The organism is Roseococcus sp. GW821-FHT12F05, assembly GCF_058806835.1.
On sequence record NZ_JBXAQB010000017.1, the window covers coordinates 1 to 167,811 of the forward strand.

General features: G+C 70.3%; 157 protein-coding genes, 1 tRNA gene and 1 pseudogene. 87 read left to right on the top strand and 72 right to left on the bottom strand.

All coding sequences use genetic code 11. From position 1 onward, the window contains the following. Positions 1-72 precede the first annotated feature (72 nt). The 3 genes from AC1ROY_RS28540 to AC1ROY_RS28550 all read right to left on the bottom strand — a co-directional run bounded on the left by AC1ROY_RS28540 (position 73) and on the right by AC1ROY_RS28550 (position 2,449). Positions 73-1,047, bottom strand: coding sequence for a Bug family tripartite tricarboxylate transporter substrate binding protein (locus AC1ROY_RS28540; protein ID WP_493152324.1), 975 nt, complete (start codon positions 1,045-1,047; stop codon positions 73-75). A 22-nt stretch (positions 1,048-1,069) separates the two neighbouring features. Next, positions 1,070-1,471 (bottom strand): carboxymuconolactone decarboxylase family protein, encoded by a 402-nt coding sequence (locus AC1ROY_RS28545; protein ID WP_493152325.1) that lies wholly within the window; start codon positions 1,469-1,471, stop codon positions 1,070-1,072. Between the two features lie 69 nt (positions 1,472-1,540). Then, positions 1,541-2,449, bottom strand: a complete 909-nt coding sequence (locus AC1ROY_RS28550) for a GntR family transcriptional regulator (RefSeq protein WP_493152326.1) — start codon at positions 2,447-2,449, stop codon at positions 1,541-1,543. Between the two features lie 48 nt (positions 2,450-2,497). On the opposite strand from AC1ROY_RS28550, the gene AC1ROY_RS28555 reads away from it, so the two are divergent. The 11 genes from AC1ROY_RS28555 (at position 2,498) to AC1ROY_RS28605 (ending at position 15,691) form a co-directional block, all read left to right on the top strand. After that, entirely contained in the window at positions 2,498-3,637 is a 1,140-nt protein-coding gene (locus tag AC1ROY_RS28555) for a C45 family autoproteolytic acyltransferase/hydrolase (protein WP_493152327.1), read from the top strand. Between the two features lie 221 nt (positions 3,638-3,858). Further along, positions 3,859-5,487 (top strand): ABC transporter substrate-binding protein, encoded by a 1,629-nt coding sequence (locus AC1ROY_RS28560; protein WP_493152328.1) that lies wholly within the window; start codon positions 3,859-3,861, stop codon positions 5,485-5,487. 4 nt (positions 5,488-5,491) lie between these two features. Beyond that, on the top strand, positions 5,492-6,526 hold the full coding sequence (locus AC1ROY_RS28565; RefSeq protein ID WP_493152329.1) for an ABC transporter permease: 1,035 nt from the start codon (positions 5,492-5,494) through the stop codon (positions 6,524-6,526). Beyond that, the gene (locus AC1ROY_RS28570; RefSeq protein ID WP_493152330.1) at positions 6,523-7,368 is read left to right on the top strand and encodes an ABC transporter permease; all 846 of its coding nucleotides are present in this window, start codon (positions 6,523-6,525) and stop codon (positions 7,366-7,368) included. The genes AC1ROY_RS28565 and AC1ROY_RS28570 overlap by 4 nt, the downstream gene beginning before the upstream one ends. Then, positions 7,365-9,065, top strand: coding sequence for a dipeptide ABC transporter ATP-binding protein (locus AC1ROY_RS28575; RefSeq protein ID WP_493152331.1), 1,701 nt, complete (start codon positions 7,365-7,367; stop codon positions 9,063-9,065). The genes AC1ROY_RS28570 and AC1ROY_RS28575 overlap by 4 nt, the downstream gene beginning before the upstream one ends. Continuing rightward, positions 9,062-11,080, top strand: a complete 2,019-nt coding sequence (locus AC1ROY_RS28580) for a hydantoinase/oxoprolinase family protein (RefSeq protein WP_493152332.1) — start codon at positions 9,062-9,064, stop codon at positions 11,078-11,080. Before AC1ROY_RS28575 ends, AC1ROY_RS28580 begins: the two co-directional genes overlap by 4 nt. Beyond that, the gene (locus AC1ROY_RS28585; protein WP_493152333.1) at positions 11,077-12,657 is read left to right on the top strand and encodes a hydantoinase B/oxoprolinase family protein; all 1,581 of its coding nucleotides are present in this window, start codon (positions 11,077-11,079) and stop codon (positions 12,655-12,657) included. The genes AC1ROY_RS28580 and AC1ROY_RS28585 overlap by 4 nt, the downstream gene beginning before the upstream one ends. Before the next feature lie 233 nt (positions 12,658-12,890). Then, a complete protein-coding gene (locus AC1ROY_RS28590) occupies positions 12,891-13,145 on the top strand; it encodes a hypothetical protein (RefSeq protein WP_493152334.1) in 255 nt (84 codons plus the stop codon). A 105-nt stretch (positions 13,146-13,250) separates the two neighbouring features. Next, positions 13,251-14,105: a transglutaminase family protein gene (locus tag AC1ROY_RS28595; RefSeq protein ID WP_493152480.1), complete on the top strand. Its 855-nt coding sequence runs from the start codon at positions 13,251-13,253 to the stop codon at positions 14,103-14,105. Positions 14,106-14,138: 33 nt separating this feature from the next. After that, on the top strand, positions 14,139-14,948 hold the full coding sequence (locus tag AC1ROY_RS28600) for a transglutaminase-like domain-containing protein (RefSeq protein ID WP_493152335.1): 810 nt from the start codon (positions 14,139-14,141) through the stop codon (positions 14,946-14,948). 5 nt (positions 14,949-14,953) lie between these two features. Further along, entirely contained in the window at positions 14,954-15,691 is a 738-nt protein-coding gene (locus AC1ROY_RS28605; protein ID WP_493152336.1) for an N-formylglutamate amidohydrolase, read from the top strand. Between the two features lie 147 nt (positions 15,692-15,838). Here AC1ROY_RS28605 and AC1ROY_RS28610 read toward each other — a convergent pair. Beyond that, positions 15,839-15,914, bottom strand: a tRNA-Ala gene (locus tag AC1ROY_RS28610). A 158-nt stretch (positions 15,915-16,072) separates the two neighbouring features. On the opposite strand from AC1ROY_RS28610, the gene AC1ROY_RS28615 reads away from it, so the two are divergent. Together AC1ROY_RS28615 and folD are read left to right on the top strand one after the other, a co-directional pair. Next, positions 16,073-16,384: a YggT family protein gene (locus tag AC1ROY_RS28615; protein ID WP_493152337.1), complete on the top strand. Its 312-nt coding sequence runs from the start codon at positions 16,073-16,075 to the stop codon at positions 16,382-16,384. 62 nt (positions 16,385-16,446) lie between these two features. Then, the gene (gene folD / locus AC1ROY_RS28620; protein ID WP_493152338.1) at positions 16,447-17,286 is read left to right on the top strand and encodes a bifunctional methylenetetrahydrofolate dehydrogenase/methenyltetrahydrofolate cyclohydrolase FolD; all 840 of its coding nucleotides are present in this window, start codon (positions 16,447-16,449) and stop codon (positions 17,284-17,286) included. Here folD and AC1ROY_RS28625 read toward each other — a convergent pair. Further along, positions 17,283-17,687, bottom strand: coding sequence for a hypothetical protein (locus tag AC1ROY_RS28625; RefSeq protein ID WP_493152339.1), 405 nt, complete (start codon positions 17,685-17,687; stop codon positions 17,283-17,285). The genes folD and AC1ROY_RS28625 overlap by 4 nt on opposite strands. 72 nt (positions 17,688-17,759) lie before the next feature. Between AC1ROY_RS28625 and AC1ROY_RS28630 the strand changes: the two genes are divergently transcribed. From AC1ROY_RS28630 to AC1ROY_RS28660, 7 genes are all read left to right on the top strand, one after another. After that, entirely contained in the window at positions 17,760-18,608 is an 849-nt protein-coding gene (locus AC1ROY_RS28630; protein WP_493152481.1) for a DMT family transporter, read from the top strand. 19 nt (positions 18,609-18,627) lie between these two features. After that, complete coding sequence (gene coaBC / locus AC1ROY_RS28635) at positions 18,628-19,809, top strand: bifunctional phosphopantothenoylcysteine decarboxylase/phosphopantothenate--cysteine ligase CoaBC (protein ID WP_493152340.1); 1,182 nt, start codon at positions 18,628-18,630, stop codon at positions 19,807-19,809. After that, positions 19,806-20,249, top strand: a complete 444-nt coding sequence (gene dut / locus AC1ROY_RS28640; RefSeq protein WP_493152341.1) for a dUTP diphosphatase — start codon at positions 19,806-19,808, stop codon at positions 20,247-20,249. Before coaBC ends, dut begins: the two co-directional genes overlap by 4 nt. A gap of 181 nt (positions 20,250-20,430) precedes the next feature. Further along, a complete protein-coding gene (locus AC1ROY_RS28645; protein ID WP_493152342.1) occupies positions 20,431-20,907 on the top strand; it encodes a hypothetical protein in 477 nt (158 codons plus the stop codon). Positions 20,908-20,953: 46 nt separating this feature from the next. Further along, positions 20,954-21,751 carry a HesA/MoeB/ThiF family protein gene (locus AC1ROY_RS28650; protein ID WP_493152343.1) on the top strand — a complete coding sequence of 266 codons (798 nt, stop codon included), beginning with the start codon at positions 20,954-20,956 and terminating at the stop codon, positions 21,749-21,751. Beyond that, positions 21,748-22,119: a DsrE/DsrF/DrsH-like family protein gene (locus AC1ROY_RS28655; RefSeq protein ID WP_493152344.1), complete on the top strand. Its 372-nt coding sequence runs from the start codon at positions 21,748-21,750 to the stop codon at positions 22,117-22,119. The genes AC1ROY_RS28650 and AC1ROY_RS28655 overlap by 4 nt, the downstream gene beginning before the upstream one ends. A 55-nt stretch (positions 22,120-22,174) precedes the next feature. After that, complete coding sequence (locus AC1ROY_RS28660) at positions 22,175-23,032, top strand: SH3 domain-containing protein (protein WP_493152345.1); 858 nt, start codon at positions 22,175-22,177, stop codon at positions 23,030-23,032. Here the strand turns inward: AC1ROY_RS28660 and AC1ROY_RS28665 are convergent. Both AC1ROY_RS28665 and accD read right to left on the bottom strand, forming a co-directional pair. Beyond that, a complete protein-coding gene (locus tag AC1ROY_RS28665) occupies positions 23,025-24,305 on the bottom strand; it encodes a bifunctional folylpolyglutamate synthase/dihydrofolate synthase (RefSeq protein ID WP_493152346.1) in 1,281 nt (426 codons plus the stop codon). The two genes, AC1ROY_RS28660 and AC1ROY_RS28665, sit on opposite strands and share 8 nt — an antisense overlap. A 162-nt stretch (positions 24,306-24,467) precedes the next feature. After that, on the bottom strand, positions 24,468-25,340 hold the full coding sequence (gene accD, locus AC1ROY_RS28670; protein WP_493152347.1) for an acetyl-CoA carboxylase, carboxyltransferase subunit beta: 873 nt from the start codon (positions 25,338-25,340) through the stop codon (positions 24,468-24,470). Between the two features lie 231 nt (positions 25,341-25,571). On the opposite strand from accD, the gene AC1ROY_RS28675 reads away from it, so the two are divergent. After that, positions 25,572-27,470, top strand: coding sequence for a transglycosylase domain-containing protein (locus AC1ROY_RS28675; protein ID WP_493152348.1), 1,899 nt, complete (start codon positions 25,572-25,574; stop codon positions 27,468-27,470). Between the two features lie 3 nt (positions 27,471-27,473). After that, positions 27,474-27,779, top strand: coding sequence for an AzlD family protein (locus AC1ROY_RS28680; protein ID WP_493152349.1), 306 nt, complete (start codon positions 27,474-27,476; stop codon positions 27,777-27,779). Positions 27,780-28,075: 296 nt separating this feature from the next. Here AC1ROY_RS28680 and AC1ROY_RS28685 read toward each other — a convergent pair whose 3' ends face one another. After that, the gene (locus AC1ROY_RS28685; protein ID WP_493152350.1) at positions 28,076-28,966 is read right to left on the bottom strand and encodes a DMT family transporter; all 891 of its coding nucleotides are present in this window, start codon (positions 28,964-28,966) and stop codon (positions 28,076-28,078) included. Positions 28,967-29,047: 81 nt separating this feature from the next. After that, positions 29,048-29,998, bottom strand: coding sequence for an alpha/beta hydrolase (locus tag AC1ROY_RS28690; protein WP_493152351.1), 951 nt, complete (start codon positions 29,996-29,998; stop codon positions 29,048-29,050). Between the two features lie 89 nt (positions 29,999-30,087). Here AC1ROY_RS28690 and AC1ROY_RS28695 point away from each other — a divergent pair, with 89 nt between their 5' ends. After that, a complete protein-coding gene (locus AC1ROY_RS28695; protein ID WP_493152352.1) occupies positions 30,088-30,681 on the top strand; it encodes a TetR/AcrR family transcriptional regulator in 594 nt (197 codons plus the stop codon). 254 nt (positions 30,682-30,935) lie between these two features. Here the strand turns inward: AC1ROY_RS28695 and AC1ROY_RS28700 are convergent, their stop codons facing one another. Next, positions 30,936-33,197 (bottom strand): mechanosensitive ion channel domain-containing protein, encoded by a 2,262-nt coding sequence (locus tag AC1ROY_RS28700; protein WP_493152353.1) that lies wholly within the window; start codon positions 33,195-33,197, stop codon positions 30,936-30,938. Positions 33,198-33,293: 96 nt separating this feature from the next. Between AC1ROY_RS28700 and AC1ROY_RS28705 the strand changes: the two genes are divergently transcribed. After that, on the top strand, positions 33,294-33,482 hold the full coding sequence (locus AC1ROY_RS28705) for a twin transmembrane helix small protein (protein WP_493152354.1): 189 nt from the start codon (positions 33,294-33,296) through the stop codon (positions 33,480-33,482). Between the two features lie 28 nt (positions 33,483-33,510). Here AC1ROY_RS28705 and AC1ROY_RS28710 read toward each other — a convergent pair whose 3' ends face one another. The 5 genes from AC1ROY_RS28710 to AC1ROY_RS28730 form a co-directional block, all read right to left on the bottom strand. Then, complete coding sequence (locus AC1ROY_RS28710; RefSeq protein WP_493152356.1) at positions 33,511-34,932, bottom strand: TRAP transporter large permease; 1,422 nt, start codon at positions 34,930-34,932, stop codon at positions 33,511-33,513. 167 nt (positions 34,933-35,099) lie between these two features. After that, the gene (locus AC1ROY_RS28715; protein ID WP_493152357.1) at positions 35,100-35,633 is read right to left on the bottom strand and encodes a TRAP transporter small permease; all 534 of its coding nucleotides are present in this window, start codon (positions 35,631-35,633) and stop codon (positions 35,100-35,102) included. Positions 35,634-35,646: 13 nt separating this feature from the next. Continuing rightward, a complete protein-coding gene (locus AC1ROY_RS28720; protein ID WP_493152358.1) occupies positions 35,647-36,615 on the bottom strand; it encodes a TRAP transporter substrate-binding protein in 969 nt (322 codons plus the stop codon). Positions 36,616-36,810: 195 nt separating this feature from the next. Then, the gene (locus tag AC1ROY_RS28725; protein ID WP_493152359.1) at positions 36,811-37,248 is read right to left on the bottom strand and encodes a CBS domain-containing protein; all 438 of its coding nucleotides are present in this window, start codon (positions 37,246-37,248) and stop codon (positions 36,811-36,813) included. A gap of 144 nt (positions 37,249-37,392) precedes the next feature. After that, a complete protein-coding gene (locus tag AC1ROY_RS28730) occupies positions 37,393-39,153 on the bottom strand; it encodes a glucan ABC transporter ATP-binding protein/ permease (protein ID WP_493152360.1) in 1,761 nt (586 codons plus the stop codon). Positions 39,154-39,339: 186 nt separating this feature from the next. On the opposite strand from AC1ROY_RS28730, the gene AC1ROY_RS28735 reads away from it, so the two are divergent. From AC1ROY_RS28735 to AC1ROY_RS28750, 4 genes are all read left to right on the top strand, one after another. Beyond that, entirely contained in the window at positions 39,340-40,368 is a 1,029-nt protein-coding gene (locus tag AC1ROY_RS28735) for a Bug family tripartite tricarboxylate transporter substrate binding protein (protein ID WP_493152361.1), read from the top strand. Then, positions 40,365-41,369 carry a Bug family tripartite tricarboxylate transporter substrate binding protein gene (locus AC1ROY_RS28740; RefSeq protein ID WP_493152362.1) on the top strand — a complete coding sequence of 335 codons (1,005 nt, stop codon included), beginning with the start codon at positions 40,365-40,367 and terminating at the stop codon, positions 41,367-41,369. The genes AC1ROY_RS28735 and AC1ROY_RS28740 overlap by 4 nt, the downstream gene beginning before the upstream one ends. Positions 41,370-41,435: 66 nt before the next feature. After that, the gene (locus tag AC1ROY_RS28745; protein ID WP_493152363.1) at positions 41,436-42,428 is read left to right on the top strand and encodes a Bug family tripartite tricarboxylate transporter substrate binding protein; all 993 of its coding nucleotides are present in this window, start codon (positions 41,436-41,438) and stop codon (positions 42,426-42,428) included. 171 nt (positions 42,429-42,599) lie between these two features. Further along, positions 42,600-43,070, top strand: coding sequence for a VOC family protein (locus tag AC1ROY_RS28750; RefSeq protein WP_493152364.1), 471 nt, complete (start codon positions 42,600-42,602; stop codon positions 43,068-43,070). A 172-nt stretch (positions 43,071-43,242) separates the two neighbouring features. Here the strand turns inward: AC1ROY_RS28750 and trxA are convergent, their stop codons facing one another. The 6 genes from trxA to tsaE are packed head-to-tail and all read right to left on the bottom strand — an operon-like array spanning position 43,243 to position 52,182. After that, complete coding sequence (gene trxA / locus AC1ROY_RS28755; protein WP_131548189.1) at positions 43,243-43,572, bottom strand: thioredoxin TrxA; 330 nt, start codon at positions 43,570-43,572, stop codon at positions 43,243-43,245. Positions 43,573-43,624: 52 nt separating this feature from the next. Continuing rightward, positions 43,625-47,083, bottom strand: coding sequence for a double-strand break repair helicase AddA (addA, locus tag AC1ROY_RS28760; protein ID WP_493152365.1), 3,459 nt, complete (start codon positions 47,081-47,083; stop codon positions 43,625-43,627). Next, positions 47,080-50,085 carry a double-strand break repair protein AddB gene (gene addB / locus AC1ROY_RS28765; protein ID WP_493152366.1) on the bottom strand — a complete coding sequence of 1,002 codons (3,006 nt, stop codon included), beginning with the start codon at positions 50,083-50,085 and terminating at the stop codon, positions 47,080-47,082. The genes addA and addB overlap by 4 nt, the downstream gene beginning before the upstream one ends. Continuing rightward, entirely contained in the window at positions 50,082-50,807 is a 726-nt protein-coding gene (locus tag AC1ROY_RS28770; RefSeq protein WP_493152367.1) for a nucleotidyltransferase family protein, read from the bottom strand. The genes addB and AC1ROY_RS28770 overlap by 4 nt, the downstream gene beginning before the upstream one ends. Next, positions 50,804-51,748, bottom strand: coding sequence for an aminoglycoside phosphotransferase family protein (locus AC1ROY_RS28775; protein WP_493152368.1), 945 nt, complete (start codon positions 51,746-51,748; stop codon positions 50,804-50,806). The genes AC1ROY_RS28770 and AC1ROY_RS28775 overlap by 4 nt, the downstream gene beginning before the upstream one ends. Next, positions 51,745-52,182 (bottom strand): tRNA (adenosine(37)-N6)-threonylcarbamoyltransferase complex ATPase subunit type 1 TsaE, encoded by a 438-nt coding sequence (tsaE, locus tag AC1ROY_RS28780; protein ID WP_493152369.1) that lies wholly within the window; start codon positions 52,180-52,182, stop codon positions 51,745-51,747. Before tsaE ends, AC1ROY_RS28775 begins: the two co-directional genes overlap by 4 nt. 89 nt (positions 52,183-52,271) lie before the next feature. Here tsaE and AC1ROY_RS28785 point away from each other — a divergent pair, with 89 nt between their 5' ends. From AC1ROY_RS28785 to AC1ROY_RS28795, 3 genes are all read left to right on the top strand, one after another. Next, positions 52,272-53,285, top strand: coding sequence for an NAD(P)/FAD-dependent oxidoreductase (locus tag AC1ROY_RS28785; RefSeq protein ID WP_493152370.1), 1,014 nt, complete (start codon positions 52,272-52,274; stop codon positions 53,283-53,285). After that, complete coding sequence (locus AC1ROY_RS28790; RefSeq protein ID WP_493152371.1) at positions 53,285-53,920, top strand: DUF938 domain-containing protein; 636 nt, start codon at positions 53,285-53,287, stop codon at positions 53,918-53,920. The genes AC1ROY_RS28785 and AC1ROY_RS28790 overlap by 1 nt, the downstream gene beginning before the upstream one ends. Before the next feature lie 101 nt (positions 53,921-54,021). Continuing rightward, on the top strand, positions 54,022-54,231 hold the full coding sequence (locus AC1ROY_RS28795; RefSeq protein WP_493152372.1) for a dodecin: 210 nt from the start codon (positions 54,022-54,024) through the stop codon (positions 54,229-54,231). Here AC1ROY_RS28795 and AC1ROY_RS28800 read toward each other — a convergent pair. From AC1ROY_RS28800 to AC1ROY_RS28815, 4 genes are all read right to left on the bottom strand, one after another. After that, complete coding sequence (locus AC1ROY_RS28800) at positions 54,200-55,438, bottom strand: hydantoinase/carbamoylase family amidase (protein ID WP_493152373.1); 1,239 nt, start codon at positions 55,436-55,438, stop codon at positions 54,200-54,202. The two genes, AC1ROY_RS28795 and AC1ROY_RS28800, sit on opposite strands and share 32 nt — an antisense overlap. Positions 55,439-55,503: 65 nt before the next feature. Further along, positions 55,504-56,832: a tetratricopeptide repeat protein gene (locus AC1ROY_RS28805; RefSeq protein ID WP_493152374.1), complete on the bottom strand. Its 1,329-nt coding sequence runs from the start codon at positions 56,830-56,832 to the stop codon at positions 55,504-55,506. A gap of 11 nt (positions 56,833-56,843) precedes the next feature. Continuing rightward, positions 56,844-57,071, bottom strand: a complete 228-nt coding sequence (locus AC1ROY_RS28810) for a hypothetical protein (RefSeq protein WP_493152375.1) — start codon at positions 57,069-57,071, stop codon at positions 56,844-56,846. A gap of 73 nt (positions 57,072-57,144) precedes the next feature. Then, a complete protein-coding gene (locus AC1ROY_RS28815; RefSeq protein WP_493152376.1) occupies positions 57,145-58,077 on the bottom strand; it encodes an NAD(P)-binding domain-containing protein in 933 nt (310 codons plus the stop codon). Positions 58,078-58,212: 135 nt separating this feature from the next. Between AC1ROY_RS28815 and AC1ROY_RS28820 the strand changes: the two genes are divergently transcribed. From AC1ROY_RS28820 to AC1ROY_RS28840, 5 genes are all read left to right on the top strand, one after another. Beyond that, entirely contained in the window at positions 58,213-59,148 is a 936-nt protein-coding gene (locus AC1ROY_RS28820; protein ID WP_493152377.1) for a lysophospholipid acyltransferase family protein, read from the top strand. 216 nt (positions 59,149-59,364) lie between these two features. Next, positions 59,365-60,762 (top strand): tRNA (N6-isopentenyl adenosine(37)-C2)-methylthiotransferase MiaB, encoded by a 1,398-nt coding sequence (miaB, locus tag AC1ROY_RS28825; RefSeq protein ID WP_493152378.1) that lies wholly within the window; start codon positions 59,365-59,367, stop codon positions 60,760-60,762. Continuing rightward, entirely contained in the window at positions 60,759-61,838 is a 1,080-nt protein-coding gene (locus AC1ROY_RS28830) for a PhoH family protein (RefSeq protein ID WP_493152379.1), read from the top strand. The genes miaB and AC1ROY_RS28830 overlap by 4 nt, the downstream gene beginning before the upstream one ends. A gap of 79 nt (positions 61,839-61,917) precedes the next feature. Next, positions 61,918-62,328, top strand: coding sequence for an rRNA maturation RNase YbeY (gene ybeY, locus AC1ROY_RS28835; protein ID WP_493152380.1), 411 nt, complete (start codon positions 61,918-61,920; stop codon positions 62,326-62,328). Next, entirely contained in the window at positions 62,328-63,206 is an 879-nt protein-coding gene (locus AC1ROY_RS28840) for a hemolysin family protein (RefSeq protein ID WP_493152381.1), read from the top strand. The genes ybeY and AC1ROY_RS28840 overlap by 1 nt, the downstream gene beginning before the upstream one ends. Positions 63,207-63,212: 6 nt before the next feature. On the opposite strand, the gene AC1ROY_RS28845 is transcribed toward AC1ROY_RS28840, so the two are convergent. Together AC1ROY_RS28845 and AC1ROY_RS28850 are read right to left on the bottom strand one after the other, a co-directional pair. Then, positions 63,213-63,554, bottom strand: a complete 342-nt coding sequence (locus tag AC1ROY_RS28845; RefSeq protein ID WP_493152382.1) for a type II toxin-antitoxin system RelE/ParE family toxin — start codon at positions 63,552-63,554, stop codon at positions 63,213-63,215. Continuing rightward, on the bottom strand, positions 63,478-63,660 hold the full coding sequence (locus AC1ROY_RS28850) for a hypothetical protein (protein WP_493152383.1): 183 nt from the start codon (positions 63,658-63,660) through the stop codon (positions 63,478-63,480). Before AC1ROY_RS28850 ends, AC1ROY_RS28845 begins: the two co-directional genes overlap by 77 nt. Before the next feature lie 134 nt (positions 63,661-63,794). Between AC1ROY_RS28850 and lnt the strand changes: the two genes are divergently transcribed. Then, on the top strand, positions 63,795-65,315 hold the full coding sequence (gene lnt, locus AC1ROY_RS28855) for an apolipoprotein N-acyltransferase (RefSeq protein WP_493152384.1): 1,521 nt from the start codon (positions 63,795-63,797) through the stop codon (positions 65,313-65,315). A 220-nt stretch (positions 65,316-65,535) separates the two neighbouring features. Next, a complete protein-coding gene (locus AC1ROY_RS28860) occupies positions 65,536-65,985 on the top strand; it encodes a helix-turn-helix domain-containing protein (protein ID WP_493152385.1) in 450 nt (149 codons plus the stop codon). 176 nt (positions 65,986-66,161) lie between these two features. Here the strand turns inward: AC1ROY_RS28860 and AC1ROY_RS28865 are convergent, their stop codons facing one another. Next, complete coding sequence (locus tag AC1ROY_RS28865) at positions 66,162-66,842, bottom strand: winged helix-turn-helix domain-containing protein (protein WP_493152386.1); 681 nt, start codon at positions 66,840-66,842, stop codon at positions 66,162-66,164. A gap of 179 nt (positions 66,843-67,021) precedes the next feature. Between AC1ROY_RS28865 and ribA the strand changes: the two genes are divergently transcribed. Then, entirely contained in the window at positions 67,022-68,185 is a 1,164-nt protein-coding gene (gene ribA, locus AC1ROY_RS28870) for a GTP cyclohydrolase II (protein WP_493152387.1), read from the top strand. 117 nt (positions 68,186-68,302) lie between these two features. Here ribA and AC1ROY_RS28875 read toward each other — a convergent pair whose 3' ends face one another. From AC1ROY_RS28875 to AC1ROY_RS28890, 4 genes are all read right to left on the bottom strand, one after another. After that, complete coding sequence (locus tag AC1ROY_RS28875; RefSeq protein WP_493152388.1) at positions 68,303-69,316, bottom strand: DUF2891 domain-containing protein; 1,014 nt, start codon at positions 69,314-69,316, stop codon at positions 68,303-68,305. 103 nt (positions 69,317-69,419) lie between these two features. Beyond that, positions 69,420-69,911, bottom strand: coding sequence for a universal stress protein (locus AC1ROY_RS28880; protein WP_493152389.1), 492 nt, complete (start codon positions 69,909-69,911; stop codon positions 69,420-69,422). Beyond that, positions 69,911-70,639 (bottom strand): TIGR02186 family protein, encoded by a 729-nt coding sequence (locus tag AC1ROY_RS28885; RefSeq protein ID WP_493152390.1) that lies wholly within the window; start codon positions 70,637-70,639, stop codon positions 69,911-69,913. Before AC1ROY_RS28885 ends, AC1ROY_RS28880 begins: the two co-directional genes overlap by 1 nt. 116 nt (positions 70,640-70,755) lie before the next feature. Then, positions 70,756-71,640, bottom strand: a complete 885-nt coding sequence (locus tag AC1ROY_RS28890) for a sulfite exporter TauE/SafE family protein (RefSeq protein WP_493152391.1) — start codon at positions 71,638-71,640, stop codon at positions 70,756-70,758. Positions 71,641-71,822: 182 nt separating this feature from the next. Between AC1ROY_RS28890 and AC1ROY_RS28895 the strand changes: the two genes are divergently transcribed. Together AC1ROY_RS28895 and AC1ROY_RS28900 are read left to right on the top strand one after the other, a co-directional pair. Next, positions 71,823-73,331: a bifunctional metallophosphatase/5'-nucleotidase gene (locus tag AC1ROY_RS28895; protein WP_493152392.1), complete on the top strand. Its 1,509-nt coding sequence runs from the start codon at positions 71,823-71,825 to the stop codon at positions 73,329-73,331. A 323-nt stretch (positions 73,332-73,654) separates the two neighbouring features. Then, on the top strand, positions 73,655-74,410 hold the full coding sequence (locus AC1ROY_RS28900; RefSeq protein ID WP_493152393.1) for an SDR family oxidoreductase: 756 nt from the start codon (positions 73,655-73,657) through the stop codon (positions 74,408-74,410). Positions 74,411-74,465: 55 nt separating this feature from the next. Here AC1ROY_RS28900 and trpS read toward each other — a convergent pair whose 3' ends face one another. Then, complete coding sequence (gene trpS, locus AC1ROY_RS28905) at positions 74,466-75,467, bottom strand: tryptophan--tRNA ligase (protein WP_493152394.1); 1,002 nt, start codon at positions 75,465-75,467, stop codon at positions 74,466-74,468. A 126-nt stretch (positions 75,468-75,593) separates the two neighbouring features. Further along, the gene (locus AC1ROY_RS28910) at positions 75,594-77,186 is read right to left on the bottom strand and encodes an ABC transporter substrate-binding protein (RefSeq protein WP_493152395.1); all 1,593 of its coding nucleotides are present in this window, start codon (positions 77,184-77,186) and stop codon (positions 75,594-75,596) included. 186 nt (positions 77,187-77,372) lie between these two features. Between AC1ROY_RS28910 and AC1ROY_RS28915 the strand changes: the two genes are divergently transcribed. From AC1ROY_RS28915 to AC1ROY_RS28930, 4 genes are all read left to right on the top strand, one after another. After that, positions 77,373-78,407, top strand: coding sequence for an ABC transporter ATP-binding protein (locus tag AC1ROY_RS28915; RefSeq protein ID WP_493152396.1), 1,035 nt, complete (start codon positions 77,373-77,375; stop codon positions 78,405-78,407). Then, the gene (locus AC1ROY_RS28920) at positions 78,404-79,309 is read left to right on the top strand and encodes an ABC transporter ATP-binding protein (protein WP_493152397.1); all 906 of its coding nucleotides are present in this window, start codon (positions 78,404-78,406) and stop codon (positions 79,307-79,309) included. The genes AC1ROY_RS28915 and AC1ROY_RS28920 overlap by 4 nt, the downstream gene beginning before the upstream one ends. Before the next feature lie 77 nt (positions 79,310-79,386). Then, a complete protein-coding gene (locus AC1ROY_RS28925; protein ID WP_493152398.1) occupies positions 79,387-80,841 on the top strand; it encodes an N-acyl-D-amino-acid deacylase family protein in 1,455 nt (484 codons plus the stop codon). Next, positions 80,838-81,323: a protein-tyrosine phosphatase family protein gene (locus AC1ROY_RS28930; RefSeq protein ID WP_493152399.1), complete on the top strand. Its 486-nt coding sequence runs from the start codon at positions 80,838-80,840 to the stop codon at positions 81,321-81,323. Before AC1ROY_RS28925 ends, AC1ROY_RS28930 begins: the two co-directional genes overlap by 4 nt. On the opposite strand, the gene AC1ROY_RS28935 is transcribed toward AC1ROY_RS28930, so the two are convergent. The 5 genes from AC1ROY_RS28935 to mutS all read right to left on the bottom strand — a co-directional run bounded on the left by AC1ROY_RS28935 (position 81,320) and on the right by mutS (position 90,421). Continuing rightward, positions 81,320-82,252 carry a Bug family tripartite tricarboxylate transporter substrate binding protein gene (locus AC1ROY_RS28935; protein ID WP_493152400.1) on the bottom strand — a complete coding sequence of 311 codons (933 nt, stop codon included), beginning with the start codon at positions 82,250-82,252 and terminating at the stop codon, positions 81,320-81,322. The genes AC1ROY_RS28930 and AC1ROY_RS28935 overlap by 4 nt on opposite strands. Before the next feature lie 155 nt (positions 82,253-82,407). Then, positions 82,408-83,388, bottom strand: a complete 981-nt coding sequence (gene speB, locus AC1ROY_RS28940) for an agmatinase (protein WP_493152401.1) — start codon at positions 83,386-83,388, stop codon at positions 82,408-82,410. A 68-nt stretch (positions 83,389-83,456) separates the two neighbouring features. Beyond that, a complete protein-coding gene (gene murJ / locus AC1ROY_RS28945; protein WP_493152402.1) occupies positions 83,457-84,986 on the bottom strand; it encodes a murein biosynthesis integral membrane protein MurJ in 1,530 nt (509 codons plus the stop codon). Positions 84,987-85,086: 100 nt separating this feature from the next. Then, positions 85,087-87,846: a [protein-PII] uridylyltransferase gene (locus AC1ROY_RS28950; protein ID WP_493152403.1), complete on the bottom strand. Its 2,760-nt coding sequence runs from the start codon at positions 87,844-87,846 to the stop codon at positions 85,087-85,089. Positions 87,847-87,856: 10 nt separating this feature from the next. Beyond that, positions 87,857-90,421: a DNA mismatch repair protein MutS gene (gene mutS, locus AC1ROY_RS28955; RefSeq protein WP_493152404.1), complete on the bottom strand. Its 2,565-nt coding sequence runs from the start codon at positions 90,419-90,421 to the stop codon at positions 87,857-87,859. 120 nt (positions 90,422-90,541) lie between these two features. Between mutS and AC1ROY_RS28960 the strand changes: the two genes are divergently transcribed. Further along, a complete protein-coding gene (locus AC1ROY_RS28960) occupies positions 90,542-92,836 on the top strand; it encodes an NADP-dependent malic enzyme (RefSeq protein ID WP_493152405.1) in 2,295 nt (764 codons plus the stop codon). A 124-nt stretch (positions 92,837-92,960) separates the two neighbouring features. Here the strand turns inward: AC1ROY_RS28960 and AC1ROY_RS28965 are convergent, their stop codons facing one another. After that, on the bottom strand, positions 92,961-93,524 hold the full coding sequence (locus AC1ROY_RS28965; protein WP_493152406.1) for a nucleotide exchange factor GrpE: 564 nt from the start codon (positions 93,522-93,524) through the stop codon (positions 92,961-92,963). A 32-nt stretch (positions 93,525-93,556) separates the two neighbouring features. Then, on the bottom strand, positions 93,557-94,645 hold the full coding sequence (gene hrcA, locus AC1ROY_RS28970; RefSeq protein ID WP_493152407.1) for a heat-inducible transcriptional repressor HrcA: 1,089 nt from the start codon (positions 94,643-94,645) through the stop codon (positions 93,557-93,559). A gap of 194 nt (positions 94,646-94,839) precedes the next feature. On the opposite strand from hrcA, the gene rph reads away from it, so the two are divergent. The 5 genes from rph to AC1ROY_RS28995 all read left to right on the top strand — a co-directional run bounded on the left by rph (position 94,840) and on the right by AC1ROY_RS28995 (position 100,005). Then, a complete protein-coding gene (gene rph / locus AC1ROY_RS28975; RefSeq protein WP_493152408.1) occupies positions 94,840-95,556 on the top strand; it encodes a ribonuclease PH in 717 nt (238 codons plus the stop codon). A gap of 47 nt (positions 95,557-95,603) precedes the next feature. Continuing rightward, entirely contained in the window at positions 95,604-96,224 is a 621-nt protein-coding gene (locus AC1ROY_RS28980) for a non-canonical purine NTP pyrophosphatase (protein ID WP_493152409.1), read from the top strand. A 203-nt stretch (positions 96,225-96,427) separates the two neighbouring features. After that, positions 96,428-97,297: an FAD binding domain-containing protein gene (locus AC1ROY_RS28985; protein WP_493152410.1), complete on the top strand. Its 870-nt coding sequence runs from the start codon at positions 96,428-96,430 to the stop codon at positions 97,295-97,297. A 3-nt stretch (positions 97,298-97,300) separates the two neighbouring features. After that, positions 97,301-97,777, top strand: a complete 477-nt coding sequence (locus AC1ROY_RS28990) for a (2Fe-2S)-binding protein (protein ID WP_493152411.1) — start codon at positions 97,301-97,303, stop codon at positions 97,775-97,777. Continuing rightward, positions 97,777-100,005, top strand: coding sequence for a xanthine dehydrogenase family protein molybdopterin-binding subunit (locus AC1ROY_RS28995; RefSeq protein WP_493152412.1), 2,229 nt, complete (start codon positions 97,777-97,779; stop codon positions 100,003-100,005). The genes AC1ROY_RS28990 and AC1ROY_RS28995 overlap by 1 nt, the downstream gene beginning before the upstream one ends. Positions 100,006-100,029: 24 nt before the next feature. Here the strand turns inward: AC1ROY_RS28995 and AC1ROY_RS29000 are convergent, their stop codons facing one another. Further along, on the bottom strand, positions 100,030-100,359 hold the full coding sequence (locus AC1ROY_RS29000; RefSeq protein WP_493152413.1) for a DUF6968 family protein: 330 nt from the start codon (positions 100,357-100,359) through the stop codon (positions 100,030-100,032). A gap of 691 nt (positions 100,360-101,050) precedes the next feature. Further along, on the bottom strand, positions 101,051-102,652 hold the full coding sequence (locus AC1ROY_RS29005; protein WP_493152414.1) for a GMC family oxidoreductase: 1,602 nt from the start codon (positions 102,650-102,652) through the stop codon (positions 101,051-101,053). A gap of 140 nt (positions 102,653-102,792) precedes the next feature. Between AC1ROY_RS29005 and AC1ROY_RS29010 the strand changes: the two genes are divergently transcribed. The 4 genes and pseudogenes from AC1ROY_RS29010 (at position 102,793) to mazF (ending at position 105,293) form a co-directional block, all read left to right on the top strand. Continuing rightward, a complete protein-coding gene (locus tag AC1ROY_RS29010) occupies positions 102,793-103,815 on the top strand; it encodes a zinc-binding dehydrogenase (protein ID WP_493152415.1) in 1,023 nt (340 codons plus the stop codon). Next, complete coding sequence (locus tag AC1ROY_RS29015) at positions 103,812-104,696, top strand: lipid A biosynthesis lauroyl acyltransferase (RefSeq protein WP_493152416.1); 885 nt, start codon at positions 103,812-103,814, stop codon at positions 104,694-104,696. Before AC1ROY_RS29010 ends, AC1ROY_RS29015 begins: the two co-directional genes overlap by 4 nt. Before the next feature lie 76 nt (positions 104,697-104,772). After that, a pseudogene (locus AC1ROY_RS29020) lies at positions 104,773-105,006 on the top strand (AbrB/MazE/SpoVT family DNA-binding domain-containing protein); the annotation flags it as partial. A gap of 23 nt (positions 105,007-105,029) precedes the next feature. After that, positions 105,030-105,293 (top strand): endoribonuclease MazF, encoded by a 264-nt coding sequence (gene mazF, locus AC1ROY_RS29025; RefSeq protein WP_493152417.1) that lies wholly within the window; start codon positions 105,030-105,032, stop codon positions 105,291-105,293. Positions 105,294-105,348: 55 nt separating this feature from the next. Here mazF and AC1ROY_RS29030 read toward each other — a convergent pair whose 3' ends face one another. From AC1ROY_RS29030 to AC1ROY_RS29045, 4 genes are all read right to left on the bottom strand, one after another. Further along, entirely contained in the window at positions 105,349-105,984 is a 636-nt protein-coding gene (locus AC1ROY_RS29030) for an exopolysaccharide biosynthesis protein (RefSeq protein WP_493152418.1), read from the bottom strand. Between the two features lie 162 nt (positions 105,985-106,146). Beyond that, a complete protein-coding gene (locus AC1ROY_RS29035; protein ID WP_493152419.1) occupies positions 106,147-106,950 on the bottom strand; it encodes an enoyl-CoA hydratase in 804 nt (267 codons plus the stop codon). Between the two features lie 4 nt (positions 106,951-106,954). Beyond that, a complete protein-coding gene (locus AC1ROY_RS29040; protein WP_493152420.1) occupies positions 106,955-108,166 on the bottom strand; it encodes a CaiB/BaiF CoA transferase family protein in 1,212 nt (403 codons plus the stop codon). 27 nt (positions 108,167-108,193) lie between these two features. After that, the gene (locus tag AC1ROY_RS29045) at positions 108,194-109,255 is read right to left on the bottom strand and encodes an AbrB family transcriptional regulator (RefSeq protein ID WP_493152421.1); all 1,062 of its coding nucleotides are present in this window, start codon (positions 109,253-109,255) and stop codon (positions 108,194-108,196) included. A 111-nt stretch (positions 109,256-109,366) separates the two neighbouring features. Here AC1ROY_RS29045 and AC1ROY_RS29050 point away from each other — a divergent pair, with 111 nt between their 5' ends. Then, the gene (locus AC1ROY_RS29050) at positions 109,367-109,636 is read left to right on the top strand and encodes a hypothetical protein (protein ID WP_493152422.1); all 270 of its coding nucleotides are present in this window, start codon (positions 109,367-109,369) and stop codon (positions 109,634-109,636) included. Positions 109,637-109,641: 5 nt separating this feature from the next. On the opposite strand, the gene AC1ROY_RS29055 is transcribed toward AC1ROY_RS29050, so the two are convergent. From AC1ROY_RS29055 to flgE, 7 genes are all read right to left on the bottom strand, one after another. After that, complete coding sequence (locus tag AC1ROY_RS29055; RefSeq protein ID WP_493152423.1) at positions 109,642-110,361, bottom strand: maleate cis-trans isomerase family protein; 720 nt, start codon at positions 110,359-110,361, stop codon at positions 109,642-109,644. A 29-nt stretch (positions 110,362-110,390) separates the two neighbouring features. Next, a complete protein-coding gene (locus tag AC1ROY_RS29060) occupies positions 110,391-111,140 on the bottom strand; it encodes an alpha/beta fold hydrolase (RefSeq protein ID WP_493152424.1) in 750 nt (249 codons plus the stop codon). Positions 111,141-111,260: 120 nt separating this feature from the next. Next, on the bottom strand, positions 111,261-112,013 hold the full coding sequence (locus tag AC1ROY_RS29065; RefSeq protein ID WP_493152425.1) for a DUF1217 domain-containing protein: 753 nt from the start codon (positions 112,011-112,013) through the stop codon (positions 111,261-111,263). After that, a complete protein-coding gene (locus AC1ROY_RS29070; RefSeq protein ID WP_493152426.1) occupies positions 112,006-112,446 on the bottom strand; it encodes a flagellar biosynthesis repressor FlbT in 441 nt (146 codons plus the stop codon). Before AC1ROY_RS29070 ends, AC1ROY_RS29065 begins: the two co-directional genes overlap by 8 nt. A gap of 161 nt (positions 112,447-112,607) precedes the next feature. After that, positions 112,608-113,684, bottom strand: a complete 1,077-nt coding sequence (locus tag AC1ROY_RS29075; RefSeq protein WP_493152427.1) for a flagellin — start codon at positions 113,682-113,684, stop codon at positions 112,608-112,610. Positions 113,685-113,788: 104 nt separating this feature from the next. Beyond that, positions 113,789-115,324, bottom strand: coding sequence for a flagellar hook-associated protein FlgK (locus AC1ROY_RS29080; RefSeq protein WP_493152428.1), 1,536 nt, complete (start codon positions 115,322-115,324; stop codon positions 113,789-113,791). Positions 115,325-115,368: 44 nt separating this feature from the next. Then, a complete protein-coding gene (flgE, locus tag AC1ROY_RS29085; RefSeq protein ID WP_493152429.1) occupies positions 115,369-116,670 on the bottom strand; it encodes a flagellar hook protein FlgE in 1,302 nt (433 codons plus the stop codon). Positions 116,671-116,983: 313 nt separating this feature from the next. On the opposite strand from flgE, the gene AC1ROY_RS29090 reads away from it, so the two are divergent. From AC1ROY_RS29090 to AC1ROY_RS29135, 10 genes are all read left to right on the top strand, one after another. After that, positions 116,984-118,309, top strand: coding sequence for a flagellar hook-length control protein FliK (locus AC1ROY_RS29090; protein ID WP_493152430.1), 1,326 nt, complete (start codon positions 116,984-116,986; stop codon positions 118,307-118,309). A gap of 18 nt (positions 118,310-118,327) precedes the next feature. Then, positions 118,328-118,999 carry a flagellar hook capping FlgD N-terminal domain-containing protein gene (locus AC1ROY_RS29095; protein WP_493152431.1) on the top strand — a complete coding sequence of 224 codons (672 nt, stop codon included), beginning with the start codon at positions 118,328-118,330 and terminating at the stop codon, positions 118,997-118,999. A 125-nt stretch (positions 119,000-119,124) separates the two neighbouring features. Beyond that, positions 119,125-120,774 carry a flagellar basal-body MS-ring/collar protein FliF gene (gene fliF, locus AC1ROY_RS29100; protein ID WP_493152432.1) on the top strand — a complete coding sequence of 550 codons (1,650 nt, stop codon included), beginning with the start codon at positions 119,125-119,127 and terminating at the stop codon, positions 120,772-120,774. Then, a complete protein-coding gene (gene fliG, locus AC1ROY_RS29105) occupies positions 120,771-121,775 on the top strand; it encodes a flagellar motor switch protein FliG (RefSeq protein WP_493152433.1) in 1,005 nt (334 codons plus the stop codon). Before fliF ends, fliG begins: the two co-directional genes overlap by 4 nt. Positions 121,776-121,817: 42 nt before the next feature. Then, the gene (gene fliN / locus AC1ROY_RS29110) at positions 121,818-122,099 is read left to right on the top strand and encodes a flagellar motor switch protein FliN (RefSeq protein ID WP_493152482.1); all 282 of its coding nucleotides are present in this window, start codon (positions 121,818-121,820) and stop codon (positions 122,097-122,099) included. Beyond that, a complete protein-coding gene (locus tag AC1ROY_RS29115; RefSeq protein ID WP_493152435.1) occupies positions 122,096-123,466 on the top strand; it encodes a sigma-54 dependent transcriptional regulator in 1,371 nt (456 codons plus the stop codon). Before fliN ends, AC1ROY_RS29115 begins: the two co-directional genes overlap by 4 nt. Further along, the gene (flhA, locus tag AC1ROY_RS29120) at positions 123,463-125,523 is read left to right on the top strand and encodes a flagellar biosynthesis protein FlhA (protein WP_493152436.1); all 2,061 of its coding nucleotides are present in this window, start codon (positions 123,463-123,465) and stop codon (positions 125,521-125,523) included. Before AC1ROY_RS29115 ends, flhA begins: the two co-directional genes overlap by 4 nt. Before the next feature lie 3 nt (positions 125,524-125,526). Further along, a complete protein-coding gene (locus tag AC1ROY_RS29125; RefSeq protein WP_493152437.1) occupies positions 125,527-126,402 on the top strand; it encodes a flagellar biosynthesis protein FlhF in 876 nt (291 codons plus the stop codon). Continuing rightward, complete coding sequence (locus tag AC1ROY_RS29130; RefSeq protein ID WP_493152438.1) at positions 126,396-127,142, top strand: nucleotide-binding protein; 747 nt, start codon at positions 126,396-126,398, stop codon at positions 127,140-127,142. The genes AC1ROY_RS29125 and AC1ROY_RS29130 overlap by 7 nt, the downstream gene beginning before the upstream one ends. A gap of 12 nt (positions 127,143-127,154) precedes the next feature. Then, positions 127,155-128,027, top strand: coding sequence for an SAM-dependent methyltransferase (locus AC1ROY_RS29135; protein WP_493152439.1), 873 nt, complete (start codon positions 127,155-127,157; stop codon positions 128,025-128,027). A gap of 25 nt (positions 128,028-128,052) precedes the next feature. Here the strand turns inward: AC1ROY_RS29135 and AC1ROY_RS29140 are convergent, their stop codons facing one another. The 5 genes from AC1ROY_RS29140 to AC1ROY_RS29160 all read right to left on the bottom strand — a co-directional run bounded on the left by AC1ROY_RS29140 (position 128,053) and on the right by AC1ROY_RS29160 (position 133,317). Continuing rightward, positions 128,053-128,376 (bottom strand): NIPSNAP family protein, encoded by a 324-nt coding sequence (locus AC1ROY_RS29140; protein WP_493152440.1) that lies wholly within the window; start codon positions 128,374-128,376, stop codon positions 128,053-128,055. Between the two features lie 70 nt (positions 128,377-128,446). After that, positions 128,447-129,814, bottom strand: a complete 1,368-nt coding sequence (locus AC1ROY_RS29145; RefSeq protein WP_493152442.1) for an alpha,alpha-trehalose-phosphate synthase (UDP-forming) — start codon at positions 129,812-129,814, stop codon at positions 128,447-128,449. After that, a complete protein-coding gene (locus AC1ROY_RS29150; protein ID WP_493152443.1) occupies positions 129,799-131,592 on the bottom strand; it encodes a glycoside hydrolase family 15 protein in 1,794 nt (597 codons plus the stop codon). Before AC1ROY_RS29150 ends, AC1ROY_RS29145 begins: the two co-directional genes overlap by 16 nt. Next, positions 131,576-132,319, bottom strand: coding sequence for a trehalose-phosphatase (otsB, locus tag AC1ROY_RS29155; RefSeq protein WP_493152444.1), 744 nt, complete (start codon positions 132,317-132,319; stop codon positions 131,576-131,578). The genes AC1ROY_RS29150 and otsB overlap by 17 nt, the downstream gene beginning before the upstream one ends. A gap of 191 nt (positions 132,320-132,510) precedes the next feature. Further along, positions 132,511-133,317 (bottom strand): ferredoxin--NADP reductase, encoded by an 807-nt coding sequence (locus tag AC1ROY_RS29160; protein WP_493152445.1) that lies wholly within the window; start codon positions 133,315-133,317, stop codon positions 132,511-132,513. 53 nt (positions 133,318-133,370) lie between these two features. Between AC1ROY_RS29160 and AC1ROY_RS29165 the strand changes: the two genes are divergently transcribed. From AC1ROY_RS29165 to AC1ROY_RS29185, 5 genes are all read left to right on the top strand, one after another. Continuing rightward, positions 133,371-134,081, top strand: coding sequence for a GNAT family N-acetyltransferase (locus tag AC1ROY_RS29165; protein ID WP_493152446.1), 711 nt, complete (start codon positions 133,371-133,373; stop codon positions 134,079-134,081). 63 nt (positions 134,082-134,144) lie between these two features. Further along, entirely contained in the window at positions 134,145-134,303 is a 159-nt protein-coding gene (locus AC1ROY_RS29170) for a hypothetical protein (protein ID WP_165585429.1), read from the top strand. 78 nt (positions 134,304-134,381) lie between these two features. After that, on the top strand, positions 134,382-135,764 hold the full coding sequence (locus tag AC1ROY_RS29175; protein ID WP_493152447.1) for an esterase-like activity of phytase family protein: 1,383 nt from the start codon (positions 134,382-134,384) through the stop codon (positions 135,762-135,764). Positions 135,765-135,912: 148 nt separating this feature from the next. Continuing rightward, on the top strand, positions 135,913-137,106 hold the full coding sequence (locus AC1ROY_RS29180; RefSeq protein WP_493152448.1) for an amidase: 1,194 nt from the start codon (positions 135,913-135,915) through the stop codon (positions 137,104-137,106). Further along, a complete protein-coding gene (locus tag AC1ROY_RS29185) occupies positions 137,103-137,618 on the top strand; it encodes a GNAT family N-acetyltransferase (RefSeq protein ID WP_493152449.1) in 516 nt (171 codons plus the stop codon). The genes AC1ROY_RS29180 and AC1ROY_RS29185 overlap by 4 nt, the downstream gene beginning before the upstream one ends. Here AC1ROY_RS29185 and AC1ROY_RS29190 read toward each other — a convergent pair. Continuing rightward, the gene (locus AC1ROY_RS29190) at positions 137,615-138,433 is read right to left on the bottom strand and encodes an amidohydrolase family protein (protein WP_493152450.1); all 819 of its coding nucleotides are present in this window, start codon (positions 138,431-138,433) and stop codon (positions 137,615-137,617) included. The genes AC1ROY_RS29185 and AC1ROY_RS29190 overlap by 4 nt on opposite strands. A 161-nt stretch (positions 138,434-138,594) precedes the next feature. Between AC1ROY_RS29190 and AC1ROY_RS29195 the strand changes: the two genes are divergently transcribed. The 6 genes from AC1ROY_RS29195 to fabG all read left to right on the top strand — a co-directional run bounded on the left by AC1ROY_RS29195 (position 138,595) and on the right by fabG (position 144,660). Continuing rightward, positions 138,595-139,257 (top strand): GntR family transcriptional regulator, encoded by a 663-nt coding sequence (locus AC1ROY_RS29195; RefSeq protein ID WP_493152451.1) that lies wholly within the window; start codon positions 138,595-138,597, stop codon positions 139,255-139,257. Positions 139,258-139,426: 169 nt separating this feature from the next. Next, the gene (locus AC1ROY_RS29200) at positions 139,427-140,419 is read left to right on the top strand and encodes a TRAP transporter substrate-binding protein (RefSeq protein ID WP_493152452.1); all 993 of its coding nucleotides are present in this window, start codon (positions 139,427-139,429) and stop codon (positions 140,417-140,419) included. Positions 140,420-140,523: 104 nt separating this feature from the next. Then, entirely contained in the window at positions 140,524-142,446 is a 1,923-nt protein-coding gene (locus tag AC1ROY_RS29205) for a TRAP transporter large permease (protein WP_493152453.1), read from the top strand. A gap of 87 nt (positions 142,447-142,533) precedes the next feature. Then, entirely contained in the window at positions 142,534-143,487 is a 954-nt protein-coding gene (gene fabD / locus AC1ROY_RS29210) for an ACP S-malonyltransferase (RefSeq protein ID WP_493152454.1), read from the top strand. Continuing rightward, a complete protein-coding gene (locus tag AC1ROY_RS29215) occupies positions 143,484-143,909 on the top strand; it encodes a GNAT family N-acetyltransferase (RefSeq protein WP_493152455.1) in 426 nt (141 codons plus the stop codon). Before fabD ends, AC1ROY_RS29215 begins: the two co-directional genes overlap by 4 nt. 13 nt (positions 143,910-143,922) lie before the next feature. Then, positions 143,923-144,660: a 3-oxoacyl-[acyl-carrier-protein] reductase gene (fabG, locus tag AC1ROY_RS29220; protein WP_493152456.1), complete on the top strand. Its 738-nt coding sequence runs from the start codon at positions 143,923-143,925 to the stop codon at positions 144,658-144,660. Positions 144,661-144,746: 86 nt separating this feature from the next. Here fabG and AC1ROY_RS29225 read toward each other — a convergent pair whose 3' ends face one another. After that, positions 144,747-145,427 carry a helix-turn-helix transcriptional regulator gene (locus AC1ROY_RS29225; protein WP_493152457.1) on the bottom strand — a complete coding sequence of 227 codons (681 nt, stop codon included), beginning with the start codon at positions 145,425-145,427 and terminating at the stop codon, positions 144,747-144,749. 84 nt (positions 145,428-145,511) lie between these two features. Here AC1ROY_RS29225 and AC1ROY_RS29230 point away from each other — a divergent pair, with 84 nt between their 5' ends. Next, positions 145,512-146,246 carry a glutathione S-transferase family protein gene (locus tag AC1ROY_RS29230; RefSeq protein ID WP_493152458.1) on the top strand — a complete coding sequence of 245 codons (735 nt, stop codon included), beginning with the start codon at positions 145,512-145,514 and terminating at the stop codon, positions 146,244-146,246. A 124-nt stretch (positions 146,247-146,370) separates the two neighbouring features. Here AC1ROY_RS29230 and AC1ROY_RS29235 read toward each other — a convergent pair whose 3' ends face one another. Beyond that, a complete protein-coding gene (locus AC1ROY_RS29235) occupies positions 146,371-147,270 on the bottom strand; it encodes a LysR substrate-binding domain-containing protein (RefSeq protein WP_493152459.1) in 900 nt (299 codons plus the stop codon). Positions 147,271-147,432: 162 nt separating this feature from the next. Between AC1ROY_RS29235 and AC1ROY_RS29240 the strand changes: the two genes are divergently transcribed. Next, complete coding sequence (locus AC1ROY_RS29240) at positions 147,433-148,683, top strand: MFS transporter (protein WP_493152460.1); 1,251 nt, start codon at positions 147,433-147,435, stop codon at positions 148,681-148,683. 167 nt (positions 148,684-148,850) lie between these two features. Here the strand turns inward: AC1ROY_RS29240 and AC1ROY_RS29245 are convergent, their stop codons facing one another. Continuing rightward, complete coding sequence (locus AC1ROY_RS29245; protein ID WP_493152461.1) at positions 148,851-149,933, bottom strand: ATP-grasp fold amidoligase family protein; 1,083 nt, start codon at positions 149,931-149,933, stop codon at positions 148,851-148,853. Between the two features lie 6 nt (positions 149,934-149,939). Beyond that, positions 149,940-151,337: an adenosylhomocysteinase gene (gene ahcY / locus AC1ROY_RS29250; RefSeq protein WP_493152462.1), complete on the bottom strand. Its 1,398-nt coding sequence runs from the start codon at positions 151,335-151,337 to the stop codon at positions 149,940-149,942. 169 nt (positions 151,338-151,506) lie between these two features. Here ahcY and AC1ROY_RS29255 point away from each other — a divergent pair, with 169 nt between their 5' ends. Next, positions 151,507-153,102, top strand: a complete 1,596-nt coding sequence (locus tag AC1ROY_RS29255; protein ID WP_493152463.1) for an FAD-dependent monooxygenase — start codon at positions 151,507-151,509, stop codon at positions 153,100-153,102. 28 nt (positions 153,103-153,130) lie between these two features. Here AC1ROY_RS29255 and AC1ROY_RS29260 read toward each other — a convergent pair whose 3' ends face one another. From AC1ROY_RS29260 to AC1ROY_RS29270, 3 genes are all read right to left on the bottom strand, one after another. Next, complete coding sequence (locus tag AC1ROY_RS29260) at positions 153,131-154,510, bottom strand: sigma-54-dependent transcriptional regulator (protein ID WP_493152465.1); 1,380 nt, start codon at positions 154,508-154,510, stop codon at positions 153,131-153,133. Position 154,511: 1 nt separating this feature from the next. Beyond that, the gene (locus AC1ROY_RS29265) at positions 154,512-154,841 is read right to left on the bottom strand and encodes an Hpt domain-containing protein (RefSeq protein ID WP_493152466.1); all 330 of its coding nucleotides are present in this window, start codon (positions 154,839-154,841) and stop codon (positions 154,512-154,514) included. Positions 154,842-154,955: 114 nt separating this feature from the next. Further along, positions 154,956-155,933 carry a Bug family tripartite tricarboxylate transporter substrate binding protein gene (locus AC1ROY_RS29270; protein WP_493152467.1) on the bottom strand — a complete coding sequence of 326 codons (978 nt, stop codon included), beginning with the start codon at positions 155,931-155,933 and terminating at the stop codon, positions 154,956-154,958. Positions 155,934-156,299: 366 nt separating this feature from the next. Here AC1ROY_RS29270 and metZ point away from each other — a divergent pair, with 366 nt between their 5' ends. From metZ to AC1ROY_RS29300, 6 genes are all read left to right on the top strand, one after another. Then, the gene (gene metZ / locus AC1ROY_RS29275; RefSeq protein ID WP_493152468.1) at positions 156,300-157,508 is read left to right on the top strand and encodes an O-succinylhomoserine sulfhydrylase; all 1,209 of its coding nucleotides are present in this window, start codon (positions 156,300-156,302) and stop codon (positions 157,506-157,508) included. A 6-nt stretch (positions 157,509-157,514) separates the two neighbouring features. Beyond that, entirely contained in the window at positions 157,515-158,126 is a 612-nt protein-coding gene (locus tag AC1ROY_RS29280; RefSeq protein WP_493152469.1) for a LysE family translocator, read from the top strand. Further along, positions 158,123-158,524, top strand: a complete 402-nt coding sequence (gene apaG, locus AC1ROY_RS29285; RefSeq protein ID WP_493152470.1) for a Co2+/Mg2+ efflux protein ApaG — start codon at positions 158,123-158,125, stop codon at positions 158,522-158,524. The genes AC1ROY_RS29280 and apaG overlap by 4 nt, the downstream gene beginning before the upstream one ends. A 1-nt stretch (position 158,525) precedes the next feature. Then, positions 158,526-159,170: a glutathione S-transferase family protein gene (locus AC1ROY_RS29290; RefSeq protein ID WP_493152471.1), complete on the top strand. Its 645-nt coding sequence runs from the start codon at positions 158,526-158,528 to the stop codon at positions 159,168-159,170. 61 nt (positions 159,171-159,231) lie between these two features. After that, positions 159,232-159,870: a GTP cyclohydrolase I FolE gene (gene folE / locus AC1ROY_RS29295; protein ID WP_493152472.1), complete on the top strand. Its 639-nt coding sequence runs from the start codon at positions 159,232-159,234 to the stop codon at positions 159,868-159,870. A gap of 77 nt (positions 159,871-159,947) precedes the next feature. Then, positions 159,948-160,250, top strand: coding sequence for a hypothetical protein (locus AC1ROY_RS29300; RefSeq protein WP_493152473.1), 303 nt, complete (start codon positions 159,948-159,950; stop codon positions 160,248-160,250). Between the two features lie 13 nt (positions 160,251-160,263). Here the strand turns inward: AC1ROY_RS29300 and AC1ROY_RS29305 are convergent, their stop codons facing one another. The 5 genes from AC1ROY_RS29305 to AC1ROY_RS29325 all read right to left on the bottom strand — a co-directional run bounded on the left by AC1ROY_RS29305 (position 160,264) and on the right by AC1ROY_RS29325 (position 167,377). Next, on the bottom strand, positions 160,264-163,452 hold the full coding sequence (locus AC1ROY_RS29305) for an efflux RND transporter permease subunit (RefSeq protein ID WP_493152474.1): 3,189 nt from the start codon (positions 163,450-163,452) through the stop codon (positions 160,264-160,266). Beyond that, on the bottom strand, positions 163,449-164,651 hold the full coding sequence (locus tag AC1ROY_RS29310; protein WP_493152475.1) for an efflux RND transporter periplasmic adaptor subunit: 1,203 nt from the start codon (positions 164,649-164,651) through the stop codon (positions 163,449-163,451). Before AC1ROY_RS29310 ends, AC1ROY_RS29305 begins: the two co-directional genes overlap by 4 nt. Before the next feature lie 158 nt (positions 164,652-164,809). Further along, complete coding sequence (locus AC1ROY_RS29315; protein WP_493152476.1) at positions 164,810-166,207, bottom strand: sensor histidine kinase; 1,398 nt, start codon at positions 166,205-166,207, stop codon at positions 164,810-164,812. A gap of 47 nt (positions 166,208-166,254) precedes the next feature. Then, on the bottom strand, positions 166,255-166,917 hold the full coding sequence (locus tag AC1ROY_RS29320; RefSeq protein WP_493152477.1) for a response regulator: 663 nt from the start codon (positions 166,915-166,917) through the stop codon (positions 166,255-166,257). Positions 166,918-167,017: 100 nt separating this feature from the next. After that, positions 167,018-167,377, bottom strand: coding sequence for a PepSY domain-containing protein (locus AC1ROY_RS29325; RefSeq protein ID WP_493152478.1), 360 nt, complete (start codon positions 167,375-167,377; stop codon positions 167,018-167,020). A 145-nt stretch (positions 167,378-167,522) separates the two neighbouring features. Between AC1ROY_RS29325 and AC1ROY_RS29330 the strand changes: the two genes are divergently transcribed. Further along, positions 167,523-167,696: a hypothetical protein gene (locus AC1ROY_RS29330; protein ID WP_493152479.1), complete on the top strand. Its 174-nt coding sequence runs from the start codon at positions 167,523-167,525 to the stop codon at positions 167,694-167,696. Positions 167,697-167,811 lie beyond the last annotated feature (115 nt).

Consider the following 167,811-nt stretch of genomic DNA (forward strand, 5'->3'; position numbering starts at 1 on the left):
CGCATACCTTCTTCTCAGCCATCTGCATCGCAGCAGCCGTCATCTTCTGGATCTAATCAATGAGTCCTGAGCCTAGTCCAGCGTCACGCCGATCTGGCGGATCAGGCCCGACCAGTGCTCGAGCTCCTGCCGGGTGAAGGCCGCGAGCTCCTCCGGCGTCATGAAGGTGGCGTAGGTGCCGCTCTCCTCCGCGCGCCGGCGGAATTCCGCGCCGCGCACGATCGTGCCGGTCTCGTCCGCCAGCCGGGTGATGACGGGCGTCGGCGTTCCCGCCGGGGCGTAGAGGCCGAACCAGGCCTCCAGCTCGAAGCCCGGCAGGCCGGCCTCGGCCGTGGTCGGCACCTCCGGCAGCATCGGATGGCGCGTGTGGCTGGCGATCGCCAGCGCGCGGACGGCGCCGGCCTGCATCTGCCCGACGATCGCCGGCGGCGTGGTGATGATGAGGTCGATATTGCCCGCGATCAGGTCGTTCATCGCAGGGCCCGCGCCGCGATAGGGAACGTGGACCAGCGTGGTTCCGGTCATTCGGGCGAACTGCTCCGTCCCGATGTGCTGGATGGAGCCGGCGCCCGAGGTCGCGTAGGTCAGCCCGCCCGGATGCTGGCGGGCATAGGCGATCAGCTCCGCCAGGCTCCGCACGGGCAGCGAGTTGCGCACCACGATCACATGCGGGGCGGTCGTCAGCAGCGCCACCGGATCGAAGCTGCGGAGCGGATCCCAGGGCAGGTTGCGGTACAGCGCCGGATTGGCGACGTGCGAGCCGGAATAGGCCAGCAGCAGCGTGTAGCCGTCGGCCGGCGAGCGGGCGACATAGGTCGCGGCGACATTGCCGTTGCCGCCGACCCGGTTCTCCACCACGACCGGCTGGCCGAGAGACCGACCCAGCGCATCCCCGAGCAGCCGCGCGGTGAAGTCGCCGCCGCCGCCGGGCGCGGCCGGCACGACGATGGTGACGGCACGGGCCGGCCAGCCCGGCGCCTGGGCGCGCGCGGCGCCCGTGGCGAGGAAGGGCGCCAGCGCGATCGCGCGCCTGCCGAAGCCGCTCATCTCCACCTCCCTCAAACGGGCGTCAGCCCTCGTTGATGGTGACGCCGCGGCCCTTCAGCTCGTTCATGATGTCCTCCACATGGTGGAAGGCGGTGTTGGAGACGGGAAAGCCGCAATAGATGCTCTGCTGCAGCAGGATCTCGCGGATGTCCGAGAGCGGCATCCCGCCCTCCAGTGCCGCGCGGAGATGCATGCGGAACTCCTCCCAGCGCCCGAGCGCCACCATGGTGCCCATCACGAGGATGCGGCGGATGCGGTGGTCGAATTGCGGGCGCGTCCAGATCTCGCCCCAGCCGAAGCGCGTGATGAAGTCCTGGAACTCGCGGTTCACGTCGGTGATGCGGGCATTCGCGCGATCCACATGGGCGTCGCCGAGCACCTGGCGGCGCACCTTCATCCCAGCTTCGTAGAGATCGTCGGTCATTCGTTGTCCTCGCCCGGTCCGGTCCTGCGCCGGCTCCTTATACGAAGCATGCGCCTCGCCCGGCGAAGATCAACCCCGCTGCGGCCGCCAGGGCAGCTCCGCCGTGCCCGCGAGATGCCGGTGCATGCGCTCCGCCGCCTCCGCCCGGTCGCCGGCCTCCAGCGCCTCCAGGATGCCGAGATGGTCGGCCGCCGAGACGCGCACGCGCTCCACGCCGCGCTGCCAGTCGTAGTTGGAGAAGCGGCGGAGCTGGTTCTGCTGCTCGATGGCCTGGACGAGGAAGCGGTTGCCCGAGCCCTCGGCGAGGCCGCGGTGGAAGGCGGCGTTGGTCTCGAAGAAGATGACGGGATCCGTGTCCTTCCAGGTCCGGGCGAGGAAGCGCTCGTGCGCCTGGCGCATCCCGGCGATCCAGCCGGAGGGGAGCGCGAAGCCCGGCTCCAGCAGGCCGGCCGGCTCCAGCATCAGACGGAAGCGGTAGGAGGCGGCGCGGTCCGCGGCCGAGGCATAGGCCGGGCCGAAGCGCCAGCCATGCCCGCGGTTGCGGGTGACGGCGCCGACCTCGGCGAGCTGCCGCAGCGCGGCCGCCACGACGGCGCGGCCTGCGCCATAGCGCGATTGCAGCAGGCGTTCCGAGACCTCCTCGGGCAGGGCGCCGGTGCGGCGATCATGCGCCAGCTGCATGACCAGCCGCGCCACGGCGTCGCCATCCTGTGCGGCGGGGGCGGCCAGCCGTTCCGGGTCGAAGCCCGTGTCGCGCAGGCGGACGGCGCGGCCGTCCGTCTCCACCACGCCCAGCGATTCCAGCAGCGCCACCGCGCCCTCCACGGGCGTGCGCGAGACGCCCAGCTCCTTCGCCAGCGCGAGGCGCGAGAGCCTCTCGCCCGGCGCCGCTCCGCGGGCGCGCAGGCCGCGCAGGATGTCGCGCGCGAGGTCGCGGTGCAGCGCGGGCGTCTCGGCGGGAAGGGGATTGGCCGTCATCTGTGCTTTGTGTCAGCATAACGCATCCCTGGACAAGGTCCCATCGACATGGCGCATCCCGCGATCGAGCCCTTCCCCCTCATCGAGCTCTCCGGCGGGCCGGAGGCGCGGGGCCGCCTCTACGGCCGCATGGCCAAGGCGCGGGTGCACAAGACGCTGGCGCATTACGGCTCGCAGCTCGCCGGCCAGGGGCGCGACACCTCCGCCGTCCGCGCCATGGCGCGCGACTTCGTGCCCCGCATCGAGGCCTTCGAGCCGAACTTCGTCGCGGAGATGCGCGGCATCGCCGAGGGCGCGGACGTCGCCTTCGAGGATATCGTGCTGGTGAACTGCCGCACCGAGGTCCTACAGCTCGCCAAGCGCGCCGAGGCGCTGGCGAAGCTGAAGGAGGAGCCCGACGGCTGCACGGGCGCGATCATCCTCCCCGAGGCCAGCGCCGACGGCAGCGTGATCCACGGCCAGAACTGGGACTGGAAGAGCGAGTGCGCCGAGACCAGCGTGGTCCTGCGCATCCGCCGCGAGGACGGGCCGGACATCCTCACCTTCGTCGAGGCCGGCGGCCTGGCCCGCTGCGGCCTGAACGCGGCCGGCGTCGCCATCACCGCGAACTACCTGGAGAGCGACCGCGACTACACGCAGGAGGGCGTGCCCCTCTCGCTGCTGCGGCGCAAGGCGCTGGAGCAGGAGCAGGTCGCGCTGGCCTTCCGCAGTCTCTACTGCACGCCGAAATCCGGCTCGAACAACCTGATGCTGAGCCAGGCCGGCGGCTACGGCGTGGACATCGAATGCGCGCCGGACGAGTCCTTCCTGGTGCAGCCGGAGGGCGGGATCCTCGTCCACTCCAACCACTGGCTGAGCCCGGTGGCGTTGGGCAAGCTGAAGGACACCGGCCTCTTCAGCACGCCGGACAGCGCCTATCGCGACCGCCGCGTGCGCGATGCGCTGATGGCGAAGCGCGGCAAGCTCACCATCGACGACCTGCGCGAGGCCTTCTTCGACGACTGGCAGTCGCCCTGGTCGGTCTGCCGCCCGCCGCGGATGAACCTCGGCGGCAACCTGTCCGCCACCGTCGCCATGATCCTGATGAAGCCTGGCGAGGGGCTGATGGAGGTGGCGCCGCTGCCCGCGCTCAACCGGAGCTTCACGCGCTACACGCTTGCACCCGCGGCGGTGGAGAAGGCGGCCTGATCCGGAGACGGGAGGTCGGGGTCTCCCGCATCGGAGCGTCACGGCCGGTCGATCTGCCTGATTTGAGGGCGTTGGGCGGCTGTTCCGGCCCTGATGCGAATTTTTTGGGCTGGCGCCCCCCGCGCCGCCCGTGCCAGCTTCCGCCCACGCGGCGCGGAGACGCCTGCACCTGCCTGGGAGGACACGCGGACAGACTTCCCCGAACAGGAGGCGTTTCCCGCATGAAGATCCACCGCAGGCAGGGGCTCAAGGGCGCTGCCGGGGCCCTCGCCATCGCCGCGCTCCCCAGCCTTGCCATGACTCGGGCGGCCGCCGCACAGACCCGCGCGGAGACGCTGCGGCAGGTCACGGGCAACAACATCAACACGCTCGACCTGACCATGCCCGGCGCCACCCGCGAGAGCTTCGGCATCGGCATGCACCTCTACGACCGTCTCGTCGCCTTCGGGCGCAAGCCGGTTCCGGGCGGCTTCATCTACGACGCGACCAGCATCCGCGGCGAGCTGGCCGAGAGCTACACGGTCTCGCCGGACGGTACGCGCTTCACCTTCACCATCCGTGATGGGGCGAAGTGGCACGACGGCAGTCCGGTGACGGCGGAGGACGTGAAATGGTCGCTGGACCGCCATGTCACCGCGAACTCCCTGGCCAAGAGCCAGCTCCAGATCAGCTCCTGGACCAACGCCGACCAGTTCCGCGTGCTGAACCCGCGCACGGTCGAGGCTGTCCTGCCCCGGCCCGACCGGCGCGGGCTGATGAACCTCTGCGTGCCCTACGCCATCATGATCAACAGCACCCTGGCGAAGCGCTACGCCACCTCCGAGGACCCCTGGGCGCAGAGCTGGATGAAGGACAACACGGCCGGCGGCGGCGCCTATACGGTCGAGAACTTCCGGACCGGCGAGCAGTTGATTCTGCGCCGGAACGAGAACTGGAAGAACGGCCCCGACGGCAAGCTGCCCTTCTTCCGGCGCATTATCGCCCAGACCGTGCCGGAGGCCGCGACCCGCGCCAACCTGATCGAGCGTGGCGATGCCGACCTCTCCATCGACCTGCTGGCCAGCGATGTCGCCGCAATGCAGGCGCGCGGCCGCGTGAAGGTCTTCTCCACGCCGATCGCCAACGGCTTCACGCATATCGCGATGAACACGCGCATGGCGCCCTTCGACAATCTGAAGGTCCGTCAGGCGATCGCGGCCGCGCTGCCCTATGACGACATGTTCCAGGCTTCCATCTTCGGCCGTGGTGCCAAGCTTTATGGCGGCGACTGGACCGGCACGCCGCCGGACGCGAGTTTCCCGCGCCCGATGCCACTGCACACCAACCTGGACCGCGCCAAGCAGCTGCTGACCGAAGCCGGCTTTCCGAACGGCTTCAGCACGAGCTTCGCCCTCAGCGCAGGAGCGGCCTCGGCCAACGAGCCAGTGGGCGCGCTGCTCAAGGAATCGCTGGCCCGCATCGGCATCCAGGTCGAGATCCAGAAGATGCCGGATGCCCAGTTCAACACCGCGCAGGCGGAGAAGCGGCTCGGCCTCTTCATCGACGGCGCCACGGCCTGGCTGCCCGAGACCGACTACTACATGAAGCTCTACTTCACGCGCGACCAGCGCTGGAATTTCTCCAACTTCAACAATGCCGAGATGAACGCGCTGACCGAGCAGGCGCAGTACGAGCTCGATCCGGCGAAGTACGAGGTGATGTGCAGGCGCATGGTCGCCATCCTCGGCGAGGAGGTGCCGGAGATCTTCCTCTGGCAGCCGAACCACGAGGCGGTCATGGCGCAGAGCCTCAACGGTTACACCTACCAGTACTACCGCCAGATCGACTTCCGTGACCTGACCCGCGGATAGCCGCATGGGACGTATCCTTGGCGGGATCGGCCGGCGCATCGGCATGCGACTGCTCTCCTCCATCCCGGCGCTGCTGGGCGTGGTCGTGCTGACCTTCCTGCTGATGCGGGTGCTGCCGGGCGACCCGGCGGTCTTCTTCGCCTCCGGGCCGAATTCCGGGCAGGAGGAGATCGACAACATCCGCCGGCAGATGGGGCTGGACAAGCCGATCCCGCAGCAGCTGGTGTTCTATCTGCTGGATATCGGGCGGGGCAATCTCGGCCGCTCGATGAACACCGGGCAGCCGGTGCTGACGGACCTGCGGCAGCGGCTGCCGGCCTCGCTGGAGCTGACGCTCTCCGCACTGGTGATCGCGCTGTCGCTGGCGCTGCCGCTCGGCATCGCCGCGGCGCTGCGGCCGGGCTCCCTCATCGACCACGCCGTGCGCTTCGTCTGCACGCTGGGTGTCTGCGTGCCGACCTTCGTGTCGGGCCTGCTGCTGATCTACGTGTTCTACTACCTGTTCGGCCTGGCGCCGGACCCGACCGGGCGCATCGACATCTTCGCCTCCACGCCGCCCGAGATCACGGGATTCCTGCTGATCGACTTCGCTCTGGTCGGCGATTGGGAAGGCTGGTCCGCGGCCTTCAACCAACTCGTCCTGCCGGCCTGCACCATGGCGCTTTTCGTGCTGGCGCCGCTGGCGCGCATGACGCGGGCCTCGATGCTGGCCGTGCTCGGCGGGGACTTCGTGCGGACGGCGCGCTCGCTGGGCCTGTCGCGCAGCCGCGTGATCGTCGTCTACGCGCTGCGCAACGCGCTGCTGCCGGTGCTGACCATCGCAGGGATCGTCTTCTCGACCATGCTGGGCGCGAACGTGCTGGTGGAGAAGGTTTTCTCCTGGCCGGGCGTCGCCTCCTACGCGCTGGATGCGCTGCTCGCCTCGGACTACGCGCCGGTGCAGGGCTTCGTCCTGCTGATGGCCTCGATCTTCGTGATCGTGAACCTCGTCGTGGACATCCTCTACGGCATCGCCGATCCGCGGGTCTCCGTCTCGTGAGCGCGACGCTCCGCCATGCCGGCTGGGTGCTGCGCGGCAATCCCGTCACCGCGCTCGCCGCGACAGGGGCGGCGCTGCTGCTCTTCGTCGCGCTCTTCGCGCCCTGGATCGCGCCCTACGACCCCATCGCCTCGAACGTGCCCTTCGCGCTGCGGCCGCCGAGCGCGGCCCATTGGGCGGGCACGGACCAGCTCGGCCGCGACATCTTCTCCCGCATCCTCATGGCGACGCGGATCGACCTCGCCATCGCCGCCTCGGCCGTCACGCTCTCCTTCGCCGTGGGCGCGGTGATCGGCGCGATCTGCGGCTACACGGGCGGCACGCTGGATCGCGTGGTGGGCCGCATCGTCGACGTGCTGATGGCCTTTCCGCTCTTCGTGCTGGCGATGGCGATGGTCGCGGCCCTGGGCAACCGCGTGGAAAACATCGTCATCGCGACGGCCTTCATCAATCTGCCCTTCTATATCCGCTTCGCCCGCGCCGAGGTGAACGTCCGCCGCAACGCCGGCTGGGTGGAGGCGGCGCGCGCCTGCGGCGACAGCCACCTTTCCGTGATCCTGCGCTTCCTGCTGCCCAACGTGCTGCCGGCCATGGCGGTGCAGATCTCGCTGAATCTCGGCTGGGCGATCCTGAACGCGGCGGGGCTCTCCTTCATCGGCCTGGGCGTCACCGCGCCGACCCCGGAATGGGGGATCATGGTGGCCGAGGGCGCGCGCTTCATCACCGCAGGGCAGTGGTGGCTGGTCGCCTTTCCGGGCCTGGCGCTGATGCTGACGGTGCTGTGCTTCAACCTGCTCGGCGACGGGTTGCGCGATATCCTCGACCCGCGGATGCGGACGTGAGCGCGTCCGATGCCGGGAGCGCGGAATCGCGCGGACGGCTGAAGCAGCCGCCGGGCAAGCTTCTGCTGGACATCGAGGACCTGCGCGTCACCTTCACCACGCGCAACGGGCTGGTGGAGGCTGTCAGGGGCATCTCCCTCTCCCTCGACGAGGGGCGCACGCTCGGCATCGTCGGTGAGAGCGGGTCCGGGAAATCCGTGACCTCCTACGCCGTCACGCACCTGCTGGACCGCGCGGGCCGCATTGCCGGCGGGCGCATCCGCTTCCGCGGACGCGACATCACGAAGGCCAGCCGGCAGGACCTGCAGGCGCTACGCGGCAGCGCGATGTCCATGATCTTCCAGAACCCGCGCGGCGCGCTCAATCCGATCCGCACGGTCGGCCAGCAGATCGCCGATGCGCTGCGCGCCCATACCGACCTCTCGCGCGGCGAGGCGCGGAACCGGGCGCTGGAATCGCTGAAATCCGTGCTGATCCGCGATCCCGAGCGGCGCCTCGATGCCTATCCGCACGAGCTCTCGGGCGGCATGTGCCAGCGCGTGATGATCGCCATGGCCATTGCCTGCGAGCCGGCCTTGCTCATCGCGGACGAGCCCACCACCGGCCTCGACGTCACCACCCAGAAGACGGTGATGGATCTGCTGGCGCAGATCACCGCCGATCGCGGGATGGCGATGATCCTCATCACCCACGACCTCGGCCTGGCCGCGCAATACTGCCTAGATATCGCGGTGATGGAGCAGGGGCTGGTCGTCGAGCAGGGGCCGGCGGCGAGGCTGTTCCGTGAGGCGCAGCACCCCTATACGCGCCGACTGATTGCCGCCTCGCCGACGCGGCATTCCACCGTGGACGATCTCGTCGGCGGAACCATCTCGCGCCCGCCGCCGCGTCCGCGGCCGGAAAAGCCGGCCGGCACGCCCATCCTCCTGGAGGTGCAGGATCTCGCGAAGACCTATGGTCCCACCAAGGCGGTGGACGGCGTCTCCTTCACCCTGGAGGCCGGCGAAAGCCTTGGCCTCGTCGGCGAATCCGGCTCCGGGAAGAGCACCATCTCCCGCCTCATCTGCCGGCTCATCGACAAGACCGCCGGCGAGATCATCTTCGACGGCGAATCCATCGGCGGCATCGCCGCGCGCGACTTTCACCGCGCGTCCCAGCGCCGCGACATCCAGATCGTCTTCCAGGACCCGACCGACAGCCTCAACCCCCGCTTCTCCGCCTTCGACAGCATCGCCCACCCGCTGCGCCGGCTGGCGAAGCTGACCGACGCGGCCCTGCGCGCCCGCGTCACCGAATGCGCCGAGCGCTCCGGCCTGCCGCTTTCGCTGCTGGACCGCTTTCCGCACCAGCTCTCTGGCGGCCAGAAGGCGCGGGTGGGCATCGCGCGGGCCATCGCCACGCGCCCCCGCCTGCTGATCCTGGACGAGCCGACGGCCGCGCTCGACGTCTCCGTCCAGGCCGTCATCCTGAAGCTGCTGGACGATCTGCGGCGGGAAGAGAGGCTGGCCTTCCTCTTCGTCAGCCATGACCTTAACGTTGTCCGGATGATGTGCGAGCGGACCATCGTCCTGCAGCAGGGCCGGGTCGTCGAAGAGGGTCGCAGCGCCGCCCTCTTCGCCGCGCCCGCGGCCGACTACACGCGGGAACTGCTGGCGGCGATCCCGCATTTCGAACCGGAACTGATGGAGCACTCGTGACCGACGGCATTTTGACGGGAGGCATTTGGGAGGTCGGGACCGATATCGGCGGCACCTTCACCGACATCGTCGCGATCCGCCCCGGCAGCGCGGAGACCCGCACGGCCAAGGTGCCATCCCGGCCCTCCGACCCGGTGCGCGCCATGCTGGAGGCCGTCGCCGCGGTGGGGCTGGAGCATCACGAGGTGCGCCGCTTCGTGCACGGCACCACGCGCGTCACCAACGCCATCGTGGAGGGGCGGCTGCCGCGCGTGGCGCTGATCGCCACCGCCGGCTTCGAGGACGTGCTGGAGATCGGCCGCTACCGCCGCCGCGACCTCTACCGGCTGGACGTCGTGCCCAAGGCGCCGCCGCTGGTGCCGCCGGAGCTCTGCTTCGGCCTGCACGAGCGGATGGACCACGAGGGAAGCGTCCTGGAGCCGCTGGACCCGGAGGAACTGGAACGCCTTGCCGCCTGGCTGAAGGAGGCGAATGTCGGCAGCGTCGCGGTCTGCCTGCTGCATGCCTATGCCAATCCCGCGCACGAGCTGCTGGTGCGCGAGCGCATCGCGTCGCTGGTCCCGCATCTCTGCCTCTCGCACGAGGTGAATCCCGAGGCGCGCGAATACGAGCGCTGCTCCTCCACCGTCTTCAACGCGGCGACCATGCCGATCGCCGTGGAATATCTCTCCGAGCTGCAGGAGCGCCTGCCGCTCGGCCCCGGGCTCCAGGTCTTCCACTCGGCGGGCGCCATGGTGCCGGTGCCGGCCGCCAAGCTGCGGCCGCTGGTGATGGCGATGTCGGGCCCGGCGGCGGGCGTCTCGGCCTCGGCGCGCATCGCGCGGGATCTCGGCCTGCCGCGCATCATCACCTTCGACATGGGCGGCACGACCACCGACGTCTGCCTCATCGTCGATGGCGTCGCGGAGATGTCGGATTCGCGGATGATGGGCGACCGACCCCTGCGCCAGCCCATGCTGGCCGTGCATTCCATCGGCGCCGGCGGCGGCTCCATCGTGAAGATGGGGCCGGGCGGGTTGTCCGTCGGCCCCGAAAGCGCGGGCGCCGAGCCAGGGCCGGCCTGCTACGGGCTGGGCGGGACAAAGCCGACCATCACCGATGCGAACGCGCTGCTGGGCTATCTCGATCCCAAGGCGCGGCTCGGCGAGCGCATCGCCCTCGACCTGGATCGGGCCAAGGCGGTGATCGAGCCTATCGCACAGGAGCTGGGCCTTGGCCTCACCCAGACGGCGCTCGGCATCCTGCGCGTCGCCAACGCCACCATGGCGCGCGCCCTGCGTCGCGTGACGGTGGAGCGCGGCATCGACGGGCGCGACTGCACCTTGCTCGCCTTCGGCGGCGGCGGCCCCATGCATGCGGCGGGGATCGCCGAGATGTACGGGATCGAGCAGATCATCGTGCCCGCCGCCTCCAGCGCCTTTTCCGCGCTGGGCTGCCTGACGGCGGATGTCAGCTTTTTGCAGCAGCGCACCGTGCGCCTGCCGATCACGGGCTTCGGCGGTGCCGCCTTCGATGCGCACCTCGAAAACCTCAGGCAGAACGCGATGGAGCCGCTGGTCTCGCACGGCGTGCCGGCCGAGACGATCGGCATGGAATACACCGCCCTGATGCGTTACGCCGCGCAGAACGACGCGCTGCCGGTGCCCTTCGCGCTGCCGATCGATCCCGCTTCGCTCGAGGCGGAGTTCCACGCCCGCCACCATGAGCTCTTCGGCTATTCGACCCGCGAGCCCTGCGTGATTGAATCCCTGCGCGTCCAGGCGCGGCAGCCCTCGGGCATGCGCATCACGCGGCCGTCCGTCAGCGGCACGCCGCGGGCGGAGGGCACGCGGATCTGCAGCTTTGACGATGCGATGGATGTGGAAACGGCGCTGCTCGATCGCGACAAGCTCGCCGGTCCCGTCGCCGGCCCGGCCATCATCCAGGACGCCTGGTCCACGGTGATCGTCCCGCCGGGCTGGTCGGCTCGGCCGGACGAGCTCGGAAACCTCTTCCTGTCGAAGGTGGTGGCATGAACCCGAATCTCGATCCCTTCGTCGTCGAGGTGATCCGCCACGGCCTCTCCGCCGCCGCGGAGGAGATGAGCCTCGTCATGACCCGCTCCGCCCGCTCGCCGCTGCTGCGCGAGGCGGGCGACCTCTCCTCCGCCATCATGGATGCCGAGGGCGGGCTGGTAGGTCAGGGGCGCGACATCCCCGTCCATCTCGGCGCCATGGCCTACACCATCCGCGAGCTGCTGAAGGTCTACCCCGCCGAGCGCTTCCGCGAGGGCGACGCGGTCATCTACAACCTCGGCATCCTCGGCGGGAACCACCTCAACGACGTGAAGGTGGCGCGGCCCATCTATGTGGAGGGCCGTCTCGTCGCCTTCGCGCTGAGCCTCGCGCATTGGCCGGACGTCGGTGGCACCTGGCCCGGCAGCTACTACGCCGTCGCGATGGACACCTACCAGGAGGGGATGCGCATCCCGCCCGTGCTGATCTCCACCAAGGACGGCATCGAGCCCGGCGCGCTGGCGCTGATCCTCCACAACGTGCGCGATCCCGTCTCCTGCGAGGGCGACCTGCTGGCCCAGATCGCCTCGACAGCCGCCGCGGAGCGCCGCGTCCACGATCTCTGCGCGCAGCACGGCACGGAGGTCTTCGTCGCGGCCATGTCCCGCCTGCACGACCTCTCCGAGGCCGAGATGCGCGCCGCCATCGCCGCACTCCCCGACGGCAGTTGGGAGGGCGAGGACTGGGTCGACGGCGGCGACCCCGGCACCGGCCCCGCGCGCATCCATGTCCGCATCACCATCGCCGGCGACGAGGCCACGATCGACCTCTCCGGCAGCTGCGACAAGGTGACGAGCTTCTGCAACACCACGCCCTATATCGCGCGCTCCGCCGTCATCTATGGCGCGCGCGTGCTGAGTGGGCGGGACATGCAGCAGAACGAGGGCGCGCTGCGGCCGCTGACCATCATCACGCGGCCGGGCTCCATCTTCGAGCCGGGCTGGAACGCCGCCGTCGCCGCCGGCAACCACGAGACCTCGGGCCGCATCGTGGACGCGATGTTCAAGGCGATGGAGCACGTGATCCCGCGCAACATCTCCGCCGGCGGCGGCACCACGGCCGGCATGCTCACCTTCTCCGAGCGCATGCCGGATTCGAGCTGGCGCATGCTCTACGAGGTGCATGCCGGCGGCGAAGGCGCGCGCCACGACCGGCCGGGCAGCCCCGCCACGCGCGTGCACCTCACCAACACCGCCAACACGCCGACCGAGATGATCGAGGCGATGTACGCGTTGCGCGTCGAGCGGCAGATGATCCGGCGCGGCTCCGGCGGCGCGGGCGAGCATCGCGGCGGCGACGGGATCGTGCGGTCCTACCGCGTGCTGGCGAAGGAGATGCTGCTGACCACCTGCTGCGAGCGGATGGTCGTGCCGCCCTATGGGATGAAGGGCGGCGCGGAGGGCGCGCCCTTCGCCATCACGCTGCAGCGCGACGGCGCCACCGAGGTGCTGCCGGGCAAGGGCAACCTGCTGCTGCGGCAGGGCGACCTCGTGACGATCGAGACCTGCGGCGGCGGTGGGTTCGGCCTGGCGGCGTAGGACGGAGGGCAGGCGATGGAGCCGCGCACCGCCGAGGTGGTGCGCCGGAGCGGATCGCATGCCATCGGGGTCGCGGGGATCGGCGCATACGTCGCTGGGACTTGAACACGCGACTATAGCGCGCCGTCTACTCGTAAATTTGCAATCAAATCCCCATCTGTCTCATCGAGGCACCGAATTTCCGGCCATTTCGCCGGGATCAACCTAACCGAAGGGTCAATCAAACCCCGAGGGTGACCGCCTTCGATCGGATCAAGATGCCTCCTCACAGCTTTCGCATCGGCCAGACGGTCGCGCTTGTTCCCAGCGAATTTTTCGGGGTCGGACGCGGGCCGTATGCGATATTGCGGCTCCTCGCCAATGACGGGCTCGATCGCGAATACCGCGTGAAGCATCTCGTCGACGGTCACGAGCGCGTCGTCCAGCAGAGCGAGATCTTCGGCGAGTCCCCCGATCAGGCTCTCCCGGCGAGCGACGGATCGTCCTGACCGATCGCCTCGGCCGAACCGGCAAGCGGACGAGCGGGTGATGGGCGGCAGGCCCGCCCCGCGCGGGCGCTGCTTCATGGAGACACGGACATCCCCATCCTCGCCATCCGCCACCTGACCACCTACCGCTACCGGCAGCCGGTCGCCTTCGGCGAGCACCGCATGATGCTGCGTCCCCGCGAGGGCCACGATCAGCGCATCATCGAGGCGCGGCTCGACATCCAGCCGGCGCCGGCGGAGCTCCGCTGGCTGCACGACGTCTTCGGCAACAGCGTCGGCGTCGCGCGCTTCGAGGGACGCGCGCGCGAGCTGCGCGTCAGCAGCACGGTGCGGCTGGACCACACGCCGACCAACGCCCTCGACTATCCGATGGAACGCGACGCGGAGACCTACCCCTTCTCCTACGATGTCGACGACATGGCCGACCTGGCCCGCTCGATCGAGCGGCAGTACCAGGATCAGGACCGCGAGGTGGACCGCTGGGCGCGCCAGTTCCTGCGGCGCGACGGTCCCACCCGCACGCGCGACCTGCTGACCGGCATGACCAACGCGATCCGCGAGCGCTTCACCTATATCGCCCGCTCGGAGCGCGGCGTGCAGCCGCCGGTGCAGACCCTCGCGAAGAACAGCGGCACCTGCCGCGACTTCGCCGTGCTGATGATCGAGGCGGTGCGCTCGCTCGGCATCGCGGCGCGCTTCGTCTCCGGCTACATCTGCGTGCCCGATCGCGGTGGCCGGGTCGGCGGCGGCTCCACCCATGCCTGGCTGCGCGTCTACCTGCCCGGCGCCGGCTGGGTCGAGCTCGATCCCACCAACGGCATCATCGGCAACCGCGACCTGATCCGCGTCGCCGTCACGCGCGACCACCGCCACGCCTTGCCCCTGCACGGAACCTGGACCGGATTCCCCTCCGACAACCTGGGCATGACCGTCGAAGTTAATGTCACGGCTGCCGACTGATCGCGCCGCCCGCCCCTCTTCAAGGAACCCCACATGCGGATCACCGCTGGCTGCCAGATCACCTACGACTGCCCGCAACCCACGCCGATGCTGCTGATGGTCAGCCCGCATCCCTCGCGCGAGCCGGACCTGCTGGGCCCTGCCGAGCTCTTCCTCGATCCCCCCATCCCGTGGCGCGCCTACACGGACGGCTTCGGCAACCGCTGCACGCGGATCGTGGCGCCGGCCGGGCGGCTGACCATCTCGACCCGGCTCACGGTGCAGGATCCCGGCACGACGGACGTCTACGCCCCGGCGGCCTGGCAGCGCCGGGTGGAGGAGCTGCCCGACGAGATGCTGATCTACCTGCTGGGCAGCCGCTACTGCGACACCGACCGGCTCTCCGACACGGCCTGGTCGCTCTTCGGCTCGGGCCCGGCCGGCTGGACGCTCGTTCAGAACATCTGCGACTACGTGCATGAGCGGATCCAGTTCGGCTACGAGCACGCCCGCGCCACGCGCACCGCCTCAGAGGCCTTCGAGGAGCGGCGCGGCGTCTGCCGCGACTATGCGCATCTCGCGGTCACGCTGTGCCGCTGCCTCAACATCCCCGCGCGGTACTGCACGGGCTACCTCGGCGACATCGGCATGCCGCCGCCCTATGGCCCCATGGATTTCGCGGCCTGGTTCGAGGTCTATCTCGACGACCATTGGCACACCTTCGATGCGCGCAACAACACGCCACGCATCGGCCGCATCCTGATGGCGCGCGGGCGCGACGCGACCGACGTCGCGATCGCGACCACCTTCGGCCCCTGCACGCTCTCGGGCTTCAGCGTCTTCACCGACGAGGTCCCGGGCTGACGCCGGTGGGACCCGCGGCCGTCACGGCGGTGAACGAGGACGGTCGCTCGCCGGTCGTCCTCATTTGCGAGCACGCGTCCAATCACATCCCGGCCCGCTACGATGGGCTGGGCCTGGCTCCGGCGGATCTGCTGCGGCACATCGCCTGGGACATCGGCGCGGCGGCGCTGGCGCGACGGCTGTCCACGCTGCTGGACGCGCCGCTCTTCCTCTCGGGTTATTCCCGGCTGCTCATCGACTGCAACCGGCCGCCCGGCTCGCCGACCAGCATCCCGTTGCGAAGCGAGGACACCCTCATCCCCGGCAACCGGGCGCTGGCGCGGGACGAGATCGAGCGGCGCGAGGCCGAGTTCTTCGCGCCCTTCCAGGATCGCATCGCGCGCTTTCTCGATGCGCGCACCGAGGCGGGCCGCCCCAGCACGATCCTGGGCGTGCACAGCTTCACCCCGGTCTTCCTCGGCCAGGCGCGGATCTGGCACGCAGGCGTGCTATACCGGAACTCGACACGGCTGGGGGAGCGGCTTCTCGCCAGCCTGCGTTCCGACCTCGCGCTCACCGTCGGCGACAACGAGCCCTACCGCATCCTGCTGGACGAGGACTACACCGTGCCCGTGCATGGCGATGCGCGCGGCCTCCCCGCCGCCCTGCTCGAGGTCCGGCAGGACCTCCTCGCCACCTCCGATGGCATCGAAGCCTGGGCGCAGCGCATCGCGAAGGCTCTCAGGGAGCCTGGCACGAGGTGATCGCCCGGACGGCGCGGGTTGAGCGGGCATCGCGTCTTCCCGTCCTCCTCCGGATATCCGGCAAAGGGCACGTCGGGGCAGGTGTCGGGAACCAGTATCGAGCCCGCGATCGGGAGCAGCGCATCTCGATCGTCATGGGGTGGCGGGTGGTGGAGCTGAGCGGAATCGAACCGCTGGCCTCGTCATTGCGAACGACGCGCTCTACCAACTGAGCTACAGCCCCGATCACACCACCGGATGCGTTGTGGCGCATCCGAGGCGGCGGGTATTGCTTGATGGGCGCGGGGGTGTCAAGCGCCCCCTCCGTCTCATTCCGGGGTTGCCCAGCCCGCAGGCTTCCGCGACAAGGACGGCTGTCGCAACCCGGAGCGCCGCCCCGCGATGATCCTCGATGCCCTCTTTTTTCTGATCCAGGCTGGTTTGACCCTGTTCTTCTGGGCCATCCTGATCGCGGCGATCCTTTCGCTGCTGACCGGCTTCGGCATCCTGGACACGCGCAACCGGCTGGTCTGGTCGATCTGCGACTTCTTCTACCGGGTGACCGAGCCGGCGATGCGCCCGGTGCGCAACCGGTTGCCGAATCTCGGCGGCATCGACATCTCGCCGCTGATCGTCCTGCTGCTGGTGCAGGCCTGCATGCTGCTGGTGGGCGCCATCCAGGGCTACCTGATCCGCGGCGGCCTGTACTTCTGATCCCATGACCCGGATCCCGGCCTCGATGTACGGAGCGCGCTTGCACGCGGAGGGCTGAAGCGATGACGCAGATACTGGATGGCAAGGCAGTCGCTGAACGGCTGCGCGGAAAGCTGGCGGAGCGGATCGCGGTTCTGTCCTTCAAGCCTGGCCTCGTCGTGGTCCGCGTGGGCGAGGACCCCGCCAGCGGCGTCTACGTCCGCAACAAGGACCGCGCCGCCACCCAGGCCGGCTTCGCCTCGCGTACCCGGCACCTGCCGGAGGAGACCACCGAGGCCGCACTGCTGGCCGAGATCGCCGTGCTGAACGCCGATCCCGAGGTGGACGGCATCCTCGTCCAGCTTCCCCTGCCGAAGCACATCCGCTCTGAGATGGCGATCGCCGCCGTCGACCCGGCGAAGGATGTGGACGGCTTCCATCCGATGAACGCGGGAAAGCTCGCCTCCGGCCTGCCGGGGCTGGTCCCCTGCACGCCGCGTGGCGCCATGCACCTGCTGGCCGAGGCGAAGGCGAAGCTGCCGGGCGCCCGCGCGGTGGTGGTGGGCCGCAGCCAGATCGTGGGCCGGCCCATGGCGCAGCTCCTGCTGGCCGCCGACTGCACGGTGACCATCGCCCATTCGCGCACGGCGGACCTGCCCGGCGAGTGCCGCCGCGCCGACATCCTCATCGCCGCCGTGGGCCGGCCGGAGCTCATCCGCGGCGACTGGATCCGCGAGGGCGCTATCGTCATCGACGTGGGCATCAACCGCATGCCCGACGGCAAGCTCAAGGGCGACGTGGCCTATGACGAGGCGCTGCCGCGCGCGGCCGCCATCACGCCCGTGCCGGGCGGCGTCGGGCCGATGACCATCGCCTGCCTGCTGGAGAACACGCTGGAGGCGGCGCTGGCGCGGCGCGGCTAAAGCGGGTTCACGAGCCCGACCCAGCAGAACCAGCCGACCGCCGGCGCTCCGATCATCGCGCCCCAGCCGAAGGGCTTCTCGCCCTGTCCGGGCACGAGGCGACCGTAGAGACCGGCGCCGATGATGACGGCACAGAAGATCAGGATCACGGCCAGCATCGCCTTGAAGGTCAGCGTGCCGATGAGGTCGAACCAGCCGGCGCGGGCATCGAGCCAGCGGTCCACCGCGTCCGGGTCGAAGCCCAGCAGCACCAGCGCCAGGCCGATGAGGAAGAAGGCCAGGATGAGGAAGAGATAAAGGCCCGAGGCCGGGCTGCCGGGCCGCAGACCCCCGCCCCCATCGACCCAGCTCCGGCGGCAGATGTTGCAGAGCCCGCCGATCCAGCCCGCGATCCAGCGCATCCCCCCTCCAATCTCGACGCCGCCTCGGCCGCCCCGCAGGATAGGCGAAACGACGGAACGCCTGTCATCAACCTGCTCCTCGCCACCGCCTATGTCCTGCTCTGGGGCTCGGCCTTCAACGCCGCGCGCGTCATCGCGCTGGAATGGCCGCCGCTTTGGGCGCTGCTGATCCGCTTCGTCGGCGTGGTGCCGCTGCTCTGGCTCCTGGTGCGCTGGCGGGGCGCATCCATGCCCGCTGCCGGCGACCGCTGGCGGGTCGTGGTCATGGGCGTGCTGGGCATGGGCGGTTACCTGGCCTGCGCCTGGGTGGCCTCGGCGCATGTGCCCTCGGGGCTGGTGGCGCTGCTGGCCGCGGTCTCGCCGCTCTTCGTGGGACTCGGCGAGCGGCTGCTGGGCAAGCGCCTCGCGCCGATGGCCTGGGCCGGGCTGGGCCTCGGCTGGCTGGGCGTCGCCACGCTCGGCCTGATGCGCTCGGCCGACGGGCTGGAGGCGGCGGAGGCCTGGGGCATCGGGCTGGCGCTGCTGGGCGCGCTGCTCCAGGCGGTGGGGGTGCTGAGCTACGCCCCGGCGCGGGGCCGGATCGACCCCTGGGCGACCAATTTCACCCAGAGCATTGCGGCGACAGCGCTGATGGTCCTGCTCGTCGCCGCCTCGGGCGAGCCGCGGCCGGCCACGGCGAGCTGGCCCGTGATCGGCGCGCTCGCCTATGTGTCGCTGCTGGTGGGGATGGTCGGCTACGCGCTGTTCTTCATCGTGATCGGGCGGTTCGGCGCCTCCAACGCGGCGGCGCTGCAGCTGCTGGCCCCGCCGGTGGCCGCGGTGATCGGCTGGGCGCTGCTTGGCGAGCGGCTGGCCTGGGGCGACCTGCTGGGCGGGGCCATCACCCTGGCCGGTCTTCTGCTCATGTTCCGCGCGCGCTGAGGCTGGGTTAGGCTCGATCATGCTCCATGGCCGAAAGATCCTTCTGATCGTCTCGGGCAGCGTTGCCGCCTTCAAGGCGCTGATGCTGGTCCGGCTCCTGCGCGCGGAGGGCGCCACGGTGCGCGCGGTGCTGACGGCGGGCGGGGCGCGCTTCGTGACGAAGGAATCGCTGGCCGCCATCACCGGCGAGCACGTTTCGGACGATCTCTGGGCCGCCGAGAGCGAGATCGGCCATATCCGCCTGGCGCGCTGGGCCGATGCGGTGGTGGTGGCGCCGGCTTCGGCGAGCCGGTTGTCGCAGATGGCGCAGGGCTTCGCGGAGGACCTGGCCGGCTGCGTGCTGCTGGCGACGCGGGCGCCCGTCCTGGCGGCGCCGGCGATGAACCCGGCCATGTGGGCGCATCCGGCAACGGTCGCGAACGTGGCCCTGCTGAAATCGCGCGGCATCCGCTTCGTGGGGCCCGGCGAGGGCGCCATGGCCGAGCCGGAGAGCGGCCCGGGCCGGCTCTCGGAGCCGGAGGAGATGGCCGCGTCGATCCGCGCGCTCTTCGCCGACGGGCCGCTCAAGGGGAGGCATGTGCTGGTCACTGCCGGACCGACGCAGGAGCCGATCGACCCGGTGCGCTATATCTCCAACCGCAGCAGCGGCAAGCAGGGGCACGCCATCGCGGCGGCTTTGGCGGCGCTGGGCGCGCGGGTGACGCTGGTGACCGGGCCGGTGACGATCCCGGTCCCTGATGGCGTCGAGGTGAAGCGCATCGAGACGGCGCGCGAGATGCTGGCCGCCTGCGAGGCCGCGCTGCCGGCCGACGCCGCCATCTTCAACGCCGCTGTCGCCGACTGGCGGGTGGCGCATGAGGCGGATCAGAAGATGAAGAAGGAGCCGGGGTCCGGTGCGCCGACGATCGCCATGACGCTCAACCCCGACATCCTGGCGACCATCTCGAAGCACGCCGTGCGCCCGAATCTGGTCGTCGGCTTCGCGGCGGAGACCGAGCACGTGATCGAGCACGCACGGCAAAAGCTGGAACGGAAGGGCTGCGACTGGATCGTGGCGAATGATGTCTCGGGCGACGTCTTCGGCGGCGGCGAGAACACCGTGCACCTCGTGAGCGCCACGGGTGTGGAGGATTGGCCGAGGATGCCGAAGGAAGAGGTGGCGTCGCGGCTTGCCGCGCGCGTGGCGGAGTTTTTCCGGTGAAGGTTCTGATTCAGCGCCTTCCGCATGCCGAGGGCCTGCCGCTCCCGGCCTATGCCACCGAGGGCGCGGCGGGCATGGACCTGCTGGCGGCCAAGGCGATGACCGTCCCGCCCGGCGGCCGTGCCCTGGTGCCGACCGGCCTCTGCATCGCCCTGCCCGCGGGCTACGAGATGCAGGTCCGTCCGCGCTCCGGCCTCGCGCTGAAGCATGGGATCACCCTGCCCAACGCGCCGGGTACGGTGGACGAGGATTACCGTGGCGAGGTGGGCGTGATCCTGCTCAACACCGGCTCCGAGCCCTTCGAGATCGCCCGTGGCGACCGTATCGCCCAGGCCGTCTTCGCGCCGGTGACGCGGGCGGAATGGGAAGAGGTGGTGGTGCTGCCGGAGACGCAGCGGGGGACGGGCGGGTTCGGAAGTACAGGCAAGTCCGTATTGTAATTTATATTTACATGGAGAAATATACTGGAGGATCAACCTTACGGGGAAGGAAAGATCCAAAAGAATATTTCGTATTTTCGGCCTATTGGGCCTTTTGATGACTTCGGCGTGCGCCACCATCACATCCGGCACGTCACAACCGATTACCGTCACGAGCGAGCCCGCGCAGGCGGTGTGTGAGATGCAGCGCGACGGAGCCTTGGTGGGGGCTGTGAGCGTGACACCGGGAACTGTCACTGCGAGCCGCTCGTCCCGGAACATTTCCGTTCGCTGCGAGCGCTCCGGATATCAGCCCGGCTTCACCACCGTGCCGGCCAACTTTCAGGCCATGACCCTTGGCAATCTTCTCGTCGGAGGAATCATCGGGGTGGCGGTTGATGCGGCGTCGGGGGCAATCGGAGAATATCCCGCGAGCGTTCATGTCACGCTTGCAATAGCCCAGGCCGGCGTTGGCGGTAATTGCCATGATGCGCGGCGCCGCGAAATCGGGGCTCAGGCGGATGAACGGATCGTGGCTGTTCGTGCCGCTTGTACGGATAGACCTGCCACAAGCGGTGCACCGACGAGCTGCGACCTGGCGGTCAACTCGATCAATTCGCAGCGCGAGAATGAGCTCCGCCTTCTCCAAGAACAGATGGCCAGGACGCCCCCGACGTGATCGCCATGGGGTGGTCGCGTCCTGTTTTCGGCACCATATCCCTCCCATGGACCTCGATTTCACCGAAGACGAGCTGCATCGCTACTCGCGCCACATCCTCCTCAAGGAGGTCGGCGCGATCGGCCAGGCGAAGCTGCGCGCGGCGCGGGTGCTCATCGTCGGCGCCGGCGGGCTGGGGTCGCCGCTGGCGCTCTATCTCGCTGCGGCCGGCGTCGGCACGCTCGGCCTCGTGGACCACGATGCGCTGGAGCTTTCCAACCTCCAGCGGCAGGTCGCGCACAGCACCGCGCGCATCGGCCAGAACAAGACCGACAGCACCGCCGTTGCGCTCCGCGAGCTCAACCCCGACGTCCGGCTCGAGCTCCACACCCGCCGCATGGATCGCGCCGCCGCCGAGGAGCTGATCCCGCAATACGACGTCATCTGCGACGGCACCGACAATTTCCCGACCCGTTTCCTCCTCGGCGACGCCTGCCACCTGCTGAAGAAGCCCCTGGTCAGCGCCGCCGTGCTCCGCTTCGAGGGCCAGCTCTCCGTCTTCCGAGCGCATGAGGGCCCGCCGCATCCCTGCCACCGCTGCCTCCACCCGGAGATGCCGCCGGAGGGCATGGTCCCCACCTGCTCGCAGGCGGGCGTGCTCGGCGCTGTCGTGGGCGTGATGGGCACGCTCCAGGCCACCGAGGTGCTGAAGGTGATCCTCGGCATCGGCGAGGACATGTCCGGCCGCCTGCTGCTCTGGGACGCGCTGGACGCCCGCTTCCGCATGGTGAAGCTGCGCCGCGACCTGGAATGCGCCCTCTGCGGCGGGAACGCCACGATTCACGACCTCTCGGCGCATCAGTGAACCCGCTGGGAATCCTGCTCATCTCGGGCGGGCATGAGCGCGGGCACTATGCGCTGATGCTCGCCACGGCCGCCGCCGCGATCGGCCGGACGGTGACGCTCTTCGCCACCAATGCCGGCTGCCGCCTGCTGCTGAAGGATGCGCCCCTCGAACGCGATGGGCGGGAGGACAAACTTTCGCAATCCGGCGTGGCGACGCTCGCCGAATTGATGGAGGCCGCGCAGGCCCTCGGCATCCGCATGATCGCCTGCGAAGCCGGGCTGCGCGCCGAATCGCTGGCGGAGCAGCCCCTCGCCGAGGGGGTCGAGGTCGCCGGCATTGTTACCTTCCTGGGGGCCGTGGGCCCCGGACAGGTCATTTCGCTCTGACCTCCCTTCCTCTGGCCCTTGACCCGGCGCGGCCGGGCGCGGCATCGAAGGGGAGATGAGGGCCCGCTTCGCCATCGCGATCTTTGCGCTCGCCGGTGCCGTCGGCACCACGGGCCTTGCCCCCGCGCAGACCAGCCTGGGCGGCTCGCAGACGCTTGCGCCGCCGCGCGCGGCCGGAACGCCGCCCGCTTCGCCAGCACCCGCCGCCACGCCGGCCCCGGCCCGCCCGGCCCAGGCGCAGCGGCCGGCGACGCCGGCGCGCCCCACCCAGGCCCAGCGCCCCGCCTCCGGCCAGCGTCCCCAGGCGCAGCGGCCCGCCACGCCGCAGACCGCGGCCCAGCGCCAGGCCGCCGAGCGTCAGCGCCGCGCCGCCGCCCAGGCAGCCGCCGCGGCGGCTGCAGCAGCAGCGGCCGCGGCAGCCGCCGCCGCCGCGCAGGTCCCGCCGCCCGCGCCCGAGCCGCAGCCGACCATCGGCAGCGTCACCGGCCTGCCCATGCCGCGCTTCGCCGCGCTGCGCTCCAACGACGTGAACCTGCGCGTCGGCCCCGACCGCCGCTATCCGGTCGAGTGGCGCTACCAGCGCGCCGACCTGCCCGTGCAGATCATCCGCGAGCACGACCAGTGGCGCCGCATCCGCGATCCGGACGGGACGGAGGGCTGGCTGGCCGCCTCCAACCTCCAGCCCGGCCGCCGCACCTTCATCGTCCGCGGCGAGGCCACGGCCGAGATCCAGCTCCGCCGCCGCGCCGAGGACGGCGCCGCCCCGGTGGCGCGACTCCGCCCCGGCGTGATCGGCCGCATCCGCGGCTGCGACGCCGGCAGCGCCTGGTGCGAGGTACAGGTCCAGGACCGCCGCGGCTACATCAAGCGGTCCGAGATCTTCGGCGTGATGCCGGACGAAGAGATCAAATAGCCGGCAGCGCCTCGTCCAGCTTCAGGACCTCGCCCGCGAGGTAGAGGCTTCCGCAGATCAGGATCCGGCCCGGCGCTTCCTCCGTCACGATCCGCGTCAGCGCGGACCGCACATCCGGCCCCGGCCGGGCCACGCCGCCGCTGGCCGCGACGATCTCGTCCACGGACATCGCCAGATGCTGCCCGGGCTCCTGCACGGCCGTGATGCTGTCCGCCAGCGGCAGCAGCGGCGCCAGGAATCCCTCGGCCGTCTTGCCCTGCTTCATGCCGACCACGAGATGGACCGGCTTGTCGGTCCATTCGGCGAGCGTCTCGGCCAGCGCGGCGCCGGCGCCGGCATTGTGGCCGCCGTCGAGCCAGAGCTCCCAGGGCGGCGGCGGGACCAGCGCCCCCCGCAGCCGCTGCATCCGCGCCGGCCACTCCGCGGCGGCCACCCCGCGGGCGATGGCCCGGTCGGTCAGCCAGATGGGGTTCCAGGCACGCATCGCCGCGACCGCGATGCCGGCATTGTCGGGCTGGTGCGCCCCGCGCAGCCCCAGCGGCGGCAGCGCCAGACGGCCCTTCGCGTCCCGGAAGAGGTAACCGTCCTCCTCCATCGGGGTGATCCACCACTCGGCGTCCCGGGCCAGCAGAGGCGAGCCCAGCGCGGCCGCGCAGGCGGAGATGACGCTGGACGCGGCCGGGTCCTGCCGGCCGGTCACGCAGGGGATTCCGGCCCGGATGATTCCGGCCTTCTCGAAGGCGATCTTCTCCAGCGTGTCGCCCAGGAAATCCATGTGGTCCATGGAGACGCTGGTGATCGCGGTGATGGCCGGCGCCGGGACCACGTTGGTCGCGTCGTAGCGGCCGCCGAGGCCCACCTCCAGCACCAGCATGTCCGCCGGCACGCGGCTGAACAGCAGCAGCGCGACCGCGGTGGTGATCTCGAAGACGGTGATGGCATCGGCGCCGTTCACCTCTTCCACTTCCTCGAGCGCGGCGACGAGGAACTCCTCCGCGACGAGCCGGCCCGCGAGGCGGATTCGCTCGTGGAAGCGCACGAGGTGCGGCGAGGTGTAGACATGCACGCGCCGCCCGGCCGCCTCGCCGATGGCGCGCAGGAAGGCGCAGGTCGAGCCCTTGCCGTTGGTGCCGGCGACATGGACGACCGGCGGCAGCTTCCGCTCCGGATGGCCGAGCTTCTTCAGCAGCTTCTGAAGGCGCCCCAGGCTGAGGTCGATCAGCACCGGGTGCAGCGCGTGGAGCCGGTCGATGATCTCTTCCGAGCGGGACACTATGCTGCCCTCAGACGCCGGGCGGTTGGGGCAAGCAGCCCCAACCCGGCGGCTTGGCTTCGCCGCGCCACTGGAACGCCGAGCCGGGAAGTGGAGTGGGCGGCGCCGGCCGCGGTCGCGGCCGGATGCTGGGCGAGCGGCACTTTGGCTTGCGCAACCATCTCAAGCCGCCGCCGGCGTGGGTTCCCCTTCGGCGTCGCGCAAAAGTCTGATCAGACGGCCAAGCGTCGCGCGCATCTCGCCGCGCTTCACCACCATGTCGAGGATGCCGTGCTCCAGCAGGTACTCGGCCCGCTGGAAGCCCTCGGGCAGCTTTTCGCGGACGGTCTGCTCGATCACGCGCGCGCCGGCAAAGCCGATCAGCGCGCCGGGCTCGGCGATCTGGATGTCGCCCAGCATGGCGAAGCTGGCCGTTACGCCGCCCGTCGTCGGATCGCAGAGCACCACGACGAAGGGCAGGCCGGCATCCTTCACCATCTGCGTCGCGATCACGGTGCGCGGCATCTGCATGAGGCTCACGGCGCCCTCCTGCATGCGGGCGCCGCCGGAGCTTGCGAAGACGATCAGCGGCGCGTCCTGCAGGACGGCGAGCCGCGCGGCGGTCACGATGGCCTCGCCCACGCCCGCGCCCATGGAGCCGGCCATGAAGGCGAATTCGAAGGCCGCGACGACGGCGCGCTGCGCCTCGATGTTTCCGTGCCCCACCAGCACCGCGTCATCCATGCCGGACTTGGTCTGGGCGTCGCGCAGGCGCTCGGAATAGCGGCGCTGGTCGCGGAAGCGGAGCGGATCGGCCGGGGCCTTGGGCAGCTCGATCTTCTGCCAGCCTTCGTCCAGCGTCGCATCGAGCCGCTGCCGCGCCGAGAGTCGCATGTGATGGCCGCAATGCGGGCAGACGCGGAGGTTCTTATCCAGGTCCGTCTGGAAGATCATCTGCTCGCAGGCGGGGCATTTGTGCCAGAGGTTCTCCGGCACCTCGCGGGAGCCGAAGAGCGTCTTGATCTTGGGCAGCGCCCACTCGGAAATCCAGTTCATGTATCTTTGCCCTCAGGCGCCTGGCGCCGGCTCCACCGGCCTGGTTTCGCGCCCGTCAAGGCGCGCCAGGCTGGGAGGTCGGTCGCGGCGCGCCGGCCGCAGTCATGGCCGGATGCTGCATCGTGGTTCGCGACCTGACATGACCGCGCTTGGCGTGCGGGTCAAGCGATGTTGCGAGTCAGGCGCAACGCGGCGCTACAACCCGCGACATGCCCGTGCTAGGGAGAGCTCATGCCTCGAGTGGCGGCCGCACGGCTGCGTCCCGCGGCCCCTAGCCCTCGCGCCACCCCCCGGCTCGAACGACGGCCCCCCCCGAGCGGGCCACATCCCAGCGGGCCCCCCGCCCGCGCCGCGACGCCGGCCCGCCGAAGCCTCGGCGGCCGGCTTTTCCGGCTGGGCGTCATCCTGGCGATCTGGGGCGCCTTCGCGCTGGCCACCGTGCTGCTCTGGTTCACCTGGGACATGCCGCGCACGGATTCGGCGCTGGAGCATCAGCGCCGCCCCAGCGTCACCCTCCAGGCCAGCGACGGCGGCCTGCTCGGCACGCAGGGCGACCTCTATGGCGAGACCATGCGCCTGCGCGACATGCCCGCTTATGTCCCGGCCGCGCTGCTCGCCATCGAGGACCGCCGCTTCCGCAGCCATTTCGGGCTGGACCCGATCGGTCTCGCCCGCGCGATCTACCGCAATTTTTCCGCGGGCGACGTCGTCCAAGGCGGGTCCACCCTCACGCAGCAGCTCGCAAAAAACCTGTTCCTGAGTCCGGCGCGCAGCACGCGGCGCAAGGTGCAGGAGGCGCTGATGGCCCTCTGGCTGGAGCACCGCTTCACCAAGGACCAGCTGCTCGAGATCTACCTGAACCGCGTCTACCTGGGCGGCGGCGCCTACGGCATCGACGCGGCGGCGCGACTCTATTTCGGCGTCTCGGCGCGGCGTCTGACGATTCCGCAGGCCGCCATCCTGGCCGGCCTCCCGCAGGCGCCCACACGCTACAACCCGCGCTCCAACCCCGACGCCGCCATGGCCCGCGGCCGCGACGTGCTGGCCGCCATGCGCGACACCGGCGCCATCACCGGCGAGCAGGCGGCCCAGGCGGCCGAGGAGATGCGCATCCCGCCGCGCCCCTCGCGCAACGGCGGCTGGTTCGCCGACTGGCTCTTCGAGGACATCCCCGACGCCTTCCCCGGCAGCGCCGACCTCGTGATCCGCACCACGCTCGATCCGCGCTGGCAGAACGCCGTCGAGTCGCGGCTGGCCACGCTGCTCGACGGGCCGGGGCGCCAGGCGCGGGTGGGCCAGGGCGCGGTGATCGTCATGGACGCCGGCACGGGCGCCGTCCGCGCCATGGCCGGGGGGCGCGACTTCCAGCGGTCCCCCTTCAACCGCGCCACCGACGCGCGGCGGCAGCCGGGCTCCACCTTCAAGGCCCTGGTCTATCTGGCCGCGCTGGAGCACGGCGCGAGCCCGGGCGATTCCGTGAGCGACCTGCCGATCGGCTCCGGCCGCTGGTCGCCCTCCAACGGGCATTGGCGCTCGCGCGGGTCGATCACGCTGGAGGAGGCCTTCGCACAGTCGGTGAACACCGCGGCCGTGCGCGTCATGCAGATGGGCGGCGGGCCGCGCGCGGTGGCCGAGGTCGCGGGGCGGCTCGGCATCCGCGGGCGTTTTCCGACCGACGGCTCGATCGCGCTCGGCACCGGCGAGGTGACGCTGATCGACCTGGCCGCCGCCTATGCCACCATCGCCAATGGCGGGCGCCGCGTGACGCCCTACGGCATGGCGCGCGTCGAGGCCGAGGGCCGCGTGGTCGGCGCGCCGCGGGCGGAGGCGCCGCAGGTCATCACCAGTTCCAACGCCGAGCAGATGCGTCAGATGATGTCCGCCGTGGTGCGCTACGGCTCCGGCCGCGCGGCGGCGGTGCCAGGGCTGGCCGTCGGCGGCAAGACCGGCACCACGCAGGACTACCGCGACGCCTGGTTCCTGGGCTTCGTGCAGCTTCCTTCCGGGCCCGTCGTGATCGGGGTATGGCTCGGCAATGACAACAACGTCGGCATGGACGAGATCTCCGGCGGGTCGCTCCCGGCCCGGCTGTTCCGGGAGATCGTCGAGGCGGCGCGGGCCGCTCAGTAGCCGATGACCCTGCGCTGGGACGTGCTGCTGGCCATCCTGGGGATGGCGCTGTCCACCTATCTGCTCCGGGCCGGCGGCTACGCGCTGCTCCGTGCCTTCCGGCCGACCCCCTTCGTGACCGCGATGCTGAGCCACATGCCCGGCTGCATCTTCGTGGCCTTCGTGATCCCGGCGCTCGTCATCGGCGGGCCGACGCAGATGCTGGCGGCGGCCGGCGTGGTGGGCGTGATGATCGGCACGCGCAGCTACATGCTGGCGATCGGCGCCGGCGTGGCGGTGATCTGGCTGATGCGGCAGCTGCCGGCTTGAGTTTCGCCGACGCGGCGCTTCGAGTCCCGGCGCATGGACTTGGATGGCTGCGGCCTGGGGCAAGGCTCTGCCGAGAGCCACCTTCTCCAATCTCTTCGGATTGCCGGGATCATGTATCCAAATGGCAGGTGCTGACCGAAAGCGGAGCGACCGCTTTCGGTGGGTGAGGCAAAGAAGCGGACATCGACGTTCAGACCGGCTCTGACCCTAACCAGACCAAACGCCATCTGGCGCATGTGCTGTGATGGAGAGCAGACGTGGAAGCTCTTCGCGCGGGCACCGATGCCCCGAGGGCTCTAGGACATGCGTGTGGGAGCCGTGCTTGAGCGCGGATGTCGGTCACGCGCGGGGCGCTGTGAGATCGCCACGCCAGCGATGCAGATGGCCGCTCCCGCGACGAGCGTCGAGGTGAGTGGCTCGTGCCGGAAAATCACCCCAGCGGCAATCGCGAAGGCGGCCTGCAACAACGTGTAGGGCGCCACCTGCGCCATCGGGCGCCGCGCGAGCAGCCAGAACCACAGGCCGAAGCCGCCGATCCCCCCCAGCAGCACCGTATAGGCAAACGCCAGCCACGCCGCGCGATCCGCGGTCGCCAGCGCGTTCATCTGCCCCGCCTCGATGAAGGCCGATACGAACCAGACCTGCGGCACCGTGAACAGCGACATCCACGCCATCAGCCTCATGGAATCCAAGGGGCCGTAACGCTTGGTCAGCACGCTGCCGGTCGCGAGCGCCAGGGCCGATCCGAGGACCAGGAGCGTCGGGACGATCGGGACGGCGACCGTGGGATCGGCCACCGCCAGGGTCACGCCGGCCAGGGCGATCAGGACGCCGGCGGCGACGCGCCGCGACGGCCTCTCCCCGAGCAGGGGCCATGCCAGGACCAATGCGAAGGGCGACCACAGCTGGTTGGCGAGGCCGGTCACGCTCGCCGGTGCCCCGGTGAGGCCGACGAAGACGAGGCCGAAGTTGAGCCCGCCGATGAAGATCGAGATGAGGAGAAAGACGCCCAGTTCATGCCTGGAGGGCCGTCCGACGAAGGGCAGCAGGATGGCGGCGACGACCGCGAAGCGCAGACCGACGAAGAAGAGGGGCGGGAAGACGGCCAATCCCGCCTTGATGACGGCGTACTGCACCCCCCACAGGAGCGGCACAAGCACGGCGCAGAGAATCTCCAGCGGAGCCATCGCATTCCTTTCGGGGCACGTCGGTCCCTGGACGGTCGGAGCGTCGGCCTGCGCGCTCGCTCGTCCCTTCACGGTCAGGCCTCAGCTGGCCGCGGTCACGAAGGCGGCGAGCTCAAGCCCGAAGCGTGTCGGCTCCTCGTAGAACGGGCTGTGCCCGCTCTCACCGAACACGGACAGGCGGCTTTCCGGTTTGAGCGACCGGATGCGCTCCGACATCGCCAGGCGAACGAGGCGGTCATGCGCGCCGTGCGTCAGCAGGATCGGACCCTCGTATGCCGCGAATACAGGCTCGAGATCGGTGGTCGCGGTCTGCACAAAGCCCTCGTTCGCCGCACGTGCTGCCATGCCGTTGACGACGAGCATCCGCTGGAGCTCGGCGCCGCTTGGCGGCTGGTGAAAGCAGGCGGCAAGAAACTCCGCCGTCGCGGCGACACGCGTCGCCAGGTCATGCGAGGTCGCGGTGCCGGTGAAGTCACCGGCCAGCGGCGTGAGCAGGTCCGGCGACAGCTTGCTGACCGCGTCGACCAGGTTGACGCCGGCGATGCCGGAGCCGCCATGCTTGCGCAGGTACGCTCCAGCCACGTAGCCACCAAGCGACCAGCCCACGAGGACAGGGCGGCGCAGCTTTGTCGCCGCGATCACGGCCGCGACATCGTCGGCCCAGCAGTCAGCGTCGGAATAGGCCTCCAGAGCGCTGGGCTTGTCGGAGTCTCCGTGCCCGCGCAGGTCGAAGCGAACCGTCCGGAAGCCCGCCAATGCCGGATCGGCGAACTGCTTGTCCCAGCTCAACCCGCTCTGACGCAGACCGTGGATGAAGAGGATCTCCCGCGCGGCGGGGGCGCCCTTTGCCTCGGCCGCCAGCACCGTGCCGTCGGCCGAGCGGACGGAGAACAAATCGCGGTCAGCGCCCGTGCCGTCGGGTGCTTCCCTGCCGGCTGACGCATGCGCCTGAGCCGAAGCATCCTCGGGCTGCAGGGCTGCCGCGCCGAAGGCGGCGGCAACGGTCATGAAATGGCGGCGGGTATGATCCATGAGGCGAGCCCTATTGTTTAATGATCGCTATTCAATCTCCTTGACGGGGCATGTCAAGCTGTAGTTTAGTGGTCGCTATGGAACGGGGTGTGAAGTCACGCGGCGGACGGCCGTGGAGCTTTGATCGGGATGCGGCCATCGAAACCGCCATGCTGCTGTTCTGGCGCCATGGCTATGAGGGCGTGTCGGTCGGAGACCTGACGAAGGCGATCGGGGTCGCGCCGCCGAGCCTGTATGCCGCCTTCGGCAGCAAGGCCGGCCTCTATCAGCAGGCGATGAAGCGTTATGAGGAGACGCTGGGCTGCCTGGATCTGGCGCTGATCGGATCGGCGAAGTCGCTGCAGGAAGCGGTGCGTTTGCTGCTCGAGGGTGCCGTCAGGAACGTCACGCAGCGCGAGCATGAACGCGGCTGCATGATTTCGAGCGGCCTCGTGGCCTGTCACCCTGAACATGCCGCGCTCGCCCGCGATGCCGCCGCGCGGCGGGAGGCGCTACGCGGGAGGATCGTGCAGGCCCTTTCCTCCTTTGCCGAAGAGGATCAGGTCCAGCGGCTGGCCCGGCATCTGGCTGCGGTCATGCAGGGGATCTCGATCCAGGCGCGCGACGGCGTCGTATCGTCGGAGCTGCAGGGCATCGTCGAGGACGTCGTCGCCGGCGTTGCTGCACGCTTTCCTCAGGATTGAGAGCGTCGAGCAGGAACGAGAGGAAGCTCGACATCCATTCAGGGCTGTAGGTCACCGTCTGCCTTGCTGCGTTCCGGCACATAGGCGGATCGGCAGCTCTCCATCCTCCTCGGCCATCCGCAGGTCCGAAGCTCGCATCTGCCTCTGGAAGGTCAAAGGTGCCACGGGGATGACCGACGTGGGCGCAAAGCGGATCTCGATGCGAAAAATGTTAAGCCGCTTTCTCCCAGGCCGGCCTTCCGATCGGTTTTCCCCTAAGCCGGCGCCGTCTCCGGAATGGGCGGCTCCGGCGGCGCCTTCGCGAAGAACAGCCGCAGCCCCGCCGCGTCGCAATGCTGCTTCATCCGCCGGTTCAGCTCGCGCGCCACGGCCCAGCGCCGCGCCGGCGGCGTCATGATCCGCGCGCGCATGAACACGCCCATGTCGGTCATCTTGTCGACGCCCATGACCTCCAGCGGCGCCAGGAGCTGCGGCGCCCAGGCCTCGTCCTCGCGCATGGCCTCGCCCACCTGGCGCAGGACCATCACCGCCTTGTCCGTATCCACGGAGTAGTCGAGCGCGACGTCCACCACCGCGTAGCCGAAGTCGCGCGTCTGGTTCGTCACCGTCGAGACCGAGCTGAAGGGCACGATGTGGATGGACCCGTCCAGCGCCCGCAGCCGGATCGAGCGGATCGAGAGCTGCTCGACCGTCCCCGACAGCCCGCCGACGGTGACCGTGTCGCCGACCGTCACCGCGTCCTCCAGCAGGAGAAAGATGCCGGTGATGACGTCGCGCACCAGCGTCTGGCTGCCGAAGCCGATGGCGAGACCGACGACACCGGCACCGGCCAGCAGGGGCGCGACGTTGATGCCGACCTCGGTCAGGAAGGTGATGCCCACCACCACCAGCAGCACGCCGGCGATGGCCGTGCGGAGCATGGGCAGCAGGGTGCGGACCCGCGCGCTGCGGGCCGCCGAGCCGTCCTTCGGCAGGGCCTTGAGCTGGCGCTGGATGGCGGAATTCGCCGCCTCCCAGGCGATGAGCGCGACCGCCGCGGTGATCCCGATGGTCGCGGCGCCCGAGACCAGCCGCCCGCCCCAGCGCCCCGGCTGGAACCAGGAGAGCGAGTGCAGCCCCCAGGCCTCCAGCAGCAGCACGACGACCACGGCCGTGATGATGGCCGAGACGATGGTGCGCAGCGCCGGCAGGTAGCGGTTGGCCCGCGCCTCCAGCCCGGGATACTTGCCCGAGAGCTCGGTGCTGACGCGGAACAGCCAGTCGAGCAGCCGGCGCGCGCCCTCGTCGAGCAGCTTGCCGCCCACGACGATGGCGATGGTGGTCGCCGAGGCGCCGAACAGCCGCTCGAAGCCGCGGTCGATGTCCAGCGCCCAGACCGACCACGCCGCCAGCAGCCAGAGGATGATGATCACGTGCCAGGCCTGGGCCAGCCGGTTGCGCGCCGCGCGCATCCAGCGGCGGCTCGCGGTCGGCTGGTCGTCCTCCGCGAGCGCCGGGGCGTCCAGCAGCTGCGCGACCGAGCCGCGATTCTGCATCACGACGACGGCGACCAGCATGGTCAGCACCAGCAGGCCGAAGCGCCAGATCGTCTGGTGCGCGCCATAGGGCAGGCCGAAGAGCATCGCCGACTCGGCCAGGGTGTAGAAGAGCACGCCGGTCAGCGCGAGGCGGCGCAGCCAGAGCATCGCATAGGCGGCCGTCTCGTCGTCGCAGGCGGCGAGGCGCAGCCGCGCATGGCTTGGCGCGAAGAACATCCGCCCCACGGCCATGATGGCGCGGGCGCTCATATAGGCGAAGACGACCTGCTCCATGATCAGGCGGTTGGACGGCCAGAGCGCGTAGGCATCCACGACGGCGATCGCGAAGAGGCCGAATCCCAGGATGGGAACCATGTCGAGCGCGAGGTGGGCCAGCAGGTAGGGCAGGCTGCGGAAGCGGCGCATCGGCCCCTCCACCGCCTCCACGCGCAGCTCGAGCATCCGGTGTGGCCGGCGCGTGGCGTAGCGCAGGACCCGCTCGATCACGATGCCGCCGACCAGGACCAGGGCCAGCTTCCAGGCCAGGTTCAGGACCTGCGCCTGCAGGCGCTCGTCATAGGTCAGCCGGCTGAACCAGTCGCCGACGGCGCTGAGCTCCGTGGCGGCGGAGAGGCGCGAGAGGATGTTCTCCAGGAAGGCGGCGAGCCGCTGGCCGACGCCGGTGACGATCTCGGCGGGGACGGAGGCGGGCTCCTCGGCGGCCGGGGCAGGGGCCGGCGCGGCCGCAGGGGCGCCGGCACCGGGCGAGGTCTCCAGGGCGCGGATCAGCGCGGCGCGGCGGCTCTCGTCGCGCAGGATCTCCAGCAGGGCGCCCAGCTCGGCCTGGGTGTCGGCCGAAGGCGCTGCGGGTGCCGCCGCCGCGGGGGCTGGCGCCGTGGCTGCCGGGGGCGGAGCGGCCGGCGCGGGCGCGGCGGGCGTCTGCCCCAGGGCCGGAAGGGCCAGGAGCAGGGCGAGGAGGGGCAGGAGTCGACCGAACATGCCCCTGGTTTTGGGCCCTGGGGGGCTGAGGTCAAGTTGCCAGGCTGTCACGGCCGGACGGTTGCCGGGGCCGGCCCGCATGCCCACAATGACGGGATGAAGACATTCTTCACCATTCTGGTGATCGCCTCGATGGCGGCGACACTCGGTGTCCTGGTCGCCGGCATGATCGGCATGGCGCGCGGCGTGTCGGGCCAGACCTCGCAGAAGCTCATGCGGTATCGCGTGCTGCTGCAGGGACTTACGCTCGTCCTGTTCGCGCTCCTGATGATGATCTGGAAGTAGCGGGGGGCCGAAACCCCTCCGCGACCAACTACCGGCTGAGCAGCCAGTCCGGCAGGCCCGTGACCAGCGTCACCGGGAAGAGCGTGATCAGCACCACCGTCACCACCAGCATCAGGAAGAAGGGCATCGAGGCGCGTGCGACCTCGAATTGTTCCTTCCCAGTCATGGTTTGCATGACAAAAAGGTTGAACCCCACCGGCGGCGTGATCTCCGCGATCTCGACCAGCAGCACGATGAAGATGCCGAACCACACCAGGTCGAAGCCCGCATGCTGCACCAGCGGGATCACGATGGAGGTCGTCAGCACGATCATCGACACGCCGTCCAGCGCCGTGCCCAGCAGCACGTAGACCACGGTCAGGATGGCGATCAGCCCGTAGGGGCCGAGATTGAGATGCGCCACGCCCTCGGCGAGCGCCGCCGGGATGCCCGTCAGCGCCATCGCCTTGGTGAGGAAGGCCGCGCCCGCCAGGATGAACATGATCATGCAGGAGAGGCGCGTCGCGCCCTTCACGCTGTCCAGAAAACTCTGCCAGGTCAGCACGCGCTCGCCGGCGGCGAGGCCGAGCAGCGCGAAGAAGGCGATCGGCCAGAACTGCGAGAAGGGGATGAGCCCGGTCGCCCAGGCGATCAGGTCCAGCGCCAGCAGGCCGAGCCCGGTCCAGCGCCCCGCCGCCATGAGCAGCGAGCCGAGCACGCCGAAGGCCGCGGCCTCGGTGGCGGTCGCCCAGCCCACGAACATCGTGCCGATGACGACCACGATCAGCACCGCGCAGGGGATGAGCTTGGAGCTCTGCCGCATCTTCTCGCCGAAGGAGATGCGCGGCTCGGGCGCCGGTTGCTTCTTCGGGTTGAGCAGCGCCCAGACCACGATATAGGCGCTGAACAGCAGCATCACGATCAGCCCGGGCAGGCAGCCCGCGATGAAGACGCGCACGATCGAGACCTCGGCCGCCACCGCATAGACCACCATGATGATCGAGGGCGGGATGAGGATGCCGAGCGTGCCCGAGGTGGCCAGCGAGCCGATCGCGACATCCTCGTCGTAGCCGCGCTTCTTCAGCTCCGGCAGCGCGATCTTGGAGACGGTGGCGCAGGTCGCGGCGGAGGAGCCAGAGACCGAGCCGAAAATGCCGCAGGCCAGGATGTTCACGTGCAGCAGCCCGCCGGGGATGCGCCGGACCCAGGGGGCGAGGCCGTTGAACAGCTCTTCCGAGAGCTTGGTGCGGAACAGGATCTCGCCCATCCAGACGAACATCGGCAGGGCGGCCAGCGTCCAGGAGCCGGTGGCCTCCCAGAAGGAGGAGGCGAGGTAAAGGCCGGGCGACGGGTGCGCCGCCGCCATGGCGACATAGCCCACGGCGGCGAGCGACATGGAGATCCAGAGGCCGGCGCCCAGCAGCAGGCAGAGCAGGACCAGCAGGAGCAGCGCGAAGGTGAGGAGGTCCATGTCAGGTCCTATGGGCGGTTGCCGCTGCGAGCGGACCGGTGAGGGATTTTTCGTTCCTGGCGCCAGTCCGAGCGCCGCCGATGCCGGCTGCATCGGCCAGCGAGGGCTGGCGCCAGGGGCGGAAAAGACCCGCCGGACCGCCGCATCGGCAACCGCCCATAGGACCTCTAGACCTCTGCCGAGAAGTCGCCGGCGGCGGCCCGTTCCTCGGCGGCGCGGACATAGGAGGGGATCGCTCCCTTCAGCACCGCGACGAACTCGTCGACGATCGCGATCAGCAGGATGCCCGAGCCGAGCGGCATGGCCAGCTTCGGGATCCAGAGCTGGAAGGGCACCGTGCCCTGCGCGACCTCCTCGATCTCCCAGGAGAACATCACGTCCTGCGCGGTCCAGAACGCGATATAGCCGACGAGCAGGGCGGCCAGCGCCAGCACCAGCAGCTCCATGATCCGGCGGGCACCCGGCCCGAGCCGGTCGAGCACCATGCCGACGCGGATCAGCTCGCCGCGCTTGAAGGTGGCGCCGAGCGCGAAGAAGGTGGTCGCGACGCAAAGATAGGCGCTGAGGTCGTCGGCGCCCGGGAGCTGATGGTTCGTCTCGCGCAGCGCCACCTGCGCCATCATCACGACGAAGATGGTGAACAGCGACAGCGCGGCGAAGCCGGCGCTGGCGGCGTAGAGGGCGTCCAGCGCACGGCGCATGTTGTGACGACCCTCAGGCGCGATAGGCCGCGATCAGCTTCTGCCCGTCCTCGCCGGTGCGCGAGACCCACTCCTCGGTCATCTGCGCGCTGATGCGGCGCATGCCCTCGACCAGCTCGGGCGTCGGTTGGGCGATGGTCATGCCGCGCTGGCGCAGCGTGGCCTCGGTGGTGGCCGTGGCCTCCTCCGCCATCTGGTAGCCGCGTGTCTCGGCGGCGGCGGCGGCGGCGGTGACGGCGGCCTTCGCCGCGGCGGGCAGGGCGTCGAAGACGCGCTTCTGCACCATGATGGCGTTGCGGGTGAAGGTGAAGCCGACGGGGGTGAAGACGCGGCAGTAGTCCCAGGCCTGGGTGTCCACGCCGGTCTGCGCGGAGGTGACCATGGCGTTCACCACGCCGGTGGCGAAGGCCTGCGGCACCTCGGCCTGCTGGACCAGCGTCGCATTGGCGCCGATCAGCGCGGCGAAGCGGTTGGTCATGACGTTGAAGGTGCGGAACTTCGTGCCGCGCAGCCCTTCGAGCGAGGTCAGCGGCGCGTTGGTGTAGAAGCCGCCCGGGGGCCAGGGCACCATGTAGAGCAGCGTGATGCCCTGCCGCGCCAGGCGCGCCTCGATATAGGGCTTCGCGAGGTCGGACAGGCGCTTGGCGGCTGCGAAGTCCGGCACCAGGCTGGGGATGCTGTCGACCTCCAGGAAGGCGTCCTCGTTGCCGTAGGCGGAGAGCAGGATCTCGCCGAGCTGCACCTGGCCCGTCTGCACGCCGCGCTTGATCTGGCCCATCGGCAGCAGCGCGGCGTTCGAGTGGAGCTGCACCGCGACATCAGCCTTCTGCAGGTCCGCAAGGAACAGCTGGATGTTGCGCGTGTGGAAATTGCCGTCCGGGTAGGCGGTGGCCATCTGCCAGCGCGTCTGCGCCCGCGCGAGGCTGGGCGCGAGCGGGGCGGCGGCAGCGGCGGCCATGAGGGCGCGGCGGGTCACGGTCATGGGTCGGGCCTCTCCGGGATTTATTTGCGGCCGGATCATCGGCCGAGGCCTGACGCCGATGCAAGCCCGGCGTTCCCTGTCTTATCCGTCGCTTGGCGCGGTTTGCCCGTGCGGCAGGCACAGCCGCACGGGGTTTGGCGTGAACTCGCGCTAAAGCGGGACCGGTCTTGCCAGGTCGCGCTTCGGCGCTTTGCCTTAGCCGGCGGTCGCGACGTAGAGCTTGAGCTCCTCCGTCTCCTGCTCCGCCTCGGCGATGCGCGCCTTCACGAGGTCGCCGATCGAGACCATGCCGGCCAGCGCGCCGTCCTCGTCGAGGACCGGCAGGTGGCGGACGCGGCGGTCGGTCATCATCCGCAGCGCGTCCTGGACGGTGCTGCTGGGCGTGACGGTGTGCAGCACGCGGGTCATGAGCTGGCCCGCGGTCATGCGCATCACCGGCTCGCCGACGCCGGCCATGGCGCGCACGATGTCGCGCTCGCTGACGATGCCGAGCACGGTGCCGTCCGGCTCGACGACGAGCACGGCGCCGATGCGGTGCTGCGCCAGCGTGCGCGTGATGGAAGCCACGCAGTCGTCCGTGCGGACGGAAATGATCTGGCTGCCTTTTCCACGCAGGATGTTCTGGATCACCATGAGCTTTCCTCCTTCATCCCCCTTTGAGCGCCCCTGGGGCAAGGAATTGCCTTGCTGTAAGGTTGCGCCCTTGCCCGTGTGGGTTGCAACGGAAAGCGTTGCTGCAGCGCGGCATCGCTTTGCGATGCAACGGAATATTTTTTCTCAGCCCGCCGTCGTCCCGGTGAGCTGCGTCCGCACCAGATCCGCGAAGCGTCCGTTCAGCGCGATCAGCCCGGAGAAACTGCCGCGCTCGACGATGCGGCCCAGGTCGAAGACCAGGATCTCGTCCGCGTCGCGCACGGTCGAGAGCCGGTGCGCGATGATGAAGGTCGTCCGCCCCGCCATCAGCGCGCGCAGCGCCTTGGCGACCTTCGCCTCCGTCGCGGCGTCCAACGCCGATGTCGCCTCGTCCAGGATCAGCACCGGCGGGTCCTTCAGCAGCGCCCGCGCGATCGAGAGCCGCTGCCGCTGCCCGCCCGAGAGCGTGGCGCCGCGCTCGCCCACCATGGTGTCGTAGCCGTTGGGCTGGCGGATGATGAAGTCGTGCGCCTCGGCCATGCGGCAGGCGCGCTCGATCTCCTCCTGCGTCGCGCTCGCCCGGCCGACCAGCAGGTTGTCGCGGATGGAGCGGTTGAACAGCATGCTCTCCTGGAAGACCACGCCGATGTTGCGGCGCAGGCTCTCCAGTGTGATGTCGCGCAGGTCCACGCCGTCCAGCGTGACGCGCCCTTCGGTCGGGTCCCAGAGCCGCTGGAGCAGCTGCATGGAGGTCGTCTTGCCCGCGCCGGTGGCGCCCACCAGCGCGACCGTCTGGCCGGGATGGGCCACAAGGTCGATGCCGCTCAGGATGCGGCCGCTGTTGGGGTAGGAGAAGCCGACGCCCTCGAACCGCACCTCGCCCACCGCGCGGCCGATGTCCCTCGCATCCGGCCGCTCGGGCACGGTGCTGACCGTGTCCAGCACTCGGAAATACTGCCGCAGCGAAGGCGCCTGGAACAGCATGTGCGAGACGAAGCCGACCGCGCCCTCCATGCGCGAGACCAGCAGCGTCGCGAAGCCCATGAAGCTCACGATGTCGCCCACGGTGGCCTTGCCCTGCAGGTGCAGCAGCGTGCCCAGCATGAAGATCATGATGACGGTGATGGTGCTCGAGGCGCGCGTCAGCACATTCACCACGGCCCACCAGTTCAGCACGGGGAACTGGTGGTCCAGCACCTGGCGCATGATGTCGCCGAACATCTTCGCCTCGCTGTTGAGGCGCGTGAAGGACTGCACCACCACCACGTTGGACAGCGCGTCCTGCGCCGAGCCCGCGAGCTGGGTGTGGAACTCCTCCACCTTCATCTGCGCCGTCTGCGTCTTGCGGATGACGAAGGCCGTCAGCGCCGTGAAGACGACGACCAGCCCGATCAGCAGCAGCCCGAGCCGCCAGTTCAGCGAGAGCGTCAGAGGCAGCAGCACGAGCGCGCTGACCACCGTGATGAGGTGCTCGCGGAAGAAGGCGAGCCAGAGGCCGAAGAGGTTGTCGGTGCCGACCAGCATCACCTTCATCAGCCGGCCCGACTGCACGTCGCCGTGGAACTCCAGCGGCAGCGCGAGCACGTGCTGGAAGTAGCGCGACATCATCAGCAGGCGGTTGCGGTGCGCCATGCGGTCCGCGAGCAGCGAGACCGCGACGTTGGCGCCGATCGAGGAGAGCCCCACCGTCGCCCAGATGGCGAGCAGCGTGTAGGCGGCAGACCAGACGTCCGCGACCGCCATGCGGTCCGCCCTGGAGAGCAGGTCGATGACGCGGCCGAACAGCACCGGCTCCAGGAACTGCAGCCCGGCCAGCGCGATGGCGGCGGCGGTGAGGCCGAAGGCGACCCACTTGTCGGGCCGCAACAGCGCCAGAACGCGCCAGTAGAGATGGAGAAACGCCATCGGCCTTTATCCTGAACGGCTTCGAACACTGCCTGTAGCGACCATGGGGCGACGCGCAAGCCTGTCCAGGGTTTCGACTATGGGAGGAACCGTCGCCGCCGAAGCGGGTTGCATCCCCTTCACGCTTGAACGTGGCGCGGCGCCGGTCCAATCTCCTCGACAAAGATACAAATTGGAGACGTTCAGATGCTGCTTCCGCGCCCTTCGCGCCGTGCCGTGCTTTCGGCGACGTTCCTCGCCCCTCTGGCTTCGCCTTTCCTCGGTACGCTGCCGGCGCGTGCGCAGGGCACCTGGTCGCCCAGCCGGCCCATCCGCCTCGTGGTCGGCTTCACCCCCGCCGGCACGACCGACATCGCGGCGCGCCTCCTGGTCGAGCCGCTGTCGCAACGGCTGGGCCAGCAGGTGGTGATCGAGAACCGACCCGGCGCCGGCGGCAATGTGGGCGCGGACGTGGTGGCGAAGGCCGATCCCGACGGACTCACCATCCTGATGCAGACGATCAGCTCGGGCGCCATCAACTACCAGCTCTATGGGCCGCGCATGCCGTACAAGCCGGAGGACTTCGCCGGCATCAGCCTCGTCATCCGCGTGCCCAACGCGATCTTCGTGCACCCCGCCGTGCGGGCGAACACGCTGGAGGAGCTGGTGGCGCTGGCCAAGGCCAATCCGGGCAAGCTCAACATCGGCAGCAGCGGCGTCGGCACCTCGCTGCACATGACCGGCGAGCTGCTGAAGCTCGCCGCCGGCATCGACCTGACGCATGTGCCTTTCCGCGGCGCCGGTCCCATGCTGCAGGAGATGATCGCCGGCCGCATCGAGGTCGGTGTCGACAACCTGCCGAGCGTCATCAACCACCTGCGCGAGGGACGTCTGCGGCCGCTCGCCGTCACCACCGCCACGCGCAGCCCGCAGCTGCCGAACGTGCCGACCACGGCCGAGGCGGGCCAGCCGGGCGTCGAGGCCACCGCCTGGTTCGGCCTGGTCGGGCCGGCGCGCATGCCGCGCGCGGCGATCGAGCGCATCAACCGCGAGGTCGAGGCGATCGTCGCCGAGCCCGCCATGTGGGCGAAGTTTGCGGACCTCGGCGGTATGCGCGCCGACCTCGCCCCGGGCGGCGGCAGCACGCCGGAGAACTTCGACACCTTCATCCGCAACGAGATCGCCAAGTGGAGCGACGCCGTCCGCCGTTCCGGCGCGACGGTCGAAGGGTCGTGAGTCTCCTCGCCCCTCGCCGGGCCGTCCTCGCGGCGGGCCTGCTCACGCCCGCGGTGCTGCGCGCCCAAGGTGGAGCCCAGGGGACGTGGTCGCCCACGCGCCCGCTCCGCCTCGTCATCCCCTTCCCGCCGGGCGGCACGACCGACCTTGTCGGCCGCATGGTGGCCGAGCGGCTGGCGCCCAAGCTGGGCCAGCCCGTGGTGGTGGAGAACCGGCCCGGCGCCGGCGGCAACCTTGCCGGCGAGGTGGTGGCGCGCGCGGAGCCGGACGGCACCACGCTGCTCTTCACCTCGATCGGCACGGGGGCGATCAACTACTCGGTCTATGGCGCGCGCATGCCGTGGAAGCCCGAGGACATGGCGGCGGTCGGCCTCGTCACGCGCATGCCCAACGTGCTGATGGTCGCGAACCGCATGCCCGTGATGAACATGACGCAGTTCCTCGACTTCGCGCGGGGACGGCAGGGCGAGATCACCTACGGCACGGCTGGCATCGGCAGCAGCCCGCATGTCTGCATGGAGCTGCTGAGCCAGATGACCGGCATCCGGCTGGTGCACGTGCCCTTCCGCGGCTCGGGCCCCATGCTGACCGAGCTGATGGCCGAGCGCGTGGATTGCGGCATGGACAACATCCCCTCCGCGCTGAACTTCATCCGCGAGAACCAGGTGCGGGCGCTGGGGATGAGCGGCGCCTCGAGGGCCAGCGTCGTGCCGAACGTGCCGGTGATCGCGGAGAGCATCCCGGGCTTCGAGGCGACGGCCTGGTTCGGCGTGCAGACCTCGGCGCGATCCCCGCGCGCGGCGATCGCGCGGATCGGCGCCGAGATCGACGGCATCGCGCGGAACCCAGCCTTCCGGGCACGGCTGGCGGAATTCGGCGCGGACGGGCCGGGCCTCACGCCCGAGGGCGGCAGCACTCCGGCGGCCTTCGAGGCCTTCCTGGTGGCCGAGATCCGGAAATGGGCCGAGGTGGTGGAGAAGGCGAAGCTGACGGCGACCTGATATGCGCCGCCGGCCGATGGATCGGCTGACATAACGGGGATATCAGGCCGGGAGGTTCTCCCGGAGATGTCCCCGATGCCGCTGACGCGCCGTTCCGTCCTCGCCCTGCCCGCGCTGATCCCCGCCGCCGCCCTGGCGCAGACCCAAGCACCGACCCCCTGGGCGCCGACGCGCTCGATGCGTATCGTGGTCCCCTTCACCGCTGGCGGCGCCACCGACGTCACGGCCCGCGTGGTCGCCGAGCGGCTGACGCAGCTCCTCGGCCAGCCCTGCGTGGTGGAGAACCGGCCCGGCGCCGGCGGCAATGTGGGCGTGGAGGTCGTGGCCAAGGGCGATGCCGACGGTCACACGCTGCTGATGTGCACGATCGGCACGGCCAGCATCAACCAGTTCCTCTATCCGCGGCTTTCCTTCGACCCGGTGCGCGACCTCACCTCCGTGGCGCTGGCGAACCTCGTGGTCAACGCCCTGGTGGTGCCGCCCGACCTGCCGGCGCGGACCGTGCAGGAGTTGATCGCGCTGGCGAAGCGCGATCCGGGCGCGTTGAACTACGGCACGCCCGGCAACGGCACCTCGGGCCACATGTGCGGCGAGTACTTCAAGTTCCGCACCGGCACCGACATCGGCCACGTGCCCTATCGCGGCACGGGCGCGCTGATCCCGGACCTGCTGGCCGGCCGCATCCAGATGACCTTCGACAACCTCCCCGCCTATATCCCGCACATCCGCGAGGGCCGGCTGCGCGCGATCGCCATGACGAGCAGGGAGCGCTGGTTCTCCATGCCGGAGGTGCCGACGGTGGCGGAGAGCGGGGTCGAGGGCTTCGAGGCGGTGGCCTGGTTCGGCCTGCAGGTGCAGTCGCGCACGCCGCGGCCGGCGGTGGACCGGCTGACGGCCGCCGTGCAGGAGATCTGCCGCGAGCCCGGGACGATCGCGAAGTTCCGCGAGCTGGGCGCGATGCCCTCGCAGCTCGGCGGCGCCGATTTCGACCGTTTCATAACAGCTGAGAACGAGAAGTGGGGCGCTGTGGTCCGGGCCGCGAACATCCGTCTCGATTAAAGCGTGATGACCGAAGGCGAAGGCGCCGGAGGTCTGAATCACGCGCCAAACAAAAGGCTGGACCATGATGCCTGAGCGAATGCGAACGCATCATGGTCTGGTGACAGTTTTCGCCATTCGGTCAACCTGGGTTCCATCCGCCCGTTGAAGGGGCGGATGGAGGAACGGCCGATGGAACCGATCACGAAATTTTCCGCGCTCTCTCCCTACCTCGTCGTGAGGAAGTGCGAGGAGGCGCTGGAGTTCTACCGCCAGGCCCTCGGCGCGGAGGAGCGCTACCGGCTGACGGAGAAGGGCACGGGCCGGATCGGCCATGCCGAGATGACCCTCTACGGCTCGCTCTTCATGCTCTCGAGCGAGTATCCGGAGATGGGCATCATGGGCTCGGACGGAAAATCGCCGATCCGGCTGCACCTGATGGTGCCGGACGTGGACGCGGCGCTGGAGCGGGCCAAGGCGGCCGGCGCCACGGTGGTCCGGCCCGCGACGGACGAGTTCTACGGCCACCGTGCGGCCTGCTTCGAGGACCCTTTCGGCTTCAACTGGCTGCTGAGCCAGGAGAAGGAGAACGTCTCGCCGCAGGAGATGCAGCGGCGCTACGACGCGATGATGGACGAGATGGCCGCGAAGAAGGCGGGGTAGCGGGCGCTCAACGAAGCCGAAGGGATCAGCGGACCTTCACCCGAATCCGGCCGCGAATGCGGCCGGCGCGCCGCGACCAACCTGCCAACTTGCGGGCCCTCACATGGCGCGAAGCCAAGGCGGCGGAGCCGCCGCCCGGCGCTTGAGGGCGCAATAAAGACTCGAAGATCGCTTACGCGATCTTCGAAGCGATCCAGTCCTTCATCTGGCTGCGGGGCATGGCACCGACCTTGGTGTCCACCGGCTTGCCGTCCTGGAACAGGATCATCGTGGGGATGCCGCGCACCGAATAGTTGTTCGGCGTCATCGGGTTGTCGTCGATATTGACCTTCGCGATGGTCAGCTTGCCCTGATACTCCTGGGCGATCTCGTCCAGGATAGGCGCGACCATCCGGCAGGGGCCGCACCACTCGGCCCAGAAATCCACCAGCACGGCGCCCTTCGCCTCCAGCACATCCTGCTTGAAGCTGTCGTCGCTCACGGCCTTGGTCAGTTCGCTCATGGGGGGTCCCTCGATTCCGATGCGGGAAAGGTCGTGTCGCCTCTGCTCCGGGTCAAGCCGGCGCGTATCGATCCAGTAACATGGCAGGCAACGGCATGGCGCGGGCGCCGTAGGTCCAGACGAGGGCGCACTCTACCGGCCGGCCCGGGAAGGCGGCGCGGAGCACGGCGCGATAGGCCGCCATCTGGCGCAGATAGGCCGGCGGCGCGGCCTCGGCGAGCTCGGGCGGCGGGCGGTTGGTCTTGAAGTCCAGCACCAGGATTTTTTCCGGCGTGACCAGCAGCCGGTCCACCTGGCCGAGGATGAGCCGCTCGCCGATCCGTCCCGCCAGCGGCGCCTCGGCGAGGCTGCCGGGACCAAAGGCGGGGGCCAGCTCCGGGTCGGCCATGACGTCCAGCGCCTCGGCCAGGATTTCTTCCTGCTGCGCCGGGTCCAGCCCCTGGCCGGGACGAGCGAGGAAGGCATGGCCGGCCGCTTCGCGATCCGCTTCCGGGAGATCGGGCAGGGATTGCAGCAGCGCGTGGATGAGGTTGCCGCGCCGGAAGCGCTTTCCGAGCGGATCGCCGGGCGCGTGCGGCGCCGCGGCCGGCAGCTCGACCTCCGTGTCCTCCATGTGCGAGGGCGTGGCGATGCCGGGCGCCTCCACCGGCCGGGCCGGGATGCGCGCCCAGCCGGGCAGGATCGCGGAGGCGCCGGCCGCGCGGCGGGTCTCGTCCCGGCGCGGGTCCGTCTGCCGGGATTCGAGGCGTAGCAGCAGGCCGGGTCCGAAGCCGGCCGTATCAGCGCCCCACTCCTCCGGCGCGAAGATCTGTTCCTGGAGATCGTCGAGATTGCCGAAGCCGGCCTCGATCTTTCGGTACCAGCACTCGTCCGGCGGCTTCTTCCCGCGATGCCAGCCGCAGACCAGCAGCCGGTCCTCGGCGCGGGTCAGGGCGACGTAGAGGAGACGGTTGCTCTCCTCGTTCTCGCGCGCGGCACGGGCGAGGTCGGCGGCCTCGTAGGCCGGTGCGGCGAAGCCCTCCTTGCGCGGCGCCCAGAGGGGGAGTTCGTCGTCGGTCCAGCGCAGCCCGGCCGAGCGCGGCGGCGAGCCGGTGGTGTCGGGCAGGATGACGATGGGCGATTGCAGCCCCTTGGCGCCATGCACCGTCATGACGCGTACGAGGTCGGCGCTGGTGTCCGGCTCGCGCTTGATCTCGGCGGCGGCGCGGCGGAGCCAGTGCAGAAAGCCCTGGAGCGAGGCGGGATGTGCGCGCTCATGCGCCAGCGCCGCGGTCAGCAGCTCGTCCAGCGGGTCCGCGGCGTCAGGGCCCAGGCGGGCCAGAAGCCGGGCGCGGCCGCCGCGCTCGCCCAGCAGCTCCGCGATGAGGGCGTGGGGCGGCAGGTGGTCGGCGCGGGACTGCAGAGCGGCGAGCAGGTCGGCGGCGCGGCCGGTTCGGGTGTCCGCGCCGCGCTCGGCCATCAGCCGGGCGTGCAGCGAGGCGGGGCGGCCATGGGCGAGGGCGAAAAGATCCGTGTCGTCCAGCCCGAAGAGCGGTGACTTCAGCGCGGCGGCGAGCTGGAGGTCGTCCTGCGGCAGCAGGATCGCGTCCAGTGTGGCCAGCACGTCCTGCACGGCGAGCTGCTCGATCAGCACCATCCGGTCCACGCCGCCGACGGGCACGTCGTGCTCCTTCAGCGCGCGGACGAGCTGGGCGAGGAAGGCGTCGCGCCGGCGCACCAGCACCAGGATGTCGCCGGCCCGGATGCGGCGGCCCTCCGAGGGATCTCCCTCGTGGCGTGCGGACAGGCGCTCGTGGTCGATCATGTGGCGGATGCGGCGCGCCAACGCCTCGGCGAGGCGGGCGTCGGGGCCGGCCTCGGCGGTGGGGGTCTCGGGCACGTCCCAGGGCGGCGGCTCCTGGGCGGCGTCGGGGGTCTGGAGGGGCCAGAGCTCGACCAGGCCGGCGGCGCCGGCGCGGTCAGGCAGGTGCTTCAGGACCTCTCCGGGGACGACCACACCCGGGCAGGCGGGGCCCGCCATGAAGACCGCGTCTACCAGCTTCAGCACGGGCGGCGCCGAGCGGAACGACACCTCCAGCGAGACCTTCCTGAAGGTTTCCCCGGCCGCTTCCACCGCAATGGAAAACTCGCCCTCGGCGCGCGGCAGACCGGCGGCGTCGGCGCCCTGGAAACCGTAGATGGACTGCTTGACGTCGCCCACCGCGAAGACCGTGCGCGGCGGCGCGTTCTCCCGCGTGCCCTTCCCGGAGAAGAACTCCGAGGTCAGCGCGCGGGCGATGCCCCATTGCTCGGGATTGCTGTCCTGCGCCTCGTCCAGCAGCACATGGTCCAGCCCGCCGTCGAGCTTGAACAGCACCCAGGCCGCGCCGGGATCCTGCAGCAGCTTTCCCGCGGCGGCGATGAGGTCGTCGTAGTCCAGCCGCCCGATGCGCTCCTTGGCGACGCGGAACTGGCTCAGCACCGGCAGACCGAGAGCGAGGGCAGCTTCTGTCGCCTCGAAGAGGTTCAGCGCCTTCAGCGTCTCCAGGTGGGCAAAGATGCGCTCGCATTCCGGGCAGAGGATGGCGAGTGCCTGCGCCTGCATGGCCGCGCCCAGGCCGCCCTTGGTCGCGAGAAATTTTTCCGCGCGCACGGAGCCGGTCTGGGTGAGGAAGATGATCTGCCACTCGGCCAGCGCCGCGATGCGCTCGGCCGGCGTGCCCAGCGCCAGGAATCTTCGGATGGCGGCGCCGCGCTCCTGATCGTTCTTATTGGTGCTGGCGACGAGCATGGCCGCGGCGCGCGACAGCTCGCGCTCCTCGGGCGAATGGGCGATGGCGTGGTGCAGGTGGGCCGCCGCGAGGCCCGGCTCCAGCCCGAGTGCGCGGGCGATGCGCGGCGCCAGCAGCGCGGGCCCGCCGGCGCGCTGGATGGCGGCGTTCAGCCGCGGCTCAGCGTGGCGCAGCTCGGCCATCAGGCCGCCCAGCGCCTTGCCCGAGGCGAGCGTTGCCAGCAGCGGCAGCGCGTCGTGGCTCGGCAGGATAGATTCGCGCGCCGAAGCCAGCTCGGCGGTGGCGTCCATCTCCTCCAGCACGGAAAATCCCGGTGGCAGGCCGGCCTCCAGCGGAAAGGCCTGGAGCAGCGATTGCGCGAAGCCGTGCAGCGTCGCGATGCGCATGCCGCCCGGCAGCTCCAGCACGGCGGCGAAGGCGGCGCGGGCCCGGGCCGTCTCCGCGCGGGTGGCCTCGCGGTCGAGCAGCTTGCGCAGGTCGGCCGCCAGCGCGTCCGGCACCGCCACGGCCCAGTCGCCGAGCCGATGGTTGAGGCGCGTCGCCATCTCGGCCGCCGCAGCCTTGGTGAAGGTGAGGCAGAGCAGCCGTTCGGGCTTGGCGCCGCCCAGGATCAGGCGCAGCAGCCGGTCCGTCAGCAGCTTGGTCTTGCCGGAGCCGGCCGAGGCCGTGACGAAGGCCGAGACCTCGGGGTCCGACGCCTCGTTCTGCCGCCTTTGGGCGATGTCGCGCGCCTGGCTCATTCCTCGCCCTCGGCCGACCATTCGGCGGTGCGCGCGAGGTGACGGTAGTCCGGCGAGGCGCGGCGGCCTGGATGCGGGCTGGCGAGGAAGGGCCGGTCGCCGAGCAGGAAGCCCTCGGCGATGCGGGTCAGCGCCTGTTCGGCATTCGTCACGGCCTCAGCGATGTCGATGTCCGGCGCCGCGACGTGGCCCGGCTCCAACGCGCCGGTCAGCCGCCAGTATTCCAGGGCCGAGACGGCGCCGGCGGGCAGGTCGCGGAAGGCGCCGCGCGCGGCCATCAGCGCCTCCAGCGGGAGCTGCGGCGCGCTGCCGGACTCGACCTCCTTCTTCGAGGGCACGGTGCCGGACTTGTAGTCGAGGATGCGGTAGCTGCCGTCGGCCAGCCGCTCCACCCGATCGGCGCGCGCCTCCAGGGCGATGGTGCGGCCCCCCCGGCGGAGCTCCAGGCGGCCTGGCAACTCGGGCCAGATCGCGTGGACCTCGCCTTGCCGCTGTGCCTCCATTCCGCGGACGAATTCTCCCACGCGGGCGAGGCGGACGCGCCACAGGGCCTCGACGGCGGGGCGGAGCACGGCGCGTCCCAGCGCCGTCTCGGAGGCCGCGTCCCAGAGCGCCGTCGCTGCGTCCTGTCCGGGCCAGGGCCGCGGCAGGGATCGCAGGAAACGGTGGATCGCGTCGTGGATCAGGTTGCCGTAGTCGGCCGCGCCCGGCTCCTGCTCCAGCGGGTCGAGTGGGAAGAGGCGCAGGATACGACGCGCGTAGAAGGCATAGGGATCGGCCAGCAGCGTCGCGACGTCGCTGAGCGTGAGGCGGTCCGGCCGGGCCTCGGCGGGTGGGCGCGGCGCGGGGCGGGGCCAGGGCCTCACCTCGTCCGGCTGGTCCAGCAGCGGGGCCCAGTCGGCGCAGGGGTTCTTTTCGAGTGCCAGCCCCCGCTCCTGGCCGGCCAGGAAGGTGTCGAGCCGCGTCAGCCAGCGCGCGGGCACGCTGGGCGCGCCACCACGCCGGGCCGCACGCGACAGCACCGCCTCGCGCGCGGAGGAGGCCGCGAGGAAAAAATCCGCCGCGACGCGGCCGATGCGCAGCTCGGGCGATGGCAGGCCGAATTCGCGCCGCATGGGACGGCTCATCCAGGGGCCGGGATCGGCGGCCTGGGGCCAGATGGTCTCGTCCAGCGCGCCCAGGATCACGCAGTCGAAGTCGAGCAGCCGCGCTTCCAGCAGGCCCAGGATCTCCACCTGCGGATGCGCCGCATCCGGCCGCCCGCGCGAGATACGCGGCGCGCGCGTGATGCCCTGGGCCAGCGCCGCCTCGAAGAGCGCGGGCCATTCCGTCGGCCGCAGCGGCGGCAGCTCGGCCATGGCGGGGGCGAGTTCGGCGAGGTGGCGGGCCAGCGCCTCGCCCTCGGCCTGGGCATAGAGACGCAGGCCGCCGGGCAGGTCCGGCGTTCCGGCCAGTGCCTCCGCGGCCTCCAGATGCTCGGCGAGCAGGTCGGCCGGCGGGCGGAGGATGCCGCTCGGCAGCTCATGGAAGGGGCCGAGGGCGGCCTGCAGGGCATCGAGCAGTGCCCTGATACGCGGCCCCGCCTCGCCATCGCGGAGGCCGGCCACCGCTGCGCGCAAGCCCGCGAGGCCGGGCGCCGGAGCCGGCCCGCGCAGCATCGCGCGCTCGAGGAACTGGACCGCCGAAAGCCATTCGCCACGCGCCCAGCCGGCCGCACAGAGCGGGTGCTTCAGCACGGCGAGCAGCGGCACCGGGCCGCATTCGCCGGCCGCCAGATGCGCGATGAGCCGGAGGAAGGTGCCCGGCGGCGTCTCGGACAGCGGCTGGCCGGCGGAATCGTCGGCCAGAATGCCGTGGCGCGGCAGCTCGGCGGCGACGCGGCGCGCGAGGTCGCGATCCGGCGTGATCAGCGCGGCGCGCGCGCCGGGTACCTCCAGCGCACCACGCAGGGCGAGCGCGATGGCGCTGGCTTCGTGCTGGCTGTCGCTCGCCTCGATGCGCGAGAGGCCGGAGAGGGCCCCCTTCCAGCGTCCGGGATCGCGCGCCTGCCAGGGCTCCAGATGCCCCGCGGGCAGCAGCGCCGTGCCGAGCAGCGCCGGCCGCTCGCCGGAAGCCGCGCCGTGCCAGGGCAAGGTGTCGGCCATGGACGCGCCCATGCGCGCCAGCATGCGGCGCTGGCCGGCGAAGGGGTGGGTCGGCGCCTCGGCCAGCTCCTCGAAGGGGATGGCTGACGTCGCCATATCCTCGCCGGGCAGGACCACGGCGCCCTCCGGCAGGCGGATGGCAATGGTCCTCAGCAGGTCGGCCGCGGCCGGCACCGTGCCGCCCATGCCGATGCCGGCGGCGATCACCGCGGCCTCCGGCGGTGCGCCCTCCCAGGCCTGGCGCTGCGCCCGCAGCGCCAGCACGCGTCGCACGCCGATGTCGAGCAGGCCCTGCTCCGCGAGCCAGTTCTGCCATTCCTCGACGACGCCGCGCAGGAAGATCGTGGTGATCTGCCAGTGCACCGCGAGCGCCTCCGGCGCCAGCGCCTCCAGCCGCTCCAGCCAGCGGAAGCCCAGCAGCTCCGGGTCTTCCGGGATGGGCTCGGCCTCCTCCAGCGCGATCTCGTCCAGCAGGCGCCCGAGCTCCAGGCCCAGTGCCCAGGCGTGCTCGGCGGTGGGCGGCCCGCCGCGCGAGGGCGGGCGCCGCGTGGAAAAGCCGGCCAGCACCGCCTGGCGCCGCAGCGGATCCACCGCCGGCGGCAGGCGCAGCAGCGCGGGCAGGGCCAGCTCGTCCGCATCCTCCACCGAGAGGCCGGCCAGCGCGCGCATGCGCGGCAGCAGCAGCGCCGGCACCTCGGCTTCGCGCAGGAAAGCCGTCTGCAACGCGCGCGCGGCGCGGCGGGTGGGCAGCAGGATGGTCGCCGCCGCCAGCCGCTCGCCCGTGCCGAGCCGCGCCAGCGCCCCCCTTGCCAGCGTCGGCAGGAAGGGCAGTCCCGGCGCGATGGAAAAGAGCTTCACAGCCAGTGGCTGAACAGCCCGTCGCGCAGCCGGCGCTCCGTGCGGGCGAGATCGGCCGGGGTGGAGAGATGGAACCAGGCGCCGTCATGCACGAGGCCGAAGAGCCGGCCCGCCTCGATGGCGCGGTCGAAGCACCGGTTGAGGCTGAATCGCCCTTCCGGCTCGGGCGCGACCAGCGCCGGCGCCATCACCTGCACCCCACCATAGATGAAGGGCGCGACCTCCGCGCCCCTGGGCCGCCGCAGCCGGCTCGCGCCGTCGAGGAAGAAGTCGCCGCGGCCGACCTCGCCTTCGACCTGGGAGGTGCGGATCAGCAGCAGCAGCGCGTCCATCCGCGCGGGGTCGAAGTGCTGCGCCAGCAGGTGGAGCGCCGGCGTCGGTCCGTCGAGCCAATAGGCATCGCCGTTCACCACCGCGAAGGGCTGTTCGCCGAGCCGGGGCAGGGCGCGGCGGACGCCGCCGCCGGTCTCCAGCAACTCCGGCTCCAGCTGCAGGCGCAGGCGGGGCGGTGTGCCCTCGCGCGCGGTCAGCGCCTCGGCCACGCGCGGCGCGCACCAATGCGCGTTCACCACCGCCTCCTCCACGCCCGCCATGGCGAGGCGGTCCAGCGCATGGTCGAGCAGCGAACGGCCGAGCAAGGGCAGCAGGGGTTTTGCGGTATTCGCCGTCAGCGGCCGCATCCGCTGCCCGAGCCCGGCGGCGAGAACCATCGCGCGCTTCATGCGGGGTTCTTCCGTTGCTCGCGCGGCACATGCGCGTCGAGGAAGCGCGCCAGCGGCGCCGCGGCCTCGTGCGCCAGCGCGCGGTCCAGCAGCGCCCAGCAGCGCGGGCCATGCGCGAGGTAGTGCGGCTTGCCGTCGCGCCGGTCGAGCCGCACCCAGAGCGCCGCCACCCGCAGGTGCCGCTGCGCGCCGTGCACGGCCATGGCGGCCCGCAGATCCGCGGCGTCGAGCCCCGGGCGATGCGCCAGGTATTCGCCGATCACCGCCTCGCGCAGATCCGGCGGCACGTCGCGCCGCGCATCCTCGACCAGCGAGACGAGATCGTAGATGGAATTGCCCACCGCCGCGTCCTGGAAGTCGATCAGCGCCATGCCTGACGGCGTGGGGATGAGGTTCGCGGGGAAGAAGTCGCGATGCACGATGCCGAAGGCGGCGAAGGGCGCCAGCATCTCCCGGATCGCGGCGTCGAGGGCCGTACGCACCTCGTCAGAGGTCGGCGCGCCGAAGGCCGCGGGCCACCACCACTCCAGGAAGGTCGCGGCGGCGGTGCGTGACTGGGCCTCGGCATCCCAGGTCGGGAGCCCCTCGGGCGGCGGCGCGGCGTGCAGCCGGGCCATGCTGCGTGCGGCATCCAGGTAGAGCGGTGTGGGGTCGGCCCCGGCATCCAGCGCCTCGGCCATGCTGGCGGCGCCGAGATCCTCGACCAGCGCGAGATTCTCCGCCGTCTCCACGGCGATCACCGCCGGCGCCGGCACGCCGATCGCTTCCAGGTGCCGCGCCACGCGCAGGAAGGCGGCCAGGTACTCCGCATCCGGCGTCTGCATGAGCAGCGCGCCGCGCGGGCCGCCGGTCAGGCGCGTGTAGCGCTTGCTCGCATCGGCCGGCATGGGCTCCTGATGGGCCGCGCCGAAGCCGTTGGTCTCGAGGAAGCGCGCACTCATGCGAGCCGCCCCTCCCAGCCCTCGATTCGCGCCCGGCGCGAATCCTCGTCGGTGCCGGGGGCCAGGGTCACGCGCAGCGCGTCCTCCGGCGCGAGCGGCCCGAGCCGGTCCGGCCATTCCACCAGCACGATCCCCTCCCGCGCCTCGTCCCAGCCGAGCTCCGCCAGCCCGCCCGGGCCCGAGAGCCGATACAGGTCGAAGTGATGCGCCGCGCCTCCCCCCGGGAGGTCGTAGCTCTGGACCAGGGTGAAGGTCGGGCTCGGCACCTCCAGCCTGGGATCGCCCGTGGCGCTGCGCAGGAAGGCCCTCGCCAGCGCCGACTTACCTGCGCCAAGCGGTCCTTCCAGCAGCAGCGCGTCGCCCGGCCGCGCCAGCCCGGCGAGGCGCGCGGCGAGGGCCTGGGTGGCGGCGAGGTCGGCGAGAATCATCTCCATCTCCGCCCATCTTGCCGTCCGTGCCCGCAACCAGCAAACCATTGGGCAAAGGCTGGACTGAAACGTCAAAGGAAGGCATGCCAGAGGCCATGAGCGACACCATCGACACCGACGTGGCCATCATCGGCGCCGGGCCCTGCGGACTCTTCGCCGTCTTCGAATGCGGCATGCTGAAGATGCGCAGCGTCGTGATCGACACGCTGGAGGAGATCGGCGGCCAATGCGCCGCGCTCTATCCCGAGAAGCCCATCTACGACATCCCGGCCCATCCCGCGATCGCCGGCGCCGAGCTGATCAACCGCCTTGCCGATCAGGCCGCGCCCTTCTCGCCCGAATACCTGCTGAACCAGCGCGTCGAGCGGCTGACGCCCACGGCGGACGGCTTCCTCCTTCAGACGAGCGCGAACCGTGCGGTGACGGCCAAGGCGGTGATCATCGCCGCCGGTGCCGGCGCCTTCGGCCCCAACCGTCCGCCGCTGGAGGGCCTGCCCGGCTACGAGGCCTCCGGCGGCGTCCGCTACATGGTGACGAAGCGGGAAGAGTTCCGCGGCAAGCGCGTGGTCATCGCCGGCGGCGGCGACAGCGCGGTGGACTGGGCGCTGAGCCTCAAGGACGTCGCCGAGAAGGTCATCGTCGTGCACCGCCGCCCGAAGTTCCGCGCGGCGCCGGAATCCGCGGCCCAGCTCGAGGCCGCCGCCGCCCGCGGCGAGATCGAGATGGCCATCCCCTACCAGCTCCACGGGCTGGAGGGCGACGGCTCGAAGCTGGACGCGGTGGTGCTCGCCACGCTCAAGGGCGAGGAGAAGCGCGTCGAGGCCGACCACCTGCTGGCTTTCTTCGGCCTTTCCATGGAGCTCGGCCCGATCGCCGATTGGGGCCTGGGGCTGGACCACAGCCACATCCAGGTGGACCCCTCCACCTGCGAGACCAACATCCCCGGCGTGCACGCGATCGGCGACATGGCGACCTACAAGGGCAAGCTGAAGCTCATCCTGCAGGGCTTCTCCGAGGCGGCGATGGCCGCGCATGCCATCCACCCCCGCGTCTTCCCGGGCGAGGCGCTGCATTTCGAGTATTCGACGAGCAAGGGCGTACCGGCCTGATGGAGCCCGGCGAGCGGAAGGCGCAGTTCGGCGAGGCGGCCGCGGATGCGCGGAGATACGCACCCGCGGCCGCACGGAACCGCGATCCGCTGCTGGGCGTCCTGCGCGGGGTTCTGCCGCCCGAAGGGCTCGTCCTGGAAATCGCCTCCGGCTCCGGCGAGCACGCGATCCACTTCGCCGCCGCGCTGCCCGGCCTGACCTGGCAGCCGAGCGACCCGGACGAGGGCGCGCGGGCCAGCATCGACGCCTGGGTGCGGGAATCGGGCCTGCCGAACATCCGCCCCGCGCTGCCGCTGGACGCCAGCGCCTGGCCCTGGACCATCGAGGCCGCCGACGCGGTCCTCTGCGTGAACATGATTCACATCGCGCCCTGGTCGGCGGCGCTCGGCCTGCTGCGGGGCGCGGGCGGGCTGCTTCCGCCTGGCGCGCCGCTGATCCTCTACGGCCCCTTTCTCCGCGCCAGCGTCCAGACGGCGCAGGGCAACCTCGACTTCGACGCCGACCTCCGCCGCCGCAACCCCGAATGGGGCATCCGCGCGCTGGAGGAGGTGGCCGCCGCGGCCGAGGGCTTCTCGCTGGAGCGCGTGGTGGAGATGCCGGCGAACAATCTCACGGTGATCTTCCGGCGGACCTGACCCCGATCGGATTCGATTCCCAAGCGCGATTTGAAAGGCGCAGTCTCCCCGCTGCGGCGTGCACGCCACGCCGCCAAGGCTCAAGCCATGAGGAGACGGCCATGAAGGAAGACGCCATCTATCGTCGGACCGACATCGTCGGCAGCTCGACGAAATCCGTCAGCGACGCGGTTGAGAAGGCGATCGCCCGGGCCTCCAAGACGCTCCGAAACCTCGAATGGTTCGAGGTCACCGAGATCCGCGGTCGGGTCTCGGATGGGAAGGTCGCGCAGTACCAGGTCAGTATGAAGATCGGCTTCCGCCTGGAGTAGCGAGGATCGCCGCCGCGGCGTCGGCCATCACCTGGCCGCCGAGGACGAGGTCCTCCTCCTTGGTGTCCTCGCTCCAGTGGTGGCTGACGCCGCCGATGCTCGGCACGAAGACCATCCCGGCCGGCATGGCCATGGCGAGGAATTGCGCGTCGTGGCCCGCGCCGCTCGGCATGCGGCGCCAGCGGCCCGGGGCGCGGCGTTCGGCCGCCGCGGCGATGGCCTGCTGGAAGCCCTCGTCCATGGGCGTGGGGACCGACTGACTCAGGCGCTGCGCGGTCAGGCGGCAGGGGCCGGCAGCATCGGCGGCCGCCACCAGTTCCTCCAGCTTCGCACCCATCGCGGCGAGCACGGCCGGGTCGGAATCGCGGAAGTGGAACAGCACCTCGGCGCCGCCGGGGACCATGCCGGGCGCGCCGGGATCGAGCGTGATGCGGCCCGTCGTCCAGACCGAGCGCGGGCCGGCGACCGCCGGGAAGCTGTCCTCGACGGCGGCGAGGAGGCGCACCACGGCCACGCCCGCATCCTTGCGGACGGCCATGCGCGTGGTGCCGGCGTGGTTCTGGATGCCCTCGGCGGTGATGCGGTAGCCCCAGTTGCCGAAGATGGCGGTGACGACGCCGATCCGGTCGCCCGTGTCGTCGAGCTCGGCGCCCTGCTCGATATGCGCCTCCAGGTAGCCGAGATACTCGCCCGGCTTCACGCGCAGCCGCTCCTTGCTCCCAAGCCCGGCCGCCGCCAGCGCCTCGCGCAGCGGCAAGCCGTGGAACTTGTTGCTTGCGGCGTCGATCTCCGCCTCGGGAAGGTCGCCCACGAAGGAGCGGCTGCCGTGGAAGCGGCCGTAATGCCCTTCCTCGTCGGCGAAGGCTGCGACGTCGATGCCGGCGCCGAGCGTGCGCGCGACCTCCAGCCCGATCATCACGCCCAGCGCGCCGTCGAGCCAGCCGGATTCGTTCTGCGTCTCGGTGTGGCTGCCGAGCAGCAGGCGTTTCCCGCCCTCCGCCGCCGGGCCGCGGCCGATGACATTGCCGATGCCGTCGATCTCCGGCTCCAGCCCGGCCTGGCGCATCCGCTCCATCAGCCAGCGGCGCGAGTCCATGTCCACCTCGGTGTAGGGCGGGCGGTGCACGCCCGTCTTGAAGGGGCCGAACTCGCGGAGGCGGTGCAGGTCGCCGAGCAGGCGGGCGCCGTCGATCGGGGCTGGGGTCACGCGATGATCCTCATCTCTCGCCGGCGAGGATCATGCTGCGGCCGCGAACAGACAACACCCCTCGATCACGCCGGCGCCAGGACCCGCTCCGCCCGCTCGGCGAACATTCGCGCGAAGGGGCTTTCCGGCTTGGCCGCCACCCGCTCGGCGGCGAGCGCCTGCGCCAGCGCGAGATGCCCGCCGCGCAGCGCCGCCTCGATCAGCGTGAGGTCGATCAGGTCGCGCTGGGCATGGCTGCCGCCGAAGACCGCCGCCCCGCTGCGCACCGGCCGGATCGCGCGGATCGCCGCGTCGTAGCGCCCCTCGTGGAAGGCGGCGAAGCCGCGCATCAGCGGCAGCGACACCTGCCGCGCGGCGCGGGCCTGGTCCCCCGCGCCCTCGGCCGCCTCGGCCACGGCCTCGATCGCCGCCCGGGCCTTGGCGTCGCTGCCGGCGCCGAGGAAGGCCATGAGCGCGTGCAGGTCGTTGAAGGCATAGAAGCCCGGCTCCCAGATCTGCGCGAAGCGATGCGCGAGCCGCTGCCAGCGCGCGCCCGGCGTCATGCCGCGCAGCTGCAGCCGCCAGAGCAGCGCCGCCATGTCCACGAGCTCCAGCATCACCGGCGGCTCGCCGCCCGCGAGGGCTCCGTCCACCAGCTCCAGCACCATGGCCGTGTCGCCCAGCTCCAGGTGGTAGAGTGCCAGGTGCCACCAGTTGTGCACGGCGAGGAAGCTGCCCTCCGACCAGCTTGCGATGTCGCCGCACAGCCAGCCGATGCCCTCCTCCGGCCGGCCCTGCATCTCCAGCACATGGGCCACCGCATGGCGCGCCCAGCCGTCGCGGCGCTCGGCCTCGACGGCGAGGCGGCCGGCGCGTTCGGCGCCGGCATAATCGCCCGTCTCCTCCAGCCCGAAGGCGAGCATGCCCTGCACCGCGTGCCAGCCCGGCACGGAGGGGTGCCAGGCCGGCACGGCGCGCTGGATGCGGTCGCGCAGCATGCGGGAATGACCGGTGAAGAAGTCGAGCTGATGCCCGCCCATCAGGGCGAGCAGGTCGCGCGGATGGTCGATGGCGACATCCTCCATGACGCGCGCGGCCACCCGCCAGCGCCCTTCGGCGAGGTGGTCGAGCGCCGCGAGATGCCCCTCCTCGCGCGCATTGCGCGGCAGGGCGCGCGCGGCTTCCAGCGCGGCGCGGGCGACCGGCAGGGCCTGCGGCTCGGTGGAGAGCAGCAGCATCCAGGCCTTCAGCAGATGCGGCATGACGAAGCCCGGGGATGCCTCGATGAGGGCCTCGGCGCCGCCCAGCGGGTCGCCGGCATAGAGCGTGGTCTCGCGCAGCAGCGCGTCCCAGCCGGCGGCGGTCAGGGGGCTGGCGCCGGAGAGCGCCTGGCCGTGGATATCGGTGACGGTCATGGCCGTTCTCCTCAGGGATGCAGGTGCAGGATGATGTCGGCACGCGGGAGGAGCGGCGGCTCCTTCGGGCCCAGGCCGATGTCGCGCCGCATGTGGTCGTCGAGATGCTCGAGCGCGTCGTGTGCCGCCTCCTGGGTGGGGCAGCGATGCGCGCGGCCGCAGGCGCCGAGCCAGAGCTCGCGGAGCTGTGCGAAGAGATTCGGCGCCGGGGGCGCGCCGATGAACTGGTCGGTGGTCATGGTCGTCCTCGATTGGGAGGCCCGTCCATGCCGCACTGCGCGGGTTGCGGCTGTTCCCCGAGGAACAGCTCGATTAGGGGCCCAGCACCTTCGCCAGGAAGGCCGCGTCGAGGTCCTTCATCACGGGATGCGGCGAGAAGCTCTCGCCCGTCGCGCCTTCGAGGAGTTGAAGCGCGGCGGCGATCAGCGGCACGGGATGCCCCGCCGCGCGGCCCAGCGCCTCCAGGAAGGCCAGGCCGGCGCCGAGCTCGGGCAGCGGCGGCATGGCCTCGGGCAGCCCGCCCTGTTCCGTCACCATCTCCGCCATGCCGGGCAGGGGGCCGCGGCCGCAGGCGGCGGCCAGCGCGTCGCGCTCGGCGGCCAGCCCGAGCAGCAGCCGCGCCACGCCGTGCGGGATGGAGGCCGGCGCCAGCATCCGGGCGGCGCCGATCAGCGCGGTGGGCTCGGCGAGACCGGCCGCCAGCACGTCGGTCAGCGGCTCCACCGGCAGGCCGAAGAGGTCGACCAGCGTGTCGGCCAGCAGCCGCCGCGCCGCCGCCGGCAGCCCGCCGGCCCAGATCCGCGGCCGGATCGCCGTGATATCGATGGCGCCGTCGCCGTCCCGCCGCGCGGCGACCGGCGGCACCGGCAGCGCGCCCACCGGCAGGGACAGCCCGCGCGACTGGGCGAGCCCGTGCAGCAGCAGCGGCGCCAGCGCGCCGGGCGGGGCGAGGAGGACCGCCGGCTCGCCCACCATTGTCGCGGCCATGCGGTGCAGCAGCTGGGGCAGGACATGGCCGGGCAGGGCGACCACAACCACCTCCGCCCGGTCCACCGCGCGGCCGAGATCGGCGGCGATGCGCAGCGGCCAGCTGCCCGTGAGCACCCCGCGCGTCTTGATCCCGTTGCCGAGATGCCGGGTGCCGCCGCCCCGGGGCGACCAGAGCGTGACCTCGTGCTCCCGGCTGGCGGCCAGCCCCGCCATGGCACTGCCGGCCGCGCCCGCCCCCAGAACGGTGACTCTCAAATGGCGACCTTCATGCCGTGAAAACCCCCCGACCCGTGCCAGACTGCCGATTGGCACCTCTCCAGTCCATCTCTGTCACACAGGATTCGCCATGTCGTCATTGCCCTGTTGCGGAAGCGGAGATAGCGAGGTCGGATGAGCACAGATGTCGCCGCCACTCCCGTGATCGCGCCCCCTGTTATCGCAACCGGCAAGCCGGCCAAGCGCCGGCTCCAGCGCGCCAAGCCGATCCGCGTCAAGCCGCGGCTGCCGGGGCATCTCTGGAACGACGTGCTGGGCGATCGTCCGCTGGGCGGCCGCTTCCGCGCCGCGCGCCGCATCCTCTGCGTGATCGTCTTCACGCTGCTCTGCATCCCCGTCCAGGGCGTGCTGGTGCAGTTCTCCGGCCCGGCCAAGAACCACTTCGCGCGCTATTACTTCCGCACGCTGTGCTGGCTGATCGGGCTGAAGCTGCGCGTCATCGGCACGCCTTCTTCCGAGCCGCGGACGCTCTACGTCTCCAACCACACCTCCTGGCTCGACATCCTGGTGCTGGGCGCCACGGTGGATGCGCGCTTCGTCTCCAAGTCCGAGGTGGCGGAATGGCCGCTGATCGGCTGGGTGGCGAAGCTCGGGCGCTCGGTCTTCGTGAGCCGCAGCCGGGGCCGGACGGGCACCGAGGCGCAGGAGCTGCGCACGCGGCTGGAGGAGGGCGAGAGCCTGATCCTCTTCCCCGAGGGCACCACCAGCGACGGCGCCCGCGTGCTGCCCTTCCGCTCCTCCTTCTTCTCCGTGGCGAATGCGGCCGCGCGCATCCAGCCGGTGACGGTGGTCTACGACCGGCTGGGCGGCCTGCCGGTCGGCCGGCGGGATCGCCCCCTCTTCGCCTGGTACGGCGACATGGAGACGGGCAGCCACGCCTGGCGCCTGTTGCGCCGGACGGGCACGCGGGTCAGCATCGTGCTGAACGAGGGATTTCGGCCGGAGGCCGTGCCGGACCGGAAGGCGATGGCGGCTCGCGTGGGCCGCGCGGTGACGGAGACGGCGGCCGCGCTGCGGCAGAACCGCGACGTCGCGCCCAGGGCGGCTTGAGACCTGGGCCGCCTGAGACCTGGGCCGCCCGGGATGCGGGTCGCCAGAGATTCACACGGTTAGCCCTTGACCGACACGGCTCCGCTCTGGGACCGTTCTTCTCAATGAGACGCCAACCCGTCACGCAGGAACGGGGCCGCTCTTCTTGACCACGCGGCCCAGTGTCCGCATCTCCCCGCCCTGGACCGTCCTCCGGACGGACAGCGAGGGAATTTCATGACCGATCCGACCCCCCAGGCCGCCGTTGGGCCGAAGAAGCGCCTCTTCCTGCGCAGCTGGGGTTGCCAGATGAATGTCTACGACAGCGGCCGCATGGCGGACGTGCTGGCGCCGCTCGGCTATGCGCCGGTGGATGCGCCCGAGGGCGCGGACATGATCATCCTCAACACCTGCCATATCCGCGAGAAGGCGACGGAGAAGCTCTTCTCGGAGCTCGGCCGGCTGCGCCTGATGAAGCTGGAGAAGGAGGCCGGTGGCGGCGAGATGGTGCTTGCCGTGGCCGGCTGCGTCGCCCAGGCCGAGGGCGCCGAGATCGTGGCCCGCGCACCCTATGTGGACATCGTGCTCGGCCCGCAGAGCTACCACAGGCTGCCGGAGATGGTGGCGCGGGCCGGCCGCGCGGCGGGCGCCGTCATCGAGACCGAGTTCCCGGTGGAGGAGAAATTCGACCACCTGCCGGATGCCGCCGCGCCGCAGGGCGTCACCGCCTTCCTCACGATCCAGGAGGGCTGCGACAAGTTCTGTTCGTTCTGCGTCGTCCCCTACACGCGCGGCGCCGAGTACAGCCGCCCCGCCGCCGCCGTGCTGGCCGAGGCGCGGCGCATGGCGGCGCAGGGCACGCGGGAGCTTTCGCTGCTCGGGCAGAACGTGAACGCCTATCACGGCGAGGGGCCGGACGGCTCGGAATGGGGCCTCGCGCAGCTTCTCTATGCCCTCGCGGAAATCCCCGGCATCGAGCGGCTGCGCTACACCACCTCGCATCCGCGCGACATGGACGAGGCGCTGATCGCCGCCCATCGCGACCTCCCCGCTGTCATGCCCTTCCTGCACCTGCCCGTGCAGTCCGGCTCCGACCGGGTGCTGGAGGCGATGAACCGCGGCCACACGGCGGACGACTACCTCCGCCTCGTCGACCGGCTGCGCGAGGCCCGCCCGGACCTCGCCCTCTCCACCGACATCATCGCTGGCCATCCCGGCGAGAAGGAGGAGGACCACGAGGCCACCCTGGCGCTGATCCGCCGCGTCGGTTTCGCCTCGGCCTTTTCCTTCAAGTATTCCGCCCGTCCTGGCACGCCCGCGGCCGGCGCCCCATATCGCGTGGACGAGGCCACCAAGGACCGCCGGCTGCAGGAGGTCCAGGCGCTGCTGCGGGACCAGCAGGCCGCGTTCAATGCTTCGATGACGGGACAGTCCGTCGCGGTGCTCTTCACCGGTCCGGGCCGCCATCCCGGGCAGCTCGCGGGCCGCACGCCCTGGCTGCAACCCGTTCATGCCCTGGGGGATTCGTCCCTCATCGGCCGTGTCGCACCGGTGCGCATCCTCACCGGGCATCCGAACTCCCTGCACGGGGAGCTGCTCCACCACGATCCGCACCAGGAGAAGAACGCCGCTTGAGCAACACCGTCGCCCTCCGCACCCGCCCCGGGACCTCCGCCCCGCCCCCGTCCGAGCAGCGCAGCGTCACGCTGCAATTCGAGGACAACGCCCTCCTGCCCCTGCTCTACGGCGAGCATGACCGGCACCTGGCGCGGATCGAGCAGCGATGCGGCGTACGATTGGCGAGCCGCGGCAACCGTCTCACCATCAGCGGCACGGGCGAGCGGACGGACATGGCGGAGCAGGTGCTGCGCGGGCTGTGGCGCGGGCTGGAGCGGGGACAGTCGCTTTCCGCCTCCGAGGTCGAGGCGGCCATCCGCATGGCCGAGGGCGAGATGGAGCAGGATCCCCGCCTGCCGCTGCAGGACATCCCGCAGATCCGCACGCGGCGCGGCGCCATCGCGCCCCGGACCCCGGCGCAGTCGGCCTACATGGACACGCTGGCGCGCCACGAGATGGTCTTCGGGGTCGGCCCGGCCGGCACGGGCAAGACCTACCTTGCCGTGGCGCAGGGCGTGGCGCTGCTCCAGGCCGGCCGCGTGGACCGCATCGTGCTGTCGCGCCCGGCCGTCGAGGCGGGCGAGCGGCTGGGCTTCCTGCCCGGCGACATGAAGGAGAAGGTCGATCCCTATCTCCGCCCGCTCTACGACGCGCTGCACGACATGCTGCCGGCCGAGCAGGTGGCGCGGCGGCTGGCCGCCGGCGAAATCGAGATCGCGCCGCTGGCCTTCATGCGCGGCCGCACGCTGGCCCATTGCTTCGCCATCCTGGACGAGGCCCAGAACACCACCCCCGCCCAGATGAAGATGTTCCTGACGCGCATGGGCGAGGGGACACGGATGGCCGTCACGGGGGATCCGAGCCAGGTGGACCTGCCCCCCGGCCAGAAGTCGGGGCTGGTAGAAGCGATTTCCATCTTGCGTGATGTCCCTGGAATTGGTTTCACGCATTTCGACGAGCGCGATGTGGTAAGGCATCCGCTCGTGGGCCGGATCGTGACGGCCTATGGACGTGCGGAGAGCGGTCGCCCCTCCAGGCCCCAGCCGGGGACAGGGCGCGCCGCTGGGAAGGAGTTGGATGTCGCCGGGAAGTAGTCTGCCTGGCAGTGGTTTTGCCGCTGCCGGGCTTTCGGATGTCGAGATCGTCTTCGCGGCGCCCGGCTGGAGGGGCGCCGTGCCCCGTGCCGAGGCCCTGGCGCGCCGCGCCGTCGAGGCCGCCCTGGCCGACCAGCGCGCCTCCGGCCATCTCACCCTCCTCCTCACCGACGACGCCGAGATCCGCCGGCTCAACGGCGGCTTCCGCGGCAAGGAGAAGGCGACCAACGTCCTCTCCTTCCCCGCGCCCTATGGCAGCCTGACGCTGGGCGACCTGGCGCTGTCGCTGGGCGTGGTGCGGCGTGAGGCGGCGTCCGAGGGGCGCAGCATCGCCGCGCACTACGCGCATCTCATCGTGCATGGCGTGCTGCACCTGCTGGGCCACGACCACCTCGCCGCCGGCGAGGCCGTGGCGATGGAGCGGGCCGAGGCGCGCATCCTGCACCGGCTCGGCCTGCCCAATCCCTGGCGGGTGAGGGGAGCGGCCTGATGCCCTCCGACCATCCCCACCGGCACGACGTGATCCGCCGCATCCGCGGCCTCTTCGGCAAGCGCGAGGAGAGCCTGCGCGACCGCGTCGAGGAGCTCATCGACGCGCCAGACGAGCTCGAGACCGACGCCCGCACCCTCGGCCCGCACGAGCGCGCGCTGCTCGGCAACGTGCTGAAGCTGCGCGGAGCCACGGCCTATGACGTGATGGTGCCGCGCGCCGACATCATCGCCCTGCCCTCCGAGCTCACGCTCGAGCAGGCGCTGGCCCATGTGCAGCGTGAGGGGCACAGCCGCTATCCGGTCTACCAGGGCCAGCTCGACGACGTGCTGGGCATGGTCCACATCAAGGACATCTTCGCGGCGGTGGGGCGGCAGGCGCCGTTCAACCTGCGCTCGATCCTGCGCAAGCCGCTGCTGGTGGTGCCGAGCGTCCCCGTGCTCGACCTGCTGCTGCGCATGCGCGAGGCGCGCATCCACATGGCGCTGGTGGTGGACGAGTACGGCGGCATCGACGGGCTCGTGACCATCGAGGACCTCGTCGAGACCATCGTGGGCGACATCGCCGACGAGCATGACGAGATCATGGGGCCGCAGATCATCGAGCGCGCCGAGGGCGTGCTGGAAGTGGACGCGCGCACCGAGATCGAGGCCTTCGAGGAGAAGATGGGCCCGATCCTCACGGACGAGGAGCGCGGCGCGGATATCGACACGGTGGGCGGGCTGGTGCTGACGCTGGCCGGGCGTGTGCCGGCGCGGGGCGAGATCTTCACCCATAGCTCGGGGCTGGAGTTCCGGGTGCTGGACGCGGATGCGCGGCGAATCCGGCGGCTGCGCGTGCGGCGGCCGACCGCGGAGGGTGCGAAGGCGGCGGAGTAGGGCGGGTCAGCGGTCCTGGGCGCCGTGCCAGACGCGGAGGATGGTCACCTCCGCATCACCCACCTCGTACACGATGATGTAGGGGATGACGGCGGCGAGCTCGCGCGTGCCGGCGATGAGGCCGGGTCGGCCGCGTCGCGGAAACATCGAGAGGCTATCGCCGGCTAGGATGATTTCGCGCGCCACGCGGCGAGCCGCGATGGGTTCTCCTCGGCGATATGCCGAAAAATCCGGGACAGGTCCGCCGCGGTTTCCGGCCGCCACCTGACCTTCATGGACGGGGCTTCGGCGGTTCCGCGGAGAAATCGCCGTCCGCGATCTTGAGCAGCCAGGCCCCCATGTCTTCATGCGGGATGCTGAGCGGGTTGGCTCGCGCCTCCGCCACGGCCGCTGTCAGCGCCTCGTGCTCGGCGGCTTCCTCGTCGAAATCGGACAGGGGAACAGGCTGATCCATGGCGCCTTTCTAGTACGAAAGACCCGGTGCAGGCACGGGTTTCATGCCACCGTCTCCCTCACCCCAATGGCGGACGAACCGATCCGGGCTATAGCCGCGGCATGGCATCGCTCCTCGCCCGCCTGTTTGCCCCCTTGGCCGCCCGGCCCCGGCTCGCCGCCTTCCTGCTGGGCCTCGTCTCCGTGCTGGCGTTGCCGCCGGTCTATGCGGTGCCGGTCCTGCTCTTCACCATCCCGGCCTTCCTGACCCTCCTCGGCCGGGCAACCACCTGGCGGCAGGCGGCCTGGCTGGGCTTCTGGTTCGGTTTCGGGCACCAGCTCGCCGGGCTCTACTGGGTCACCCACGCGATCCTGACGGATGTCGCAAAATTCTTCTGGCTGGTGCCGCTCGCCGCGCCCGGCCTGGCCCTGCCCATGGGCCTCTACACCGTCATTCCGGCGCTCGTCGCCTGGCGCGTCGGGCCGGGCTGGCCGCGCGTGCTGGGCTTCGCCGGCGCCTGGGTCGTGGCCGAGTTCCTGCGCGGCTGGCTCTTCACCGGCTTCCCCTGGAACCTGATGGGCACCGTCTGGGCCTTCCGTCCGGAGCCCCTGCAGCTGGCCAGCCTCGTCGGCGCGCACGGGCTCTCGCTGCTGACGCTCCTCCTCGCCGGGCTGCCGGTGCTGCGCAGCCGCGGGGCCAACCTCGGCGGCCTGGCCGTGCTTGCGCTCTGGATGGGCTTCGGGTTCTGGCGCCTGCATGCGATCCCGCCGGCCGAGACGCCGGTGCGGATCGTGCTGGTCCAGGGCAATGTCGCGCAGGACGTGAAGTGGGACGCGTCGCAGCGGCTGCCCATCTTCCAGCGCTACATCTCGCTCACGTCAGAGGCCGCCCGCGCCTCGGCCGCGGCGCATCCCGACCAGCCCGTCCTGGTGATCTGGCCCGAGACGGCCAGCCCCTTCCTGCTCGCCCAGGATCCCGATGCGATCCGCCTCGCCGCCCAGGCCCTGCCGCCGGGCGGGCTGCTGCTCGCCGGCACCGTGCGCGCCGAGTGGAATGCCGAGGGTCGACTTTCGAGCCTCTACAACAGCCTCGTCGCGCTGAGTCCCGAGGCCGAGGTCCTGGGCGTCTTCGACAAGGCGCATCTCGTGCCCTTCGGCGAGTACATGCCGCTCGGCGGGCTGCTGCCGATCCGCATGGTGACGGGCGGCGTCGACTTCTCGGCCGGTCCCGGTCCGGGCGTGCTGCGGCTGCCGGAGGGCCTTCCCTCGCCCGGGCCGCTCATCTGCTACGAGGTGATCTTTCCCGGCGCGGTGGTGGGCGCGGAGCGGCCGTCCTGGCTGCTCAATGTCACGAACGACGCCTGGTTCGGGCTCTCCGCCGGCCCCTACCAGCATCTGGCGGCGGCGCGGATGCGCGCGGTCGAGGAGGGGCTGCCCATGGTGCGCGCGGCGCAGACGGGCATCTCCGCCCTCTTCGATGCCTCCGGCCGGCAGGTGGTGCGACTAGGCCTGGGCGCGACGGGCACCGTCGAGGCCGCGCTTCCGGCGCCCCTCGCGCCGACGCTGTTCGCCAGAGGCGGGCTCTGGATTCCCATCGGACTCAGCATGGTTTCTCTTCTGATGGCCGGTCTTTTTTTGCGCGCCCGTCCGGTTCCTCTCCCTGGAATCCCAGTCTGATGCAATTTATTTATTGAGAATTGGGAAAAATATTGACGCTACCGCAGGTGGGCGCTATCGACTGTGACACACGCGGGGTGTCCTGCGACGCAGCCTCAAGGCGTGTTCCGGGCCAGTCACGCATAAAAAATGCAACCCCACGCAGCTTGTGAGCGTAGGGCTTGGTAGGACGGCCTGAGCCGAAGGGATCAGGTGCATGGGTGTCAGTATGAGAGAAGCGATGTCGACCGGCGGAAGCAGCGAGCGGGCAGAGAAGGAACATCGTCCGAGCCCGATCGACGTTCATGTCGGCTCGCGTGTCCGTCTCCGCCGGACCCTTCTCGGCATGAGCCAGGAGCGTCTCGGCGAGGCGCTGGGCCTCACCTTCCAGCAGGTGCAGAAGTACGAGCGCGGCGTGAACCGCATCGGCGCCTCGCGCCTCTTCGATCTTTCGCGCGTGCTCGACGTGCCGATCAGCTTCTTCTTCGACGACATGCCCGGCACGGTCGGCGGCAGCCAGGGCTCCGCCCGTCGTGTCTCCGGCTTCGCCGAGGCGCAGGACGGCTTCGAGGACGACACGCTCCACCGCCGCGAGACGCTGGAGCTGGTGCGCGCCTATTACCGCATCTCCGATCCCGCCGTGCGCAAGCGCGTCTTCGACCTCATCAAGGCCATGACGCCTGCTGAATAAATCGCGGAGCGATTTATTCAGCAGGGAGTCTTTTTTGTTCCCTCAGGCGTCGGGCGGCGGCTCCGCCGCCTTGGCTTCGCCGCGCCACTGAGGCACCAGGCCATTGGGTCAGTTGGGCGCCACCGGCCGCTGTGCGGCCGGATTCGTCATGCGCTTCGACCATTCCGGCCGGGTCGCTACCCGCCCAATCGATACCCGCCCTCATCCGTCAGCAGCAGCTTCGCCGCCTGCGGCTCCGGCTCGATCTTGCGCCTGAGACGGTAGATATGCGTCTCCAGCGTGTGCGTCGTGACCGCGCTGGAATAGCCCCAGACCTCGCCCAGCAGCTCCGCCCGCGGCACCGCCCGCCCGCCCGCGCGGTGCAGATAGAGCAGGATCGCCGCCTCCTTCTCCGTCAGGCGGATCCGCTTGCCGTCGGGTCCCAGCATCAGCTTCGCCGCCGGATGGAAGGCGTAGCCGCCGAGCGGGATCGCCGCATCCGGCGAGGCCTCGAAGGTTGCGAGCAGCGCGTGCAGCCGGGCCACAAGGTCGGGCAGCCGCACAGGCCGGGGCACGCGTTCGCTGATGCCCGGCGGCAGCACGTGCGGCGCCAGCTCCTCCGCCCCCTGACCCAGCAGCAGCACCGGCCGGCCGCCCCCTGCCTCGCGCAGCAGCGGGCCCCAATGCGAGGGCCCCGGCAGCGCGGCGGCATCGAGCAAGGTGGCGTCGATGCGCCCGGCCGCCTCGGCCAGCCGCTGCTTCCCGGCCTCGGGCGTCGCGGCCTCGGCGGAAAAATCGGTGCCCTGGGCAAGCTGGGGCGGCAGCAGCGCGGCGAGCGCGGCATCCGTGGTCACGAGCAGGAGTTTTCGGCCAGGCATGCGGGCCCATGGGTTACCAGCGTGCATCGGGCATAGCACCCGCGCTGCCGCGGGGGGAAGGTTCGGCGAAACCACCCCCTTCCGAACCGGTTGAGAAACTTTGCTGGCCACCCCCTGCGAGACTGCATCTGAACGCCACATTTGATTCGTATGTGGAAGCGCCACAGGATCACCGCTTCATGAAACGAAACGCCATTCAGGCCTCGGCAAACCAGGCCCCCAAGCCCCTCTCCGCCGAGACCCTGGCGCTGCGCGCGGTGCATCGGGCCGTCTCGGAGCTGCGGCGCGGCACGCCCGTCGTCCTGCGCGGCCAGGCCGGCCAGGCCTTGGCCGTGGCCGCCGCCGAGACCGTCAGCGCGCCCGGCCTCGCCGAGATCTTCTCCCTCTCCGGCGCGCCGCCGGTGCTGCTGCTGGCTCCTGTCCGCGCCGCCGCGGTGCTCCAGCGTCCCGTGCCGCTGAGCGCGCCGGAGGAGGGCGTGGTCGCCCTGCGCCTGCCGGCTGCCCTGACGTCGCCCGAGCGTCTGCGCAGCCTCGCCGACCCGACCGAGGAACTGCTGCTCGGCCCCGAGGGCCAGGCCATGGAGCGCGCGGCCCTGCCGCCTTTGGCCGCCGCCGCCCTGGCGCTGGTGAAGCTCGGCCGGCTGCTGCCCGCCCTCGTTGCCGCGCCCATTCCTGACCGCGAGGCCCCTGGCCTGCTGAGCGTCACCGCCGCCGAGATCCTGGCCTATCCGACCACCGCCGCGACCACGCTCCGTGCCGTGGGCGAGGCCCGCGTGCCGCTTGAAGACGCGCCCGAGACCCGCATCACCGCCTTCCGCGCGGCCGATGGCGGGATCGAGCACCTGGCGATGATCGTCGGCGACCCGGCTGCCGTCCTCGCCGCCGGCGGCGCGCCGCTGGCCAGGCTCCACTCCGAATGCTTCACCGGCGACCTGCTGGGCTCGCTGCGCTGCGACTGCGGCCCGCAGCTCCGCGGCGCGCTGAGGCGCATGGCCGAGGAGGGGGCGGGCGTGCTGCTCTACCTCGCCCAGGAGGGCCGCGGCATCGGCCTCGTGAACAAGCTGCGGGCCTATACGCTGCAGGACCAGGGGCTCGACACGCTCGATGCCAATCGCGCCCTCGGCTATGGCGCCGACGAGCGCAACTTTCTCGTGGCCGCCACGATGCTGCGGCTGCTGGGCATCCCGCGCGTGCGGCTGCTGACCAACAATCCGGACAAGATCTCCGCCCTCTCGGCCTGCGGCATCGAGATCGTCAGCCGCGAGCAGCACGCCTTCGCCGGCAACGGCGTGAACGACCGCTATCTCGCGACCAAGGCCGAACGCTTCGGGCATCTTTTTTAATGCCCTCAAACGGCGGGCGGCGGCTCCGCCGCCTTGCCTTCGCTGCGTCGCGGGACCGCTGACCGGAAGGTGGAGTGGGCGGCGCCGGCCGCGTTGCGGCCGGATGGTTCTGGTTGGTCAGGTTTCGGGATCGAGCGCCAGCGTGGCGAAGGTGGCGAGCCAATGCTCGCCCATGTAGTCGTCGGCGAGGTGCGGCAGGCTTGCGGCCAGATGATGCCCGGCCGTCTCCAACGCGACCGCCCGACGCCGATCGTCCGCGGGCAGCGCCGAGGCCATTGAGCGCCAGCACCAGGCCCGGCTGAGGTTCAGCCCATCCAAATGCACGATCTTGCCGTCCGCGCGGTCGCTGACCGCCGCCGGGCGGAACAGGGTGGCCGGCTCACCCGCGGCGATGCGCGGCAGGAATCGGTCGAGCCAGGGCCGGAATTCCTGCGCCGGGAGGAGCCGCCGCAGGCACTCGGCCTCGATGAGGGTAGACGACAGAAAATCGTCGCCGCCCGGCTCGCCCCAGGCAGGGCAGTCCGTGTCCTCGCCGTACCACCGCCGCGCCGTTTCCTGGAGCAGGCCCGACAGCGCCTTGTCCTGCGTTGCCTCGGCATAGTCCGCGGCCATGCGGAGGCCGAAGGCAGTATTGAAATGCGTACCGACCCGCACCGGGTAGGTCGCGAGCGGCAAAAAACCACGGAAGCGCTGGGCGAAGATCTCCGCCAGTGGCGCCAGGTTCCGGGCCCATCGCGGATCGTCCAGTCGCATCAGCTCCTCGGCGAGCTTCAGAAGCCAGGCCCAGCCATAGGGCCGCTTGAAGCCGAGCGCCGAAGGGGGTGCCAGATAGGCGCATTCGCCCGCGACCTTTTCCGGCGTGAACTGCGAGTCGAACAGGGCGCGGATTGCCGGCGCGGAGGGCATCGCCGGGAAGCGCCGCAGCAGCCGCGCCAGCATCCAGTGGCTATGGACGCAGGAATGCCAGTCGTAGCTGCCGTGGAAGATCGGATGCAGCGCGCTTGGAACCCGCGCGTCCGAGGGGCCCTCGAGCACGTGCTCCGGCTTGTTGGGATATTCGCGCCGGACATGCCCGAGGGCGATGGCGGCGAATTTCTCCGCAGCCTCGGAGGTGAGGCTCGAAGCTGTCATCGGCATTCCTTTCGTGCGACGGCGCGCACCGTCCCGATGCGGCGGAGAAGCGTGCAGATCGACGAAGGGTTTCGCGCGCCCGAGGGACGCGCAGGGCCGGCGCTCAGGTCACGCGATCCAGCTCGGCCTCGGTCATCGTTCCGGGCACCACGGTCATCGGCACGGTCATCTTCGCGGCGAGCCGGCCGGTCAGCGCCTGGATCAGCGGCCCCGGCCCCTTGCTGTCCGCCGCCGAGGCCAGCACCAGGATGGAGATGCGGGGATCCTCGGCCAGCAGGGCCAGGAGCTGGTCCGCCGTCTTGCCCTCGCGGGTGATGAGCATGGGCAGCCCGCCCGTGATCGCCTTCACCTGCGCCGCCAGGCCGGCCAGCAGGGATTCCGCCTCCTCCAGCCGCTCCTGCGCCATCAGCGCGCCGATGCCGGCCCATTCGGCCTGCTCCACCGGCTCCACCACGCGCAGCAGCGCCACGCGCCCGCCGGATTTGGCGGCGCGCAGCGCGGCGTAGCGCAGCGCCACGGCGCGCTCCGGGCTGTCGTCCACCACTACGAGAAAGACGCGATCGCGCCTGGCACGCTCGGCCGCCGCTTCGACCATCAAGCCCTCCGGAAGACCACGCTCCCCGCCCAGCCGGCAAAGGCGGCCGCCAGGATGCAGAGGAGACCGTAGAGCACCGGCTGCCCGTGCGCGACCTTCTCGATCTCGGCGGCCGTTCCGGTCCTTTCCACGATGAAGCCGAGCTGCTCGGTCGCCACGATTCGCCGGGCCCGGACCAGCATCACCTCCACCCGGTAGCTGCCCGGCTGCACCGTGGAGGGGAGGTAAAGGCGGAAGTTGAACAGCCGAGAGCCGGCGATCTCGATCGGCGAGGGGTCCTCCTGCCAGAGCCGGGAGGTGCGCTTGAGTTCCACCAGCGCGCGCCGGAAGCCCGGCGCCCGGGCGCCGGTGAATTCGAGGGGGATGGAATCAATGCCGATCCCGCGCTCCTGGCGCATCTGCTCGGGCAGGAGCTGCCAGGGCGGGCGCGTGCCGGCGACGGCGTAGAAGACCGGCACGTCCTCGAAGCGCGCCGAGGGGCCGTTGAGCCAGAGCCCGAGCACGTTGACCTTCCGCCGCACGACGAAGGGGCCCTGAGGCCCGCGCGCCATGACGATCACCTCGTCGCCGCCCGGGCCGAGCGGCTGCTCGGTGCTGCCGAAGACCAGGATGCTCTCGCCGATGAAGGCGGTGGTGATGGCGACGCGCTCGGTGGAAAGGCGGGCGACGAGCTCGGAGGGCTGGGCGGCGGCGGGCCACCAGAAACCGCAAGCCAGAAGAAGGAGCATCGCCCCAAGAATCCGGTCGCACAGCGGCCGGCGCGCCCAGACCGGCCGCCGGGCCGGCGCGCCCGCGTCGGCGCGAAGCCAAGCCGCTGGAGGCGGCGCCCGGCGTCTGAGGGCGGTCATAAAGCCGGTCCGACGCTGAACAAGCTCGCGGGGATCCGCAGCAGATCCCAGAGCAGCGAGCCCGCCACCGCCAGCACCAGCGCGCCCAGCAGCGCCCGCGTCTCCTCGCCGCGCAGCTTGCCGCCCATCGAGGCGCCGAACTGCGCGCCCGCCACGCCGCCCAGCAGCAGCAGCAGGGTCAGCACGATGTCCACGCTGCCGACCTGGATGGCCTGCAGGAACGTCACCGTGGCCGTCACGCAGACCACCTGGAAGAGCGATGTGCCGATGACCACCGCCGTCGGCATCCCGAGGATGTAGATCATCGCCGGCACCAGCATGAATCCGCCGCCCACACCCATCACCGCCGAGAGCACGCCGATGAGGAAGCCGACCCCGAGCGGCGGGATCACCGAGATGTAGAGTCGGCTCTTGCGGAAGCGGACCTTGAAGGGCAGCCCGTGCGCCCATGTGTGGTTGTGCAGCCGGTGCGCGTCGCCATGGCGGCGCCGGCGGAAGATGGCGCGCACGCTCTCCATCACCATCAGCAGGCCGACGGAGCCGAGCACGACGACGTAGAAGATGGCGACCGCCGCATCCACCTGGCCGAGCCGGCGCAGCATCGCGAAGAGCTGCACGCCCGCGACGCTGCCGAACATGCCGCCGGCCACCAGCACGCCGCCCATCTGCCAGTCGACATTGCCGCGGCGGGCCTGCGCGATCAGGCCGGAAACCGAGGCGCCCAGCGTCTGGTTGGCGCCCGAGGCGACCGCGACGGTGGAGGGAATGCCGAGCAGGATGAGCAGCGGCGTCAGCAGGAAGCCGCCGCCCACGCCGAAGAGCCCCGAAAGCCAGCCCACGGCGAAACCGACGCCCACCAGAAGGAGGACATCCACGCTCATCTCGGCAATGGGCAGATAGACCTGCAAAACGAAGGACCAAGCGAGGGACGCGGCCACCCTTCACCCGTAAAAATGGCAAGGCAAGGGCAGGGCCAATGTCATCCCGCATCACCTTGCGTATCGGTATCTTTCATGCGGAGCCTGTGGCCAGACAGGCACAAGAGGCGCAAAACGGAACTGCCATGATCAGCCGCCGATCGCTCACCGCGCTGCTCGCCGTCCCGGCGCTGCGTGCTTCCGCCCAGCCCGCGACCCGGGTGTCGCTGGTCCATCTGAACGACTTCCATTCGCGGCACGAGCCCATCGCCATGACCTCGGCCGCCTGCCGCGCGGGCGAGACCTGCTTCGGCGGCTCGGCGCGCATTGCCACCGCCATCGCCGAGGCGCGCGAGGCCGCGCGCGCGGCGGGCCGCGCCTCGCTGCTGCTCGACGCCGGCGACACCTTTCTGGGCAGCCTCTTTTTCACCCAGCACGAGGGCATGGCCGAGGCGGCCGTGCAGAAGGAATGGGGCGTGCAGGCCTTCACGCTCGGCAACCATGAGTTCGACCTCGGGCCGGAGAAGCTGGCGAAGTACCTGGCCGCCGTGCCCTTCCCCGTGCTCTGCGCCAATATCGACGTGACGCAGGAGCCGGCGCTGGCCGGCAAGCTCGCGCCCACCATCGCCTTCCGCCGCGAGAACCTGCGCGTGGTGGTCGTGGGCCTGACCACGCCGGAGACGCCGATCCTCTCGCAGCCGGGGCCGAACGTGCGGTTCACCGATCCGCTGGAGGCCGCCAACCGCGCCGTCTGGGAAGCGCGGCGCGAGGGGGGCGCGACCGTCGTGGCGCTGTCGCATCTCGGCGTCAGCGCCGACCGCCGGCTGGCTGCCGAGGTCGCCGGGGTGGACGTGATCCTGGGCGGGCATTCGCACACGCTGGTGGCGCCGCCGATCGTCGTGGACGGGAAGGACCGGCCGGTGCTGATCACCCAGGCCCAGGCCTTCGGGAAGTATCTCGACCGCTTCGACCTGGACCTCGCCGCCGACGGCCGCATCGCCGCCTCGCAGCAGCACATGCGCGAGCTGACGGCCGACATCCCCGAGGACCTTGGCGTGGCCGCGATCGTCGCGCGCTTCGCCGAGCCGCTGGAAGCGCTGCGCCGCCGCCCGGTGGCGCAACTGCCCGAGGCGCTGGACAACCGCTCCTGTTACCTCGTCCCCTGCGCGCTGGGCGAGATGGTCGCCGAGGCGATGCGCAAGTCCGTCGAGGCTGAGATCGGCTGGCAGAACGGCGGCGGGCTGCGGGCCGGGCTGCCGGCCGGCCAGGTCTCGGTGGGCGACCTGCTGACCATGCTGCCCTTCGGCAACACGGTGGCGCGCGTGCGGCTGCGCGGCGCGACGATCAAGGCTGCGCTGGAGAACGGGCTCTCCCGGCTGCCGGAGGCCTCGGGGCGCTTCCCGCAGGTCGCGGGGCTGCGCTTCACGGTGGATGCGGCACGCCGTGCCGGACAGCGGGTGACGGCCGCCGAGGTGCGCGAGGCGGATGGGAGCTGGAAGCCGCTCGATCCGGAGCGCGCCTATCTCGTCGCGACGAACGACTTCCTCCGCCGCGGCGGCGACGGCTACGCGATGTTCACCGAAGCCGCGCTGGAAGCTCGCGACGATGGACCGCTGCTGAGCGACGCGGTGGAGAAGGCGCTGGGGAGCAGCTAGCTAAGACAGACACCCGGGCACGAAGATCATCAGTTGACCGTCTTGCCCAACCGCTTTAGCCATTCGCTTGCAGCTGCCAGCAAGGCGCTGTCGTAGGCGTTACCGTCATCCAACGCGTCCTTGGTCGAGTGGATCCCAGCAGGGAGATCTCGACACGAAAGACGCCACGGTATGCCAGAATTCCCTGTTCCTGGTCCGCTTGTCCGATCGCGACCTGTATCCTCGCGGGCTCGCCCCGACAGGATGCTTGCTGCCGGCTCGGGACCCGTCCACAGGGCCGCCGTGGCCTTTCGTCCGACCAACTCCGACGGAAGGCTTCAGCCATGCAAATGACAGGCAACACCATTCTCATCACCGGCGGCACCAGCGGCATCGGCGCCGCGCTGGCCGAAGCGCTCTACGAGCGCGGCAACCGCGTCATTGTCACGGGGCGGCGGCAGGCGCTGCTGGACCGGATCGCGTCGGGCCGTCCTGGCCTGGTCGGGATGCGGCTCGATCTGGGCGACCCGCCCTCGCTGTCGCGGCTGGCCATCGACCTTCGCGCGCGATTTCCGGAACTCAACATCCTCATCGCCAATGCCGGCATCTCGCGGGCGGAGGACATGGCCGCGGAAGGGTGGGATGCCTCCGATGCCGAGGTGATCGTGGAGACCAACATCCTGGGCGTGCTGCGCGTCACGGCGGCGGTCCTGCCGATCCTGAGAAACCGGCCGAACGCGACGATCATGGCGACCAGCTCCGCCCTGGCCTTCGTGCCGCGCGCCGATTTCCCGGCCTACTGCGCCAGCAAGGCCTTCCTGCACTCCTGGCTCACCTCGCTGCGTCATCAGCTCCGGAAGGTTCCCGTCGAAGTGCTCGAGCTTTCGCCGCCCTATGTGCGGACGGAGCTGACGGGCGCCGAGCAGGCCTCCGACCCACGGGCCATGGCGGTCGAGGCCTATGTCGCGGAGGTGATGCAGCTGCTGGAGCAGGGCGCCCACGCTCGGGGCGAGGTCCTGCTCGAGCGCGACCACGCCCGGCGGTGGGCGGAGCGGGATGGCCGTTATGATGCCGTCTTTGCGGCCATGAATCCGGGCTGAAGCGCTCCGGATTCGCCGGGTTCCTGATGGGGGCGAGCGAGGGAGCGACGCCTCCTCACGCCCGCGGCAGGAACCCCACGATCCGCTTCACCTCGGTGACGATGGGCTGCGCGATCGCCTCGGCTTTCTGAGCGCCTTTGCGCAGCTCCGCGTCGAGGGACGGCAGGTCCTCCAGGTAGCCCAGCATCTTCGCGCGGATCGGCTCCAGATGGGCGATCAGCGCGTCGGCCAAGACGGACTTGAAGGTGCCGAAGCCCTGGCCCCCGTGTTCGCGCAGCACGTCGCTCGGCAGCATGCCCGTCACGGCCGCGAAGATGCCGACGAGGTTGCGCGCCTCGGGCCGTGTCTCCAGGCCCGCGAGACTCTCCGGCAGCGGCTCCGGGTCGGTCTTGGCGCGCTTGATCTTGCTGCTGATCGTGTCGGCGTCGTCGTTGAGGTTGATGCGCGACTGGTCGGAGGGGTCCGACTTGCTCATCTTCTTCGTGCCGTCGCGCAGCGACATCACGCGCGCCGCCACGCCGAGGATATGCGGCTCGATCCGGGGAAAGAACTCCACGCTGTAGTCGTGGTTGAACTTCTGGGCGATGTCGTTGGCCAGCTCGAGATGCTGCTTCTGGTCGTCGCCGACCGGCACGGAGGTCGCCTTGTACGCGAGGATGTCGGCCGCCATGAGGTTCGGATAGACGTAGAGGCCGGAGGACACCTGCTCCTGGTTCTTGCCGGCCTTGTCCTTGAACTGCGTCATGCGGTTCAGCCAGCCGAGCCGCGCCACGCAGTTGAAGATCCAGGCGAGCTCGGCATGCGCCGGCACCTGGCTCTGCACGAAGAGGGTGCATTTCGCGAGGTCGAGGCCGCAGGCCAGCAGGGTCGCCGCCATCTCGCGTGTCTGGGCGAGAAGTTGCGTGGGCTCCTGGAAGACGGTGATGGCGTGCATGTCCACCACGCAGAAGAGGCACTCGTGCTGGTCCTGCATGGGCACCCAGTTCCGGATCGCGCCCAGGTAGTTGCCCAGGGTGGGCACGCCGGAGGGTTGGATGCCGGAAAACACGCGCTGCATGGGATGAGGACCTGTGTGGCTGGAAACGGGCGGGCAGGCTTCGCGCTCCCCGGCCCCGAGGTCAAGTCGATGCGCAGATTTTGCGCGCATCGGGGCCATGCGGCGCCGTCGCACCAGCCTCCGGAGTCAGGCTCGCCGCACCCCCGTGAAATTGGAAAAGCCCACCGGAATGTCCACCAGGTTCCGGGCGTGCCCGATCACCCGAAAATACTCGCCGAGCGGCATGTAGGGCACGTCCTGGAAGAAGCGCTCCTGGATCTGCCGGGCCAGCGCCTGCTGTGCCGGCAGGTCGGGCGCCTCCATCCAGGCCTGCCGCAGCCGCTCCAGCTCCGGGCTGTCGGGCCAGCCGAACCAGGCGCGGCTGCCATTGGCGCGCAGGCCGAGATTGGCCACGGGATCCATCACGCTCGGGCCGCCGAGGCCGGTGACGAAGACGCTCCAGCCGCCGCGCTCCACCGGCTCGCGCAGCCCGCGGCGCTGCACGATGGTGCCCCAGTCGGCGGAGAAGGCCTCGGCGTTCATGCCGGCCTGGCGGAACATGTCCACGGCGACATCGGCCATGACCTTGAGGAAGGCGAGGTCCATGGGCTGCAGCACCACGATCTTCTCGCCCTTGTAGCCGGCGGCGGCGAGGTCGCGCTTCACCTTCTCCAGGTCGCGCGGGCCGCGGAGCGGCGCGAGGCCCGCATCGTTCGCCATGGGTGTGTTCGGCAGGAAGAGGCCGACATCGGTGCGCCAGAGGCTGGGATCGGCGCCGAAGCCCGCCGTCATGTAGGCGGACTGGTCGAGCGCGCCGAGCACCGCGCGGCGGATGGCCGGATTGTCGAAGGGTGGGTGCAGGTGGTTGAAGCGCAGGATGCTGATGCTGCTGTCGTCGGTCACCTTCACGCTGACGTTGCGGGCGCGGCGCAGGAGCGGCAGCAGGTCGTTCGGCGCGTATTCGAGCCAGTCCACCTCGCCCTGCTGGAGTGCGGCGGCTGATGTCGCGGGGTCGGGCAGGATGCGCCACTCGACGCGGTCCATGTTCGCGATCTTCGGGCCGGCCGTGCGGCTGGCCACGCCCTCGCGCGGCACGTAGCCGTCGAACTTCCGGTAGACGGCGAGCGAGCCGGAGATGCGCTCCTCCGGCACGAAGCGGTAGGGGCCGCTGCCGACCATCTCCGAGATCGCGCGCGACGGGTCCGTCATCGCGAGGCGCTCCGGCATGATGGCCGGCATGACCGAGGTCACCTTGCCCAGCGCGCGGGCCAGCAGCGGGAAGGGGCGCTTGAGGCGGAAGCGGATCGTGCGGTCGTCAGGCGCGGAGAGCTCGTCGGTCGCGGCGATCAGCTCGGCGCCGAACATGTCGCGCGCGCCCCAGCGGCGGATGGAGGCCACGCAGTCGCGGCCGCGCACGGGCTCGCCGTCGTGGAACCTCAGCCCCTCGCGCAGCGTGATGGTCCAGCTCTTCCCGTCGTCCTCGACGACATGGCCCGCGGCCATCTGCGGATGCAGGTTGTATTGTGCGTCCAGCCCGTAGAGCGTGTCGAAGACCATGAAGCCGTGGATCAGCGTGACGGTCGCGGTGTTGAAGACCGGGTCCAGCACGGTGATGTCGGCCTGCGGCACGAAGCGCAGCGTGCGGGAGGCGGCGCCCTGCGCGCCGACGACGCGGGGCGCAGCCAGGATGGCCCCGCCGGTCGCCCAGGAGGTGGCCATGAAGCTGCGGCGGCTCTGCATGATCGTCTCCTGCTGCGGTCCCGCGAGGGTTTCGTCCGCGCCGCGGCCTGTCAATCAGGATCGGACGGCCGGGGGCTCGCGCGAAGCGTCCGGTGCGAGGGGAATGGGCAGACGGCGCGCCGGCACGGTTGCGTCTCAGCACGATCATGATGATAATAAGAATCATTCGCAGTATTGGAGAACCGAATGGCGCCGCTGCTCCAGGTCAGGAACCTCACCGTCCGCTTCGACACGATGGACGGCACCGTCCAGGCCGTGAGCGGGGTGAGCTACGACCTCGCGGCCGGCGAGACCCTGGCCGTTGTCGGCGAGAGCGGCAGCGGCAAGAGCGTGCATGTCCTGGCCATGATGGGGCTGGTCCCCAAGCCGCCGGGCCGCATCGCCGCCGGCCAGGCGCTGTTCGAGGGGCGCGACCTGCTCGCCATGCCGGAGAAGGAGCTGCGCAGCCTGCGCGGCGGCAAGATCGGCATGATCTTCCAGGACCCGATGAGCTCGCTGAACCCCGTGCTCACCGTGGGCTTCCAGATCGTGGAGAGCCTGCGCAAGCATCTCGGCCTCTCCAACAGGGCGGCCTGGAACCGGGCGGCCGAGCTGCTCGACCTCGTCGGCATCTCCGAGCCGCAGCGCCGGGTGAAGCAGTACCCGCACCAGTTCTCCGGCGGCATGCGCCAGCGCGCCATGATCGCCATCGGCATCGCCTGCGAGCCGAAGCTGCTGATCGCCGACGAGCCGACCACGGCGCTGGACGTCACGGTGCAGGCGCAGATCCTCGACCTCATGCGCAAGCTCCGGCAGCAGCTGGGCATGGCGATGATCTGGATCACCCATGACATGGGCGTGGTCGCCGGCATCGCCGATAATGTCCAGGTCATGTATGGCGGCCGCATCCTGGAGCGCGGCCCGGCCCGTGCGGTGTTCCACGACACCCGCAGCGCCTACACCTGGGGCCTGCTGCAATCCCTGCCGGATCACGACGCGGCGCCCGCCGCGGGCGATCCCAGCGCGAAGCGGCTGGTGCAGATCCCGGGCTATCCGCCCAACATGCTGCAGCCGCCGCCCGGCGATCCCTTCGCGCCGCGCAACCCCTACGTCACGGAACGCTGCCTGACCGAGATGCCGCCGCTGGTCCAGGCCGAGGGCGCGGCGCCCGGCCATCTGGTCGCCGCCTGGTACGACCTGCGCAAGGCGCGCGCGGCCGCCGGCGAAGGGGTCTCCGCATGAACGCCGTGGTCCGCCCGCTGCTGGAGGTGGACGACCTCACGCGCCACTTCGTCGCCAAGGATTTCTTCGGCCGCGAGGTGCACCGGGTGCGCGCGGTGGACGGCGTCTCCTTCACCGTGGCGCCCGGCGAGACGCTCGGCCTCGTCGGCGAGAGCGGCTCGGGCAAGAGCACCACCGGGCGGCTGGTGCTGCGGCTCGACGACCCGACCGGGGGGCAGGTCCGCTTCGAGGGCCAGGAGATCACCGGCCTCAGCAAGTCCGCGATGCGGCCGATCCGCCGCCGCATGCAGGTGGTGTTCCAGGATCCCTATTCCTCGCTCAACCCCCGCATGCGGGTGGGCGAGGCGGTGGCGGAGCCGCTGCGCAGCCAGCACCTGGTCAAGAGCCGCGCCGAGCGGCGCGACCGGGTGGCCGCGCTGTTCCAGCGCGTCGGCCTCGATCCGGGCTTCGCCGAGCGCTTCCCACACCAGTTCTCCGGCGGCCAGCGCCAGCGCATCGGCATCGCGCGGGCGATCGCGGTGGAGCCGAAGCTGATCGTGGCGGACGAGCCGATCACCGCGCTCGACGTCTCCATCCAGGCGCAGATCGTGAACCTGTTCATGGACCTGCAGCAGGAGATGGGCGTGGCCTATCTCTTCATCGCGCACGACCTCGCCATGGTGCGCTTCCTCTGCCACCGCGTGGCGGTGATGCTGCGTGGACGCATCGTGGAGATGGCGCCGACTGAGCAACTCTTCGCCGATGCGCGGCATCCCTACACGCAGGCGCTGATCTCGGCGATGCCGATCCCCGATCCGGATCGCGAGCTCACGCGCCAGCGCATCTTCTACGAGGCGGTGACGCCGCCGGCGGAGGCGCGACTGGAGCAGGTCAGCGCCGGGCACTGGGTGCTGGCGACCTAGCCTCGGCGCCTGCGCCGGGGCTGGCGGGTGGTGCGGGGGCGGCGCATCATCCGCCCCTTCTTCGGAGAACCCCGCCCATGGCCCTGCGCTGCGACCTGATCATCCGCGACGCCACGCTCATCGACGGCACGGGCGCGCCGCGCCGCCGCGGCGACATCGGCGTAAGGGGCGACCGGATCGCGGCGGTGGGCGACCTTTCCGCCATGAGCGCCGACCGCGAGGTGATGGCCGGGGGCCGCGTCGTCGCGCCCGGCTTCATCGACGCCCACACGCATGACGACCAGGCCGTGCTCTGCGGTCCGGCCTGCATGCTCTGCCGGGTCTCGCAGGGCGTCACCACGGTCGTCATCGGCAATTGCGGCATCAGCATCGCGCCCGTGGCCATGGCCGAGCGCGCGCCGCCGCCCATGGATGGCGTGGTCCATCCGGAATGGTCGATCTTCGACAGCTTCGCGAGTTTCGCCGAGCGGCTGCGCGAGACGCCGTCCTCGGTGAACACGGTGGCGCTGATCGGCCACATGTCGCTGCGCGTCGGCGCCATGGGCCGCAACGACCTCGACCGTCCGGCCACGGACAAGGAGGCCGAGCGCATGCGGAAGATGCTGGCCCAGGCGCTGGCCGAGGGCGCGTCCGGCTTCTCCACGGGCCTCTTCTACCCGCCGAGCAAGCACGCGCCGACCGACGAGGTCATCGCCGTCGCCGAGGCGCTGCGCGGCACGGGCGGCCTCTACGTCACGCATATGCGCGACGAGGCGAACCACGTGCTCGACAGCATCGAGGAGACGCTGAAGATCGGCGCGGCGGTGGGCGCGCCCGTCGTGATCAGCCACCACAAATGCGCGCAGCCGGAGAATCACGGCCGCTCGGTCGAGACGCTGCCGCTGATCGATAAGCTGTCGCAGAGCCATTCCGTGGCCTTCGACGTCTATCCCTACGCGGCCTCCTCCACCTCGCTCGGCGCCAGAAAACCGCGGCCGGACGTACCGGTCATGGTGACCTATTCCGTGCCGCATCCAGAGATGGCCGGACGGGCGCTGAAGGACGTCGCGGCCGATTGGGGCGTGTCGCTGGAGGAGGCGGCGCAGCGGCTGATACCGGGCGGCGGCGTCTTCCACAACATGGCGGAGGAGGACGTGCGGCGGATCATGGCGCACCGGCTCTCCATGATCGGCAGCGACGGCGGGCCGCTGGCGAAGCACCCGCATCCGCGCCTCTGGGGCACCTTTCCGCGGGTGCTGGGGCAGTATTGCCGCGAGCTCGGGATCTTCGATCTCGAGACCGCCGTCCACAAGATGACGGGCCGCACGGCGAAGGTCTTCGGGCTGGAGGGACGCGGCACGCTGACCGAAGGCGCCTTCGCCGACCTCGTGATGTTCGACCCCGATACGGTGAAGGACCGCGCGACCTTCACGGAGCCGCGCCAGGTCGCCGACGGCATCCTCGAGACCTGGGTGAACGGGCAGTCGGTCTACACCTACGAAGGCGGCGCGAGTGACACCCCGGCCGGCCGGCTGCTGCAGCGCGCGGCGTGATCCTGCGCCGCGTCGCGCTGCCGGATGCCGTGGCCGGCGGCCTCTGGCTGAGCGCCATGCCGGGGCGCGCGGGACCGCTGGCTGATTTCCTCGCCGCCGCGACGGCGGATCGGATCGGCCATATCCTCTGCCTGACCGGCGATGTGGAGATCGCACGGAAATCGCCGGACTACGCTGCCGTCATCGCGGCGGGCGATCTTCCCTGGACACGGCATGTCCATGCCATCGAGGATTTCGGCATTCCCGCCGATCCTGCGGCCTTCGCCCGACAGATCGACGAGATGGCGGCACTCCTCCGCGAGGGCGAGCGAGTGACCGTGCATTGCGCCGCGGGGATCGGACGGACAGGCACCGCGGCGCTCTGCCTGCTGCTGGCGCTCGGGCTGGACCGGCGGGCCGCCGAGCACCTCGTCGAGGCCGCCGGCTCCCATCCGGAGACGCCGGAGCAGAGCGCCTTCGTGGATCGATTCAGGGCGGGCTAATCCCCCGGGCGCAGCCCCGCCGACTGAACGACCGCGTGGAACTTCTCCAACTCCGCCTGCCAGAACAGGGAAAAGTCGCGCTGGCCGCGGAAGACGATCGGCGTGGAGATCCGCTCGAAGCCCTCGATGACCGCAGGTGCCCGCAGGCCGCGCTCACAGGCCGCCTCGGCGCGGGCGAGCACGTCGGCCGGCGTTCCCGCAGGGGCGTAGATGCCGGCCCAGATGGAATAGACCAGGTCGAAGCCCTGCTCGCGCAGCGTGGGCGTGTCCGGGAACTCCGCCGTGCGCCGCTCGGCCATCACGCCGACCGGCGTCAGGTTGTTGACGCGCAGAGCGCCCGGCAGGTCGGCATAGATCTCCACGTCGTTGCGCAGGAGGGCGATGATCGCCTCCGAGCTGCCGCGGAACGGTACATGGGTCATCTCCACCCGCGCCTGCTGCGCGAAGGCGGCCATGACGATGTGCGGGATGGAGCCGGGCCCCACCGAGCCGTAATTGAAGCCACCCCGCGCCGCGCGGGCGCGCGCCACCAGGCTGGCCGCATCGCGGATCGGTCCGGTCGGGGCGGCCATCATCATGACGGGCGCGTCGCCGACCTGGCAGAGCGGCGCGAAATCCGCCACGCGATAGGGCAGGTCGGCGCGGAAATGCGGCTGGATGGCCATGGGTCCGGTGGTGGACAGCAGCAGGGTCGTCCCGTCAGGCCGCGCCCGCGCCACTTCGGCGGCGCCGATCGCGCCGGCCGCGCCCGTGCTGTTCTTCACCACGACCTGCGTGCCGAGGGCGGCGGAGAGCTCGGGCGCCATGAGCCGCGCCATGCGGTCCGCCGAGCCGCCGGCGGCGAAGTTCACGACCAGCGTGATGGGAGTCTGCGCCTGGGCCGGAACGGCCAAGGCGAGCAACAGGGCGCTGGCGAGCAGGGATCGCACGGGGTTTCCTCATCATCCCCGCGTGTTTCGCCGGGACATCGCCGAGCGGAATTGCCCGGCAAGGCTTTGGTGAAGCAATAAACCAGCCACGGCGCGACGCGCCGGAGAGGCGATCCGTTGCGCCTAAGGAACGGGCTGGTTCCGCGACGCGTTGCTCACGCAGCACGCAGCCGGGCGCGGTTGACGGCGAGGAGGCACAGGATCTCGAACATCATCGTCGCGCCGATCAGTGCCGTGCCGCCGCTGCTGTCGAAGGGCGGCGAGACCTCCACGACGTCGGCACCGATGAGGTCGAGCCCCATGAGGCCGCGCAGCATGGCCTGCGCCTCGCGCGGCAGGAACCCGCCGATCTCCGGCGTGCCCGTGCCGGGCGCGAAGGCTGGATCGAGGCAGTCCACGTCGAAGGTGAGATAGGCGGTGCCGGCGCCGATCACCCGGCGCGCCTCGGCCACCACGCCGCCGGTGCCGAGGGCCAGGCATTCCTCCATGGGGATCACGCGCACCCCGGCCTCGCGCACCCAGTCCATGTCCGTCAGGTCGAAGAGCGAGCCGCGGATGCCGATCTGGACGATCCGCTTCGGGTCGAGCAGCCCTTCCTCGATGGCGCGGCGGAAGGGGGTGCCATGGGTGTAGCGGCTGCCGCCGAAATAGCTGTCGTTGGTGTCGGAATGCGCGTCGAAATGCACCAGGCCGAGCGGCGCCAGCTCCGGGCTCGCCTGGACGATGCCGCGCAGGATCGGCAGCGAGATCAGATGGTCGCCGCCGCCCGCCAGCGTCCATGCGCCCTGGCCGCGCAGCTCCGCGACCCTGGCCTGGATCAGCGCCAGGGATTCCATCAGCTCCATCGGGTTGCTGGCGGTGTCGCCGACATCGGCGACGCGGCACAGCGCATAAGGCTCGGTACGGGTGACGGGATGCACCCGCCGCAGCATGGAGGACATGCTACGCATCTCGCGAGGGCCATGGCGCGCGCCGGGGCGGTTGGTGGTGCCGCCGTCGAAGGGAACGCCGAGCAGGGCGATGTCGAGGTCCTTCGCATCGGTCCGCTGCGGCAGCCGCATGAAGGTGACAGGTCCGGAGAAGCGCGGCGTGACCGTGCCGTCCAGGGGTTGCGGCCAGTCCGACTCGGGCTTCATGACGACTCCGGGAATATGGCCACATGCTGCGCGCGGTGGCGCGGGCTGGGCAACCCGCCGCTTCGATGTCAGCGGCGCAGGCTGCGCTTCAGCTCGCGCAGGTTCAGCCCGCCGCTGAGCTGCGCCACCAGGAAATAGCTCGCGCCGCCGACCGCGCAGACCACGCCGAGCAGCGCGATGCCCATCAGCCCCGGCCCCGGCCCCAGCGCCCAGTTCAGCACGGCCAGGACCACGCCCATCACCGCCGAGGCCAGGAAGAGCCGCGGCGCCACGCGGCGCAGCCGGTGATCCCAATGAAGCTGGCCCCGATGCGACAGCAGCCAGGCCAGCAGCCCCGCATTCGTCCAGGCCGAGATACCGGTCGAGAGCGCCACGCCCACATGCTGCAGCGGCCCCATCAAAGCGAGGTTCAGCGCGAGGTTCAGCGCCACGCAGAAGATGCCGATCTTCACGGGCGTCGCCGTGTCGCCGCGCGCGAAGAATCCGGGAACGAAGACCTTCACCAGCACGAAGGCGGGCAGGCCGAAAGCGTAGGCGACGAGCGCGCGCGAGGTGAGCCGCGCCTCCTCGGCCCCGAAGGCGCCGCGTTGGAACAGCGCCTGCAGGATCGGCAGGGCCAGCACCGCCAGCGCCACCGCCGCCGGTACCGCGAGCGCGATGGAGATCTCGATGGCGCGATTGATGCTGCGATGGGCCGAGAGCGGCTGGCCCGCATGGATCTGCTTGGCCAGCAGCGGTAGCAGCGCGGTCGCCACGGCCGCGCCGATCACGCCGAGCGGCAGCTGCGCCACGCGGTCCGCGTAGTAGAGGTAGGAGACCGAGCCCGATGGCAGGAAGGACGCGATGATCACGTCCACCGCGAGGTTGAGCTGCGTCACGCCCGCGCCGATGAGGCCCGGCCCCATGCGCCGCAGCACCAGCCGCACCTCCGGCGGCAGGGCCGGCGCGTGGAAGATGTTCAGCGCCATTCCCGCCCGCGCGCAGGCCCACATCACGAGCCCGAGCTGCACCGCGCCGGAGATGGTGACGCCCCAGGCCAGCGCATGCGCCGGCGTCGCCACGAAGGGCGCGAGGGCGAAGAGCGCGATCATCGAGAGCAGGTTGAAGAAGATCGGCGCTGCCGCCGCCGCCGCGAATTTCCCGAGCCCGTTCAGCACGCCGCTGACCAGCGCCGTCAGGCAGATCAGCAGCAGGTAGGGGAAGGTGATCCGCGTCAGCTCGACGGCCAGCTCGAATTTCTGGGGGTCGTCGCGGAAGCCTGGCGCCAGCACCTGCATGAGTTGCGGCATGAAGACCAGGCCGAGCCCCGTCAGGATCGCGAGCCAGAGCGTCAGCAGCATCGCCATCCGCTCGGCAAGCGCCTGCGCCGCCGCCGGCCCGCGCTGCGTCAGCGCCTGGGCGAAGGCGGGGACGAAGGCCGCGTTGAAGGCGCCCTCGCCGAAGAGGCGGCGGAACAGGTTGGGCAGCTTGAGGGCCACAAAGAAGGCGTCGGCCATCGGTCCCGCGCCGAGCTTCGAGGCGATGAGCATGTCCCGGAGAAAACCGAGCACCCGGCTCGCCATGGTCCAGGCGCCGACGGTGGCGATGGAGCGGAGCACGGAAGGCCTAGAATGCGATCGGCTGAGGCGGAATCGCCGAAGCCGTGAAGCGCCCTCTCAGCGAAGGCCCGAAGCATGATTCAGCGAAGCCGATCATGCTTCAGGCGGGGCCGGCGGCTTCGCGGTAGGGCGAAGGCCCGCCGCCGGGGGCGGGCGGGGGCGTCAGCGCCTCCAGCAGGGCCGTGCGCAGCGGCGCCAGCTTGCGCTCGTTCTCGACCTTCAGGCCGAAGACGTCCTTCACATAGAACACGTCCACCGCGCGCACGCCGTAGGTGGTGATATGCGCCGAGGCGATCTGCAGCCCCTGCTCGCTGATCGCGGCCGTCACGTCATGCAGCAGGCCCGGCCGGTCGCGCCCGTTCACCTCGATGACCGTGTGGGTGTTGGAGGCGAAGTTGTCGACCACGACGCGCGGCGGCACGGTAACGGCGGCGAGCCGCGCGGGCTCGCGCCGCACCTTGCGGATCTCGGCGGCGAGATGGAGCCGGCCTGAGAGAGCCTGCTCGATCAGGACCGAAAGCCGCGCCAGCCGGTGCGGCGCCTCGAAGGCGCCGCCCGCGCTGTCCTGCACCCAGAAGGTGTCGAGCGCCATGCCGTTGGTCAGCGTGTGGATGCGCGCGTCCACGATGGAGGCGCCGGCCACGGCCAGCGCGCCGGAGATGCGGCTGAACAGGCCCGGATGGTCGCTGCAATAGACGGTGACCTCGGTCACCGCGCGGTCGGCCAGCACGCGGGTGCGGACGGTGAGCGGCGCCTTGTCGGCCTCGGCCTCGCGGATGATGCCGGCGTGCCGCGCATGCGTCTCGGAATCGAAGGAGAGCCAGTAGCCGGGATAGCCGAGCGACATGAAGAGGTCGGTCTCGGCCTTGCTGAAGGCGGGCAGCATGGCGGCCGCCGCCTCCTTGGCGCGGGCGACGCGCACGTCGCGCTCGGGCACGGTCATGCCGCCGGCGAGCACCTCGGAGACGCGCCAGTAGACCTCGCGCAGCAGGGTCGCCTTCCAGGCGTTCCAGACGCGCGGTCCGACGGCGCGCATGTCGGCCACCGTCAGCACCAGCAGCAGCCGGAGGCGTTCCGGCGACTGCACCTGGTCGGCGATGTCGAGGATGGTCTTGGGGTCCTCGATGTCGCGCTTGAAGGCGGTCTGCGAGACGAGGAGGTGGTGCAGGATCAGCCAGGAGACGGTCTCCGTCTCCTCGGCGCTCATGCCCAGGCGCGGGCAGATCTCCTGCGCGAAGCGGGCGCCGAGCTCGCTGTGGTCGCCGCCGCGGCCCTTGGCGATGTCGTGCAGCAAGGTCGCGACGTAGAGCGCGCGGCGCGATTGCAGCTGGGTCATCAGCTCGGTGGCGACGGGCGCGATCTCGTGGAGGTCGCCGCGGTCGATCTGCTGCAGCACGTCGATGGCCTCGATCGTGTGCTCGTCCACCGTGAAGACATGGTAGGTGTCGAACTGCATCAGGCCGACGATGCGGGCCCATTCCGGGATGAAGCGCCCGAGGAAGCCGGCCTCGTTCAGCAGCCGCAACCATTTCGCCGCGTCCTTGCCGCTCAGCAGGTCGAGGAAGAGGGCGCTGGCCTCCGGGTCGCCGCGGAGGCGGTCGGCCTGGCGCGCATGGCGGATCAGCGCGCGGATGGCGAGCGGGTGGATCTCGAGGTTTCGGTCGCGCGCGGCCTTCACGATGCGCAGCATCAGCACCGGCTCGCGCGAGAAGTCGCGGTCGGGCGGGGCGGCGACCAGCTTGCCGTCGGCGAAGGCGAGGCCGAGGGCCGCGATCCCGTCGTCGCCGCCCTTGCGCGTGGCGGGCGGGCCGAGGGCGGCGCGCTCGATCGCCGGCTCCAGCACGCGGGAGAGGCGCACCACCTCGCGCGAGGTGAGGAAGAGGTGCTTCATCAGCCGCTCGGCGCCGTCCTGCGCGCCGTGGCGGGTGTAGCCCATGCGGGCCGCGATGACCGGCTGGAGGTCGAAGGTGAGGCGCTCCTCGGCGCGGCCGGTCACGTAATGGAGATGGAACCGGAGGGTCCAGAGAAAGTCCCAGGCGCGGGCGATGGCGCGGACCTCGCCGTCGGTGAGCAGCCCGCCGCCGGGGCTGTCGGGGCCGACCAGCTCGTGCACGCGGCGGATGCCGAAGGCGTAGCGGGCAAGCCAGTATAAGGTCTGGAGGTCGCGCAGGCCGCCGCGCCCCTCCTTCACATGCGGCTCGACCAGGAAGGGGCTCTCGCCGTAGCGGGCGTGTCGCGCGGCGCGCTCGGTGCGCTTGGCGGCGAGGAAGGGTGCCAGGCCCTGGGCGCGGAGCGCGTTGAAATCGGCCAGGAAACCCGTGAACAGTGCCTCCTCGCCGGAGAGGAAGCGGGCATCCACCAGGGCGGTGAGGATGGTGGCGTCCTTCAGCCCTTCGGTGATGCAGTCCTTCGCGCTGCGCGTGGCGTGGCCCACTTTCAGGCCCAGATCCCACAGCAGGTAGAGCATGAACTCGATCATGCGCCGCGTGCGGGGCCCGGGCTCGCGCTCGGTCAGGAAAAGCAGGTCGATGTCGGAATGCGGGGCCAGGACGCCGCGGCCATAGCCGCCCGTGGCGACCAGCGCGAAGTCCACGAGGCGGCCGCCGGAGGCGGGCGGCACCATCGCGGCGGCGTAGTCCTGGATGGCGAAGAGCATGCCGTCCATGTGCTGACTGAGCCGCCGGGCGGCCACGAGGCCGTGGATTTCCTGGTTTTCGAAGGCCTTCTGCACCTGGGCCTGGAAGCGTCCGAGCTCGCGGCGCAGCAATCCGAGCGCGATGTCGCGCACGACCGGCACGCCGCCCGGAAGCAGCGCGTCCTGCAAGCTCAACTCGGCCCGTGCGGCCGTCGCCATCCTCATGTCAACCAGACTACAGAGCTTCCGTTCCGGCCGCGAGGGCCTTGAGGTGGTAAAGCGCGTCCTGCGCTTCGCGGGGCGAGAGCTGGTCCGGCTCCAGCTTGGCCAGCGCTTCGAGCACCGGGTTCCCGGGCACCGCCTGCGGACGCGCGAAGAGCGGCATCTCGGCGGTCAGCGGGTCGGCGGCCTCGCGCGAGCGCTCCTCCAGCGAGGTGAGCACGGCCGCGGCGCGCTTCAAGACGGGCGCGGGCACGCCGGCGAGCTTGGCGACATGCACGCCCCAGCTCTTCTCGGCGGCGCCGGCGGCGACGCTGTGCTGGAAGATCACCTCGCCGCGCCATTCGCGCACCTGCATGGCGGCGAGGCGCATCTCGGGCAAGCGGTCGGCCATCACCGTGAGCTCATGGAAATGCGTGGCGAAGAGGGTGCGGCAGCGGATGCGGTCGTGCAGCGCCTCCAGCACGGCGGTGGCGATGGCGAGGCCGTCCCAGGTCGCGGTGCCGCGGCCCACCTCGTCCAGCACGACAAGGCTGCGGGGGCCGGCGAGATTCAGGATGGCCGCCGTCTCCGTCATCTCGACCATGAAGGTGGAGCGTCCGCCGGCGAGGTCGTCGGCGGCGCCGACGCGGCTGAAGAGCCGGTCCACCAGGCCGATGCGCGCGGCGGTCGCGGGGAGAAAAAGCCCGGCCTGGGCCAGGATCACCATCAGCGCGTTCTGCCGCAGCCAGGTGGATTTGCCGGCCATGTTCGGGCCGGTGAGCAGGCAGAGGCGATGGCCGGGCGAAAGGTCGCAGTCGTTCGGCACGAAGCCCGGCCCCTTCGCCTTGCGCAGCGCGGCCTCCACCACGGGGTGGCGGCCGGCATCGATGGCGAAGTCCGGGCGCTCGGTGAGGTCGGGGCGGCACCAGGCGCCTTCCGTCGCGAGCTCGGCCGAGGCGGCGAGGACGTCGATCGCCGCCATCTCCCGCGCGGCGGCGGCGATGGGCTCGGCCTCGGTCAGTATGATCTTCCGGAGATGGGCGATGACGAGGCGCTCGCGCCTGCCCGCCTGCTCGCCGGCCTCCGACAGCCGCCGGTCCAGATTGGCCAGCGCCGCGCAGGTGAAGCGATGCGCATTCGCCATGCTTTGGCGATGGATGGGGGCGAGGTCGCCCACGGCTTTGGGCGGCGCGCCGCGCAGCAGCTTTTCCCCCGCGGCCGAGGGCACTTCCGCGAGATAGCCGAGCTGCTGGTGATGGCGGATCTTCAGCGCCGCCACGCCCCAGGCCTGGGCGAGATCCACCTGCATGGCCGCGATGGCGCCGCGCGCGTCGTCGCGCAGCCGGCGCAGCGCGTCGAGCTCGCCGTCATAGCCGACGGCGACCACGGTGCCGTCGTCGAGCCGTGCGGGCAGTTCGGCGGCCAGCGCCCGCGCCAGCTCGGTGGCCGTTCCGGGCGCGGCGGAGAGCGGCGCGATCGCCTCGACGAGCAGCGCAGGCTCCGCACCCACCAGCGCCGCCGCCAGTTTCTGCGCGCGCTGTAGCCCGTCGCGGATGGCGCCCAGGTCGCGCGGGAAAAACCGCTCCAGGCTGATGCGGGCCAGCGCGCGCGCCATGTCCGGCGCGCCCTTCAGCGCGGTGCGCACCGCGGCCCGGCGCGGCGTGTCCTCGCGCAGCGCGGCCACCGCCTCGTGCCTGCGGCGGATCGCCGCGAGATCGTCCAGCGGCGAGGCCAGCCGCGCCGCCAGCTCGCGCGCGCCGGCGCCGGTCAGCGTGCGGTCCACGGCGGAGAGCAACGAGGCGCCGCGCGGCCCTTCCAGGATGTCCAGGCTGCGGCGCGTCGCGGCGTCCAGCAGCAGCACGCCCTTCGCGCCCTCGGCGACCGGCGGCGAGAGCCGCGGTAGCGCGCCGTTGTTCACCGCGCGCACATACTCGACCGCCATGGCCGCCGCTGCGACCTCGGCCTCGCCGAAGCTGCCGAAGCCGTCCAGCGCGGCCACGCCCAGGGCGCCCGCGAGCCGCGCCGGCGCGTCGCGCGGCGGGATGGAGACGACCGCGCCCTCGATACGCAGCGCCTCCTCGGCCAGGATCTCCGAAGGGTCGAGCCGGGCGATCAGCGCCGCCGGGTCCGCGCCCGCCTGGGTGAAGAAGAGCCCCGTCGTCACGTCGAGCCAGGCCGCGCCGCCCTGCACCAGCGCCAGCAGCCAGGCCGGGCGCGCCGCGTCGAGCAGCGCCTCCTCCGTCGCGGTGCCGGGGGTGACGATGCGCACGATCTCGCGCCGGATGGTCGGCGCGCGGCGGGCCTTGGCCTCCTCCGGCGTCTCCAGCTGGTCGCAGATCGCGACCCGGAAGCCGCGGCGGATCAGCCGCGCGAGATAGGCCTCGTGGCTGTGCGCGGGCACGCCGCACATGCGGATGGGGCGGCCCTGGTGCTCGCCGCGATAGGTGAGGGCGAGGCCGAGCGCCTCGCTCGCCGCTTCCGCGTCGTCATGGAACATCTCGAAGAAGTCGCCCATGCGGAAGAAGACGAGCGCCGATCCGGCCGCAGCCTTCGCCGCGAACCATTGTGCCATCGCGGGGGTGGCACCCTCCGCAGTCATCCTTTGCTCCACGAAGCTTGCATAGCCGAGCGTTTCGCACCCGCGAAGGGGCCTCCTTGCGGGGCACCTTCCCAATCGACAAGGTGAAGCCCAGGCAACTTGAATTCGGGACGAACGACAATGGACGATGTGCGCAAGGATGGGCTGGTGGATACGCGGACGGCGCGCATCACAGGGGAAGAAGCGCTGGCGATGCATGCCGAGGGCCGCCCCGGCAAGCTGGAGATCCGCCTCACCAAGCCGCTGGTCACGGCGCGCGACCTCAGCCTCGCCTACTCGCCCGGCGTGGCCGAGCCCTGCCTGCACATCCACCGCAACCCCGCGCTCGCCTACGACTACACGAGCAAGGGGAACTTCGTGGCCGTGGTGTCCAACGGCACGGCCGTGCTGGGCCTGGGCAACCTCGGCGCGCTGGCTGGCAAGCCGGTGATGGAAGGCAAGGTCGCGCTGTTCAAGCGCTTCGCCGACGTGGACGGCATCGACCTCTGCCTCAACACGGAGGACGTGGACGAGTTCGTGAACTGCGTCCGGTTCCTCGGCCCGAGCTTCGGCGGAATCAACCTCGAGGATATCAAGGCGCCGGAATGCTTCGTCATCGAAAGCCGACTCCGCGAGCTGATGGACATCCCCGTTTTCCACGACGACCAGCACGGAACGGCGATCGTCGCGGCGGCCGGCCTCATCAACGCCGCCCATCTGACGGGCCGCGACCTTAAGACGACTAAGCTCGTCATCAACGGCGCCGGCGCGGCGGCCATCGCCTGCGCCGAACTGCTGAAGGCCATGGGCGTGAGCCCGCAGAACGTCATCCTCTGCGACACCAAGGGCGTCGTGTACCGCGGCCGCACCGAGGGCATGAACCAGTGGAAATCGGCGCATGCGATCGACACCGACCGGCGCACGCTCACCCAGGCGCTGGAGGGCGCGGACTGTTTCTTCGGCCTTTCGGTGAAGGGCGCGTTGACGCCTGAGATGCTCCGGGCGATGGCGCCCGCGCCGATCATCTTCGCCATGGCCAATCCGGACCCCGAGATCACGCCGGACGAGGCCAAGGCCGCGCGGCCGGACTGCATCATCGCCACGGGCCGCTCGGACTATCCCAACCAGGTGAACAACGTCCTGGGCTTCCCCTTCATCTTTCGCGGCGCGCTGGACGTGCGGGCCAGCACCATCAACGACGCGATGAAGATCGCCGCGGCCCATGCGCTGGCCGGGCTGGCGCGTGAGGAGGTGCCGGAGGAGGTGGCGCGCTCGGGCGCCGGCAAGCAGCTCGTCTTCGGGCCGGAATACATCATCCCCAACGCCTTCGACCCGCGGCTGATCAGCCGCGTGCCGGTCGCCGTCGCGGAGGCCGCGGTGCGCTCGGGCGTCGCGCGCAAGCCGATGATCGACACCCAGCGCTATGGGCGCGAGCTGGCGAGCCGGCTCGACGTCGCGGTGAACGCGCTGGAGGCGATCCACGAGCGCGTGCGGGAGAACCCGCAGCGCGTGGTCTTCGCCGAGGGCGAGGACGAGACCGTCATCCGCGCTGCGATCAACTTCCGCAATGCGGGCTACGGCTATCCGATCCTGGTCGGCCGGGAGGAGCGCATCAGCGGGACGGTCGCGGCACTCGGCGTGCGGCTGCCGGACGGGATCGAGATCCACAATGCCCGGCTTTCCTCGCAGAACCGGCGCTATGCCGAGTGGCTCTACGCCCGCAAGCAGCGCGACGGCTTCCTGTTCCGCGACTGCCAGCGGCTGGTGAACCTGGACCGCAACGTCTTCGCCGCCTGCATGCTGGCGATGGGCGACGCCGATGCGATCGTCACCGGCGAGACGCGCAGCTACTCGGTGACGCTCGACGGCCTCAACATGGCGCTGGACCATGACGGCGTGCTCTTCGGCCTGACCATGATGATCGCGCGGCGCTCCGGCACGGTGCTGGTGGCCGATACGGCGATCCATGAGCGGCCGGACGCGGCGACGCTGGCGGAGATCGCGATCCGCAGCGCGGCCACGGCACGGCGCATGGGGCTCACGCCGCGCGTGGCCTTCCTCTCCTTCTCCACCTTCGGGGATCCGAAGGGCAGCATTCCCGGCAGCCTCCGCGAGGCGGTGAAGCTGCTGGACGCGGCGGGGGTGGATTTCGAGTATGACGGCGAGATGGGCGCGGATGTGGCGCTGGATGCGAACCTGCGGGCGAACCTCTATCCGTTCTGCCGGCTCACCGGGCCGGCCAACGTGCTGGTGATGCCCGGGCTGCACGCCGCGCATATCCTCACCAAGGCCGTGCCGCACCTGACCTCGGCGACGACGATCGGGCCGATCCTGATGGGGCTGCGCCAGCCGGCGCAGATCGTGCCGACGGGGGCAGGGGTGAACCAGCTGCTGGATATGGCGGCGCTGGCGGCGTACCAGGCGATCGTGAAGTAAAAGCGAGGGGCTCTGCCCCTCGGTTGTCTCCGCTTCGCGGCCAAGCCCCGCCAGGGCTTTGGCCCTGGACCCTATGACTTTGATCTTGAATGAATTCGCCGGGGTGTTTGAGGGGTAGAGCCCCTCAGGCCGGCTTCCCCGCCACGACCACCATGGCCGGCTTCAGCAACCGTCCATGCAGCGTCCAGGCGCTCGACCAGGCCTGCAGCACCGTGCCCGGCGTCACGCCTTCCGGCGCGGGGGCCTCGCTCATCGCTTGGTGCAGCTCGGGGTCGAAGGGCTGTCCCTCCGCCGGCTTGCGGTGGATGCCGTTGACCTCCATCCGCTGGAGCAGGAAGCGCTCCACGCCCTCGAAGCCCTGGCGCATCTTGCCGATGATCTCGGGCTCGCCCTCGGCGGGCGGCGGCAGCATGGTGACGCCGCGGTGCAGGTTCTCGAAAGCCTCCACCACGTCGCCCGCGAATTTCTGGACGGCGTAGTTGCGGGCCTTCTCCACCTCGTCCTTGGCGCGGTTGCGGACGTTCTGGATCTCCGCCTCGGCGCGGAGCCAGCGGTCCTTCATCTCGGCGAGCTGGGCCTCGAGGGCGGCGATGCGCTCCTCGGGCCCAGGGGGGGATGCAGGCGTCGGGGGCACATCGGGGGTGTCCGGCGCGAGGTCGGCCGGGTTCGGGGTCTGCGGATCGCTCATGGCTCGTCAGGTAATCGTCCGATGACGCCGGATCAACCCAGCAAACGGCCGATCACGCGCGCCGTGTAGTCCACGACGGGAATCACCCGGCCATAGTTGATCCGCGAGGGGCCGATCACGCCGATCGCGCCCACGATGCTCTGGTTGCTGCCGGCGGGGCCGCTGCGGAAGGGCGCCACCACGACGGAGAGGCCGGCGGAGGAAAAAAGCCCGCTTTCCGCGCCGATGAAGATCTGCACGCCCTCGCCGCGCTGGGCGAGCTCCAGCAGCTTCAAGGTGGTCTCCTGGGCCTCCAGCCGCTCGAACAGCGCCTGAATCTCGGAGACGGCGGAGAGATTCTCCATGTTCTGCAGCAGCCGCGCCTGGCCGCGCAGGATCAGCGAGCCGCTGCCCCCGCCCGCCCAGGTGGCCAGCCCGGCCTCGATCACCTGCTGCGTCAGGGCATCGAGCGCGGTGCGGTTGGCCGCGATCTCCTCGGTGACGTTGGCGCGGGTCTCGTCCAGCGTGCGGCCGGCGAGGCGGGCGTTGAGGTAGTTGCCGGCCTGGACGAGCGCGGAGGGCGGCAGCTCGGCCGGCACCTCGATGACGCGGTTCTCCACGCGACCGTCGCCCTGGACGAGGACCACGAGGGCCCGGCCAGGGCCCAGCGGCACGAATTCGATATGGCGCAGCGGCGCCTCGCCCTTGGGGGCGATGACCAGCCCGGCGGCGCCGGCGAGGCCCGAAAGCATCTGTCCCGCCTCGGCCAATGTCTCCTGCAGGGAACGGCCATGGGCGGCGCAGCGGGCGGTGATCTCCGCCCGCTCCTCCTCGCCGAGGTCGCCGAATTCCAGCAGGCCGTCGACGAAGAGGCGCAGCCCCTGCTGCGTCGGCAGGCGGCCGGCGCTGGTGTGGGGGGCGTAGAGGAGGCCGGCCTCCTCCAGATCCGCCATGACGTTGCGGATGGAGGCGGGGGAGAGGTTCAGGGGCAGGCGGCGCGAGAGCGTACGGCTCCCCACGGGCTCGCCGGTCGCGACATAGACCTCGACCAGCTCGCGGAGGACCGCGGTGGATCGGGCATCGAGGGCGCTAGAGGCGATCCCGGGCACCGTGAACAAGGGTGACTTCAAGGGGGTGTGCATCGCTCGTGACAGCTTGGGTATCGCCGGGGTCCGGGTCAACCATTGATTGGCGCACCCCTGGTCAGCGGCCGCCACCTGCGGCTATTGCGCGGGCTGGACCCAACCGGGTCTAGCCAATTTGCCGAGAGGCTGATTCACGCTTCAGATCGAGCGATCTGAAGCGATCAGGCTCTAAAACCCGAGGAATCCTGCACATGCGCCCATCCGGCCGCGCTTCCGACGCCCTGCGCTCCGTCTCGATCGAGACGGGCATCTCCAAGCATGCGGAAGGCTCCTGCCTGATCCGCATGGGCAACACCGAGGTGCTCTGCGCCGCCAGCGTGGAAGGTCGGGTGCCGCCCTTCATGCGCAACCAGGGGCTGGGCTGGGTGACGGCCGAGTACGGCATGCTGCCCCGTGCCACCCACACCCGCGGCGACCGCGAGGCGGCGCGCGGCAAGCAGTCGGGCCGGACGCAGGAGATCCAGCGCCTCATCGGCCGCAGCCTGCGCGCCGTGGTGGACCGCAAGGCGATGGGCGAGATGACGATCACGCTGGATTGCGACGTGATCAACGCCGATGCCGGCACGCGCTGCGCCGCCATCACCGGCGCCTGGGTGGCGCTGCGGCTGGCCTTCCAGCACTGCGTGAGCAACAACATCATGAAGGCGATCCCGCTGACGGACCATGTGGCGGCCGTTTCCTGCGGCATCGCGGGCGGCGAGGCGATCCTGGACCTCGACTATGCCGAGGACAGCGCGGCCGATGCAGACGCCAACTTCGTGCTGACCGGGGCGGGCCATCTCGTCGAGGTGCAGGCCACGGCCGAGGGCGCGCCCTTCAGCGAGGCGCAGTTCCTGGCGATGCTCGACCTGGCGCGCGACGGCGTGGCGGCGCTGGTGGCGAAGCAGAAGGAAGCTGTCGGGCTGTGACCGATCGGCGGAGGGCGGAGGGGCCGCAGGCCACGAGCACCGGAGCCGTGAATCGGCCGCCCGAACATGTGAGAAAGCTGGCGCCCGGCAAGCTCGTCCTGGCCAGCCACAACGCCGGCAAGCTGCGCGAGTTCGGTGGGCTGCTGGCGCCCTACGGGATGGAGCTGGTCTCGGCCGGCGCGCTCGGCCTGCCGGAGCCGGAGGAGACGGGCGACACCTTCATCGCCAACGCCACCATCAAGGCGCTGGCGGCGACGGCGGCCACGGGGCTGCCGGCGCTGGCCGACGACAGCGGCATCGAGGTCACGGCGCTGGGCGGCCGGCCCGGTGTGCGCACCGCCGACTGGGCCATGCGCCCGGACGGCTCGCGCGACTATCCCTCGGCGATGGCACGGATCGCGGCCGAAGACGGCAGCGCGGACCGGCGCTGCGCCTTCGTGGCCGTGCTGGTCCTGGCCTGGCCGGACGGGCACACGGAATCCTTCGAGGGTAGGGTGGAGGGATGTTGGGTCGCCCCGCCGCGCGGGGAAAACGGCTTCGGCTACGACCCGATGTTCGTCCCGGAAGGCAAGTCGCTGACCTTCGGCGAGATGACGCCGGAGCAAAAGGCGCGGCACAGCCACCGTGCCCGGGCCTTCGCGGCGTTGGCGGCCGCCAGCCTGAGTTGAGAGGGCTCTGCGCGGCCCTGAAGACTTGGCCGCCCGATCGCTCTTAGCCTCCCTAACTTTCGTTATGCACAATAGATTATAACGGTAGATCGCGACAATTAGGGGCTGTTCTGCCTCTCCTCGCGAGCGTAGCGTTTCCGAAGACGGGCTGCATCCCGATCCAACGGGATCCGCCGGGACCGGAAACGATTGCGGAAACAAGAATGACAGAGATCCGATACATCGCCCCTCAGACGCTCGACGAGGCCGTCGGGGCCTATGCCGCCGCCGCGGGCGCCGCGCGCATCCTGGCCGGCGGGACCGACCTTCTGGTGCAGATGCGCTCCGGCGTCGTCCGCCCCGGCACGATCATCGACATCAAGAAGATTGCCGAGACCATGGCCATCGAGGAGACCGCCGATGGCGGCTTCGTGATCGGCGCCGCGGTCTCCGGCGCGGAGCTGGCGGAGCATCCGCGCTTCGGGAAGGTCTGGCCCGGCGTGCTGGAGGCCATCAACCTCATCGGCTCCACTCAGGTGCAGGGCCGCGCCTCGCCGGGCGGCAATCTGTGCAACGGCTCGCCGGCCGGCGACAGCGTGCCGGCCATGGTCGCGGCCGGGGCGGTGGTCACCATCCAGGGTCCGAACGGCCGCCGCACGCTGCCGGTCGAGGCCGTGCCGGCCGGGCCGGGGCGCCTCAACCTCACCCCGGGCGAGATCCTGGTCAGCTTCACCTTGCCGCCGCGGCCGAAGGGCTCCAGCGACGCCTATCTGCGCATGATCCCGCGGACCGAGATGGACATCGCGGTGGTGGGCGTCGGCGTCAGCCTGACGCTGGAGAACGGCGTGGTGAAGGCGGCTCGCGTGGGCCTCGGCGCCGTGGCGCCGACCGTGCTGCTGGTCGCCGATGCGGCCAAGGCGCTGATCGGCTCCAAGCTGGAGGATGCGGCGCTGGACGCCGCGGCCGCCGCCTGCAGCGCCGCCTGCAAGCCCATCAACGACAAGCGCGGGACCATCGTCTACCGCACCAAGGTGGCCGGGGTGCTGCTGAAGCGCACCACCGCCATCGCCGCCGAACGCGCCGGGAGGGTCTGAGCCATGGCCAAGATGCATGTCGCCACCACCATCAACGGCGAGCCGGAGGAATTCCTCTGCGACCCGCACCAGAGCCTGCTGGACGCGCTGCGCGTCACCTTGGGCCTGACCGGCACCAAGGAGGGCTGCGGCACCGGCGATTGCGGCGCCTGCTCCATCCTGCTGGACGGGCGGCTGGTCTGCTCCTGCCTGACGCTCGCCGCCGAGGCCGAGGGCAAGTCGATCGCGACGATCGAGGGCATGGCCGGCGAGGAGCTGCACCCGCTGCAGCAAAAGTTCCTCGAGATGGCGGCGCTCCAGTGCGGCATCTGCACGCCAGGCGTGCTCATGGCCGCGCGCTCGCTGCTGGAGCGCAATCCCGATCCGACCGAGACGGAGGTGCGCTTCTGGCTCGCCGGCAACCTCTGCCGCTGCACCGGCTACGACAAGATCGTCCGCGCCGTCCTGGAAACCGCCGCTGAGATGAGGGAGTCCGCCTGATGAACGTCATCAACAACAAGTGGATCGGCCAGCGCACCATCCGCCCGGATGGCGCCGACAAGGTCACGGGCCGCGCCTCCTATTCCAGCGACACCAGCATGCCCGGGATGATCTGGGGCAAGGTGCTCCGCAGCCCGCATGCGCACGCCATCATCAAGTCCATCGACACCTCGAAGGCGGAGAAGCTGCCGGGCGTGAAGGGCGTGGTGACCCACAAGGACATCGTGGAGTTCCCGCTCGACAAGTCCGTGATGCTCGGCATCCAGGACATGCGCTGGATGTGCCGCAACGTCATGGCGCGCGAGAAGGCGCTGTTCCACGGCCATCCGATCGCGGCCGTCGCCGCCATGAGCGAGGCCATTGCGGCCGAGGCCTGCAAGCTCATCGAGGTCGAGTACGAGGTGCTGCCGCACGTCATCGAGATCGAGGACGCGATCAAGCCGGATGCGCCGATCCTGCACGATTTCCTCTCCTTCGAGGGCAAGCCCTCCAACATCGCCGGCAAGCTGGAGCACAAGCTCGGTGACGTCGATGCCGGCTTCGCCCAGGCCGACGTGATCGTCGAGCGCAGCTTCAACACGCGCCCGGTGCACCAGGGCTATATCGAGCCGCATTCCTGCCTGGTCAGCGTTGTCGACGGCAAGGCGGTGATCTGGAGCTCCAGCCAGGGCCAGTTCATGGTGCGCGCCATGACCTCGCTGCTGACGGGCATCCCGCAGAGCGACATCCGCGCGATCCCCGCAGAGATCGGCGGCGGCTTCGGCGGCAAGACCATCATCTACCTGGAGCCGGTCGCCACGATCCTGGCGAAGAAGACCGGCCGCCCGGTGAAGATGGTCATGACGCGCGAGGAGGTCTTTCGGGCCTCCGGCCCGACCTCGGGTTCGATGAGCACCGTCAAGATCGGCGCGACGAAGGACGGCAAGATCGTCGCAGCGCAGGGGACCTTCTATCTCCAGGCCGGCGCGCTGCCGGGCTCGCCGATCCGCGGCGCGGCCGGCTGCGCCTTCGCGCCCTACGACATCCCGAACGTGCTCTCCACGGGCTTCGACGTGGTATCCAACCGCTCGAAGGTCGCGGCCTATCGCGCGCCTGGCGCGCCGATCGGCGCCTATGCAGCCGAATGCGTGCTCGACGAGGTGGCCGAGGCGCTGAAGATGGACCCGCTCGAGCTGCGGCTGAAGAACGCGGCGAAGCAGGGCACCAAGGCGGCGCATGGGCCGGTCTTCCCGGTCATCGGCTTCATCGACACGATCGAGGCCGCGATGGCGCACCCGCACTACAAGGCGCCGCTCGGCAAGCTGCAGGGCCGCGGCGTGGCCAGCGGCTTCTGGTTCAACGCCGGCGGTGAGAGCAGCGCGCAGGTGAACATCACCGAGGACGGCAATGTCGTGGTGACCACGGGCCATCCGGATATCGGCGGCTCGCGCGCCTCGATCGCCAATATCACGGCGGAGCTGCTGGGCATCGACTACAACCGCGTTTCCGTCCTCATCGGCGACACGGCGACGATCGGCTATTCCAACCTGACCGGCGGCAGCCGTGTGCTCTTCGCCTCGGCGATGGTGGTGACGCAGTCGACGGAGAAGGTGATCAAGACGCTGTGCGAGCGCGCGGCGAAGCTCTGGAAGATCGATCCGGAGGCGGTGGTCTGGGAGGATGGCGAGGCGAAGCCGGCCGGCGAGAACGCCGGCAAGTTTCCCGCGCTCAGCCTCGCGCAGCTCGCGGCCAAGGCGAGCGAGACCGGCGGTCCCATCGGCGCCGGCGTGCAGCAGAACACCCAGGGCGCCGAGGGCGGCTTTGCCACCCATGTCTGCGACGTCGAGGTCGACCCCGACCTCGGGATCGTGCGCGTGCTGCGCTACACCTCGTTCCAGGATGTCGGCCGTGCCGTGCATCCGGCCTATGTCGAGGGCCAGATGCAGGGCGGTGCGGCGCAGGGCATCGGCTGGGCGCTCAGCGAGGAGTACCTCTACGACAAGAACGGCAAGGTCGATAACGCGAGCTTCCTCGACTACCGGATGCCGGTCTGCTCCGACCTGCCGATGCTCGACACGGTCATGATCGAGGTGCCGAACCCGAAGCACCCGCAGGGCGTGCGCGGCGTGGGCGAGGTGCCGCTGGTGCCGCCGCTGGCCGCCGTGGCGAATGCCGTGGCGAATGCGCTGGGCAAGCGGTTTTACGCGCTGCCCATGTCGCCGCCACGCGTGCTGGAAGCGCTGGACTGAGAGTCTACCCTTCAACTAAATCTACTATTTATCTTCCGGATTTGAAAAAACCGGTGAAGGAAGCCCGAAGTTAGTCGTGTCGCCAAACCAGGAGAGACGCCTCTCCTGGTTTTCGGCGGATATTTCTGTTTCGACCGAAGCACAATAGAGGGCGTTTACCAAAGCCTGCATAGAATCCTCTCCACCAAACTTGCCTTTTCGGTTCGTCTGAGGGCCTTTGATTTCATAGTGACAGAACCAACAATCCCCCTCTTTTGCTAAAACTGGACGCCAGAGCCTGATTTCGAAACGTGGCTGACCATCGACTTCAAGAATTCTAGTGGCAATGACATCTGTCAGATTATATTCGGACATATTTTTGATTCTCTCTTCTATCTGCCAATTATAAGACGGGGGATGTGACCGCCGCGGCCACATTGCACAAATCGCTCGAAGGCGCTTTGCCAGCAGGACTGCCTCGCTGATGTCGTGATACGTGTTCGACAAATGGCCTGATCGCGCTCAAGTTGAGCGTCGCAGGCTGCGGTGCGTGTATAAGCAATTCTTTCCGCTGAGCTAACAACCTCGCCTCGTGAGCCCCCATCACCTCCTGGGGGTCACTGCGCGTGTGGGCTGAGACTTGGATTATTTTCCCGTCCACGCTCCTGGTGTAAGCGCGTACTTGGACGATGTCGTTGTTGTGATTATAGATAAAATTTTTTGCTGTCGCAGGTCTTTGCGTCGCCGAAAAAACCGAACTCCGAGAAATCGCGTTTCTTGAGGGAATGCTGGTTGGGGTGAGCGCAGCCATATCGACACCTCGACTGTTCGGGCGAGAGTATCGCATTTCCTAGGAAAAAATTCAAGAACAAAATAGAAACTTACGTCGCCACGGCTTTACGATCGACAAGGACCGAACGCAAGCTACGGGCTCCATAGGTGCCAGTCTGTGTCGCCCTATCGTTGATCAATATGATGACGATGGACGTGCTGAAATCCCGGCACCGGCGCCGACATGGTACCCTGGGAAACGACTGCGCAGCTACCCGCCGGCTTTCACCCATCGTCAGACGGCGTCCTCCAGAATCATCGCTGCCGCCTTCTCGCCGATCATGATGGTCGGCGCGTTGGTGTTGCCCGAGGTTAGCGTCGGCATGATCGAGGCATCGGCCACGCGCAGGCCCGCGATGCCGTGCACCCTTAGCCGGGCATCCACCACGGCCATGGCATCCTGGCCCATCCGGCAGGTGCCGACGGGGTGGTAGGTGGTCTCACCGGCCGCGCGCACCCAGTCCAGGATCTCGTCATCCGTCTGCCGCGCGGGGCCCGGCGCCATCTCGGTGAGATCGAGCGGCGCCATCGCCGGCGCGGTCATCACGGAGCGCGCGATCCGGATGGCCCGCACCGTCAGCTCCGCATCGACGGGCGAGGACAGGAAGTTGAAGGTGATCGCCGGCGGCTGGCGCGGATCGGCCGAGGTGATGTGGATGTGGCCCCTGCTCTCTGGGCGCATGGGATGCGCGTAGCAGGTCATGCCCGACCGCCTCGCGATCCTTGGCCCTTTCGGAGTGGGCTCGGTCAGCATCGGCACCCAGCCGAGCAGGACATCCGGCGCCTCCAGCCCCTCGCGCGACCGGACGAAGGCGCGCAGCGGTGCGCCCACCATGGCGAGCAGGCCATCGCCGAACAGCGCATAGCGCAGCGCCTGGTGCACGAGGCCTAGGCCGCGTCCCCGATCGTTGAAGGTCCAGCCCTTGGCGCCGACCGCCCAGCGGGTGCGCGGCGCATAATGATCGCGCAGGTTCTCGCCGACGCCGGGCAGCGCGTGGCGCGGCTCGATCCCCAGGGCGCGCAGCCGGTCGGGCTGGCCGATGCCCGAGAGCTCCAGCAGCTGCGGTGAGTTGATGGAGCCGCCGCAGACAACCACCTCGCGCCCCGCCAGCGCCTCCTGCGAGACACCCGCCGCCGTGTAGCGCACGCCGGTGCAACGGCTTCCCTCGAAGAGCAGCGATTCCGTCAGCGCGCCGGTCTCGATATCCAGGTTGAGGCGCTTGCGGATGGGCTCCAGGTAGCACGCCGCCGTGCTCATCCGGCGGCGCGAGGCGATCGTCGCCTGGCTCATGGCGATGCCGTCCTGCCGGGCGCCGTTGTAGTCGGGGTTGTGCGGAATCCCGACCTCGCCGGCGGCGCGGATCACCGCCGCATAGAGCGGATCGCGCGGCGGCGGGTCGGTGACGCGGAGCGGGCCCTCGCGGCCGCGGAAGGCGTCGTCGCCGCCGCCCTCGTAACGCTCCATGCGCTTGAAGAAAGGCAGCACGTCCGCGTAGCTCCAGCCCGCATTGCCCATCTGCGCCCAGGTGTCGAAGTCCTGGGCCTGGCCGCGCACGAAGGCGAGGCCGTTGATCGCGCTCGATCCGCCCAGCATCCGCCCGCGCGGCACGGGCAGGCGGCGGCCCTTGGTGCTGGCCTCGGGCTCGCCGCTGTAGAGCCAGTTGACCGCGGGGTTGGTGATGAGCTTCGCGTAGCCGACGGGGATGCGCGACCAGGGGTGGCTGGCGGGTCCGGCCTCCAGCAGCAGCACCCTGTGGCGCGGATCGGCGGACAGCCGGTTCGCCACCACTGCCCCGGCCGATCCCGCACCGACCACGATGTAGTCGTAGCTCCGCATGCTGCCGCATCCTCCCCGATCGCAGCTCTCGGCGGAGCGCGATTCCTGATGGCTCGATGAACCCACGCGGCGCACGTCTGCGCAAGCCAGGCACGGCCTGCCGCTTGGGCCTCGCCCGGAACCCTGCTACTGCGCGGCTCATGCGCGCCCTTCAGCTCCTGGCCGACCGTGACCTCCGCCTCATGGAGATCGACCCGCCGCCGCCTCCCGGCCCCGGCGAGGTCCAGATCGCCATGCGCGCGGTCGCTCTCAACCACATCGACGTCTGGGGCTGGCGGGGCATGGCCTTCGCCAAGCGGACCCTGCCGATCAGCGTCGGCGCCGAGGGCGTGGGCGACGTGGCGGCGATCGGTTCCGGCGTCACCGGCTTTGCCCAGGGCCAGATGGTCGTGCCCTATGGCGGCCTGACCTGCGGCCAGTGCAAGGAGTGCCGCGCGGGGCGCGACAACCTCTGCGAGAACGTCGCCGGCGTCCGCGGCTTCCATGTGGACGGCTTCGCGCGCGGGCTCATCAATGTCCCGGCACGCCAGGTCGTGCGGGTGCCGCCCGGCGTGACGGTGGAGGACGCGGCCTGCGCCGGCATCACCTATTCGACCGTGCAGCACATGCTCTTCGACAATGCCAAGCTGGAGCCGGGCGAGACGGTGCTGGTGCATGCGGCCGGCTCGGGCATCGGGACCATCGCGGTGCGCATGGCCAAGGCCATCGGCTGCACAGTGATCGGCACGGTGGGCGACGAGGCCAAGGCCGTGAAGGCCCGCGCGCTCGGCGTCGACCACGTGGTGAACTACAACACGGACCGCTTCGAGAGCGTCGCCCGCCGCGTCACCAACAAGCGCGGCGTGGACGTGGTCTTCGAGCATGTGGGCGCGGCCACCTGGGCCGGCTCGCTGCTCTCGATGAAGATGGGCGGGCGTCTCGTCACCTGCGGCAGCACCAGCGGCGTCTCGGCCGAGACCAACCTCATGATGATCTTCCAGCGCCAACTGAAGATCCAGGGCAGCTTCGGCTCGACCATCCGGAACATCGGCGAGGGGCTGGCCAAGATGGCCCAGGGCATCCGCCCTGTGATCGACACGGTGCTGGACGCCGAACGCTTCCAGGAGGGCCTGGCGCGGCTTGAGGCGCGGAACGTCTTCGGGAAGATCGTCATCAAGCTGTGAAGCGGCTGCAGACCATTGGGGAATGGGCGGTCGCGCAGCTCGTGCGGCTGATCTTCGCGGCGCTGCGGGCGCTGGGGCCGGACCGCGCCTCCAACCTGGGCGCCTGGGCCGGGCCGCGGGTCGGCGTCTGGACACGCAACCACCGGCACACGATGGAGAACCTCCGTCTTGCCTTCCCGGAGAAGACCGAGGCGGAGCGGCTCGCCATCGCCCGCGAGGCCTGGGCGAATCTCGGCCGTACCGTCTGCGAGTACCCGCATCTGGAGGCGCTCTTCGACGTCGACGGCGGCCGCGTCGAGGCCGACGAGGCCACCCATGCCCGCTTCGAGGCGCTGCGGCTGTCAGGGAGGCCGGCGCTCGTCTTCGCCGCGCATCTCGGGAACTGGGAGCTGCCGGCGGTGGCGGCCTTCAAGCTCGGCCAGCCGGCGGCGATCCTCTACCGCACGCCCAACAACCCCTTCGTCGCGGCCGACATCGTGGCCATGCGCGAGCCCATCATGGGCCGGCTGATCGCGGCCGGGATGACGGCGCCCATCCGCATGGCGGAGGCGCTGGACCAGGGGCTGACGCTGGGCATGCTGGTGGATCAGCGCTTCGGCCGCGGGCCGCGCGTGCCCTTCTTCGGCCATCCGGTGGCGGCGAACCCGTTTCTTGCCCGGCTGGCGAAGCGCTTCGGGGCGCCGGTGCACGGGCTGCGGGCCATCCGCCTGCCGGGCAACCGCTTCCGGCTGGAGTTCACCGAGCCGCTGGAGCTGCCGCGCGACGCCAAGGGGCAGATCGACGTGGAGGCCAGCACGGCGCTGGTGAACCAGGTCATCGAGGGCTGGGTGCGGGAGACGCCGGGGCAGTGGCTCTGGATGCACCGTCGCTGGCGGGCGTAGCGTCCTGTATCGACAATGTTGAGACATTGAGCGTGAACCGGCTAGATCGATGCCCCGTCGGCGCGGAGGGGGCATCATGAAGGTTCTGGTGAAGAAATGGGGCAACAGCGCCTCGGTGCGAATTCCGGCCTCCGTCATGGCGGCAGCCCATCTCTCAGTGGATCAGGCCGTGGAAATCCGCGAGGAGGACGGCCGGATCGTCATCGAGCCGGTGAGGGAGGATGTGTTCGACCTCGCGGCCCTGGTCGACGGCATCACGGACACGAACCGCCACGACCCCGTGGATTTTGGCGCCCCGGTCGGTCGTGAGGCTTGGTGGGGCCACCCTCCTATGTGCCGGATGCCGGGGATATCGTCTGGCTGCAATTCGATCCTCAGGCGGGCCACGAGCAGGCCGGACACCGCCCGGCGGTGGTGCTGAGTCCCGCCGCGTACAATGGCAGGACCTCGTTGATGATCTGCTGTCCGCTGACGATCAGGATCAAGGACTATCCCTTCGAGGTGCCGATCACCGGCTCTCCTGCGAGCGTGGCGCTGGCGGATCAGGTGAAGAGCCTCACTGGCAGGCCAGGCGAGCAACCCGCAAGGGGCGGGTGACCCCGGCGGAGCTTGGACAGATCCGGGCGAAACTGCGCGCGCTGATCGGGTAGGTTCAGAAGATCCAGCCGACCGCGTGGATGCCCATCCAGACCAGCGCGCCGAGCACGCAGGTGGCGAAGAGGCAGCCCAGGATGGTCAGCCCCACGCCGATGCCCACCACGCGGCTGTCCGCCTCCACCACGCCCAGCGCCATCACGATGGTGCCGAAGGCCGGCGGCCCGTTGGTGCCCGGGCCGGGGAGGATGAGCATCGCCGCCGTGTAGACGGTCAGCCATCCCACCAGCCGGTCGCCCAGGGGGCTGATGAAAAAGCCCTCGCGCGGCTTCACGAAGCGCTCGATGTGCTTGAGCCATCTGGAGGAGGCGCCAGCCAGCCGCAGCAGGTCCTCGCGCTTGATCGACTGGCGCGCGATGAAGCGCGGCAGCTTCGGCTCGCGGCGGCCCAGGCCCATCTGGAGGCCCAGGATCAGCATGGGGATGCCGAAGACCGACGCCATGCCGGGCAGCAGCGAGGGCAAGCAGAGCAGCAGGATCAGCAGGCCGAAGGCGCGGTCCCCGAAGGCTTCACCCATCTCGCCCAGCGTGATGCGGGCCCCGGGAAACTGGGCGGCCACCTCGGTGACGATGCGCGAGATGGGCGCCAGATGCTCGTCGTGCAGGTCGGTCGGAGTGTGCGCAGGGCCGTCCAAACGATTTTTCCTTGTTCGACCGACCCGAAGCGAAACCGGCCACGCGCGGAAGCTAGCGTCCTGCGCGCATGAATCCAGTGAAATGTTTTGCTCGCGGCGCGTAACCCGCGCCGAGGAAGGATTTCGCCCGCGATGGGTGGCTCCGGACCACCCTCGGTTGCATTACGCCCCGGTAAAGACGGGCTTGCGCTTCTCCATGAAGGCGCGGCGGCCTTCGCGGTAGTCGGAACTGTCGAAGCAGGCGCTCTGGGCCGCCTCGATGGCCGCCATGTCCCGGGCCGCGGCGTCGGACAGCACCGCACGCACCGTGCGCTTGTTGGCCAGCAGCGAGAGCGGCGCATTCACCGCGATGGTCGAGGTGATCTTCGCGACCTCGGCGTCCAGCGTCTCGGCCGGGTAGAGCTTGTTGATGAGGCCCATGCGCTCGGCCTCCTCGGCGGGGATGCGGCCGCCGGTCATCAGGATGAAGTGCGCCTGGGCCGGGCCGACCAGGTTCACCAGGTTGCCCACCATGTCGAAGCCGTAGGCGATGCCGAGCTTGGCCGCGGGAATGCCGAACTCGCTGCCCGTACCGGCGATGCGCATGTCGCAGGACATGGCAATGCCGAGGCCGCCGCCCATGCAGAAGCCCTGGATCTTCGCGATCACCGGCTTGGAGAACTCCAGCAGCCGCTTCCGGCCGTGGCTGGTCTTCTCGTTATAATGTTTCTGGGCCTCGGCATCCGAGCGGTTCTTCTCGAACTGGCTGATGTCGGCGCCCGAGACGAAGGCCTTGCCGCCGGCCCCCTCCAGCACGACGCAGCGAATCGCCGGGTCGGCCTCGAAGAGGTCCAGCGCCTCGGCCATGCCGTCCCACATCGCGATGCTCATCGCGTTGCGCTTCTCGGGCTGGTTGAACACCACGGTGCCCACGCCGCCCTCCTTGCGCGCGAGGATCTTCCCGTCCGCGTAGCTCGTCTCGGTCATCGCATCATGCTCCCAAAGCCTTCGCCGCGCGCAGGGCGGCAATCTCGTCGCTGGTCAGCCCGGCTTCCGCCAGGATCTCCTCCGAGTGCTCGCCGAGCCCCGGCACGGAACGCCGGATGCCGGGCTTCAGCCCCTCGATGTTGATCGGCGTGCGCACCACGCCCGCCGTTCCCATCCTCGCATGCGGCACCTTCCAGACCATGTCCAGATGCTCGACCTGCGGGTCCTCGAAGACCTCCTGGATGTTGTTGACGGGACCGCAGGGGATCCCGACCTCCTCCAGCTTCGCGATCCAATACTCGGAAGGCTGCTGGCTGGTGACTTCGGCGACAGCGGCATTGACCTCGGCGCGGCGCTTCGTCCGGTCCTCCGAGGTCTTCCACTCCGGCTTCTCCAGCCACTCCTCCTTGCCCACGGCGCGGCAGAAGACGGCCCAGAGCTTGGGCGAGGACGCCGCGATGTTGATCGGCTTGTCGGAGGAGGGGAACACGCCCATCGGCGTGTTCACCGGATGGTCGTTGCCCGCCTGGCCCGCGATCTCGCCCTTCTGCAGCCAGCGCGTGGCCTGGAAGTCGAGCATGAAGACCTGCGCCTCCAGCAGGCTGGTGTGGACCCAGCGGCCCTTGCCGGTCTTCTCGCGCTCGAACAGCGCCATCATCACGCCCAGCGCCAGCAGGTTGCCGGCCGTCAGGTCGTCGATCGGGATGCCGACACGCATCGGCCCGCGGCCCTTCTCGCCGGTGATGGACATGAGGCCGCCGAGGCCCTGCGCGATCTGGTCCACGCCGCCGCGCGTCGAATAGGGCCCGGTCTGCCCGAAGCCGGAGATGCTCGCATAGACCAGCCGCGGGTTGATGGCCGAGAGTGTCTCGTAATCCACCTTCAGCCGGAACTTGACCTGCATGCGCATGTTCTCGACCACGACGTCGGCGGTCTCGGCCAGCTTCAGGAAGGCGGCGTGGCCCTCGGGCGTCTTGAGGTCGAGCGCGATGCAGCGCTTGTTGCGGTGCAGGTTGGTGAAGTCGAAGCCGTCGCGCGCGCCGCTCATGCCGTCATTGGCGACGGGCGGCTCGACGCGGATGATGTCGGCGCCCCAGTCGGCCAGGTGGCGCACGCAGGTGGGTCCGGCCCGGGCCAGCGTCAGGTCGAGGACGCGGAGGCCGTTGAGCGGCAGGGTGGTGGTGATCTGAGCGGCGGTCGCGCTGTCATCCGGCATGGTTCGTCTCCCTCTCCGGATGAAAGGCTACGCCGCGGGGCTCGCCGTGAACAGACGGAGTCGGACGAGGAGCTTGAAGATCGACCCCAGCAGGAAGTTGCACATCAGCGTGCGCGCGAGGTGAAAGCTCAGGACGAGCGGCACCGCGACGCCGAGCGTCCGGGCCGTGACGCCCATTTCCGGCATGCCGCCCGGCGCCATGCCGATCATGACGGCGCCCGTGGGCAGGTCGGCGATCCAGGCAAGCCCCACGGCCATCGCCGTGCAGCCCGCGCAGAGTGCGATGGAGGAGAGGATGGAGGCGTGCATCAGACGCCGCGAGCTCAGCAGGAACTCGAGCGTCATCCGCTGGCCGAGGGTCGAGCCCATGCCGATCTGCGCGGCATTGACCATCCATTGCGGCACGCCCGAGGGCAGGAGGTCGAAAGCCGCCGCGATGATGGCGAGCAGGCAGGGCCCGATCATCCAGGGATTGGCGAGGCCCAGACGCCGCATGCCCTGCGCCGCGGCGAAGCCCGCCACGATCATGCCGGCCAGGGCCAGCGGCTCGACGGGGATATGCGGCGCGAGGAAGGCGCCGCTGTCGCCGTGCGGCGCGAAGGCGGTGAGCAGCGGCGGCATGATGAGCACCACCACCAGCACGCGCATGGTCTGGGCCAGGGTGACGGTCTGGATCGGCGCGCCGGCGCGCTGGGCCAGGACCGCCATCACCACGATGCCGCCGGGGATGGTGGAGAAGAAGCCGGTGTTCGCATCGAGCCCGGCCATGCGGGTGAAGATCGGCACGGTCGCGATGCCGGCGCCGATGGAGAGGAAGGCCGCGATGACGATGGCGGGCAGCTCGCCGAGCAGCGCTGCCAGCACGGGGCCGGAGAAGGTCTGCCCGAAGGCGAGGCCGATCAGGATGAGCGCGGCGGGCCGGGCCGCGACCGGGACCTTCACCGGGCGCAGCCAGGAGAGCGCCGCCGTGCCGAACATGGCGCCGATCATCCAGGCCAGCGGGATGTGCAGCAGGGAGAAGAGGAAGCCGCCGGCGATGGCCGCGAGAAGCGTCAGGAGCTGGGTGAGGAGCGAGGGCGGGAATGTCACGGAGAGGCAGGATCGGCGCAGTTGTGCAGCGCGTCAAACCTGGGCGGGGATTCATCAGGCGTTAATCAAATCCATGGATTTTGGGACAGCCGCCTGATGGGAATTCCGTATATGAACCCAATCCTTCCGGTGGGTGCCGCCACGGCTCCCCGTCCCGCCGCGCCCGCCCATCAGCCCGTGCCGGAGGCGCCGCAGCCCGCCGCCGTGCCGCCGCCGCCGAATCCCAGCATGCGGCTCGATCCGACCCTCGGCGTGGTCGTGATGGAGTTCCGCAACGGCTCGGACCAGGTCCAGCGCAGCGTGCCGAGCGAGCCGGAGCTGGAGGCCTACCGCCTCGCGCAGCGCATCGGGCTGAAGCTCGATGCCTCAGGGGCCGGTTGAGGAGGTCACGCGAGCAATCGGCCATGGCCCGGCCGGCCGTGCCTCACGCCGGCGAGGCGCAGCGCGTTCCACGCCATGGCGGAGGCCGCCGAGACCACCGGCTTGCCCAGATCATCCTCCAGGGTCTGCAAGGCTGATATCGTCGGCATGCCGGTGCCGCTGAGGAACACCGCATCCGCCTCCGGCCGATCGACGGCGCGGGCGATGGCATAGGCGCGCTCCTCGTTCTCCTCGTAGATGTTGCGCACGTTCTCCAGCATGCCGTGGCTCACCACCTCGATGCCGTGCGCTTCCAGATGCCGCCTGCCCTGCAGGGTCGTGGCCTCGGAATAGGGTGTCCCATAGGCGACCCGCCGGCAGCCCAGCTCCTCCAGGGCCGCCAGCGTGCTGCCGAAGGCGGTGATGAAGCGGGCGCCGGTCAGCGCCTCCATCTCCGCCACCAGCGCCGCCTCGCGCTCCTGGCCCAGGGTGTAGCTCGTCGCGGTGTGCGCCAGGACGATGACGTCGGGCGACAACATGGCCAGCAGCTTCACCGCGGCGGGCAGGCTGGCGACCTGGCTGAGGTTGCGCTCGTCCTGCCCGGCATGGGTCCCGGCCGGGCCTTCCGCGTGCATGCGCGTGAAGTGCATCGAGACCCCGGGCGGGCAGAGCCCGTACATCTCGGGCTCCACCGTCGGGTTCCCGGGAGGCACCAGAAAGCCGATCCGCGCGCGCCAACCCTTCATATTCACGTCCTCCCGTTCCGATGCCGTCCCTAGGCCGGACGATGCACCTGAAGAAAGCTGCGGATATGGCGCACGGCAAGGGCCACCCGTTCCACGGGGTCCTTCCAGGGATACAGGCTCACCTGGGAATTCGGCGCGAGCATCGCGCTCTCCATCGCGACGGCGTAGGGATGCGCGGGGATGTCGTCCGGGAGCACCAGCACCGGCGTCCGGCAGTTCCGCACGAAATCCCGTGTCACGGTGAAGACGAAATCCGGATTCGTGCGGTACATCCGGGTCAGGAAGGCGCTGACCCCATCCATGGTGATCTCGGGCCGGCGCGCGCACAGGGCGGGGCCCCAGTTCGCCATGTTGTTGTCGTAGAACAGCTCCGGCATCTCCGGGCGAAAGCCGCTCGGCTGTGCCATCACCGCCGCGACGACGCGGTCCGGGGCGCGTCGCAGCAGGTTCCACGCGAGGGGGCCGCCGATGCAGAAACCCATCACCATGAACTTCCCGACGCCGAGGTGATCCATGAGGGCGAGGTGATCGTCGGTATAGGCGTCCCAGGGCCGGTCGACGTCCAGGGGGCCCGATGAGCCGCCACCCTGGGCGTTGCGCAGGTCCATCGTGATGCAGCGGTACTCGGCGCTGAACTCTTCCAGGGCGTTGAACGGCGCCTTCCGGGTCGCATACTCCATGGTGGCGTTCAGGCCGCCGCCCGGGAGCACGAGCAACGGCAGGCCCGTCCCGGCTTCCTCGTAATGGATGCGCACCCCCCCGCTTTCATACACCGGCATCAGACCATCCCCGTCCCATTCCTTGGCGTTGCCGCATTGGCCCGATGCTAGAGCTTCGGAGTGAGAGGCCGCAACGCGACCGGCCGGAATGTGAATCGCAGGCCGCCTGCCCGCCCATCATCAAACGCTGAAGCCGCCGGACCAGCCGAACATCGCGAGCGCGTTGGGGGCGCTCGTGTCCGCCTCGTTCATCGCGACATTTGCGAGGTAGCGCTCGGCGAGGCGCTGCACCTCCTTCGGATTGCTCAGCTTGTCGAGCTTGAGCCGCGCCTCCACGGCGCGCGCCTGTGTCTCCACGGGCTGCACCGCTATCGATTCAGGCAGGCCCAGCGCGCCGGTGATGACGCGCCGCAGGATGGGGTCGCCCAGCACCGCATAGACATTGCCGTCCACCGCCGCCGCGCGGTCCTGGAAGACGATCGCGTCGCCGAGCCCGGTCTGCTTCGCCTCCAGGTCGTCCTGCCAGCGCGCGCGCTGCAGACCCTCCTGCAGTGTCGCCTGGACCTTCGGATCGCGCAACGCGTCGATGCCCTTGGCGCCGAGCTGCAGCGCCTCCGCCGCCGCCTTCCAGCGCGTGTCGGAGAGCCGGTTCACCAGGCTCTTCGTGTCCTTCGGATCGGAGAGCAGCGCCTGGATGGCGAGGCCTGGCTGGGTCGCGCCATCGGGGATGCCGAGCGCGGTGGTGACCACCTGCAGCACGCGCGGATCCTTCAGCGCCGTCCTGATGTCCGGCGCCTTCTCCACGGCCTTCCGGAACTGGTCCATGGCGCGCTTCTGCATCGGCTCGGTGGCGATGCGCGCGAGCGCCTTCGTCTCCTCGCCGGGCTGGAGCGCGCGCCGCAGCGCCGCGATGGCGCCGCCCACATCACCCATGGCTGGCCTCTGGCAGGTCCCGCCGCGGCGCCGGCAGCGGCGGCAGGCCCAGCACCTCCTCCTCGTGACGCATCACGCGCCGCGCGATCTTCAGCGCGAGGTAGCAGTCATCCGCCTCCGCCGCCTCCAGCGAGCGGGCCAGCATCTCCCGCACGGTGGGCGAGGTCGTGGCCTCGATGAACTCGGCGATCAGCCGGCGCGCGGCGGAGAGGCCGGGCTCGCGCTCCTCGTCGCCGCCGATATAGGCGGTCTGCAGCGCGAAATAGATGCGCCGCGCCGGCGTGTTCGCGCCGTCCGGCGCCATGATCTGCTTGCCGAACAGGAAGCGGGCCTTGGCCGCCAGCTCGATGCGCGTCCGGTTGCGGAAGCGGATCGGCGCGCCGTTCACCACCATGAGGTCGCCCTGGCGCAGTTCCAACACGAGCGTGGACATCTTGTTCCCCTTCAGATCTGGTCCGGAAGGCGCGCCGCAGCTGCGACCGGCGAGCGCCGTCCTGGCGCCGGGCCGTGCCTCCGGCGACGGGGTGCTTCCCGCCGCCGCTGCATCCTCGCGCAGTGAGGTTAACGCCGCTTGAAGATCGATGATGTCGGCGGTCATCGCAGGAAATTCGCGAGGTTGAGGTCGCTCAGCGAGCCGATGGCGCGGTAGCTCGCATCCAGCGTCGTCTTGGTGGCCTGCAGCAGCGAGAGCGTCTCGGCCATGTCGACATACTGGATGTCGGAGAGCTGGCCCTCCAGCACCGTCGAGAGCTGATCGTGCCGCTTCTGGGCCGATTCCATCCGGGCCTCGACATGGCCGAGCGCGCCGGCCTCCTCGGCCAGCGACGCCTCGGCCGCGCCGAAGCCGTCGCGGATCGTCGTCACCAGCCGGTCGAACTCCAGGGGATCGGCGGCCATCTGCGCCGGCGTCAGCGCGGAGAGGCTCATCAGGTTGCGCATCATGTCGCGCGCCCAGCTCCCCGTGGTCTCGCCGGAGCTCACCGCCTCCGCATTGGCATTGGCCTTGATGCCGTAGCCGATGATCTCGCCATCGGCCGAAGGCACGCCGCGCCGCGCCTCGCGATTGGCGGCCGGCAGCGTCTCGTCGGCAGTCAGGAAGGCGGAGAAGGGCGTGACGCCAGCGGCCGTGCTCTGCGCGATGCCGCGCGTCGCGGCCGAGACCGTGGCGGCATCCGTCGCGGCGAGATTGCCGATCGCCGCCGCGATGTCCTGCGCCATCTGGCCCGTCGCCAGCCGGTCGGGATCGGGGATGGGCGGATGCGCGAGGTCCGTGCCGCCGAAGAGGTACTCGCCGGCATGCTGCGTGTTCAGCAGATGCGCCATCTCGGTCAGCGCCGCGCGCGCCTGCGCCTGCACGGTGGTCAGCGAATTCGGGTCCTCGCTGGTGATCCGCTGCGTCACGGTCGAATGGAAGTCGCGCGCGATCTGGGTCAGCCGCCCCAGCGCCTCCTGCATGATGCCGGTGCGGCCCAGCGCCTGGTCCATGGAGGTCTTGTAGACCTCGCGCCGCCCGACCTCGCCGCGCAGCGAGACGAGGCGCGACACCTCGGGGCCGAGGTCGCCGAGGTTCTGGGCGCGCAGCCCGTCCGCGGATTGCCGCGTCAGCGTCGCGAGGCGCGTGCGCAGCACCGCCGTCTCCCGCGCCACGCTTCCGAGCAGGTCGATGGTCATGTTTTATGGCCTCCCGTCAGAGCACGATCCGCTGAGGCGGAATCGCCGAAGCGGTGAATCGTCCTCTCAGCAAAGGCTAGGTCGTGATCCACTTCGATCACGACCTAGCGCCCGACGCCCTGCAGCGCGTCCCACATCTGCTGCGCCGTGGTCATGACGCGCGCATTGGCGGCATAGGCGTTCTGCAGCTTGATGAGGTTCGCCACCTCGGCATCCGGATCCACGCCGGATTCATTCTGGAACCGCGCGTCGAGCCCGGCCTTCAGCCCCTCGGCGCGCATCTTCGCCGTGGTCGCCGCGGCGCGGTCGGCGGTCTGCGCGCCGGTGAGCGTGGCCGCATAGGCCTCGACGGAGCGCGCGGGGATGAAGGGCGAGCTCAGGCTGCCGTCGGGGCCGAGACCGCTCGACGGGATCGAGGCCCAGTTGGTGCCGTCACGCACCGTCTCGCCCAGACTGTGGTCGATGATGCGGTCGAGCAGCGTAGCGAAGCCGGAGGGACCGCCGGCGGGATTGGTCGTGAAGCCGGAAGGCCCGCCGGGCGTGTCGACGACATCGTGCGTGCCGTCGCGCAGCAGAGCGGGGTTGTCGGAGACGGCCGCGCTGATCCGGATCTGGTTGGCGAAGCCGATCTGCCCGCTCGCCGGATCGGAATAGCCGAGCGACACGTCCGGCACCGTGCCGGAACTGCCGGTGAAGAGGGTCAGGCCCTGCGCGTCGAAGCGGCTGGCGAGCTGCGCGGCGGCCACGTCGAGCTCCGCCTGGTAGCGGGGCAGGGTGGAGTCGCGCAGGTTGATGTACTCGCCGAGCTTGCCGCCCACGAGCTGCCGCGTGACGTCCACGCCGCCCATGGCGATGGCCGGGATCGTGCCGCCGGCGCCGTAGAAGGAACTCGGCCCGATCGTCGCCATCGCCGACGAGAGCGCGTCGCCTTCGGGATCCAGCGGCAGGCCGAGCCCCCCCTTGGTCACCAGCACGAGGCCGCCGTCGGACTGGTGCAGCGCCTGCACCGGCAGGCTCTCCGAGAGCTTGGAGAGCGCCATGTCGCGCTGGTCCTCGAGGTCGCCGATGGGCAGGCCGCGCACCGTGTCGCCCCGGATCTGTGTCGTCAGGTCTGCGATCTGGCGCAGGGCGGCGTTGATGCGCTGCACCTCCTCGAGGATGCCGTCCTGCGCCTGCTGCCGCGCCTCGCCCACCGCGTCGGCGACCTCGTTGAAGCGGGTGGCGACGGTCACCGCGGCCTGGGCGGCGTCGCGCTGCAGGCCGGTGTCGCCGGGCGCGCCGCGCAGGCTGGTGAGGCCGCTGCGCAGGGCGGCGATGGTGTCGCCCAGGCTGTCGCCGGCATCGGTGGCGCCGTGCACCGCCTCGATGCCGGCGAGCAGGCGCTCGCGCACCGCGGCGGCCGCGGCCTCGCCGCCCCGGGAGTCGCGCTCGGCGACGAGGGCGGCGTCCACATATCGCCGCGCCTCGCCGAGCCGGACGCCGAGCGGCATGCCGTTGGTGGTGAGCGAGATCGCTGTCGCGGACTTGCGCGTGTAGCCCGGCGTGTCGGCGTTGGTGATGTTCTGCGCGACATTGGCCAGCGCCCGCTGGGTGGCGAGCAGCCCGTTCCGCGCGATTCCGAAGGCGAGGTCGAGACTCATGGCGTGGCCACCTTATCGAGACGACGGTTAACGAGGAGTTACCGTCAGCGCTTCATATTGATCGTGTCCTGCAGCATCTCGTCCGAGGTCGTGACGACGCGCGTGTTCGCCGTATAGGCGCGCTGGGCGACAATCAGCTTGGTGAACTCCGTGCCGATGTCGACGTTGGAGCCCTCCTCCGCGCCCACCACCAGCTTGCCGACGCCGTTGGTCGCGGCGTCCATCACCTGCGCCTCGCCGCTCTCGATGGTGCGCATGAAGGCCTGGCCGTCGAGCCGCTGCAGCTTGTCGGGATCGCTGAAGGAGACCAGCGGCACGCGCGCGATCACGCGGGATTCCCCGTTGTCGTAGTTCACCGCGACGTCGCCGTTCTCACGGATCGCGAGTCCGGAATAGGAGCCGGGCGGCACGCCGTTCTGGTGCAGCGTGCGCAGCGAAAAGTCCGTGCCGGCCTGCTGCGTGATGCCCTGCGCCACGTCGAAGCGGCCGAGGTTCAGGTTGATGTCTTGGTTGCCCAGGCCGAAATTCATCTGGAAGTTCAGGTCCACCACCGCGTTCGTCGTGCCCGTCACGCCGTTGAAGCTGTCGATGGTGCCGTTGTTGCCGAAGACGATCGGGATGCTGACCGCGCCGCCGACCGGGTTGGGCGAGATGCTCATCTGCCAGCTTCGCGCCGGGCCGGCCGTGGGCGGCGGCCCGGCGGCGCCCGGCGTCTGCGAGAAGGTCAGCGTGAGGGCGTGCCGGTTGCCGAGCTGGTCGTAGACCGGCACCTGGGTGCTGAAGCTCTTCGCGTCGGCCGGCGTCGCCGGCGGATCGATCGCCGGCAGGTTGGCGGCGATCTCGACGGCGGAGGTGGCGATGGGGTTGAAGACCTGCTGGCTCACGCGCAGGGGCGCGAGCGTGGTGCGGTCGACATTGCCGTTGGAATCCACCGGCCAGCCCTGGAGGAAGTAGTCGGAGCCGTTCACCAAGTACCCGTCGCGGTCCATCCGGAAGTCGCCGGCGCGGGTGTAGAACTGCCGCTCGTCGAAGGCGGGCAGGCCGTTCGAGCTGCCGCGCGCCTGCGCGACGGAAAAAAACCCCTGGCCGCCGATGGCCAGCGAGAGCGGGTTGTCGCTCTGCTCGATCGTGCCCTGGATGGAGTTGGTGTAGTCCGGCCGCGCCATCACCGAGCCGGGCGCGTGCATGGTCTGCGTGGACTGGGTGACGAGGTTGGTGAAGTTGGTGTCCACGCGCTTGTAGCCGGCGCTCTGGCTGTTCGCGAGGTTGTCGGAGATGTGGCCGAGCGAGCGCGACTGGGCGTTGAGGCCCGAGATCGCCGTGGTCATCGCACCGAACAGGGACATGGGGGGAGACCTCTTCGCCAGGATCGCCGCCCGGTTCATTCCGGGCTGCGGCGGGGCGAGGCATGCGGCGTGCCAGGGATTCCACTGGTCCGGGCGGCAGGGATTGCCGGGCGGGGGCCGGGATTGCCGGTGGAAGGGTGCGGCTTGCCGGGTCGGGCTGGCCAAGGGCTGGCCCGGAGCTTGCGGAGAGCAGGGGCCGGGCATGGAGCCTGGCGCCGGAGCGGGCCGGAGGCACCGCGGGGGATCCGCCATGGATGCCGCCTTGTCCATCGTAGCGCCGGCGTCGGCTGCGCTTCCGGCCCTCGGAGTCGCCATGGCCGAGTCCGACGGCGAGGGAGGGTTCGCGGCGGCGCTGACGCGGAGCCTGGCGGTAGCGGTCGAGGCGGGCCCGACGTCGGCCGTTTCGGCGACGCCAGCCATGACCGCTCCCGTCAATTCCGTCGTGCCGGCGACCGCTCCGGCTGTTTCCATCGTGCCCACGCCTCTGACGGGTGATCCGATCCCCGTTCCCGCGGCGCCGACGCAGGGGACCGCAGTTGCGGTCCCGGCCGTGACACCCGCGCAGGCGCCTGAGCCGACGCCCACGGAAGCACCGCTGCCCGAGATGCTGTTGCCGCCGGTCGCCATGCCGGAATCGCCGGCCATCGCCACCGAACCTCCCGTGGACGGGCCGGAGATGGAGGAAGAACGCGGCGTAAAGCAGCCCATCGTCGCCGAGGACCTGTTCACCTCGCTCCTGCCATCGGCGCTTCCTGCGCCGACCCAGCCGTCCCGACCGCCACCGGCGATCAAGGCCGCCGTTCCCGCCCCCGCCGATGAAGACGAGGATCAGGCCAGCCCGGCCATCCCGGGCCTTGCGCCGCCTCCCGCCCCGCCGTCCGTGCCGCTGGCCGCGAAGGCGCCCGCCACTGCGCCGAGCAGCGCCCCGAGAGCGGCCACGCCGTCGCCCGACGGCATGGCGCCTCTCGCCACGGCTCCCGCTCCGGAGGCGGAGGCCACGTCGCCCCTGTCCGAGGCGCCGGCCCCACCGAAGCCCGCGCAAGCCGAGCTCCACGTCGTGGTCTCGGAACGCCCGACGCTGCCGCCCGCGGCGGGTCTTGCCCAGGCCGTCACGCCGATCCTCCCGCCGGAGCTGGCGGGCCTCCTGGCCTGGACGCGTCCCAACTTCGTGGAGGCCGCGGCCCCCCCCGCCACCGCGCCGCCGCCCTCTCCCGCGCGCCAGGTGTCCTCCGTCGCGGTCGCACTGGCCTTCGCGCCGGGCGGGTCCAACGGCTTCAGCCTGTCCCTCGAGCCCGCCGAGCTGGGCCGCGTCGAGATCCACGTGCAGCGCGAGGGCGACAGCCACAGCGTCCGCGTGACGGCGGAGCGGCCGGAGACGTTGGCCCTGCTCCAGCGCGACCGGCACGAGCTCGATCGCGGCCTTGCCGAGGCGGGGCTGCGCGTGGATTCTGCCGGCATCGACTTCTCGCTCGACACACCGGCCGGCGGCAGCAGTGGCGGCTTCGGCCAGGAGCCCGGCGCAGGCCGGCACGATGGTCCGCGCGGCCATGGCGGCGGCCCTGCCGCCCGTTTGCCGGCACCCGAGCGCGAGGCATCGCCGCCACGCGTGCTGCACAGCCTGCTCGACCTCAACATCTGACGGAAAGGGACGCCCGCCATGAGCGGCACTGTCAACGGCACGAACGGCGCGGGCAACACCGCCGCCCCGCGCAGCACCAGCCCCACCACGGGGTTCGGCGCGGATTTCAACACCTTCCTCACCCTGCTGACGACGCAGCTGAAGAACCAGGATCCGACCAACGCCATGGATCCCAACGAGATGACGCAGCAGCTCGTGCAGTTCGCCGGCGTCGAGCAGCAGCTCCGCACGAACACGAACCTCGAATCGCTGATCTCGGTGCAGCAGGGTGCGCAGCTCGTCGGCGCGGCGCCCCTGATGGGGCGGCTGGTCGAGGTGGAGAGCGACCAACTCTCGCTGCAGGGCGGCCAAGCCACGCTGCGGCTGCCGCCCGCGGGCGAGGCGCGCCGCGTGGGCATCGGCGTGCTGGATTCGCAGGGCAATCTGATCCGCTCGGCGCAGGTGGACCTCAGCGGCTCGACCCAGGACTGGGTCTGGGACGGAAAGGACGCGGATGGCGTGCAGCGGCCGGACGGCGCCTACAGCTACGTGCTGGTGGGCGCGGCCTCGGACGGCACGGAGGCGGAGGTGACCGGCACCGTGCTGGCACGCGCGACCGGCGTGGAGCGGCGCGAAGGCGAGGTCCGCCTGAACCTCGGCGCGGTCACGGTGGCCTTCGACAAGCTGCGCGGCCTGCCCGGCGGGAGTTGACGCCATGAATCGCCGATCGCGTTAACCCTTCGGCAAGGGGTCTCACGGCAAGTTCTGCCCAGGGCGCAGGAGGCGCTCCGGGAGACCTTCATGTTGCCTTGCCATGCGCGACGTCCGGGGGGACCGTGCAGAACCTGATCGGGCAGCTCCGCGGGCTCGGGCGCGTGCAGCTTCTGGCGCTGGCGGGCGTGGGAATCGCCGTGCTGGGGCTCGTCGCCTGGCTGGCGCTGCGCGCCGGCACGCCGCCCATGGGCCTGCTCTACGGCGAGCTGGAGACGCGGGACGCGGGCGCCGTGGTGGCGTCGCTGGAGCGGCAGCGCGTGCCCTATCGCCTCGCCGCCAACGGCACGCAGATCCTGGTCCCGGCCGAGGACGTGCCGCGGCTGCGCCTCTCCCTGGCGCGCGAGGGCCTGCCGTCCGGCGGCTCCATCGGCAACGAGATCTTCGACCGCGGCGAGAGCCTCACCACCACGCCCTTCCAGCAGGAAATGAACCGCCTCCGCGCATTGGAGGGGGAGCTGGCGCGCAGCATCCGCGCGCTGCAGGGCGTGCGGGCCGCGCGCGTGCATCTCGTGCTGCCGCGCCGCGAGGCCTTTTCCCGCGAGCGGGCCGAGGCGCAGGCCAGCGTGCTGCTGACCATGCAGGGCGTGCAGCGGCTGGACCGCGAGGGTGTGCAGGCGGTGCTGCATCTGGTGGTGACGGCGGTGTCCGGGCTGCGGCCGCAGAACGTCTCCATCGTGGACAGCCGCGGCGAGCTGCTGGCGCGGGGCGGCCAGCCCCTCACCGGCCCGGCCGGCGCGCAGACGCAGGACGAGCTGCGGCGCGGGCAGGAGGCGCGGCTGGCACGCGGCGTGGAGGAGATGCTGGAGCGCGTGCTCGGCCCCGGCCGCGTCCGCGCCGAGGTCGCCATGGAGATGGACTTCGACCGGGTGGAGACGCGCGAGGAGCGCTTCGACCCGGACAACCAAGTGCCGCGCAGCACCCAGTCCACGACCGAGAACAACCGCACGCAGGAGAACGGCACGGTCAGCGTCGGCAACAACCTGCCCGGGTCCGAGCCACAGGGCAGCGGCAACGGCAACACCGAGAACCGCCAGGAGGAAACGATCAACTACGAGATCGGCCGCTCCACCCGCAATGTGCTGCGGGAGCATCCGGTGGTCCGCCGGCTGACGGTCGCGGTGCTGGTGGATGGCGTCACCGAAGCGCAGCCCGAAGGCCCGCCGGTGCACCGCGAGCGAACGCCGGAGGAGCTGGCGCGCATCTCCGGCCTCGTGCGCAACGCGGTCGGCTTCAACGAGCAGCGCGGCGACCGGGTGGAGGTGGTTTCCATGCGCTTCGCCGAGACGGAGGCCGTGACGCGCGAGACCGGACCGCTGGGCCTCGACATCTCCCAGGCCACGCTGGCGCGGCTGATGGAGACGGCGGTGATCGGGCTGCTGATCCTGCTCACCCTGCTGCTGGTGGCGCGGCCGGTCGCGAAGAAGCTCGCGATCTCGATGAACCCGATGCCGGCTCTCGCAGGCGCCGGTGGCGGCACGATGGCGCTGGATGCCAATGGCGTTCCGATTGTCGCACTGACCGCGGATGGGCAACCCATGCTGCCGCCCGGCGTCGAGCCCGGATCGGAGGAGGAGCGCATGATCCATCTCGCCCATGTGCAGGGCCAGATGCGCGCCTCGTCGATCGCGCGGATCACCGCGCTGGTGGAGGAGAATCCCGATCAGGCTCTGCTCGTCATCCGACGCTGGCTCACGCCGGAGGATGAAGAATGAGTGTCACGCGATCCCTGCGCGGGCCACAGAAGGCCGCGGTGCTCATGCTGGCACTCGGTGAGGAGCATGCGACGCGGCTCTTCGCGCGCATGCACGAGGACGAGATCCGCGACCTCTCCCACGCGATGTCGCAACTGGGCACGATTCCCGCGCTGATGGTCGAGCAGATCTGCGACGAGTTCGCCACGCATCTCGGCAAGGCGGGGCATCTTGTCGGCTCCTTCGAGAGCACCGAGCGCCTGCTGCTCAAGACGCTGCCGCGCGAGCGCGTGGCCCAGATCATGGAGGAGATCCGCGGCCCGGCGGGGCGCACCATGTGGGACAAGCTCGGCAACGTGAACGAGACGGTGCTCGCGAACTACCTGAAGAACGAGTATCCGCAGACCGTCGCGGTGGTGCTCACCAAGGTGAAGCCCGACCACGCCGCGCGCGTGCTTTCCATCCTACCCGACGGCTTCGCGATGGAGGTGGTGATGCGCATGCTCCGCATGGAGAATGTGCAGAAGGAGGCGCTGGAGGGCGTCGAGCGCACGCTGAAGATGGAGTTCATGTCGAACCTCGCGCGCTCCACGCGCCGCGACGCGCACGAGATGATGGCCGAGATTTTCAACGGGCTCGACCGTCAGGCGGAGGGCCGCATCATGGTTGCGCTGGAGGAGCGCAACCTCGAGGCGGCCGAGCGCATCCGCGCCCTCATGTTCACCTTCGACGACCTGCGGCGCCTGGATACGCAGGGGCTGCAGGTGCTGTTGCGCGCCGTCGAGAAGGACAAGCTGACCCTGGCGCTGAAGGGCGCGGCCGAGGAGATGCGCGAGCTCTTCTTCCGCAACATGACCGAGCGCGCGGCCAAGCTGCTGCGCGACGACATCGCTTCGCTGGGGCCGGTGCGGCTCAAGGATGTGGACGAGGCGCAGGCCGCGGTGGTCGCCGCCGCGAAGGACCTTGCCTCGCAAGGACAGATTCAGCTCTCGGAGGGCAAGGATGATCAGCTTGTGGAATAGTCTGTGAGCGATCCTGCGGATTTCGAGCCCACGCCGCCGGGCGTGACGCCCGCCGTCGAGCGGCCGCCGGTCCAGCGCGACCTGGAGGCGGTGTACGACATCCCCGTCCAGGTCAGCGCCGTGCTGGGCCGGGCGACGATGCAGGTGAGCCAGCTCCTCAAGCTCGGCCGTGGCGCGGTGGTGGAGCTGGACCGCAAGCTGGGCGAGGCGGTGGACATCTACGTCAACAACCGCCTCGTCGCGCGCGGCGAGGTCGTGATGGTGGAGGACAATCGCCTCGGCATCACCATGACCGAGATCGTGAAGGCGGATCGCGGGATATGACGCGGCTGCTCATCATCGGCTCGCTCTCGGGCGAGCTGGGGCAGGCGGCGCGGATCGCCAATGCGCGGGGGGCGACGCTCGCGCAGGCGGATGGCGTGGCCTCGGGGCTGGCGCATCTGCGCGGCGAGGGCGCCGACCTCGTGCTGGCCGACGTGATCCACGATCTGCCCTGGCTGCTGCAGCGCCTGGCCGAGGAGCGCATCGCCACACCGGTCGTCGCCTGCGGGCTGGACGCGGATTCGGAGGCCGTGCTGCGCGCCGTCCGTGCTGGCGCGCGCGAATTTCTCCCATTGCCGCCCGACGCCGAGCTGATCGCGGCCATGCTGGAGGCCGTCACCGCGAAGGACGGCGCGCCCGTCTGCCGCGATCCCGCGATGCAGACGCTGCTGACCCGCGCCGAGCAGCTCGCGCGCTCAGAGGCCTCGGTGCTGATCACCGGCGAGAGCGGCACGGGCAAGGAGGTGTTGGCGCGCCACATCCACGCCGCCTCGCGCCGAGCGCGCGGGCCCTTCGTCGCGCTCAACTGCGCGGCGCTGCCGGAGAACCTGCTGGAGAGCGAACTCTTCGGGCATGAGAAGGGCGCCTTCAGCGGCGCCGTCGCCACGCGGAAGGGCAAGTTCGAGCAGGCGGAGCGCGGAACGCTGCTGCTGGACGAGATCGGCGAGATGGATCCCCGCCTCCAGGCCAAGCTGCTGCGCGCCATCCAGGAACGGGAGGTGGACAAGCTCGGTGGCTCGCAGCCGGTGAAGGTCGACGTGCGCATCCTGGCCGCGACCAACCGCGACCTTCAGGCCGAGGTGCGCGCGGGGCGGTTCCGCGAGGACCTCTACTTTCGGCTGAATGTGGTGCAGCTCCGCATCCCGCCGCTGCGTGAGCGGACGGGGGATATCCTCGCCCTGGCCACGCATTTCGCGACGCGCTACTCGGCCGCGAACGGCCTGCCCGACCGGCTGCTGGCTCCGCTCGCGACGGCGCGGCTGATGGCGCATCCCTGGCCCGGCAACGTGCGCGAGCTGGAGAACGCCATGCATCGCGCGGTGCTGCTCGCCTCCGGCCGCGAGATCGGTGCGGAGGCGATCGAGCTGGGGGCTGTGCCGGATGTGCCGGCCGTCGAGCCTGCCGCTTCCATCGTCATGAAAGCCTCCGAACCCGCGATTGCCGCACTGGTTGGCCGGCGCATGGAAGAGGTGGAGCGCGAGCTCATCCTCGAGACGCTGGGCCGCTGCCTCGGTAATCGGACGCGGGCCGCGGAGATTCTTGGCATCTCCATTCGCACGCTGCGCAACAAACTCGCCGAATATCGCGGCCAGGGTCTCACCGTGCCGCCCGCGCCGGGCCAGATGCCTGATGCCTGGAAGGTCGCGTGAAGGCCATCGCGCTCCCGCCCTGGCTCGCCGGGCTACGTGTCTCCTCGGAGGCGGCGCTGGTCACCGGCATCGTGCTGGTGCTCGTCATCCTGATCGTGCCGCTGCCGGGCCCACTGCTGGACGCCGCCTCCGCGCTGAACATCACCGCCTCCGTGCTGATGCTGATGGTGACACTGCTGCTGGCGCGCCCGCTCGACTTCCAGTCCTTCCCGCAGCTCCTGCTCATCACGACGCTCTTCCGCCTCGGCCTCAACGTCGGCACCACGCGCGCCATCCTGGCGAGCGGGCATGAGGGGCCGGAAGCGGCAGGCGCCGTCATCGCCACCTTCGGCCGCTACCTGATGGGCGGCGACATCCTGGTCGGCATGATCGTCTTCGCCATCCTGCTGCTGGTGAACCATGTCGTCGTGTCCAAGGGCGCGAGCCGCGTGGCCGAGGTCGCGGCGCGCTTCCACCTCGACGCCATGCCCGGCAAGCAGATGGCGATCGACGCCGACCTCAACGCTGGCACCATCGACGAGAACCAGGCGCGCGAGCGCCGCCGCGAGCTCCAGGAGGAGAGCGGCTTCCATGGCGCGATGGACGGTGCCGCGAAGTTCGTGAAGGGCGATGCGGTCGCGGGGCTGGTCTCCACCTTCATCAACCTGCTGGGCGGCCTCGCGATCGGCGTGGGCCGGCACGGCATGGGCTTCATGGACGCGGTCGAGACCTATTCCATCCTGACCGTCGGCGACGGGCTGGTGGGGCAGATTCCCGCGCTGCTCGTCTCGGTAGCCGCGGCGATCATCGTCACCAAGGCGGCGCGCGAGGAGCAGGCGGACCAGCTCATGGCGCGCGAGCTCGCGGGCTGGAAGCCGCTCGCCATCGCCTCCGCCGCCTCGCTCTTCCTGGGGCTGATGCCGGGCATGCCGCTGATCCCCTTCGTCGTCGCCGCGGGCGCGACGGGCGCGGCCGCCTGGTTCCAGCGCAAGGCCTCGAAGCTTCCGCCACCGGAGCCGGACACGCCGCCCGCCGTGCCGACCGAGCCCGCCGTCTCCGAGGCGCTGCGCATGGACCTGCTGCGGCTGGAGCTTGGCTACGGGCTGCTCTCGCTGGCCTCCGGCGACGCGCCGCGGCTGACCGAGCAGATCCGCGGGCTGCGCCGGAGCATCGCGCAGGAGATGGGCTTTGTGCTGCCCTCCGTCCGCATCCAGGACAATCTGGACCTGCCGCCCGACACCTACATCCTGCGCGTGAAGGAGATCGAGGCCGCGCGCGGCCAGCTGCGTCCGCCGCTGCATCTCGCGATCAATCCCGAGGGCGGCACGCCCGACATGCCGGGGGAAAAGACCAGCGAGCCCGCCTTTGGCCTGCCCGCGCTCTGGATCGAAGAGAAGCTGCGCGACGAGGCGCTGATGCGCGGCTGCACGGTGGTGGACTGCGCCGGCGTGCTGGCGACGCATCTCACCGAGGTGGTGCGCGAGAACATGAGCGAGCTGCTCTCCTATGCCGAGACCCAGAAGCTGCTCGACGAGCTGCCGAAGGAGCAGCAGAAGCTCGTCTCAGACCTGATTCCGACACAGGTGAGCGTCGGCGTCCTGCAACGTCTGCTCCAGGCGCTGCTGGCCGAGCGCGTCTCCATCCGCGACCTGCCGACTATCCTTGAGGGCCTGCAGGAGGCGGCGACGGCCAATCTCCGCGCCGTGCCGCAGATGCTGAGCATCGTGCGCATGCGGCTCGCCCGTCAGCTCTCGGAATCCGCGCGGGGGCCGCAAGGCTACGTGCCGCTGGTCACGCTCTCGCCGGAATGGGAGGTAGCCTTCACCGAATGCCTCGGCGGTCCCGCCGAGGACCGGCAGCTCGTCATGGATCCGGGCCGCCTCCAGGCCTTCATGCAGCGGCTGCGCGACGTGCTCGATGCCCAGGCCGCGCAGGGCGAGCATGCGATCCTGCTCTGCTCCGGCGCGCTGCGGCCGCATCTGCGTGCGATCGTGGAACGCTTCCGCCCCAGCACCTCCGTGCTCTCGCAATCCGAGATCCATCCGCGCGCGCGCATCCGCACGCTGGGCAGCGTCTGACGGATGCGGCTGCGCGTCTTCCGGGCCCGCAATGCGTCCCTCGCCATCGCGGCGGCGCGCGAGGAGATGGGCGAGGAGGCCGTGGTGCTCGGCACGCGGCGCGTCGGCGGCGGGGTGGAGCTCACCGTCGCACTGGAGACCGCCGAGCCGGAGCTGATCCCGCCCGTCGCGGCGCCGCGCTTCGAGCTTGCGCGGCACAATTTGCCGCCGGCGCTGCGCTTCGCCGGAGCCGACCTCGCGGAAGCCCTCACCGCACGGCTCGACTTCGCGCCGCTGCCGGAGGATCGCCCGATCCTCCTCGTCGGTCCGCCCGGTGCCGGCAAGACCCTGAGTTGCGCGAAGCTCGCCGCGCGCGCGACCATGGGAGGGCAGCCGCCACTCGTCGTCACGGCCGACGGTAACAGGGCCGGCGCGGTGGAGCAGCTCGCCGCCTTCACGCGACTGCTTGGCCTGACGCTCGCCGTGGCCGCGCAGCCGGAGGTGCTGGCCAAGGCGATGCAGACGCGAAGGCCCGGCCAGCCCGCCTTCATCGACGGCTTCGGCTGCGACCCCTTCGACGCCGCGCAGGCCGAGCGCCTGCATCGCCTCGCCCAGGCCGCCGACGCCATGCCTGTGCTGGTCCTGCCCGCCGGCCTCGACGCCGAGGAATCCGCTGATCTGGCGCGCGCCTTTCATCTGCTCGGCGCGCGGCACCTGCTGCCCACGCGGCTCGACATGGCGCGTCGGCTGGGCGGCGTGCTCGCGGCCGCGGCGGCCGGGCTCGCGCTGACCGAGGCGGGGATCGGCCCGCAGGTCGCGGCCGGGCTGCAGCCGCTCACCCCCCGCTGGCTGGCCGACCGCCTCGCCGCCGGTCCTCAAAGGGAGACCACCCCATGCTGATCGCGATCGCCTCCGGCAAGGGCGGCGTGGGCAAGACCTGCCTCGCCATCGGCCTCGCCCAGGCGCTGGCCGAGGCGGGGCGCGATGTCCTTCTGGTAGATGGCGATCTCGGCCTCGCCAATGTGGACGTGCAGCTCGGCCTTCAGCCGCGGCTGGATCTCGGCGACGTTCTGGCCGGGCGCTGCGAGGCGGCGCAGGCGACGATCCGCCATCCGGCAGGCTTCGATGTCCTGCCCGGGCGATCCGGCTCGGCGGCGCTGGCGGCGATGGACGGGAGCGCCCTCGTCGCCCTGCTGCGGGAGCAGCGGCGCCAGGTGGTGCTGGACCTCGGTGCCGGTCTCGGCGCGGCGCAGCGGCATCTCGCGGCGCGGGCCGACCTGCTTGTCGTCGTCGCGAGCGAGGAGCCGACCAGCCTCACCGACGCTTATGCCGTGCTGAAGCTGCACCGCCGCGACGCGCCGCACGCGCGGGCCGGCGTGCTGGTGAACCTGGTGTCGCAACGCGCCCAGGCGCTGAAGGTCCATGCGGCGCTGGATTCCGCCTGCCGCGGCTTCCTCGGCGTCGGCGTGAAGCTGCTGGGGGCGGTCCGGCGGGACCCGAAGGTTCCGGCCGCGATCCGGGCGCAGGTCCCGCTTCTGACGCGCCACCCGTCCAGCCCTGCCGCGCAGGATCTGCGCGATCTCGCCGCGAGGCTACTGGACGACACGCCTCTGTCATCGAACCATGCGGAATCGGTCTGAACCAGGAGCCGCATGTCCCACGCCTCGGAGATCCAGGCGCGCCGCGTGCGGCGCTACTACCGCAACCTGGACCGGCTCTCCTTCTTTCGCGAGCGGCGTGCCGAGGGCGAGGCGGCGCATCCCGTCCACCGCGCACTGGCCGACCCCGAAGGCGGCCAGCCCTCGCCGATGGTCATCCATCGCCTGATGCTGGAGGGCGTCGTCCTGCCCAAGGGTTTCCGCGCGCTGGATGCCGGCTGCGGCTACGGCGCCACCATGATCGACCTTGCGCCGAAGCTCGGCGGCGACTGGACGGGCCTCACCCTCTCGCCGGAGCAGGCCGCGCGGGGCATGCGTGCCATCGCCGCGGCCAGGCTGACCGGCCGCGTGCGGATCGAGGTCCGCAGCTATGATGCGCCACCCCCCGGCCCCTTCGACCTGATCTATGGGATCGAGAGCCTGATCCACAGCGCCGATCTGGGCGTCACCCTGGCGGGGCTGGCGCGTTCGCTGGCACCGGGCGGTCACCTCCTGGTCGTGGACGACATGCCCGAGCCGGCGCTGCCGCCGGAGCCGGCGCGGCGGCTGGCCGAATTCCAGCATCACTGGCGCTGCCCCTCCGCGCCCGACTGCACGGGCTGGCGGCGGGCGCTGGAGGCGGCGGGGCTCACCCTCGTCGGCGAGCGGGATCTGAACCCGCTGCTGCAGGTGCGCGACATGGCGCATGTCGCGGCGCGCATCGCGCAGCTGCGGCGGCGCAGCCTGGTGCCGCGCCTCCTCGGTCTCGGCCTCAGGGCCGAGGCCGAGATCGGTGGGCTCCTGCTGGAAACCCTGCTGACGGAAGGCTGGATGCGCTACCGCCTGCTGGCGGCACGAGCCCGATTGTCTCAGGCCTCTTCGGCCTGAGACGTGAATCGGCCTCGCAGAGGAATCAGTCCTGCCACTTCACCGTGAGGAACGGCGCCGGGATGAGCAGCTTGCTCTCCTGCGTCGCGATCATGCCGCGCACCTTGCCGAGGTAGTCGAGCCAGCTCTGGTCGGCGAAGAGTTTCGTGCGGCGCTCCGCGCGCTCGGCGAAGCTCTCATAGGCCCACATGTGGATCACCTGGTTCAGCGGCCCGAACTCGGTCGTGTAGTAGCCCACGAGCCGGCCCAGGATGGGCTTCTGGATGGCGAGCCCTTCGGCCGCATAGGCCTTCACGTAGTTGCCGATCTGGCCTGGATGCATGGTGTAGATGCGCTCTTCGACGATCATGGCGTGTCCCCTTTGACCCGGGGACGCTACCGCGCCATCGCCGATCGCGGAAGGAGGGCGGGGCGACCTATCACTTCCCCGCGCCTTCGCCCTCCGCCGATCCGTTCGGCGAGAACTCCGCCCGGTTCAGGCTCGCCAGGAAGGAGCGGGACCAGCCGCTCGCTCCCGCCTCGGCGAGCTTGTCGTAGTCCAGCCGCCAGCGCTCGCGCCGCTCGGCGATGGGCATGTTGATCGCGAGATCCAGCGCCTCGGCGATCTCGTCCGGGTCGTTCGGGTTCACCTTCACCGCGCCCTCCATCTCGCGCGCCGCGCCGGCGAAGTGCGAGAGGATGAGCACGCCGGGATCCTCCGGCGGCTGGGCGGCGACGAACTCCTTCGCGACAAGGTTCATGCCGTCGCGCAGCGGCGTCACCAGCGCGATGTTGGCCATGCGCAGGAAGCCGGCGAGCGTCCGCCGTGGGATGGGCCGCGTGGTCCAGCGCAGCGGCACCCAGTCCACCTCGGCGTACTCGCCGTTGATGCGGCCGACCAGCTCGTCCATCTCGCGGCGAAGGATGCGGTACTGCGCGACCTCGCCGCGCGAGACCGGCGCCGCCTGGAGGAAGGTCACCTTGCCGCGGTGCTGCGGGTAGCGCTTGAGCAGGTCGGCGTAGCCGAGCACGCGCTGCGGCAGGCCCTTGCTGTAGTCCAGCCGGTCCACGCCGAAGATGAGCTTGCGGCCCACCAGGCTTTCGCGGAAGCGCTGCGCGTCCTTGCGGGAGGCGGCCTGCGTGGCGGCGCGCGCGAAGGCCTCCGTGTTGATGCCGACCGGGAAGACCGCGACCGGCGTGTTCACCCCCTGCTGCCGCAGCGCGTCGGAGAGGTGCTCGGCGTCGTCCGAGGTCTGGGTGCCGATCAGATCGATGGCCTGGAGGTCGCGCAGCAGCGCATTGGCCCGGGGCAGGGCGGCGAAGAGTGCGGGTGGTGGGAAGGGGACATGCAGGTAGAAGCCGATCTTCTGCCGCACACCCAGCTCGCGCAGCGCCGCGGCGAGCGGAAAGAGATGAAAGTCGTGGATCCAGATGGTGTCGTCCTCGCGCAGCAGCGGCAGGAGCTGTTCGGCGAAGCGGTGGTTCACGGCGCGCCAGCCCTCCTCCTCCGCGCGGCGGAACTGCGCGAGGCCGAAGCGGTAGTGCAGCAGCGGCCAGAGCAGGCTGTTGCAGAAGCCGGCATAGTAGAGCCGGTGCTCCTGCGGCGTGAGGTCGATCAGCGCATGCGTGCGGTTGCCGGCGGTGGAGATGCGCGGCTCGCGACGATCGGAGCTCTCGCCCGACCAGCCGAACCACAGCATCTCGCGGCGCTTGACCGCCTCCTGCAGCGCGACGGTGAGGCCGCCGGCCATGGGGCCGGATTCCTTCAGGGGCGGGACACGGTTCGAAACGATCACCAGGCGCGCCAAAAGCCATCCTCCCAGCTTCGGGACAGCCGCATGGCGCAGAGGATCAGGCCGACCTGCGAGTAGGTCTGGGGGAAGTTCCCCCAGAGCTGTCCGCTCTTCGGCTCCACATCCTCGGCGAGAAGTCCCACATGGTTGCGCAGGCTCAGGATCTTCTCGAAGAGCTTGCGCGCATCCTCCTTGCGGCCGATGGAATGCAGCGCATCCACCAGCCAGAAGGAGCAGACGAGAAAGGCGGTGTCCGGCACTCCGAAATCGTCGGGCAGGCCGTAGCGCAGCAGCAGCCCGTCGCGCATCAGCTCGCGCTCGATGGCCTCGACGGTTGCGACGAAGCGCGGATCGGAGGGCGGCAGCAGGCCGATCTCGGGCAGCAGCAGCAGAGCCGCGTCCAGCCCCTCGCCGCCGAAGACCTCCTGCAGCGCGCCGGTGGAATGGTTCCAGGCGCCGTCGAGGATGGCAGCCTTCAGCCGGTCGGCGCGGCGCTTCCAGTCCGCCGCCTCGTCTTCGAGGCCGAGATGGGCGGCGATGCGGCCGAGCCGGTCCAGCGCGCCCCAGCACATGGCGGCCGAGAAGGTGTGGATGCGCGCGCGGCCGCGATATTCCCAGATGCCGGCATCCGGCGTGAGCGCCGCCTGCTCCGCGCGGTCGCCGACGGGCACGAGGCGGCGGTACAGCGCCTCGTCGCCCGGAACCGGCAGGCGGCGGTCGAAGAACATCATGGCCGAGGCCAGCACGACCGAGCCCCAGACGTCGTTCTGCACCTGGATCGCCGCGGCATTGCCGACGCGGACGGGCCCGTCGCCCCGGAAGCCCTTCAGCGCGGTCGCGACCCATTCGTCGATCGGCGCGTTCGGCACCAGCGGATAGACGGGGCGGAGCATCGGCTCCTGCTCCAGCACCGCGCCGATGATGTAGTTAATGTAGCCCTCCATGGTCTTCGTGGCGCCCAGGCGATTCAGCGCCATCACGGTGAAGTGCGAATCGCGCAGCCAGCAGAAGCGGTAGTCCCAGTTGCGTGCGGTGCCCGGCGCCTCGGGGATGGAGGTGGTCAGCGCGGCGACGATGCCGCCCGTGTCGTCATGCGCGCAGAGCTTCAGCGTGATGGCGGCGCGGATCACCGCGTCCTGCCATTCGAAGGGCACCGAGAGGCCGCGCACCCAGTCCTCCCAATAGGAGGTGGTCTCGTCCTCGAACTCGCGGGCGATGCGGACGGCGGCGCCGTCCACCGTGTCGTCCTGGCCGATGAGGATGGAGATCGGCCGGTCCAGCGCGAACTCTGTCTCGCCCAGCACGAAGCCGAGCGGCGCATCGGTGGTCACGCGGATGGTGTCGGAGGCGCCGACGAAGCGGATGTGATTGGAGCCCGCGCGGCCCTGGGGCACCTCCTCGCCCCAGGAGAAGCGCGGGCGGATGCGCAAGCGGATGCGCGGGCGGCCCTGCATGGGCTCGATGCGCCGCACCAGCATGGGCGGGCGGAACATGCGGCCGAAGCGGCGGAAGCGCGGCATGTGGTCGGTGATGCGCACCCTGCTGCCGCGGTCGTCCGAGAGCTCGGTCTCCAGGATCGCGGTGTTGCGGCGGTAGCGCTGCTCGCTGGTCGCGAAGCGGGTCAGCGAGACCTCGCAGAAGCCGCCCTCCTGATCGGTGCCGTCGAGCAGCCCGCAGAAGATCGGGTCGCCGTCGAGGCGCGGCCAGCACATCCAGCTGACGCGCCCGTCCTTCGTGACGAGGGCGGCGACGGTGCCGTTGCCGATGGCGGCGAGATCAAGCGGCTGGGCCATGGGCTCCTGCCAAAAGGGATGTGAGCCAGGCGCGGACCGCCTCGGGCTCGGGGAAGTCGTCGGGGACACGATAGCCCATTCCGCCCAGCGCCTCTGCGGCGGCGATGCCGTCCTCGTCGGTCACGTCGTCGCCGATGAAGATGGGCAGGCGGCCGGCGAAAGGCGGCTCGCGCATGATCGCGCGCACGGCGATGCCCTTGTGGATGCCGCGCGGGCGGACCTCCCAGGCCATGGACGCCCGGAGGATCTCGAAATCGGGCGTGGTGTTGACCAGGGAGGCCAGGAGGTCGAAGGCCGGCTCGCCCTGGTCCGGCGCGAGGCGGTAGTGCAGGACGAAGCCGGCAGGCTTCTCCTCGAAGACGACGCCGTCATGCTGCTTGGCGAAACCCAGCGCCGTCCCGCGCCAGGCCTCGGGCGCGGCGGGCAGCACGGCGCGGCGGGCGTCGCCGCCCGGCACGGCGCGCATCACGGCGCCGTGCTCGGCGGCGACGGGCAGGCGGAGGGGGGCGAAGAGGTCCTCGACATCGGTCAGCGCGCGGCCGGTGATCAGGGCCAGGGCGCCGTGCATGGCGGCGAGCAGCGCCTCGAGGTCGATCCGCAGCGAGCCGGGGACGACCACCTCGTCCGGCCGCGGCGCGAGGTTGATCAGCGTCCCGTCGACATCGAGGAGGAGCGCGCCGCGCGCCAGGACCTCCCGCGGGCTTGGCAGGGCTCGCGGGTTTTTCAACGGGATTTCCATGGCCCCACCCTAACCATTGAGGGAAGCCTGGGTTGCGCCGCGGGAGGATGAATTCCCAGGATTATTTATAGCGTGCGATCGGCTGAGGCGGCTTCGCCGAGGCCGTGAATCGCCCGCTCAGAAGGGTGCGATCGGCTGAGGCGGCGTCGCCCGGGCCGTGAATCCGCCCGGCGAAATCCCTACTTGGTGACGAAGGCCTTTTCCAGCGCGTAGCTGCCGGGGGCATGGTTCGTGCCCTCGACGAAGCCGCGGGCTTCCAGCAGCGCCTTCACGTCGGCGTTCATGGCCTCGCTGCCGCAGATCATCACGCGATCGAATTCCGGGTCGAGCCGCTCGACGCCGGCCTGGCGCTCGGCCTCGCCGGATTCGAGGCGCGTGGTGATGCGGCCCTGGACCGGGAAGGGCTCGCGCGTGACGGCGGGCGCGTAGATCAGCTTCTCGCGGACCATCTCGCCCAGCAGCTCGTGGTCGCGCAGCTCGCCGGTGATGTAGTCGCGATAGGCGAGCTCCTTCACCTCGCGCACCGTGTGCGCGACGATGACGCGCTCGTAGCGGTCATAGACCTCGGGGTCGCGGATCAGCGACATGAAGGGGGCGAGGCCGGTGCCGGTGGCCAGCATCCAGAGGTTGCGGCCGGGCAGGAGGTTGTCGGTGATCAGCGTGCCCACCGGCTTGCGGCCGATCAGCACCTTGTCGCCCACATGGATGTGCTGGAGGCGCGAGGTCAGCGGCCCGTCCTGCACCTTGATGGAGAGGAACTCCAGATGGTCCTCCCAGGCGGGGCTCACCATGGAATAGGCGCGGACAAGCGGCTTGCCGCCGACGAGCAGCCCGATCATCGCGAACTGGCCCGAGGTGAAGCGCAGCGCCGGGTCGCGGCCGCATTTGAAGCTGAAGAGGCTTTCGGTCCAATGATGGACCCAGGTGACTTCCTCGGCGAAAAACCCCGGGGGGGCGCTGACGATGGGTTCGACGTCGATGTCCATCGGGTCGTTTTGGGGTGGGTTACGTTGCAGCGCAAGAAGAAGAATATGGACGCATGAGAGATTTTCATCCGCCGCATGACCCCGCCTCCGATCCGCCCGTGGGCCCGAAGGTCGATCCCACCCCGCGTCCGCTGCCGGCGCGCATCCCGCACAAGGGCCGCAGCGTCGATCTGGAGCCGCTCCATGTCCGCCACGCGGCGGATCTCTGGATGGCGGCCCAGGCGGACAACGCCCCGGAAAGCTGGGCCTATATGGGCTACGGCCCCTTCGCGGACGAGGCGGCGATGCGGACCTTCGTCGGCAATTTCGCCGCGACGCACGACCCCATGGTCTGGGCCGTCCGGCCGCACCGGACCGGCACGGTGGACGGCTGGCTCTCGCTGATGGAGATGTTTCCGGCGCATGCGCATATCGAGCTGGGGAATATCTGGTTCAGCCCCCGCATGCAGCGCACCCGCGCGGCCACCGAGGCCATGTACCTGCTCATGCGCCACGCCATGGACGACCTGGGCTACCGGCGCCTCACCTGGAAATGCAATGCGCTGAACGCGCCCTCCCGCGGGGCCGCCGGCCGGCTCGGCTTCACCTATGAGGGCACCCTGCGCGCTGTGCTGACGGTGAAGGGGCGGCGCCGCGACACGGCCTGGTTCTCCATTCTGGAGGAGGAATGGCCCGCCCGGCGCGATGCCATCGAGGCCTGGCTGAACGATTCCAACTGGGACGCGCAGGGCCGCCCGAAATCCTCGTTACGCCGGAAAGATTAATCTGGCGTCATTTCAAATCCAGGACTATCATTTCCAACAGATTACGCGTTGGGGAGGTTGGCCGTGGAATACATCGAATATGGCGACCTGTTCGCCTGGGCCCTGATCATTGGCGGCGGCGCCTTTGCCTTGTCCTACCGATGGATGCCGGTCGGCGCCGCGATCGGGACCGGCGTTCTCGCGGCCCTGCTGGCCAAGTCGCTGCTGCTCGAACTGGTTTGACAGGACTGCCATCCGACCGTCAGCCAACCGTCACACGGCGCTGATAGGCCGCCCCCTCCAATAAGAGGGGTTTTCGCCATGCGCCGCGTCCTGCTTGCCACCATTGCCTCCCTTGGGGCCGCCGTGAGCCTCGCGCTTCCGGCCGCCGCCGACCAGCGCTTCGAGGCGCGTCTCGTCGGCCACGCCATCCTGCCCGCCGCCAGCTTCGTCGCCCCGCCCGAGAACGCGCCGCCGGGCTTCGCCATCTCCGGCCGCTTCACCAGCGCCAACGGCAACCGCCTGCAGCAGCCCGGCAGCCTGATGGGCAACACCGGCGCCGCCTATGGCAGCCGCGACACCGGCATTGCCCTGCCTTTCCAGGGCCAGCCCGTGCAGGGCTTCTCCGGCATCAAGCCGATCGGCGACGGCAGCTACTGGGTGCTGACCGACAACGGCTTCGGCGCCCGCGCCAACAGCCCCGACGCCATGCTCATGTTCCACCGCGTCCGCCCCGACTTCGCGACCGGCCGGGTGGAGATGATGCGTACCATCTTCCTCAGCGACCCCAACAACATCGTGCCCTTCCGCATCACCACCGAGGGCAGCAACGAGCGCTACCTGACCGGCGGCGACTTCGACCCCGAGAGCCTGCAGCCCCTGCCGGACGGCACCTTCTACATCGGCGAGGAGTTCGGCCCCTACCTGATCCAGGTGGATGCCGAGGGCCGCGTGATGCGCGTGGTCGAGACCCGGATGGACAACGAGGCGATCCGCTCGCCCGACCATCCGTCCCTCTCCACCCCCTCCACGCCGACCGGCACCGTGGCCTTCCGCGCCCGCCGCTCGGGCGGCTATGAGGGCATGGCGCTGACGCCGGACGGCCAGACGCTCTGGGCGCTGCTGGAGCAGCCGCTCTTCGTCGCCGGCACCGACCGCTCCGAGGGCAATTTCCTCCGCGTGCTGGAGTTCAGCGTCGCCCGCAACGAGTGGACCGGCCGGAACGTCCGTTTCCAGCTCGCCGAGGGCGCCACCAATATCGGCGACTTCAACTTCATCGACGCCACGCGCGCCCTGATCATTGAGCGCGACAACGGCCAGGGCGATCCAGGCCTCGAGTGCCGCGAGGGCCAGCGCCCGCCGGCCTGCTTCGTCCAGCCGGCCCGCGTGAAGCGGATCTCCCTGGTCGACTTCAGCCAGGTGGACGCGAACGGCTTCGTCCGGAAGATCGGCCATATCGACCTGATGGCCATGCAGGACCCGGACAACCGCGCCCGCCTGCGCGGCGACCTGCCGGCCAATGCGCCCGCCGGCCGCTTCACCTTCCCGTTCTTCACCATCGAGAACGTGGCGATGGTCGATGCGGACCACATCATCGTGGCCAATGACAACAACCTGCCCTTCAGCGCCGGCCGCCACCTGACCCGCGCCGACGACAACGAGTTCATCCTGCTGCGCGTGCCGGAGCTCCTCCGCGCGCGCTGAGGGCGATTTCGGATGGGCGGGCGCATCCCCTGGTGGGGTGCGCCCGTTCCGATTCCAGGATCACGTGTATATCTCCCGGAAGTGAAGCCGCTTGCGTGCACCGGGGACCGCCCTAGCATGCATGCGGCTGAGTCCCAGGTGAGGTCCCATGCCCAAGAGCGATGATGTGAAGGCCTTCATGCCCGGCGAGCGCGCCACCCTCGCGCCGCTCGGCGCGGGCGTGCTCGACGGGCTGCACTTCGCCGTCAAGGACCTCTTCGACGTCGCTGGCGCGCCCACCACCTACGGCAATCCCGACTGGGCGCGGACCCACCCTGTCGCCGCCGCGACCGCGCCCGTGGTGCTGGACCTGCTGGAGGCCGGCGCCGCGCTGGCCGGCAAGACCAAGACCGTCGAGCTCGCCTATGGCCTGACCGGCGAGAACGTCTGGTACGAGACGCCGCTCAACCCCAATGCGCCGGACCGTTTTCCGGGCGGCTCCTCCTGCGGCTCGGCCGCGGCGGTGGGCGCGGGGCTGGTGGATTTCGCGCTCGGCTCGGACACCGGCGGCAGCGTGCGCATCCCGGCCAGCTATTGCGGCGTCTTCGGCCTGCGCCCGAGCTGGGGCGCGATCAGCCTCGCCGGGGCCTGCGGGCTCGGGCCCAGCTTCGACACCTGCGGCTGGTTCGCCCGCTCGGCCGAGGTGGTGGAGAAGGTCGGCGCCGTCCTGCTCCCCGCCGAGGCCAGCCAGCCCGGCTTGCCCGGCCCCATCCTCAAGGCCGAGGAGGCCTGGATCAACGCCGAGCCCGCGACCGCCCGCGCCCTGGTGCCGGCGATGTCGGCGCTGGAGGCGATCGCCGGCGCGCCCATGCGGGTGGAGGTCGCGCCCGAGGGGCTGCCGGTCCTCTACGAGCACTTTCGTTGCGCCCAGGCGCAGGAGGCCTGGGCCACGCTGGGGAGCTGGGTCGCCGCCACCACGCCGCGCTTCGGCCCCGGCGTCGCTGAGCGCTTCGCCGCGGCGCGCGAGATGGATCCGGCCAAGGCGGCGGCCGGCCGCGCCTTCCGCCGTGCCTTCAAGCTGCGCATCGCGACGATGCTCGCGGGCGGGGCAGTGATGGCCTATCCGACCAGCCCCTGCGCCGCGCCGAAGCTGGGCGTCAGCCTCGCCGAGCAGAATGCGGTGCGCGAGGCGACCATGGGCGTGACTGCCATCGCCGGGCTCGGCGGGCTCTGCGAGGTCAGCATCCCCGTCGCGAAGGTGGATGGGGCGCCGGTCGGCCTGTCGCTGGTCGCGGCCGCGGGGCGCGACCGGGCGCTGCTGCGGCTGGCGGGCGCCCTGGCCCGGGAGCTCGGCCTGTCATGATCATCCGCGACGCCGAGGCCGGCGACCTGCCGGCCATCACTGCCATCTATGCCCATCACGTGCTGCACGGCACCGGCACCTTCGAGGAGGCGCCGCCGGACGAGGCCGAGATCGCCGCGCGCGTGAGGAAGGTGCAGGAGGCCGGCTGCGCTTGGCTGGTCGCCGAGAACGAAGGCGAGATCGTCGGCTACGGCTATTTCGCCCAGATTCGCGACCGCAGCGCCTATCGCTACACGGCCGAGGACAGCATCTACGTCCGCGACGACGTGCGCGGCATGGGCGTGGGCAAGGCGCTGGTGCAGGCGCTGCTGCATCGCGCGGCGGAGCGGGGCTTCCGGCAGATGATCGCAGTCATCGGCGACAGCGACAATGTGGGCTCCATTGGCCTGCACGCCTCGCTGGGCTTCCGTAACGTGGGCGTGATGAAGGCCGTGGGCCTGAAGTTCGGCCAGTGGGTGGACGTCGTCACCATGCAGCGCGCCCTGGCCGAGGGCGAGCGGACCGTCCCTTAGCCTTCGAAGCCGTACACCTCCGCGGGATTGTCGCGCAGGATCAGGGAGAGGTCGGCGTCGCTGTCCACGCAGCGGAACAGGTAGTCGAGCAGCGGGCGCGCCTCGGGCGTCTCCGGCTCGGTGACATGGGGCCAGTCGGAGCCCCAGAGCATCCGCTGCGGCGCGGCCTTCGCCAGCGCGCGACCGAGCACGAGCATGTCGTCGTAGCCCGGCGCGCCCAGCTTCGAATCCTGGTAGGGCCCCGAGAGCTTCACCCAGGTCCGGCCGGCGTCGATGAGCCGCCGCAGCGCGTGCCAGCCGGGATGCTGCTGCCCCTCAGGCAGCGGAATGCGACCGTGATGGTCGAAGACGATGGGTGCGGCGAGCCCGGCCAGCAGCGCCTCATGCTCCGCGATCATCCCGCCGAGCATGTGGAGCTGTACGTGCCAGCCCAGATCGGCGACGCGGCGGGCCAGCGGCTCCAGCATCCCGATGGTCGTCGCGCCGGCCTGCACCAGGTTGAAGCGGATGCCGCGAACGCCCTGGCTGTCCAGCTCCTTCAGCTCCGCATCGGTCACCCGGTCATTCACGACGGCGACGGCGCGCGCCCTGGACCCAAGCCGTGCTGCGACCTCCACGCTGCAGCGGTTGTCCGTGCCGTAGGGCGAGGGATGCACGACGACGGCACGCTCCAGCCCCAGCGAGGCGGCCAGGGCGAGATAGTCCTCGAGCGAGGCCGGCGGCGGGTGGAACACCGCGTTGGCCACGAAGGGGAAGCGCGCATCGAACACATGGAAGTGGCAGTCGCAGGCCCCGGCGGGCATCTGGCGCGTCATGCTGAGCGTTCTCCCACAGTCGCTTGGACCGTCCTGCCGAAGCGCGGCTTGCCGAGCTTGGCCGGATCGACCTTTCCTTCACGATACCGAAAAAATACAATCCGGGAACCCGGCGGGCCGCCACTGGCCTTCTGTGGCGTGGGGAAGGGGCGCCCGGTTCCGTGAAGAAGGTCTCCGACACCGTCTACTCCGTGCTGCGGCGCCGCCTGACGACGGGCCACTACGCCCCGGGCGCGCCGCTGCGGGAGGAGCATCTGGCGACGGAACTCGCGGTGAGCCGCACCCCGGTCCGCGCGGCGCTCGCACGGCTGGCGGAGGACGGGATGGTGATGGCCGCGCCCCGCCGCGGTTTCCTCGCCGCCGAATGGACGGACCAGGACATCGCCGAGGTCTTCGAGCTGCGCAGCCTGCTGGAGCCGCATGCCGCCGGCCTCGCCGCCGAGCGCGCCTCGCCGGAACAGATCGCGGAGCTCCACGCGCTGAACGACCGGATGGAGGCGGCGGCGCGCGCCCGCACCCCCGGTGGGACCGCCGAGATCCAGTCGATCAACAACCGCTTCCACCGGCTGCTGATCGCCGCCTCGGGCGCGCCGCGGCTGAAGGCCATGGCGGACAGCCTCGTCGACATGCCGATCATCATCGGCTCGTTCTACTTCTACACGGAGGCGGAGATTCTTCGCAGCCTGGGGCATCATCGCGACATTGCCTGCGCGATCGAGCTGCGGGACCGGGACTACGCGGTCCAGGCCACGCGCCTCCACCTGAAGGCGACCTACGAGCTCTTCATGCGCCGCCGGCAAGGAACGGTTGAGCCGCCCGGCTGATGCTGCGTTGCACCATCGAATTTTTCCGCCTTCGATATGGACAAGTCGGGGCGTCTGTTCTTTTTTTGCACTCCGCTCATCCGAGCGCGACCTGCCGGCCGTCCCGCCTTCGCAGCGTCCCATGAGAACCCGGGAACCGGGCAACGCCGTTCCAGGAGGAAACACCAGCATGACAATCACCCGCCGCGCGATCATCCCGGCCAGCGCCGGCCTTCTCGGCCTGCCTGCCCTTGTCCGCCCCGCCCTGGCGGCGCCCCGGCACACGCTGCGGATGGTCTATCCCGACACGCCCCAGCACCCCTTCATGGCCGTCGCCCGCCGCTTCGCGGACAATGTGAAGGCCAAGACGAACGGCGACGTCGAGGTGCAGGTCTTCACGACCGGCCAGCTCGGCACCCAGGTGAACATGCTCACGGGCATGCAGACCGGCATCATCGACCTCTGCGCGCACACCTCGGGCTTCATCGACACGCTCTTCCCGAAGTTCATGGTGATGGACCTGCCCTTCCTCTTCCCGGACTCGGCCGCGGCCGAGAAGGTCCTGGACGGGCCGGTAGGGCAGCAGCTCCTCGCGGACTTCCCGACCAAGGGGATCTACGGCCTGTCCTACGGCTATTTCGGCTGGCGCGTGGTCTCCACCATCGGCCGCCCCATGCCGACGCCGGACCTGATGCGCGGCCTCAAGATCCGCGTGCAGCCGGGCGCGATCTTCGCCGCCATGTTCCGCACGCTTCAGGCGACGCCGGTGCAGGTGGATCTCTCGGAGGTCTATCTCGCCCTCTCGCAGCGGGCGATCGAAGCGGTCGAGACGCCGATGATCTCGCTGGAGGCGACCAAGCACGACGAGGTCGTGCGCACGGTCAACCTGACCAACCACGTCTACAACGCCTGTGCCATGATGGCGAGCAAGCGCAAGCTCGACAGCCTCGACCGCCGCTACCAGGAGGCGATCCGCGCGGCCTCGGTCGAGATGACGCCGGACTGGCGCCAGTCGCTCGCCACCGCCACCGAGGAGACGCAGGGCCGGCTCCGCGCCAAGGGGCTGGAGATCTCGCCGGTCGACCGCGCCGCCTATCGGGCGGCGCTGGAGCCCGTCTACGCCGAGTTCCGCAACATCATCGGCGCCCCTCTGATGGACGCCGTCCTCAGCCAGGTCGCCTGAGCCGCCGCGCCTGGAGCGCGGTGCGTTCGCTTCCGCTCTTGTCGCGGGATTCAAGCCTGCGGCGCCTTCGGTCATCCGCTCTAGGGGTCAGCAGCATGTTCCAGATGGCCAGGCTCGCCCTGGGGATCCAGCCCTCGGGGGAGGACGCGCATCATGCGCCTGTCCTGCCGCTCCGCTCCGGGGCGCTTGCCGGCGCCTATACGGCGGCGATGGACGCGCTGGACATGGCCTGCCGCGTCCTGCTCCTCCTGCTCCTCACCGGTGAGCTCTGCCTGATCCTGGTGGAGGTGACGCAGCGGCTGGTGGCGGACCACTCCTTCCTCTGGGGCGAGGAGATCTCGCGGCTGGTGCTGCTCACCATCGCCTTCCTCGGCGGCGCGCTCTCCTATCGCGCGCGCAGCCACACGGCCGTCTCCTTCGTGCTGCAGGCCCTCTCGCCCAGGACGCGGCAGGCGGCGGAGGCGATGCTCGACCTCATGATCCTCGGCCTCGCCGTCATCTGCGGGCTGGCCTCGCTCGATCTGCTGGAAATCAACTCCTACTCGATCATGCCGATGACGGAGTGGAACCTCAGCCTCATCGTGATCCCCTTCACCACGGGCATGGTCTGCGTCGGCCTCTTCGCGATCGAGCGGCTGGCGCGGCACCACGCGCTCCCCGCCGTCCTCCGGGGCCTCGTGGTCCTGGCCGCCTTCTCGGCCCTCGTGATGTGGGTGGGCTCGCCCGACATCCGGCCGAGCCAGCCCGTGTCCATGGTCGTGATGCTCCTGCTGTTCTTCGGGGTGATCCTGATCGGCCTGCCGGTCGCCTATGCGATGCTGTTCGGCTCGGTCCTGTTCCTGACGCTCACCGACCTCGCGCCGATGGTGGCGGTGGCCCAGAACACCATCGACGGCTCCGGCCACTTCATCCTGCTCACCCTGCCCTTCTTCATCTGGGCGGGCATGATCATGGAGAAGGGCGGCATCAGCCTCCGGCTGGTCAACTTCGCCATGACGCTGGTGGGCCATTTCCGCGGCGGCCTGCTGCAGGTGGTCGTCATCACCACCTACCTCGTCTCCGGCGTCTCGGGCTCGAAGATCGCCGACGTGGTGGCGGTCGGCTCCGTCATGCGCGAGGAGCTCGAGCGCAAGGGCTACAAGATGAAGGACGGCGCGGCCGTGCTCGCCGCCTCCGCCGCCATGTCCGAGACCATCCCGCCGAGCATCGCTATGCTGGTGCTGGGCTCGGTGGTGCCGATCTCCATCGGCTCCATGTTCGTCGCGGGCCTGCTGCCGGCGGCGGTGCTGGCCTTCTTCCTGATGGTGCTGGTCTACGTCAACGCGGTGCGCAACCCGACCGCGCGGGTCGAGCGCGCCAGCGGCGCCGAGCGGCTGTCCGCCGCGGCGGGCGCCGTGCTGCCGCTGCTCATGCCGGCCATCCTCATCATCGGCATCAAGTTCGGCGTGGCGACGCCGACCGAGGTGTCGTCCATCGCCGTGCTCTACGGCATCCTGATCTCGGCCTTCGTCTATCGCTCCATCGGGCTGGCGGGCTTCGTGCGTATCGCGATCGCCTGCGCCGTCATGTCGGGGATGGTGCTCTTCATCATCGCGGCGGCGGGCTCCTTCGCCTGGATCATGGCGGCGGGCAACCTGCCGCAATACCTCGTCGCCACGCTGCATGCGGCGGGCGACAGCAGGTACCTCTTCCTGGTCGGCTCCATGCTCATCCTGATCGTCGTCGGCTCGCTGCTCGAGGGCCTGCCGGCGCTGATCATCCTGGCGCCGATCCTCTATCCGATCGCGACGCAGCTCGGCATCGACGGCGTGCATTATGCGATGGTGCTGCTGCTCGCCATGGGCGTGGGCATCTTCATGCCGCCGATCGGCATCGGCTTCCACATCTCCTGCTCGGTGATGAAGAGCACCGTGGAGGACACGTCTCGGGCGATCATGCCCTATCTGGCGATGCTGCTGGTCGGCATCCTGGTCGTGGCCTTCGTGCCCTGGTTCTCCCACGTGGTGCTGGATCTGGTCGGCCGCTGAGCGGCCGGCGGGGAACTTCTCCGCAGTTGACTCTTTCCCCTCCCGAGGCGAAGGGGCTGGGATTCAAGAATCCATCACGGAACCGCCATGTCTCTTGCTTTTGTGTTTCCCGGCCAGGGCAGCCAGGCCCAGGGCATGGGCCGCGACCTCGCCGAGGCCTTCCCCATCGCGCGCGAGACCTTCCAGGAGGTCGACGACGCGCTGGGGCAGAAGCTCTCGAAGCTGATGTTCGAGGGCTCGCTGACCGAGCTCACCCTCACCGCCAATGCGCAGCCGGCGCTGATGGCCGTCTCCGTGGCGATCTGCCGCGTCCTGGCCAAGGAGGGCGGGTTCGACCTCTCGCGGCAGGTCGCCCTGGTGGCCGGCCATTCGCTCGGCGAGTACAGCGCGCTGACGGCGGCCGGCGCCTTCGATCTGGCGACGGCGGCGCGGCTGTTGCGGCTGCGCGGCGATTCCATGCAGAAGGCAGTGCCGCCGGGCGAAGGCGCGATGGCCGCGCTGCTGGGCGCCGAGGCCGAGCAGGCGGTCGCGATCTGCGCCGCCTCCGAGCAGGGCGAGGAGGGCCGCGAGGTCGTCCAGGTCGCGAACGACAATGGCGGCGGCCAGGTGGTGATCTCGGGCGCCAAGGCGGCCGTGGAGCGCGCGATCGAGGCAGCGAAGGCGGCCGGCGTGAAGCGGGCCATGCTGCTGCCGGTCTCGGCGCCCTTCCACTGCGCCCTGATGGCGCCGGCCGCCGATGCCATGCGCGAGGCGCTGGAGAAGGCGGCGATGGCGCATCCCGCCGTGCCTGTGGTGGCGAACGTGACCGCGGCGCCGGTCAGCGAGCCCGACATGATCCGCGACCTGCTGGTGAAGCAGGTCACCGGGACGGTGCGCTGGCGCGAATGCGTGGCGGCGATGGGGGCCGCGGGTTGCACGCGCTTCGTGGAGGTCGGCGCCGGCAAGGTGCTGACGGGCCTCATGAAGCGCAATGCGCCGGAAGCGGCGGCGCTGGCGATCAACACGCCGGCCGACGTCGAAGCTTTCCTGAAGAGCCTGTGAAGACCAGCATCCTCATCACGGATGCGCCGTCCCAGGAGGATACCGACACCGTCATCGACGGGCTGGTCGCCTTCAACGAGGCGGCGATCGGTCGGTCCGGACGGTCGAAACACGACTTCGCCGCGCTGGTCCGGGAGGACCGCCGCACCATCGGCGGAGCGCTCGGCAGCTCCTATTACGACTGGCTGGTGATCGACGTGCTCTGGCTGCCGGAATCCCTGCGTGGCAGCGGGCTCGGCAGCCAGGTCATGCGGGCGGCCGAGGCGGAGGCGCGGGCGAGGGGCTGCGTCGGCATCCGGCTCGATACGTTTTCGTTCCAGGCCCGGGGCTTCTACGAGAAGCTCGGATTTTCGGTCTTCGGCACCTTGCCGGAGCATCCGCCAGGCCATACGCGCTACTGGCTTGCAAAACGTTTAGACTGAGGGTCACACGGACATGTTCAAGCTCGACGGCAAGATCGCCCTGGTCACCGGGGCGTCCTCCGGCATCGGCATCGGCATCGCCGAGGCGCTGCACGCTCAGGGCGCGACGGTGGTGCTCACCGGGCGGCGCGAGGCGGAGCTGAACGCCGTGGCCGGGAAGCTCGGCGAGCGTGCGGCCGTGATGCCGGCGGACCTCAACGACCCTGCCGCGCCCGCCGCGCTGGTGGAGAAGATCGAGGCCGATCACGGCCGGCTCGACATCCTCGTGAACAATGCCGGCTTCACGCGCGACATGCTGGCGCTGCGCATGGGCGACGAGGACTGGAACGCCGTCCTCGAGGTGGACCTGAACGCGCCGTTCCGCCTCGCGCGCGCCGCGCTGCGCGGGATGATGAAGCGCCGGACGGGGCGGATCATCTCCATCGCCTCCATCGTGGGCGTCACGGGCAATGCCGGGCAGGCCAACTACGCGGCGGCCAAGGCGGGCCTGATCGGGATGAGCAAGGCGCTGGCGCAGGAGGTCGCGCCGCGTGGCGTGACCATCAACGTGGTCGCCCCCGGTTTCGTGGCGACGCCGATGACCGACAAGCTCAACGAGGCGCACAAGACCGCCTTGATGTCGCGCATCCCGCTGGGCCGGATGGGCTCGGCGCAGGATGTGGCTTCGGCGGTGGCCTACCTCGCCTCGGACGAGGCGGCCTGGGTGACGGGCACGACCATCCACGTGAATGGCGGCATGCTGATGGTGTGAGGGTTCTTGCCCTCAAGCGCCGGGCGGCGGTGCCGTCCCCTTCGCGGCCGGATATCGGACCGGCCCGCCGATCCTTCCACGTCGTGTCAGTCCGGCAGCGTCCTGCGCCACTGCGCCTTCAGCGTGGCGTGCCGGCTGGGGTAGCGCTCCTCCAGGAACTCCGCCGCCTCGATCCGGTCGGTCCGGAAGTGCCGGAAATCCGTGCGCAGCTCGCACCAGGCGGCGAGGATGCGTGTGGCGTCGAGATAGCCGATGGCGATCGGCCAGATCCGCCGCTCGCTGACCCGCCCCTGCTCGTCGGCGTAACGCAGCGCCACCTTGCGGCCGCCGCGGATGGCCTGGCGCAGCGCGGCCATGTCGATGCGGTCCGGCGCGTTGTTCCAGGCGGGCGTGGCGAGCGAGGCCGGCTCCAGCACCATCGGGCGCAGCCGCTCGGGCACGGTCGCGGCGATCTTGGCCATCAGGTCCCGTGCGGCCTTGGCCAGCGCCGGGTCGCCGCGATGCGCGACCCAGCTGGCGCCGAGCACCGCCGCCTCCACCTCGTCGGCCGTCAGCATGAGGGGCGGCAGGTCGAAGCCGCCGTCCAGCACGTAGCCGATGCCGGCCTCGCCACGGATGGGCACGCGCTGGCCGATCAGCACGGCGATGTCCCGATAGACCGAGCGCTTGGAGGTCTCGAGCTCGGCCGCGATGGCATCGGCGGTTACCGGCGACCGGTGGCGGCGTAGGATCTGGATGATCTCGAAAAGTCGGTCGGCCTTGCGCATGGGCATCGTCTCGCACATCGCTGCTGACAGCAGGGTGGCAGCAGCGACCTCGTATCACGTCGGCGTTCCACGCAGGAGGACGCGATGATCATTCTCTACGGCGCCGGCCCCGGCTTCGGCCTTCCGGAGATCAGCCCCTACAGCATGAAGACGGCCGTGCAGCTGCGCATGGCGGGGCTGGACTTCGTGGTCCGGCCGGCCATGCCCGCGCAGTCGCCCAAGGGCCAACTCCCCTTCATCGACGACGAGGGCGAGCTGGTGGCGGATTCGACCTTCATCCGCCTGCACCTCGAATGGAAATACGGCTTCGACCTCGATGCCGGGCTGGACGCGCGCCAGCGGGCCGAGGCCTGGGCGATCGAGCGCATGGTCGAGAACCACTTCGGCTGGACGGCCGCCTGGCCCCGGTACTTCATGGAGGACAACTTCGCCCTCGGCCCGGCGCGCTTCTTCGACCAGCTGCCGAGGGAGCAGCGCCCGGCGATGCTGGAGGCGCTGCGCTCCCGGGTGGCCGCCAACTTCCGCGCGGTCGGCATCACGCGGCATGAGCCGGACGAGATCGAGTGGCTCGGCACGCGCTCGCTGCAGAGCCTGTCGGCCATCCTCGGCGACAAGCCCTACCTGATGGGCGAGGCGCCGAGCGGCGTGGACGCGATCGCCTTTGCCCAGCTCGCGGCGCTGCTGACGCCGCATTTCGACTCGCCGCTGCGCCGCCAGGCCGAGGGCTTCCTCAACCTCGGCGCCTATGCGGACCGGATGATGGCGCGCTTCTATCCGGACTTCGTCTGGAGCCGGGTGGGGATCCTGGAGGCCGCCTGAGAGGCCGTCTGAAGGCACCGGCGGGTCGGATTCGCGGGCCTTTTCCGCGCCCGGCGCGTCCGGCGCCTTCCGGGCACGAAGAATCCTCCACGAATCCTCCTCCGCCAGTGCCTTCAGGCGGCCTCTACCCTTCCTCCACCGCGACGTGCCGGATCTGCCGGATCAGCGCCCGGGTCGCCGGCGCCGCCTCGCCGCGGCGGAAGGCGGCGGCGATGTCGGCCAGGATCGGCGCGCCGCGCAGCGGGCGGTAGGTCACGCCGGGGAGGGCGAGCGTCCGCCGCAGGCTGTCCGGCACCACGGCCACGCCGAGCCCCAGCGCCACGAGCGTCGCCACCGCGATCAGGTCGCGCCCGCGATGGGCGAGGCGGGGCGTGAAGCCGCCGCGCTGCGCCACGGCCAGGGTGTGGCTATGAAAACTCATGCCCGCCTCCTGGTCAGGGATGATGAAGGGCTCGCCGGCCAGGGCGGCAGCGGCGACGCTCTCCTCGGCGATCAGCGCATGGCCGGGGGGGAGGGCGATGAGCAGCGGCTCGCGATACAGCCGCGCCGTCACGATGCCCGGCGGGGCGACCACGGGCGCGCGCAGGAAGCCGATGTCGAGCCTTCCCTCGGCGAGGGCCTCGATCTGCGGGGCGGATTCCATCTCGTGGAGGTGCAGCTCCACCTCGGGGTGCTCGCGGCGCCAGGCGGCGATGGTCTGCGCCAGCACGCCGGAGAAAGCGGCCGAGCCCGCGAAGCCGATCTCGATGATGCCGCGCGCCCCGCGCCCGGCCTGCTGCGCGACGCGGACTGCGTGGTCGAGCTGGTCCAGCGCCGGGCGCAGCTCCTCCAGGAAGAGCTTTCCTGCGTCGCTCAGCGCCACGGAGCGCTTGGTGCGCACGAAGAGCCGTGCGCCGAGCTGGCGCTCCAGCTCCTGCACCTGCTCGGTCAGCGAGGGCGGCGAGATGCCCAGGATCTCCGCCGCCCGGGCGAAGTGCAGCGTCCCGGAGACGGTGAGGAAGGCGCGGAAGTGGCGGAGCTCCATGGCGATGACCCTGGTTCGACAATTCGGCCCAGCCTAATTCTTTTGCACTGCAACATGAATGACTTTGTCAGCATGCGTGACCTATTTTTGCGCATGCGGTCCCCGTGGCCGCCAAGCCTGCCCAGGGAAACGGCGTCCAGCTCCTTCGAGGACCAGTTTGTCATGAGCAGCACCGTCGCCGACACCGTGACCCTGTCGGCCCATCCCCGGGCCGAGACGCCCTTCATCGAGCGCGGCACCGCGGATTTCTTCCGCACCAGCGTTGCGCTGTTCTGCGCGGGCCTCGCGACCTTCACCCTGCTCTACTGCACCCAGCCACTGCTGCCGGTCTTTTCCCGCGAGTTCGGGATTAGTGCGGCGGCCGCGAGCCTTGCCATCTCGCTGCCCTCCATCGCGCTCGCCATCGGGACGCTGGTCGCCAGCGCGCTCTCCGAGACCTTCGGGCGCAAGCCGCTGATGGTGGGCGCGGTCTTCAGCTCGGCCGGGCTGACCTTTCTCTCCGCCTTCGCGCCGAGCTGGGAGAGCTTTCTGGTCCTGCGCACCCTTCAGGGCCTCGCGCTGGCCGGCCTGCCGGCAGCGGCCATGGCCTATCTGGCCGAGGAGGTGCATCCGCGCTCCATCGGCTTCTCGATGGGCCTCTACATCAGCGGCAATGCGCTGGGCGGCATGGCCGGCCGCGTGGGCACCGGCCTGCTGAGCGACGTCACCTCCTGGCATGTCGCCATGGGCGGCATGGGCGCCTTCGGCCTGCTGACCGCGCTTGTCTTCCTGTTGAACCTCCGTCCGTCGCGCCACTTCCGGCCGCGGCCGCTGAACCTGACGGGTCTGGCGCAGGGTTTTGCCACCCACTTGCGCGAGCCGGGGCTGCGCGTGCTCTTCCTGGTGGGCGCCATGCTGATGGGCGGCTTCGTGACGGTCTACAACTACATCGGCTACCACCTGCTTGCGGATTTCGGCCTGAGCCAGACCTGGGTGGGCCTGGTCTTCACGGTCTATCTGGTGGGCATCGTGGCCTCGACCTTTATCGGTTCTCTGGCCGACCGGATCGGGCGGGCGAAGATCTTCTGGGTCAACATGGTGGTGATCCTGATCGGCCTGGGCGTGTCGCTGCTGCCTTCAGTGGCGGGCTCGGTGCTGGGGCTCGCGATCGTCACGCTGGGCTTCTTCGGCGCGCATGCCATCGGCAGTGCCTGGGTCGGGCGGCGGGCGCTGCACGCCAAGGCCCAGGCGTCGTCGCTCTACCTCTTCGCCTGCTATGGCGGGTCGAGCGTGATCGGCACGATCGGCGGCTGGCTCCTGACGGCTTATGGCTGGCCGGGCGTGGTCGCACTGGTGGCTGGCTGCATGCTGGTGGCGCTGGTGGCGGCGCTGTGGCTGTCGCGGCTGAAGCCGCTGGCGCAGCCTGTTGTGTGACCGACGGCGAACCGAAGCAGTTCGATTTCGGCGGAAGCGCCTGACATCCTGAAAACGATAGGCGCGGAACGAAATCCGCTCTCAGGCGTGGCGACCGAAGGCGCCGGAGGCCTGAATCACGCGTCAGAGCAAAAGACCAAGCCGTGCTGGGTGAGTGAAAGCATGGTTTAATCAAAAATTAGGCGTGAGGCGATCTCCTCCGCTTCCGGAGGAATAAACTTCATCAAGCCACTGCCAGGGCAATTCGTTATTTCCCCAACGAGGCAATTTCTTCCATCGGAATATAAATCAATACTTACAAATGAAAATCTAGCGCTTAATATACCGGAAATCTCCAGCATTTCTTTGAGATTTTCTGGTCTTTCCACATACTGATCGCTTTTTGGATATCGTGTCGAAAAATTCTGCTCGTTCCAGGACAAATCGAAAATCTTCCTTTTGTGATCTCCTCTGCGATCCACGTCAACCTGGATCATTTTGGGTTTTCCGCCAAAACAGAAAATTTTATAATCATTGATATTTGTGTCGTTAAATATAATCGGCTCTATAATGATTTTTGGCTGGAGAGTTTTGTAATTGGATTCCCGTGTACGTTCATAGTGATTGATTTCGAGCCAGCTTGCGATCTCGGTCAGATCGATATCTTCACCTTCCCTCCTGATGATGACGTGACCGCTCAGATGAGTGGGCTTGATGCAGCAAGCATCGGGAAATGTGTAGGAATGAACGTCACTGGCCGAATGCAGGACATGAATCGTCGGGACATTATATGAATCCCCTAGAGCAGATTTTACATATATTTTCATGAATTCTTTGTCCGTTACAAACACCCGCAACGGATTTTGTATTTCGGATGTCGTCTTGATGTTGTAGATGTAGTCATTGAAAAGAAGACGATCCGTGGGCATGCGCCGCATCCGGTTCGCAAACATGATGGTCGCGTAAAGCCAATCTCCGTGCTCGTCCTGCGACAAGGCTTTTTGGAGAAATTCGGCATGCATGGAACTGATCTGCTTGGGGCTGAAGAGCTCCGTGAGTAGCTGTGGCGGTATGACTTGCTTCATTTCATCCTCTGCCCATCGACAAATCGCGGTCGCACCACTTTTTTTGGATAGGATATGGGCGCAGCGAAAACCGGGCTCGATATGGCGTGGTCCAGAATACAGACACGCCGCGCATCCCAACAAGGCCGCTGCCCCAAACGAAAAAGGCGCGCACCCGCCAGGGATGCGCGCCTCTTCGTCAGCCACGAAGACTCAGTAGCGGTAGGCTTCGGCCTTGAACGGCCCGGAGGACGCCACGCCGATATAGGCCGCCTGGTCGTCGCGCAGCTTGGTGAGCTTCGCGCCGACCTTGTCGAGGTGCAGGAAGGCCACCTTCTCGTCCAGGTGCTTGGGCAGCACGTAGACCTTCTTCTCGTAGGCGCCGGGGTTCGTCCACAGCTCGATCTGCGCCAGCGTCTGGTTGGTGAAGGACGCCGACATCACGAAGCTCGGATGACCCATCGCGTTGCCCAGGTTCACCAACCGGCCCTCGGAGAGCAGGATGATGCGGCTGCCGTTGGGGAACTCGATCTCGTCCACCTGCGGCTTGATGTTGGTCCACTTGAAGTTGCGCAGCGCCGCGACCTGGATCTCGCTGTCGAAGTGGCCGATGTTGCAGACGATCGCGCGGTTCTTCATCGCGCGCATGTTCTCGAGCGTGATGACGTCGATGTTGCCGGTGGCCGTCACGAAGATGTCGGCGTTCGGCGCGGCATCGTCCATGGTCACGACCTCGTAGCCCTCCATCGCGGCCTGGAGCGCGCAGATCGGATCGACCTCCGTCACCATCACGCGGCAGCCGGCATTGCGCAGCGAGGCGGCCGAGCCCTTGCCCACGTCGCCATAGCCGGCGACCACGGCGACCTTGCCGGCCATCATCACGTCCGTGCCGCGGCGGATGGCGTCCACCAGCGACTCGCGGCAGCCGTAGAGGTTGTCGAACTTCGACTTGGTGACGCTGTCGTTCACGTTGATCGCAGGGAAGAGCAGCTTGCCCTCCTTCGCCATCGAGTAGAGGCGATGGACGCCCGTGGTCGTCTCTTCCGACACGCCCTTGATCGAGGCGGCCAGCTTCGCGAACCAGCCGGGCTTCTCGCCGAGCAGCTTCTTGATCAGCGCGAAGAAGACGGTCTCCTCCTCGTTGGTCGCCTTGTCGAGGAAGGCGGTGTCGCCATTCTCGGCGCGCAGGCCGTAATGGACGAGGAGCGTCATGTCGCCGCCGTCGTCCAGCAGCATGTTCGGCTCGCCGCCGTCACCCCATTCGAGGGTCTTCTGCACGTAGTCCCAGTACTCGACCAGCGTCTCGCCCTTCTTGGCGAAGACGGGCGTGCCGGCCGCGGCGATGGCGGCCGCGGCGTGGTCCTGGGTCGAGAAGATGTTGCAGGAGGACCAGCGGACGTCGGCGCCGAGCGCCTTCAGCGTCTCGATGAGGACCGCGGTCTGGATGGTCATGTGCAGGCAGCCGGCGACGCGGGCGCCCTTCAGCGGCTGGCTGGCGCCGTATTCGGCGCGGGTGGCCATCAGGCCGGGCATCTCGTCCTCGGCCATCTCGATCTCCTTGCGGCCCCAGGTGGCGAGGGAGAGATCGGTGACGATGTAGTCTTGGGCCATGCGCGCTTGTCCTTGTGCGGTCTGGTGCGGCGTGGCCGTAGCATGCCCCGGCAGGCCTGCCTAGAGGCATAAGCATGTCTTTATATGCCGCGACGGACGCGACATTTCTCTCTCGTGCCGCGTGGTTTACGGTGTTCCGGGCCGCATGACCGCGGGTGGGGGCAGGGAGATGGCTGAAGTTCTCGTGGTCGGAGCGGGGCCGGTGGGCCTGACGCTCGCGGCCGAGCTGGCACGCCACGGCGTGACCCCGCGCATCGTCGACAGGAGCACAGGGTCTTCGCCCTTCTGCCGCGCCATCGGCATCACGCCACGCACGCTCGAGGTCTTCGAGGATATGGGCGTGGCCCGCGCGATGATCGATGCCGGGCTCTGGCTGCCGGGCACGCGGATGATCATCCATGGCCAGGCCGTGCGCGACGTGATGGGCGATCTGGCGGATCTCCCCTATGCGACGCTGGGCGTGCCGCAATACGCGACGGAGGCCGTGCTGGAACGCCACCTGACCGGCTTCGGCGTGTCGGTGGAGCGCGGCGTCGCGCTGGCCGGCCTCTCCCAGTCGGACGACGCGGTCGAGGTGGAGCTCGACGGTCCGGATAGGCGCGAGCGCGCCCGGTTCCGCCACGTGATCGGCTGCGACGGCGCGCACAGCGCGGTGCGCCGCGCGCTCGGCATCGGCTTCGAGGGCGATGCCTTCCCGATGGAGTTCATGCTGGGCGACGTCGCCATCGACTGGGGCGCGGCGCCTTTGCCGCGCGGCCTATCGGCATGGGCGCTGAAGCCGATGGAGGGGGCGGCGCCGGACCTCTTCGTCGCCATCCCGCTGCCGGAGCCCGGCCGCTACCGCGTCTCGATGCTGGCGCCCGCGCGGCTCTCGGCCCCAGGGGGTCGCATGGGCGGCGGCACGGGCCACGGCATCCAGGCCGATCGCCCCGGCGCGACACTGGCCGATCTCCAGGAGGTCGCCGACCGGCTGCTGCCGGAGAAGGCCGTCCTCGGCGACATGCGCTGGTCCTCGATCTTCCGCATCAGCATGCGGCTCGCCACGGCCTATCGCGTGGGGCGTGCCTTCATCGCCGGCGATGCCTGCCACATCCATCCGCCGACGGGCGGGCAGGGCATGAACACCGGGATCCAGGACGCCTACAACCTCGCCTGGAAGATGGCGCTGGTGATGCGGGGCCTCGCCGGCGCGGCGCTGCTCGACAGCTACGAGGCGGAGCGCCGGCCGGTGGCGGCCGAGGTCGTCGCGCGCACCACGGAGCAGACCATCAATCTCGGCCGCGACCGCAAGCCGCCGCATCGGCTCGCCGACACGCAGCTGCTCGTCTCCTACCGCGACGGCCCGCTCGCGGCCGGCCCGACGGGCGGGGACCGCATGCCCGACGTGCAGGGCCTGCGGCGGCAAGGGATGGGCTTCCCGCTGCGGCTCTTCGACCTGCTGCGCGGCCCGGAGCCAGTGCTGATCCTAGCCGGCGCGGAGATCGCCCGGGCCGAGGCCTGCGCGGCGAGCCTGGGCCGGCTCTGGCCCGGCCTGCTGCGGGTGGTCGCAATCCTTCCCGCCGATGCGGTGCCCGGGCAGCCCTGGGGCGTCGAGCCCGTCCGCGATGCCGAGGGGGAATTCGCCAGGACTCTCGGGACGGGCGCCTGGCTGGTGCGCCCTGACGGCTATATCGGGCTGCGGGCCGATCCCTGGTCCGAGGCGGAGGTCATCGCCTGGCTGCGCGACAGGCTGGGCCTCGGCCACGCGGTGCCGCCTCCATCATGATCCCGCAGGCAGGCGCTCGATACGCCCGCTACCCCGCCTGCTTCCAGGCCGTCAGCTTGCGGTAGATCGTGCTCGGGTTGATCTCCAGCAGCGCCGCCGCGCGCGGCACGTCCTGGCCGGTGTGCTCCAGCGCTTGGAGGATCAGCCGCTTCTCCGACACCGCCAGCGGCTCGATGCGCGTGGTCAGCGCCTCCAGCGTCGGCCGCGCCCCGACGGGAGGCGCCGGTTCCGCGGCCGCCTGGTGCAGCAGCAGGACCGGCAGCATCTCGCGTGTCACCCGCGCGCCGTCATGCAGCACCACCGCGTTGCGCAGCACGTTCTGGAGCTGCCGGACATTGCCCGGCCAGGGATAGGCGCGGATCGCCGCCTCGGCTTCCGGGTCGAAGCCGGTGAAGGCCTTGCCCTCCTCGCGCGCGTAGAGGCCGAGCAGATGGCGCGCCACCAGCACCACGTCCTCGCCGCGCAGGCGCAGCGGCGGCAGCTCGATCGGCACGACGTAGATGCGGTAGTAGAGGTCCTCGCGGAAGCGGCCCGCCTGCACCTCGGCCAGGATGTCGCGATGCGTGGCGCAGACCAGCCGCACGTCCACCTTCTCGGATTTCGTGCCGCCCAGCGGCGTCACCACGCCGGTCTGCACGAAGCGCAGCAGCTTCACCTGCATCTCCGCCGGCATCTCGCCGATCTCGTCGAGGAAGAGCGTGCCGCCATCGGCCGCGCGCGCCGCGCCCAGCCGGTTGTCGGTGGCCCCCGTGAAGGCGCCCTTGACATGGCCGAAGAGCTCGCTCTCCAGCAGGTCGCGCGGGATGGCGCCGCAGTTCAGCGCGATGAAGGGCCGCCCCGCGCGCGGTGACGCGCTGTGAAGGGCCTCGGCCGCCAGCTCCTTGCCGGTGCCGCTCTCGCCCGTGACGAAGACCGTGGCGCGGGACGAGGCGACGCTCTCGATGGTCCGGTAGATGGCCTGCATCGGCGGCGAGGCGCCGATGAATCCGTGAAAGCGCCCGCGCCCGAGCTGCGACTTGGCGACGTCCAGCTGCTGCCGCAGCTCGCGCTTCTCCAGCGCGTTGTCGAGCGTCACGCGCAGCCGCGCGGAGGTGTAGGGCTTCAGGATGAAGTCCGAGGCGCCCTCCTGCATGGCCTCGACCGCCGCCTTCACCGAGCCGTGCGCCGTCAGCACGATCATCGCGGCTTCCAGCTGCGCCGCGCGCAGCCGCCGCATGAGCTCGATGCCGGAGAAGTCGGGCAGCACGAGGTCGACCAGGATGGCGTCCGGCCTCCAATCGAGCGCGAGGGCCAGCGCGGCGCCGGCGGTCTCCGCGTGGCGGATCTCATGCCCGCCGTCCCGGAGCATGGCCTTAGCGATCTCGGCCTGGGTGGGCGTATCCTCGACGAGAAGGATGCGCGCCGGCATCCTAGTGGATGAGGTCGTGCAAGGCCTCTAGCGCGCCTTTGGCCTCGGCCATCAGCCGCGGCAGGACGGTTTCGGCGGGTTCCGGCTGCCTGTGGTCCATGGCGATGCGGGCCTCGCGCTCCAGCCCCACGGCTCCCACCGCGGCGGCGGCGCCGGCCAGGCTATGGGCCGCGCGCTCGTAGCCGTTCTGGTCGCCGGCGGCGTGCGCCTCCTGCAACTCCTTCACCAGTCGCGTCATGTCCTCCTCGAAGGTCGCGATGATGGTGCGGAACACGTCCGGCGGCAGGTCCTCGGCCAATTGGCCGGCGACGGAGGGATCGAGGGCGCTCATGAAGCCGCATGACTTGCATTCCGCAATACCTGCGTCAACAGCTACGATCCCGGTTGGGACACACGGCCCGGCGATGGGCCTGCCTGCCTGCCGGCCGGCCGTGGCCGCTTCCTCCTATTGCGGCGTGATCCCCAGGGTCCGCACCACGCGGCCCCAGTTCTCGATCTCGTCAGCCAGGAACTCGGCCAGCTTCGCCGGCTCCAGGCTGCGCACCTCCAGCCCCTGCGGCGCCAGCCTCGCGCGCAGCTCGGCATCGGCCAGGATGGTGGCGAGCTCTGTGTTCAACCGCCGCACCACCTCCGGCGGCGTGGCGGCCGCGCCGGCCAGCATGAACCAGACGGACATCGAATAGCCCGGCAGCGTGTCCGAGACGGGCGGAATCTCCGGCGCCAGCGCCGAGCGCGTGGCGGTGGAGACGGCGAGCGCCCGCACGCGCCCCTCCCGGGCCTGCACCAGCGCATCGCCGAGGTCTGAGACGGAGAAGCTGATCCGGCCCGATATCGTGTCGTTCAGCGCCTCGGGCTGGCCCCGATAGGCGACGTCCACCACCTCGATCCCGGCCTGCCGCGCCATCAGCAGGCCGACGATCTGCCGGCTCGGCGCGCCATGGCCGAAATTGAGCTGGCCGGGCCGCGCCTTCGCATAGGCGATCAGCTCGGCGAGGCTGTGCACCGGCAGGCGCGGGTCGCAGACGAAGAGATAGGGCGCCTCGGCGATCATCGAGATGGGGACCAGGTCGCGCCGGGGATCGTAGCTGAGGTCCTTGATCATGTGCGGCGCGCTGGCCCCGGTGCTGACGCCGACCATCACGAGCGTGTTCCCGTCGGCGGGCGCGGAGAGCGCGGCGCGGATGCCGATCTGCCCCTGGCCGCCGCCACGGTTCTCGATGATCACGGGCTGGCCCAGCCGCTGCGCCAGCGGCGCGGTGTAGAGCCGCGTCAGGATGTCGGTCTGGGTGCCGGCGGGGAAGGTGACGATGACGCGGATCGGGCGGTCCGGCCAGGCCGCGCGGCCGATGCGCGGCAGGGCGGACGACAGCCCGGCTGTCGGCAGCGCCGCAAGCAACGCCCTCCGAGACGATCCTCGACTCATGGCGCTTCTCCCCCTGCGGCAGCCCTTTCGATGGCCCCCTGTTCCGGGAGCGGGCGCCGCCTTGTCTGCTTCAGGCTATCGCGGCGGGGCGGGCGTGGCCATATCAATCTCCCCGGCGTTCTCCTGCGGCAGGCGACACCGGCAGCGGCGACGGTTGACGCCGGACCGGAGACGGGACTACGCATGTCCCGTCCTCGCGATTTGTCCGGCCAGCTTGCGGCGAGGTCCCAACCGGGTCGTGTCCCTGATCGCTCCGATCGGGAATGCGGAAAACAAGCGCGCTAAACGGCCCGGGACCGGCCCTGTCGCGGGCGGTCTCCCACCCGTGTCAGGGTGCCGGACGCCTGTGTTCGAAGGGTGTCATCGATGTCGAAAAAGTTCCGTCCGGCCACGCAGCTCGTTCGTGGCGGCCTCACCCGGTCCCAGCACGGCGAGACGGCCGAGGCGATGTTCCTGACCTCGGGCTTCGTCTACGACAGCGCCGAGCAGGCTGAAGCCACCTTCAAGAACGAGATCGAGCACTACCAGTACAGCCGCTTCGCCAATCCCACGCTGACCATGCTGGAGGAGCGGCTGGCCGCGCTGGAGGGGGCGGACCTCTGTCGCCTCATGGCCACCGGCATGGCCGCGGTGCACTCCACCCTGCTCTCCACGCTGAAGACCGGCGACCGGCTGGTGGCCTCCCGCGCGCTCTTCGGCTCCTGCCACTGGATCATCAGCACGCTGCTGCCGCGCTACGGCATCATCGGCGAGTTCGTGGACGGCGGGGACCTCGACCAGTGGAAGCGGGCGCTCAGCAAGCCCGTCGCGATGGTGCTGCTCGAGACGCCGTCCAACCCCATGCTGGAGCTGGTGGACCTGCCGGCCGTGGCCAAGCTCGCGCATGCCGCCGGCGCGCTGGTGGCGGTGGACAACGTCTTCGCCACGCCGCTGCTGCAGCGCCCGCTCGACCTCGGCGCGGACATCGTCGTCTACTCCACCACCAAGCACATGGACGGCCAGGGCCGCACGCTGGGCGGCGCCGTGCTCGGCCCGAAGAAGTGGGTGGAGGAGACGCTGATGCCCTTCATCCGCAACACCGGCCCCGCCATGTCGCCCTTCAACGCCTGGGTGGTCCTGAAGGGGCTGGAGACGCTGAAGCTGCGCGTGGACCAGATGTGCCGAAACGCGGCCGCCGTGGCCGACTTCCTCTCCGAGCGCACGGAGATTGCGAAGGTCCTCTACCCCTTCCGCCCCGACCATCCGCAGCACGCGCTGGCGGTGAAGCAGATGACCGCCGGCGGCACGCTCGTCACCTTCGACATCAAGGGCGGGAAGGAGGAGTGCTTCCGCTTCATGAATGCGCTGCAGCTCGTGGACATCTCCAACAACCTCGGCGATTCCAAGTCGCTGGCGACGCACCCGGCCACCACGACGCACAGCCGCATCGGGCCGGAGGAGCGCGCGCGCCTCGGCATCAGCGACGGCACGGTGCGGCTCTCGGTCGGGCTGGAGGACGTGGCGGACCTCATCGAGGACCTCGCCGACGCGCTGGACGCGATCGGCGGCGCGGCCACCGCGCGCGCGGCGGAGTAGCCGGCCATGGCCCTGGAAACCTGGCTGGCCTTCCTGCTCGCCTCGGCCGCCCTGCTGGCCATTCCGGGGCCGACCATCCTGCTGGTCATCGGCCAGTCGCTGGGTGCCGGCCGTGGCCGCGCCCTGCCGCTGGTGGCGGGCGTCGCGCTGGGCGACCTGACGGCGATGACGCTCTCGCTGGCGGGGCTGGGCGCGCTGCTGGCGGCCTCCAGCCTGGCCTTCACCCTGCTGAAATGGGGCGGCGCGGCCTATCTGATCTGGCTCGGCGTGAAGCTGTGGCGCGCGCCGGTCTCGGCGGCCGCGGCGCCGCCGCTCTCCGCCCGCCGCGCCTTCCGCGACGCCTATGTGGTGACGGCGCTGAATCCGAAGAGCATCGCCTTCTTCGTGGCCTTCGCGCCGCAGTTCCTCGACGGCGGACGGCCCTTCCTGCCGCAGGCCGCGATCCTGGTCGCGAGCTTCGTCACCCTCGCGGCCGCCAACGCGCTGCTCTACGCGCTGCTGGCCGGCCGGATGTCCGGGCTGGTGACGCGGCCGGGCGTGCGGCGCGGCTTCAACCGGGTGGGCGGCACCATGCTGGTCGGCGCCGGCATCGCCACCGCCGCGATGCGCCGCGCGTGAAGCCCTACACCGCCATCACCCGGGGCGTTCGCGTCACCGTCCGGGCCTTCTACCTGGAGGACCAGTCGGAGCCCGACCAGGGCCAGTATGTCTGGGCCTACAAGGTCGAGATCGCGAACGAAGGCGCGGCGACGGTGCAGCTGATGAAACGCACCTGGCTCATCACCGACGGGCAGGGGCGCACCATGCGCGTCCATGGCGATGGCGTCGTGGGCGAGCAGCCGGTGCTCGAGCCCGGCGAGAGCTTCGACTACACCTCCGGCACCCCGCTGCCGACGCCCTCGGGCTTCATGCGCGGCACCTACCACATGGTCGTCCCCGACACGGGCGAGGAGTTCGACGCGGAGGTGCCGGCCTTCTCGCTGGACAGCCCGCACCAGGCGGGCGGGGTCCATTGAGGTGCTGACCATCTGGGGCCGGAAGACCTCGTCCAACGTCCAGGCGCTGATGTGGGGCGTGGGCGAGCTCGGGCTGCCCTACGAGCGGCACGATGCCGGGCACCGCTACGGCGGCACGGACACGGCGGAATTCCTGGCGATGAACCCCAACGGGACCGTGCCCGTCCTGCGCGACGGCGACGGTGCGCCGCTTTGGGAAACCGGCGCGATCCTCCGCTACCTTGCCGGCCGCTACGGCCGACCGCCCTTCTGGCCGGAGGAGGGCCTGGCGCGCGCCCATGTCGACAGATGGGCGGAGTGGGCGAAGATCAACGTGACGCTGGGCTTCACGGCGCCGATCTTCTGGCGGGTCGTCCGCACGGCGCCGAAGGACCGGGATCCGGCCGCGATCCGCGCCGCGGTCGCGAATCTGGACCCGGTGCTCGACATCGCCGAGGCGCAGCTGGCGCGCTCGGCCTTCCTCGCCGGCGACGCGCTCACCCTGGCCGACATCCAGTTCGGCCATGTGCTGTTCCGGTACTTCGACATCCCGATCCCGCGGGCGGACCGCCCCGCGCTCGGGCGCTACTACGCGGTGCTGGCGGAGCGGCCCGCCTTCCGGGAGCACGTCATGGTGTCCTACGAAGAGCTGCGGGTGGCCGATTGAGCTTGCGTGACAGCCCGACCTAACCATTTGTTCCGAATCGAGAAACGAAAGTCCGAACGCCATGAACATCCAGGCGCCGCCCGATCGGAAGGCGGAAGAAGCGACGACCCCCGTCAAGCCCACGCGCGAGGAAGCCGAGGCCGCCGTCCGCACCCTGCTCCTCTGGGCCGGCGACGACCCGGACCGCGAGGGCCTGCTCGACACGCCCGCCCGCGTCGTCCGCTCCTACGAGGAGTTCTTCGCCGGCTACGGGACCGACCCCGTCGAGCTGCTCGCCCGCTCCTTCGAGGAGACGGACGGCTATGACGAGATGGTCGTGCTGCGCGACATCCGGATCGAGAGCTATTGCGAGCACCATATGGTCCCCATCGTCGGCAAGGCGCATGTCGCCTACCTGCCGGACGGCAAGGTGGTGGGCATCTCCAAGATCGCGCGCGTGATCGACGCCTATGCCAAGCGCCTGCAGATCCAGGAGAAGCTGACGGCGCAGATCGCCAACACCATCGAGAGCGTGCTGCATCCCAAGGGCGTGGCCGTGGTGATCGAGGCCGGCCACCAGTGCATGACCACGCGCGGCGTGCACAAGACGGGCGTCTCCATGGTCACCTCGCGCATGCTCGGCGCCTTCCGGCACAATGATGCGACCCGGCGCGAGTTCCTCTCCATGATCACCGGCCCGCGCAGCGCCACCGAGGCCTGACGGCGGCGATGGCGGCGCCGGGCCCCTGGTGGCGCTCGGCCCTGTGGTCCTCCCTGGCGGGAGCGGGGCTTGCCATCTTGGGAATCGTGCCCGGCATGGGCCTGCCCGGCGCCCTGGCGCTGGCGCCCGCCGCGCCGGTGATCGCGGCGATCTGGGGCGTGCCGGCCGAGCACATGTTCCCGCAGGACAGCGCCTGGCCCTTCGCCATCATCGTGACCTTCCTGCTCGGGCCGCTGGTGCCGGCGCTCTGGCTGGCGACGCGGGCCCTGCGACTCTCGGGGTTCCGGCGCGCGCTGGCGATGACGGGCGGCATGGCGCTGGGCGGCACCCTGATGGCGCTGCTAGCCTATGCGCTGGGGGTGGCACCGCTGCTGGCGTGACTGGCGTGACGGCTCACTTCGCCATCTCCGGCACCCTCGCGGCCTCGCGCGGCTTGCGCATCGGCGACGGGTCCGTGCTGCCGGAGAGGCGGCGGATCACCACATAGAAGATCGGCGTGAAGATCAGGCCGAAGACCGTCACGCCCAGCATCCCGAAGAACACCGCCGTGCCCACCGCCCGCCGCATCTCCGACCCCGCGCCCTCCGAGACCACCAGCGGCAGCACGCCGAGGATGAAGGCGAGCGAGGTCATCAGGATGGCCCGCAGCCGCAGCCGGCAGGCCTCGGCCACCGCTTCCGCCGCGCTGCGCCCGGCCTCCTCGAGGTTGCGCGCGAACTCCACGATCAGGATGGCGTTCTTCGCGGCCAGCCCGACCAGCACGACGAAGCCGATCTGCGTCAGCACCGTCACCTCCTCGCCGGCCATCCGCACGCCGAGGGTGGAGGTGAGCAGGCACATCGGCACGATCAGGATCACCGCGAAGGGCAGGCTCCAGGAGCCGTACTGCGCCGCCAGCACGAGGTAGACGAAGAGCACGCAGAGCGGAAAGATCATCGCCCCGGTATTGCCGCTCTGCGTCTGCTCGAAGGAGAGGTCGGTCCATTCGTAGCCGATGCCGTCGGGCAGCACCCGCTGCGCCACGCGCTCCACGATGCGGATGGCGGCCGACGAGCCGAGGCCGGCCGTGGTCTCGCCCGAGATCTCGGCGGAGGGATACATGTTGTAGCGCGGCACGCGGGGTGGCCCCGTGACGTCGCGGATGGTCAGCACGCTGGCCAGCGGGACCATCTGCCCGGCCTCGTTGCGTGTGCGCAGCCGCGCGAGGTCGGCCGTGGTGCGGCGGAATTCCGGGGATGCCTGCGCCACCACACGCCAGTTGCGGCCATAGGCGGTGAAGTCGTTGATGTAGGAGGAGCCGAGCAGCGTCTCGAGGGATTGCGAGAGGCGCTCGGCGGAGACCCCCAGCATCTCGGCCCGCGCGCGGTCGATGTCCACGGCGAGCTGCGGCGCGTCGATGCGGAACGGCGAATAGACGGCGGTCATCCCGGGGGTGCGGGAGAGCTCGTGGACCAGCTCGCGCGTCGCGGCCTCCAGGATCGCCGTGCCGCGGCCGGTGCGGTCCTCCAGCCGCAGCGCGAAGCCGGCGCCGGTGCCCAGGCCCGGCACGGTCGGCGGCGGGATCACCACCACCGTCGCATCTGCCAGCACGGCCAGGCGCCGGCGCAGCTCGCGCACGATATAGGCCGAGGTCTGCCCGTGCGGCAGCCGCTCCGACCAGGGGGCGAAGACCGGCGTCACCGTGCCCTCGTCGCTCGCGGCCGTGTTGGTGGTGCCGGAGATGCCGGCGATGGCGGAGACGCTGGCGATGCCCGGGATGTCGCGCGCGATCGCGGCGGCGCGCTCCACGATCTCCGTGGTGCGGGCGAGGGACGCGCCGCCGGGCAGCGAGATCGACACCACCGCGTAGCCGCGGTCCTGCGTCGGCAGGAAGCCCTGCGGCGCCGTCCACAGGATCCAGACGACGGCGCCGATCAGCAGGGCGTAGAGCGCCAGCATCGGCAGCACATGCCGCGTCAGCCGCCGCACCAGCCGGCCATAGGCGCGTGCCATCCGATCGAAGCCGATGTTGAAGTTCTCGGACAGCCAGCGCACGGTCCGCGCGATGCGCGAGCGGCTGCGCTGGGACGGCGGCGGCGGGCGCTTCAGGATCAGCGAGGCCAGCGCCGGGCTCAGGGTCAGCGAGCAGAAGCAGGACAGCGCCGTCGCCACCGCGATGGTCACGGCGAACTGCAGGAAGAAGCGGCCGGCGATGCCGTCGAGGAAGGCGGTCGGCACGAAGACGGCGCAGAGCACCAGCGCGATGGAGACCAGCGCGCCGCCCACCTCCTGCATGGTGGCGATGGCCGCATGCTGCGGGCTGGGCGTGTCGCGCAGGTGGCGGTCGACGTTCTCCACCACGACGATGGCGTCGTCCACCACGATGCCCACCGCCAGCACCAGCCCGAACAGCGTCAGCACGTTGAGCGTGAAGCCGAGCGCGACCATGACGCCGAAGGTGCCGATCAGCGAGACCGGGATGGCCAGCACGGGGATGATCGTGGAGCGCCAGTTCTGCAGGAAGACCAGCACCACCAGCACCACCAGCGCGACCGCCTCGCCGATCGTGTGCACCAGCTCGTTCACGCTCTGGCCGACGAAGCGCGTCGGGTCGTAGGCGATCTCGGCGTGAATGCCGGGCGGGAAGTTCCGCTCGATGCGGGCCATCGTGTCACGGATGATCTGCGCCGTGGCGAGCGCATTCGAGCCGGGGCGCTGCGTGATCGCCAGCGCCACGGCCGGCTGGCCCTGCAGGGTGGAATTCGTTGTGTAGGAGGCGGCGCCCAGCTCCACCCGGCCGATGTCGCGGATCCGCAGCAGCCGCCCGTCCCGCGTCGCGCGGATGACGATGTTCTCGAACTCCTCCGGCCGGTCCAGCCGGCCGCGGAAGGCGAGGCTCGGCTGGAAGGCCTGGTCCGAGACCGGCGGCTCGGCCAGCAGGCCGCCCGCCACCTGGGTGTTCTGCGACTGCACCGCGGCGACGACGTCCTCGGCGGTGATGCCGAGGGCCGCCATGCGGTCGGGGTCGAGCCAGATGCGCATCGCGTAGTCGCGCGCGCCCTGCATGTCGATGTCACCGATGCCGTCGATGCGCAGCAGCTCGTCGCGCACCTGGCGCAGCGCGTAGTTGGAGACGTAGAGCTGGTCGTAGCTCTGGTCCGGTGATGTCACGAAGATGATCATCAGCCGGTCCAGCGCCAGCTTGCGCGTGGTGACGCCGAAACGCCGCACCTCCTCCGGCAGGCGCGGCAGCGCGCCGTTGACGGCGCCCTGCACCAGCACCTGGGCGCGGTCGGGGTCGGTGCCGAGGCGGAAGGTGACCGTCAGCACCATCCGCCCGTCGCTGGTGGATTGCGAGGACATGTAGAGCATGCCCTCGGTGCCGTTCACCTCCTGCTCGATGGGCGCGGCCACGGTGTCCGCCACGGTCTGCGCATTGGCGCCGGGGTAGCTCGCCGTCACCACCACGGTGGGCGGCACGACGTTGGGGTATTCCGAGATGGGCAGCGACAGCAGCGCCAACCCGCCGACGATCAGCAGCAGCAGCGACATGACGCAGGCCAGCACCGGCTGACGGATGGAGAGGATGCCGAGGTTGTTCATGGCTGCCCATTGGGTCGCGCGGCCGAGCCCATCTGCCTGCTCATGGGCCGGGCGGGCATGGGCTGAAGCGGCGGCGCCTGCTCCGGCGTCACCTCGACGCCGACCCGCACGCGCGGGATGCCGCCCACCACGACAGCGTCGCCGGCCGCGATGCCGCTGCGGATCACCCTGAGACCGTCATGCAGCGGTCCCGGCTGCACCTCGTGCATCGCCACCTTGTTACCGGGGCCGACCACGTAGACCACCCGGCGCGACTGGTCGGTGGTGATGGCGGAATCCGGGATCATCACCGCGCGGTAGGGCGCGCTGCCGAGCAGCCGGACCCGGGCGAACTGGCCCGGCGTGAAGAGCTGCGCCGGATTGGCGAAACGCGCGCGCAGCCGGAGCGTGCCGGTGCCCGCATCCGCCTCGTTGTCCACGAAGACCACCTGTCCCGAATGCGGGAAGCCCACCTCGTCGGCCAGGGCCAGCTCCACCGGGTTCGCCACGTCGCGCGAGGAGGGGCGGGAACCGGCCTCCGCCAGCCGCACGTAACGCAGCAGAGAGGCCTGATCGATGTCGAAGGAGAGTTCGATCGGGTCGATGGTGACGATGGTGGCCAGCAGGGTCGCCGTGCTGGCCTCGCCGCCGGAGACGAGGTTGCCCACGCTGACCAAGTGCCGCCCGATGCGCCCGCCCTGCGGCGCCCGGACGGTCGTGAAGTCCAGGTTCAGCCGGGCTCGCTGGAGGCCGGCATCCGCCTGCATCACCAGCGCGCGCGCCGCCGCCACGCCCTGGGTGCGCTGCTCCACGTTCTGCTGGGTGGCGGCCCGGTAGCTGAGCAGGCTGTTCGTGCGCTCCTGCTCCCGCTCCGCCAGCACGAGCTGGGATCGCGCCTCGGCCAGCCGGCCCTCGGCCTCCGACACCACGGTCTGGAAGGGGCGGGGGTCGATGCGGAACAGCACGTCGCCCTCGCGCACCAGCTGGCCGCCGGTGAAGTTCACCGATTCCAGCGTGCCGCTGACGCGCGCGCGCAGGTCCACGCGCTCGACGGCGACGAAGCGACCGGTGAACTCGTCCCAATCGGTGATCTCGCGCTCCAGCGGCTGCGCGACCATGACGGTCGGCGGGGCTTCCGGCGTTCCCGCGCGGTTCTCCTCGTCGCACCCGGCCAGGGCCAGGGCGAGGGACAGGCCCAGCCATCCAAGGCTCCGCCTCATCGGGGCTGGCCAATCAGCGCGTCGCATTTCTGGATCCCAATCAACACGCGCTCCCAAAACCTGCATGCCCTGGCCAATGGTTACGAAATGGTCAGGCGGAAGGCCAGCCCGAAAGCGCGACAGCTCGATGACGCGTCACTTGCGTTCAAATGGGCGGGTCAATCCGGCCCCTGGTACTTCTCGCTCGCCAGCCGTCCCGGCAGCTCGAGCCGCGCCGCCAGCCCGCCCAACCGCGTGCTGCGCTCCAGCGTCAGCGTGCCGTCGTAGAGCGAGGCCAGATCGCCCACGATCGCCAGCCCCAGCCCCGAGCCCGGCTTGGCCTCGTCCAGCCGCACGCCGCGCAGCAGGGCCGCGCCGTCCTGTCCTTCCGGCAGCCCCGGCCCGTCATCCTCCACCAGGATCGCGATGTGTCCGGCATCCACCACCGAGACCCGCACCGCGACCCGGCCGCTGCCGTACTTGCAGGCGTTCTCCATCAGGTTGCCCAGCATCTCGGTCAGGTCCTGGCTGTCCGCGCGCACCCGCGCCTCCGCCTCGCCGGCCACGCGGATCTGGATGCCGCGCGCGGCGGTCAGCCGGCGCAGCGCCGTCGCCAGCGCCTCGGCGACGGCCAGCGGCGCGCTCTCGGCCCCGGCCGAGCCCGCCAGCGCGCCCGCCCGCGCGCGGCGCAGATGGTGCTGCACCAGCCGCTCCAGCGTCGCCGACTGGGCCTTGGCGCCGGCGACGTCGCCGACCTCCAGCGCGTTGCGCAGCACCGCGATCGGCGTCTTCAGCGCATGGGCCAGGTTGCCCACGTGGTTGCGCGCGCGCTCCACCGTGGCGCGGTTCTGCTCGATGAGGGCCTCGATCTCGGTGACCAGCGGCGCGATCTCGCGCGGCGCCACCACGTCGATGTGCAGGCGGCGCCCCTGGCGCACCTCGGCCAGCTCCTGCTGCGTGCGGCGCAGCGGCCGCAGCCCCCAGACCACCAGCAGCGCCACCACGACCACGAGCCCCGTGCCCAGCAGGGCGAAGGCCAGGATGACGTTGCTGCGCAGGTCAGAGATCTCGTCCTCCGTGCCCTCGCGTCCGAAGGCGACCTGGACGGAGATGGGCACCCGGCCGAAGCGGCTGTCGATCTGCACGTCGCGCTCCAGCACGCGCAGGTCCTCGCCGCGCGGGCCCTCCATGTTGCGGGCCCGTACGCCCTCGGCGGGCTCGCGCAGCGGCGGGCCGAGCCGCGAATCCCAGAGCGAGCGGGACGTCACCTGCACGCCGCCGGGGCCGGTGAGCTGCCAGTAATGGCCCGAGAGCGGCCGCTCGAACTCCGGATCGGCCAGCGGCCGGGTCAGGACGGGGCCGGAGGAGGGGTCGAAGCTGGTGGCCGCCACCACGGCGTCCAGCAGGCTGGCGAGGCGGGCATCGGCGGTGGACTGGATCTGCTGCTCGTCCGTGCGGACCACGAACCAGGCGATCATCCCGAGGCCGAGCGACACCCACAACGTGGTGAGCAGCACCAGCCTGCGGGTGACCGAGTTCATGGCCCAGAGCCCGGCCATCCACGGCGGAATCGTCATTCAGCGCCCCGCAGGCGGAACGGCGATCCGCCCGGGCCGGAGGCGCATCACCCCGCGTTCACCAGCCGGTAGCCCTGGCCGCGCACCGTCTCGATCAGCCCGTCGCCGAGCTTGCGGCGCAGGCGCGCCACGATGACCTCCAGCGTGTTGGAGTCGCGGTCGAAATCCTGGGCGTAGAGGTGCTCGGTCAGCTCGGTCTTGGAGACCGGCCGTCCCGCATGCAGCGCGAGATAGGAGAAGAGCCCGTATTCCAGCGCCGTCAGCCGCACCGCCTGTCCCGCGCGCGAGACGCCGCGGGTGGCGGTGTCGAGCCGCACGTCGCCGAAGGTGAGCTCGGGCCGGGCGACACCGTTGGACCGCCGGATCAGCGCGTTGAGGCGGGCCACCAGCTCGCCCATGGCGAAGGGCTTGGCGAGGTAGTCGTCGGCGCCGGCATTCAGCCCCTCGACCTTCTCGCTCCAGGAATCGCGGGCGGTGAGGATGAGCACGGGCATGGTCCGCTCGGCCGCGCGCCAGCGGCGCAGCACGGTGAGGCCGTCCACGCGCGGCAGGCCGAGGTCGAGCACGACGGCGTCGTAGGGCTCCGTCTCGCCGAGATGCAGGGCCTCCTCGCCGTCCATGGCGCCGTCCACGGCGAAGCCCGCCTCGGTCAGGCCGGTGCGGAGCTGCTGATGCAGCTCGGGGGTGTCCTCGACGATGAGCAGGCGCATCCGGCGATCATGCACGCGATGGGCGGGTTCGGTCCATCGGCGGCCGCAAGGCCCGGAGACCGTTCAGGAATTCCGGCCCGCGGAAGTTCCCGGCCGGTCTCTAGCGCTTGCCGGCCGAGGTCCGGGGCACGGGGGCGTCGCTCGGGCCGCGCTCCTGCACCGGGCCGCGCGAGCGGATCAGCGCGCCGGTGGCCGCATCCAGCTCGACCGTGAAGAGCCGGCCGTTGGGCGGCAGGATCTTGATCTCGTAGAGCCACTGTCCGTCGTCCAGCTCCAGCTCCGCCTCGATGACGCGGCCGCGGTAGCGGCGCTCGACCTCGGTCAGGAGCTCGGAGAGGGGGCGGATCTGGCCGGCTTCCAGCGCCGCGCGGGCCCGCTCGTGGTCCCGCCGGTCCTGCGCCGCGGCGGGCGCGGCCAGGAGGGTGGAAACGGCCAGGAGCGGCAGGAGGCGGCGACGCATGCGGGCGGTGATTTGGTCCCGGAGGGCTGAACGACGGCTGAATCGGGCACTCAGTCCAGGTTCAGGAATGCGAACCTAGAACGGGCATAACGAGTGGGCGAGCGGCGTCAACGTGCCGTGGCCCGGATCAAGGATTTGCTAAGTCATGTTCATCGATCTGGAAGAGATCGCGCCGCATCTGCTGGGGGTGTTCATGATCGCCCTGGCCTGCATCCCGCTCATCTTCGTCTGGCAGGATCGCGGCCGCAAGCGGGCGAGCCGGGACCCCGTGGCGAAGCGGGTCGTGGCGCCCAGCGCGCGCCTCGCCGGCGGACGGTAGGCCGGCCGCGCTTCCGGGCAGAACCGAAGAATGCTCGGCGGGGGGGGGGGGGGGGGGGGGGGGGGGGGGGGGGGGGGGGGGGGGGGGGGGGGGGGGGGGGGGGGGGGGGGGGGGG

Bases quoted from the DNA above. Each gene is read 5' to 3' on its own strand.
- AC1ROY_RS28680 (WP_493152349.1), top strand. From the start codon at position 27,474: ATGACCCTGCGCTGGGACGTGCTGCTGGCCATCCTGGGGATGGCGCTG.
- AC1ROY_RS29050 (WP_493152422.1), top strand. From the start codon at position 109,367: ATGAACCCAATCCTTCCGGTGGGTGCCGCCACGGCTCCCCGTCCCGCC.
- AC1ROY_RS29065 (WP_493152425.1), bottom strand. From the start codon at position 112,013: ATGGGTGATGTGGGCGGCGCCATCGCGGCGCTGCGGCGCGCGCTCCAG.
- AC1ROY_RS29135 (WP_493152439.1), top strand. From the start codon at position 127,155: ATGTCCCACGCCTCGGAGATCCAGGCGCGCCGCGTGCGGCGCTACTAC.
- AC1ROY_RS28860 (WP_493152385.1), top strand. From the start codon at position 65,536: ATGTCGACCGGCGGAAGCAGCGAGCGGGCAGAGAAGGAACATCGTCCG.
- AC1ROY_RS29230 (WP_493152458.1), top strand. From the start codon at position 145,512: ATGATCATTCTCTACGGCGCCGGCCCCGGCTTCGGCCTTCCGGAGATC.
- fabD (WP_493152454.1), top strand. From the start codon at position 142,534: ATGTCTCTTGCTTTTGTGTTTCCCGGCCAGGGCAGCCAGGCCCAGGGC.
- AC1ROY_RS29320 (WP_493152477.1), bottom strand. From the start codon at position 166,917: ATGCGCCTGCTCATCGTCGAGGACACCCCCGAGCTGCATCAGCAGCTC.
- AC1ROY_RS28875 (WP_493152388.1), bottom strand. From the start codon at position 69,316: ATGACAGCTTCGAGCCTCACCTCCGAGGCTGCGGAGAAATTCGCCGCC.
- AC1ROY_RS29315 (WP_493152476.1), bottom strand. From the start codon at position 166,207: ATGACGATTCCGCCGTGGATGGCCGGGCTCTGGGCCATGAACTCGGTC.
- AC1ROY_RS28925 (WP_493152398.1), top strand. From the start codon at position 79,387: ATGGCCCTGCGCTGCGACCTGATCATCCGCGACGCCACGCTCATCGAC.
- AC1ROY_RS28585 (WP_493152333.1), top strand. From the start codon at position 11,077: ATGAACCCGAATCTCGATCCCTTCGTCGTCGAGGTGATCCGCCACGGC.
- hrcA (WP_493152407.1), bottom strand. From the start codon at position 94,645: ATGCACACCCCCTTGAAGTCACCCTTGTTCACGGTGCCCGGGATCGCC.
- AC1ROY_RS28895 (WP_493152392.1), top strand. From the start codon at position 71,823: ATGATCAGCCGCCGATCGCTCACCGCGCTGCTCGCCGTCCCGGCGCTG.
- AC1ROY_RS28810 (WP_493152375.1), bottom strand. From the start codon at position 57,071: ATGACCACCGACCAGTTCATCGGCGCGCCCCCGGCGCCGAATCTCTTC.
- AC1ROY_RS28730 (WP_493152360.1), bottom strand. From the start codon at position 39,153: ATGGCGTTTCTCCATCTCTACTGGCGCGTTCTGGCGCTGTTGCGGCCC.
- AC1ROY_RS28715 (WP_493152357.1), bottom strand. From the start codon at position 35,633: ATGCGCCGTGCGCTGGACGCCCTCTACGCCGCCAGCGCCGGCTTCGCC.
- AC1ROY_RS28685 (WP_493152350.1), bottom strand. From the start codon at position 28,966: ATGGCTCCGCTGGAGATTCTCTGCGCCGTGCTTGTGCCGCTCCTGTGG.
- fabG (WP_493152456.1), top strand. From the start codon at position 143,923: ATGTTCAAGCTCGACGGCAAGATCGCCCTGGTCACCGGGGCGTCCTCC.
- AC1ROY_RS29310 (WP_493152475.1), bottom strand. From the start codon at position 164,651: ATGAGGCGGAGCCTTGGATGGCTGGGCCTGTCCCTCGCCCTGGCCCTG.
- fliG (WP_493152433.1), top strand. From the start codon at position 120,771: ATGAGTGTCACGCGATCCCTGCGCGGGCCACAGAAGGCCGCGGTGCTC.
- AC1ROY_RS28725 (WP_493152359.1), bottom strand. From the start codon at position 37,248: ATGGTGATCCAGAACATCCTGCGTGGAAAAGGCAGCCAGATCATTTCC.
- AC1ROY_RS28720 (WP_493152358.1), bottom strand. From the start codon at position 36,615: ATGACCGTGACCCGCCGCGCCCTCATGGCCGCCGCTGCCGCCGCCCCG.
- AC1ROY_RS28985 (WP_493152410.1), top strand. From the start codon at position 96,428: ATGACAGAGATCCGATACATCGCCCCTCAGACGCTCGACGAGGCCGTC.
- AC1ROY_RS28650 (WP_493152343.1), top strand. From the start codon at position 20,954: ATGGACCTCGATTTCACCGAAGACGAGCTGCATCGCTACTCGCGCCAC.
- ribA (WP_493152387.1), top strand. From the start codon at position 67,022: ATGAAACGAAACGCCATTCAGGCCTCGGCAAACCAGGCCCCCAAGCCC.
- rph (WP_493152408.1), top strand. From the start codon at position 94,840: ATGCGCCCATCCGGCCGCGCTTCCGACGCCCTGCGCTCCGTCTCGATC.
- flgE (WP_493152429.1), bottom strand. From the start codon at position 116,670: ATGTCCCTGTTCGGTGCGATGACCACGGCGATCTCGGGCCTCAACGCC.
- AC1ROY_RS28700 (WP_493152353.1), bottom strand. From the start codon at position 33,197: ATGTTCGGTCGACTCCTGCCCCTCCTCGCCCTGCTCCTGGCCCTTCCG.
- AC1ROY_RS29005 (WP_493152414.1), bottom strand. From the start codon at position 102,652: ATGCGGAGCTACGACTACATCGTGGTCGGTGCGGGATCGGCCGGGGCA.
- AC1ROY_RS28645 (WP_493152342.1), top strand. From the start codon at position 20,431: ATGCAGCGCGACGGAGCCTTGGTGGGGGCTGTGAGCGTGACACCGGGA.
- AC1ROY_RS29180 (WP_493152448.1), top strand. From the start codon at position 135,913: ATGCCCAAGAGCGATGATGTGAAGGCCTTCATGCCCGGCGAGCGCGCC.
- AC1ROY_RS28960 (WP_493152405.1), top strand. From the start codon at position 90,542: ATGGACGATGTGCGCAAGGATGGGCTGGTGGATACGCGGACGGCGCGC.
- AC1ROY_RS28735 (WP_493152361.1), top strand. From the start codon at position 39,340: ATGCTGCTTCCGCGCCCTTCGCGCCGTGCCGTGCTTTCGGCGACGTTC.
- AC1ROY_RS28820 (WP_493152377.1), top strand. From the start codon at position 58,213: ATGAGCACAGATGTCGCCGCCACTCCCGTGATCGCGCCCCCTGTTATC.
- AC1ROY_RS28885 (WP_493152390.1), bottom strand. From the start codon at position 70,639: ATGCTCCTTCTTCTGGCTTGCGGTTTCTGGTGGCCCGCCGCCGCCCAG.
- AC1ROY_RS28770 (WP_493152367.1), bottom strand. From the start codon at position 50,807: ATGAAGCGCGCGATGGTTCTCGCCGCCGGGCTCGGGCAGCGGATGCGG.
- AC1ROY_RS29325 (WP_493152478.1), bottom strand. From the start codon at position 167,377: ATGCGTCGCCGCCTCCTGCCGCTCCTGGCCGTTTCCACCCTCCTGGCC.
- AC1ROY_RS28625 (WP_493152339.1), bottom strand. From the start codon at position 17,687: ATGCGCTGGATCGCGGGCTGGATCGGCGGGCTCTGCAACATCTGCCGC.
- AC1ROY_RS29130 (WP_493152438.1), top strand. From the start codon at position 126,396: ATGCTGATCGCGATCGCCTCCGGCAAGGGCGGCGTGGGCAAGACCTGC.
- addA (WP_493152365.1), bottom strand. From the start codon at position 47,083: ATGAGCCAGGCGCGCGACATCGCCCAAAGGCGGCAGAACGAGGCGTCG.
- coaBC (WP_493152340.1), top strand. From the start codon at position 18,628: ATGCTCCATGGCCGAAAGATCCTTCTGATCGTCTCGGGCAGCGTTGCC.
- AC1ROY_RS28795 (WP_493152372.1), top strand. From the start codon at position 54,022: ATGAAGGAAGACGCCATCTATCGTCGGACCGACATCGTCGGCAGCTCG.
- AC1ROY_RS28775 (WP_493152368.1), bottom strand. From the start codon at position 51,748: ATGAGTGCGCGCTTCCTCGAGACCAACGGCTTCGGCGCGGCCCATCAG.
- metZ (WP_493152468.1), top strand. From the start codon at position 156,300: ATGTCGAAAAAGTTCCGTCCGGCCACGCAGCTCGTTCGTGGCGGCCTC.
- AC1ROY_RS29200 (WP_493152452.1), top strand. From the start codon at position 139,427: ATGACAATCACCCGCCGCGCGATCATCCCGGCCAGCGCCGGCCTTCTC.
- AC1ROY_RS28555 (WP_493152327.1), top strand. From the start codon at position 2,498: ATGGCGCATCCCGCGATCGAGCCCTTCCCCCTCATCGAGCTCTCCGGC.
- AC1ROY_RS29000 (WP_493152413.1), bottom strand. From the start codon at position 100,359: ATGTCCGAATATAATCTGACAGATGTCATTGCCACTAGAATTCTTGAA.
- AC1ROY_RS28900 (WP_493152393.1), top strand. From the start codon at position 73,655: ATGCAAATGACAGGCAACACCATTCTCATCACCGGCGGCACCAGCGGC.
- folD (WP_493152338.1), top strand. From the start codon at position 16,447: ATGACGCAGATACTGGATGGCAAGGCAGTCGCTGAACGGCTGCGCGGA.
- AC1ROY_RS28920 (WP_493152397.1), top strand. From the start codon at position 78,404: ATGAACGCCGTGGTCCGCCCGCTGCTGGAGGTGGACGACCTCACGCGC.
- AC1ROY_RS29160 (WP_493152445.1), bottom strand. From the start codon at position 133,317: ATGGACATCGACGTCGAACCCATCGTCAGCGCCCCCCCGGGGTTTTTC.
- AC1ROY_RS29040 (WP_493152420.1), bottom strand. From the start codon at position 108,166: ATGCCGGATGACAGCGCGACCGCCGCTCAGATCACCACCACCCTGCCG.
- AC1ROY_RS28965 (WP_493152406.1), bottom strand. From the start codon at position 93,524: ATGAGCGATCCGCAGACCCCGAACCCGGCCGACCTCGCGCCGGACACC.
- AC1ROY_RS29070 (WP_493152426.1), bottom strand. From the start codon at position 112,446: ATGTCCACGCTCGTGTTGGAACTGCGCCAGGGCGACCTCATGGTGGTG.
- AC1ROY_RS29115 (WP_493152435.1), top strand. From the start codon at position 122,096: ATGACGCGGCTGCTCATCATCGGCTCGCTCTCGGGCGAGCTGGGGCAG.
- speB (WP_493152401.1), bottom strand. From the start codon at position 83,388: ATGAAGCCCGAGTCGGACTGGCCGCAACCCCTGGACGGCACGGTCACG.
- AC1ROY_RS29185 (WP_493152449.1), top strand. From the start codon at position 137,103: ATGATCATCCGCGACGCCGAGGCCGGCGACCTGCCGGCCATCACTGCC.
- AC1ROY_RS29225 (WP_493152457.1), bottom strand. From the start codon at position 145,427: ATGCGCAAGGCCGACCGACTTTTCGAGATCATCCAGATCCTACGCCGC.
- AC1ROY_RS29260 (WP_493152465.1), bottom strand. From the start codon at position 154,510: ATGCCGGCGCGCATCCTTCTCGTCGAGGATACGCCCACCCAGGCCGAG.
- trpS (WP_493152394.1), bottom strand. From the start codon at position 75,467: ATGCAGCGCGTGTTTTCCGGCATCCAACCCTCCGGCGTGCCCACCCTG.
- AC1ROY_RS28660 (WP_493152345.1), top strand. From the start codon at position 22,175: ATGAGGGCCCGCTTCGCCATCGCGATCTTTGCGCTCGCCGGTGCCGTC.
- AC1ROY_RS28790 (WP_493152371.1), top strand. From the start codon at position 53,285: ATGGAGCCCGGCGAGCGGAAGGCGCAGTTCGGCGAGGCGGCCGCGGAT.
- mutS (WP_493152404.1), bottom strand. From the start codon at position 90,421: ATGACTGCGGAGGGTGCCACCCCCGCGATGGCACAATGGTTCGCGGCG.
- AC1ROY_RS28805 (WP_493152374.1), bottom strand. From the start codon at position 56,832: ATGACCGTCACCGATATCCACGGCCAGGCGCTCTCCGGCGCCAGCCCC.
- AC1ROY_RS28950 (WP_493152403.1), bottom strand. From the start codon at position 87,846: ATGAGGATGGCGACGGCCGCACGGGCCGAGTTGAGCTTGCAGGACGCG.
- AC1ROY_RS28785 (WP_493152370.1), top strand. From the start codon at position 52,272: ATGAGCGACACCATCGACACCGACGTGGCCATCATCGGCGCCGGGCCC.
- AC1ROY_RS28600 (WP_493152335.1), top strand. From the start codon at position 14,139: ATGCGGATCACCGCTGGCTGCCAGATCACCTACGACTGCCCGCAACCC.
- miaB (WP_493152378.1), top strand. From the start codon at position 59,365: ATGACCGATCCGACCCCCCAGGCCGCCGTTGGGCCGAAGAAGCGCCTC.
- AC1ROY_RS28850 (WP_493152383.1), bottom strand. From the start codon at position 63,660: ATGGATCAGCCTGTTCCCCTGTCCGATTTCGACGAGGAAGCCGCCGAG.
- AC1ROY_RS28550 (WP_493152326.1), bottom strand. From the start codon at position 2,449: ATGACGGCCAATCCCCTTCCCGCCGAGACGCCCGCGCTGCACCGCGAC.
- AC1ROY_RS28545 (WP_493152325.1), bottom strand. From the start codon at position 1,471: ATGACCGACGATCTCTACGAAGCTGGGATGAAGGTGCGCCGCCAGGTG.
- AC1ROY_RS29280 (WP_493152469.1), top strand. From the start codon at position 157,515: ATGGCCCTGGAAACCTGGCTGGCCTTCCTGCTCGCCTCGGCCGCCCTG.
- AC1ROY_RS28750 (WP_493152364.1), top strand. From the start codon at position 42,600: ATGGAACCGATCACGAAATTTTCCGCGCTCTCTCCCTACCTCGTCGTG.
- AC1ROY_RS29075 (WP_493152427.1), bottom strand. From the start codon at position 113,684: ATGACCATCGACCTGCTCGGAAGCGTGGCGCGGGAGACGGCGGTGCTG.
- AC1ROY_RS29035 (WP_493152419.1), bottom strand. From the start codon at position 106,950: ATGACCGAGACGAGCTACGCGGACGGGAAGATCCTCGCGCGCAAGGAG.
- AC1ROY_RS28540 (WP_493152324.1), bottom strand. From the start codon at position 1,047: ATGAGCGGCTTCGGCAGGCGCGCGATCGCGCTGGCGCCCTTCCTCGCC.
- AC1ROY_RS28690 (WP_493152351.1), bottom strand. From the start codon at position 29,998: ATGGATCATACCCGCCGCCATTTCATGACCGTTGCCGCCGCCTTCGGC.
- AC1ROY_RS28995 (WP_493152412.1), top strand. From the start codon at position 97,777: ATGAACGTCATCAACAACAAGTGGATCGGCCAGCGCACCATCCGCCCG.
- AC1ROY_RS29175 (WP_493152447.1), top strand. From the start codon at position 134,382: ATGCGCCGCGTCCTGCTTGCCACCATTGCCTCCCTTGGGGCCGCCGTG.
- AC1ROY_RS29080 (WP_493152428.1), bottom strand. From the start codon at position 115,324: ATGAGTCTCGACCTCGCCTTCGGAATCGCGCGGAACGGGCTGCTCGCC.
- AC1ROY_RS29010 (WP_493152415.1), top strand. From the start codon at position 102,793: ATGCGCGCCCTTCAGCTCCTGGCCGACCGTGACCTCCGCCTCATGGAG.
- AC1ROY_RS29270 (WP_493152467.1), bottom strand. From the start codon at position 155,933: ATGAGTCGAGGATCGTCTCGGAGGGCGTTGCTTGCGGCGCTGCCGACA.
- AC1ROY_RS29150 (WP_493152443.1), bottom strand. From the start codon at position 131,592: ATGGCCCAGCCGCTTGATCTCGCCGCCATCGGCAACGGCACCGTCGCC.
- AC1ROY_RS28845 (WP_493152382.1), bottom strand. From the start codon at position 63,554: ATGAAGACATGGGGGCCTGGCTGCTCAAGATCGCGGACGGCGATTTCT.
- AC1ROY_RS29140 (WP_493152440.1), bottom strand. From the start codon at position 128,376: ATGATCGTCGAAGAGCGCATCTACACCATGCATCCAGGCCAGATCGGC.
- AC1ROY_RS29255 (WP_493152463.1), top strand. From the start codon at position 151,507: ATGGCTGAAGTTCTCGTGGTCGGAGCGGGGCCGGTGGGCCTGACGCTC.
- AC1ROY_RS29330 (WP_493152479.1), top strand. From the start codon at position 167,523: ATGTTCATCGATCTGGAAGAGATCGCGCCGCATCTGCTGGGGGTGTTC.
- AC1ROY_RS29190 (WP_493152450.1), bottom strand. From the start codon at position 138,433: ATGACGCGCCAGATGCCCGCCGGGGCCTGCGACTGCCACTTCCATGTG.
- AC1ROY_RS28675 (WP_493152348.1), top strand. From the start codon at position 25,572: ATGCCTCGAGTGGCGGCCGCACGGCTGCGTCCCGCGGCCCCTAGCCCT.
- AC1ROY_RS29125 (WP_493152437.1), top strand. From the start codon at position 125,527: ATGCGGCTGCGCGTCTTCCGGGCCCGCAATGCGTCCCTCGCCATCGCG.
- AC1ROY_RS28880 (WP_493152389.1), bottom strand. From the start codon at position 69,911: ATGGTCGAAGCGGCGGCCGAGCGTGCCAGGCGCGATCGCGTCTTTCTC.
- AC1ROY_RS29240 (WP_493152460.1), top strand. From the start codon at position 147,433: ATGAGCAGCACCGTCGCCGACACCGTGACCCTGTCGGCCCATCCCCGG.
- trxA (WP_131548189.1), bottom strand. From the start codon at position 43,572: ATGAGCGAACTGACCAAGGCCGTGAGCGACGACAGCTTCAAGCAGGAT.
- AC1ROY_RS28865 (WP_493152386.1), bottom strand. From the start codon at position 66,842: ATGCCTGGCCGAAAACTCCTGCTCGTGACCACGGATGCCGCGCTCGCC.
- AC1ROY_RS29090 (WP_493152430.1), top strand. From the start codon at position 116,984: ATGGCCGAGTCCGACGGCGAGGGAGGGTTCGCGGCGGCGCTGACGCGG.
- AC1ROY_RS28910 (WP_493152395.1), bottom strand. From the start codon at position 77,186: ATGCAGAGCCGCCGCAGCTTCATGGCCACCTCCTGGGCGACCGGCGGG.
- AC1ROY_RS29095 (WP_493152431.1), top strand. From the start codon at position 118,328: ATGAGCGGCACTGTCAACGGCACGAACGGCGCGGGCAACACCGCCGCC.
- AC1ROY_RS29165 (WP_493152446.1), top strand. From the start codon at position 133,371: ATGAGAGATTTTCATCCGCCGCATGACCCCGCCTCCGATCCGCCCGTG.
- folE (WP_493152472.1), top strand. From the start codon at position 159,232: ATGAACATCCAGGCGCCGCCCGATCGGAAGGCGGAAGAAGCGACGACC.
- AC1ROY_RS28890 (WP_493152391.1), bottom strand. From the start codon at position 71,640: ATGAGCGTGGATGTCCTCCTTCTGGTGGGCGTCGGTTTCGCCGTGGGC.
- AC1ROY_RS29305 (WP_493152474.1), bottom strand. From the start codon at position 163,452: ATGAACAACCTCGGCATCCTCTCCATCCGTCAGCCGGTGCTGGCCTGC.
- AC1ROY_RS29265 (WP_493152466.1), bottom strand. From the start codon at position 154,841: ATGAGCGCCCTCGATCCCTCCGTCGCCGGCCAATTGGCCGAGGACCTG.
- AC1ROY_RS28705 (WP_493152354.1), top strand. From the start codon at position 33,294: ATGAAGACATTCTTCACCATTCTGGTGATCGCCTCGATGGCGGCGACA.
- AC1ROY_RS29205 (WP_493152453.1), top strand. From the start codon at position 140,524: ATGGCCAGGCTCGCCCTGGGGATCCAGCCCTCGGGGGAGGACGCGCAT.
- AC1ROY_RS28915 (WP_493152396.1), top strand. From the start codon at position 77,373: ATGGCGCCGCTGCTCCAGGTCAGGAACCTCACCGTCCGCTTCGACACG.
- AC1ROY_RS28565 (WP_493152329.1), top strand. From the start codon at position 5,492: ATGGGACGTATCCTTGGCGGGATCGGCCGGCGCATCGGCATGCGACTG.
- AC1ROY_RS29235 (WP_493152459.1), bottom strand. From the start codon at position 147,270: ATGGAGCTCCGCCACTTCCGCGCCTTCCTCACCGTCTCCGGGACGCTG.
- tsaE (WP_493152369.1), bottom strand. From the start codon at position 52,182: ATGGAGATGATTCTCGCCGACCTCGCCGCCACCCAGGCCCTCGCCGCG.
- AC1ROY_RS29060 (WP_493152424.1), bottom strand. From the start codon at position 111,140: ATGCCGGTGTATGAAAGCGGGGGGGTGCGCATCCATTACGAGGAAGCC.
- accD (WP_493152347.1), bottom strand. From the start codon at position 25,340: ATGAACTGGATTTCCGAGTGGGCGCTGCCCAAGATCAAGACGCTCTTC.
- AC1ROY_RS28990 (WP_493152411.1), top strand. From the start codon at position 97,301: ATGGCCAAGATGCATGTCGCCACCACCATCAACGGCGAGCCGGAGGAA.
- AC1ROY_RS28615 (WP_493152337.1), top strand. From the start codon at position 16,073: ATGATCCTCGATGCCCTCTTTTTTCTGATCCAGGCTGGTTTGACCCTG.
- AC1ROY_RS29055 (WP_493152423.1), bottom strand. From the start codon at position 110,361: ATGAAGGGTTGGCGCGCGCGGATCGGCTTTCTGGTGCCTCCCGGGAAC.
- AC1ROY_RS28745 (WP_493152363.1), top strand. From the start codon at position 41,436: ATGTCCCCGATGCCGCTGACGCGCCGTTCCGTCCTCGCCCTGCCCGCG.
- ahcY (WP_493152462.1), bottom strand. From the start codon at position 151,337: ATGGCCCAAGACTACATCGTCACCGATCTCTCCCTCGCCACCTGGGGC.
- AC1ROY_RS28710 (WP_493152356.1), bottom strand. From the start codon at position 34,932: ATGGACCTCCTCACCTTCGCGCTGCTCCTGCTGGTCCTGCTCTGCCTG.
- AC1ROY_RS28560 (WP_493152328.1), top strand. From the start codon at position 3,859: ATGAAGATCCACCGCAGGCAGGGGCTCAAGGGCGCTGCCGGGGCCCTC.
- AC1ROY_RS28840 (WP_493152381.1), top strand. From the start codon at position 62,328: ATGCCCTCCGACCATCCCCACCGGCACGACGTGATCCGCCGCATCCGC.